Source organism: Staphylococcus sp. HMSC65H10 (assembly GCF_001839185.1).
GTDB lineage: Bacteria > Bacillota > Bacilli > Staphylococcales > Staphylococcaceae > Staphylococcus > Staphylococcus simulans.
Genome location: NZ_KV840424.1, coordinates 22,869 through 232,109, shown reverse-complemented (window position 1 = coordinate 232,109; position 209,241 = coordinate 22,869). Strand labels below are relative to the sequence as shown.

The window sequence follows — 209,241 nt, the reverse complement described above, 5'->3', positions numbered from 1 at the left end:
TGATACATCATTTTGATAATATAAGTTTGAAATAACGTTTGTTTCGCTTAGAAATCCCACTGAAATACTGAAAAGATCCCAACCGAAAGTCGTAATAATTGTTGATATGACAAGGAAATCCCGTTATCCCGATCATTTCTTAGGAAATATAGCTATATATTTATATATAGTTTGGATTTGTAGGTGTAGTTATGATTTACTTTTTCTTTTTATATTATTTATTTATAAATGATAATGGGATTTTGGGATTACGCTTGCGTAATCCTTCTTATACATGAAGTTATCCAATCCCGTTACTATCCCGCTTGTATTTTATTTTGGGATGTTCTTTCGTCATATCAATATAAGCTTCACATTGAGTCATGAGTAGTTAGCGTGTTGAAGATATTTGTTAGATAGGTGTTATTGAATGACGAAAGGACACTGAATAAGTTGAAATACATATAACTTTGACTAAAGTGAAAGTCAAAGGAGTTGAAGCTAGTGGTAAGTTTTAGTAAATATGGTCATTATTCAGATGATGACTTGAAGTATGATATGAATGGTTTCATTAATGGTTATCATTTGCATAATGGAATATATATATTACTGATGAAGTATGGTCGCACATGCAGAAAGAACTTGTAAGTTTTGAAAAAGCTTTGAATGATTTAGGATTGAATTTTGATGATGCTGTTGCAGATGAAGAAGGTATACCTGAATTAGATGCAAAGAGAAAGTGTCTGATGGAAGATCCATACAGATTTCCATTTGAATATGATGAAGATAAGTGAGGTATATAACTGCACCTTACTTTTTATTAGATTTGAAGAAAGAGTGTTTGAGGCAAAAATAAAGACGAAGTGCTGAGGAGCACTTCGTCTAATGTATGATTATTGAATATTTGGTTAATGATGTCATTATAAGATTGAAAGTAAAGTAAAACTACTTTTTGTTTATATTATTAATAACGGCAAAATCTAGTCATTTCAGTTGATAATTTTTCAAATTAGATAAAAAATGTCTCATCGCTTAACCCGTTGAAATCATCTTTTTATGCTACTGACTGGAAATTTATTGTATAAAAATCAGGTACTTTAACTTTACGGCTTTTCGATTTCGGGTCGCATAAACTATTAACGTTTTCATATTATAGGCATAATAATTGTTTATTGTTAAATTATATAAAATATTAGTATTTTTTAAAAAATATAATTTAAAAATAAAAAAGTTTAAACGCAGACAGAAGAATAGGGGGAGTTATCTTTATACTATTAAATATATTCAGATTTCAATAATGACATAATATATGCATCTTTATATTTACCTTTAGTATAGAATTGCTCTTTGAGTAATCCCTCTTTTTTAAATCCTTGTGACTTATATATATGAATAGCTTTTTCGTTATCTGTATCAACAAATAGATAAATCTTATGCATGTTTAAAATATCAAAAGTATAACTTGTGGCTTTTTCGAATGCGAACTTTGCATATCCTTTACCACTGAATTCAGGTTTAATAATTATTTGTATTTCACAATTACGATGGATGTAATTAATTTCTACTAATTCAACAATACCGACCACTTGATTTTCATCTTCAACAATAAAACGTCTTTCTGATTCATCTAATAAATGCTTATCAAATAAATATTGAAGTTCCGTTAAAGTTTCATAAGGCTCTTCAAACCAATAAGACATAATAGAATATTCATTGTTTAATTCATGAACAAAAGGTAAGTCACTAACTTCTAATGCTCTTAGTTTCATAATTCCACTCCTAAAATTATTATTTATACTTGCATTATAAGTATAAATAATAAATAAGTCATCATTCACTGTAATTACTCTATTTAACAATTTAATCCATACTATTTCTCATTTTCTCACTATTCTCTAATCCTTCTGATTTATTATGCTTACTACAAAATTATAAAAATAGAGCTGAAGATACCTTTATTTATTACATGAAAATTCTAAATAAAACAACACATTCTCCAAATAATAGGGAATGTGTTGTTAATATTATTCCATTTCAACTTTCGCTTTATCAGATTCTTTTTTATATTTTTGATACATAATCCAAAGAATGATTGCCCATACCGGTATAAATAATACGCCAATTCTTGTTGAGCTGTTAATTAATAAGATTATAAAGATAAAAGCAAAGAAAGCTAAAATTGCAAAGGCCATATATTTTCCACCAGGCATTTTGAATTTGCTGTCTTTGTGTAATTCAGGATTACGTTTGACATAATTTAAATAGGCAATCATGATAAGTGTCCAAATTAAAATGTTCAATACTGTTGAAAATATTGTAATTTGGACGAATACTTTTGTTGCATCCTTAAATATTGCATTTAAAACAATAGAAATACTTAATAGTCCGCAAGTTACTAGAATTGCATAATGAGGTACACCATGCTTATTTGTTTTATGTAAGAATGGTGGTCCCTGTTTACGACCTGCTAAACCGTACATAGTACGACTATTTGCAAAAATGCCACTATTACACGATGAAGCAGCCGCTGTTAATACAACAAAATTAATGATACCTGCAGCAAATGGAATTCCAATTAGTCCGAATAATTTTACATAAGGGCTATCAGCAGGATTTAATTTATCCCAGGGCACAACAGACATAATGACTGCTAATGATCCAATGTAAAAAATCAGAATACGTGCAGGTACATTATTAATTGCTTTAGGAATCGTTTTATGTGGGTTTTTAGTTTCCCCAGCTGTAATTCCGATTAACTCAATACCAATAAATGAAAAGATAGCCATTTGAAAGGCCATCAAGAAGCCTTGAATGCCATTTGGGAAAAAGCCACCTCTACTCCAGAGGTTTGTTACACTTGCTTGGCCGTATGACGTTTTCATTCCAAGCACAATCATTACGATTCCTACAATAATTAAAGCTACAATTGTTATAACTTTAATTATTGAAAGCCAAAATTCTAATTCTCCGAATAACTTTGCACTGAATAAGTTTAAAGCTACTAATATTAAAATAGTAAATGCAGCTGTAAGCCAGTTAGGTACAGTCGGATACCAATATGAGACATACTTAGCAACTGCTGTAACTTCAGCCATACCTGAAATAATCCAAGTAAGCCAATATGTCCAACCAACCATAAATCCAGCAATTGGACCGATATAATGATGGGCAATATCTCCAAACGATTTAAACCCTAAGTTTGATAAAAGAATTTCGCCCATTGCTCTCATAAACATAAATAATACAAAGCCAACAATAACGTAAGTTAATAAAATAGATGGACCAGCTAAATGTACAGATTCTCCTGATCCAAGGAATAATCCTGTACCAATCGCGCCACCGATAGCGATAAGTTGAATATGTCTATTACTCAACTCTCTTTGCAGTTTATCTTCTGACATATTTTTCTTCCCTTTCATGAGTAAGGTTATGACTGAAATAGTATGACTGTATTCAAGTACCCTTAGTTGTAAAATGAATGATTTTTCTGAATTTGAAATTTGGTTTAGTTAAAGTTAATAATACCCAAGTAAATGTATGTTAATCAAAAACAGATTGAATGCTAAATGTTGTTTGATTAACACAATTCAACATATTATTAACTGAAATTACCATTTTACATTTACCAAACAAATTACTTCTATTTATAAAAATCATCTCATAATTATAACACAATTCAAATGCAGAAAGTAGAACAAAAAATACTTATACCACGAGTAGGAGAAGGTCCGATAGATTTGCAAAATGCACACATTTATCTTTCTCATGGACTGTTATTGTGGGAAGAAGATTATATTGAAATTTATGATTTAAAACTAATGTTTATTAAAAAGGTTAGAGTAGATTTACTAAATTATATGGTTCTACTAAGTTCTAATGGGCATAAAGTGATTCATAGAAATGCTAATCAAACTTTAACGATTAAAGAATTAACTGAAATAGTTAATTGCAATAGCTAGTAATTCAATAGCTTGTGCTAGTTACACGTTTAAATATAATGTAAATGATAGAATATTAAGTGGAAATCTGATAAGGGATACACAGAACTACAACACTTGATACTAATAAGTAAATATGAAAATTTCTGTTATCAATAAAATAGAGTAAAGAAAATAAAAAATAATAGAGCCTCCTTCACCGCAAAGTGAAGGAGGCTCTAGTTTTATTGAAACATATATTTCATTTTGATAGATAGTACTTAATAATTTCTTGTGAATCAGTGTTAAATATCGTTATTATAGCATCATTATTCATAAAAACGTTATAAATTTTATCCAGTAATTCCTTTTCTTCAATAGCTGTAAAATGACGTGCTAGTCCTTTTGCGATTGATATATAATTTTGCGATGATAAGCGACTAGCAACCGTTCTCCAGTCTGATTGTGTAGTGTCATGGTTCATAGATAAACCTTTTTTATTTCAAGTTCCATTTTTGACGTGCCTTAGGATTGAGTGGATGCATAATTTCATTTGTTTCTGGATTAATAAGTTTTTTGACTTTCTTTTTATGCGGTTTTAACATTTCCATTACTTGTGTTACACGTTCGACGACAACTGGTCGCTTCGCATAAGCACCATAGGCTAAAATCACTGTGTCACTTTCACTAATCGCCTTCATCAAGTGGATGTCTGTGTGTTTATCAAAAGGTTCTTTGATATGTTTAAGGTTCTCTGGAGTTTTAATATTAGAGAATAGATTTACAAGATATACTGCGCCATATTGTTCAGAATTCGCTAATTGATTAAGAATTAGAACAGTGGTAAGATCGAGTGATAATACGCCATCTAAATGAGGATACATCGTTATCACTGTACATGCGGGTTTGTTTTTATCCCAAGTCTTTTTGAGTAAGTAACGATGTTGTTCATCGTCGCTAAAAATTGCTTCTGTGTGTATGGTGCTTTTGACCGTATTCATAGTATTCACTTCCTTTAGTATTCTTCAGGTAACAACATGACGTAATAAGAAAGGTCTACATCATCTTCTCGGATAATGTAGACCTTATTGATATCGATAGACTGTTTGACATTTGCCTTATGCGTTTTGACATACTCAGGACGTTCTTGTTTGTGTTTGATATATAGTTGGTTATTGTACATATTGAATTGGAATATATGAAAATAATCCAATGATTCCTTGCCTTTTGATTGTGTTTGTTCTCGTCGTGCTACGAGTTGCCATAATTGATGTTGTAAGATGATAGGTAAGCTATTGGCAATACCACGAGTGATATATCTATTCATAAGCGTTTTCCTTTCGTTCTGATTCTTTCATCCAAATGATAATTTCACTAAGAATTGTAATGACGAGTTGTGTAATTTTGATGTATTTATGCATATTATTGTCCTCCTGTTAGTAAGTATCGTTGATCCAAAAGGGGCATGATAGTGTTGTGTAGGTATAAGAAATCCATATCGTGGTTTTCATCAATATAACCAATGGCTATGAGCTGTTTCTGATAGTAGAGAATGAAAGGATAGATATTACTTTCGTGAAGTGTATCAGAGTAGTAGGTGTAGGTTTGAAGTGTTTTATTACTGAGTGGCCCAAGCCTTACATATTGGTCAGGTAAGATATGATCAGCGATTTCCTCGATAGATTCACATTCCCACTTTTCATCTTTTGGCAGTTCGAATAAGTTGGTTATATAGTGCTTGAGTTGTTGTTCTAGTGTCATCATTATGACCTCCTAATGTGTTTGACGGATGTATGCATGTGATACATCATTTTGATAATATAAGTTTGAAATACCATTTGTTTCGCCTAGAAATCCCACTGAAATATAGAAAATATCCCAATCGAAAGTCATGACAATTGTTGGTATGACAAGGAAATCCCGTTATCCCGCTCATTTCTCGGGAAATATAGCTATATATTTATATATTATTTGGATTTGTAGATGTCAGTACGACTTACTTTTTCTTTTTATATTATTTATTTATAAATAATAATGGGATTTCGGGATTACGCTTGCGTAATCCTTTTCTTATATAGATTTATCAAATCCCGTTATCATCCCGTTCATTTTTTATTTTGGGATGTTCTTTCGTCATACAATATAAGCATGCGTGTTCGTTAGGCTAGCTTCATCTATGGATAGAATATATGAGATGTGTGTTATTGGATGACGAAAGGACAGTACATAGATATTAGATTTGAAAGTAGAGTGTTTGAGGCAAAAATAAAGACGAAGTGCTGAGAAGCACTTCGTCGAGCTGAGTATTATTGAAAAGTTGTTTAATAATCTCATTATTGAGCTTGAGTGTGACATAGAATTGCTTTTTATGATTCCCATCTTTACGAATATCGATACGATCAATGACCGTAAGGTATAATGCTTTAAGATGTGATTTATCCATGGATTCTATGTTTTGAAATATTCGTTGTAATAGGAGAGCGATTTGTTTCGTATCATAAGATGGTTTCTCTTGATTTTGTTGCTGCTTGAGTTGATTCATTTGGTTTGTGATATCATTGAGTTGCGTTTCATATTGGTGTATGGTTTCTTTGAGTACGGACGTTAAGTCTGGATTATCTTCAATAGTTTTAACCAAATTATTTAATTTAGCTTGTATTTCATCAAATTGTTGTTGCTTATAAGCAATATCATGGTTCAATGCACCAATATCGACTTTATTCTCTTGATTGACACGTTCTAAGACTTTATTAATGACTTTATCACTTTTGACTATTTCAAGTATTTGATCCATAACATACTTTTCGATAACATCAGCTCTAACGCTATTCGCAGAACATACTTTTGAGCCTTTGTTTCGGAAGTTACTACAAGAATAATAGCGAATACGTTTCTTAGTTCCATCTTTGAGTGTATTAGTGGTATTACTTGCCGCCATAGGTGCGCCGCATTGTGGACAGTGAATAATACCTGTTAATAGATTGGTTCCTTTACCATGAACTTGAGGTTTTTGACTGACCTGTTTTTTGCGTGATTGGACTTTATCCCATAATTCTTGACTAATAATAGGAGGGTGTTTACCATCAGCTATAATAGGTTTATCATTCAGTCCTTTACGACGCTTTTCATTCCAATCTTTATACTTCGCAAATTGAATTTTACCAATGTAGAATGGATTGACTAAGATATAGGTTATTGAATTGATGCTAAAAGGATTACCTTTTTTAGTAACATATCCTTTGTGATTGAGGGCATTGGCAATTTTACGATAACCATGTCCTTTGGCATAAGATTCGAATATATATTTCACGATATTCGCTTCATGTTGATTAATCATCAGTTCGTGTTTATTATCAGGTATTTTGTCATATCCTAGTGGAATATTGCCTTGATAATAGCCTTCTTGAGCACGTCTGGTTTGTCCCATGAATACGTTCTCGACAATGTTATTACGTTCGAATTCTGAGAAGCTCGCAAGTATTTGTAACATGAGTTTACCAGAAGAAGTATTGACTTCCATACGTTCAGATAAGCTGAAGAATTCGACATTTTGACGATGAAGGTCTTCAACAATTTTGAGTAAGTCTGATGTATTACGTGCGAGTCGATTTGTTTTATATACCATGACACAATCGATGAGACCTTCATTTGCATCATGTAACATACGTTGAAGTTCAGGACGGTTCATAGACTTTCCTGATATACCACGATCGGCGTATATATCTTTGACCTCGAAATGATGAAAGTTACAATATTCTTTGATTTGATTGATTTGTCCGTCGATACTATAGCCTTCAGTACTTTGGATTTCCGTTGATACACGAACATAGATACCGACACGTTTTTGTTTGAGTTGTTGCATAGCTGATTTATCCTTTCTTGTTTAGCCAGTTGATGATTGTATCGTTTGATTAACGATGTTTAGTGGCTCATTTTTTATATAGATTCCGCTTAATTCTTTATTTTTAGTAATATGAATTTCATCAATATAGGGATACAGCATGTTTAACGTGAAACTTTTCTGTATAACCTTTTGTAGTGATGTTTGTAACTGAGTATCACTTATTGCTTGTATAGGTTTATTCTGTAGATTAATTGATTGGGACTGTTCTCTGAATGTTTCTACATCAATTTTTCCTTGTGCTAAATTTTCAATAAGCTTTTCCTGAGTTAATGTGTTACTAGTATCATGCATCCTTTGTTTTTTGAGCTGTTTCTCAATAGCATGTTTGATTTTCGAATAGAGCTGTTGGTCTCGAAAGAATTTTTGGCAAGATTCTAAGACCTGTTTTTCTAGGTTTTCAGCGTTTATGCCTTTAAAGTCACATATGAAACGTGATGCATTCATGTTTTTAGGACAGACATAATAACGTAATGAATGATTGGTTTTTCTAATGGTCATGTTGGTAAGGGTTGAACCACAACAAGGGCATTTGATTTTTTGTTTGAGTCGGTTGTCTGAAGATCTACGATTAACTTGTCTTTGGTTTCTAACCTTTTGAGCGTATTCATACAAGCTGACTGAAACAATAGGGGGGAACATATTATCGTATTGTCCATATTGATTTAGCACTCGGCCACAGTAATTAGGATTTAGGATAATACAACGCACTTGGAAAGGTTTTCGGTTGATGAGGTGATTGGATTTTTATAAGCGTTGAGAAATTTTCTTGTATCCGTAACCTTCCACGTAGTCGTCGAATATGGCTTTTACAGTAGGTGCTTCATCCTTATTTATAGTAAATGTCCCATCGTGATAGTGATAGCCAAAAGGGGCGTGAGTTGTAATGAGTTTACCTTGGCGTGCTTTTTCGCGTAGTCCATTTTTGACCTGTTCACTGATATTATCAGATTCTAACTCTGCAAGGCTGATGATAATGTTAAGTTTTAAACGATCAAAAGATGAGTCTAAGTTGAAATAGCCATCACAGACACTTAAGATATGAACCTGATGCTTTTGACATAATCTGATAAGTTTCAAAGCATTTTTCAAATTTCGGTGTAATCGATTCAGTCTGTAGCAACATAATACGTCACAGTGACCTTGTTGAATTAGCGTAATGACTTGTTGGTAACCATTGCGTTTATCAGTTCGACCTGATTGCTTATCGCTATAAAAGGTAATGTGTTGAATATTATGCTTTTCGGCTAATGCCTTGATGGTTTGTTTTTGGGCTGAGAGTGATTGTTGTTTGAGTGTACTTTGACGTAGATAACCTATTGCTTGTTTCATCCTGTTTCCTCCTTCCAAATTGATAATATATATTTATGAACGAATTTATATATAAGCCCAACACCAGTGAGGTGTTGGGCGTTATTATTAGTCATCAACGTGATTGATTTCTTCAATCACTAAATTAGCGAGTAATGTGATTAATTCGTCCAATGAAAAGACCTCCGATTCTATAAAATATTTAAAAATTTGATAATATGATAAACAGTCATTCTGTCGTCTCTTGTACTTTTCACAAAGAAATTAGTGAGAGCTACCTCATTCATAAATTCAGGGTGAAATTTATAAAGTATCAAGAGTTTACGTTGTGTCTCAGTTAACGTATAGGATTCTATATCATAGTTATGATCAATATAGTTTACGACTAATTGTTGATTCTCTAATTCGACCAAAGAGCATAATGTGTATTGTATTAATTTGAATTTGGTATTCATTTTAATTTCCTCCAAGTATTTGATTAAGTAAGCTACAACAGCCTTTAGGTTGTTATAGCGATATTTTATAATCCTAAATCGTCATTTGCTTCGGATTGTTTAGCTTTCGTTACAAAATCTTCTAGCAAATTTTTATTTGTATTATCAACGAATGGTGGTATACTAGGTTCTGTTTTAGAACTCAAACCAAACATTGAAGCATAAGTCATATCTAGCTTAAGATGATAAAAGACAATAGTCTTCTTTTTGCCATTAGTATCTGGAACGCTACGTTTTGTTGTTTTACGGTTCCGATCAGAATGGATATAACCTTTGTCTCGTAAAGCATCAATTACAATATTTACATCTTGGAATTGATTTTCATTCAACATATTTTTAAATACATTTTTCAGGATTTTAACTTGTATGTGGTCTTCTTTGAGTTCAATAAGTCCATAATTCTCAATCATTGTTGATAGCTTGGTATCCTCAGAGAATTTCCCCCGGTTTTGCGCTACAAACTGAACAATGACCTCGATAGATTTCTCTGCTAGTGAGCGTTCTGAAACTGACTCCAAGTGATAACTAACCAAGTATTCTCTTACTGCATCTATATCAATAGGTACTGCAATAACACGTTCGAATATCCGAGCAGATGTCGCAATCACTGCATAGCGTTTGAACATACGAATACCAGTATTACTCGTTTCATTTTTTAGTTGGTTTTTGAACCAATCATGTTCCGCATGAAACCATTTAATTACTTCGTCCTCACGTTTTAAAAGATATTCAGCTACTAATGGCATTATATGGCCATAATTGACCGATGTAGCCCTTTTAATTGCATCTGCATTGTCAGCACTTGTTGTAAAGGCTTCAGATATTTCAATCGTACGGACGTTCAAACCATCATTACGTGCACTATCATTTAAAATACTGTGTTCTGCGGTACTTATCACTGTAGTGCCCCAATTTTTGAGTTCTTTGACATTACCATCAATATTAGAGCGTTGTCGGCCCTGTCCCTCTGCCAAACTGTACAACAATCCAGTAGTGTCTTTGAAGGTTGCAGCTGACAATTCATCTAATACGATAGGCACACCAAAGTTACTACTTAAATATCCTTCAAGCGCGTTTCTAGTACCATTCCATGATCTAAACAGGGTATTACTGCCTTTAGTAGGGTTGCCGGCTATTGAAACAGCTAAAGCAGCTGCTGTCGATTTACCTGTGCTTGAATTTCCCATAAATGAGAATATGGTTCCCGCAAACTCGACCTCATGTCTTGTTTTTAGGAACGCAGTAACTAATGAAGAAGCAGCAAATACTACTGCAAGTTCTAGTAGTAAGTTCCCTTTAACTTGTTTTAAGTACATCTCCCACCAGCCTTTGAAAGTACCTTTTGGTTGTAAATCATAGTGTGTTTCACAAATGATTTCATTAGCTTGAGATTGCTCTATTTCTTTTGAAAAGTATGGTTTATCCAATGAAATGACCATACCTTCCTCATCAGACTGTAATACACCTACGCCGGTATATAATTTAGATAATGGAAGTGACTGGCGCATCGATTGTAACGCATAGCTTAATGATTTAATGTACCGTTCATTGATGTTGAAGCCGTACTTAATCAATCCAGGTAGCTTGAAAGATGTTAAGATATCTGATGCTTCAATACGTTCAATATTTTTTCCATCTGTAATAATCAACTTCTCAACCCCTGTAGACGGGTCGAGAAATTTATTTTCAATAATGATGGGACTAGACAATTGAATAATTTTTTCTACATCATTGTTACTTTTAGGTGGAATCACTTCATAAAAGCCATTTGAATTTAAAAAATATGGATATTGCTTGAATATGTTGTTAGTCATAATAAATCTCTCCTTTGCTATATAAGCATTAAATTTGTGTTGCTAAATACATATTAAAGGAGAATTAAACGCAAATAAGGAGGTCGTCCATAAACAAAAAAAATGGACGACCTCTCTTGGTAGTGCTATTCAAATTTTAAATTGTCTAAGGTTTCACTTAGAGTTTTTGCGATAGACCAACTAGATAAATCATTGACTTGTTTACTGACGATTTCGTCTTTAATTTGAGTAGATTTTATTTCTTCAAATAAGTGGAAAGCGTTCGTTAATTCGGTAATGTTTATTTTTGAAAGTGGCTCAATATCTTCATTAAATGAATATTTATCTAATAAAAGATGAATTCGATACAAGTCATTTAAGAAGCTCTCTACTTGATTTGGACTCATACCATCATCAATATAAGATTGGCGATTAGTATAAAATAGGTTAGAAAATTTAGATAATGACAAATAAAATTCTTTATAAATATGGAAAAACTTATCGTTTGATATTAATGGCTTGGAGCTATTTATTATATTGTCTAGACGTGATTCAAAATTTAGTAAATCAAAAGTACTGTTTTTATATTGATTTATAGTATTAATAATTCTTTGATAGTTAGAAAATAAGTCATTTTCAATACCGAGAAAGTATCCATTAACGTTGAATGGGTATTTTACAATTTCTTTTTTTCTTAATTTTTCACGGATTTTCGATTCATCATCATTTTGTATATCATAAGTTACAATTTTATGATTGATTCTTTTATTTAAACTTGGAAGGTAGAGTTTGTTTAATATATCAATAATGAAAAAATCTAATAATTTGTTATCATTACGTTCACTATACTCATCTATAGTTGGCTCATTTGATATATATCTAGCTACTTCATGATTTACATTTGAATACTTGGAATCATCAGGTTCTACTTGGTTGTATATAATAAAATTTTCGGGATTGTTTTCTTTATTATATTGATGAGCTTTATATAATTGCTTGAAATTGAAGTCATTATCAAATGTAATATTATCTTCCATTAATGTTTCAAACAGTAACTCGTCAATTCTATGTGCTAATTTTCTATATAATTTTGAACTCTTATCTAAATCTAGAGAATTTGTATAATTAAAAAATGAAGACAATGCATCATTACACTTTGACTGAGCACTAAGCCATTCTAAAGTAAAAGAATAGTTTTCAGATGCATAAATTTGCGCTTTTAATGCATCATTTTTAATATTATCAATTGAATCGCTGATATTAGTAATATAGCTAATAAATTGACTATTATTTTTCTTTAATGCCTCCTCTCTTAAATCTATGTCATCAAATTTTTTAGCAGATGTAGGAACAGGAAAGTCCTCAATAGTGTTTAGCAAAATTTTAAATAACTCTAATTCAAATAAGTTAAAACTGTAACCACTATTGGTTGCTGATGGATTTGATTTGTACCTATTTATATCTAACTTATATACGCGTTTGAGCTTATTCATACTGTTCTTAAACATTTTTTCACTCAAGTTACATTCCTTCATCAAATCTTTTCCAGTAAAATATTTGTAATTTGTAAAATTCAAAGTGATTGTCCTTTCAAACTTGCTTTATTGGTTATATTTACTTTATTTATATTATAAAGTAGAATTAACAGCAATAAAGGGAACATTTGTTCTTATTTTGTGTACAAATAAGAGGACAAATGGAAAATGAATGATAGTTTTACTATTTTGTAAAATTCGCCCATATAGAATTGGTTTCGAAAGAGAATACTTAATTTAAAGAAGGAGTGTAATGTGATGTTAAATCATCAAATAATAAATTTAATACAAGAAAAGAGAGAAGGGAGTTACTGGGATTTTAAAGCAGAATATCATAAAGATAAAGCAGAATTATTACATGATATAATTCGTTTGTCGAATAATTTACTAAATCAAGAAGCTTATTTGATTTGGGAGTGGCTGATAATGGGCATATCCTGGGGATTACAGGTGATTCAAATCGAAAAAACCTAAAACTCTCTTTTAAACAGTACGTTGAAAGTTATCGTAAATGATGCGAAGTTTATTTAATCATTCAGTTTTGATATAAAATTTAACATAAAAGGGGCTGGGACATAATTCCTAGCCCCGTCATGATTAGTTATCGTTCTGTAACTTTTCAACGACTAAGTCAGCTAATACTTCAATTAACTCATCCATTTTATTCACTCCTGTACAATTTCATCTTTAAGTTATTAAAATCAATTAAATCATCATTCTGTTTTTTCCATGATTCAAGCATCTTTTTGTTATCCAAGTTAATTTCAGCTTTAATAGGTTCAACATCTTTAGCTAGACCAAAAATAGATGTATATTTTGAATCTAGCTTTAAATGGTAAAAGACAAGTGACTTTTTTTTGCCATTGTCATCTTTGACTGTTCTTTTTGTTGTAATTCGATCATGGTCAGATTCGATAAATCCTTTATCCCTTAGTGCATTCACGACATTGTTGACATCTTGGAAATGATTCTCTATCAACATATTTTTAAATACAGATGCAATGATTTTGACTTCGATATAATCATCTTTTAAGGCAATTAGTCCATAGTTCTCAATCATATTCTTTAATGCTGTATCATCAGAAAACTTACCACGGTTTTGTGCTACAAATTGCGTAATGACTTCAATCGCTTTATCAGCCAGTGATCGTTCAGAGACTGTATGAGCATGATAATCAATAAAGTAGTCTCTTATTTTAGCGATATTAATATCTTACGATTTCTTCTTTTACCTGTTCGAATTGTTCATCTAGCATTTCTTGATCGTAATTATATTTCAAAAATTTATATAAAGCGTCGAATAATCGGTTAAGTATTAAGACAGAACCAGCGTGTGCGCCATAGTGATTGATAACATGTTTGAAATCATCTTTTATTTCAATGCTTATTTTATTAGTGATAAATGGCTCACTTAGCATTTGGTTTGAGCTAATGAATACTTCTTCGTTAAATTCTAAATTTTCAGAAGCTATATTAAGTAATTGAACTACTGCTTTAACTAGCTGCTTTTCATCTTTATTAACTTTAAACATTTTTAAATTCCTTTCTATTTTTCCTTAAATATACAATAAACTATAAATAAGTAGATAAGAAAAAATGACTAATCCTGGAGATAAATCAAAAAGTAAGTAAAAAACGTTTCAATCTTATTAAGACGTTTGATGTTTATTTATCTATTAACAATTATGATTATTTTATTAACACTTGTTATTCTGTTATTCAATTACTCAATTAATTTAGTAAATTTACAGCTTTTATAGATTTTTTGATAATACCAATGTTAGTCGAAAACTTTTTGGTAAAGCATCATTCACTCAAGTATCAATTTAATAGCTATCATTATTCATAATTTTAATGGTCTGAAGTGTTTTGACTACTATAGACTTATAGTTTATATCATTTTTCTTACAGATATACATAAATGTAATAAAACTAAGTAATAAGCTATGAGTTAAAAAGTTTATTGTGTAAAATGATAGAGTATAGTATTATTTAAAACGTAATAATTACGATTTAAAGTAAGGAGAAAAATGAAATGACTGATAGTTATGACGTTTGGTGGCAAAAAGGTCAAGAATCAGATGATGATATGGCACGAGACCATCAAGAAGCTTGGGAGAGAACGATAGAAATGCTTGATACATCTGACATCGAAGGGAAAACGATTTTAGATGTGGGATGTAATCAAGGCGGATTTTTACGACAATTATACGATACAACACCGTTTAAAGAAGGTGTTGGCATCGATTTAGCACGTTTATCTTTGGAAAAGGCAGAGACATTAAAAGGACAACGTCCACTTACATACTATTTAACAGATAAACCACAAGAAACGAAGCACATATTTGATACGGCTGTAAGTACGTCTGTCTTGTACTTAATAGAGGATATTCCGCAACATGCGAAAGATTTAAAAGAGGTATTGAAACCAGGTGGCGTTTATTACGCTTCATTCGCGGATTTAACTAATAACCCGAGTCGTCAGTTTATGGATGACACGATTAATCAATATGGTGCCACACCGTCTCAGAATCACTCTCTAAAACATATCGTTGATAGCTTTGTGGATGCAGGATTTGAAGTTGCAGTAATGAAAGAGCCTGTACCTGACGTGATTGATTTAACACATTATAGCGATTTTTATTTATCACCGAATGATTATTTACAAACATTATATGAAGAATCATTTTTAATCAAAGCAATAGTGAAAGAAGGTACTGAGAAATGAAGAAACGTATATTAATGACGGTAGCAGCAAGTGCTACGCTCTTATTAGCAGGTTGTGGTAATGGTCAAAAAGAAGATAAAGATGTTACGGTATCGCTACCTACTGAAGCAAAGGCGGATAAACTTGACGCGCAAGGCTATGATGCAGCGATGCCCGTTTATAGTGCAGTGTATGATGCATTAGTTAAATACGACAAAGATAAGGGCGTTAAAGCAGGTTTAGCAGATAAATGGCGCGTTGATGAATCAGGGAAAGTTTATGAATTCCATTTGAAAAAGAACGTTAAATTCTCAGATGGTTCAGCATTAGATGCTAAGGCCGTGAAATTTTCGATTGATCGTGCGAAAGCGATGAATAAAGATACGACTGTAGAAACGTTAAAAAAATTAGATAAGGTCGTTGTTAAAAATGATCACGTGGTCCAAATTAGATTGAAATCTCCATCAAATCAAGTGTTAAATGAATTAACACAAGTGAGACCGTTGCGTATAATGAGTCCACATTCAGTAGAAAATGGTAAAGTAAACGGTAAATTTGAAAAAGCGATTGGAACAGGTGCATTTGTTGTTGATAAAACTGGGAAAGAAAAAACGACAATGAAGCCAAATAAATATTTCGACAACGGTCACCCAGTCAATTATCATCTTGCATTCCAAACGATTGAAGATGGGGACTCAAGAAATTCTGCAGTACAAAGTGGTTCTGTAGATATTTCTGGTGGTGCTTTAGGAATGCTCTCAGATGAACAAATCAAACAAGATAAGAAAAATAAGAACTTAACGATTGAAGATAGACCTAGCACAGTAAGTCACTTTATGGCATTTAACCCTAAAAATGATGTATTAAATCATCGCGCAATTCGTGAAGCGATAAGTAAGAGCATCGATGCGAAAGATATTGCGGGTAAATCTGTAAATGGTCTGTTCCAGAAGAACGTACAATTTGTGACTAAAGATAATCAACAGCCACACGATTATGATATGAAAGCGGCTGAAAGGTTACTTAAATCAGAAGGCTATCATAAAAACGATGACGGCATCTTTGAAAAGAATGGCAAACCTTTATCATTTAACTTAGTCATTCAAACTGCAGAGTTCCCAAGTTGGAAAGATAAAGCAGAAAAAGTGCAACGCCAGCTTAAACAAGCCGGTATTAAGTTAAATGTGAAGACGTTAGATTCACAATCATACTATGATACATTATGGACGAAAAAAGACTATGATTTGATTTTCTATAGAACGTATTCAGATGCATTAATGCCTTACAACTTTATGAGTTCAGTGTTTAAAAATAATGATGGTCAACCAGGGGTGTTAGCTGATGATGAAACATTAACGAAACAGCTAGACGATTTCCCATCAACTGTATCAAAAGAAGACCAACAGCGTTCGTTTGATGACATATTTAAACACTTTAATCAACAATATTATGGTGTGCCAATTGCTTATCCTAATGAGACATTTGTAGTGAGTGATAAAGTAAAACAATTCAAATTCTCTGGACTTACGGATGCACCAATTGATTATAAAGCGTTGAAAGTTAATGAATAACAATGCTCAAACGTACAATTAAATTCATGCTTTATTTAACCGTAAGTTCGTTTATTATCTTCATTTTAGTTGAGAAGACATCTGGTAATCCAGCGATTCTGTATCTACAACGTCATGGTTATACGTCGATTACGCAAGACAATATTGAAGCGGCACAACATAAACTTGGCTTAGGACAACATGTGTTACTAAGATATATCGATTGGGTTGGACATGCACTTACGGGCAACTTAGGATACAGCTTTAGTACCAACGAAGCGGTTACCGCTATGATAATGGAAGCTATCATGCCAACGCTTGTGCTAATCATTGTCTCTAGTTGTATCATGTTGCCATTTGGCTATATTGTTGGTTACTTCGTTGGGACGCGTCCGCATACACGTTACGCTAATGGAATTCGTGGATTCGCCCAAGTGATGACCTCAATGCCGGAATACTGGTTAGCTATTTTATTCATTTATTATTTAGGCGTACGTTGGCAATTGTTACCATTTGTAGGTAGTGATTCATGGCAACACTTTGTGCTGCCAATCTTCACAATTGTTGTTATAGAAGGGTGTCATATCTTATTGATGACAGCACATTTGATGGCGCAAACGTTAGATCAAGATGCGTATCAACTTGCGCAGTTAAGACATTTCTCGTTAAAAGCGCGTATCATCGTACAAATTAAAGAGATATTTGCACCACTAATGACCATTTCAATTAACAGTGTCATTCATTTAATTGGAAAAGCCGTAATACTTGAAGTCATCTTCAGCATGTCTGGAATAGGTAAATTGTTGATTAATGCTATTAACCAACGAGATTATCCACTAATTCAGGGCATTGTCATCTTTATCATCGTCTTTATTATGCTAATGAATTATTTAGGCGATGTGATTATCTTGAAGAATGAACCTAGACTTCGACGACGTCATACCCAGCAGTCAGGTAATGAGAAAAGAGGTGCGATGTGATGAAAAGATATCAAACGTACATCGCAATAGGTTCACTATTAAGTTTGATAGTTGTATTAGTGACGTATGGTTTAATGCAAGACACGCAACATTTGAACCCACTTGAGTCACCTAATGGACAACATTGGTTGGGTACCGATCAATTAGGCAGAGACTTCTTAGTAAGACTGATTGTCGGTAGTCTTGTCACATTGAGTTTAACAGGTATAGTGATTCTATTAAGTGTTTGTATGGGACTTATCTTTGGCTTAATTGCAGGCATAGAAAGACGATGGTTAGATCAAATCATTATGTTTGTTGCCGATATGTTGTTGGCTATTCCGTCATTTATTATCGCATTAGTCATTTTAAGTTTAGTAAGTAACTCCATGATAGGTTTGATACTTGCTTTAACGATTGGATGGATAGGACGTTATTTACGTTACTTCAGAAATTTAACGCGAGATATTCAAAAACGTCCATTTGTTCAATATGCACGATTGAGTGGGAACTCAACATTCAAAACGACAGTAACACATGTGATTCCACATTTATTGAGTAATATATTCGCTTTGGTAACGGCTGACTTTGGCAAAATGATGCTCAGCATATCTGGTCTTGCCTTTCTAGGACTAGGTATTAAACCGCCGACGCCTGAGTTAGGAACAATTCTTTTTGATGGGAAAAGTTATTTCAACGGTGCACCGTGGCTCTTCTTCTTTCCTGGTGTATTGTTAGGAGGTTTCGCCTTATTATGTCAAATCATCAACAAAAAAATAACGCAGTAAATACGGTAGTCAACGTCAATCAATTATCGATTTTAGATCAAGAAAAAGTATTGTTAAAAGATGTTGATTTGACAGTAACTAAAGGTGCATTTCATTGCATTATAGGTGAAAGTGGCAGTGGGAAATCATTGTTAACAAGAACGATACTTGGAATGAAACGACCACAATTATGTTATCAAGGAGATATTGACATCGATTTAACTAAAACAGATGCAATGTTTCAAGATGTTCAAAGTAATATGTTTCAAAATATAACATTAGCTAAGCATTTCAAATACATTTATGAAGCCAATCGCACACATCTGACTAAACAGTGTATTAAGGAAGACGTCTTACAGATGATGCAATTACTTGGTTTAAGACAAGGAGAACATTTACTTGAGCGTTATCCCTTTGAACTTAGTGGAGGTATGGCACAACGTGTCGCCTTTATAATGTCATTAATTAGACGTCCGGAATACTTATTTTTAGATGAACCGACGAGTGCACTTGATCAAGGAAATGTTAAAAAGTTTATGCATTACCTTCTTAAGGCACAAGAACGCTACCAAATGACCATCGTTTTTATCACACACGATATTAACTTAGTGAAAGGTTTTGCCACGCATATTAGCATTATGCAGCAAGGTCAATTGATAGAAAGTGGTGAGGCAGAGTCAATCTTAACTAAGCCGACATATAGTTACACGAAAAAATTAATTACGATTGCACATCGGAGACAACCTTATGCTTAAAATAGAGAGATTAACCAAATATATAGATACGAAACTAATATTTAAAGAGATATCATGTACAATTAATGACCAACACTTACTCATAAGTGGTGAGAGTGGTTGTGGTAAATCTACGTTAGCCAAGATTATCGCTGGCTTAGATACGGATTATCAGGGCAAATTGTATCTTAATGGGTACTTACGTGAATCTTATACATCTAAAGAGTGGACGAAGCACATCCAATATGTACCACAATATCAACGCGATACCTTGAATCAACGTAAAACGGTATTAGCTACACTATTAGAACCACTTAAGAATTACAAGATTGATAAACAGCGTTATACATCAAGCATTGAAACAGTACTTGATCAGTGTAACTTACCATACAATATACTTAATCAAAAAGTTTCAACGTTAAGTGGTGGTCAATTTCAACGGGTATGGATAGCTAAAGCTTTAATATTAGAACCAGAAATCCTCATATTGGATGAAGCAACAACCAATTTAGATATCATTAATGAAGAAGATATACTTCAAATGTTAATTTCCTTAAAGATGACACAATTAATCATTATTTCACATGATACATACGTCTTAAGCCAATTTGAAGGAATTCAGTTACAGCTAAATAAATTGAATAATTAAGATCACAAATCCTAATATGGTGTATACTTAATGACTCTACAGGATCAGGATTTGTGATTGATGGTGGAGTTACTGCCACTGTTTAATCTGTAAAGCGTTTTATGATTTTTAGATATTACAACCATCAATAACAACAAATACGAAATTTAAATATAGTACTTTTTCAGAATATTAAGTATGAATTAAACTAATGTAAAGTAAAACTAAGTTTTTAAAAAAGTAAATTTATAAATAAATATTTATAAAAGAATTTTATGGATTAACGATATATTAAAAATGAGGGGGAAAACATGATGACTGATTTGAAAAAGATAACGAGAAGAGTATTACCACTTGCAGGGGGATTAATTATAGGAAGACTGACAGCTAAAGCCCAAGATGATTATAAACAATATAAAAAACCACCATATTCACCACCAGCTATTACTTTCCCTATTGTATGGCCAATACTTTATACATCAATGGGTATAGCATATGATAAAGCATATGAAAAAGCGGAAGATAAAGCAGAAAGAAAAGAACTAAAAAGCGTGCATTATACTCAGTTAGGCCTAAATTATGCATGGTCTTTATTGTATTTCAATTTAAAATTAAGAAAAATATCATTGCTTGAAAGTTATGTATTACTAGCCGCAGGTAATATTGCAGCTAATAAGTTCTACAAATTTGAAAAAACAGCAGGATTATTGATGATCCCATATGTTTCATGGTTAAGTTATGCGAGCTATCTGAACGGTGGTAATTGGATTTTAAACAAAGATAAAGAAGGTTATACAAGGGATTAATTAAATAGAATTTAATATATTTAATAATTTCTCCGACGGCTCATAAGATTGGAGGAATTTCTTTCGTAGTTAATTTATTATTTCAAGAAGATTGGAATGAAGAATATGAAGGTAGGAATTTATCATGTAAAGTATTTAGTTTCAAAATTAGATTAGCAAAGAAAACTCCTAAAAAATATAATAGTTAGAGTCAAAGCAAAAGTGTGAGAACATGCAGCTGTTAATCACTATTATCGAAAAGGTCGTTTGAATATGAGGGCCGGCAAGCATAAACTTCCTAGACCGAGACACTATTAAGAGGAGTAATGAAATTGAATATACAAAATTTGAAAGTTGGAGATGTAATTATTGAAGAATTACCTAGAGGCTTTTACGGGTGCATGGTAGTACTAGATGTGGATCGAAAAAATAAGACATTTTTAGTAATGATTAACAAATATTTTTCTAAGAACTATCCTTCGCTTGAAGATTCTGAGATAATGATATCTACAATTAATAAATCGGGAACTAGAGATATAAATTATCATTGCTGGGGAGATTCTTTTCAACAAGATGAAAAAAATATAAATTACTAGGCAATTTAGATGTGAGTAATATAAAGCCTATTAATTCACCTTTTTATGAGACACTAACATCTATGACAAATTATTATGAATGGTTAGCTAATATGCATCCCGAAGAATTTGAAAAAGTACTAAATGATCAAGAAGACATCTACGAATCTTCAAATTTAGGAGAACAAAAAGTTTCTTTTATGAAAGAGGATTATTTTTGGGATATTATTGGTAAATATTTAGATGAAGATAATACTCAGTCTCTTATAAAATATCTTACCCAGCTGAATGAAAATCATATTATTGAGTTTCATAACACACTAGCAAACATGATTGAAAATCTATCTGTTTTAAAAGTGTATGATCCCTTAGTAGAAAATGATGATTACTTATCTGAAGATGCAATTTTATATACTAAGGGTTATGTTTTCTCAAGAGGAGAATTATATTATAAAAAGGTTCTAGAATCAGGAATTCTAGATTTAAGTGATGATAATCATAGTTTTGAGGAATTACTTTATGTAGCAGAAGAAGCTTTAGAACTTCGAGGAGTTCAGATTGATTATGATAAAATGAAGAATATAGAATAAATACTAAATGCCAATTCTCATCACCTGAGAATTGGCATTTAATTTTTATAAAAACCTCATTCTTAACCGATACGCTGAAGCGTATCATAAGTGATGAGGTAACAAAAAGTAATTATGAGGTAGCGTAAATGAAATGGTATGAAAATAGTAAATTATTTAATTATGCGAGTGATGCGGATGAAGCTTTAGATAAAAAAGATACAATTTTATTATTTAATATTAGTAAAGAAACAGAAAAGTTATCAATTGATTATGTTGAATGTAAAATGGTATGTGCAAATTATTTGTATATTAGCTTTACTAGTTTAAGTAATTACATTACAATAAAATATCAAAACATTGAATCTTTAGAGTGGGAAGAGTTAACTGAAAAATGTTTGGTTTTGGCTAGAAAATCAATTGTTTTGATGAATGATTATTTAAAAGAGCATAATCATAATATAAAGGAACCGGAACGTGCATATTTTAATGGTATATACCTTAGTGTAAATGTGAATTATTGTAATTTACTTACTGCTATAGGGAAATACTCCACTGCGATATATGAAATGAGAAAATTAGCAATTACTCAGTTTGGAATGGCAATTGGGAATTTAGGAACAGAAATTTTTGATTACGCATGCTTGGATTATACAAATAATAAAGAACTCCTCTATAAGTACTCCTATCAGTTATTAAATATAGCTTTAACTTATGGAGATGATGATGTACATCCTGGTGCTAAAGAATTTTACCATAATAAAATGAATAGTCTTAATACAACTAATGACTTTAATCCTTATGATACAGAGTATAGTGTAAAGAGTTTATTAGAAGAAGATGGCTTAGATGATTATAAATTAATGAAAAATAATGATAATCAGGATTACTGGAATTGGGTAGCCAAAAACAATTTAGCATTGAATACACTAAATGATCTTGATTACTTAGCTAAACCTAAGTATGACATTCTTCATTTACCAAGCATATTATCTCCAATTGATGATTATTCATCTTTTTATGGAATATTTAATCAAATTAAACAAGAGTATTGTTCTGCTAGGTATATGCTTTATGAAGGAATTTATAGTGAAAAAAATCATTTTTCTGATGAAAATGTATATTTAGTAAATACGTTAGATTACCCTAAATATGGATTGAACATAGAAAAAGTAAAATATGCATATAGAAGTGCTTATGCATTGTTTGACAGAATCGGTTATTTTTTAAATAAGTATTTCGAATTGGGTCTAGTAGATAGAAAAGTTTCGTTTAGAAGTATATGGAATAGCAAATATAGTGGGATTTCTAAATTTTTTAAAAATAATATTGGGCTAAAAGGTATGTATTGGACCTATAAAGACTTATTTGCGACACCTATATCTAAAGATTTAAGTTATATAGATTTAAAATTAAGACGTACTTATGATATAAGAAATATAATGGAGCATAGATACTTAAAAGTATTAGATAGTAATTTTATAGAAGAAGCTTCTAATGAGTGGGATAAATTAGCATATACTATAACTTCAGATGAATTAAATGAGTTAGGGATGAACCTATTTAGAACATGTAGAGAGCTGATTATACTGTTGTGTTTTACTGTGAATATAAATGAAAATAATAAAGAAAAAAGCAATAAAGGTCATGTTATAAATATTCCATTAGATAAATTTGAGGACGAGTGGAAAAATTAAGATAGAAGATTTTGACAGGTAATTAATCTAATCTGCGCGTGATTAGTTATGCGTTATAAAGATTGTAGCAAGATTGGAAAAGGCGACCTACGAAATTTTAGAACATCTATATTATAACAAAAATCATTATTTTAAAAGGAGGTAAATGATGGACAATCATTTTTTAGAACAATTGAAAGAAATTTTGGAACCTTATGAAGATATAGATTCAAATAAAGATGGTTTTGTGTATGGGGGATATATAGAGTGGCCTAGTTTAAGTGACTATGATGATTTTCAAGTTGAAGAAGTACTGAATTTATTAGGAATAAATATACAGTTTGGATATATTACAGATCCGTTTGAATTTTTTGAAATTTTAAAGAGTTTACACGGGAGTGAAGATGAATTATATGAAGACATTTGCAATGAGGCTATTATTAAAAAGGAGGGCGAAGAATTCAATGAAGAACTTAATATAGAACAATTTATAAACTCAATAACTGAGTATGAGATTCAAATTCCTACAATAAATGTTTTGAGGGATTCAATAGCAAAAACATTTGAAAAACATGGCATTCCAGAAGGAACTCAACGTGAGTATGATGCAGCTATACCTGAATCATCTAAATATTGGCCGTTATCAGTAATGATGGATGAGGAACTTTATTTTATGTCAATCATACCTCTTAATGATTATAAAAATGAAATAGATAAAGTTAAAGATAAAATTTCAGTTGAAGAGGATAAGCTAGTAAAAAAATCGTTGATGTTAACAATCTTTGTTTTGTCAGAGAGCTATGTTAGTTCATTAATTTTATCTAATTTACCTGAAAGAGATGGAAGCTCAATAAATAGCACATATGAAAAAATTATTCAACAATATATAAGTGATAACATACGTACAAGAAATGGTAGAAAAAAACTAGTAAAAGAGTTTTATAGTATAGAAATGCCAGAAATGCCTCATACTAGATTGAGAGATACTCTTGCTCACGAAATAGATAAAGTTGAATTAAAAAATAATACCTTTAGATACGATAATAGTAGACCAAATAGAAATGAAAATATTATAGAAGTAGAGATTGATCAAATAATCAATGAGTTAGAACAATTTTGCTCAAATTTAAATTTCTTGTAAAAACTTTACTATTAGCCAATATCCTTCTGCAAATTATAAGTGAAGTACGAGCTATTATTAAATTAAACTTTAAGTGGTGAATTATGGATAAGTATAAAGAGAAAATTTTAAAAGTAGAATTAATTAAAACTACTAAATATTACACAGAATTTATTGAAGGGTTTAAAGATATTAAATATTGGGCAGAAAAGGAAAAACTAAAGGATAAAGCAAAACATGCACAATATGAAATTGAAATCTGTTCTTTGACTGAAAACACACCAATTTTATTTGAAAAACTGAATAAAACTAGATTTGAACCGTTGTATAAGTATAATGATGACAATAAATGGCCAGATGTAAAAAAGTTTAGTGAAACACAAGTTAAATATTATGAAAGGAGATTAGAAGAAACTCATAACCTCTTTTTGAAGTTAAGATATTCTGATTATTTGTTTGAATATGGACATAAAAGAACCATTATGAATAAATATGAAATTTCAAAATACCCTACTATCAGCTCTTATTGAAATAATTGAACGCTATAATGAAACTTGTAATTATTTTTCATTACTAGCTAGATTAGTACAAGTATCACTTTTAATGGGAAACAAAGAAAAATTAGCAAAATCTTTTGAGCTAATGAATAAACAAATAAATGAGTGCGATAATAATACAGAGTGTAGCTATTTACTCAATCATTTTCAGCTTATAAGAGAAATTTTAACTTCTAAATATAGTGAAGTTGTTTCACAATATGATATGGTAAAACTTAAAAGAACACTGAATGAAAACCTTGATAATTATTGGGAAAATAAAAACTATGAAGGTTATCGAAAATTAGTCGAAGAATTGATTGAATATTCTAAGATTATTCCATTTGAAAATATAAATATAATTGCATTGAAAAATGATATTGGAAAAACTTATGAATTAGAAGCGGAATATCAACAAGGCAGAGCAAAGAAGAGTTTATTAGTAAAATTAGGATTTTTAGAGAAGGCTATGAAACTTTATAAGGAAATAGGTAATACAGAAAAAGTTAATGAAATGAAGATTAGGATTAAAAAAATTATGAAGAATATGAAAAGAGTGACGAAATGAATTTAATAGAAATTCCAATTTCAATCTCGATTTTAAAAAAATATATTGATCAATCAGTTGAAAGTATAATTTCTTCCAACATTCAAAATTCATTAGATAATATTGCATATAGCGATTATTTTATACCAAACATCTCACAAATTGAAAAACAATTTTATAATTTTAAAAAAGAATATCCACTACAGTCTTTAATTCCAATAAGTATATTAAGCGGAGGGAAAAAAGTAGAGTCAGCATCATCAGAAGAAAAAATAAATTATATAAATTTAAATAACCAATACACAATAAATGTATATTTACATTTCGAATTAAAGCTTAAAACTGTTTTTGAAAAAATGATAAAAGAAAACAAAATTTCTACTGAAGATTTTATGGATAAATTAAGTAGATGGGAATTATTGGACAGTAAAAATACACCTTTTATTAGACGTGGAATTGAAAGGTTCTTAAAAGGGGATTATATAAGTGCTGTGCATATTTTAGTTCCTCAATTTGAATCAATAACTAGAAATATGTTTTTTAAAGCCGGCTATCCTACAACTTCTATTAAAAAGGGAAACACACAGCACGAAGAAACATTTAATACATTTTTAAACAGAGAAGATATTAAAGAGACTTTAGGAAAAGACATTCATAAATTGATTAAATTTGTAATGATTGAGCAATCAGGTTTTAATCTAAGAAATGAAATTGCTCATGGATTAATCGAAATATCAAAGTTAGATTACTCCAAATGTATTTTAGTTATTTATTTGATTTTGATAATGACTAGATTTGAAAAACAAAACTGATTTATTGATTTAATGTAAGCTTTGTTTAGGTTATTTAAGAAGAGGAGAATTTTGAAAGTGTAAGTTATAAGGAGAATGGGAATGGAATATGAAATAATAATTTCGATATGTTCTGTTATAGTTGCTGTTTTTGCTTGTATAGCAACTATAATAACAGCTAAATACACAAGGAAATCCTATATTACACAAAATAAAGGATATATCGGCGTACATTATGAAAGTTATCATGTGGGTAATTTTGTAAAAAAAATTGTACTTAAAAATTATGGAAATGCACCAGCAAAAATTGAAGATATCAATATAATTGGAAAAGATATCCCTGAATACTTAAGAAAATTTCTAAATGCACAAAAAGAAAAAGTGTTTATGCCAAATCAAACATCAACATGTATTATCTTACCAATGGATTATGAATCAACATTTAAATTAAAATATAGTTATAAGAGTATGGAAAAAATAGAGCATCAATCTTTGAATATTGATTTAAGCAATACTAATAAAGAATTATACACTAAAGTAGAATATTTAGAAGGTAAATTTGAAAATGAACTACTTACAGCTTTGAATCAGTTATATAGTAAGTTATAAGAATAATGATGAATATCCATTTAGCTATGAACAACATAAGTTGTTTGTAGCTTTTTTGTTATGTGTAAGTCTTTCGAAGTAAAAACAACATTTACTTCGAAATGTAGTTTATACATACATAGCTATTTGTTTGAGGATATGAATGCTGTTTAGTGCTTGGTAAACTTATAGCGTAGTTAAAACTACTATGTAGATTAAGCTACACTATATATTATACTGGGGGGAAAATGATATGGCAAAATTTTTATATAAAATTGGTACTTTTACAGCAAAACATAAATGGCTCTCTATCGTTTTATGGATTGCGGTTTTAGCCGCATTAGTAATTACAATGGCAGTTAAACCCCCGCAATTTGAAAATGATATTAAGATGACGGGTATGAAGTCTATAGAAACAAACCAAAAGATTGAAAAGGAATTTAAGGTAGATAATGAAAAGGCTGGTATTAGAGTCGTTCTGAAATCCGATGATAAAAAAGGAATTATGAAACCTGAAGTCATGAAAGATGTTCAGAAAACCTTAAATGATATTAAAAAAGAAGATAAACATGTAGAAAGTGTTACAGATCCATATACTAATCAACAAATAAGTGAGGATCAAACAACAGCTTTCGCTGATGTTCAATATAAAGTCAGTGCTGCAGCGATGGATGTGAAAAGCATTGATAAAGTCAAAGATCAGGTAAGTGAACTTAAAGATAAACATCATATTCAAACAGAATTAACAGGAACAGGGATGGCAGCCGCAACTGAAATGGGTGGCGCATCTGAATTAATCGGTATTGCGGTCGCATTCATTGTATTGTTAATTACATTCGGTTCATTTATCGCAGCAGGATTACCGATTGTGACAGCAGTCTTAGGACTTTTAACAAGTGTAGGTATTATTGGATTGCTGACGCACTTCACAGCAATTCCTAATGTGACGTTGACATTGGCAGTGATGATAGGACTCGCAGTAGGTATAGATTATGCACTCTTTATTTTATTCCGCTATCGTCAAATTATTAAAAAAGAACCTGACGTAATTAAAGCGATTGGTCTCGCAATTGGTACAGCTGGCGGTGCAGTTGTCTTTGCAGGTGTTACAGTAATTATCGCAGTTTGTGGTTTAGGTTTAGTAGGTATTGGATTTTTAAGTATTATGGGATATATGTCTGCGATCAGTGTGTTATTTGCGGTGATTAGTGCGTTAACACTTGTTCCAGCATTAATCAGTGTCTTCCATAAACGTATTCAACCTAAAACTAAGAAAAAAGTGAATCAATCAGCAGATACATTCTGGTCTAAATTAGTGGTAGGTAAACCTATTATTGCAGTGATTTTAGGTCTCGTACTTTTAGGTGCTGCATCTATTCCAGTGACGCATATGCGTTTAGGTATTCCAGATGATGGTGTGAAACCACCGCATGCAACAGAGAAAAAAGCATATGACATTATGAGTGATAAGTTCGGTGAAGGTTTCAACGGACAAATTCCGATGTTAATCAATGTCAAAAATAAAAAAGATCAACCTGAAGAATTACAAAAAGATTTACAGCAAGTGATGAAAGACGTCAATGGAATGAAAAATGTAAGTATTGTAGCTCCTCCAATGATGTCTAAGAGTAATGACTATGCATTAATGACTATTATTCCTAAACATGGTCCGCAATCAGAAAAAACAGATGTATTAGTAAAAGACTTAAGAGACTATCATGATAAAGCGAAAAGTAAATATGGCTTTGATACAGAAATTTCAGGACAAAACGTGATTAATATCGATATGTCTAAGAAATTAAATGATGCGATTCCTGTCTTTGCTAGTATCATTGTGGCACTCGCATTTATCTTACTCATGGTTGTATTCCGTTCATTACTTATTCCGTTAAAAGCAGTTTTAGGATTCATTTTATCACTAACTGCTACACTTGGTTTCACAACCTTTATTATGCAGGATGGCTTCTTAAATCAACTGTTTGGTGTACACGAAACAGCACCTGTACTTGCTTTCTTGCCTGTTATTGTTATTGGTATCTTGTTCGGTTTAGCAATGGACTACGAAGTGTTCTTAATGTCTCGTGTACATGAAGAATATAGCCGTACAAAAGACAACAAGCATTCAATCAAAGTAGGTATTAAAGAAAGTGGCCCAGTTATCATAGCGGCTGCACTGATTATGTTCAGTGTATTCATGGCATTTGTAACGCAAGAAGATGTCATGATTAAGACAATGGGTATTGCCTTAGCGTTTGGTGTACTGTTTGATGCGTTTGTCGTTAGATTAATGATTATTCCAGCCCTCACAGTGTTATTTGGTAAAGCATCATGGTACTTACCAAAATGGTTGAAACGTATTCTTCCAAAAGTAGATATAGAAGGACATGCCTTAGAATCAATGATGCCGCGTCAAGACTACGTAGTAGATCAAAAAGGACATGAGACAAAGCAGTGACGTTGTAAATAAAATAATGACTCAATTACTATTTCATAATCATGAATAGAAACCTCATAAATTCGGTTGATGAGATAACTTAACGGTTATCTCTCAATCGAATTTTTTATTAATTATCACCCGATATCGCTGACTTATTTTAACTACTAAAAATAGTCAATTAAATCTTTAAAAATATATTGCTATACCTAGTTAAAAAGGATATGCTTATGAGGAAATAAGGGTGTGCCCATTTCATAGATAGAAATAAGGGGATGAGGTCTGATGAATCAAGGATTCTCGATGGGTAAATATGTATACAGTTTTTTATTAATTTTAATCTTCATGGGTTGCGTGTTAGTGTTTCAAAATAACAACGCATATGCATCAGAAACGAATCAAGAGGTCGAGAAACAAGTTGATCAGAGAGCAACTGTTACAACTGATAAAGCAGAAGCTAATGTAAACGATGAACCAGTTACAAACCTCTCACAGAATGAGCCGCAACTTTCTACACAAAACAACGTTGAAGCTCCAAATTCTCCAGTAATTCCAAAGCAACAGACAGAGTTAAAACAACCTCAAGTTGTAAAAGCAGAAGCGGTGCAAACACCTCCGATTTTACCTAATAAACCACTTCAAAAAACATCTAATGTGATCACAAAACAGAATACTAAAGTATCGCCACCAGTTAAAAGTATTAAAAAAAGCAGCTCCAGTTAAAACGCAACCAGTTAAACCAATAAAAGCAGTACCTTCAAACGTTAAACAACCAAAGGCTAAAACAACTTTTACGAGTCCAAAAGGTATCAAACCACAACACTTATCAAGCTCAGTTAAAAAATCTAAACCTGCTGTTAAAAAAGTTGCTAAAAAAGCACCTGTAACTAAAAAATCAAAAGTAGTGTCAAAATCTAAAAAAGTAAAAGCAAAGCCAAAAGCAAACACTAAATCAAAACCAAAAGCTAAAACAGTAAGTAAGAAAAAGGCACCAGTTGTTTCTAAAAAGAAAGCATCAGCAGTGCCAAAGAGAAAAGTTCAATTGTTATCTACAACAGTAAAGAAAGCACCTGTTAAAAAGAAAACAGTAGTAGTCACAACGAAACCTAAAGCAGCTCCAAAGCCAGTACCGAAGGTTGCGCCTAAGCCGAAAGCTCCAGTAAGCAATTACTATAATCAAGCACCAAAACTTTGGCCAAAAGGGATACCTGGTAGTGAGAATGTTCGAGACTTCGGGCAGACTACCTATGCCTCAGGTATCAATGATGCATTAAAAATTATGAAAGCCTCTGGTAATAAAGGGGTAACGATTAATCATACAACAGCTAAAGCAGCTAATATTGCGACGATGTTTAACTACAATCCAACGACTAAAAAGCTGACTTATGGCACAGGTACCGCAATTGGAAAACACACAATTCTAACTGCGAATCATGTGGTCAACGATTCACAAGCACGTAAACCGATGACACCTTCAAAAGTACAAAACTTGAGAATAGATTTATTACGAGAAGGTTCGAAAGTAGCGCGTACTGTTACCGTTACAGGCGTTAAGATGCTTCAATATGGAGATGTCGCGTTATTGTATACAAAAGAAGATTTATCTAAATATATGACCGTACGTAAAATCGCACCAGAAACATCAATCACGAAAATTAAAGCGAATACACCTATCCATATGTATCATTATGGTTTACCGGCTGGAAAATTTAAAAATGATCCAATGGGTACGATGTATCATTCAACTGGTAAATACTCTATGTTGGCACGTAATGTGAATCCTATTGGTTATTATCAGATGATGGCTGAACCTGGATCTTCAGGTGGGGCAGTATTAAACAGTAAAAATGAAGTATTAGGTGTACATGCTTTTAGAATTGCTTCTGGAGAATATCAAAAGTATAACCTGAATACGATGGCAGAATTAAGAGGTAAACTACGTCAGGAAGTTATCAAGAACATTAAATAAAGAGTTTTGTCATAAACGACTATTCACTTATTAGACAATATTAGCGATTGTTTTAATAATGAATAGTCGTTTTTTTATTTTTAATGATGCCAGTTATGTAGTTTTTACTATAAACAAAGAATTTATGAAAAATACGGGGTCTATTAAGTGTTTCGTGTAACTGTGAGGGTAAAATATATAATAGGATTATTTTTAAGGGGATTAAATGGAATCTATTATTTATACATCATTGATATACAAATAAATACCCCTAAGGGCATTTGACTTATTTCGATGTATCTTTTAATATACCACTGTAGGTATTTTTAAGAAGTTGATCTAGAACAGTCATCAATCATAAAATAAAGGAACGTGGTAAAGATGGCTCAACATTATAAAGTGGTCATTATAGGTGGCGGTACAGCTGGTATCACAGTGGCAGCGCGACTTTTAAGACAGAGAAAAGATTTAAAAGGACAAATCGCAATTGTTGATCCTGCGTCAGATCATTATTATCAACCTTTATGGACGTTAGTAGGCGCAGGGGCATCAAAATTAGAATCCACACGTAAAAGTATGAAACAAGTACTGCCTAAGGGTGTTGATTGGATTAAACAAGCTGTTCAGCAATTTAATCCAAAAGAGAATCACATCCAACTAGATAATGAGAAACAAGTCAGTTATGACTATTTAGTGGTATGTCCAGGCTTACAAGTGAATTGGTCTGATGTGAAAGGACTTAAAGAAAATATCGGTAAAAATGGTGTGTGCTCTAACTATGCACCACAATATGCGAAAGAAACATGGAATCAATTGTCTAATTTTAAAGGCGGCAACGCGATATTCACCCATCCGAATACAGCGGTTAAATGTGGTGGGGCACCTATGAAAATTATGTTTTTAGCTGAGGATTACTTCAGAAAACATAATATGCGCAATCAAGCGAATGTTATCTTTGAGACCGCAAAACCTGCGATGTTCGAAGTGGATAAATATAAAAAGCCTTTAGAACGTATTGTTGAAGAAAGAGACATTAACGTAGATTATCAACACCACTTAATCGCAATTGATGGCGAACAAAGAAAAGCAACTTTTGAAAACTTACAAACAGGTGAGACTAAAACATTAGATTATGAGATGTTACATGTCACACCGCCCATGGGACCTTTAGATGTCGTTAAAAACAGTGCGATAGCAGATGATGCAGGTTGGGTAGATATCGATCCTACGACAATGCAGCACAAGACATACAACAATGTCTTTTCGTTAGGTGATGCTTCTAACTCACCAACATCTAAAACAGGTGCCGCAATTAGAAAACAAGCACCAGTTGTTGTGAATAACTTACTACAAGTAATGAATCAAGAAATGCTGACACATCATTATGATGGTTATACATCATGTCCAATCGTGACAAGTTATAATACGATGATGTTAGCTGAGTTTGACTATAATAAAAAAGCCAAGAGAAACGATGCCATTTAACCAAGCTAAAGAACGTAGAAGTATGTATATCTTGAAGAAAGATATCTTACCAAGAATGTATTGGTACGGTATGTTAAAAGGCTTGATGTAAGTAGTTAAAAAGTTCATATTGAACTGTTTGTATTTAACCAGAAAAAGAGGGTGGGACGTCTTGTCTCACCCTCTTAATTTTATACAAAGTTTCGTTTATATTTTTTGTGCCATTCTTTTTCAAAGCAGTGTTCATCGTTGTTATAAGCAATGACTTTATTGTAGAGATAGAAGTATGTTTCATCACACCACATCTCACTGATTGTTTCAACTCTTGTATCGATATCATCATCTTTAACAATGACATCCCATGTACATTTAACATAAGCAGATAATGGATCATCTTCTACAATCACAAAGTCATTATAGTTTTCTGTACCATACGTAATATTTAAATGCGGTAAGTTTCTTAAGCCTTCATCTGAGTAATCCGCTAAGACCCACTTATCCTCAGTAAGTTGCTTAATCACATTTCTTGTTCGACTGCCTTCTCTGATAACTTCTTTCTCTAAAGGTTCTGCTGTTTCTGAATGTGGATAATTTAAAGTAACTGCTTTAAAATCATTCACATAAGTTACTTCAATGTTTGAATGCGTTAAATCAACATCTATGTTTGCAATTTCTGCAGAAGGCCAAACTTGAGGCCAATAGGTTGGTGACATAGAAACTTCTAACTGATGTCCTTTTGGTAAGTTATAACCAATAACATCCAGTGGGAATTCGACATCGACATATTCATCAATAGGTAAGGCTTCGGGGAACTCATGACTCTTATGATGATTGATGTTGAATTGACCTCTCGTAATTAAAGTCTTCTTACCGTTAGGATGTACATCTGACAATCTGACATGAATATTGGCTTTTGGTTTATCTGATTTCACACGTAATTTTGCGATAGGCATGCCAATGATATTGATATCGTTATCGAGATGATTAAGTAGTACTGTTGTAGCCAAAGCATTATCAATTGTTTGATCATCCGGTAGATCGCCTTCTTGACCAAATGGACAAAAGACGCCTGAATAAAGGCCGTGATGTTGGCGGTTTAATAATCTGACTGAGCCTTCTAAATCATGTAAGATATCTTGATAATTGACTTGTTCTTGTAGTAAATCTAACCATTTACCATCACGGTATGAATAAGAAGTTTGAGGTTCTACTGAATCTTGAAGATATACTAAGAATTCATCTTGATGTGTTGTATCTTTAGTTGAGCCCATCCATTTATCTAACCATTCTAATACTTCTTGAAGATAACCTATTTGAGGGCCAGGTATCGCAAGATCAGGGAACTCGTGTGCCCAAGGACCGACAATGGCCTTTTTAGATACATTTAAGTTATTCATTAAACGAAAGACAGCGTTTGGATATGCATCTGCCCATCCGCTCATTGTAAGAACTGGAGTTTGAATATCAGAGTAATTCTCATTGACTGAACCATGTTTCCAGTAACTGTCTCTTGTTTGATGTTCTACCCATTTTTCTACAAATGGCGGTGTATTTTCTAATCTATCTAGCCACATATCATACCATCTATCACCGACAAATTTAGGGAATGGAGGACGAGCATTATACGCAAACATCGTAGACGCCCACCACAACATGTCTGAAGCCATCATTGTGCCGCCGCGATAATGAACATCATCTGCGTACCTGTCATCTGTCGAACATAATGTGATGATAGTCTTTAAGGCTTCGGGTTGTCTTGCGGCAATCTGCAAACCATTGAAACCGCCCCATGATTTACCAATCATCGCGACAGAACCATTAGACCAAGGTTGTTTCGCAATCCATTCAATGACTTCTACACCATCATCTTGTTCGATTTTTGGATACTCATCCTCAATGATACCTTCTGAATCTCCAGTACCTCTAATATCTACTCTGATCGCAGTATAACCATGTCCTGCGAAGTATTTATGCCTAATTTCATCTCTTAAAGCAGTGAAATCATCTTTTCTGTATGGTAAATATTCTAATACCGTTCCTTTATTCACACCTTCCATAACAGGTGACCAAATTTTAGCTGAAAGCTTTGTGCCATCTGACATGGTAATCCATGTATGATGTGTGATTTCGACCTTATAAGGCATATCTTTCAAAATGTTAATCTTATTATAATCTACATCAAAAACGCCCATTTATTATGAATCCTCCTTATTTTAGCCATTTAAAACAATCTCTTTATCACTTTTGAATCATATCTATTCTCATTCATAGAGTTTATAACGTCAAACTTATACATTAGCTGTAATCAAGGAAGGTAAAATAAAAAAGGATTGAGCAATCACACTCAATCCTCGTTTATTAAGGTAAAGTCACATGTATTTCATCGAACTTATCATTCATCATGCCATCCCAAAATTCTACTGTACCATTTTGATTAACTATGAAAGTATAAGAGCCATGTCCTGATTTATTATTCGCAGGAATTTTCCACATTCCGCCATCTTGCATAATTAGTTCTGGTTGTTGAAACTTAATTTTTGAAGCGTCTCCGCCTTCACTTTGATTAATGGCAGCGATTAGATAATCGAAGACATTATCTCTGTTCACTTGTAAATCAGAGAATTCTTCTTTATTAGCAGTACCACTACCTGAACCGCCACTAATTTTAACAGTTTCACTTCCGTCAGTAACTTGTGTTTCTTGTTGATTACTTGTCGATTCGTCTGACTGACCTATGTTTTCAGTGTTATTAGACTCAGCTTCTGACTCATCATTTTCTTCACCTTGTTTTAATTGTGCTTCTAATTTCTTTTTCTCTAATTCGACTTCTTGATATTTGTTGTATCCAAAGAAACCTACAGCACCTATGATTCCGAGTACTAATACGACGGATAAAATTACTAAAAGCTTATTCATATGTTAGTTCCCCTTATTATATGTGTATTACGTTAGATTATTGACTTTCCGCTTCCATCGCATTCGTTCTTCTATCCCTTTGTTCAACTTCATCATTCGTAAGCGTACTTGGATCACGTTCCATTAATTGTGAATTGTCACCAGAAATGTCTGCGCCTGGCTCAGGAATTTCTCCTCTGGCAGCTTTTTCATACATTTCTTTTTGTTTTGCATACTCAGCATCTGGATCATAAGAGCTGCTTGGTGATTCTGATGTGTTTTTAGAAGATGCTTGGTTATTATTGTTTTGATTTTGTGCAGGTTGAGTTTCTTTTACAGGTGCTTGAGGTGCTTGGGAAGCGGTAGTATCGTTTTGTGTTTGGTCATATGCTTCTTGTGTATTACTTTCTTCACTATTCACTGCTTCAGTGTTATTTTCGTTGTCTTCTTGTTCTTTTTTCTTTTGTTTCTCTTTTGCTTTTTTCTCTTTTTCTTCAGCTACTTTAGTTTCTTCTTTTTTTAGTTCCAAATCTTTATAACTGCCATACGCAAAGACAATCGCAATGCCTAATGCAGCTACAAGTGCTACAATTCCTAAACTAACAAAAATCTTTTTCAATACACTATCTCCCATCTTTAACGTTGTTATTAATAGAATAATCTATTTAACAAACCTTTCATAGAACTTTTTTAATAAATAGAGAACTTTTTAGTTTTATGTAATAAAGTTAGAGTTGCTAAATTGAAATAACTAATAAAGTAGATGTTTCTCTTTATTAAGATGTATGGAAATAAGTGGATAAATCCGCTTAAATAACTTAGGAAAAGCGATACTTAAATTGAAAGTATTGATGATATAATAAATGAATAAATTAGAAGTTGTGCTTATAAATGGCATAGCTGACTAAAAGAAGCTTTAAATATAGATAAAGAAAACATCAAGGAGCAGCTGAATGAATAATGATGAACAAGCATTAATGGAATTTCTGAAAGACATTGATTCTTTAAAAGAAATTGAAAAGTATTCCAACCAGTTTAATTTGTTTGAAATACTTGGTGTTGTGAACACCGAAATACGTCACAGTAATATGTTGGCTTGGTTATTGAATCCAAATGAGATTCATGGGCTTGATGATGCCTTTATTAAAAGTTTAATTCGAGCTTATATTGAATGTTCAGAGTCTAAAAAAGATCAACAAACAATCTTTAAGTTATTATTAAATGACTTTGACGATGCGAAAGTGTTACGAGAGTGGAATAACATTGATTTATTAGTCGTGTCAGAACAAAATCAAACGCTTATTGTGATTGAAAACAAGATGTGGAGTAAAGAATCTAAGCATCAATTGAAGAAGTATCAAGATAAGGTGGAACAATCCTATAGTGGTTATGAGAAATTATTTATATTCTTAACACCACACGGTGAAGAAGCTAGTAATGTTGAGGTATGGTCCAATATCTCTTATAACCAAATCATTGAATGTATCGATGAAACTATGGTGAATAAAAAAGCAATGATGAATCCACAAGCAGTAGATTTTATTGAACAGTATATTGATATTTTAAGGAGGCATATCGTGGGAGACGAAGCATTAGAAAAAATTTGTGGTGAGATTTATGCCAAACATAAGAGAGCATTGGATTTAATCTATGAATATAAACCAGATACATTAAGTGAAATCTCTAAAATGTTGTAGACATATATACCTGAACATGAAAACCTAATCTTAGATCAAAGTAGCAAAGGTTATATCAGATTTACAACTAAAAATTTAGAACGTATTATGCCTAAAAATAATACTGAAATCCCTTGGACTGATAGTGGTAGAATCCTTCTGTTTGAGATTAAGAATAATAGTCATTTCACAGGGGTTACTTTATTGATTGGTCCAGGAGAAAATGAAGTAAGGACAGATATGCTTAATATTGCGCTTCAACATAGTAAGGTATTTAAAGTCTTCAGAAAAAAATTAACACGTAAACATCACACAATTTACTCTAAGAATTTTTATACATATTCTAATGAAGGCGTAATGAGTCATGAAGAAGTGCTAGAAAAAGTTAAACAAGCATTCGATAAGTTTCTTAAGAACGATTTAAATAAATTAGAAGAGAAGTTAATAGAAGGCTATATGAATAATGAGAAAGCCACAGTCGATAATGTTTGAAAACCATCATAATATTATCTTCGTATATTATGTTAAAGTTAAATTGGGATAATTATTAAGGGAACTAAGAAAGGTGTTCTCTGTGTATGGAAGACATTTCACTAATAATCTTTATAGGTATTACCGTATTCTTCGCAACGTTGATTAGCTCTACAATAACTAAGAAATGTTTTGGCTCAAAATCATGGCCTGTAAAGATAGTGTTGAACTTTGTGATATTCTTAGTTATTTATCTTGTAGCATTTGGTATTTATTATTTTTTGAGATATTGATATTTTGAAAGAAAAAACTCTGCAGTACACTGGTTAAGTCAGTGATGCTGCAGAGTTTTATTATGTGTATAGCTTTAAAGTTTATGACTATACAATCTTATTTCTCTTTCCATTTGTCTACTTTATCTCGATTGTTTTCAATCCATTCGCTTGTTGCTTTTTCTGGATCTTTACCATCTTCAATTTCTAACATAATAGATTCCATATCTTTTACATCCCATTTGAAATTGTCTAGGATTTTATAGGCTTCTGGCATATCTTTTTTTAATCCTTTACGTGTCATCGTATGGATGCTTTCAGCTCTACCCATAGTTCCTTTTGGATCATCTAGATATTTTAAGTCGTAACGTTGGAAAATCCAGTATGGACTCCAACCTGTAATCACGATTTCATCTTTATTTTGAACAGCTCGTTTTAATTGTGCGTTCATTGCACCTGTAGAAGAGATGACTTGTTCCCAACCTTTTAAGTTAGGGTATGATTTGATTGTTTTGTCTGTGGCCTTAACAATCCCGGCACCTGGTTCTATACCTGTTATTTTTTTCTTAGCTTGATTGTCTAAATCTTCTATAGAGTCTACATCCATGTATGAAGGAACGACAAGTCCAAGCTTAGCTTTACCGTCAATATGTGGCCCTAAGTCATCTAACTCGTCTTTGAATTCTTTATATTGTGCTTCATGTGTGACAGGAAGCCATGGTCCAGTCATAGCATCCGCTTCTCCTTTAGCTACAGCTTCCCAAACCACAGGGATATCTAAAGATGTTGTATTAACTGTGTAACCTTCTTCTTCTAGCACTTGTTTCATCACGTTTGTTGAAACAATTTGATCATCTTGTTGCGCATAAGCTAACGTGATTGTACCTTTGTTTGAAGATTTAGTTGGTGAGAAGAAAATAGAAAGCAAAATAACAATTAAAGCAATAAGTGCAATAATGCCTGTGATAATCCATTTTTTCTTGTTACTCATTCTAGTGTTTTTAGGACGATTTAAAGCTTGAGTGAAGCGGTCGATAATAATAGCAAGGACTACAATTCCAATACCGAACACAAAACCGTTACCGACTTCTGAACGTTGTACAGCAGCTAAAACACCTTGCCCAAGTCCAGGTGTCCCAATCATAGAAGCAATAACTACCATAGAAAGTGTTAACATAATCGTTTGGTTAATACCTGCGAATATGTTTTCTTTTGCCATAGGTAAATCAAGTTTAAATAATCTTTGCCAAGCAGTAGAACCGAATGAATTAGATGTTTCCACTAACTCTGTAGAGATAGAACGAATCCCTAAGTTCGTCATTCTGACCGTTGGTGGCAATGCGAAGATAACAGATGCGAAAACCCCTGGTACCATACCGATACCAAAGAATGCGACAGCAGGGATGAGGTATACAAACCCAGGCATTGTCTGCATAAGGTCTAATATAGGTTTGATAATTTTTTCTACTGTATCACTTTTAGACATCAGGATACCTAAAGGTACTCCGATAATAACAGCGACTAAACTGGAAATAATGACCAAAGTGATTGTGTTCATTAAATCGGTCCACATATCTTGGTTATAAATAAACAGTAAGCCGACTAAAGTGAATGCGGCAAAGCCCCACTTACGTTTGAATACAAAGAAAGCTGCGATGACTAAGATAGCCATCATAACAAAAGGAGGAATAGCTGTTAGAATCATAGTCATGAAGTTCATCACTGCTTCTCCAGCAATCCTTAATACTGTAAATAAACCTGACAGATGATCAGTCAGCCAATCTACGATAGCGTCAATCCATTCTGCAAAAGGTAATTGTTTCATTGAAAAGTTAAGCATCTGCATTCACCTCTTCTTTCTCAGAATCAGAAGAAGTATCTGTTCCCACAGTGATATTTTTAGTGCTCATTGCCCCAATAACACTACCTCTGACCACGACACCAATCACACGTTCATTCTCTTTACTTACTACTGCAAGCGGTGCAGGGGAGTTATAAATAATATTGAAAATATCGCTAACGAACATGTCTTTATTAATTTTTTGAACGTTATCATTCGTAACATCCTTTAAAGATAGACCTTTCTCTCTGGCTTCTAATGCACTTTCAGCAGAGATACTACCTTTTAGTTTACGGTTACGATCAATGGCTAGCAGCATGCTGACTTCTTCTTGACGCATACGTTGCAAGGCTACGTTAGGGCCTTCTGTTTCGACATTAATCGTAAGTGGTGGTTCCATAATATTTTCTGCAGTCAGTACTTTAGAACGGTCAACATCTTCCGTAAATTCTTTGACGAAGTCATTGGCTGGATTCGTTAAAATTTCTTCACCAGTACCAATTTGCATAATTTTTCCATCACGCATTAAAGCAATACGGTCACCAATACGTAAAGCTTCATTCAAATCATGGGTGATAAAGATAATAATTTTCTTTACTTTTCGCTGTAGTTCGAGTAAATCATTTTGCATATCTCGACGGATAAGAGGGTCAAGTGCTGAGAAAGCTTCATCCATCAATAATATTTCAGAATCATTTGCGAGTGCACGTGCTAGACCTACACGTTGCTGCATTCCGCCAGAAAGCTGATTAGGATATTGATCTTTAAATGAAAGTAATCCAGTATCTTCTAGAGCTTTTTCTGCTTGTTTACGGCGTTTTTCTTTTTCTACACCCCGTATTTCTAATCCATATTCTGCATTTTCTAATACAGTACGTTTAGGAAATAAGCCGAAGTTTTGGAAAACCATATTGACTTTAGTCCGACGCACCTCGCGTAATTCATTTTTAGACATTTTTGATACATCATCTTCATTTATGTACACGCTTCCTGAAGTAGGTTCAATCAAACGATTAATCAAGCGGACTAATGTAGACTTACCACTACCGGAGAGTCCCATAATCACAAATATTTCTCCGTCCTCTACATCAAAGCTTGCATCGTAAACACCAACAGTGGCACCTGTTTTTTTAAAAATTTCTTGCTTGGAATCTCCGTTTTTAACCATTTTAAGTGCCTTTTGGCTATTTCTGCCAAAGACTTTGGTCAAGTTCCTTACACGAACTCTGCTCAAAGTTAATCTCCTCCATTTTAAAAATCATTTTCTTATTTAATGTTACCATATTAATTAGATGAAACAACTTTCTTAGTGGTACAAATAAATAAAAATAAACAATAATATACTTGAATATTTTTTTCTTATATAGTAAGAAAGCACTGTATAAGGCTGATTAAATCAGTTATACAGTGCTTTTAAAGCTTATTTTCTTAATTCATTATTTTATCTTCCTACAGTCCAACCGCCATCTACATTAAGTTCAGCGCCTTGGACATAAGCTGCTTCATCAGAGGCAAGGAAGACTGCAGCTGATGCGAGGTCTTCTGGTTTACCTGCACGTTGAGCTGGAATATCTTTTGTACGTTGTTCATCAACACCCTCTGTCATAGGTGTTTCGATAAATCCTGGTGACAAGAGATTTGCGCGGATACCTTTAGAGCCAAAGTCATAGGCTAGTTGTTTAGTGAAGCCGGCAATCGCATGTTTTGTTGTGACATACGTACTGCCGCCGACACCTGCCATAGATGAACCTTGTGAACCTACGTTGATGATGACACCGCTATTATTATCTAAGAATGTCGGTAAGACAGCGTGTGTGAATAGGTAAGCACCTTTTACGTTGACGCCCATTAATAAATCAAATGTGTCTTCGTCTGTTTCTAAAGCATCTTTATAACCATCATGAACACCAGCACCATTGTATAAGATATCAATTGTGCCGAATTGATCTTTGATTGTTTTAACCGCTTCTTCCACCGAATCTTTAGACGTTACGTCTACGCCTAACGCTAGACCTGTGCCGCCATTGTCTTCAATCGCTTTGAGCACTTTTTCGCCTTTCTCTTTATGACGATTCACAATCACAACTTTAGCGCCTTCAGCTGCGAATCGTTTTGCGACTGCTTCTCCAATACCTGAAGACCCTCCAGTAATGATTGCGACTTTATTATCTAATTTACCCAAAGTAAATCACCTTTCTTTAAAATATACAGTATATCTATCTTAAGATATGACCGACTTAATATCATCAAAACAGCTTAGCTGATATATTCTATGTGTCACGATTCAGATATTTTAATTTCATAGTTTAATCTTCTTTAGGAATAAAGACTTCAGCTTCACTATCTTCAGGATAATAGTAACCATTTGGGATGGTTTGAAGCTCGATTAAGCTGCCCCATGGTGCTTTAATGTAAATAGTTTCGTTTCCGACAGAATCTTCATAGCGTGTATTCTCATGCGGTTCAGAAACGGGTTCGCCACCTGCTTCCACCATACGCTCGAGTGCTTCTTCAAAATCGTCGACATAAAAAGAAAGATGCGTAAATCCGATATCTTGAAGTGCCGCAGGTGCTTGTTGATGCGCATGGACAAACTCAAACATTTCAATATTCGGGCCATTACCGAAAACCATCATACGCTTTTTAATGATTTTAGCGCCTGATTCAAGATCTAAGAAACGCTCTACATCATTACCGCCACGAGGTTGATCCATTTCTGTTTGACTATCGTAAGCCACCTTACCGTCTAAAGCTTCTTTGAAAAACCGTGTTGCTGCTTCAATATCCGGCACAGTTAACCCGATATGATTAATTCCTCTTGTAATCGCCATTTAATCACTTCTTTCTTAATCTATCTCTCTATTTGTAGTATTACCTGACTTGTGTCTATTATGCTTAAAGTATTCAATAAATATATAAGTGACAGTAAAAGTATGTTTGCAAAATTATTAGTTGACGTCCATCATCCATATTAACATAATCATAAATATTTATAGTGATTAACGATTTATAAAGCTTTTCAAATCATAAAACGCAGGTCATTTTAAATAACCTGCGTGTAAATTAACGTTCAAATTTTAAAATACTGATTGCCAGTCCGATTAAGATGACACCGACGATATAGTCAAATACCATTTTGAAAGTAGGTTGATTGAAGAGTTTCTTGATATGTGTGAATAAGAAACTGCATATGAAAAACCAAATAAAGACCAGTGCGATAAAGAGTGCCGATAGGGCGATAATTTTTAATGAACCTTCGCTTTTAGTCACAAACTGCGGCAAGATAGATATGTAAAAGAGAATTGCTTTAGGGTTTAAAATCGTGCTCATAAAGCCTTGTCTAAACGATTTAAACAAACTGATGTGTCTGATAGGGTAAGTTGATGATGTAGTAATATGGCTTGCCTTACGTGCGTTTAAGATAGTTTTCAAACCTAAGTAAGCAATATAAATGGCACCAAGGAACTTAATCGTGATAAACGCATAATATGAGCTCGTTAAGATAAAGATTAAACCAAGTGCAGCAATCGCAGAGTAGACGACATGTGCAGAAGAAATACCTAATGCAGCCATTACGCCATTTTTAGTACTGCCTTTCATTGTATTCGTAGCCACGATGAAGAAATCAGGGCCAGGAATAACGATAATCAGCAATGAAATTAAAATGAAACTGATCAATGAATCCATAATCGAGCACTCCCTTTAAAATTGTAATGCCTCTATCTTAGCATGTCTTATCACGCTATGAGACCGGAAATTTAAAATCGTGTCAGAACATAAAAAAGATGAATGACATTATGGGTAGTAATATCATTCATCTCAAGTTGGGTTAGGTTATGGTTTATTTTAAGATAGTAGTTTTGGTTGGTTTACTTAGTGTTCGTATGGAATAAAGTCTAATGGCATCGGTGTTGCGAAACCAAGCATGATAAAGTCTTCGTCTCCTGTATTCGTCATACCATGTGCTTCGCCAGGTAATGATACAATGATGTCGCCCGCTTTGATAGTTCTTTCCTGACCGCCGTTTGTATAGAATGTGCCTTCGCCTTGTGTCACAATCCATACATCATCTGCGTTTTGGTGGGTATGACATTGTAGAGATTGACCTGGTTTCATGCACCAAACGGCACCAGCTGAATGTTCAGATTGATAAAAGACTGTCTTTTGTGCTGCTTCCTCAGAGAAGCGTGGTAGATCTTTCATGTTAAAAAAGCGTTGGTGTGTGTCGACCATTGATTATCACTCCTATTTATTTACAATATAATCCGGTGTGTCACCTGTGAGCGCTTTGACAACGTTACCTGCGGCAATTTCAGCCATCATATCACGTGCTTCAAATGTCGCATTTCCGATATGTGGTGTAATGACCACGTTATCCATAGATTTTAGTTCTTCAGTAATTTCTGGTTCGAATTCGAAGACGTCTAATGCGGCACCTTCGATTAAACCATCTTGTAAAGCTTTAACTAATTCAGCTTCATATACGATTGGACCTCTAGATGCGTTAATCAAGTACGCTGTTGGTTTCATTTTTTTAATTTCGTTATAATCAATCATGTGACGCATGCTTTCGTTATAAGAACAGTTGATTGCGACGAAGTCAGCTTCTTTCAACAGTTCATCTTGTGATACATAGCGTGCACCAAGTTCTTGTTCTTTCTCTTCATGTCGAGATGGACCAGAATAAAGAATATCCATATCGAAACCTTTTGCGCGGCGAGCAACTGCTGAACCGATTTCACCTAGTCCGATGATACCGATAGTTTTGCCTGAGACTTCACGTCCGCGGAAGAAGAGTGGAGACCAGCCGTTGAAGCCTTTTGTACGGCATAACTGATCGCCTTCAGGGATGCGGCGTGCTACCGCTAATAAAATACCCATTGTCAGGTCAGCTGTTGCGTTAGTTGAAGGCAATCGGGGTATTAGTAACATCGATACCACGTGCTCTAGCTGCTTGAATATCAATGTTGTTGAACCCCGCACCATAGTTTGCGATAATTTTTAAGTTCGGTGCAGCTTCAATAACTTTTTCACTTACATTTGTAGATAATAAACTGATTAAGCCTTCGGCATCTTTAATACGTTCAATCAATTCATCTTCAGTGATTAATTTGTCCCCAGTGTACATATCTACTTCAAAATTTTCTTTAAGTTGATTTAATCCCGCCTCTGGAATCGCACCTGCTACTAATACTTTTGTCATATTCAATCGCTCCTTTTAATTACTTTGTGAAAACTTTCACAATCTTTATCTATAGCTTATCATGGAATCAGAATATTAGAAGTGCATAAAGTGCTAAACTCACACCTCTATTTTGTGCGAAATGAACAAAAGTGCTACATAATCAGATGAAACCACTAAAAGATGTATCAAAATCGTAAAAAAGTATAGCACCCACTATGTCATAGATTCGATATGATGAAAGGGAATATCAATCATTTTTAGTACAAACAAAGACATACTGATCATGAAATGACTAAAATGAGGAGCAGACAACATGAAAAAGATATTATATTTAATCAGACACGGACAAACGTTATTTAATAAGAAACATCAGATTCAAGGTGCTTCAGATTCACCGTTAACAGAACTAGGGAAACAACAAGCTGCACAAGCGAAGCTGTATTTCGATCAATTAAACCTGACAGATTATGAATTATTCTCTTCTACACAAGAACGTGCCTCTGACACGTTAGAAATTTTATTTCCAAATGAAACCTATACAAGATTAAAAGGGATTAAAGAATGGAATTATGGATTGTTTGAAGGAGAGCCGGAATTATTGAATCCGCCACATCAAAATGGCGTAGTTGATTTTGGTTCATTCTTTGCGGCTTATGGCGGAGAAACGATGGAAGAAGTTCAAACACGTACTGTGAAGACATTACATCGCGTATTAAAAGAGACGACGCATCGTAATGTAGTAGCAGCGAGTCATGGTGATATCTTATTCTTATTTGCGCATTATTGTTTGCCGATAGAAGCGGTAAAACAAATAAAGATAACGAATTGTTGTATTTTAAAATTTGAATATGAGGATGAAACTTTTACATTTATAGAAGCAATTCATCCTGCTTAATCCAAAGAAAAAAGGGTTGGACGACTCCATCAGAAGTGTCCAACCCTTTACTATTTTAGGTTTGCTATTCATCTATTTTAAAATTTTTATTCAGGTTTTAAGTCTAAAGTACCCATTTCTTCGCGTAATTCATAAATTTTATCTGGTGTTACGTCTTCGCCAAGTGGATCTACAACTTTCAATGTTGAGAATGTGCTCACAACTTGGCCACGAATCATTTTAAGGTATTCTTGTCTTAATTCATGTTGTTCTTGTTTTTCTGAAGTGCTCAATACCATTTCTTTTTCTTTATTAGCAAGTTCATTAATTCTATCTAAAATTTTCATATTATTATTGTTCCTCCTTGATTTCGTTTGGTGGGAAATGTGGAATCACATAATCGCCCAATTCTTTCATAATATCTTGGTACGTTCTTTCACGTGTGACTAATTTCAACATGATATGGTTTGTACCGATACGTTCATATGCTTTTAATACATTGATTAAAGTATTTCTGCCTAATCTATAGCCACCCTTAATGGGTTTGATTTTTTCATTTGGATCTTTTGATAAATCTAATGCGAGTGGATGCATGAATGGTTTGAATACATCATTATCATGCCAAGCTTGTAGTAAAGCTTTCTGCATTTGGAATTCTTGGGGATAAAACATCCAACCATCCATATTTTCTTTAATCCAGTCTAAATCTTGTTTCGCATTTCCCGTCGCAAAAATCGGGATATGGTGATGTTTTGGTAAAACTTGCAGACCAGAATCCTCATATAGCTCAAAGATTGAGTTTGAAATGTTTGGAGAATGGTCTTGCCACAGTGCATTCAAAGAAGAAACAGCATCTCTGAAATGATTATGCAAATTCTTCTCCTCGACTTTGAAAGCTGGAAACTCGAAAGAACGGTCTCCAGTTGCCAGTCCCATTAAAAATCTCTCGTTTGACACCAAGTCAAGAGTAGCGGCTGCTTTAGCAACGTGAATTGGATGACGTAATGTCGCAACAATACTAGCTGTTCCGAGAGCAATTTTATTCGTTTTAGCACTGAGGTAAGTTAAAAATACAAACGGATCGTAGTTTGTCGTTACTGGACCTAAGTGTGGACTATATAATGGGTTATCTCGCACAAATAGGCTTGTAAATCCAAGTTCTTCAGCATATTGCGCTAATTCTGCTTGTTGATCAAACGACAATGCGATTTTTTCAGAGTTATCAAAAGGAATGTTTAAACCTAAGGTTAAATGACCCTTTTGAAACGTCCGCTTGAAACCATTGTGTTGTTCGATTGTTGTCACGTCTATCCCTCCTAACTTGATTAATCTGACAAACTTTAGTTCTTCTAACCAAATTGTCTACAATTATTCTACAACGTATACACAACTAACACAAACCTTATGCTCACGCGGTTTATCGATTTAGTCAAAAAAGGTCGAAAACGTTGATTTGACGCGGTTTTAAAATAAAAAACAAAAATAAAGCGTACAACTTTTAAGGGGTTTTTTAACGATTATGACGGTGTGAACGAAATTAAATTTCTGAATATCAACATTGTTAAAACTGATCAACAGTGAACATTTTAATTGTGAGCTATGATTAATCAATTCCAAATCAGTGAATAAATAGAGAGAGGTGAAGCGTAATGAAAAAAATTCTAATAGCAGTCACAAACACATCAAAATATCCAGATTTACCACGTCCAACAGGTGCTTGGCTTGGAGAAGTTGTACACTTTGCGGACGAGTTCTATAAAGCAGGTTATGAAATTGATTATGTAAGTCCTAAAGGTGGCTTTGTGCCAATTGATCCCGCAAGTTTACAAGAAGACTTCATGTCTGATGTAGATTGGAAGTATTATACAGACCATCAATTCATGACACAGTTAAATGAATCATTGAAACCAGAAGAAGTAAATCCAGATGAATATGAAGTGATTTATTACGCAGGCGGTCATGGTGTTGTATGGGACTTTGAAAAAGATAAAGGTCTCATTGAATTAGCTGAGAAAATCTATTCTAACGATGGCTATGTCACAGCTGTATGTCATGGTCCAGCAGGTTTATTAAACATTAAAGATAATGGCCAAAACTTAATTAAAGGTAAGAAAGTCGCAGGCTTCTCTAACAGTGAAGAATCACAAATGGGTGTTACAGATAACTTACCTTATTTATTAGAAGATGCCTTAATTGATAAAGGCGCAAGCTATGAGAAAGGTGACGACTGGTCAAACTTTGTAGTTTCAGATGGTCGATTAATCACAGGTCAAAACCCTCAATCAGCCCAACAAGTTGCGTTAGATACGCTGAAAGCTTTAGGGAAATAAAAATGAATGAAGACTGTCCGTTATTAAGGATGTCTAAATTAAGATAAACAAAACCCTCTGAGTATGAAGTTTATGCTCAGAGGGTTGCTTAATATTATGAGATTAACCACTTGGATTAATCTATTTTATTGAGTTCGTTGATGACATGTTTCATATCATCATGAATGACTAAATCTGCGTCACTGTCATAAGGTGTCACATCTTTATTAATGATGACAAGATTTTCACCTTCAAAGTTTGAGATTAAACCAGAGGCAGGTTGTACAACGAGTGATGAACCTAAGACAACGAGTGTATCTGCTTGTTTGATTTTGCTGATGGCGCTCATAATTGTCATTTGGTCTAACATTTCGCCATATAAGACGATATCTGGTCTGATTGGACTGCCGTCTTGTTCACTGTTACGTAAATGATGGTCGATGACGTAAGGTTTTGAATACTCATCGTTAGGGTTGTTGATGCTGTAGAAGCGGTTTAAAGTACCGTGTAGCTCATCTACATTTTCACTGCCTGCATCTGAATGCAAACCATCAATATTTTGTGTGATAACACCGAGTGAACGATTTTCTTTTTCTAACTGTGCAATCCATTCATGCACATTATTCGGTTTTTTATCCGCAAATAATAAATACTCATGACAGAAGTCCATAAAGCCTACAGGATTATCTTGTAAGTAGTCATGACTTAATAAATATTCCGGAGATAAACCTTTTTCTGCGACAGCTTCATATAAACCGCCGACAGAACGGAAATCTGGAATACCACTCGCAACAGAAATACCTGCACCTGTGAAAAAGACGATTTTATTCGAACTGTCAATAATCTCTTTTAATTGCTCAATTTTAGCATTCACACTGATCACTCCATTAACTATTCAATACATCTCGTGTATTGATCTACTCATATTAATTCTAAGATTAAGGGGATGTTTAAGCAAGTTAGATAGAAAAGGGTAAAGTTCAAATTTATATAATTAGTATGATGTAAGGATGGGAAAATTATAATAATAAAAAATAAAAAAATGGAGGTGTGATATGAGCAATAAATATTGGATTATACCGTGTAATGTAAAATCATATGATGTAATTGGTGCATTTAATAAGTTAGAGGTTGTAGATTGGAAACAAAGTAACAATATGAAGTCAGCACGACCAGGAGATAAAGTATTTATATACGTAAGCAAACCATATTCAGGGATTATGTATATGTGTGTGATTAATAATGTAAATAAACCAACTGAGTCCATGGAAGATAAAGAGTTTATGATTCATACTGAAAACTATGTCAATTATGGAAATTACATGGAATTAAAATTATTAAAAAGTAAAATACAAACTCCTATAACATTGAAAGAACTTCAAGGTTATGGATTAAAAGGAAATGTTCAAGGACCGAGATCCTTAAAGGATGAATTGCTAGAATTTATTTTAGATAGTTTTGATGATGGACAAAATGTTATTTCTGAAGAAAATGAATTAGAAAATTTCTTGTATAAGGAAGGTAAACTCATAGAAAGCTATGGTACTAGATTTGAGAGGGATAAAGCTCTAAGAAGAAAAGCTATAGAAATTCATGGTACGACATGTAAAGTATGCGGGTTTAACTTTGAAGACTACTATGGAGAATTGGGTAAAGGATTTATTGAAGTGCATCATATTAAACCGATGTATATCAGTAGAAAAGAAGTTAATGTTAATCCACAAACCGATTTAGTACCACTATGTCCAAATTGTCATAGAATGATTCATAGAAAGAAAGATAGCCCTTTAGAAATCGATGAATTGAAACAATTAATCAACAAAGCTAGATAGATTATATAATGCAGGGTTATTTCTATTGTTGATTCCTAACTATGTAGATTTGATTAAATAAATCAATTGATAGTTTCCTCTTTGAATGATAGGTGTAAACTAATATAATGATAACTGTATAGTGATGAGGAAAGGTGAAGTGAATGAAAAAAGAGAGATACCCTGATTTAAATCATAAAAATAAATTAAGCCATTCATTTAAGTTTTCAAGTGCTGTTGTATTGTTAAGTACGACATTATTAAGTTACAACTTAACGTCTGCACCTACTGTGGTTGCGGAAGATCAGACAGATGTCAAAGCTACACAAAATTCTAATACCACAACACTCAAGTCGCGTATAGAAGCAGCAAAAAAAGAAATCGATCGTATTAAAACAATGAATGACAGTGACAAAACTAAATTCAAAACAGATATCAATAAGGCTGAGCGTGTATCACAAATAGACGCAATCTTAAAAGATGTGAAAGAGAAAGAAGCGCAACTTAAAGAAGAGAAAGCAACTTCTGATTTAGAGAAAGATAATAAAACACAATCCAATACATCTACTCAAAATGATGAACAATCAGCTTCACTATTAAAAGAAGACGCAAATCGTTCTGAGACACAACCTGAACCTAATACTACTCAAGGAACGGAAGATACTGCTGTGTCAGATCGATTAGAAAAGGTGCGTGAAGATTTAAACCAAGCTTCACAACAAGCACAATCAAGTGATACAAGCCCTTCATCACAAGTGGCAGATGCGCAATTAAATCAGGAAAAAGCCAATCAAAGTATTGATGCATTTATCTCAGATTTAGAAGCACTTTCTCATAAAGTTGATAACGGGAAACTAAATGATGGTGAAGCGGACCGTTCTGACAATGAGGAAACTAAAGCGAACGAAGAGAATACACAAGCTTCACAAGCATTGAGTACGCTTAGACAAGATATTGACCGTGTGACGACTGCACGAGAAACAACGAAACAAGATTTAGACCAATATGTCCAAAATAAAGAAGCGAATCTGCAAACGTTAGAAAATAGATTAGCTGAACGCAGCGAAATTTCACAAGATAAAGCACAACAGTTAAAAGATGAAATTGAGAAAACAAAAAGCAGTCTGAAGCAACAAGATGCGATTATTTCAGACCATTTAAAATCAGCGTCTGATAAAAAACAAGCTGTTAAAGATATTATCGGCAGCACTGTAGATGAACAAAGTGCACAACAACTTATTGACCGCATTGATACAAAAGGTAAAACAGATGCGCAAATTGCGAGCCAAGTGTTGAGTCAATTAGACGGACTTGGTTCATTCACAAGTGACAGCTTGCTTCAATCTATGTTTGATAAAGCGGATGATAAAGAAGCATTAATTCAAACGCTGTTATCGACGAAATTTGATAAGAACGAAGCGGCAGATATGGCACGTCAAATTATGGCGAAACGTCCAGATAGTGCTGAACTCGTTCAACTATTAAAACAACGTTACGGTTCAGATGTTTCAGCGGATGAGATTATCGGCAACGTGATTGACCAAGCACATAATAAACGCCAAGCGATTGAAACGATTTTAGCCACAAAATTCAATGATGCGAAAGCACGTGCATTGGCGAATGTGATTGCGAAAAAAGACGATGCGAAAGCTGAATTGTTAAGTGTCCTCAAATCGGGACTTGATCAACCGCTTAACGATTTACTTCAAGCGGACCGTGATATCACGCGATTAAAATCAGATATCCGTCATATCTTTGATCCGTTAAAAGACACGCCAAGCTTGCTAGGTCAGTCTAACGGTAGTCTACTAGATAAAGGCTTATTAGGTGGTAAATCTGGTTTATTCGGTGGGCCAAGTTTATTAGACAAGTTAGCGAATGGTGGCAGCGTATTAGATGGTATTCCTGATATTCCGAATCCATCACAAGGCCGCGCGTTGTCATTAGGCAGTTCATCTGATGATTTCTTAAGTGGGCTATTTGATGACGAAGGTAACTTTGATTTACCAGCTACAGGTGAAATAGCGAAAAAATCTGCTTTACCATTAGGTGTTGCGTTAATTATCATCGGTGGTGGCCTTACATGGTTTGTGAAACGTCGTAAAGCGAAACAATCTTAATCAATCATAATCGAGTTAAAACAAATACGCTCCATTCAAAACCAGCTTTTGGTCCTTTGAATGGAGCGTTACTTTTGTATTATTTATCTTGTCCTTCAATATAACTTAATTCTGAAGCATCCTCTGCGTCGATTGTTCTATATGAAATCACACCTAAACCTTGAACGTTAGATTCAGAAATCACAATCGAACCATCACTGTTTACTTTTTCTACGAAAGCAACATGACCATAGATGCTATCTGCACCTTGTTGGCCAGCCTCAAAGACTACTGCAGTATGTGCTTTAGGTGTAGAAGAGACATGGTAACCTTTACGTTCTGCACGGTTATTCCAATTACGTGCGTCACCTAAATCACCGCTGATCGTTTTGTTGAATTGCGGCATACGATTATAGACATACCATGTACATTGACCGTGTGGATAAGGCATATTGTCTGTAGTTTCCGCAAACGGTTTGAAGTCGCCTTCATGATCTTTATCGCTTGGTTGATAGTCTGCAAGGTCTGGCATTGTTTGCTTATCAAAGCGTGTTAAATCATAATGCTTAATCAAACTATTTAATTTATCTGCGTAGCGTGTATCTGTCGCATATGTACGTGATAAATGTCTTGTCGCATCACGATACGTGGCTGCTTCACTTTTCCAAGTCGGTTGATAAATTGTGGGATTGCCGTCGATACCGTTTTTGATTAAGTCTGCATAATCTTCAAGCGATTCTTTTTCACTTGGGTAACTGCGGAAGGCGGCTGAAATTTGATACATACTGCTTCCACTGTCTTCTAATGTATTGAAGTTTGCGGAATGCCCTTTATAAGCCCCTTTAATTCCGAACAAATTATAGTGCGGTGCACGCGCTAATGTACTGTTACCTGAATCAGATTCTAAAATCGCTTGCGCAATCATCACAGAAGCATAGATATCTTCATCTTGGCCGACGTCATGGGCATCTTTCGCAATCGTTTTAATAAAGTCTCGTGTGTCTTTATTTTCAGCTACTGCGATGTCACCAGATTCACTATTATCTCTTGAGAGATTTGGTAATAATTCAAATGTCGCAGTTGTTCTGATATCTGAACGGTTTAAACCATCTTCAAAAGATTGTGCTGGTTTTTTCTTATTTTCCAATTGTGCTTTTGAAGGTAATTGTGGATTAGAAGCATTGCTTGTGTCGTTCTGATTCGATTCTTGTTTGGATGTATCTTCAGATGATTGATTAGATTTGTTGTCATTTTGTTTTTGTGCGTCATAATCTGCTTTATTTTGTTTCGCGTCTTCACTGTATTGATCCAAAATAGATTCTAAGACACGGTCATCTGCCTTAGAAGATGTGTCATCTGTATCCTCTTTAGATTCTGTTTGTGTTGAATCAGCTGTGTTTTGATTATCAGCTGTATCTTCATTGTTTGAATTTGTTTCTGTTTCTTTAGGGTGTGTCGTTTGATTAGCGTCATCAGCTTGTTTTGGTTGTGCTGAGTCTTTGTTTTCTGTTGGTTGTTCAGTTTCTTCTTGATTATTGTTTGTGACATTGTTGCTGGCTTCATCTAGTTTATTAAAGATATCTTGGTCATCTTGAGAAGCTTCAGGTGTTGTATTTGAAGATGTGTCAGATGACTGTTCTTGGTTAGAAGGTGTATCTTCTTTAGGTGTTGTTTCGTTTGATGTAGTTGTACTGTCTTCTGATTGTTTGTCTGTTTCAATTGGTGTTTCTTCAGACGGCGTTTTTGTTTGTGGCTGACCTTGATAATAGGTTTCATTTTTATTGTCTAAAGCTTGTTCATTGCTAGCGTTAGAGTCGCTTGTCTCTTGATTGGTATCCGTAGTGTCAGAACGGTTTGAATAACTTGGGAAGAGACGGTTGAATAGGCTTTCGAAGCGGCTAGATGAATCTCGCTTCGGTGTAGATTTGAAGAAGTCTAATGTATGTGCGTCATAATCTGATTCAACCTCATTTCGTGTTGTGTTATTTGAAGGTGTTGAAGATGTATCTTTTGATTGTGTATTTGTTTCAGACTCTGACTCAACGTCATTTTTCTCATCTGATTTTAGAGATGTGTCTGAATCAGATGATTGCGTTTTGGATACTTTATGTGGTTTAGATGTTTCTTTTTGATTTTCTTGTGTGTCCTGTTTAGTGTTTGAGGCACGGTCTGAAGATGATGCATCAGACTGTGAAGGTGCCGTGACTTTATCTGTTGTTTCTGCTTGTACATCACTTAAAGGGAAGGATGGAACTAACAATGAAGTAGAAAGCATACAGACCAATAGTTTTTGTTTCTTCATGGAAATACCTCTCTTAAAATATATTAGTTTACTGTGTACAAACGGATGTTTGACTTGGTACACTAAAAGCAGTATTATGACTAGTTGTTGATAGTTGTTAATAGTTGTTAACTTTCAAAGAGTGACCCTACTAATGAGGCCATTATATCAATTTATTCAAGAGAAACAAACAGTAATTTGAAATTAATGCGAAACCAAAATAGATATAAAAATTTTAGAGGTGTACAAATGAAGAACGCGATACAGCTGTTCCTGATGGATTTAAAGAAAATTATCAAGCACCCGTCCGTTTTAGTGATTTTAGGCGGAATAGCGATATTGCCGTCCTTTTACGCATGGTTCAACTTAGATGCGACTTGGGATCCTTACGGTAATACCAAAAATATTAAAATCGCAGTTGTCAATGAAGATAATGGCGATAAAGTCCGAGGCAAACAAATCAATGTCGGGGACACTATTGTCGATAACTTGAAAAAAGATGACCACTTTGACTGGGAGTTTGTCAGTCGGAAAAAAGCAGACCATGATTTGAAAATGGGTAAATATTACGCCGCAATGTACATACCAGACAAGTTTACACATGAAATTACTGGCACACTGAGAAAAGACCCGCAACAAGCGAACGTTGAATACAAAGTGAACCAGAAATTAAACGCGATTGCGCCGAAAATGACAGATGCGGGAACGAGTGCAATTGTTCAAAAAGCGAATGAACAGTTTAATGAAACAGTGACAAAAGCATTGTTAGATGAAGCCAATCGTTTAGGTGTAAAACTTGAGGAAGAAATACCAACGATTAATAAAATTCAAAAAGCAGTGAAGACTGCGAATGATTCAGTACCGAAAATTAATGAGTTCGCGAAAAAGATTCTGTATCTTGACCAAAACCAAGATCAATTAGATGAATACGCAAATAAATTCCGAGGTTTAAATCAATATAAAGGAGATATCTTAGACGCGCAGGATAAATTAAACGCAGTGAATTCAGCCATTCCAGCATTGAATGAACGTGCGAAGTTAATCTTAGCGTTAAATGAATATTTACCGAATATAGAGCGTGCCTTAGATGTTGCTTCAAATGATGTACCGCAAGCTTTCCCACGTATTAATCGTGGTGTAGACATCGCAAGTAATGGTGTCACAGCTGGCAAACAAGGTTTAAATGAAGCACAAGGTTACTTATCAGCGGTAAAACAACGTGTAGGCAGTTACCAACAAGTGATTGATAATGCACAAGAAGTCGATCAAAATGTGCAAAATGAATTAAACGGAAGAACACAAACTGCACCGCAAAGTACAACAAATAATGGACGTTTCTCTGGAATACGTACTTCACAAATGAGTACTAATGGTGAGGATTCAAATAACACGGATACGATTAATCCAAATGATGCGAATGCGATGGAGTCTTCATTATCAAAAGCACTCTTATCACTTTCTCAACAAACAGAACAACAATCAGAAGCGAGCCAACAAGATTTAGCAGCGCTAGAAGAAGTAACTTATGGTATTTTAGCGTCTGACAAACCTCAAGAATTTGAAAGTACGTTAGATAACTTGATTGAACGTGTGCAAGTGACAAGCAAGACCAACCAACAACTGATTGATATCTTGTCTGAACTAGAAAATCGTGAACATGTTGACTTATCTAAAGAAATTCAAACACTAGAAGCAGCAAATAACAGAGTCAATCATGTGATTAAGCTCCAAAATCAATTGAGAGATGCCTTGAAACAAGGTAGTTCTGGTAAAGCTGAAGCAGTAAAATTATTAAAAGAAATTCCGAATGTTAATGATGCATTAAGTGATTTAAGAAACTATATTAAATCAGACTTGAATCAACGCTTAATCAATGTGTCACAAGACATTATGTCTGTCTTGAATACAGGAGAGGCAAAACTTTCTACCGTTCAATCTAAGCTGAATACGATTCAACAAGTGATTGATGAAGGCCAATCTATTTTAGATGTTGCAGGTAATCGTATTGAGACAATCCAAAGTGTCTTACCGCAATTAGAACAACGTTACTTAAATGCGGTAGCGACTGCACAACGTTATTATCCGCAGTTTAAACAAGGTGTGGAACGTGCTGCATCATTCGTGAGAAATGACTTGCCTGGTCTAGAACAACAACTTGCGGACACTACCGCAACTGTTAATGCGAATCTGCCGACACTGTTTGATCGTTATGACCATATTGTGCAATTGTTAAATGAAAATCAACCACAAGCGAAAGAAGATTTGCATAAGTTAGCTGAATTTATCAGAAACGACTTGCCGGATCTTGAGAAAGATTTAGCGAAAGCTAATAAGCTCTTTGATGAAGTGGAAGATGATGACGCAGTAGATAAGTTAGTGGATTTACTGAAAAATGACTTGAAGAAGCAAGCAGATGTCATTGCGAATCCGATTAAGATTCATGAAAAAGATATCTTCCCAGTCAAAGACTACGGTTCAGCAAGTACACCATTCTACACAGCATTGTCTATTTGGGTTGGTGCGTTATTGATGGTGAGCTTATTGACGACAGATAATAAGCATGTTGCGGACTTGCCGGGTATTACTACTAGAGAAACTTACTTAGGAAAACTTGGTCTGTTTTATATTATCGGTATTCTTCAATCGTTGATTGTCTCTATTGGAGATATTGTGATTTTGAAAGCCCAAGTTGAACATGTCGCATGGTTTATCGGGTTATCTGTGATTATTTCACTCGTCTTTGTGACGATTGTTTATACACTGGTATCATTACTTGGAAACCCTGGTAAAGCCTTAGCGATTATCTTGTTAGTCCTACAAATCGCAGGTGGGGGCGGTACGTTCCCAATTGAGGTCACACCGCATTTCTTCCAAGCGATTCATCCATACTTGCCGTTTGCGTATGCGATTGATGTGATGAGAGAAGCGGTCGGTGGCTTTGTGCCTGAAATTTTAACCAAAAAACTAGTGATTCTTCTGATTTTCGGCATCGCATTCTTTATTATCGGTATTATCTTTAAACCAATCACAGATCCGATTATGAGAAAAGTGTCAGAGAAAGCAGAAGAAAGTGATGTCTTAGAATAAGATAAAACAACATACACACAGTAAATAGGAGACTTGAAGTCAGCTTTGATTTCAGGTCTCTTTTTATACTTTTGTTTATCTTAAAGAACGCAACACTTTATATGAATTAACAAATTATTTACTTAAAATTAATTTGAGATATTCAATTGGTTGTGGGTATAATGATCCTAACAAATAAGGGGGAGGCATACGATGGAGAATCAATCGAATCAAATTATTGAAAGCTATAAACAATTTTGGATTCGCTTTTTAGATGTGAATGGACGTTCAGATCGAGCGGATTATTGGCATCCATTTTGGATTAACTTTTTAATTTCAACTGTGTTAGGGGCACTTTCAGGAGGTTTATTAAGCAGTATCTTTGGCATTGCGATTATAATCCCATCTTTCACTGTGATGGTTAGACGTTTACATGATACAAACCGTACAATGTTATTTGCGATTATTTCATATATCAGCGGTTTTATCGCTTCAGTTGGAACACTTGTTTTCTTCTTTGGCGTTGTCTTGGCAGCGAATGCGAGCGAAGGTTGGGTACTAGGTGCCACAGCATTCGCAGGTGTCTTCGGTATTGTGGTTGCTGGTTTAGTTACACTTTATATCATCTACTTATTGGTACTGCCAGGGGACAAAGCACCGAATAATTACGGTGATGGCGGCAGTAGTAAAGTTGTTTCAAACAACCCAGTAGCACAAGATGCAGAAGTTGAATAACAAACGATTAATTTAAATAAATCGTTGAAAATAAACTAAGAAGCTCTGAAGAATATCATTCATTAGATTTCCTTCAGAGCTTCTATCTATTTTCAATCAAGTGTTATTTAAACTAGTTGTGTTTTAAGATTATGATTAATGGCGTAAATCAATAACCATACGGCCGTTGATTTTACCTTCTTCCATTTCTTTGAAGATATCTTGAACATCTTCCATTGGACGTAATTGTGTTTTTGGCACGACTAGACCTTCAGCACCAAATTGGAAAGCTTCTTTTAAGTCTTCACGTGTACCTACTAGTGAACCTACAACACGAATACCGTCTAATACCAAACGTGGAATTGATAAGTCCATAGATTCTGTTGGTAAGCCGACTGCGACTACAGTACCGCCAGCACGTACAGATTCAACAGCTGCGTTGAAGGCTTGTTTAGCAACCGCTGTAACAACTGCCGCATGTGCACCGTCTACATGTTCTTGAATGTATTTTGCGACATCCACTTCTTTAGGGTTTAAAGTAACATCTGCATCGTATTGTTTCGCAAATTCAAGTTGACTGTCATTGATATCGACTGCGATAACTTTCGCATTAAATACTTTTTTGGCATATTGCAAAGCTAAGTTTCCAAGTCCACCTAAACCGAATAAGACAAGCCATTCACCAGCACGTACGCCTGATTCTTTAATTGCTTTGTATGTTGTGACACCTGCACATGTGATACTGCTGGCAGCTTCTGATGATAAACCATCTGGAACTTTAACAGAATAGTCTGCAGTAACGATACACTCTTGTGCCATACCGCCATCTACAGAATAACCAGCGTTTTTAACTTCACGACATAGTGTTTCACGACCTGTAGTACAATATTCACAGTGGCCGCATCCTTCAAAGAACCATGCCACACTTGCACGATCTCCTACTTTTAAGCTTGTAACACCTTCAGCGACTTCTTTTACAATACCGATACCTTCATGACCTAAAATAGTGCCAGTTACATCGCCAAAATCAGCATGGGCAACATGTAAGTCTGTATGACACACACCACAACATTCCATGTCTAATAATGCTTCACCGTATTTCAAAGGGCGTAATGTTCTCTCAGTAACTTGGGGTTGATGATCTTTACCTACTACGATTGCTTTCATTTAGAAAACCTCCTTACTTAATCAATACTATTATATTAATATTGAGAGCAATAAGGTTATCGTAAATAAGGCTAATTTAGTAACTTTTATATAAGTATTTAAGCGTTAAAGATAGTGCTCTGAGACATATCTACTAAGCATGTTAGCCATAATATTTGAAGATCTCAGTAATATTAAATGTAAGGCATCATCTAAGCTGATAATATCTCCTTCTCTAATGTCGTTGAGGTTATCTTCAGCCATGTCTTCAGCCTTAACAGTTAAATTTTTATTTAAATCCAGTGGATAATCTAAAGCGGTCAACAACGTCAATAGCTTAGTTAGGCTTGCGGGGTTATTGCGCGCATTACCGTTTTTAGAAATAAGAATTTCTGGTTTGAAACGTGTGAATAAATAAGGATTACATGATGGGTATTTTAAAACTGTATAAGCTGTTGTATCTACACCATCTAGAGAACCTTTATTTAAAAGATAATCAATAAGTAACTTAGCTTGATGGAATCGATTACCTCTCGCTTTAAGCAAGGTTACGATATAGACAGTCTCACCATCATAGATTAAAAGACATAGGTTTTTTATAAAGCCCACTGTTCCAGTTTTGCCGCCTAAAATATCGTAATATTGATTCAGTTTTTCATTATCTACTCTTGTTGTGAGATCCATACGTCTTGCATTAGGACCCTTAACCCAGAATGAATAATGCTTCTTCTTCCAAATTCTAACAATATCCACATTCGCACTCGCATGTAGTGTTAACAATGACAGATCATAACTCGTTGATAGTTGATACTTTTCCGTTAAACCCGTAGGATTTTTAAACATAGAACGAGACATACCAATACTAGCTGCTTTTTCATTCATCTTCTCAACAAACATTTGAATTGTCTTTGGCTTTTCCACACTGATGCTCCTTTGTTGTAATTATCAATATATTACTATTGTATATCAATCAAAGGAGAATTAGTTGTGTATATAAAAGCTGTAGAAAATTTGTTACAAGTGATATTTAGTCAAAATAAGGACAGTCGTAAGTTAAATGATATTATGATTTTAAGGTCTTATTAATTCAATTGGCATCATCCATACCGCATGTCCGAATAGTTCAAGCAAATGTAAAAGAAAATGAAGAGTTGGGACAGTTTTAGCTGTTTCAGCCCTTTTTTTACTTTATGAGAAAAAATATTACATTTAAAAATTATAAAAGTAATTTATAGATAAATATGGCATGATATCCTAGGGTAAAGAACCTAGCATGAAATAGAGAGAAGCATGTGAAGCCGCCTCGAGCCTTAAATGGAGTTATCGGGGAGGTGATAGTATGGATATTACGCTAATAGAAATTCATTTGAATTTTGAAAATGTATGTTCCGTTGTTTTAGTGACTTTTTTACTAAAAGGAGCTATCAATAAGATGGAAAAAATAACTTCTGTACTAACGGACAATTAAGTCAGAAGTTAACTAACCATTTAGGTTCGTTAGAGTTTCACAAGATCCATTGTGAGCCTTTATTAAAGGCTAAGTAAGTTCCAGCTTGTTTAGCTCTTTATATTGTATTTATATAATGTAACAATTACACAATAAAAGTAAATAAAAATATAAAATAATTTTTACATATTAATATGGGTGTCGGTTTGAACATATGGTTAAAATAGCTTCGAAGTGGTAAAACTCAATGCGTTAAGTTTCTTTATTGAATCTTAAGTTGATAAAATTGGGATGTAACATTTTTGGAATACTGAATAATTTTTTGTTTGTGAAGGTAAGAGAGATGGAGGAATGGAAATGAGCAAAAAATTTATTAACGCATCAATCTATAAACATGATGATGCCTCTGAAATCTTAGTAGAGAACGGCAAGTTTGTGGCGTTCGGCAATGATTTAGGCGATGCGGATGAAGTCATCGATTTACAAGGGCGTTTAGTTCTACCACCTTATGTAGATTCACACTTGCATTTAGATTACTACTTTACAGGACAAGATCCTAAAATCAAAAACGAATCAGGTACGCTATTTGAAGCGATTGATTTATGGAATGATTATAAAAAAGGTACGACAAAAGAAGAAATGAAAGAACGTATGCGTAAAGCAGTCAATGATGTCGCAAGTTACGGAACACAATATATCCGTGCACAAACAGACTGTACAGACCCTAACTTAACAGGGATTAAAGCGGCAATTGAAGTCAGAGACGAATTGAAAGACAATATCACAATTCAAGTGGTCGCATTCCCACAAAATGGTATGTATTCATTCGAAGAAGACGGTAAAACAGGCCGCGACCTAGTAGAAGAAGCATTGAAACTAGGTGCTGACTGTGTCGGAGGTATTCCACATAACGAATGGAGTCCTGAAGACGGTGCAGAATCAGTGAAAGAAATCGTACGTCTTGCGATTAAATATGACAAATTGATTGATGTACACTGTGATGAAACAGATGATGCAGAAGCACGTTATCTTGAACAATTGAACGCAGAAGCAATGAAACAAGGATATGGTCCTTATACGACAGCTTCTCACACTTGTTCATTCGGTTCAGCAGATGATGCGTATGCATTCCGTATGATGGGCTTATTCCGTCAATCTGGCTTGAACTTTGTTTCATGTCCAACAGAGAACTTATTCTTACAAGGACGCCAAGATACGTATCCTAAACGCCGTGGTTTAACACGCGTAAAAGAATTTGTAGATAACGATATTAACGTCGCATTTGGTCAAGACTCTATCGTAGACCTATGGTATCCAGCAGGTTCAGGTAACTTGATGAATATCTTAGATAATGGTCTGCATGCGACACAATTAATGCGTGAACAAGACTTCCCACGCAACTTTGATTTAATCACTTACAACGGTGCACAATTAATGCGCATTGAAGATGAATACGGTTTAGATGAAGGCAAACCTGCTAACTTTATCGTAGTAGATGCGCCAACAGTATTTGAAGCACAAAGACGTCGCTCAGACTGCCTAGCGTCTGTACGTCATGGTGAATACTTGTTCAAGAAAGCATTACCTAAATATGAAACAGAACTAGATGTTACACGTAAAACAAAATAAAAATAGATTCGAAAAAATGAGCGGAACCTGTGAGATTCCGCTCATTTTTACATATAGAATGATTATTTACGTCGTTTCATAATAATATAGATGATTGCAGTCAGTAATATGACGCCACCTATCATGACAAGCGCACCTAAAATCAAAGTACCCCAGTGCGTTACTGGATCAACTTCAACAGAAGGTGCATGATAACCTTTAAGGAATTTTCTAGGATAGTCTACTTTTAATTGTTCATCTTCAATAATTTTCAAGTCATATTTAGCTTTATCTTTAGGCACCAGATCATATAAATCTTTTTTTACTTCATACGTTTTACCATCAATTTCATGTTCACCTTTAGAGATAACTTTACGGTATTCATAGTTTTTGAAAGCTTCTTCCGTTAAAGAATTCGCAAGCTTTTGGCGTGCATGTTTCGCAGCTTCATTAGGATAAGGCTGTACGTTCATAACAACTGTGTTGATACGTAGTTCTTTTTGTTTGGCTGTTAATACTAAATTGTAGCCATTTTCACTCGTACCTGTTTTTAGACCGTCAGCATTTACAATTTTTAATGCATCTGGACCATGCGGTAACGATAAGTTTGTATTTTTTAGTGTTTTACCATACTGTTTGTCGGTTTCTAACTTTGAGTAATTGAGTACCTCAGGATACTGTTTCAAGATTGCTTGAGAAAGTATTGCCATGTCTTGTGCTGTACTTTGAGAAGTTGTTTCACTTTTATAAGCCTTTGGGATAAATTGATGAATCAATTGGTTATTCGCACCACTTGGATTAGTAAAATGTGTATGATGCATCCCTAATTGTTTCGCTTTATGGTTCATGCGGTCTGTGAATTTAGAAATATCACCATCCACATGGTGTGCAAGTACTAATGTCGCAGCGTTACTAGACTCTAACATGGCTTGTTTCAACAATTGGTCTACAGTATAGGTTTGTTTATTTTTTAAAGGAAATGTCGTCAAATTCGGGAGTTGAGACATTTGTTCATAAGTCGGTGTGATTTTAACTTTATCTGACAGGTGAGCGTCACCTTGTTTGATATCTTCTAATATTAAATATATGGTCATCAACTTTGCGGTAGAAGCAGGGTCGATGTTACGTGTGCCGTGATAATCATACAAAATTTGTCCCTGTTCGGTAGTCACATAGGCACTTTTAGGATCAAACTGTTTTTGAATCGTTTGATGGTTTTCTTTCGCAACGTCTATTGGCGTCTGTTCAGCGTGAGCGGTAGGTGCAATCAGTATATTCATTAAGAACATAACTGACACAATGATGCTTATAACTCTTTTCACAATGTATGGCCATCCTTTTATAAGATAATATACTCTTACGTTACTATAAGAGAATACTGTATTCAACAAGATTTAAATAAGATTTATTAATAAAGCATAAACTTAATAAAACTACACTTCTAACTCTTTTATAAACAAGTCAAGAAGTGTAGTTAATATGATGATTAGTCTAAAGTATAGAATGGATTATCTGAAACATTCGGACCGCCTTTTAAAATCGCACGGTTTAATTCAATGACTTCACCATTATGGTTTAACGTAAATTCACCTTTAATAATAATTTGGTTATCTTTGCCGATTGAGATTTCTGTGTGTTCGTGATGTTCATTTGGTTTACCGTCTTTACGATGATATTCCAACGCACCGCTTGGGCAACGTTCTACGACTTCTGCGATTTGATCAGCTGTCGCATTTGCAGGGTCAATCCAAGGGCGTTTCTTTGTATCAAAAACTTGTGGTAATCCTTTCACACATTCAGCTGCATGGATACAACGCGCAGGTTCAAAAGAGACATCAATTGTTTCACTAGTATAAGTCTTTCTCATTTTATCACTCCTCATATTATGCCAAATACTTAAGTTCAATATAGCACGCAAATAAGTTGTTTAAAATTAATATCACTCGTTATACTATCGAGAATTATAGTCAGTATTGTAAGATAAATTAATATTATTGCTTTTAAGAGGTGCACAAGGTAATATCAAATTAATAAAAAGAGGGAAGTGATCTCAATGACAGAAGTAAAACACGGACACAATAAATTTTATGTGGGCCAAGACGAAAATAATTATCAAGCACAGATGACATATGTCCCAACAGGTCCAGACTTATTTATTATTGATCATACAGAAGTATCAGAAGCATTACGCGGCCAACGTGTAGGCTATGCGATGGTAGAAGCAGCAGTCAATTATGCAAGAGAAAATAATATGAAAATCGTCCCATTATGTCCATTTGCGAAAAGTGTCTTTGATAAAACACCAGAATATGCGGACGTATTAAAGAACTAACACATTCTATACACACGACTTATGATAACAAGCAGACTTCTTTAGAGAGGTCTGTTTTTTTGTCTTAATCATTGAATATAAAAAAATGAAAGCGTCGACATTTTGAGTAAACCAGTTTATGATATGGATGAGAATGATAAATGGGTTTACTAATTTATGTAAAGGACTGAACAACAATGAACAACAACTTAGTATTTAATACCTTAGTATTTCAAGCAAAAATTAACAGTGGTTTGAAGCAAGTTGAACTTTTTGATGATATTTTATCTTTAGGTTTCAATAACATTGAACCTAGAAGAGAGTACTTCGTGGACATCGACAAAGAAATTCCTGAGATGCGCAAAGCAGCGGAGAGTAAAAACATTGGGGCTGACCCATTAGTCCCTTTTGAACCAAAAAATCGAAGGCACCCGTGAAAGATGTCTTCGATTTTTGTTTTTTTTGGATGAAATATAGAGGATTTTCCCCCTATATTTGGTTTTGTATGATTGTTTTTCCCTCATATTTCCTTACTCTAGTTACTAATTTCCTAAAATTGTGCGCAAGAAATACAAGTCCCATTTCCTTAAAAATTTTTTCAGCTCCTCGGACATGGAATCTTTTAAATTTCATATTTTGTTTAATGTTTCCAAAAACTGTTTCGACATCTATCTTTCGCTGCGCATAGTATGAGGCTGTTTCTTTGCTTTCTATCTTTTCATTCGCTTTTATTTTTATATATTCCCAGGTTGGATTAATATTCAAACGTCGATTTTTTCCTTCTTTTGCTTTGGTACATTTCTCTCTCAATGGACATCCTGTACAATCTTCACATTCATAGATTTTGAAGTTTCGAATAAATCCATTTCTATCTTTACGTTGTGAATAATGTGAGAACACTACTCTTTTCTGATTGGGACAAATATAGTAATCATCCAACTCGTTGTAAGTCCAATTATCTCGATGAAACTGATTTTGTTTATGGGCGCGTTTCTTCTCTTTTAAGTAACCTTGATGCGGAATGATGGGGGTGGATTCTGTTTCGTCTAACACATAACAATAATTTTCTTCACTTGCATAACCGGCATCTGCGACAATATTTTCTGGTAAACCTATTTTTGATTCAATCTTTTCAAGAAATGGGATAAATGTTCGTGTATCTGTTGGATTTGGATAACAATCATAAGCAAGAGCAAATTGATTTTCTGTCGCAAGTTGAATATTATAACCTGGTTTTAGTTGGCCATTAAGCATGTGATCTTCTTTCATTCGCATAAAAGTAGCGTCATGATCCGTCTTTGAGAAACTATTGCGTACACCCATAATCACTAATTGTTCTTCGTAGCTCATTTTTCTTTGGGCAAAATCATCGAATCGCTTCTTCTGCTTATGAACTTCAGATTTTTCTTTACGAAGTAATTTTCGTTCTTCTACTGTTTCGGTTTGGTCAATCGCTTCAATTAATTGATTTTCCTTTTCTTCCAAAGATTGACGAATCCTTTCAATCTCTTCTATAGAAAGTTCATCCTTTAAATCATCTATTAACTCAGGTAAGATTTTTGTTTCCACCATTTGTTGGTAGTTTTCAAGGGCTTTTTGATCAAGGCTATCCTTATACTTTAAAATACTTTTTTTCCAAACGAAAGAGTATTTATTCGGGTTCTGTTGCAAAGTCTCAAAAAGGTCATTAGTTTTTCAAGATGATTCTTATTTAAGCAGGGATTCCTAATAGTCCTTTGATTTCTGTACAGACGGAAAAGCCAAAAAGAGACCCTTCTTTTCGGCTTTTTTTATAAATTCCTCGAATCGCTTCCATGCCTTTAATCGTGGTTGAGGCTGTTCGCAAACTTTGGTAAAATTTGTTTCTTCGCTTAATTGGACGATGGTCTTGTTCAATCAGATTATTCAGATACTTGATTGTTCGATGTTCTGTTGTTATATACAGTCCATTTTTCTGAAGCTTTCTGAAGGCACTCTTAATAGAGGGTGCTTTATCCGTTACTAGAACCTTTGGTTCTCCAAACTGGTTCTTCAGTCGTTTTAGAAAAGCATACGCAGCCTGTGTGTCGCGCTTTTTCCGTAACCAGATATCTAAGGTTAAGCCATCTACATCGATAGCGCGATATAAATAATGCCACTTTCCTTTAATTTTGATATAAGTCTCGTCCATTTTCCATGAATAAAAGGACTGTTTGTTTTTCTTTTTCCAAATTTGATAAAGAATCTTTCCGTATTCTTGCACCCAACGGTAAATTGTGGTGTGACAAACGTGAATTCCTCGGTCATACAGAATTTCCTGCACTTCACGATAACTCAGGTTGTACCGAAGATAGTAGCCGACGGCTACGATAATCACGTCTTTTTGAAATTGTTTTCCTTTGAACTGAGTCATCTTCATTCCTCCAAGCTATCTTTTTCAATTATTTTACCTCAAAATGAGCTTATCGGAAACTTTGCAACAGAACCTTTATTCGCATCCGCTTCAATTTTTGTACCATCAATGTATAGAGCACTGCCACTGATTAAGCCACTTTGAACCAGTAGCTCACGAAATTGAACAAATGAATGATCTAGAATATCGTTCATAATCGGATGAACGCGAAAACGATTAATAGTACGAAAGTTAGGGAATTGCTCTTGAGATAAGTAGCGCATCCGAATACTATCTATCAGCATATTTTGTATTTGGCGGCCCGAATAAACCCCTTGAATATAGGCACAAAGAATAATGGAAAGTAGCATACGAGGATGATATTGGGGTCTACCCATAGATTGATAATAAGGAAGAAAGACTTCATCGGGAATAGAGTCAACAAACTGCACAATGGCATGAGCAAAATCATTTTCTTCTAATTTAATTTCAAGATCTATAGGCAAACAAAGTTGGTTTATGGTATAATTTTGATACATGATAAAGCACCTCTCTCAAATGGATTAATCACCTATATTATAGCAGAGTGTGCTTTATTTTTGTATTCACTTTCAAAAGATAAATAGAGGTCTTTCCACTACTATCTAAATGGAAAGACCTCTATTTTTCATATAGGAGCTACTTTTGGGTCAGCCCCGCCCGATTATATATTTTTAGATGACGGTGAATTAAACCCTAAAATTTTCGAATATTTTGAAGAAGCTAAACGTCTTAATGTGGCTAATGTAAAGATGTCGATTGGAAATTATCGACATTTTAGTCAATTAAAACAACTGAATTTTATTAATGATCAACCATTTAACTTTACGATTGAAAATGATCAAACACAACAGTCAGGAACGATTAATAAGGTTAATCAATTCTTACAAGATGCTAAAAAAGCTAAATTAAATATAGGTTATACATTTGATTTGGGTAATTTCCGATATGTTCAAGAAAGTGAAGTTGATGCGGCTGACACATTAGGATTATATGTTACTTATATTCACTTGAAAAATCTAGCAGAACAAGACGGTAACTTTATCGTTGTATCCTTAGATAAAGGTATTATTGATTGGAAATCAGTAGTTGAAAAACTACCAACAGGGCTACCAATAGGTCTTGAATATCCTTCAAGCGATGTTGATGAAGTATTAAGAGATAAGCAGTCAATCGAAGTGTTAGAAAATGAAAGAAAGTAGCGATAGTCGCTGAAAAGTTTGCTAATACAAGTGTGAGCTCATCACAATCGCATTCTTTACATGCGAAACATCAGTGATATTTCAAAAAACAAATAAAAGCTGAGACAAAGTATGCTTAAATACATGTCTCAGCTTTTCATTTATTTATTATAGCTTTTCAATATGTCCTTGAATGACGCTCGCATGTCCTGTGTGTGCAGTACCTTCTTTACGTTCAATATCTCGTTTTTCTAGACTATGGATTTTAACAGGAAGGTCTTCAAGATAACCTTTGATTTCATCTACTTCATAAAGCATGGCTTTGTTTGGTGGGCCACCTGTTTTATTTTCGAGTTGTTCTGTTGAATAAAGTTCAAAGTAACTATGACCTTCTGATTTTAAAGGTTTGATTAAGTTATTGAACATCCCGCGTTTACCTTCTGGAGGAACATGTCCGAAGATATTCACGCTATAATCATAGGCATTTTCTGCAGTTAAATCAGACGCAGTGATATCACCATAGTTCGCATCGACTGTAACACTTGCTTCTTCCGCAAGTTTCAATTCTTTCTCAATGCCGACTTTAGATAAATCATACGTTGTGACATCATAGCCTAATGTCGCAAGATAAACTGCGTTACGTCCTTCACCTTCAGCTAACATCAATACCTTCTTTGGTGTATCTACTTTTTCTGAAAAGACGCTTTTAACATATTGATTCGCTTCTTTACCATAAATATATGTGTCGGAATCAAATTTTTCATCCCAATGATTCATGGTGATGCCTCCTCTCTTTAACCTCAGTACTAGTCTAAAAAGTTTGAAGGAGTTAAGCAATTAAAACGAACTGAGTGTTCATTTATCTATCTCATAAATAAAATTTATGAAAAGTTAAAGTTGTAGTCTGTGTTTTTTAATACCGAAATGGTTTAAAGTAACTTTTTTAGTTGTTTTTAATTATCTTTTTTCACATTAAAAAAGATAATGCGAAAAATTTTGTTATATTTTTAATGTATCATGTTATAATTTATGGGAAATAGAGGTGAGGGATATGAGGAAGAACATCCTGTGGTTGTTTCCTGTAGTGATACTAGGATGGTTTTGGAAACGTCTCTTAAAACAACGCCATCAAGCATTTTCAGAAGTGGATATTGAAACACCTGAAGATGTAAAAGAGACGCAAGGGATGAATGATGAAGAAATTTAGTTGAAGGGAGTCATCTAAATAGTGCTTGAAAAAATCAGATATAAATTAACTAGACAATTTATGATTCGTGACATTATTAAAGAACTAGGGACTATTATTTTTAAATGCAGTCACGAAAATTTCATCTATTTTAATACACGCAACTTTTCGATTACTTTAGACGAACAAGAAATTACGTTCGACATCTTATCACATCAAAAAAATGAATTAATCGTCGCAATTAAAAGCGACTTTATTACACATGCTGAACCTGCACAAACGATAAAATTCTATTACGGTCAAAAAGCCCTATGGCTGACACGTGCACCGGAATTAAGACGTACATACTATATGGATCACGGTATTTTCGAACTGATTGTTAATCAATCTATTACGATTAAACCAGTTAAAACAGGCTTCAAGTTTGTGAACGAAGCTTTACCTATCGTGTTAACAAGCGCAGGTCCTGACACAATTGAAGTTTCGAGTTCAACACCCATAGACAGTGTGTTTTTAATCAACGATCAAAATATGAAAGTACTAGATCTTAGAGATAACAAGATTAACTACACGTATATCCAAGATCGTTTGAAAAAAGAAAATTATAAAGTACATGTGATACAAGGGACGACGATGTATCCAGCTAAAATTGAATCTCCAGAAGTCGTGCATCATTACTTTATGGAATATGACTGGACGGATGAACAACTCTCGATTGATCGTATGTATTACGCAGTAGACCAAGTTTATATGACTCAGTTAATGAACACAGAAGATATCAACCTGTCATTCTTCATCAAAGGCAGCTTTGATGAGATGGATAAAATCCGAGTAGGTTTAATTGATGTCGATTACGAAAACGCAGTTTACTTACCGACACAAGTGATGATGGGTAATAAAGTCACAGTTAAATTAGCTTTAGATCATTTAGAAACAACGATTAAGAAGAAATTACTTATTGAGATTAATGGTCATTGTTATTTACTACAAGGTAAAACAAGACCGTTTGATGCCTTACATCAAATCGATCATGAAATTTACCAGCTTCAAATCCGCAATCGATACGGTTTAACCATTACACACCGTAAACCTAAATTTAAATTAGGGATTAATCAAGTGGCAGAAGAGAGTTTGAATATGTACTTCCAGCCACATCCGCTATATCAACATTGCAGATATTATTTAACCTTTGAAGAACGTATCTCAGGCAATCAATATCATTTACCGATTGCGAGAGACGTTTATGATATCTCAATTGATTATGACCAATTGAATATGTTATTGACAGAAAATAAATCGATTATCGATGTCTTCATCACAATTTATGATGAAGATACATTAATCAGAAAAGAAAAAATCAAATACCGTCAAGGGGTCTATAAGAAAGACGGCATCCATACGTTAAAAACAGTAGAAGAGAATGGTCTCACGACGTTCTTTATGTTGACATTGACGCCATTTAAAAACATTAAATTTGAAACGTTTACGATGACAGAACGTCAACTTCAAATTTTAAATGACCATAATCATAAAGATCCGAATATCTGGATGGTCGGAGAACGTACGGATACAGCACAAGAAAGCGGCATTCAGCTCTTTGAGTGGCTTTACGAACATGCGGAAGCGGATGTTTATTACGTCATTGATGGCGAATCTAAAGACTACGAAAAAATCAAAGATATGGAGAATGTCTTAGTCTTTGGTTCAGATGAATATTTACGTATCGCCCCACAAGCGAAAGTGGTCATGAGTACACATGATATCGAAAATATTATGCCATATAAAGCAGCACCACAATTCTTCGGTTATGATGAAACGATTAAAATCTTCTTACAACACGGAGTTCTCGGTAGAAAGAATGTTGAATATCATAAGAAATTCTATGATGACCCATTCGATTTATTCAACGTCTCTAGCCATCATGAGAAATACGATATCGTAGTTGATGAAATGGGCTATGAACCTGAAGAAATCGCAGTGACTGGCTTAGCACGTTATGATAGATTGCCGCTAGAACCTAAACCACAAATGAAGAAAGTCTTAATTATGCCGACATGGCGTGATTGGTTGAACAGTAATGAAGCCTTTGAAAAAAGTGAATACTTAAGACGTTATATCAGTTTCTTGAACAATCCTGAATTAAAAGCTTTAAGTGAACAATATGGTGTAGAAATCAACTTCTATCCGCACTATAGAGCACAACAATTCTTCCAAGATTACTTAAGTGAACATGAATTGAAACATGTGAACTTTATAGAGCTTGGGACGAAAACTGTTCAAGACTTATTGATTGAACATGATTTACTGATTACAGACTTCAGTACAGTCAGCACGGACTTTAACTATATGGATAAACCTGTGATTTTCTATCACTTTGATGTGAACAAGTTCTTTAGAAAAGGCATTCTAAGACCGATTAATGAAACATTTATCGGTGATATTACGTATTCAGAAAATGAATTAATCAGTAAAATTACCGACAAAGTAAAACACAATGAACCGCAACACTATGACCGTAGCTTGATTTTCGACCATATCGATCATCAGAACTGTGCACGTATCTATCACAGTATTTGCGAGGAACTTAAAAAACAAGACGCTCAAAATGCGAGTCATATAAAATCATAGTATTTTAAACAACAGCCTGTATTGTATGTCGCAATATAGGCTGTTTGTATTGAATTGAACTCTACAAACGAAATCAGAGATGATATGATGAAAGAGATAAAAAGGTGGCACATTTGCGTAAGCGAGTCTGTCAACGTAAGGGGATTAAGCACTCATGAAGAAAGTTTCAATTAAAGATGTCGCAAAAGAAGCAGGTGTATCCTTAACCACGGTTTCGCACATTTTAAATCATAAACAAGAACGCTTTTCGCAAGCGACAATTGATAAAGTGTTAACAGCTAAAGATAAATTAGGTTATATTCCAAATAAAAATGCCCAACAATTAAGAGGACATACGATTAAATTAATCGGGGTTTTAGTCCCCAGTTTAACGAACCCTTTCTTCTCAGCGATTATGCAGAGTATGGAACAACATAAGCCGGACTATGTGGATTTATTCTTCTTAAGTACTTCAGGTGACCATCTAGAACATAACATCAAGCATTTAGTTGAAAGAGGCATGGACGGTTTAGTCATTGCGCGATTAATCGATCAACCTGAAAGTATGAACAATTATTTAGAGAGACACAATGTTCCTTATGTCGTGTTAGACCAAAGTGAAGATAATGGGTATACCGATATCATCCGAACAGATGAACAGACAGGCGGTGCTTTAGCGGCAGCACATCTTATTGATTTAAATCATCAACATATTGCCATTGTACAACCGTATGAAATGATGTCGAATATGCAGGCACGTGTGAAAGGTTTTGAAGATTATTGCGAATCCCATGATGTTCAAAAACCGTTGAAGATAGAAACAGAACTGTCACCTTCAGGCGGTAAACAAATCGTTGATCAAATCATCGACAGTCAAGTGACTGCGGTTTTTGCGATTAACGATGAAATGGCCATCGGGCTGATACGCGGCTTAAATGAACGTGGAAAAACTGTGCCTGAAGAGATTTCAGTCGTAGGTTATGACAACATCAGTTTCTCACAATATATGACACCGGCATTAACGACAGTAGCCCAACCCATTGCGTTAATTGGGGAAACAGCACTGAGATTAATCGTGAAGAAAATTACGGAGACTGACCAAGGGGTAGAACGTATTGAATTGCCGAATGAACTCGTGGTCAGAGAAACAACACAACAATTAAATCAATAATCATTCATCAAAGACGGGGCGCTTATCTCTTGATAAGTGTACTCGTTTTTTATTGTGTCGAAAATCTTAAATCTATATGAAAACGTATACAAAATAAATGAAAAGTGCTAGTATGTGAGTAAAGTAAAACGTTTTACTAAATCCACTTAGAAAAAAATAGAGGTGTTATTCATGAATCTAGTCGCTTTACTTATTGGTTTAGGTCCATTGCTTGGTTGGGGTTTATTCCCGACGATTGCGTCAAAGTTCGGAGGTAAACCAGTCCATCAAATTATCGGAACGACGGTAGGGACATTAATCTTTGCGTTAGTCTTTGCGGGATTGACAGCCCAACACTTCCCGACAGGTATGAACTTAATGTTTGCGTTGCTTTCTGGGGCAGGTTGGTGTTTCGGCCAAATTTTAACATTCAAAGCCTTTGAACTTATCGGTTCTTCAAGAGCAATGCCAGTCACAACAGCTTTCCAATTGCTTGGTGCTTCATTATGGGGTGTCTTTGCGTTAGGTAACTGGCCAGGACTAAGCAATAAAATTATCGGTTTTGTGGCGTTAATTGTGATTTTAATCGGTGCACGTATGACAGTATGGAGTGAACATCCTGAGGAACAAAGCAGCGGTAACTTAAAGAAAGCAGTGGTTATCTTGCTGATTGGTGAAATTGGATATTGGCTATATTCAGCTGCACCACAAGCGACAGATATCGGAGGAAAAGCAGCCTTCTTACCTCAAGCTATGGGTATGGTTCTCGTCGCAGTAATCTATGGTTTAACAATGATGAAGAAAGACAATCCATTTAAGAATAAGATTACATGGCTTCAAATCATTTCAGGTTTCTTCTTCGCATTTGCGGCGTTAACTTACTTAATTTCAGCACAACCAGATATGAATGGTCTTGCGACAGGCTTTATCTTATCTCAAACGTCAGTGGTTCTTGCGACGTTAACAGGTATTTATTTCTTAAATCAACGTAAGACGAAGAAAGAAATGTTGATTACGATGGTTGGTTTAGTGTTAATTTTAGCTGCCGCAACAGTCACAGTATTTATTAAATAATTTTGGAGGGAATAGAAATGAAGAAAACCCCTGTATTAAATAGTCATGTTTCACAAGCCATTGCGACAATCGGCCACTTTGATTTATTAACCATTAATGATGCGGGTATGCCGATTCCAAATGATGCACGTAGAATTGATTTAGCGGTCACAAAAGAGTTGCCACGCTTTATTGATGTGCTAGAAACAGTCTTAACAGAAATGAAAATTCAAAAAATCTATTTAGCTGAAGAAATTAAAACACATAACCCAGCGCAGCTAAAACAAATTAAAGCACTGTTAGAGGATGATGTAGAGATTGAATTTATTCCACATACAGAAATGAAAGCCTACTTAAGTCATCCATTAAATAAAGGCAATATACGTACAGGTGAAATCACACCATTTTCAAATATTATTTTAGAATCTAATGTGACATTTTAAGCGAGGAGAGATACAGTATGACGAATAAAGTAGTAATTTTAGGTTCAACGAATGTGGATCAGTTCTTAACTGTTGAGCGTTATGCGAAACCTGGTGAAACCTTGCATGTCAAAGAAGGACAAAAGAAATACGGCGGGGGTAAGGGTGCGAATCAAGCGATTGCGACAGCACGTATGAACGCAGATACGACGTTTATTTCAAAAGTCGGTAAAGATGGTTTAGCTGACTTTATGTTTGAAGGTTTCAAAGAAGCAGGAATGAATACCGAGTATATTACAGAATCAGAAACAGCAGATACGGGACAAGCATTTATTACAGTAGATAAAGACGGCAGTAATACCATCTACGTCTATGGCGGTGCGAATATGGATATTACACCTGAAGATGTGGCACAAGCTGAAGCAGTGATTAAAGAAGCGGATTATGTAGTGGCACAATTAGAAGTCCCTATACCGGCGATTATCCGCGCGTTTGAAATTGCGCGTAAGCATGGTATTACAACGATTTTAAATCCAGCACCAGCGAGTGAATTGCCTGAAGAATTATTAGGACTGATAGATGTGATTATTCCGAATGAGTTTGAAGCAGAAATCTTATCTGGTATTCCAGTGACGGATGAAAAATCAATGGCTCAAAACGCAGACTATTTCTTAAGTTTAGGAATTAAAGTCGTATTAATTACTATCGGTGCACAAGGTACGTATTACGCAGTCAAAGGCAACTCTGACTTAGTCAAAGCATATAAAGTTGATGTTGTGGATACAACAGCAGCCGGAGATACTTTTATCGGCGCATTTGTCAGTGCGTTTGACGTGAAACAAATGAATTTAGAAACTGCGATTGATTTTGCGAATAAAGCAGCATCTTATACAGTTCAAAAAGCTGGGGCGCAAATCTCTATCCCATTCGCAAAAGACATTGAATATTAAACGAACTTCAAAAACCTATCCATATATGCGAGGATAGGTTTTTTCATTGTCTGAGATTAATCTTATGCATGATGAGGGAGATCCAACTGATTAAAAGCACAGGCAATAACGTTAAATTCAAAGCTTCGATATTCAAGATATGAAACAGCGTATGGATGTCGACTTCTAATTTAATTCTAGATAATGACTGTGTCATTACTTGATAGAGGGTGAGATAGACTAATAACCATTGGATGAAGTATTCAACGACAGTTAAGGTCCATACATCATTGAACCAACGTTTGATGAAATAACGAAGTAAGAAAAATTCAATAATTCCACTTGTTAAAATCATTAAGAGTCCCGTTATGAATAAATCATTACCCAAGTCAATGACAGCGCTTATTAATAAGATAATAGATACGCCTAGCAGTAAAGCAATAAAAGCGGTCAAGATTAAGAGTGTACTTAAGAGTGCTGTTTGTAGGAATGCGTTTTTCTTTTTACCGAGATTAGCCAAATAATCAATAGCTAAAAACATGATAAGTACTAAGATGATGTTAAATAGCGTCATAGATGTCACGTCCTTTGATTAATGAAGTTAAAAAATAATATTTGCGGTAGATATCCGATTGTGAGAAAATTAAATAGATAAACTATACTAATTATATAATGGAGAACAACTTATGGAAAATCAATTTACACAACATTATAAGGGAAGTTGGCTTAAGTTTTCACTCTTATCCATCTTGATGATGCTAGGTGGCGGGTTGTTTGCGGGGCCTTTTTATTTAATGGTCAGAAATCATCCCCTTCAAGAAGTCATTCTACTTCCTGTCCCATTTATATTTTCAATATTAATTCTCTTTTGGTATGTACATAACAGAGAGCACCTTCCGTTAAGTTCAGTCGGTATTTACCGTACATATGCTTTTAGAAAGCTAGGTATCGGAGGCTTATTCGGCTTTATCGTCTTCTCTGTAGTGATTTTAATTTTAGTGTTATTTGGAAATATTTCAATTGTCGGTAATACGCTGAATCAAACGGTGTTATTAGGTATCGGTTTAGCATTTATTGGATTTTGTATTCAAGCAAGCGCAGAAGAACTTTTGATGCGTGGATATCTCCAAACACGTTTAACACAGCGATATGGTGATCGTTTTGCGATTGTGTGTTCAGCAGTGGTCTTCACCTTACTCCATGGAATGAACCCTAATATTTCCATTGTCGGTGTGACGAATATATTCTTAGTCGGTATTGTCTTGTCTTTAATCTACAGAATCGACGGTACGATTTGGACAGTTGCTGGGTTCCATATTATATGGAACTTCGTACAAGGTTGTATTTATGGGATTAATGTCAGTGGAAATGAACTGAATTTCAGTTTGTTTAAAACGAAATATCATACGGATAACATACTGACTGGCGGTACGATGGGTATCGAAGGCAGTATTATTTTGACAGTGTTGTTTATCGTGCTCATTATTAATTTGGCGAAGCGGCTCAAAGTAAACTTTTAACTTAATACAAATGAAATTAGTCTTTTTCATCCTCTTTCAAGTGAGTATCTCATTAATGAAAGAGGATTTTTTTATATTTATTTTTAAAAGAAATTCTTTAGTGACAAGGCTTTAAAGCGTATTGATATGAAGCAAATCAAAAAATTTAAAAAAAGTTGAGCTTAGGGGTTTACAAATTTTAAAACACCACTTATAATTTAGTTAAGTTAACTAAACTAATTAAATAAAACAAGGAAAAGGTAGGCGGTTATTATGCTTAAAAATAAATCGAAAAAATTTAAAATAGGAATTACACTTTTAATTATTGGAGCAGCGATGTACGGTGTTGCAGCACTTATCGGATTCTTACCGATTGCGTTAAAACTTAAAGGAATTATTATCGGCAGTGTCTTAGTATTTGGAGAAGTTAATATTTTAGTATCAATCGTATTGCTTGGTAAACAAGTCGTTAAAAAATACAAAAGCAAATTAAACCCGAAAAACTGGTTCAAGAAAAAAGAAACTGTAGTCACAGAAGCAACTGAAGTGAACGTTGAGAACGCAACAGAAGCCCCTTATAATGAAACACAAGCAGATCAAACAACAGTTATTGAATTAAAAACAGTGAAAAAAGGAAGTCGTAAACATGACACAATCAAACCTAACGCAAATTGAACATGTCGCTCAGGAAATCACCAAAATTAACGAAGAGATTGCGATAGAATACATGCAGCAAGAACGAGAGTATTCACATTTTAAATTAAACAATCAGCAACATGTGATTATGACCATCTTAGTAGAAAACCAAGATATGAAACCAAGTGAATTAGCACAACGTTTAGATGTCTCTAAAAGTGCCATCAGCCAACAACTTCAAAAGTTGAAACAAAAAGATTATATCTATCTGTATAAAGATGACCATGATAAACGTTCATCCATCATTGGTCTAGGTGAAAAAGGACTAGAATATAAAGAGAGTATTAATGATTATATTCATGATTTTAGTAAAAAATGCGCAGATACTTTCTCATATGAAGAGCTTGTAGAAATCAGAAACGCATTAATAAAGTTACAAAAAATCATTTAATTTATAGATTCTAAAAGGCAACTTCCAATTGGAGGTTGTCTTTTTTATTGGGATGATATCTGAAAATTATGAATTCACATTGACAATTCCGACGGTCTCACTATAATTAAAATTATTCAACAACAGGAGGTAGACATCATGAAAACGATAGGTATTTCCGCAAATATATTAACGGATCAAGCAGGAATGTTTCCAGGCTATAAGCGTTGTTATGTCAATCAGGATTATATCCGCTCGATTGTGAAACAAGGCGCTGTGCCGATGGTTATTCCTATAACAGATAACGATGACATTATAGAAGCACAAATCAGACAAGTAGATGCTTTACTCTTAAGCGGGGGACAAGATGTCAGTCCGCAACTTTACAATGAAGACCCGCAAGACAAATTAGGCGAAACGCTACTTGCGAGAGATGTGTTTGATTTTAAATTGATAGAGAAAGCGAAAGAACGTTTTATACCAATTCTAGGGATTTGTCGTGGTGCACAAGTCTTAAATGTTTTCCACGGTGGTTCTTTATTCCAAGATACGTCGTATCGTCAAATACAATCACTCAGACATTGGCAACCAACGAATCCGACTGAGAAGACACATGAAATCAGAGTCTTTCCGAACACACGTCTAAGTGCGTTATTTCCTGAAGGTCGATTCTATGTGAACTCTTTCCATCACCAAGTCGTTAATCAACTCGCAGAAGGCTTCAGAGTCATGGCACAATTTAATGATGGGGTGATTGAAGCCTTTGAATCAGAATCATATCCATATATGGTCGGTATTCAGTGGCACCCTGAAATGTTGTGGCATGAAAACAGTATGGATGCTCTATTTAAAGATTTTGTGGATCAAATTGAAAGAAGATGACAGCATGAAAAAACTAGGATTTTGGTCTATTGTCCTTTTAGCGATTAACTCTATTATCGGTTCAGGTATTTTCTTATCACCTGGAGCGGTTATTCAAAAAGCAGGTAAGTATACTTTAGTAGTTTATGCCGCCGCTGCAATCTTTGCGGCAGTATTAGCGATTACTTTCGCAGCCGCAGCGAAATATGTGAATAAAAGCGGGGCATCTTATGCTTATGCCACAGCAGCATTTGGTGAAAATGTAGGTTTCTATGTAGGAATTACACGCTTTGTTGCGGCAAGTATTGCTTGGGGGGTCATTGCGACCGCAGTAGTGAAAACCACACTCGCAATTTTCGGTGGTAACGCCCAAGATTTTGTATCAGTGACTATCGGGTTATTGATTTTAATGGTGGTGTTATTACTGGTAAATGTGACAGGTAATAAAGTATTTGCCTTTTTCAATAACTTAGCTACAATTGGTAAACTTGCTGCCTTAATCACAACGATTATTGTTGGTTTCATCGTCGTAATAATGACTGGTCATTCTCACTTTAATGACATTAATCAATTAGTCGATGTTTCTCAATTAAATACATCAACTTTTGTGATGGCAGTCATTGCGGCATTTTATGCTTTTGTGGGCTTTGAGAGTGTCGCAAGTGGTGCGGAGGATATGAAAGCACCAGAAAAGAATTTGCCACGTGCGATTCCATTGGCCATTTTAATTATCGCGGTGATTTATATTAGTATTATTGCGGTCATTATGATGATTAATCCGACCGCAGTATTAACCAGCAAACATGTCGTATCTTTAGTGACTGTGTTTGAATCATCTATTATTTCGAATATTATTTTGTATGGTGCTTTAATCTCTATGGTAGGTATTAGTATCGCAGGATCATTCTCAACACCGAGAATTTTAGAAGCAATTGCGAATGAAAACCAAGTACCCGCATGGTTTAAACAAAGAACGAAATATGATTTTCCGTTCAATGCGTTCATTACGACGTTCTTAGTCGCATTAATTATTCCGATGGCCTTTCAATATAATATGGTAAGTATCATTGTATTAAGTTCAATTTCACGCTTTATACAATTCATTGTAGTCCCTATCGGTGTGATGATGTTTTATTATAATCGTTCACGAGGGGAAGTATTGCCGAATGTCTATAAAAATAAATTTACAGACGTGATTTTACCAATTATCGCATTAATTTTAACCGTAGTGTTACTTATCAAGTTTGATTGGAAAGGTCAATTCTCTATTGTGACCCCACACCATATTGAACCGAATTACTTCGCGATTATTGCGATGGTAATTGGTTATGTTGTCTTACCATTGGTGTTATTTATAGCAAACCAAAAACGCAGACATGTATAAAATGAATGTAGGCAGACACTATCTTCTTTTGAATCATCAGGGAAGATAGTGTTTTTGTAGGTATATGAAACTTTTTCTTTCATTAGGGTAATTAAAATACAAAATAAGAAAGAGAAAGGAGCGTACACTATGGCGATACGTTGTATATATGTGACACCAGATCATGAAGTTATTGCGACAGATAAAGTTGAAGAAGTGCCAAAAGAAAGTGTGTTTACTTGGTATGATTGTATCCAGCCGACGAAAGAAGAAACGCATTTTCTCGCAACAACATTTGAATTGAATATTCAAGAGATTACAGCTTCTATATATACATTAAGACGGCCGAACCTCTACCATGATGCTCAAAATGATGTTGAACATTTATTGATGCATGCGATAGATGGAAAGGACTTTGAAGCGGAACCATTAGGGATTACGATAGATGGTAATCATGTGATTACGGTTCATGATGCTGAACTTCAAACGGTGACACAGTTGTTTGATGCTGTTAAGACAAATAAAGTAAAACGAGATGCTGGATTAATCGCATTGAAGTTATTGAACGGGATTGTAGAGTCTTATTTCTCTTATGTCAATGCGATTGAAGATCAGGTGTTTTCTTTTCAATACGAAGAAGAGAATCGTAAACAACGACGTGCATTTATGAAGCAAGTGTATGAGATACGGTCTGAGATTATTAAGTTGAAGCGGATATTACTGCCGATGGAACAAATGGTCAATGCGATTCAGACATTAGATATTTATGACAGCGGTCAAGATAAAGCACGTTTGTATCATCAAATTTATAACCATTTGAAACATCAAAATGCAACATTAGAATCTTGTGAAGCATTGACGGATGATATTAAAGACAATAATCAGTCTTATCACTCAAGTCGTATTAATTCAGTGATTAATGTGCTGACAATTATTTCATCCATCTTCTTCCCGTTATCTTTCTTAGCGGGTTGGTATGGCATGAATTTCACAAACATGCCAGAGCTGCATGGTCAGTACAACTACTTTATTTTCATCGCATTTTCTATCATTATCGTAGTGGTATTGTTGTTAATCTTTAAGAAGAAAAAGTGGTTCTAACTATAAAATGCCTTTGAAGACATCATATTGTCCTCAAAGGCATTTTTAATATTGATAATGGTTTCAGTCATTATTTAATCGCTTGATAAATGACGTCATCTACAATGATTTCTACATTATCGTGGTTGTGAAGGATAGACGCAGGTAAATCTTCTGTAGTTTCACCGTTAACGAGTCGTTGTATCGCATCGATTTTCTTATCTCCGAATGCGAGTAAGATAATACGTTTTGCGCGCATGATAGAAGAAAGACCCATAGACAGTGCTTGTTTCGGTACATCTTCTGAGTGTTTGAAATGGACACTGTTCGCATGCATCGTAGAAGGTGTAAGGTCTACGACTCTTGTTTGGCTATCGAAAGGCGTACCGGGTTCGTTGAAACCGATATGACCATTTTCACCGATACCTAAAATTTGGATGTCAGGTTGACCGACAGCTTTAAGCGCATCTTCGTAATGTTTTGCTTCTTGATCTAAGTCTTCAGCTACACCGCTCGGAATATAGATATTGTCTTCATTCCATTGTTCATTTTGGTTAAAGAAACGTTGATGCATGTATGCATAATAGCTATGCAGATCTTTTGGACCTGCACCAACGTATTCATCTAAGTTGAACGTTCTGACACCACTGACATCGACGTGATTCGCATTTAATAAATCTGAGAGCTGAGTATATAAATCTGTCATCGTCGAGCCTGTAGCTAGTCCTAAGACAGCGTCAGGGCGTGCTTTAATTTGTTTCAAGAATTCGATTGCGACATATTGACTGGCAAGTTGTTTATTTCTTAAGTTGTAGAGTTGCATTTCTAATCCTCCAAGTAGTATGACTATTCTTTTACGGCGTTAATAAAACGTTCTGTAATTTGTTTCGGACGTGTAATCGCACCGCCGACAACCGTACAGTGTACACCTGAATCACTGACTGCTTTATACATTTCTGGTGTAATCACATTACCTTCAGCGATGACTTTCGCATTTACTTGATCTAAGACTTCCCTTAAGAATGCGAAGTTGTTTTCATATAGGATATGACCTTGAGTATAGTCTGTATATCCGCGTAATGTTGTACCTACGTAATCAAAGCCAAGCTCATCTGCATGTTTTGCTTCTTCAATTGTGGAGATATCAGCCATGATTTCAACGTTTGGTGCTTTTTCACGAATATAAGCAACAAGTTCTTCTAACGTTTCTTTCGGACGTTCTTGTTTTGTCGCATCTAGCGCGATGACCTCACATTTACTTTCAATCAGTTCATCGACTTCTTTTGAAGTCGCAGTAATATATACTTTTGAACCTGGATAATCTCTTTTAACGATACCGATAACAGGTAACGGTACTTCTTCTTTAATTGCGATGATATCTTCTTTACTGTTTGCGCGAATACCGACTGCACCGGCTTGGTACGCAGCTAGTGCCATTTTCGACATAATAAATGATGAATGTAACGGTTCATCAGGCAAAGCCTGACAAGAAACGATTAAACCTTGTGGTAACATAAGCACACACTCCAAAATATTGTTAATTTGTAAATATAGTAGTTCAAAGATTGTCGGTTAAGTTACTCATATCATAACACGATGAAATTTATATTCAATTCTTTACTATCATTTGAAAAATATTTTCATATATAATAGAGTAAATGTAATACCTTAAGGGGAGTGAAGAGGCATGAAGTTTGAAAATCGTGTTCAACGTAGCCGCCATTTACTGACTAAAATGGATAAGAAGATTATTGAGTTTATCCGTACCAATGAATTAGATGATCGTTTCTCAACGATTAATTCTTTAGCGCATGCGATAGGCACCTCTCCGGCTACTATTACTAGATTTAGTAATAAGTTGGAATATCATAATTTCCAAGATATGAAATTCAATTTACAACATGAAAAATCAGAGAAAGTTGTGGAGAATGCACCTTTAGTTCAATTGATACACCGTTATCATCAAAATATTATTCAACAAACGGGAGAGTTTATCTCAGAAGAGAAGATTAAACGGTTTGCGCATTACTTAAAGACCAGCAGACAAGTCAGTTATGCAGGACTCGGCAGTTCTGGTTTAACTGCGAGTGAGTTTTATTACCGTACGATGCGTATGGGCATTCGAGGTAATGTCTCAACGGATGCGCATCAAATGAAAATTTCAGCTTCATTATTATCTTCACAAGATATGTTTGTCGGCATTTCTAATAGCGGTGAAACTCAAGAATTGGCCGATGCGGCAAAAATTGCACATGAACAAGGTGCCTTTGTGGCTGTGGTCACTAATTATAAAGGCAGTCTGATTACGAAACATGCAGACTTAGTTTTGATTACTTCTGCGAAGTCGAACGTCAATGATGCACGCTTTATTAATACACAAACTGCGACTACATTCTTGATGGACATTATCTGTTACTTATTATTGAACAATGATTATATGAATCAACTTTATCAACGTACACGTCGCACAGTATTAGAGAAAGGTGAAGACAAGTAAGGCTAACGGTTGTCTGCAGTAAGACATGCGGAACACTAAATAAACCGCGTACTATCAAGGGTTTTAAGACCTTGTGAGATAGTACGCGTTTTTTCTTTAACCTTCGGTAATTGCGCCAAATAACGCAGCGTGATTTTCAGTTTTTGTTGTTTGGATAGGTGCGTGTCCATAGTTTGGTGGCAAGAATTGATTGATTTTAGGTTCAATGTATTGGATAAGATTTTCACCTTGTGAAGAGATGCCACCGCCGATTAAAATCAAGCCTGGATCATAAATGATTTGAATTTGCGCAATACCCTCTGCGACATAAGTTGCCCATTCTTCTAAGATAGCTTGTGCCTGTTTATCATTTGTTTGTGCGAGTTCAAATAACTTCGGCACGTCAGTACCATATTGAAAATCTCGTTCTTGCATCAAAACTTTGAGGGCTGACGTTGAAGCACGTTGTTCAAACGTTTTTTGATCAGTGTCTCGATATAATAAATAGCCGATTTCATTCGCACGATAACGTGCACCACCATAAACACCTAATTGTTGATTATAAAATGCACCGCCGATGCCTGTGCCTAAAGTTAAACAAAAAATATTATCCTCTTCATAATCATTGAGTGATAATTCTCCAAGTAGGGCTGCATCCACATCATTGTGTACGGTCATTGATGAATATAAGTCTTTTAAAGAACGACGAAAACTCGTACCATCAAAGTTTTTAATAGTTGGACCAGTATAAACAATTTCTCCTAATTCTGAATCGACAACACCTGCACTGGAAATGCCGATATGGGGTTTATCTAGCTTATGTTTGGTGATAAGTTCATGTGCTAATTGATACACTTCATCGATAATCAGTGTCTGCACATTATCGGGTGTTGAGATTTTCTTATAATCTTTAATTTCTTGATTTTCATTGATGAGGGCTGCCTTGATGTTTGTGCCTCCGATATCTATTGCGATCTGGTTCATAAGATGATTCCTCCTCTGCTTCCACTTCATTATATATAGAGCATACTTCAACTAGGAAGTGTAAATCCAATTTTGAAAATTATTTTCATTACTTTGTCCATATTTTGTTACAATCTTTCAAAACCAGTTGTGTAGGGTTATGATAGCGTTTACAATTGAAAGTGTAAATATAGTATAAACAAGGGACATTGTTGGATGTTTAGGATAGCCATTGTGCTATTAATACTTAACTTGGAGGATTTAGATATGGAAGAAAAATTAAAAGGCTTATATGCTGCGTTACTTGTTCCATTTGATGAACAAGGACAAGTGAAAGAAGAAGGCCTCAAACAAATAGCGAGAAACGCGATTGAACATGAAAAATTAGACGGTTTATATGTCAATGGCAGCTCTGGTGAAAACTTCTTAATCAACACAGAACAGAAAAAACAAATCTTCAGACTTGCGAAAGAAGCAGTCGGCGATGATGTGAAATTAATCGCACAAGTAGGCTCATTAGATTTAAATGAAGCGATTGAATTAGGTAAATACGCGACTGAACTTGGTTATGATGCCATTTCAGCAGTAACACCTTTCTATTATCCTTTCTCATTCGAAGAGATTAAACAATATTACTTCGATTTAATCGAAGCAACTCAAAATAATATGATTATTTATGCGATTCCTGATTTAACAGGTGTCAACATCAGTATCGAACAATTCGGTGAGTTGTTCAATCACGAGAAAATTGTTGGTGTGAAATATACTGCGCCAAACTTCTTTTTATTAGAACGTATCAGAAAAGCATATCCAGACAAACTGATCTTATCAGGCTTTGATGAAATGTTAGTTCAAGCTGCGATTTCAGGCGTGGATGGTGCCATCGGTTCTACTTATAATGTGAACGGTGTGCGTGCACGTCAAATCTTCGATTTAGCTAAAGAAGGAAAAATTGATGAAGCTTACCAAATTCAACATGATACAAATGACATTATTGAAGGTGTTTTAAGCATGGGCTTATACCCAACACTTAAAGAGATTTTAAAATCACGTGGTATCGACGGCGGTGTGCCGAAACGTCCATTTGCGCCTTTCAATGAATCAAACAGAGAAGCGTTAAATAATCTTATTGATAAATACAACTTGTAATACCGACATAAAACGTTAAGGGGTGTTGTTTATGCAACAAGTGGGTTTTGGCACATGGAACTGGGTAGCGGTCATTACCTATCTAGTAGTCATGTTAATAATTGGAGCGTACTTTACTAAGCGCGCAGGTCAAAGCACAGATAGTTTCTTTACAGCCAGTGGACGCCTTCCTTCGTGGGCCATCGGTTTCTCAATCTATGCAACGACGTTAAGTGCGATTACATTTATGTCTACACCAGAAAAAGCATTTTTAACTGACTGGTCGTATATCGCAGGGAATATCGCGATTGTCGCAATTATCCCGGCTTTAATCGCATTCTACGTACCGTTCTTCAAGAAGCTTCGCGTAACGTCAGCTTACGAATATCTTGAAGCACGTTTCGGACCAAGTGTCCGTGTTCTCGGTTCATTACTCTTCGTAGTGTTCCACTTAGGTCGTATCGCAATCGTTATTTACTTACCGACACTTGCGATTACAGCCGTTACTGACATTAATCCTTATTTAGTCGCAAGTTTAGTAGGGATTTTATGTATTCTTTATACTTTCCTCGGCGGTTTCGAAGGGGTGGTATGGAGTGACTTTATCCAAGGTGTTATCCTTTTAGGCGGTGCCCTCATGATTATCGTAATTGGTGCAATGGAAATCAAAGGCGGTTTCGGCACAATTCTTCATGATGCATTAGCTGAGAAAAAGTTATTGAGTGTAGATAACTGGAAGTTGAATACAACAGCGGCAGCCTTGCCGATCATCTTCCTAGGAAACATCTTTAACAACTTACATCAATATACAGCCAGTCAAGATGTAGTACAACGTTATCAAGCATCAGACTCTATTGATGAAACGAAAAAATCATTATGGATTAACGGTTTATTAGCGTTAATCTCAGCGCCGATCTTCTATGGTATGGGTACAATGATGTATTCATTCTATGAACACGAAGCAGCGTTACCACAAGATTTCAACACGTCTTCAGTGGTACCATTCTTTATCTTGACTCAAATGCCGCCATTTGTAGGTGGATTATTAATCGCAGCTATCTTTGCGGCAGCGCAATCTACGATTTCTTCAAGTTTGAACTCGATTTCTGCGTGTATTTCTGAAGATATTAAAGATCGTTTCTTCAGTAAAGGTACAGATAAAGGCAACGTTCGCTTTGCACGTTGGACAATCATCATCGCAGGTTTATTAAGCTATGGTATTGCGATTTACTTAATCGCTGCGGATTCTAACAACTTATGGGATTTATTCTTATTAGTTACTGGATTATTCGGTGTACCTTTAGCAGGTATCTTTGCGGTTGGTATCTTCACAAAACGTGCGAATACATTCGGTGTCTTAGTCGGATTATTCACAGGTGTTATTGTCGCTTACCTATTAAAAGGTATCGGTGGCGCGAACTCACCATTCTATGTATCAATTATTTCATTCTTCATCGCATTCTTATTCGGATACATTGTGAGTCTGTTCGTACCTGCTAAATATACGAAAGATATTACAGGTTTAACAATTTACGACAAAGATAAACCATCTACGTATATTTCTAAAACAAGACAATAAGCTGAAACATTCAAATAAATAAACAAAACAACCTTATATAAACATAAAAAAAGTGATGCGTACACAAAGTATGCATCACTTTCTTTCGTTATAACTTAAACTTGAAAGATATTATTAAAGGCTTCAGCCATTGTAGGGTGTGTATAAATATTGTTGGCTAATACTTCTGCTGGGATGTTTTGATCAATCGCTAGTTTAACAAGGTTGATAATTTCCTCAGAGTTACGACAATACAGTGTTGCACCAAGTACTAAACCTGATTTTGCATCTATGACTGCTTTCAACATACCGCGTGCATCATTATTTACTTTATGACGTGGGATATTCTTAACCGCAAGATTTGTTTCGTGTACTTCATAACCTGCAGCTTGTGCTTCATCTTTAGTCATACCGACACGAGAGAAAGGTGGGTTAATGAACATAGAATATGGTACCACGCCGCGATTTTCTGTCGTACGTTTACCTTCACCAAAGATATTGTCTTTAATAATTCTGAAGTCATCGAGTGAGATATATGTGAATTGTAAGCCGCCAGTAACGTCACCTGCTGCATAAATGTTTGGTACAGCTGTTTGTAGGTGTTCGTTAACTTCTATTTCACCGCGTTTGCCGACTTCGATATCTGTATGGTCTAAACCAAGGTCTGAAGTATTTGGATGACGACCTGTCGCAAGTAAAACAGCATCTGCTTCAAATTCGCCTTGTGATGTATGCACAATTGTACTGCGTTCTTGATCTTCAAAGCGTTGTGTTTCTACATTATAGACAATGTTTACACCGTCTTGAATCAAATCTTCTTCAATAAGTTCAACAATTTCACGGTCTTCTTTTGGCAACAATGTATCGTGATGTACAAACATTGTCACTTTAACGCCGAAACGTGCGAAGAGTGACGCAAATTCTAACGCGATATAACCTGCACCGACAATCACTAAATGTTCAGGTTTAAATGGTAAGTCCATAATTCCTGCAGAATCATAAAGGTGTTTTGAGTCACCAATACCTTCTATGTTTGGGATAACCGGTGTAGAACCTGTATTGATTAAAATATCTTCAGCAGTTAAGACATCTAATTCTTGGCCTGCTTCATCTAATAATACGATTTCTTTATTAGATTTAAATTGCGCTGTAGCATTAATCACATCAATCCCTGGTGTATCTGCCAACATGTGATAGTTTTTGTTATTTAATGCGTCTACAACTTCACGTTTACGATCAAACGCACTCGCAAAAGAACTGCCTTCTAAACTATCGTGTATTAATGTTTTTGACGGAATACATCCGACGTTGATACATGTACCGCCATACATTTTCTGATCTTTCTCTATCATTGCGACGGCTTTACCTTCACTCGCCGCAAACTTAGCTAACGTTTTACCTGCTTTACCAAATCCAATAATCACTAAATCATAATGTGTCATGAAATCTTCCTCCAAATTCTTAAATTGCTGTTAATGTTTCACGTAAAACTTCTTCAATTGTGAAATCACGATAATACTGCATCAGCAGTTCGTGTTCCTTCGCATGATGTTTAGCCATAGTATTCCCGATTTTTCGAGAAATCTCACAATGACTGGCAGAATTTCCTGTAAAAAGACGACCTTGTGTCCGTTCAGCAGTAAATAATTGAAACAAATCTGCTAAATCAGCTTTGGCTGTTTTAACATTAGCTTGATAGCCACCATATTTACCGCGAACTGTATCAATATAGCCTTGTTCCACTAACTTTCCTGTCACACGCCGTAATTGTACGGGATTAATACAAACTAGCTCAGACAAAGCTTTACTTGAGAAACGTTCATCTGCATGTTTCGTTAAGAAAGCCAGCACATGTACCGCAATATTAAATTCTAAGTTCACCGTGTTCACCTTCTTAATGTAACTATTATAATTACATTTAACAATATTTTGAGATAAAAATAAACAGTTTTGCTCATAATGGTTTATCAATGGGGTAAGACAGGTAATTATTCATAATAATAAAGTGGGTTATTTGATAAATAACATAGAAGATTGTGTAATGGACAAAGATTGTCCACTTATAACTGTATATTGAACTGTAGGAGATGGTAAACATGGATAAATCAACAAGAGTCTTGAATATCTTCACACGTTTGTTGAATGGGGAAACAGTTAGAAAATCAGATCTCTCTGATTTTGGGAATGTAAGTACGAAGTCGATTCAAAGGGATATTAGAACGATTAATGATTTTTTCTATGAAAGTGAATATTGGAATAATAGAAATACTGAGGTAGTACATAAAAAGGGCGGCTATGAATTAATCACGCATTCTAACAGTTTAAGCGGTTTAGCACTGTTAGGGCTTATGGTAAAAATTAAAAGCTTAACACCTATCTTGCATGTAGATGTGTATAACTTATTCAGAAGAGAAATACAGGGCATGCGTATTGAAGATAGAAAAGTTTTAAGTGAAATGTTGGATCATTTCAATAACCGGGATGAAACATTTCCAGGTGAAACTCTAATGTTAATCGAAAAAGCGATTAGTCAAAAATACTTAGTATGGATGAAATTCAAAGGACGTAATATTGAAGTGAAACCATTATCAACGATGTACATGCATTATGACTATTGGTTTACTTATGAATATGAAAAAACAGTTTATACCGAGCGCGTCCGCCTGATTGAAAATTTTATGGTTTCCAATCATAAGTTTGATGAAGTCAAAAGCAAAGAACTCGTCACGGTTGAAATTGATGAATCGAAAATGGCATTGTTCCGCCAACAATATAAGATCGTCGAGGTACTAGACCGTACACAGGATGGAAAAATCATAGTGAAAGTCGCTTGTACGGAATTAGATGCATACTATATTGCTTATCAAATGGCACCTTTAGCACGTATTTTAGAACCTCAAAAGTACATTGATAGCTTTATTGAGCGTATTAATCAAATCAAAAGTTGCTATGAGTAAACAAAAACAAAGGTAAGTAAACGGTAAGCAAGAAAGTTAAATAAAATGAAGATTTAAAAGTTATTATTTTGGAAAAACAAAAAAGATTGCATTACTGGACAATAATTGACCACATAGATGTGTATAGTAAGATTTATTAAGTTTTTATTAGGATTGATTGAAGTATACAGAAAGGTGGAACATTGATGAATTTACAAGAAAAAAGTTTTATTGAATCACAAATCGCAAGCAAAGCAAAACAACCTGCTATTGCTTATGTATTATGGTTTTTCTTTGGAAGCTTAGGAGGACACCGTTTCTATTTCGGCAAAACGGGATCAGCTATTGGGATGATTGCATTAACACTATTAACAGCTTGGTTTACATTTGGTATTCCAACGTTGATTTGGGTGATTGTGGATGCGTTCTTAATTCCAGGTTGGGTTGAAGCAGATAAAACAAGAGTAAGAAGAGAAGCAGAGAACGAAATACAATTGATGCAAGGTAGCCATTCATAAGTTATCTTTTATGGACAAGACAGCTACATAAAAGAAAAAATAGAGTCAGTAGACGAATACCCCCTTACACACGATAGAGTAAGGGGGTGTTTTTATATAAGTATGCTTGAAGAAAGATTCCATACTTGAATAACTAAATTGTTATTTTAGTGCGATGTAATCTTTCTTCAATGACATCAATACGCATTTCGATAATATCTTTTTCTGCTTTAAGTACTTTAAGGTGTGCTTCTAAAACATCTGAAATCTGTGCTTTATTCTCGTTAAGTTGTTCAACGTAATACTTAATTTTCTTGAGTGGCATATTGAGTAAACTTAAGCATTGAATTAAGCTGATAATTTCTATGTCTGTTTCAGAATATACACGTTGATTATTGGCATTTCTTTCAATATTCATCAATAAACCATGCTTTTCATAATAACGCAATTTACTCTTAGAGATATGTTTCATCTCAGAAACTTCTTGAATGGAGTACTTTTTAAAACAAATCACTTCCCTTAAACCATAGTTTAACCTGTAGTCTATTGTATAGAAAATATATATGAGGTGAAAGTATGGAAAACTTTACTGATATTCTAAATAGTAGAAAGTCTGTAAAAGGGTTCGATCCGGAGTTTAAAATTTCAAAAGAAGAAATGAATGAGATATTGGAAAAAGCTGCGACAGCACCTTCTTCAGTGAATATGCAGCCATGGAGAGTTGCTGTGGTTGAAAGTGATGAAGCTAAAGCGAAATTAAGACCACTCGTTCAATTCAATACGAACCAGAACGACACATCCTCTGCGATGCTCGTTATCTTTGGCGACTTGCAATGCTATGAGAATGCAGAATATATCTATGATAGTGCAGTTGAAAAAGGTATGATGCCACAAGAAGTCAGAGACCAAATCCTGCCACTCTTAAAGAACGGTTATAAAAGTTTAACGCGAGAACAAATGAGTGACATTGTAAAAATCGATAGTAGTTTAATGGCTATGCAATTGATGTTAATTGCGAAACAACATGGTTATGATACGAATCCGATTGGTGGATTTGAAGCAGATCAAATTGGTGAAGTCCTAGGTTATCCATTAGAACGTTATGTACCTGTTATGATTATCGCAATCGGTAAACAAGCTAAAGCACCACGTGATTCATTTAGAATGCCAAATGAAAAATTTGTTGAGTTCCAATAAGAAGTATAAGCTGTCAGTGTAAAAACTGGCAGTTTTTTTGTTATGTATGATCTATATAAAAGGAAGCGGATCAACCATTGGTCGATCCATTGCTTCCCACCATGCTATGTTCGTAAGACATGATGAACAGTTGCAACGAAGACATCTTTTGAATAAAAGTGCCTTTTATTGCCTCTGGGAGAGAAAGGCTTGATAACACCATCCTCTATTCACTCTTCGAGCAGACCTTGAGGATAGCCAGCCTCCACCAATTCGTCTTCGTCAGTAATAAGTTGATCCCAAGCGAAATTAATATCCTCAAGATTTACTGCACTATCAGAAGCTTCAAATTGTTCCACTATATCACCCTTTCTGCATCGATATAAGTATGGATTATAGGGCTTAGCGGAAGAGGCCTGTTTGCACAAATCTCTCCAATATACGGATACCCATTTTTATTATTATTAATTTGAAAATAACCTTTTCATTTAAAATTTTACTTATAATTATATTGTTTTAGTTTTGAAATAAGGTTTGACTAGTGTGGCTATTTCTTCAACTTTAGTTGTATAATCCTCATCATTTTTAGTAACTGATTCAATAACAATACCTAAAACTGCACTAGTTAAGAAAACTAAGATAGTTTGAACTGAGATGTTGTGCATTTGTAAGTAAGCATGATTAAGTTTAGGCTCTACTAGTTCAGTAATGACAGAACCTAGTCGTGTAAGAAATAGATTAGAGACTGGACTTTTATAAAGTTTTATAAAAACAACCTTATTTTTATGAATAAAGTTAAATCCATTCAGTATGCCTTGTTTGAAGTTTTCAGGTGTACTTTCTGAAGCGGCTTGGCGCATTGCTTGGGTATAGTCATTCATAATTTCATCTATCACTTCAAATTTGTCTGAAAAATGATTGTAGAATGTACGTCTACTAATACTTGTTTGTTCACAAATCATAGTTACAGTGATGGTTTCAAAAGAGTGTGTATCTAAGAGGCCTAATAAAGTAGATTTAATTTGTTCCATTGTATACTTTGTTCTTTTATCCATGTTTATCCTCTTTCTGCACAAATTGTATATAAGTGTGCAGAACTTTCGAGTAAAGTTCTGCTTTAGAATTCATTCCTTCATATAACCAGTCTATAGTTGAGATTACAAGTTTTCATTATAACGTAATTTCAAAAGAAAAAGGGAGGAATTCATAATGAAAGCAGCCGTTTGGTATGGCGAAAGAGATATTAGAGTTCAAGAGAGACAATTAAAAGAACTGAGCAGTGATGATGTCAAAGTGAAAGTGGCTTGGGCAGGTATTTGCGGTTCAGACTTGCACGCATATTTGCATCCAGACTCAGTACCGATGGAGAGAGGAACTGTGCTTGGACATGAATTTTCAGGTGTAGTAGAAGAAGTAGGTTCAGATGTTACAGAGCTTAAAAAAGGCGATCGTGTTTGTATTTATCCGATGATGTTCGAAGATCAAGAGAATGCATTATATGAACGCTTTGTTACTTTAGATGCGGTTGGTGCACAGATTGATGGAGGATTTGCTGAATATACAATCATTCCGCAGAATTCTGTATTCAAAGTACCAGAAGAGCTATCATTAGAACGAGCAGCATTGGTAGAGCCGGCATCTGTTGCGTATCAAGCTGTTAAAGATGCTGGAATTAAAGAAGGGGATATTGTGACTGTCTATGGTGCTGGGCCAATCGGTCTGTTCTCTATTGCGGCCGCAAAAGCACAAGGCGCAAAGCAAGTAATCGCAATTGATATTGCTGAAGAACGTTTGAAAATAGCTGAAGCAATGGGTGCAGATACAACGATTGATTCTACAAAAACAAATCCAGTAGAGGCCATTAGAAAAATGTATCCAGAAGGTGCAGATGTGAGTATAGAAGCAGCCGGTGTGGCAGATACATTTACACAATCCATTCAATCTACACGTGTAAGAGGCACAGTCATGATTGTAAGTTTCCACACGCAAAGTTTAGAATTCAATGTACCGCAAAACTTATTGTTTACGGGTGTAAATATTATGGGTTCTGTTGGATATGGTAATGACACATACAATCAAGTTATGAATGAATTAGCTTCCGGTGCATTAGCGTCAGAACCTATCATTACTAGTAAAATCACTTTAGACCATATTAAAGAAGATGGTTTTGAAAAATTGATTCAAGATAAGTCGCAAGAAAAAATCTTAATCCAACTCAATACGATAGACTAAGTTTCTATTTATATAGTAGTAAGTTCAAAGGAGGATGAGCATGTAATGCTTGTGCTCCTTTTTAATTAGTCTAAAATAATACATAAACGTTCAATAAAGAGGAAGGATCAAACAAATGAAAATAGGAGTCATTTCAGATTTACATATCGATCGCCCTTCTGATTATACTGAAGCACAATATACAGAACATTTAGCGCAGCTTGTTAAACAAGAACAATTAGATTTGTTAGTGATTGCTGGAGATATTTCGAATGATCATCAACAATCATATATCTTCATCCAACAAATGGAAGTATTAACAGGTATAGATGTACGTTTTATTCCGGGCAATCATGATTATTGGTCAACAGATGGCACGTCTACACAAGTGATTCATGATTTCTTTATGAGTAAGCCGGAACAATTGATGGGCAATCCTTACATTATTAATGATGAATGGGCAATTGTCGGAAATAGCGGTTGGTATGACTATAGTTACGCAAATCCTAAATATAGTTTAGATTATTTAGAACGCAGACGCTTTAAAGGTGCAACGTGGCAAGATAAAGTCCATGTTGATTGGGGAATGCCAGATAGAGAAGTGTCTCGTAAAGCTGCTGAACTGGCAGAAGCGGATATGAAAAAAGTTCAAGGTAGAAATATTATTTTGATTACACATGTGGTGACGGACCCTAGTTTTAAAGTGCCAATGCCGCATCGTATTTTTGATTACTTCAACGCATTTATCGGAACTTCTGACTTTATGAAGTTATATCAAGACTATCCCATACGCTATAGTTTGATGGGACATGTTCATTTCAGAGGAAGTATCACAAAGGATAATATCCATTATAGTTGTGTTTCATTAGGCTACTTCAGAGAGTGGCGGACAAAAGATATTGATAAAGAAATGCGTCATGCATTACAGGTGATAGAAATATAAAGGAGATTATCATCATGAATGAACTGTTCGGTTTCATATGGAACATTTTAAAAATCATTGTGTTTGGTGTTTATTTTATAGTAGCAGTTGGAGCGATGCTGAAGTTGTATCTGAAATTGATAGATTTTTATAAGACGCATTTAAGTCGAGTGTTTCTTGGAAGAGAAAATAGTGATAGTATAAGGTGGTTGGTTTTAATTATTTCTATTACTTTAGCGTTTCTTTCCTTTATCTTAATGACATATATTATTGCGAAAGTTATAGGTAATGGCGTACTTTTCCTATTCTTTTTAGTTGGTTTGTATTTTATATTTCGATATTATCAACAAAGTAAAGAAAACAATAAGAGTATGTAGTTAGTGTGATAGAGGATGGAAGAGAAGCGGTTTTGAAATTGAAAATGTAAGGCAAATCCAGGGGTTATAAGGCTTTTGTGCACAAGAATCATTATTAAAATATCCGGAAATCAAGGGTTTCAAACATTTCAATATAGTAATAAAGAGATAACAAAGGATAAGAAGAACGACGTTTTAACCCCGTCTTCACAGTACTTACAAGGTAGTAATATTTCAGTAACTATATTACATGCAAAATACATTTGTTTACAAAACAATTATACGCCTTTATTTAGTGTACTTCACGTGTTACCTTTAGTCTTGTAATTTTGATTGAGAGAAAAACGAAAAACGTATTAACGAATCAATAAAATTTTTAAGGACGGGAGTTTACATGATGAATAAATTAGTAACAGCTACTATTGTAGGTTTGGGAGTTTCTTCAGTAGGATTTATCAGTCACCACGCAGACGCAGCTGAAAATAACCAAGTTGCACCGCAACAAACACAACAAGCACAACAGACAGCAGATCAGACTAAAGGTTATTCATATGGATCATACTTCACGAAAGATACACAAGGTAATTACCACCACACATTAGATGGCAATTGGGACCAATCAATGTTTGATAATAAAGAATATCAATTCACTATCGTAGATGAAGCAGGGGCAACACACTATTTCTATTTCCCACAAAGTTTATTAAACCCTAGCTACCAATACGATGACAATAACTATTCAGCAAATGCATCAAACTCAGATGTCCAAGCAAATGGTTATGACGTAAATGAAGCACCATCAGCAGAAGATATCGCAAACAATCCAAACAAAGCTTCAGAAAATAACGCAACTTATAACAACAATACATCAAACGCACAATACGAAAACACATATAACCAATCACAAGATAATACAACATATGCACCTGCACAAAACGCTACATCTGATGCAGGTACAGCACAAAATGTTGAAGCTACACAAGCACCAGCACCACAAACAACACAAGCTAATGCTGCAGCTCAAGGACAACAAGGCGGCGGCTCAACACAAGGTTCTGACCAAGCAGCACAAACATCTGGTGACAGTGCACCTTCTAACCAAGCAGACGGTGCAACAGCACAAGATGCAGGTTGGTTAACTAAACATCCTAAGATCCAACCATATGGTCAATATCACGGTGGCGGCGCTCACTATGGTGTAGACTATGGTATGCCTGAAAACACACCTGTTTACTCATTAACAGACGGTACAGTAACACAAGCTGGCTGGAGTAACTATGGTGGCGGTAACCAAGTTACAATCCAAGAGAAAAACAGCAATAACTATCAATGGTATATGCACATGAACAGCTTAAATGTACAACAAGGACAAGATGTTAGTGCTGGTGACCAAATCGGTCTATCAGGTAGCACTGGTAACTCAACTGCACCACACTTACACTTCCAACGCATGCAAGGTGGCGTAGGTAACCAATACAGTGTGAACCCAGACAGCTACATCAACAGCAGAGCATAATTATTAACTTATAGTTCGATATCATTAATCATATTTTATAACCTTTTCACGTTATCTCTGAAGCTTATTCGGAGATAACGTTTTTTATTTGTTTTAGTTCCGATTGAAGCTTTTTTTATTTGATAAATGCGTAACTACAGGGAGTATAAGGAGGCGTTAAGTATAAAAAATGTACTAAGGGGGTAGAGAGAAATAGAAAGAGGGGATGTTAGTTATGAAAACAAGAGCAGCGGTATTATATGAAATGGGAAGTGAGCAGCCTTATAGTCAATCGCAACCACTGAAAGTTGAAGAACTTGAACTAGACGAACCTCGTGCACACGAAGTACTTATAAAAATTCATGCTGCGGGTCTATGTCATTCGGATTTATCAGTGATTAATGGCAGTCGCCCTAGACCTATGCCAATGGCGTTAGGACATGAAGCTGCTGGAGAAGTTATACAAACTGGCAGTGATGTGCTTGGCTTCGAAAAAGGAGACCATGTCGTTTGCGTCTTCATACCAAGTTGCGGACATTGTATCCCGTGTCGTGAAGGAAGACCAGCATTGTGTGAGAACGGTGCAGAATCGAATGAAAAAGGTGAAATGTTAGAGGGTGGTATTCGTTTATCTAACAACCAAGGTGAAGTTCACCATCACTTAGGGGTTTCAGGCTTCGCAGAATACGCAGTTGTCTCTGAAAACTCAATCGTCAAAATAGACAAAGAGATTCCGTTTGAACGTGCGGCAGTCTTTGGTTGTGCAGTAATTACAGGAATAGGTGCTGTTATGAACACAGCGCAAATCAGACCAGGCAGTAACGTCGCGATTGTTGGACTCGGTGGTATTGGTTTAAATGCTATTATTGGAGCTAGACTTGCAGGCGCTAATGAGATTATTGCTTTGGATATTAATGAAAACAAATTTGATATTGCTAAAGAATTAGGCGCGACAGCAGTATTTAATTCTAAAGATGAAGATATAGTAGATAAAATAAAATCATATGTGGATGGCGGTGTAGAATATGCATTTGAAACAGCAGGAGTCACACTAGCAATGGAAACTGCATACGCTATTACTAAACGTGGAGGCACAACTGTTACGACAGGATTGCCAGATCCAAGTCAACAATTCGCCTTTCCACAAGTAACGCTAGCTGCTGAAGAAAGAACAATTAAAGGATCTTATGTTGGCAGTTGTGTTCCAGATAGAGATATACCACGTTTTACTAATCTTTATCAAAAAGGACGTTTAAATATCGATCCATTAATAAGTAAAACATTAACTTTAGATGAGATTAATGAAGGATTTGACGAACTCGCAAATGGTGATGCGGGACGTATCATTATTAAAATGAACTAGTCATCGTATTATGTTTTACGTGAAACTTTGAAGTACTTCAGGGTAACTGAGGTACTTTTTTAGTTTTCTTTAACAACTTTACAGTTTCTTAAAACGTTTTATGTAGAAAATTATCAAAGTTTTAAATATAATTGAATTGTGAAAAAGATTTATCGGAGGAAGGAATATGGGGAAATACTGTACAACATGTAAAAATGCGTTACAGTCTAGTGAAGCTTTTTGTACTCAATGTGGTACACCAAGTCAATTTTCTCGTTCGGAGGTCATACATCAACAAAAAGATCATGGCAGAATTAAAACTTTCGTTTGGTGTAGTGTACTCGTATTAGTATTCTTAGCTCTAGTCGCTGGACTATTCTATGGTGTGTTGGCATTTTGGTCGAATCAAGTTGGTAAAGCACAACCTAGAGCGTCACATTTACCACCTACGCATAAAGTAGAGATTGATGTGAACTCACCAATGTTCAGTCAAGGTTATATGCATGCGCCTAATACAGAGGGGTATGAAGGTTTTGAAATAGGGGAAACCAAAAGTGCGATAGAGAGAGAATATGGTCGTGCAGAAGGTGCTAAAACAATTGATGGCAAGAAAGCTGAATTATATGGCAATATCGGTGTCAGTTATAATTCAAACAATCAAGTCAGTCATGTGTTTGTAGTACCTGGAAAAATGACAAAAGATGACTTCACAGATTTTCATAATGGGCCTGATGAAATTTCAAATGGCAATTGGTATTACGATACAGATAAAGCCAACGGCTTTTCAATCAAAGTCTATACTTCAAAACATGATATAGAAGCCATTGAAAACATCATGCAGAGATAGATTCAAAACAGTAGAAGTACGAAATAGTACATAAGATAAAGCGCCTGAACAAAGAGTTCATGGCGCTTTTTTAGCATTAAAGTTCTGACTGACGTTTGTCTGAAGTAAGAGATGCGGACGTCTTATAAACCTCGATTTATCGCTATTTGTAAGTATGTATCTTTAAAAGGGCAGTACTAATTTTTTGAATGATGGTTTGAATGATAAAAGCAATAATAAGATACAAAAAGTTCCACTTACCTTATCGCAAGTGGAACTTTTTTATCTATATGAAACCCATTTGGGTGTTATGCAAATTGTGATATTAATCGATTCATTAGTATTGTGCTTATTTTTTACGTTTGATACCGATTTGACGACCAAGTTCTTTAGGTTGGTCTAATCCTTCTTTATCTACTAGTTCAGCATCTTGTTCAATATTTTGTGCGATATCTTCAGGGAAGGGTACTGGGCGACCTGAGTCTGTATCAATACCCATTAACATGACTTCGTATGTGGCACATACATCTTGTGCTTGATCATACAGTGTCATGAATGCATGAAGACGTTTCGCATCATGATCGACAAGTTGTACAGTCACCGTCAAATCTTCATCTTTGTTAACTTCTTTTTGATACGTTTCATGATTTTCTAAAGTGAAGACTGTGTAATGACGGCGCTCGATTTCAGCTTCGCTTAAACCTAAGTAAGCGAGATATTCATCTGTCGCATTACTGAAAACACGGTTGTATTCTGCATCGTTCATATGATTATTATGATCGAGCCATTCGTCTTTTACTGTCACTTGATACGTAAAGAGTTGTGTCATGAATTTATACCCCCTGTGATTGAGGTTGACGTTTCTTCATACCTGGTGTTTCAGTTGGCCAATATTCTTGCGCAAGTTTTTTCACTTTCACTAAGAATTCATTACGTTTTTGGTCAAGTTCTGACATTGTGTAACCTTGTGAACTTGTTTCGCATCCTTCTACAACTGCGTTGTATAAATCAGTTGTTAATTCTGGCGCAACTAATTTAGTCCAAGGTTTCTTAAGTGCTGGACCGAATTGTTTCAACATGTGACGCATACCGCCATTACCACCAGCTAAGTGGAATGTCATGAATGGACCATATTGTGCGTAGCGTAAGCCTGCTGCGTGAGTGAAGGCTTTATCTACTTCTTCAGTAGTTGCGATACCTTCATTAACGATGTGTAATGATTCACGCCATAAAGCTTCCATAAGACGGTCCGCAATGTGTCCTTCGATTTCGTTACGGACATGTAAGACGTCCATGCCAATACCTTCATAAAGTTCTTCAGCTTTTACAACTGTGTCTTCTGCAGTTTCTTTACCTGGTACAATTTCAACTAACGGTAAGATATAAACAGGGTGGAAAGGATGTGCTACAACTAAACGCTCTGGATGTTTTAATCCTTCTTGCAGTTCAGTTGGCATAATACCTGAAGTACTTGAACCGATAATTGCATCAGGACGTGCATAAGTGTCGATTTCTTTTAAGACACTTGCTTTGATTTCTTCAACTTCTGGTACATTTTCTTGAATCAAGTCTGCATCTTTCACAGCTTCATCTAAGTGTGGTGTGAAAGTCAGATTATCTAAAGATGCACCTTCTGCTAATCCCATTTCTTCAGCGTATGGCCAATTTTGTTTGATTTGTGCCATCATTGCTTCTTGTGCGCCTTCACCTGGGTCAGTTGCGATCACTTCGTGACCATGCGCAAGCATGCGAGTGATCCAGCCACTGCCGATAACGCCTGTTCCTATTACTGCAAATTTCATTTTAATTGTCTCCTTTTGGCTGAGTTAAATTGTATTTTTCACGCGCTTCTTGCGGTGTCATAGGTTCCATATCTAAACCTTTTAAGATTTCTACTGCTTTTTCTACTAGTTCTTCGTTTGTCGCTTTAACACCTTTTGATAAATAGATGTTATCTTCTAAGCCGACACGTACGTTGCCGCCGCGTTTCGCAGCTTCTTCTACTGTTGGCAGCTGCATTTTACCGATACCGAATGCTGACCAATGAGCATTTTCTGGTAAACGTGTTTTGAAGTATTCAATCGTTTCTGCATCATTGTCTGCACCCCATGGAATACCTAGGCAGAATTGATACATTGGTTCACCTTCGATTAAACCTTCAGAAACTAATTGGTTCGCAAAACGGATATGACCGCTATCGAAACATTCTAATTCAGGTTTTACACCTGCATCTTTGATTAATTGTGCTTGACGGCGTAACCAATCTGTCGGGCTGATATAAACCATATCTCCGAAGTTGACACTACCGCAGTCTAGTGTACAAATTTCTGGTAATAATTCTCCAACTGGCTCATGACGTTCATCTGGTGTTTGGATATCTGAACCTTCTCCGGCTTGGTAAGGGTTCTGCATATCTGGGATGAAGTCGCCACCGCCGCCTGCAGTAATATTAATCACAATATCTTCATCTGCTTCACGGATTAAACGTACTGCTTCTCTATATAATTCAACATCATGGCTTACGCCACCTGTTTCTGGATCTCTTGCATGAATATGTGCCACTGTTGCGCCTGCACGTGCACATTTAATTGCGGCATCCGCAATCTCTTCAGGTGTTACGGGTACATGTTTATTTTTTTCTGTTGTGTCGCCAGCGCCTGTAATTGCTGCTGTTAACATTACTTTTTTCATGGACTATTTATCCCTCCGAGTTTCAGTTATTTTTTTCAACGGTTGTTAGTGTACCAACTGGACGGTTTTATTTCAACCCCTTTGTTCAAGAAAAATAAAAAAAGAGAGTCTCTTTTTTTGTAAGAGCCTCTCATGACAAGGGTTATACCTCTATTTATTTACTGCTTAATTCTTTTAAGCGATCTAAGACAGCTTCTCGTATGTCTTCGTCGATAGATGTTAAACCGAAAATTTCAGATAGCCATAAGCCATCTACAGCTAAACGATAAATCGTCGCATCCACTGCGTCTAAACCATCAGATTCAATATGGTTTTGCCAATCTTGGTAGGTTTCTTGTAGGGGACCGAGTAAATTACGATCATTACCTTGTGCTGCTAGAATGGCAGAAGTCACAGCTTTGTTTTCTTTACGATGTTCACGTGTTGCCTCAATAAAGGCATGGAGCCATTTACTTTCTTTTTCGTTATCAATATAATGATTAACATTTTCTTTATAAAGTTCATTCGCATGGTCCACTAGACCTTGAATTAAGGCTTGTTTGGTATTGAAATGATAGAGGAGTCCACCTTTACTCACTTCTGCACGTTGTGCCACGGCATCAAGTGTTAAGGCACTGACACCTTGTTCATTCACAATATCGGCTGCTGCTTGTAATAACATCTCTCGCTTTTGATTCTTAGCCATTATTTCACCACTTTCTATATAGCTAGGTAGTTTTAACGCTTCACTATTAATTTTAGCGTAAAACTTCACAGAAACAAGTTTAACCCTGAGTTATTGCTTTAAATAGGGGGTTACACCTATATAGACGCTTATTTTATACCCTGATACCTATATGTATAAATAAAAAACCAAGCTCTATATCAGAACTTGGCATCTATTTAAAAGATTAATTGAATGACTGCGATGATTATTAATATACTGATAATCCATTTTTGAACAACACTCGGTAACTTCTTACCAATCATTAAACCAATCGGTGCGAAGATAATACTACCAATGACTAAAGGAATCGCATCTGCGATAGGAATAAAGCCTTGGAAGAGTTTAATCACAAAGGAACCGATAGATGAGATAAATGCGATTACGATACTGTTTGCGACGACGGTATTCATCGGTAATTTAAAGAATACGAGCAAGACTGGAATAATCATGAACGAGCCACCTGCACCAACAATACCAGAAATGGCCCCGATACCAATGCCGAATAAGATGAGTAACATACGGTTTAAGTGCGGTGTGCTTTCTTGCGGTTTCACTTTAATGAATAATAACACCAACGCAAGAATTGCGACCACGATATAAACAATATTTACTGCAGTCGTACTGAACCATTGTGTAAAGAAAGCACCGACTGTACTCCCAATTAGTGTGCTAGCACCCATGTACAGTACGAGTTTTAATGAGAATTCTGGATTGCTTTTCGCTTTAATCGAACCGCTGAGTGTACTGAAGAATACTTGGCTGGATGCGAGTCCTGAAGCGAGATAAGGTGTGTAAGTGTGAAGACCTAAAAGGCTCGGAATGATTAGAATAGCGGGATAGATAATAATTGCGCCACCTATACCGACCATTCCAGAAACTAAACCGTCAAATACCCCGATAAGGAGCATCGTAATTAAAGTCACGATATCCATTATTTACTTTTCACAAGCAAGTTGATTGCTTCTTCAATTAAGGCTTGTGAATCTTCGTTATTATCTTCTGCTGCTTTAACGCATTCTACTAAATTTTCGCTGACAATTACTGCCATTAAGCGTTGTAATGCGCTTTTAGAAGAACTTAGTTGTGTAATAACATCCTTACAATCTTTATCTTCTTCCATCATTTTCACGACGCCATTCAATTGTCCTTGTAAACGTTTAATACGATTAATCATTTTTTGATCATAATTCATTCATAATACCCCCATATTAAGACTGAGTAGTTTTATTGTAGTTGGAAAAAGAATTTTTGTCAAATACCCACTAGGGCATTTGACATTTATCCTTAAAGGCTTTAAGATACCCCTATAGGTATTTTTGAAAGGGAGGCAACACGGGAGTATATGAAAACACAACACATTAATGAATTCAGTAATCAAGATTTTGAACGTTTAGCAAAAGATGGACAATTAATCGATGTCAGAACACCTGAAGAATACGCAGACGGGCACATTAAAGGTGCGGAATTATATCCAGTCGATCAAATAGAACAGTTCGATAAGAAAAAAGATAAAACGTACTATATTTATTGTAGAAGCGGTAAACGCAGTCTAAAAGCTGCAGAGTATCTAGACAAACAAGGTTATGACGTTGTAAATCTAGATGGCGGTTATGTGGCTTATAGTGAAGGTGACGATAATACAGAAGTTAAAGAAAGTACAGAAACGAAAGTAAAAGATAACCGCAAACAATTAAACTACAGTGGCTTACAATGTCCTGGTCCTATCATAAACTTAAGCCAAGAAATGAAACAACTTAAACCAGGTGATCAAGTTGAAGCAACAGTTACTGACCCAGGTTTCTACAGTGACATTCAAAGCTGGGTGAAACAAACAGGTAATACCCTAGTACGTATTAACCAAGATGACGAAAAAGTCACAGCAATTATTCAAAAAGAAGAACCAAAAGCAATGGAAGTTTCACATTCCGCAAACGGTACAACAATCGTGTTATTCAGCGGAGAACTTGATAAAGCATTAGCTGCGTTGATTATCGCAAATGGTGCGAAAGCAGCAGGTCGTGACGTTTCAATCTTCTTCACATTCTGGGGATTAAATGCGTTGAAGAAAGAAAATCCAGCGAACGTGAAGAAAAAAGGTATCGCAAAAATGTTCGATATGATGTTGCCGAAAACACCAGTGAAAATGCCGTTATCTAAAATGAATATGTTCGGCTTAGGCAACTTAATGATGCGTTATGTCATGAAAAAGAAAAATGTGGATTCTCTTCCAGCATTGTTAGATAAAGCAATCGAACAAGATATTAAATTGATTGCGTGCACAATGAGCATGGATGTCATGGGCATTGAAAAAGAAGAATTACGTGACGAAGTGTCATACGGCGGTGTAGGCAGCTATATCGGTGACACACAAAACGCAAGCCATAACTTATTTATCTAAAGAGAGACAAAACACAAATAAGTAAAGGAGTTTTAGAATGTTTTTCAAACAATTTTATGATAATAAATTATCACAAGCCTCTTATTTAATCGGTTGTCAACGTACAGGAGAAGCAATGATTATCGATCCAGTACGTGACTTATCTAAATATATTGAAGTCGCAGATGATGAAGGCTTCACAATTACTAAAGCAGCTGAAACACACATTCACGCTGACTTCGCATCAGGTATCCGTGATGCAGCTGAACGCTTAAACGCACAAGTGTATGTCTCAGCTGAAGGCGGAGAACAATTCGGCTACAAAAATATGCCTGAAAACACAACATTTGTGAAAGGCCATGATCATATTGATGTAGGTAACATTGATATTGAAGTGTTATTCACACCAGGTCATACACCAGAAAGTATCAGTTTCTTACTCACTGATAAAGGCGGTGGCTCTTCAGTACCGATGGGTCTCTTTACCGGTGACTTCATCTTCGTAGGCGATATCGGTCGTCCAGACCTATTAGAAAAAGCAGCACAAGTTGAAGGCACAACTGAAAAAGGTGCGAAACAAATGTATGATTCTATTCAATCAGTGAGTGAATTACCAGACTATATCCAAATCTGGCCCGGTCATGGTGCAGGAAGTCCTTGTGGTAAATCACTAGGTGCTGTTCCAACATCTACACTCGGTTATGAACGTGTAAACAACTGGGCATTCAATGTGAATGATAAAGAAGCATTCGTGAAACAGCTCACTTCAGAACAACCTGATCCACCACATCATTTCGGTCATATGAAATATATCAACCAAATGGGAACAGACTTATATACACCATATGATGTATATCCAAGTCTAGATTCAGACCGTCTTGCATTCGACGTACGTTCACGCTCAGCGTATCATGGTGGTCATGAATACGGCACAATCAATATTCCATTCGATAAAGGCTTCATTAACCAAATCGGTTGGTATCTTGACTACGACAAAGACATCGATTTAATCGGTGACCGCGACTTAGTACAACAAGCGGCTTACCAACTTCAATTAATCGGTTATGACCGTGTCGCAGGTTACCGTTTACCGAAATATGATGTTATGACACCTTCTGTACACAGTGCAGACATGACAGGTAAAGAAGAAAATGTATTAGACGTACGTACAAATGATGAATGGGATGCAGGTCATCTTGACCAAGCGAAACACATCAAACACGGTAAATTACTAGATGCGGATGTTCCATTTGATAAAGACGCGCCAATCTATGTACATTGCCAATCAGGTGTACGTAGTTCAATCGCAGTCGGTATCTTAGAAAATAAAGGCTTCACAGATGTGATCAACGTAAGAGAAGGCTACCAAGCAATTCCTGATTCTCTTAAAAAATAAGTAATCGTTAAATAGGTAAAATCTAGTCTAACCGAGCACTCATTTCAGGGTGTTCGGTTTTTTCGTTGTTTTGACAGAGATAAAAGAGACTTGTAAGATAGATTAAAGTAAATAATGAAGAAAGAGTGAAGATTATGTCTCAAAAACGCAACGATTTATTAGCAGTCGCAGAACAATTGTTTTATGAATATGGATTCAACGGTGTCGGATTGAAACAGATTATTCAAGAAGCGAACGTTGCGACAATGACATTGTATAATCACTTTGATTCAAAAGAGAAGTTAGTAGAAGCGGTTTTAAAACAACGTGAAGCGCGCTATTGGGAATATTTAGATGAGTATACAAAAACTAAACAAGTACAACCTCTAACCTGTATTGTGAAAGCTCATTGTAAGTGGCTGAAAGATTATTCTTATAAAGGTGATATGTTCTTAAGAGCGATTGAAGATTACGCTGAAAGTAATCAAGACATTGTTTCTATTGCTAGAGGACATAAACAACGTTTATTAGATTATTTAGAGCACCTCACTGCAGAACAAGGATTAGAAGATCAAGAAGCATTAGCGATTCAATATGCATTACTATTAGAAGGCACAACTTCTATGACCGCATTAGTCGGTGTGGATAAAGCAACAGATCACGCATTACGTATTGCGGAGATGTATTTAAGGGAAGCAGCATACAAATAGAATTTAAAAAGATAAGACTTCAGCATTTAAAAAATGCTGATTTTCTTTTACACTAAAATAGAATGAACGTTATATCTAAAAGGAGAGAAGTTTATGAGGTTTTCTAAGCTGGTTATACCTGGTATTTTAATGATAGCTGTGACATATGGGCTGGGTCGGTTCAGCTTTGGTTTGTTTTTACCAGATATTTCACAAGATTTAAGTCTGACACCGACACAGGCTGGTTTAATTTCATCACTGTTTTATTTATCTTATTGTTTCTCCATTATCTTTGCGACATTTAAAACTGATAAAGTCGGGCCGAAAAATATGATTATGGCCGCAGGTTTATCAGTATTAATCGGACTTATTTTAATTGGTATCTCACCTAATTTAATGATTCTTGCCTTAGGTGTGTTATTTGCGGGTGCTAGTACAGAATTCGTCTCACCACCTTATGGTTATGTGATTTCATTATGGATTAAATTAGAGGAACAAAGTAAAGCGAACACTTGGATTAACTCAGGTACAAGTATTGGTTTGATGCTTGCTGGAGTCACTGCAATGATCGCATTTTTAGATTGGAGAACGATGTATCTCACTTATGCAGTACTCGCGCTTATTATGTTGGTGTGGAACTTTATAATTATTCCAAGTTTAAATCAACCTCTTGAAATTTATACAGGTTCATTTAATTTATTAGATGTTAAAAATGGCAGTCGTATTGCTTTAGCTTCTACCTTGCTAGGTATTGCGACTGCACCATTTTGGACATTCTCTAAATCTTTCGTTCAAGCCACAGATCTTTATACAAACTTTCAACTCTCTATTTTCTGGATTTTAATTGGGGTCTTCGGCATTATTGGAGGTGTTTCAGGCAACATCATTGAGCAAAAAGGCATACGTTTTGCTTATAATTTAGGTGTGATTGCGATTTCTGCCGCATCCATTTTACTCGCACTTGCGCAGTTGTTATGGATTACACCTTTTATTGCCTCTTCTTTATTTGGCATTAGCTATATTTTCTTAACAGGTGTACTAATGGTTTGGGGCATTCGTGTCTATGTTAGAAATGCGTCAATCGGTATCGGCATTCCTTTCTTACTCCTGGCAGTCGGACAAGTAATCGGTTCTATCCTAGCAGGACCACTAATTGTTTTCCTAAACTACAAAGCAACCTTTGTTGTATTTGGTTTAATCAGTTTAAGCGCGCTATGGATTTATCCTAAATTTAAACTCAAAGATAACCCAGTGCCAGAAGCAGAATACAGTAAATTGCAAGAAGATAATAAACATGTGTTGAAGGATTTTGAGGAAGAATAAAAAAAGAGAGTCGTGCTTATATGTTAGGTGTATGCATATATACTATGATAATTATTTGCTTTTCAATTAAAGTTTGGTGTAAATATGAGTAATCTAAAAACCTGAAAGCAGTGATATAAGCTAAATCGTATATTTTAAAGGGGCTGTTATAAAATTAAAAAACAAGTGTTTTGTAGTGTTATTATAAGCTGAAAATTTTAAAAATGAGAATTGATGATTTTGATTTATATCATAGGCTTGGGTACTTAAGGCATCAAACTACTGTATGTAATAGCCGAACATAAAATAATATGGGAGAATAAATGACTGTTCTTGTTTGATTAACTTGATTAATAAACATATGTTGATTTTAGAATGAAAATTTCAAAGCATAAAGTGTAATCAACTTTTTAATTCTAATATTTAACATAATATTATATACTTTTCGAGAATAATGACACTTCAACCAAAATATCAAAGTTCAAAATATCTTAAAATGTTAAAGATAGTGAGATTTGAATTGCATCAATTTATAAGGGACACAGAAAATAGAATGAAGTCATTTTGAATCGATAAAATTGTTGAAGTTGTATAGGTTTAGACAAATGTTTACTATGGTTAGTTCGAAGAGTATTGGAAATCTATAAAGAAATCTAAATGAGTAAAAAAGTAACAATTATTAAGGATTGATGCTAGATAAAAAATTTTGATTGAAAATAAATATATAAAAGAGGATGTCAGTAATTACTTAATAATAAAAAAGGGTATAAGTATGAGTTTTAATACTGAAAACAGAACAATTAAGGATATATTTCAACGAGCAGCTGAATATAAAGTACCAAGATACCAAAGAACTTATGTATGGAAAGAAAATAATTGGTCAGAGCTTTTAACAGATGTTACTTTTACAATTAACACAGATTCTGACTCTAATTGGTCTCACTTTCTTGGAACAATAGTTTTAAATGATAAAAATAAAAATTTGGGAACAGCTAAGGATCCAGGGGTGGATTATTATGAGATTATTGATGGTCAACAACGTTTGACTACAATCTTTGTTATTTTTGCAGTTATTGTAAAACACTTAAATGATATGGATAATGAAGAAGCTGAAAACCGTGCTAAATTTATAAAAAATACTTATTTAACAACTTTAAAATCGACTAATGAAACAATTTCTAAAATTAACAATCCAGATCTTCATTCGTCACTCCTTTCAATCTTAGATTATATAAGCAAAGACTCAAAAGTAAAGCTAGAAAAGAGCAACAACACTCTGTATCATGTTTTTAACTACTTTGATGATTATATAAAAGAGAAAAGCTTTGAAGAAACAGACATGTTCTTAAACCAACTACTAAAGATTAATATTGTCGAAATTGTATCTGGAGAAGAAGAGGAAATTTATAACATTTTCGAAGTGTTAAATGCTAGGGGACAAAAGTTGAAACAAATGGAGTTACTAAAGAATCATATAATGAAATATGTCCAACCTAGAACGGATGATTTTATTGATCACTCAAAAAACAAGTGGAATGATTTAATAGAAATCACCAAAAATTTATCGGATATTGACAGTTTGATTAATCATTTTTCAAAATGCTATATAAAAAAAGAGCAGAAAATATAAACTCTGTATACAAATTAATAAAAGAAGAAGTTAGCATAGATAAACTTTCTGGTCTGTTAGATGATTTACATGAATTTGCAAAATCTTATATGGAAGTTAATAAGGTAGAAAAATCTAATACGGCAGTTGAATATTTTAATATCAAAAGAAATCAACAGATTCGTTCTCTTTTAGCAGCAATAAATCTTCTGAAGAATATAATAGATACAAAAAGTTATTGGAAGAGGTTGAAAAGTAAAATTAAAACCTGTATAAAACCTAAAATAATGAAAAAGAAACTAAGAGAGCCCTCAATGCACTGAGGCTCTCTTTTACATTTATTCAACTATATTTTAATCATTATAAGAATCACTAGTAGAGGTTAGAAGGTTGGTCCTTTGGTTATTTCGATACGCCAGTCATTTCCTGTGCCAATATGATAGAGTTTAGAAAATGAATTTTGGTTGACCGCAACGCCTATATTAACGAGTGAGTTAATGTAAACTAAAGGTTCACCAATGTTGACGTCCGCAAAAGAACGTACGAATTTCATGATGTTTTGATAGACTTTGTTCTCACGGTTATAAATGGTCACAATCAAGTTATCTCCATGGTGTATATCATTCTCTTTAAAGTAAGAAAGTGGAATGTTGGTCCATAGAGAGCCGAAGCGGATATCTAAGACATCAATATAACCGATGAGTGTATCGCCTTCTTGTCTAGAATCGTTGATTGGAAGTTGTTTGATTGAGTCTAAATCAATAGACTGGCCTAAATCTTCAAATTCAATTTGACCGGCAGCTAAGCGTGCACCATTATAAGCATAAATATCACGACCATGGAAAGTATGACTTTCTTCAGAATGCGGTAAACGACTTTTGACTTCATCTATCGCAATGACTGATTCAATGCCTTCATAATGCAGTATATGTGTCAGTGAACCGTTATCTGGTGTAATGATATAGTGACCTGTTTTGGTCAAGCAAGCAATACTTCTGCGATCACTGCCTACACCAGGGTCAACGACAGAAACAAAGACTGTGCCTTTTGGCCAGTATTTCACAGTCTGGTAGAGACGATAGGAAGCCACCCAAATATCATAAGGTGGAATGTCATGTGTTAAATCACTGATGAAGATATTGTCACTGACCATACGTGCAACACCTTTCATTGCGCTGACTGCACCGTCTTCTATACCAAAATCTGATTGTAAAATTAAGTTGTTACTCATCTTTATTCTCTCCTCTAATGTGTGATTCTTCAGATGACGGACTTATTATTTAAAAAATCTGAAAACTTTAAACGTATGCCTATATTATGCCCTTTTCATATGAAAGTCAATATCCTTTTAAAATACTAGGAATTCAATATAAAAATACGCTTAGTATTTAAATTTTCTCAGTTTTAAAACTGAGGAGGCGTTTAACTTTAATTGGTAATATTAATTTTAGTAGTATGTATAGGCTCAATAAAAATCGATGAAAACACTTAAGGTTTTCACCGACTTTTTGTTTGAGACTTGATTTATTACTTGTTTTTAACTAGTTTACATATCGCCGATAGATAAATATTTCGTTTCTAAATATGGCTGAATACCTTCAATGCCGCCTTCTCTGCCATAACCACTTTCTTTCATACCGCCGAATGGGGCATGTGCAGCAGAAGGACCGCCATCGTTCCATCCAATAACACCATAATCTAGATTATTATAGATGTAGAAACCAGTTTTATAATTATTAGTAAAGAAATAAGCAGCTAAACCGAATTCAGTGTCATTCGCCATTTTGATTGCGTCATCTAAATCAGCATAAGCCATAACAGGCGCTACAGGACCAAATGTTTCTTTATGCATAATTTCCATATCTTGATTCGCATTTGAAATGACGACTGGTTTTAAGAAGTTGCCGCCTAGTGATTCAATTTCATCTAATGAACGAGATAATTGTCCGCCTTTAGCTTCTGCATCTTTAATCTGATGAACGACTTTATCTACTCCATCTTGGTTGATTAACGGACCGACATCTACTCCTTTATCTAAACCGTTACCTACTTTTAATTCATGTACTTTTTGTATTAATTTATCTACATACGTATCGACAATATCCTCATGTACATAAATTCGGTTGGCACAAATACATGTTTGACCAGCATTTCTGAATTTAGTTGCGATTGTTTGATCGACAGCATCATCAATATTTGCGTCTTTGTGCACAATTACGGGTGCTAGACCACCGAGTTCCATAGTGACATTCTTAACAGAACTAGCAGCGCCTTCAATCAATTTCTTGCCGACAGGTGTAGAACCTGTAAAGGTAATCTTTTGAATAATTGGACTTTCAGTAAAAATACGTCCAGCATCTTTACCAGATATAATAACGTATTGAATAGCATCTTTTGGGATGCCTGCTTCATGTGCTAGTTCTACTAAACGGATTGTAGTCAGTGGTGTTTGTACCGCTGGTTTACATACAATCGTACAACCTGCAGCTAAAGCAGGTGCCATTTTACGAGTAATCATTGCTGCAGGGAAGTTCCAAGGTGCAATCGCACCGACAACTCCGACAGGGAAGGGTTGAACAATGATCTTTTTTGAAGCGGAATTTGCTGGGATTGTACGTCCACATAGACGTTTTGCTTCTTCTGCATACCAATCAACGTAGGAACGTGCATAATCAACTTCACCTAGAGCTTCTTTTAAAGGTTTGCCGCCTTCTTTTGTAATCAGTTCAGCAAGTTCCTCTTTATGTTCATCAATTAATTTTGACCAAGCCCATAGTTTCTCAGAACGTGTATGGGCATCTACTTCACGCCAAGATAGAAAGGCATCATGTGCTTTTTCTATTTGTTTATTCACTGTAGCTTCATCCGTATACTCAAGTGTTTCAATCATTTCATTCGTTGCTGGGTTCAAAACTTCTAATTTTGTCATTTTCTACCACCTTATTTTTCCTTTTTTGTACATAATATAAAATCGCTGCAATTCCATACCAAACAAAGACAATTAGCCATTCAGAAGGCCATATTAATGATGATGGCATTCCTGGCAAGTAAATAATGATGAACGATAAACTTAAAATAATTGCGATGACACCTATTGCTTTACCATTCTTGATTTTATAAGGTCGTTTTAAATCTGGTGCTGCTTTTCTTAACTTTAAGAAAGAGAGTGCAACCAATAAATAACCAATTACTACTCCAATACCCCCAGCGTCCACAATCCACACTAAAGCTGGATAAAAATAATAGGGTGATTTACTTAGGCGCATTCCCCCAAACATTGCCACCAAGTTTAAGAATCAGTTATATGATTTTATCTAAATTGTTGGAAAACAATAGAATTTGTAATTACTCTTCAGAAAAGCCATCAAATGATTAAAATTGAAGAATTCATGTTCCAATATAAACAAAATAAAGAAGCTATCAATCCGGAAAAGATGATAGCTTCTTCTTTTTATCAAAAGAATTAGTAGTACCTCGATCTTGCACTAAAACTTTTAAAAGTTATTTTATTTGCGATGTAACATAGGCTTTAAAGTTTTCAGCTTCATCTTGTTTGAAATCAGTTAATTTAAATGTGCCAATTTCAAATGTAAGACTTAATGTGTCTTCTGTGAGTTCAATCGCTTTAATTTCATTGTATGCGATGTTGCGATAATAGAACTCTCCAGCCATATCTACATTTAAAATCAAACGTTCGTTTGTGGCGATGTAAGCTGCTTCAAAGATTTTAATTTCACCGTTCATTGGATAACCCATTTTGCCTAATACTGAAGTTTGTTGGGACTCGGTTGGAAATAGGTCATTTGGGTTCACTTTATCTATTATCATAAATAAGCTACCTCTTCTTTATATATTGCCTAGGAAATAATCGGCTTAGTCTTCAGCATTTAAATCAATACTGTTAATGTCGATACCCATTGCTTTTGCGACACCTTTACCATACTCAGGATCTGCTTTATAGCAATGACGGATATGACGTTCTTTTACTTCTAATGTTACGCCTTCCATTTCATTTGCTGTGTTTTGGAAGATGCGTTCTTGTTGTTCAGGTGTTTGTAGTCTGAACAATTTACCTGGTTGTTCGAAGTAGTTATCGTCATCTTCACGGTAGTCGTATTCATAAGCTGGACCATCTACGACATCCATTGGTGGACGTTTGTAACCTGGTTGGCTTTCCATTGCGCCTGTGCTGTTAGGGTAGTAATGTGTTTTACCGCCTTGGTTGCCATCTAAGAAGCGACCTTGACCATCACGTGCGAATGGACATAAGTTTTCAACGCCTACACCTTTAGGTTGGTTGACTGGGATTTGCCAGTGGTTAACACCTAAACGGTAACGTTGAGCATCTCCATAAGAGAATAAGCGGCCTTGCAACATTTTGTCTGGTGAGAAGTCGATACCAGGCACAATGTTAGTTGGTGCGAATGCTGCTTGTTCAACATCCATGAAGTAGTTGTCAGGGTTGCGGTTTAATTCGAACTCACCGACTTCAATTAATGGATATTCATCTTTAAACCAAACTTTAGTTAGGTCGAATGGATTGTCTTTGTGGTTACGTGCTTGTTCTTCTGTCATGACTTGAATGTACATTTTCCATTTAGGGAAGTTGCCTTCTTCGATAGCTTCGAATAAGTCACGTTGAGATGATTCACGATCTTTCGCAATCACTTGTTCTGCTTCTTCTGGTGAGAAGTTTTCAATACCTTGTTGTGTACGGAAGTGGAATTTCACCCATACACGTTCGTTATCTTTATTTAATAAAGAATACGTATGTGAGCCGAAACCGTGCATGTGTCTATAGCCACGAGGAGTACCACGGTCAGACATTAAGATTGTTACTTGATGTAATGCTTCAGGTAATGAAGTCCAGAAATCCCAGTTGTTTTGTGCACTGCGCATATTTGTACGTGGGTCACGTTTAACTGCGTGGTTTAAACTTGGGAATAATTTAGGGTCTCTGAAGAAGAATACAGGTGTATTGTTACCTACAAGGTCCCAGTTACCTTCATCTGTATAGAATTTTAATGCGAAGCCACGGATGTCACGTTCAGCATCAGCTGCACCGCGTTCACCAGCTACTGTAGAGAAACGTGCAAACATAGGTGTTTGTTTACCGACTTCTGCGAAGATGCTCGCATCTGTGTATTGTGTAATATCATTAGTTACTGTAAATGTCCCGAATGCACCTGAACCCTTAGCGTGCATACGTCGTTCAGGGATAACTTCACGATCGAAGTGTGCTAATAATTCTAAGAAATATACGTCTTGCATTAGTAATGGACCACGTGGACCAGCTGTTGCTGAGTTTTCACGGTCTCCTACGGGATGGCCGAAAAGACCTGTTAATTTTGATTTGTCTTTACTCATATTCAACTCTCCTTATTTAGAATGATTCTAATCTATCTATATTGATTGTAGCATGACGCATAAAAAAACTGTTAAAGAATAGCACTCGTTCTTTGAAAAAATTAATAACTGTTCTTGAAGAATTTGTGAACTCTTTATAAAAGTCGTTTCAATGAATTAAAACGGAGTACAATATAAATGTAAGCATTAAATCAAGGAGGGTTTTAAAATGACTTATAATTTTGAAGACCAAGGTAACAAACCAGTAGTAGATAATATCGAAGGTATGACATTGGAAAATGAAAACTATCGTACTACCATTTGGACAGGTTCAAATATTCAAGTTACATTAATGACAATTCAACCAGGAGATGACATCGGTTTAGAAATCCACCATGGTATTGAACAATTCCTACGTGTTGAACAAGGTAAAGGTTTATGCCAAATGGGTCCAACAGAAGACAATTTGAATTTCGAAAAAGAAGTCAACCCTGACGATGCGATTATCGTTCCTGCAGATACATGGCATAACGTCACAAACAAAGGTGACGAACCATTAAAACTTTACTCAATCTACGGTGGTCCAGACCATAAATTCGGTACTGTACACAAAACACACCAAGATGCAGAAAATGATCCGAACGAACATTAATAACACACATCATCATATATGAGGAAAACGACATTTCTTGAAAGAGGAGTGTCGTTTTTTAAATTGAAAGAAAGATTAATATATACTCAATATAAAAAGGCAGGAAGACTGTGCTCCCTACCTTAACTGGATATACCTATAATTTATTATGCTTGGTCACCATTTAATCTTACTAAGATTTTAGCTTGTGATTTATCGCTGACTAATTTTTCAAATCCAGATTCAACGATATCTTCTAATTCGATTTCATCTGTAACGACTGGTTTAACATTTAAGTTGCCTTCGCTGATTAAATCGATCGTTTGTTGGAAAGTAGTTGGTGTGTAAGCAATTGTTGATGTTAATTTCACACCTGTGTTTGTTAATTGCATTGGATCAAATTGTACTGGATGACTGAAAATAGATACGATAACGACTGTGCCACGTGGGCGTGTCATAGAAATAGATTGCGCTAATGTAGCAGCTACACCAGCAACTTCAAATGTGACATCTACACCATTTTCAGTGTGTTCGCGAACGAATTCTACCGGATTTACTTCACCAGAGTTTACTGCGTAAGTAGCACCGACTTCTTTAGCTTTTGCTAAGCGTTCGTCAGATAAGTCGAATACAAAGATCTTACTTGCGCCAGCAGCTTTTGCCGCGATGACATTTAATAAACCAATTGGTCCTGCACCGATAACTGCTACTGTATCACCAAATAACAATTCGCCTTCTTTAACGGCTTGTACAGCTACTGCAGTAGGTTCTACTAAGGCACCTTCTTTAGCTGATACGTTATCAGGTAAACGGTATACATTACCTTCAGGTGCATTAGTGTAGTATGCGAAACCACCATCTGCACCTAGACTGATAAATGAATAGCCATCATATAAATCGATGTTTTCTTCTTTTTCGTGTTTAGAAACAGTAGGGTTAACTACTACACGATCACCTTTTTTATATTCAGTAACTTCACTACCTACTTCTTCGACTATACCTGAAAATTCATGACCCAAAGTAACAGGTGCTTTTTGACCTAATAACGGATCTGGCTCATCGACAGCGATAAATACAGGTCCTTCTAAATATTCATGTAAATCTGTTCCGCAGATACCTGTCCAAGATACTTTAACGCGTACCTCATCGTCTTTTAATGGTCTGATTTCACGTTCCTCAACACGTACATCTTTTTGTCCGTACCATACAGCTGCTTTCATAAAATAAAACGCTCCCTTTCTATAATTCCAATGGGTTAATTGATTGGAATTGTTGTGAATATCTTGATGCTGGGTAACTTGTCTAAAGCCTTGTGACGCTTGGATGAAATGGCTTTCTTTAATATGATTATATCGCTAATTTAAGCGTGGAACAATGTTTTTTGAGTAGATTGATATTAAGTTGAAATAGTGCGTGAAAGCGTAACGTTTAATACAATTTAAGATAAAAAGTTGGATTGAATATTTAATGATATAGCAGTGTATGTTTTTATCAACTATAATAAAGATAACAATAAACGTGAGGGGAAAAGCGTTATGAAGTACTGTACAAACTGTGGGAAACCTTTAGCACCAGATGAACACTATTGCACAAATTGCGGTAAAGAAAACAGAGATTATCATGAATTTTCACGTTCTGAAATTCTACACGAGCGTACATCAGTTTCACCTTGGAAAGTCATCGGTTGGAGTCTGTTAGGCTTAGTTATCTTAGCTTTAATCATAGGCGGCGCTTATCTTGCTTTTTATTTCTATAGCGGAGGTTCAGGAAACCATCAACAAAACGCAAATAATCATGAACAAGCTACGCAACATAACTTGCCAGACACAGATAAAATCTCAGTCAATGTGAATTCAACGGAGTTTAGTCAAAACTTTATGAAATCATCGAATACACATGGCTATAAAGGCTTTGAAATTGGTCAATCTAAATCAGATGTACAAAGTACATTCGGTAAACCAGAAGGTACAAAAGAAGTTCGTGGAAACAAAGTTGAATTATATGGCGATATGGGTGTCAGCTATGATAATGACAATAAAATTGATCACGTCTTTGTGATTCCATCTCATATGTCTGAAACTGAGTTTACAAGTTTTCATAACGCACCTGATATAGACCATGGAAGTATATGGTATTACGATACGCTGAAAGATAATGGATTCAGTATTAAGGTATATACAAAAGACAATATGATTGAAGCCATTGAAAATATTCTACAGATTTAATTTAAAACGACATTTCTTAAAAAGGAGTGTCGTTTTTTAATTTGAATTTCGAGAATGAAAGAGAGTTTGATAGTATAAAGATAAATCTATCGTTATGTATTGAGGAGTTGCTGAAATGAAACAGAAAGTATTAAACCTCATGGGGACACGTATTACCCTACAAATTGAACATCCTAAAGCGGAAGTACTATTAAACCATGCTGAAGAGATGTTGAAAGACTATGAAAAACGCTTTAGCGCAAATGATGATAAATCAGATTTAATGCATGTAAATCAAAATGCAGGCATTAAACCTGTACAAGTAGATGAAGATTTATTTGAATTGATTGCACAAGCACATGCGGTCAGTCTGTCTTCTGATTCTAAGTTCAATCTGACGATTGGACCATTAGTTAAATTATGGAAAATCGGCTTTAAAGATGCTCAATTACCAAATGAATCTGACATTCAAGAGCGTTTACAAAAAATCCAACCAGAAAATGTAATATTAGATCATGAAGCGTATACGGTTTATTTAAAAGTATCTGGTATGGAAATTGATTTAGGCGCCATTGCGAAAGGTTACTTTGCGGATCGATTAAAGGATTACTTTGTCTCACAAGGTGTACAAACAGGCATTATTGATTTAGGTGGTAATGTCTTAACGATTGGCCGTCCTTTAGACAAAGATAAGTGGACAGTAGGAATTCAACAACCTGATTCTGAACGTGGAGGATTAGTAGGTGTTGTGGAAATCGCAGGTCAATCTGTAGTGACTTCTGGTATTTATGAACGATACTTCTATAAAAATGGCAAACTGTATCATCATATTTTAGATTCAAAAACGGGCTATCCAGTAGAAGGGGACATTGCTAGTATAACGATTGTTTCTGATCAATCTATTGATGGAGAGATTTGGACAACTGTATGTTTTGCGATGTCGATTAATCAAGCGATTGCGGTGTTGAATGAAATTCCTGGTATTGAAGCGGTGATTATCAGTAAAGATGGTGAAGTCTTCACAACACAACGCATGACGCATCTTACATTAATTTAATATAATCACATGGTGATTCGATGCTTAAATCACCATGTGAATTGATAAAGATACTAAAATAAGTGATTGTAAAAATAATTCAAATTTATCTTGTTAACTATTTCACAAACTTTCTTTCTATGTTATACTTTCAGTGAATCAAAGGTAAATATAAAAAATGAATCACTTGATACACGTTAACTTCTCATATGCTAAGTATGAGAAAAAATTTTGCGGTATCATGTGAAAATATTCACAAAGGAGAAGAGGGTATGACAAAGTCATTATTTGAAAAGGTTAAATTAGCTTCAGGAGCTGAATTAGATAATAGGATTACAATGGCACCTATGACCATCCAATCAGCTTACTTTGATGGATCAGTAACGGCAGAGATGATTGATTACTATAAACACCGCTCTGGTAAAGTGGGTGCGATTATTGTAGAAAGTTGTTTCGTAATGGACAACGGCCGTGGCTTCCCAGGTGCTATCGGCATAGATACAGATGAAAAGATTCCAGGTTTAAAACGTTTAGCAGATGCGATTCACGAAAATGGATCTAAAGCAATTTTACAGTTATATCACGCAGGGAGAATGGCTGATCCTAAATTAAACGGGGGTGCGACTCCAATTTCAGCGAGTCCGGTTGCGGCGCTTCGTCCAAATGCGGCAGTACCTCGTGAAATGACAGCATTACAAGTTGAAGATATGATTCACCAATTCGGTGAAGCAACAAGAAGAGCAATTGAAGCGGGCTATGATGGTGTTGAAATTCATGGTGCGAACACATACCTCTTACAACAATTCTTCTCACCTCACAGTAACCGTAGAACAGATGAGTGGGGCGGAAGCAGACAAAAACGTACGAATTTCCCAATGGCTGTCTTGAAAGAAGTACAAAAAGCAGCAAAAGATAATGGCGCTGAAAACTTCATTATTGGTTACCGTTTCTCACCAGAAGAATTAGAAGAACCAGGTATCCGTTTTGACGATACAATGTATCTTTTAAATACTTTAGCAGAAGCACATCCAGATTACTTCCATATTTCTGCGAACAGCTATAAACGTACATCTATTGTAGATACAGCGGATAAAGAACCATTAATTTCAAAATATTTAAAACTTCAAAGCGATACGTTAGCTGACATTCCAATTATGGGTGTAGGTAGTATTGGTCAACGTGAAGATGCTGAAGAAGCATTAGAACTTGGATACGACTTAGTCAGCGTAGGTAAAGCTTATTTAGTTGAACCGCACTGGGCTGAAAAGATTGAAAAGAATGAAAAAGTTGAAGATTTCGTAGATATTCATGATCAACGTTTATTACACATTCCATCTCCGTTATGGAAAGTAATGGACTTCATGATTGTCGATAAAGAAGAAGAACAACGTAAATATGAACGCTTAAAAGCGTTACAAAATAAAAAGGTTAAATATAACCCAGGTACGTATGAAGTCTTCGCACAAGGACACAATGCGAATTTACCAATGAAAGTTGTGTTCTCTGAAGATGAAATCGTGTCTATTGAAGTAGATGACAGTAATGAATCAGAAGGTATCGCAAACCCAGCGTTTGAACGTTTACCAAACGAAATCATTAATGGTCAAACATTAAACGTAGATGTGATTTCTGGTGCGACAGTGACGTGTGAAGCGGTTATTGAAGGTGTGGCAGAAGCGATTAAACAAGCAGGTGAAAACCCAGACATCTTACGTGCGCGTCCAAAACCAGTTGTAGAATGGTCAGACGAAACTATCGAAGAAACAACAGATGTTGTAGTCATCGGTACAGGTGGTGCTGGTTTAAGTGCAGCAGCTTCAGTCTTAGAACAAGGCAAAGAAGTGATTATGCTTGAGAAATTCGCAACTATTGGCGGTAACACAATCCGTACAGGTGGCCAAGTGAACGCGCCTGAACCTTCATGGCAAAATACATTCCCATCATTACATGGTGAACAAGAAACACTAGAAGCGTTAATGAACCATGATGAAAATGACATTGAAGAAGAATACCTTGAAGACTTCCGTACATTGAAACAACAAATCAAAGAATATTTAGAAACACAAAAAGAAGGACAAGATTACTTGTTCGACTCTATTGAATTACACCGTATCCAAACGTACCTTGGCGGACGTCGTGCGGATAGAAACGGTAAAGTCATCACAGGTCAATATGACTTAGTTAAGACATTAACAGACAATGTCTTAGAATCAGTGAAATGGTTAACTGAAAAAGGCGTACACTTCGATAGAACAATTGTAGATATGCCTGTAGGTGCTTTATGGAGACGTGGACATAAACCAATGAAAGCTCAAGGTTTAGAGTTCATTGAATCACTAAGTGACTATGTTCGTAAGAACCATGGTCAAATCATGACTGAAACAACAGCGGATCGTCTGATTAAAGAAGACGGTAAAATTGTCGGTGTAGAAGCAACGAAACATAATGGTGCTAAAGTTAGAATCCATACTCGTTATGGTGTTGTTATCGCCGCAGGCGGATTCGGTGCGAATACACAAATGATTCAACAATATAACACATATTGGGATAACATTCCTGATGATATTAAAACAACAAACTCACCAGCAATCACAGGTGACGGTATTAAATTAGGTGTTCAAGTAGGTGCTGACTTAGTCGGCATGGGCTTCTCACAAATGATGCCGATTTCTGACCCTAAAACAGGTGCATTATTCACAGGCTTAATTGTGACACCATCTAACTTCGTCTTCGTCAACAAAGACGGTGACCGTTTCGTTAACGAATTTGAAAGCCGTGACGTCTTATCTAAAGCAGCATTAGACCAAAAAGATGGCTTGTTCTACATCATTGCTGATGAAAATATTAAAGAACTTGCGATGAACACATCTCAAGAAAAAATTGATAAAGAAATTGAAGAAAAAGTGCTTTATAAAGCAGATACACTTGAAGATTTAGCAAGACAATTAAATATGGACCCAGACCACTTTGTGAAAACAATAGAACGTTATAACGACTTTGTGGATAAAGGTCATGATGATGACTTCAGTAAGAACGCATTCGATCTTAAGATTGAACGTGCACCGTTCTACGCTACACCACGTAAACCAGCAGTTCACCATACAATGGGCGGTCTGAAAATCGATACAACTGCACAAGTCATTGATATCGACAACAACCCAATTAAAGGTTTATACGCAGCAGGTGAAGTTGCGGGCGGTATCCACGCAGGTAACCGTTTAGGTGGTAACGCACTTGCGGACATCTTCACTTATGGTCGTATCGCAGGTCAAAGCATTATTAAAAATCACTAAATGAGGAGGAACAAGTAATGGCACAAAATAAGAAACAACATCAAGCATTTAAACCGGGTACACAGCTCATCGTTGCGATTATCTTATCCATCCTCACGTATTGGTTATTCGCTCAATCCTTCTTGAACATCGCACCGCATGTTCAAAAAGATTACAACATTGATATGACTGTCGTGAATATCGCAGTAAGTTTAACTTCACTGTTCACAGGTATCTTCATTGTTGTAGCAGGTGGCTTAGCGGATAAGCTAGGTCGTGTGAAAATGACACGTGTCGGAATTATCTTGAGTATTGTCGGATCTATTTCCGTCATTATCTCAAGTATTCCTGCACTGTTGATTATCGGCCGTGTCTTACAAGGTTTATCGGCCGCATGTTTAATGCCGGCAACGATTGCGATTATTAATCAGTTCTATCATGACGAAGAACGTCAAAAAGCGTTAAGTTTCTGGTCATTCGGATCATATGGCGGAACAGGTATCGCGTCATTCTTCGCAGGACTTGTCGCAACATTCTTTGGATGGAAATGGATTTTCGTATTATCAATTATCCTATCATTCGTCGCACTCTACTTATTTAGAGGGGTTCCAGAATCAAAAGAGCCTGGCGCTAAAAATATGAAGTTCGACGTTGTAGGGATTGCTATCTTCTTAATTATGATGTTAAGTATCAACGTAGTTACAACACAAGGAACAAGATTAGGTTGGTTGAACCCGATTACTTTAACACTTGATGCGATTTTCGTTATTTCAGTCTTTGTCTTCTACTTCTATGAAAGACAAAAATATCAACCGTTTATCGACTTCAGTGTATTCTCTAATAAAACGTATATCGGTACAGTATCAGCGAACTTCTTGTTAAACACAGTTATCGGATCACTCGCATTATTTAATATCTACGCACAAGCAGGATTGGGTTTCTCAGGATTAAAAGCAGGTTTCGTGACAATCACTTACTTAATCGGAAGCTTATCTATGATTCGTATTGGTGAACGTTACTTACAACGTAAAGGACCAAGATTCCCAATGCTTGCAGGACCGATTTCGATTGCAGTAGGTATACTGCTTATCTCAACAGTATTCTTACCAGATGTAGTTTATATCATCGTATCAGTCATCGGATTCTTATTCATTGGACTCGGACTTGGTTTCTTCGCGACACCAGTTCTTGATACAGCTTTAACAAGTGTTCCAGCTGAAAAAGTAGGGGTTGCCTCAGGTATCATCAAAATGTCATCAACACTCGGTGCCGCATTCGGTATCGCAATCCTGACAACAGTCTACTCATCACTCGCACCAAATCATACACCAGAATTCTCCGCAGGTATTGCTTTCGTTGTAGGTGCAGCCGTAATGCTTAGCGCATTCATCGCATCCTTTGTGACAATACCGAAAGGAAAAATGGAGAAACAATAAAATAATATGACACAAGAACTGCTAATCTATACAGGTTAGTGGTTCTTTTTTAATGCGAACAACTCAATTTTATACGGCCGTCATACTCACTTCAGACAAGCGTGAGACTGCCTTGTGTTACTTTACTTGATATATGAGAATGATTTTACCTAGTAAATGAGAAAAGCAATGTCCTATATTAAAGTACATTGCTTTTTCTATTAACGAATACCTATGACTAAACTATCTCTAGCTGTTTCTACAACTTCTGTACTGATTTTATCTAAGCCATTTATATCCATAATTCTATCTATCTGCGCAAATAAACGATGAATCAGCCTAAAATTCCCTTTTGTAATTTTAATAATCGTCGTTATTGCCTCATAATCAGTAAAATCTTCGAGTTTTAGATCAAATCCTAAATCTTGCCACTTATATTCTAATATATGATGCGTCTCGTCTTTACTTAGATTATCAAATTCATGTGCAAAACCTATACGCGAATATAGTTGAGGATAACGAGATAGTTTTTTCTCTATACCTGGCATACCAATAAATATCATTGCTAAATTATGTTCATCATAAATAGCTCTTAATTGCTCTAAATGTTGCACTTTAAGGCGATCAATCTCATCTACTATAATTAAATCAATATATTTAAACATATCACTATAATGTTTACTATGATCATGACCATACTTATTTACGATGTGTAATTTTTGACCCAAATCAATACTTGCACTAATACTATATAGATCATTACTTAATCTTGTTTGTTTTTCAGCCGGTGCAGTATAAAATATCTTATTCACCGATAATATATCATCAGTCGTTTTACTAGCTAGATCTTCCCACCCTCTATGATTAACTTGCTTTTCAATAGTATTCCAATTTGTGTAATACCTAGAAGATAAAGTTTTTCCGACACCAGGTTGACCATAGCAGATCCCAATATATTGATATTTGATACAAGCATCGCAAAATTCAGCAAATCGTTTATACTCTTTCGTTTCAATGAAATTCTGATTTTTAGTCATTACGATACCTCTTTAATTTTTTGACGTTTTTGGTCGTTTCTTGAGGTGAGTAACCATAACTTTTTTCTTCCTTAATTAAATCAGTGGTGCTTGGACTAGCAATGTTTTGTTTTAAGTGTTTTCTTCTCTGACTACGTGCGTGTTGTATCTCTTTTATATCAATTGAATAATCAGCTAAATCAGGGGATATTGCTGTACAAAGAAATTCATCTCTATAAAAAACGCGTATTTCAGCCATATCATTGGGATTGTAACGAATTAATACATACTCACCTACATAAGCAGTTAGGTTTGTATTACTGTATCTAAAGCTTTGAAAATGAATACCATCTGAATGAATTTTTCTAGATTTAGGTATTTCTAATAATAATAAATCAAGTTGTTCTAAACTGCTTGGCATATTAGGAAAAAATGATTACTGTTCCACCGATTGATAGGAGTGCTCTGGATAGCACTGTGCTCTTTTTGATTATAATCTTCAATTAAAAAGTATCGTAATTTTTCTTCGAAATTTTGAAAATCTATTAAATCGCTAGAAGTATCATTATTGTTTATATATCCAGGAAGTTGTTCTAAGAAAGTTTGGTTAACTGTCTGAAAAAACCGTTCTATTTTCCCGCGACCACGAGGGACACCAACTTTTGAAAACATCAAGTTAATTTTCAAATCAATAGCGACTTGTTCCATGTGGTGCGAGGTAAAGTCACTCCCGTGATCTGTGTAGAATTTTTCGGGTATACCACATACTGGCCAATTGGTATTATTCTTATTCCATATTGCTTGGTGTAGTGTTAATGCTGTGTTTTGAGCATTAGGAGCATCAAAACTTATAAAGTAGCCTGCAATTGCACGACTATAGTCATCCATAATAATGGTTAGCCATGGTCTATTGATATTACCTTTTTGATCTAATATATAAATATCTAGCAAAGTATGGTCGGCTTGCCATATTTCATTGGGTCTTGAGGATTCTCTTATTTGTATTAAATCGTACTTATTTTGATAGTATTTTTCACCTTGGTGAGAGAAATCAATAACAGACTTAGGCATTGCTTTAATAATACTATAAACTTGTTTATAACTTGGTTTATAAAAATTATTCTCTATACAATAATTAGCGATTTTCCTATGAATCGTAGCAATACTATTTCTTTTATTCTTGAGTGCAAGGCGTTTAATCTCGTCTATTATGTTTTGTTTTAATTTATGCTCACCTTTATCAACTCTTGTATTATGAATTAGACCAGTAAGACCTTGTTCCTTATATAATTTATTCCACCTATAAAGTGTACTTAACGCAATACCTTTGCTTTTAGAAATGCTTGATAAAGATTGCTTGCCCAAGATAAAAGGTTTTATAATATTGTACTTTTGAGTAGCTTCTTTACGTTTGGCTTCAGAAAAATTAGTTAGATACTTCTCCTTGTTTTTCATCTTCCTTTTCCTCCAATTTATTGAGGTAACGATAAATCGTTGTACGTGAAACTTGCCACTGCTCTGCAATTGTCTTAATTGGCGTGCCATTATCATAAAGTGTCTTAAGTAAGTTTAAATCTTTTTGATTTAATTTTTCGGGTCTACCTCCATAGCGTCCTCTAGCACGTGCTGCAATTCGGCCAGCTGAAGAACGTTCTAAAATTAAATTTCGTTCAAATTCTGCAAACGCTGCGAATAAATGAAATAATAATTGTCCTGTAGAACTTGATTTATCCATCGTTATATTTTCTTCTAAACTATGGAAACTTACACCTCGTTCGTTAAGCTCATTAACTAATGTGATTAAATCCTCCATATTACGTCCTAGTCTGTCGAGTCTCCAAACAACAATCGTATCTCCTGATCTCGCAAATTCAATTGCTTTATCTAATCCAGGTCTTTTACTTTTTGAACCACTAATATGGTCGCTAAATATCTTTTCACAACCATATGCGTTTAATCGGTCCTCCTGTAAATTCAGATTTTGTAATCCAGTTGAAACTCTTGCATAACCTATTTTCAAAATACAAACCTCCTATATACATATACAGTGTACCATAACTTAATTTCAAGGTCTTTTGTGAACATAGATTTTTTGTTGGGTTTTTGAACACGAAAATATATGTATTACTCACTTATTTCGGCATAAAAAGAGAGTGTACAGAAAATGGTTATTTTCTGTACACTCTCATCTTTAATAATATATTTTAAATGTTATTAACAAAACTAATTTAATAAGAGTCAAGCATAGTTTACATATGTATTATGTTTGAAACATATCTCTAATTACTTTTTACTAATATCATTTAAAATGTCTCGCAATTCTTCAATTTCTTTGTTATTTAATTCTTCATTTTTCGCAAAATTCAGCACTAAACTTTTCATGTCCCCTCCATACAGTTTATTAAGAAAGGTTTTAGCAGTTTTCATTTTAATATCGTCTTCTTTAATATTTGATGAGTAAAAATAAATATTCTCTGATTTGTATCGTTTTATAATCTCTTTTTTATATAGTCTTGTGATTAATGTTCTAATCGTTTTATCGCTAACTTCTTTATATTTTTGAATTTCAACTACAATTTCATTAGCTGATACTGATTTTTTACCCCATATTATATTCATAACATCCCATTCAGCCATAGATATTTCAACTTGCTTATTGGCCATTTAAAACACCCATTTCTTTTAATATTTTTTCACTGATTAATTCAGCATTTTTCCCAGATGGCTTTCCATCTGATAAATGTGTAGCAAAATAATACTTATCATGATTTGTAATTACGTAACCTACAAACCACCCATTATTATACTTCCCGTTTACTATACCTGTACCTGTTTTCCCATACAGTTCATACTTTTCATTTTTCTTAATCAATAATGAAGAAGATAATTGATTCTTTGCTTTTTTACTAAAATGGTTATTTTGTTCCATCATATTTTTAAAAACTATTACTTGTTCAAGATTAGATATTTTCAAACTATCTTCCATCCAATAGCTTTTATAACTTCCCAAATTTTTATTACCATAATTTAATTGCTTGAGTTGAGTCGCAGTATAGTTCTTTGGTATTTGATCGCTAATACGTTCGAAGTACCAATTAACTGAATTTTGCATTGCTGTATTTAAATCTTGTTCCTTATTCCAAGCATCAAAAGGGTAATGCTTATGATTCCATGACATACGTGAATTTTCATCATTTATAATATGTCGGTCAAGTCCAAACATAGCTAAATAAATTTTATAAGTTGAATTAGGAGAATACCTTTTTCTACTTTCTTTTTCGTTATAAATATAGTATTTGTCTTTCTTCATGCTGTACATGACGAAAGATCCACTATTTGAACCAAAAATTTTACTTTTATCTAAAATTTGGTAATCGTTGTGTAAGGGCTTTTTATAATTATAATCAGTTATGGATTGCCCCATCAAAAACTGGCTTTGAATTACCATGAGCAAAAAAGTAAAAATACAAATAAAAATTAGAATTAATTTGGACTGTTTTTTCAGATTGGCTTCTTTTATATTAATTAATCTTCTTTTGAGTAATGACTTTTTACCATTAAATGAATGGCTTAATATATTTTTATTAAAAAATGGAACATTTAATACGGAGTCCATAATAGATTCCGCATAAGTTTTAAATTCATTTTTGTTAATATTATTAAGGACAAATCTATCGGCTTCTACTTCATTGTCATGAATTATCTTTCTTTTTACAATATGTACTAATGGATTGTAACTCATAATAATAGAGAAGATATTAAAGATAATTAAATGTAAAGTATCTCTATTTTTAGCATGAGCATATTCATGCAATATTATATATTTTAGTCTTTTGTCAATTACACTTTTAAAATATGAACTAGGAATCAAAATAATATATTTCCCATACCAAAAAGTTATTGGAGATTGAATAGTCTCTGCTTTTCGAATCACAATATTTTTTTATATTGATGGTTGAAAAGTATCGTATCTATTTTATTTTTTTCATTTTCGTTTAGATAAAGTGACTGTTTCTTTAAATATTTAAGATATAATAAGGCTTTCAAAAATTTAAAACTTAAAATAATAACTAAAACTATCCAAATAACTGTGCAGATATTATCAATTGAATCCCAATTAAACTTATGGATATCTGTTGCGAACTCTTGAATAGGTTTGGTGGTATTTATGTTATGGTTCAAGTCGTGTGACTTACTTTCAACTGTGGGCGCTTGATTATTCACATTATTAAATTTAAAAAGAGAGAATTTAATAGGAATGAAAGGAATTAATCCTGCAAGAAGAGTTAGATACCAAACTTTATAATTTAACATATAATTAAAATAGCGTTTTAATATGTACCTAAAAAATAATAACAATAGAAATATAAAACAAAAGCTTACTATGCTCATTATTAATAACTTAGCCATTTCAACACCTTCTTTCAAATATTTATAATAAACTATTGACACCGATATTACAATTGTAATATTATTGATTTATAAAAATTACAACTGTAATATCGGAGGGTTTATTTTGAAAAAGTTAATATTTTTAATTGTAATTGCTTTAGTTTTAAGTGCATGTAATTCAAACAGTTCACATGCCAAAGAGTTAAATGATTTAGAAAAAAAATATAATGCTCATATTGGTGTTTATGCTTTAGATACTAAAAGTGGTAAGGAAGTAAAATTTAATTCAGATAAGAGATTTGCCTATGCTTCAACTTCAAAAGCGATAAATAGTGCTATTTTGTTAGAACAAGTACCTTATAATAAGTTAAATAAAAAAGTACATATTAACAAAGATGATATAGTTGCTTATTCTCCTATTTTAGAAAAATATGTAGGAAAAGATATCACTTTAAAAGCACTTATTGAGGCTTCAATGACATATAGTGATAATACAGCAAACAATAAAATTATAAAAGAAATCGGTGGAATCAAAAAAGTTAAACAACGTCTAAAAGAACTAGGAGATAAAGTAACAAATCCAGTTAGATATGAGATAGAATTAAATTACTATTCACCAAAGAGCAAAAAAGATACTTCAACACCTGCTGCTTTCGGTAAGACTTTAAATAAACTTATCGCAAATGGAAAATTAAGCAAAGAAAACAAAAAATTCTTACTTGATTTAATGTTAAATAATAAAAGCGGAGATACTTTAATTAAAGACGGTGTTCCAAAAGACTATAAGGTTGCTGATAAAAGTGGTCAAGCAATAACATATGCTTCTAGAAATGATGTTGCTTTTGTTTATCCTAAGGGCCAATCTGAACCTATTGTTTTAGTCATTTTTACGAATAAAGACAATAAAAGTGATAAGCCAAATGATAAGTTGATAAGTGAAACCGCCAAGAGTGTAATGAAGGAATTTTAATATTCTAAATGCATAATAAATACTGATAACATCTTATATTTTGTATTATATTTTGTATTATCGTTGACATGTATAATTTTGATATCAAAAACTGATTTTCCCTCTATTATTTTCGAGATTTATTTTCTTAATTCTCTTTAACAAACTAGAAATATTGTATATACAAAAAATTATAAATAATAGATGAATAGTTTAATTATAGGTGTTCATCAATCGAAAAAGCAACGTATCTTATTTAAAGTGCGTTGCTTTTTTCTCATTTATAAGGTTAAATAATTCTCATATATCAAGCAAAGTGACAATCTTTATCGTATTAGTTGTATCAATTATCTTATCTGCATTAGGCATTATCGGTAAAGCTTAATTCAAAGGTGGAAACAAAGAGATGAAAAAATTAATATTAATCAGTCATGGCGCATTTTGTGAAGGTTTAAAAGAGAGTGCAGAAATGATTTTAGGTGAACAACCTGATATCGTCCCTGTACCGTTATTACCAGAAGAAAGCGCAGAAGACTTCCAAGCGAAATTACTTGCGGAAATGGCCAAAGAAGACAGCTTTACAGTCTTTGCGGATTTAATGGGCGGGACACCTGCCAATGTTGCGGCTAAATTATTAATGCAAGGTCAGCAGTTTGATTTATACGCTGGTATGAACTTGCCGATGATTGTCGCATATGTAAATGGTGAACTCTTAGGAGAAGCACAAGATATCGTTGGAAAAACGAAAGAGTATATTGTGAAAGTAAACGATTTATTATTATAGATTACGAATAAGAAGGTAGAAACATGTCAGAATATGTAATTAGCAACGCTAAGATTTACAGTGAAGATCAAGTGATTGAATCAGGATATGTCCATATTAAAGACGGTAAAATTGAAGCAGTCGAAAGTGGTGTGTATACAGGCCCGCTTACTCAACATGATGCGGAAGGTAAAATTTTACTTCCAGGATTTATAGATATTCATATCCACGGTGGATATGGCAATGATGCGATGGATGCATCTGTTGAAGGGTTACAACACTTAGCTGAGAATTTACTAAGCGAAGGGACCACTTCTTTCTTAGCGACAACAATGACACAATCTGAAGAAAATATTAATAAAGCGTTAGAATCAATTGTTGCGTATAAAGCAACACAAAACAGCTATAATGCTGCGGAAATTGTCGGTATCCATTTAGAAGGACCGTTTATTTCAGAACATAAAGTCGGTGCACAAAACCCAGCCTACGTGCAACAACCAAGGGTTGAGAAACTGAAACATTTCCAAGAAACAGCAGATCATAATATCAAAATTCTTACTTTCGCTCCCGAAGTGGAAGGTGCTGATGTTATGTTAGAAGCTTTTAAAGATGAGATTATCTTCTCTATCGGCCATACGACAGCAGACTTCGACCAAGTCAATGCCGCTGTAGCCAAAGGCGCAAAACACATTACTCATCTATACAATGCAGGTACACCATTCTTACACCGTGCCCCTGGTGATTTCGGTGCTGCCTGGACGAATGATGATTTAAGTACAGAATTGATTGTAGACGGTGTACACTCTCATCCGGCATCTATTAAAATTGCCTATAAAATGAAAGGCAATGAACACTTTTATGTGATTACAGATGCGATGCGCGCGAAAGGTATGTCAGAAGGCGAATACGACCTTGGCGGCCAAACTGTCGTAGTGAAAGGAAAAGAAGCAAGATTAAAAACAGGTTCTCTTGCGGGTAGTATATTAAGAATGAATCAAGGACTAAAAAACTTACTTGATTTTACAGGTGACACTTTAGAAAACGCATGGAGAACAACGAGTTTGAACCAAGCGAAAGCACTCAAAATAGATAGTCAAAAAGGCAGTATCAAACCAGGCAAAGATGCAGACCTCATTTTAGTAGATGAAGACATCAACGTTCTGACTGCCATTAAAAAAGGAAAAATCCATTCCTTTAGTTAAAAAATAATCCAATAAAACCCCAACCCCCTAGTGAATATAAGATGATTCATCAACAATCATCACAGTACCCGGTTCCTAAGTAGTCATAGGAGCCGGGTTTATTGTATTTTATAAATGTAAGCCTTTACATTTATACTAGGATACATTAAAATAATAATCAGTTTTAACTTAAACGTTTAAGGAAGTAATCAATATGAACAATAATCCAACACTTCACGACGTCGCAAAAGCAGCAGGTGTTTCTGTAGCGACCGTTTCAAATGTGATGAATGGTAAAAAAGGACAAGTCAGCGAAAAAACGAAAGCGAAAGTAGAAGCAGCTGTTGAGTCGCTGGGTTATCAACCAAATACGTATGCCCGTCAGTTAAAAAGCGGCCAGAGTAACTTAGTTGCCTTTATTGTCCCTGACCAAAACCCATTCTTTACGGATATTTTGAACGGTTTAACTACAGTGTGTTTAGAACACAACTTGCAAGTGATTGTGATTTCGTCAGAAGAAAGTGAACAACGACAAAATGAATTGATAGATTTATTTGTGAAACAACGTGTCAATGCGATTGTGTTAGCACCTGTTTCGTCGCACCTGACATTAAAAGATGAATGGAAAAAGACACCGATTGTGACAGTAGACAGAACGATAGAAACAAGTGATGTGCCAAGTGTCACAGTGAATAACCAAGCAGCGGGTTACCAAGCAACTAAACACTTATTGGAGTTAGGCCACACGTCTATTGCGATTTTATTGGCAAATCCTAAGATCAGTACAACTACCCATAGACAAGCAGGATATGAACAAGCGTTAATGGATAACCAGTTAACAGTTGATGCGTGTTTAATGAGTTTCAGTGATGATAAATTGGGGACTGAGGCTCAGATAAGAAGCGGGTATCTTGCGACTAAGCAATGGCTGACTTCAAAAGATGCACCAAGTGCGTTAATCGCAACGAACTATTTATTGATGATCGGTGCGTTACAAGCCTTTAAAGAACTGGATATTCAAATCGGCAAAGACATTTCATTTATCGGTTTTGATAATAGTCATTGGAACGAAATATATTCACCGGCAATTACAGTCGTAGAACAACCAGCAAGTAAACTCGGTGAATGTGCAGCACAATTAATCATTGAAATGAACAACGATGAACCTGCAACTTCGGTAGAGTTATCGACGCATTTAGCCATAAGAGCATCGTGCGCTAAGAAAAATGAACGCTAGTTCGTTCTTTTTTCTTAACGTCAAACTTAAACGTTTAAGTTAGTTATAAATGAGGGGGAAATCTATAATGACGATAGAGAAAAATAGAAAGTTATGGATGGGAATACCAACAGTTGTATTCTTAGGTATTATCGCAATCTTTATTTTTATGACAGGAGACGGTATTGAACAAGCCTTCTTGTCTAAATACATCGTAGATATTGGATTCAGCAAAAGCCAAGCATCATTAGTCTTTGCGGTATATGGTGTGATGGTAGTAGTGGGTTCATGGTTAGCGGCAGTCTTATCTGACGTATATGGACCAAGAAAAGTAATGACAAGCGGTGTTGTATTATGGATTGTCTTCCATGTACTTTTCTTGACGTTTGGTTTGCAAGTTGAAAATTACAACATGATGTTATTGATGTACGGTATCAGAGGTATCGCATATCCATTATTCTTATACGGTTTCTTAGTATGGGTGACATACATTACAAATAAAGCACGTCTTGCGACAGCAATCGGTTGGTTCTGGGCGATGTTCTCAGTAGGTATGGGTGTCGTAGGTTCATACTTACCAAGTTTCACAATTCCATATATGGGCTTCATGGGAACACTATGGCTATCTATCGTATGGATTATGATTGGCGGTATTATTGCTTATATCGCAGTAGATAAAGACAATGTGAAACCTAACGCAGATTTAGCAGTAAGTGATCGTTATAAGAAGGTGCTTAAAGATATCGGTGTGGTTTATAAGAACCCTGAAATTATTAAAGTATTCATTGTAAGAATTATTAACCAACTATCACTCTTTGGATTAGTGATTATCTTCCCAGTTTTATTTACAGATGAAATCGGCTTTACGATGCAACAATGGTTATGGATCTGGGGTACAATGCACGTCACTTGTATTGTTGGTGACGTATTCTGGGGTATTACTGCAGACAAAATCGGTTGGAAACGCCAAGTCATGTGGTTCGGTTGTGTCGGTTACGGTATCACAACACTGACATTCTATTACTTACCGATGATTAGCGGAGACGTATTCTTGATCGGCGTATTATGTGCTGTATTATTTGGTATTACACAATCAGCATTCGTTCCGATTTTCGCGATTTTCACAGCGTTAGAACCAAATCATATCGGTGCAACATTATCTTCACATAACTTAGCAGCTGGTTTAAGTAACTTCTTACCATCTGTGATTGCGACAGTATTATTACCAGTCTTCAATGAAATCGGTGTAGTATGGGCATTCGCATTATTATACTTCTTTGGTGCTGTATTGACGTACTTCATCAAAGTACATCAACCAGGATTAAAAGAAAAACCGCGCAAAGTGATTCAAGCTGAAAATGTAAATATTTAAAAAGGTAGATGAAACATATTGAAACCACTTGTTTTAGGTATAGATTTAGGAACAAGCTCAGTTAAAGTGATTGCGGTTGACCAACAAGGTTCGATTGTGACATCAAGCAGTGAACCTATCAGTATTTCACAACCGCAAAATGGTTATAGTGAACAAAACCCAGATGAATGGGTACAAGCAACAAAACAAGCAATTCAAACACTGACAGATCAGTTAGACGACAGTCAGTACCAAATAGAAGGTATGTCTTTCTCGGGCCAAATGCATGGCTTAGTGTTATTAGATAAAGATAATTATCCTATTCGCCCAGCTATCTTATGGAACGATACCAGAAACACTGAACAATGTGATGAAATTAAAGCACAGTTCGGAGATAAATTACTGGGCAATCCCATTTTAGAAGGCTTTACGTTACCAAAATTATTATGGGTGAAAGCACATGAACCACAACACTTTGAGAAAGCTGAAACATTCATTCTTCCAAAGGATTATGTCAGATATGCATTAACTGGCAAGGTTCAAATGGAGAAATCTGATGCATCCGGTACACTGCTTTACAACAGTGAAAGTGAAGCGTGGGATAAAGAAACAAGCACGTACTATGAGATTAAACATTTACTTCCAGAACTCGTTAATTCAACAGATGTAGTGGGTGAAGTAACTGAAACAGTAGCGCAAGAATTAAACTTACCAACTTCAACAAAAGTGATTGCGGGTGGCGCTGACAATGCATGTGGTGCACTCGGTGCCGGTATTATCGGTGAAGGAGATGCGATGTGCAGTATCGGTACGTCTGGTGTAGTACTTGTTTGTCAGAAAGACTATAGTGATTATCAAAATAATATTCATTATTTTAAACATGTCACACCGGATATCTCTTATGCGATGGGGGTTACGCTTGCTGCAGGCTTCAGTTTAGACTGGTATAAACGTAATTTCTATGCAGAACAAAGTTTTGAGGACATTACAAAAGATGCGGAAAGCTCATCACCAGGTGCGAATGGTTTAGTATTCACGCCTTACTTAATGGGAGAACGTACACCGCATGGCGATGCAAAAATTAGAGGCAGCTTTATCGGTATCAGTGGTAAACAAACACGTGCAGATTTCTCACGTGCAGTGATTGAAGGCATCACGTATTCGCTTTATGAATCATTAGATTATATCAGACAGTTTTATCCAGCGATCCACACCATCACTTCAATTGGCGGCGGCGCTAAAAGTGATTTCTGGTTACAACTTCAAGCAGATGTCTTCAACTTAGAAGTTAAGAAATTAAAACACGAAGAAGGACCAAGTATGGGCGCAGCAATTCTAGCTGCATATGGAGTCGGTTGGTTCGATTCATTAAAAGACTGTGTTGAAACTTTTATTCAGTACGACACGACATTCAAACCAAATACACAAAAACATAAAATTTATGAACGTTACTTCAAAGTGTATCAAGACGTTTATCGAAATACGAAACAGATGACAGCGGATCTGTTATCAATTCAACAAAATCACGGGGGTTATACAGATGACAAATAATATTCCTGAAACAATGCAGATAGCTTTATTAAATAAACCATTCGATATTGAAATTAAAGAAGTCGATGTACCTAAATTAGGACCGAAGGAAGTCTTAGTTAAAATGATGGCAGTGGGTGTTTGCGGTTCTGACGTCCATTACTATGAACATGGTAAAATCGGTGATTTCATTGTCAAAGAACCATTAATCTTAGGTCACGAATGTGCCGGTATGGTTGCGGCAGTTGGTGAAGATGTGACGAAGTTTTCAGTAGGTGACAGAGCCGCGGTAGAACCAGGTGTACCTTGTGGTAAATGTGAACAATGTCAAAAAGGGCAATACAACTTATGTCAAGATGTTGAGTTTCTAGCAACACCACCGATTGATGGTGCATTCGCACAGTACATTGCACATCCAGAAGACTTCTTATTCCCAATTCCAGATTCATTATCTTATGAACAAGCATCATTAAACGAACCATTCTCAGTAGGTATTCAAGCTTGTAAACGTGCAGGTGTTCAACCAGGTTCAACAGTCGTAATTACAGGTATGGGCCCAGTTGGTTTAATGGCGGTTGTGGCAGCTAAAGCATTTGGTGCGACACGTATCATCGTGACTGACTTAGCAGATATTTGTTTAGAAGAAGCGTTAAAACTTGGTGCGACTGAAACAATTAATATCTCTAAAGAAGATCCAGTAGAACGTATCCAAGAAATTACAAACGGTAAAGGTGCAGACTATGCCTTTGAAACAGCAGGTCATCCAGCAGCACTACAATCAGCTGTACAATCTCTAGCAGTAGGCGGCAGCTTATCTATCGTTGGCCTACCACAACAAGAGGAAATTGCCTTAAACATTCCATTCATTGGTAACCGTGAATTAAATATTTATGGTGTCTTCCGTTACGCAAACACTTATCCAATGGGTATTGAAATGTTAAACAATACAGACGCAGATTTAGACTCAATGTTCACAGATTCATATGAACTTAAAGATACAAAAGCAGCATTAGAAAGAGCACTCAACAACAAACAAGGTTCATTAAAAGTGATGGTTTATCCTAACGGTTTCTTAGACTAATATAAAGATCAAATAGCCTCGTCCAAAAAAGCGGACGAGGCTATTTTTATAACTATCTGTCTTCATCATTATTCTTCACAAAAAACCTTAATATTACTGCCAACACTAATAATACTATAGTTACAACAGCTTTTATGAATGCGCTGATAGGCAAGAATAAAACAATCAAAATTATAACGAATCCTATGAGATAAAGTGTTTCTTTCTTTTTGGTATTCAAGTGGTATTCACCTCAGTAGTTTTATTTTTCAAAGATAGGTGCACAGGCGCCTACAATTGTTGCGATACCGAAGAAATCTAATAAAGCTTCTTTAACATCTGGTCCAGCCGCTTTTGCAGCTTGTGCTGCGGCGTTCTTAACAGCGCTTTGTTTACTATGACCAAGTTTTCTTAACTGTTTATATGCTCCAGACATCTTCTTAACAAACGTTAATGTGCCCCCGGCAGCTTTTAAAGCAGACTTTACTTTTGCGATTTTAGCAGGTGTAAAATTAGTGACAAGCGCATATCCTATTGCTCCTGTACAAGCTGCATAATTACTGACACTTGCTCCGTAAGTTTGAACACCTACCCCTTGTTCGTTTAAGTAGTTTTCAATTGCGGGTTTACCTTCATTAATAACAGAGTCTGGCATGTGTTCAATAGCAGATAATGTCCTAGTTAAACCTTCCATATCTAATTCTTCATTAGTATAAAGGCTTGAGGATTCGTTTTCACTAGATATTTGTTCAACAGCATCTACATAAGTTTGACTTGTTACACTGAATAATACAGTTAAAGCAGAAAGTGAGAAAGCAACTTTTTTAAAATTCATGGTTAGGCCTCCGTTTATTAGCAAACATCCCTAACATCCCATTCCAATAATACCACTTAAATAATAAAAATATATAAATTTACTATTAATTAAATAAAAATTAACATAAATATATATAATGTAAATATCAACTTTTTAACATAAGAAGATAGAAGGAGTAGTAAGAATTGTTGTGAGTTAGCAGAGAGAGCCAGCTACTTTATTAGAAATCATTATATTATAGGGGGGTGAACCTTTAATAGAAATGCTAAATTTTTAAACTGAAACATTATTTCTTGTTTTTTGTAAATAATATATCAAAACGTTTGATATTGTGTAATACTAAAAAAGAAGATTAGTGTTTAGGAGATGGTATAAATGGTAGAAATTATTTCAGCAATCATCGGGGCTATTACAACATGTGTCATTACAATTTATGGTATTAATTTGCAGTTTGAAAAACAAAAGCGAGAACAAGAAGTGGCTTATAGAAATGATTTAGTCAGTATGCTAGATATTTTGGTGTTTCAAGTAGCCAAAATAAGAAATAACCAACTTACATTTGATATGTCGAATTTAAATAGACAAACGACTAATGAAATATTAAGTGAGGTTGCAGATGATTATAATGCGTATGATATGCATCTACAAAACTTGGTCTTAATGATGAGTCATCATATAGACGAATCTAATAAAGATATACAAGAAATTATGAAAATTAATCAAGATTTAGTTGATAAATATAGAAAATTTGATAAGAGTGCCAAAATATATAAAAATCAATACGATCAACCAAGCTGCGACAAAAATATAGTTGTAAGATCAAAAATCAATTTAGATGTAACTGTTGGAGAGTTCATTGATGGTATAACTAAATTTGGTTTAGAGCGATATAGTCATAAGCTTTATAGACCTGCATTGATAAAGGTATTAGATAAAAATGATGGCGATAAATATAAGCAATATAACGCAAAGAAATATGATAAAGAATAAAAACTGATAACATAAAAAATACCGTATAAAGTTTTCACTTTTTAATTGTCTGCTTTATACGATATTTTTCAAAATGTTAAATCATTGCCTTTCATTTACTCTGCTTTCTTCCGCTTCTTCACCATCTTCATTATCAGTGGATACGTTAATGAAAGTATTGTCATAATCGTCAACACAATACTGATCGGTGATCCGAAGAAAATATCGAAAACATTATTATTGCTGGTAATTAAGCTCTTACGGAAGTTCTGTTCCATATCTGATCCGACAATAGCTGCCAAGATGAGCGGAGCCATCGGGAAGTCTAAAAGTTTTAAACCTAAACCTAATAAACCAAAGATTAATAAAATATAGAAATCTACAACACTATAACCTAAAGTGTATGTACCTAAGTAAGCTAACACTAAAATAATTGGATAAAGTACTTTAGGCGGTGTACGTAAAATCTTAAGTAACACACCTATGAGTGCGATGTTGATAATCACTAAGAAAATATTACCGATAAACATACTGTTAATCAGTGTCCAAATGGTTTCTGGTTCATTTTCAAAGAGTAATGGACCAGGTTGTAAACCTAACATAATAACTGCACCTAAAATAACAGCGGTTGTTCCTGAACCAGGTACGCCCATTGTAAGTAATGGAATCAGTGCACCAACTGAAGCAGCGTTGTTAGACGCCTCAGGTGCCGCAACCCCTTCAATCGCACCTTTACCAAAGTCTTTACCATTCTTGTTCACTTGCCGCTCAGTAGAGTAACTCAACATAGAAGCGATAGAACCACCAGCACCTGGTAAGACACCAATGACGAATCCAATTGGACTTTGTCTTAACATAGTCCACCATGTCCGCTTCCAATCCGTCTTCGTCAACTTCATTGATCCTAATTTCGCATCAGGCGGCTTCAATGCTTCTAGATGCATATAGTTATACAGGACTTCAGCCACCGCATAGACACCGATAATCACAACTAAGAAGTTAATCCCTTCACTTAGGTGTGGAATATCGAAGGTGAAGCGGTAAACGCTTGTTTGTAAATCGACGCCGACTGTACTGACCATGAGTCCAATCGCAGTAGCGATAAAACCTTTGACCATTTTACCGATAGATAATGAGACAATCGTCGATAATGTAAATAAGAATAATACAAAGTATTCACGTGGTCCGAATTGAAGTGAGAAATCTGATAGCGGTTTGGCAAGTACAATAAACCCGACAACTGCCACAATACCGCCGATGAGTGAAGCGACTGCGGAAATCGTTAAAGCTTTGCCCGCTTCCCCATTTTTAGTCATAGGATATCCATCGAAAGTAGCCGCAATCGCAGAACCATCACCTGGTGTATTCAGTAAAATAGAACTACGCGATCCCCCATACATCGCGCCATAATAAATCGCAATCATTAAAATCAAGGCACTGACAGGTTCCATACCGAATGTCACAGGAATTAACACTGCAACTGCGGTCGCTGGACCTAACCCCGGCAGCATGCCTACAATTGTCCCTAAAAATCCGCCGATTAACACCCATAATAAATTCATAGGATGAAAGGCAGTTGTGAGACCTTCTAAGAACGTATTGATATCTCCCATATTGCTCCCCCTTGTCTTATGGTAAACTCACATCTAATAATTGAGAGAAGGTATACCATGTAATCCCTGAAAATACGAGCGCCACAATGATATTTTGAAGCCAGTGTTTCACCCCATTGATTAAAAACAAGACGCCTCCTAAGAAGAGGATTGTTGAAATCAAGAAACCTAAGCGTTCAAAAATCAATGCGTAAATAATAATCATTGCTACTGTTGCGCCTAAGCGTATTAAGGTTTTCTTTTGAAGTAACAAGTCTAGAATTTCAAAATGCTCATGTCTTTTTTTATATTCTTGGAAGAAATAAATCACACTCATCACAATCAATAACACTGAAATGAGCAGTGGAAAGTACATTGGACTGTTTGGATCACCAATGCGTGAACGTTGTACATTCAGCGTTAAAACTAAATAGATGATGCCTAATAACGTAAGTAAAAGGCGGCATTAAATGAGCCATACAATTCCCCCTTAGAAACCAGCATCTTTAATCAGCTGATCATATTTTTTTCGTTGCTCTTTTAAGAATTTTTCAGATTCAGCACTATCTTTGTAGAAGTTATCCCAATCATTGTTTTTACGTAATTCTTGCCATTGTTTAGAATGTACGACTTTACGCATGGTCTTATCCCAATAAGCACGTTCTTCTTTTGTCATATCTTTCGTCCCCATGACACCGCGCCAATGAGGGAACACCATATCGACACCTTGTTCTTGCCAAGTCGGCACATCTTTAATGCCTTCAAGTCGTTCATCAGATGACACTGCCAACATTTTCAGTTTATGTACTTGATGTTGCTCTTTAACTTCTGATACTGCTGTAGAAGCGACATCTACATGACCGCCAAGTAGGGCAGTTTGTAAATCTCCGCCACTCTTATACACTAAGAAATCAAGTTTATCGACATCTACACCATATTGTTTCGCTGCTTGTACGAATGCAAGGTGGTCGTTATTTCCTAAACCAGGTGCGACACCGATTGTCAGTGATTTCGGATCTTTCTTGAGCTTTTTCATCACTTCTTTACCAGAGTTCAAATTAGATTTATTTGATGCGGTTAAACTAATCTATTCAGTTGCCAGAATCGCAATAGGAGTGAAGTCATCATCTCCAAGGTCACTTAACCCTAATTCTTTATTAGACAGTAATAGACTTGAGTTAATGGCGATCGTATTTGGCGAACGTGATTTTAAGTATTGCCAACCGACTTCACCGCCGCCTCCAGGCTTATTCACAACTGTAATGTTTTGATTTGTCAGCTTTTCATCTAACATGACTTTCTGAATTGCGCGTGCAGTGGTGTCCCAGCCACCGCCTGGTGAAGCGGGTGCTATAATCTCAACAGTTTCATCAGGAAACGTATTGGATTTTGCGGTTTTCTTATCATCAGATTTACCGCAGCTCGCTAAAATAACTGTCATGGCTAACACGAAGTACCCCAATCTTCGCATAAAAATCCCCCTTTGTTTAAAATATTCAATTTTACGATAATTTATCACAATTTTCAAAATTTAACAATGATTGTTAGATGTAATTATTATATAAATAACTAAGGGTATAAATTATAAAATATATATTGGAATCTGTGAAAATAAATGAAAACTTGAGGTTATCATCTTTAAGTGTCTGTAAGGCTGATATTAAATTCTCAAAATGTTTCGTAATAAAAATTAAATAATGATGTAAATGTTTTTAATGATGAATTGTGATTATGTTCTGTTTATGGTTTAATGAAACAAACGCTTATATGAAACAAGCGGGAAGGGGATTATTAATTTCACATGAAAACCAGGAAAGAAAAACATAGAAATATAGTTTATTTCACTTCGGTAGGGATTATCCTGCTGGCGACATTAGTTGCGGGCATTTTCCCGAAACTATTCGGAAAATATGCGCAGAGTACGTATGATGTCATCGCAGGGGCATTTGGATGGCTCTTCTTAGTCATTATTGTCGTACTGGATATTTTCTTAATCGCTTTAGCCGTTTCACGATACGGCCGCTTCAAACTCGGCGCAGATGACTCTGAACCAGAATTCTCATTCATGTCTTGGATTGGGATGTTATTCTCAGCAGGACTTGGTGTTGGGATTGTCTTCTGGGGTGTAGCAGAACCGCTGACACACTTCTTACACGCACCATTCCCAGGTGTTAAAGATCAATCTGCAGAATCTGCACGTTTAGCTATGGGTTATACCTTCTTCCACTGGGGTATCTCACAATGGTCTATCTTCGCAATGGCAGGTTTAACAGTAGCGTACTTCCAATTCCGTAAGAAACGTAACGGATTAATTTCTACAGCTATGGAACCGGTCTTTGGCGAGGCTTATCCAAGACCTTTACGTAACTTGATCGATATTCTCGCAATTATCGCGACAGTTATGGGGATTGCGACATCTATCGGTTTAGGTATTATGCAAATCAGTGGTGGATTAAATCATGTCTTTGATGTACCGAATACGAATGTGACTAAAGTTGCGATTACAGTCATTATGGTATGTATCTTCTTAGGATCAGCACTTACAGGTTTAAACCGAGGTGTTAAATGGTTGAGTAATATCAATATCGGACTTGGGGCAATCTTATTGATATTCATCTTAATCTTTGGTGATTTAAAATTCGTGTTAGAATCTTATACACTTGCGATTTCAGATTACTTAACACACTTTATTCAATATAGTTTACGTATCAATCCATACACAGGTGATAACAGTTGGGTTCAACAATGGACAGTCTTCTACTGGGCATGGGTCATTGCTTGGTCACCATTTATCGGTGGTTTCGTTGCCCGTGTATCACGTGGACGTACAATTCGTGAATTCGTCATTGGTGTATTAATCATTCCACCATTAATTTCATTCACTTGGATTGCTGGATTTGGTGGTACGGCATTAAAAATTGCATTAACACAAAATACAGGTATCGAGAAAATTGTAGATAAAGATTATTCAGTCGCATTATTCGAGTTGTTGAAACAATTCCCAATTTCAGATATCACAAGTATTCTAGCCATTGCCTTAATCTTTATCTTTATTGTGACAAGTGCTGACTCTACAACACACATTGTCGCAAGTATGGCGACAGGCGGGGTTGATAACCCTAACGTAAAAGATAAAGTTATTTGGGGCTTATTAATCGGTGCGATTTCAGTCACAATGACTATCGCAGGTGGTTTAACAAGTTTACAAACTGCTTCACTTGTGACAGGCTTACCATTCTCTATCATCCTAGTGTTGATGATCTTTGCGATTATGGGTGCCTTACGTCGAGAACCGACAAAACACTTCCAGATGTCATATATTGATGATGAAAAAGACTTCTCTATACCACTAGAGAAACGTGAGAAAGAAATTCAAAAAGAACAAGAAGCGCAAGAACAAGCGCGACAAGAAGAACAAGAGAACCAACATAAAGAAGATTAAAATTTAGAGATAAAGTGATAGCCGCTTCGCACGATGGGTGTGTGAAGCGGCCATTATTATTGTATAATTTAAATAACTATTACATATTCCAATAAAAAGTGAATGCATCTAATCAGTTAGGAAAGCATACTTAATCAGACAAAAAAGCTTAGAGAAAGAGAGAAGGACAGCTATGATTAAAACGTTAAAAATCATCGCTTTTATTTTTTCAATTAGTTATTTAACACTATTTATTACCAAGTTTGTTTACCAACCTATTTTAAGTGAAAAGATTGAAGGTTTCGCAGCATTAATCATTATAATACTGGTTCTGGTAATTGCGGTAAGTGAGAAATTAAGTAAAAAAGACAAAGCATAAAACGTTTCGCGACATCACGAGGCGCTTTATGCTTTGTGTTTATTCCGATAGTGACTGATCCCATAAGCAATTAATATCACCCATAATAAAATATCAAAAGGATGAAGTAATGCCTGAAGGACAGACTTATGTTCAATAAAAATACTATCTAGTATCTTAACGATTTGAAGTAGAATCATCGCAATGATGACATAATACAAAGGCTTTCGCTTAACTGTACAGTAAATAATGAAGCTTAAGACAACTATGGGAATAAGGATAACGCTCAATGTATAAATCATATGTTATGCATACCTTTCTTTATCTAAACGTATAAATAGCGTCGTATTTGATTTATGAATACAATCACATACTCAGATATTTAACTTAGACACATACTGTCATCTTCATAAAAATATTTGTAAAAATTGCAAGTACATTTACATGTAAGTGTACTTGCAATTTGGTTATAAAAATAAAGAATTTTATTATGTCATAATGTAAAGTAAATAGAATCATAATATAATAAATGCATGAGAAAGTTGAATAGATGGTGGCAAATCTAATTTAAAGGAGGTGATGCCTATAGTATCGCTGAATTTAGAAAGGAAATGCCTTAAATGACAACATTTGAAGTCATAGTATTGCTACTGGCATTTGGTGAATTTATACTAAATCTAGTCTCTACTATTACGAAACTTGTTGAAAAAAGAGATAAAAAATAAGCCATCTTTCTACTTTGACTAAGGAAATGGCTTATTTTAAAAATTTTCTATGTCACCGTCTTTTTAACGGTCTCAAAGAGTCGTGTACAAGCACGGCTCTTTTTTATTACATTTATATTATCGCACAACACGCATAAGAAGTACAACTAGAATAGTTTATGAGTTACTGAATTTAGAAAGGAAATGCTTTATGAGTGTATTTGAAGCTATAAGTATAATGATTGCGTTCTGTGATTTGCAGTTCACAATTCTAGTATTTATCTTTTTGTACATTTCTAATAGAAAAAAATAAACCATCTACAAACTTTGACAAGTCAGATGGTTTATTTTTTAACCTTCAATGTGTCACCGTCTTTGAAACGGTCTCAAAGAGTCGTGTACGAGCACGATTATTTTATAACATAAATTTATTATAAACACAATAATAAACAGTGTATAACAACTATTTCTAGCTAAACATTTCACAATCTTGTGACAAATAAAGAAATGTGGTTCAATTAAGAAAACGCTTTCATAAAGTTGTCACATCTGAACTACAGGGAGAGAGATAGAAAAAGGGGGATTGTGAAATGATTACGTTTATTGTTTCAATCATTTTACTAGTTATTGGTTATTTCACTTATGGTAAGTACATTGATAAGATGTTTGGACCGAAAACAGGAAGACCGACACCAGCACATCATCAAAGAGATAATGTAGATTTTGTGCCGATGAAGACATCGTCTAACTCGTTAATTCAATTACTGAATATTGCTGGAGTAGGTCCAATCTTCGGACCAATTATGGGGGCATTATATGGACCGGTCGCATTTTTATGGATTGTTTTAGGATGTATTTTCGCAGGAGCCGTTCATGATTATTTAACAGGTATGATTTCTATTCGAAACAAAGGGGCACATCTGCCTGAACTTGCGAGTAAATTCTTAGGGAAGGTCATGAAGCATTTCGTTAATATCTTCTCGATTTTATTGTTGCTGCTTACGGGAACAGTATTCGTGACAAGTCCAGCATTATTGCTTCATAACATGATGGACGGTCGTATTGCGTTAGGTATTATTATCTTCGTTATTTTTGTTTACTACATTCTTTCAACGATTTTGCCGATTGATAAAATTATTGGACGTGTTTATCCAGTCTTTGGAGCGTTATTGTTAATCAGTGCGGTCGCAATGGGCTTTCGTTTAATTCAAACAGGCGCACCGATTCCAGAGTTAAGTTTAAAAAATATGCACCCTGATGGCGCACCGATTTTCCCGCTGTTATTCTTTACGATTACATGTGGTGCATTATCAGGTTTCCATGCGACACAAACACCGATTATTTCACGTACTGCGAACAATGAAAAGAATGGCCGCTTTATCTTCTATGGCATGATGGTTGCAGAAGGAGTTATCGCGATGATCTGGGCAGCAGCAGGTATGAGTTTATTTAATGGTTATCAAGGCTTGCAAGGAGTGCTTGCGAAAGGGGAAGCAGCACTTGTTGTGAGTGAGGCATCTCACTTATTGCTTGGTTCTGTTTTAGGTACAATTGCGGTGTTAGGTGTGATTGTCTTACCTATCACAAGTGGTGATACATCATTTAGAAGTGCACGTATGATTATTGCGGATTACTTGAATGTCAATCAACGTTCTCTAGTTAAACGTATTATCGTTGCAGCACCGCTGTTTATTATCAGTTTCGGCTTAACACAAATTGATTTCACAATTCTATGGCGCTACTTCTCATGGGCAAACCAAACAACAGCAGTGGTCGCATTATGGGTCGGCGCAATGTATCTGTTGCTAGCTAAGAAGAACTTCTGGGTAGCAGCTGTACCTGCGACATTCATGACGTGGAATATCTTTGTCTATATCTTAAGTCAGAAAATTGGTTTCGGTTTAAATTTAACACTTAGCTATTATTTAGGTGCTGTCTTAACATTAATTTGGATTGCTTATTTCATTTATCAATACAAGAAAGTGACAGCAGGTGTGAAATTTGAGTTAGATCATCCAGTCGTGTCACAGCGAGATGCGGCAGTCTAACAAGGTGTCTTAAATAGATTAGTTCAACCCGTACGTTAAAGCACGTGCGGGTTTTTTTATTGTACTGAATTTAGAAAGGATATGCCCATGAGTGTATTTGAAGCTATAAGTATAATGATTGCGTTCTGTGGTTTGTAGTTCTCAATTCTAGTATTTATTTTTTAACCTTCAATGTGTCTCCGCCTTTGAAATGAGCTCTAAAGCATCGTGTACCAGCACGGTGCTTTTTATTTTCATCTATATTATGACACAATTTAAATATAGACATAAAAAAAGATGGGTACTGAATACCCATCGTGTTTTGAATAATTATTGGTGGACAGTTTCTTTAAAGTTTTCTAAACGGCGTTCTTTTTCCTCATCACTGAGATTGTGTTTCGCTACATAGCGATTACGTTCGTGCTCTGCACATTCTTTACAGCAAGCACCTAAATAACGGTGTTCGTTTTCTTCTGATACTAAGATTTGTTTATTACATTCAGGGTTGCTGCAGTTGATATAACGTTCGCATGGTGTACCATCGAACCATTCTTTACCAACCACTGTTTTTTCTACTTGGTTAACATCTACACTGATACGTTCATCGAAGACGTACATTTTACCGTCCCATAATTCACCTTGTGTTTCAGGGTCTTTACCGTACGTTGCGATACCGCCTTCTAATTGTGCAACATCTTCAAAGCCTTCTTTAAGTAAGAAGCCTGAGAATTTTTCACAACGGATACCGCCTGTACAATAAGTGACAATCTTTTTATCCATGAACATATCTTTATTGTCTCTGATCCATTGTGGTAAATCACGGAAGCGTGTAATGTTTGGACGAACTGCGCCACGGAAATGACCTAAATCAAACTCATAGTCATTACGTGCGTCTAAGACGATAGTGTCTTCATCATCTAATGCTTCTCTGAATTCTTTAGGTGATAAATATTTACCTGTTGTCTCACGTGGATCAATATCATGTTCTAAATCAAGTGCTACGATTTCATGTCTTGGACGTACATGCATTTTCTTAAATGCATGACCTTCTGCTTCATCAATCTTGAATGTGATATCTTTGAAGCGTTCATCTGCACGCATATGTGCAATATAAGCGTCTGTGTCTTCTTTTGTTCCTGATAACGTACCATTAATCCCTTCAGTAGAGACTAAAATACGGCCTTTTAAATTGTGTGCTTTACAGAACTCTAAGTGTTCTGCCGCATACGTTTCTGGGTCATCTATAGTGACATATTTATAATATAACAATACTCTATAATCCATATTATGATACTCCTCAATCTTTCTATCTATTTCTCATTATAAAGGAAAAAGCTAAAACCTAAATGATGCATTAGACCTATTTTTTTACCGATAAGCATTATTTTCCACTGTAATAGCTTAACAAATCATTGTAAATATGCAATAAGTTTGTTTATAAACTTAATATTGAATGCACTAAAATAGGGTGAATAAAGCAAGAATTCTCATATACAAAGTCCTTGGAAGCTAAGTTACATTTGTTTTTCACATAAACGGGTATAATAACTATATATAGAACTTTAAATGAGGTGAGATACATGGCAGAGATTAAACATGGCAACAATAGATTTTATGTTGGTGATGAAACGAAACCAGATGCAGAAATGGATTATACAATGAACGACGATGTGATGACGATTACGCATACAGGTGTAGATCCAAGCTTACGTGGACAAGGTGTAGGTAATCAATTAGTCCATGCCGGTTTAGAGTATGCGAAAGAAAATAACTTAAAAATTGATGCACAATGCTGGTTCGCAAAAGCATTTATTGAAAATACAGATGACAAAGATATTTTGGTAAATAAATAATAATGAGTGTATAAAAGAGGCGCGTTAGTCTGGTGACTAGCGCGCTTGTTTTATGCGTTAAAGATGTGTTTTGTATAACGAAAATACACCCACACGATGACACATCCCGCAAAGATGATTTCAATTATCGCAAGGATTCCAAGCATTTCCTGGGAAATACCAGGGAGGTCTAATTGTGTATAAAGATGATACGTTGAAGCAGCAGTAACAGCCCATGGGAAAGTCAGTGCAGCATATGCGGGTTTGAATCGTTTCTCAATGATTTGAGGCAAGAAGATAACTGAGAACACAAATAGAAATTGCGCAATGACGAAATAAAACAGAATATAGCTGACTGATAAACTTTCAGTATAAGATAGATATGCATTTAAACATAATGACGCAGGTGCACTAATAATGACTGCCATCGGTAATTGATCTTTCGGATAATAATGCCACATTCTTTCAAGTAAAATAAACGCTAAAAGAATCAAGAATAGGATAGAACTGAAATCTATCGCAAAGATACCAATTTTAGCGTAAAACGATGAAGCCGTCTCACCAATCACGCCGATACCGACAAACATCACAAACCAACTCGTATTAGGATACGTACGGTGTTTTAATATGAAATAAACGATAAACCAGATCATTAAGATGATATGTAGTAATACAGCGCTTAACCAGAAACCTGTAAGTATTATGTTATCTATATGGAACTGTGATTTTAAAATTGAAGCGAATGTCATGAAACCCATAGGTAATGCAGGCATAATCGCAAAAGTATTACTGTCCTTTAATTCTAAGCCTAATGCTTTCGGAAAGCGTATCAACTTAATAAAAAATAAAACCAAGCAAATACTACCTAGAGTAGTTGCTAATAAACCTAGCCAAGCTAAGTGGATTTGAAATAAAATGTGACTAAAAGTAAATGTACCTAAAGCTAAACCGCAAATCGCGGCAGGTACGTTTTGAATCATGGATTTAAACATATATGTAGCCTGCCTATTCTCTCTCTTTGTATGTTCAAAGTATAGCACTGCTTATATGATTAAGAAACAGAGTGAAATGTAGATGATTTGAAAAGATAACAAAATAGAGAGAACCTTTTGAGTCCTCTCTATTGAGATTAATGTCCTTGCCCTTGTGGTTGATGCGCAGGTTGGGCTGGTTTTTGTTGTTGAACAGGTTGTGGCTCTGGTTGCGGTTTCGATTGTGCTTGTTGGGGTTGTGGTTTTGATTCTGGATGTGACCCGCCACCTTCGCCAGGTTTATATTCTTTTGTTTCTTCTTTTTCTTGTTTAGGTTCAGGTTTTTCTTCAGGTTGAGGTGCTTGATAGATATGTACAGTTGATTGTTGGACCTCATGATGTACTTGTTCCTCTACCACAGGTTCTTCTGGCGCTTCTTGCTTATGTTCTTTTTTCTCTTTTTTCTCTTTTTTCTCAGTTTTTTTCTCTTTTTGTTTTTCTTTATTTTCATAGTATTTCGCAGCATCTACTTGATCGCTGCTGTGATGCTTATATTTATCATAAGCAATCATTCCAGTGACAATGACAGCTGTCACAAGCAATGCAGTGACAACGACTGCTAGAATATGTTTGATAGCTTGAAACATGATGTTGGCTCCCTATATCTATAGTTTTATCTTGGTGCTTGGTGTATATCTTCATTCTAAGTTTATAGAATTGCCTTACGCTTTTCCACTCTTTTTATATTAAATGAACGTTACAATATTAAAATGAATAGAGATTAAGTAGATATTTGTCATTGTTAAATCATTCGTTGTGTTTAGAAAGAGAAGTTAGTGGTATAACTTTTATACCAACTTATTTGAAAGTGAGGAGATAGTATGGCAGAGATTAAACACGGACACAATAAATTCTATGTAGGCGATTCAGAAGAAAATTCAGATGCAGAAATGACATATGTACCGACAGGCAAAGATAAAATTATTATCGATCATACAGGTGTAGATGAAAGTTTACGTGGACAAGGTATTGCGAAGCAGTTAGTTGAAGCGGGTGTGAATTATGCACGAGAAAATGATATTAAAATTTTAGCCACTTGCCCATTCGCTAAACAAGTATTAGAAGAGACACCGGAGTATCATGACGTCTTACTAAAAGGTTAGTCTTAGGTATGTCTTAAAACTCCTGTAATGACAAGGGTTAGTGTGTTTGAGGTAAGTGTAAAGAAGCGCTGAGATATGACATCCCGGCGCTTCTTTTTTATACAGGTTTATCTTGATTTCAGTCGTAAATATTTAGATTTTCTAACTTAAATTTCTTCTAATTGGCTTTCGATTTGTTCGCGTTTGTGTTCTAAGAAGTCAGGTAATGCGAGTTTGCTGCCTAGATCTTTAACATCTGTGTCGACCGTAAAACCAGGTGTTTCTGTTGCGAATTCATATAAAATTTTGTTGTTACGATAGTAGATAGATTTAAAGAAATAACGGTCAATAATACCTGAAGTACTGCCAGGCAATTGTTCTAATTTATCTAATAATGTTTCTAAAGCTTCATCAGTTGGCACACTCACTGCAATATGATGTACATAACCACGTCCAGGTTTTACACTTTGACCTTGTTCTTCAACTAAGACAAAGTCTGTATAACGTCCATTAGGATTTAATGTATAGACATTATCATCGCCAAAGTGTGCGTGATAACCTAATGTGTTGGTTAGAAAGTCGATAGTAGGTTGTAAATTACGGAGATGTAATTCTACAGGTCCCATTCCTAAAATTTGAAATTCTTGAGGTACATCTGTATAAGGATTCGCATGCCAAGCGTTAGGAACTGCGTTGTCACCATTGACCATAAGTATTAGTTTTAAGCCATCAGGATCTTCGAAAGCTAATGCTTGTTGTCTAAGGTATGTGATAGCTTCTGTTTCAACTTGATTCACGTTCAGACGTTCTTTGAAATAACCTAATGCTGCTTCATTAGGTACGAGTAATACTAATCGTTCAATACTATTAGTACCTGAATGATGTTTGCCTAACATTTTCATTTCAAAGAAAGTTAATAAAGTGCCTGGTGCACCTGTTTCATCTCCATAGAATAAGTGGTACATCGATGTATTATCTTGGTTCACAGATTTTTCAATTAAGCGTAAACCTAAGACCTTTGTATAAAATTGTTTATTTTCACGCGCATCTTTTGTGTACATTGAGATATGATGATGTCCTGTAATCAGCGTCATACTATCCCTCCTATTTATCTAGTATACTTTTTATACTTATATCATAACCGTTCCATCAACATAAAGAAAGTTTTATGTTTCTTTGTATAAATTTACCCCAACTTTTGACAAAACACGCAAACCTTAAGTTTTTGCTTTGAGGATAATCGCGTTATCGGGCATAATAGAAGCAAATACCTAAGAGAAATAGATGGGGTGAAACGATGAACTTGGTGAAAATATCGCTGCTGATTGCGTTAATGTGCTTGTTAGCATTGATTGAAATGATAGTCGCATCAACCATAGGACTAAACTATATCGTGGCTATACTCATCACGATAGTTATGGTGGTATGCATCGTATTAATCATACTCGAGATATTTAAAGGTAGAAGGAAACAATAGATAGCTAAAGAGGAACCTGATCCAGCCAGTTTGCGTATGCATCCGTCTAGGTCAGGTTATTTTTTATGGGAAAATAGCGAAAACACTCGTACATGTAACAGTGTTATGTTACATTATGATTAGGAGGATAATTATGAAAGAACAATTAATCAGCAAAAAAGACTTATTAACAGAATGTGGCATTACTTACGGCCAATTGTATCGTTGGAAACGTAAACACTTAATTCCAGATGAATGGTTCATTCGTAAATCTACTTTTACAGGTCAAGAAACGTTCTTACCTAAAGCCAAAGTCATTAAAAGAATCGAAGATATTCAACGTTATAAACATGACTATGTCTTAGATGATATGGTCAAAATGTTCGCAGATGACGGTTATGAACCAGAAATAGAATACAAAGATAATGACACTTTGATTCAATCATGGGCAGGTTTCTTTTATCGCGAAGTCGGTAAAGTCTTGTTAGAACAATATCCGCAAGATCAAGCGGTTTATGTGGGTACTATTTTAGATGAAGTGGTAACACGCAGCATTGTCTCAATGGAAGAAGCACAAGATTTACAGGCGTTTTTACTAGAATATAGTGAAAATGATAAAGAAGCAGATTTATATATCTGTCGTAAATTCGGAATCACGTTTTATTTGCTGATTGAACAAAATACGCCGATTAAAATCGATGATAGCGTAAGAGTCTTAGAAACAATTAACATCCAAAACCTATTTAAGAAAGAAGTGTAAACATCATGAGTCAGTCCATCAAAGGCATGGGTAAGAAGCAATTAGAAGAAAGTGAATATGACGCGATTACTTTATTGGGAGAAGTTCAATTTCCATTTGAAACCAGTGTCAATAACATTAAAATGACGGGTGAAATTACCGCATCAGACCAAGTCAATGTAAACAAAATCAAACTGATAGGTAATTTCACTGGTCGTAAAAATGTACATGTAACAACAGCTTCTATTATCGGTGAAGTTGAAGTAGAAGAAGATTTAACATTTGAATTACTTAAAGTGACAGGAACTGTTGATGTCAAAGGTCATTTAAACGGTAAAAGATTGAAACTTCTCGGGGTACTTGAAACAGAAGGTAATTGCGAAGTAGATGAACTTAAAATCGATGGTCAAGTTAAAGTCGAAGGAATGTTGAATGCAGATACTGTTGACGTACATGTGCGACAAGATAGTTATGTTCGCGAAATTGGGGGCAATGTGATTCACATACGCAAACACGATGGAGAAAAGAAGAAGTTTAAATTTATAACTGTCATGACTTCTCAGTCAGATTCTGCATACATAACTGCTGAGGTTATTGAAGGGGATCGTATAGCAGTCGACCGTGTTAAAGCTAAAGTCATTCGTGGAGATCATATTATCTTACATGAAGATGTAAAAGTTGAAACGGTTGAATATACAAAGACCTTAGAATGCGCCCAAGCAGCACAAATCGGTAAAATTACGAAACTATAAATTGTATTTTTAGACGTATTCTTCCTTAAAATATCAGAATAATTAGATTGTTGTTACTATTGTTTTAATTTTGTGCTAAAATTAATCTTTATTCTTAAGCTAATCGTTGGAAAACGGTTAGTTTTTTATATACAGGGGGGAATATTATGGGATTTTCTGCTGAACCAATTTTAATTTGGTTCGTCATTGGTTATGGGGTATTGATGGTTGCATTAGGTTTTGTGTATTCAAAGAAAGTAGAGAGTAATGAGGACTTTATTCTCGCAGGTAAATCACTCGGGCCAGTCGTATTAATGGGGACATTACTTTCGACATGGGTCGGTAGTGGTTCTGTCACAGGCGGTCAAAACTCGCTGGCTTATAGTTTTGGATTATGGCCGGCAGTCGGTTATGCGATTCCGAGTATTATCGGAATAGGGACAATTTTTATTATTAGTTCGAAAGTCAGAAACTATGGAAAATATACTGTAGCTGAGATATTAGAGATGAAATATGGAAAGGTCGCAAGTTACTTTGCGGCAGTCATTATCATTTTAGCGTTTGTAGGGATTGTCTCGTATCAATATCAAGGACTTGGCTATGTATTACATGTTTCAACAGGTATTTCAGTAGAACTCGGTACTATTATTGCGGCAGTGATTATTATTTTACTTGCGACTATGGGCGGTTTGATGTCAGTCGCACCAACAGATGCGTTAAGTGCATTCTTAATTACAATTGCGTTGATTATCGCAGTACCTGTCGCAATTGCGGTCGGCGGCGGCTGGGATACTATTTTATCGAATGTACCGAAAACACATTTGAAACCAATGGGAACATTAACTTTTGTTCAAATTTTAGGTTTCTATATTCCAATGTTGTTCTTACTGTTAGGTGATCAGAATATTTATCAACGACTGGCGTCATCTCGTGATAATAAAGTGACACGTATCGGTACGATTGGGTGGATTGTCGGTTTATTAATCGTGACACCACTTATTTCATTGCTCGCATTTATTTCTCGTTCGATTTTCCCGAAAATTGAACCAGGAATGGCTTTGATTGCGTTAACGAGTCAATTGCCGATTGTGATTGGCGGTGTGCTCATTGCAGCACTTACTGCGTTTATTACTACTACAGGAAATTCATATTTATTATCTGCTGCGACAAGTGTCATTTATGACTTGTTCGGGGATAACTTTAAGTATAAGCATGAAAATAAGATGTTATTGATGACAAGAATTCTTGTACCGATTTTAGGTGTGATCGCATTCTTATTAACAATGTACTTCCCATCAGTGTTATCTGTTCAAATGTACGCTTATACCGTATACGGTGCAGGAATTACACCGGCATTATTAGCAGTGTTTATTTATCCGAAAGTCACGAAAGCAGGAGGCCTTGCTTCAATGGCAGTCGGTTTAGTAACAACACTGATTTGGGAACTTGGTTTTGTTCAAAGTACAGGTATTAACTCTGCGTTAATTTCTGTGCCGCTGGCGATTATTGTGTTAGTAGTTGTGACATTATTTACTTCTAAAGGAGGCAACCAACGTGAACTTGAAACAACGTCTTGATGCGTTTAGAGAAACGATGAAACAACAAGACATCGATTTAAGTATTGTGATGAATTTTGAGAATCAAATGTATTTTACTGGCTTTAAAGCTGTCATTTATTCGCGTCCGATTATTTTATTTATTTCCCAGGAAAACATTGAAGTGATTGCGCCGAAATTAGAAGAAGCGCATTTCAGAGATAAAACGGGTATTCAAGATATCTATACGTATACTGAAATTCCAGTCACAGATGATGTGCCGACACGTTATCAAACAGTCTTTAATGATTTATTGGAAAAACATCAAGATGCTAAAACGGTTGGTATTGAAACAGGTTTCTTACCTACACAATTTTATCTAGATATCGTCAATCATGATTTTAAAGTGAAAGATATTGGTCAAGCATTAGTGGAACAACGTACTTACAAATATGAAGATGAACAACAAGCTATCAAGGAAAGTGGAGAGATTGTCAGTCAAGCTGTGGCGCAAACGATTGAACATGCGAAAGCAGGATTGACTGAAATGGACATCGATAATTTTGGAAACAGTTATTTATTCGACACGATTTCTCAAAATTACCCAGATGCAGAATTCGGATTCTTTGTAATGTCGCCTTCAGGCATCAAACGTTCTACAATGCCGCATACATTCTCTAATACGAAACAAATCCAACAAGGTGATGTGATTGTACATAGCCGTCAATTAGAGTTGAATGGATATCGTGCAGAATGTGAACGTACTTTCTTTGTTGGCGAGCCGACTGATGAACAGCGCCATGCATTTGAAGCGATGGTTGAAGCACATAAAGCTGCGTTAGACTTTATTGAAGTGGGTGTAACCGCAAATGCGGTCGATCAAGTCGCAAGAACAATTCTTGAAGCGGAAGGTTATGGTGACTATATCAGTCATAGAACAGGTCATGGTATAGGTATTGGACAACATGAAGAACCCTCATTGCGCTTTGATAATGAGCTAGAGTTAAAAGAAGGCATGGTCTTTTGTGTAGAACCAGGTATTTATATTCCAGGCGTCGGCGGCTTCAGACATTCTGATACGGTTATCTTGAAAAAAGAAGGAACAGAAGTTGTCACAAACTATCCGCATGACTTAGAAGATTTGATTAAATAAACAATGCATAATTAAAAACCTGTGCTATCGTGTGATGGCACAGGTTTTTCAAGTTTCAATGATTATTTGCTTCGTTCTCGTAATAATAGACCAAGTAATGAAAATGAAAAGACCGCAAAGACAATGTTCATAATAGATAATACTTCAATAATGACGATGTCTTTACCTAAACGTTCAAACGCTCTGTTTTGAAGTTCTTGGTCTGTTGTGAAGCTGTCTTCACTAATACGTGGGTCTTCAGTTAAATCTTCTTTCATTCTTTGTTTTACAAAAGGCATTGTAACATCCTCCTTTGTTAGTAGTTACATTCCCTTTTGATAACCAGACAAAACTTTACTTATTGAATCGCTTCTTTATTTAATGCACGGTAACTGATCCAGCTGCTGATAAGACCGATAATTAAAATAGCTGTCGCAAATAACAATGCTGCATTATAATTGCCGGAATCTCCAATAAGATAGCCTGAAACAAACGGCGCAATCATTTGGCCGATACTGTAAATAACAGTTAATGTAGCGATAAAGTTAGACTTACCGCCAGTCTGAAGCATCAACATTTGTCCTTTAGACATGAAGAGTGTCGTCAAACCTAAGAACGTACTACCGAAGATTAGTGAGCTGATAATTAAACTGACAATATGATGTGAAAACACTGGTAAAGCGACACTGATGATTTGTAGACCAAATGCCATATAAGTTGCTTTACTATAATCCATTTTCTCCGCAATCATTGACCATACTACTGTAGAAGGGATAGCCCCTAAGCCGACAAACATCCAACTGAGTGCTGCATATTCAGAGAAAGCAGGGATGGATTTAATGATTGCGACTAAGAAAGTTCCGGTAATAATATAGCCTGCCCCTTCACAGAAATAAGCAATAGAGAACCAGCGCATAAATGTTTTGTTGAGACGGAAGGGTGTCTTGGAAGTCGCTTTATGATGCGCTTCAACATTAATATCTGGGTTTTCCCGCATAAAGAAAATAACCAATAAACTTAACGCTAATGAAAAGAGACCAAGGATAATCCAAGTCATTTTCCATGAGTTGACGTCTGTGTAGAAGAAGACAAAAATACTGCTTGAAAAGAGCCCGATACCAACAGCACTATAGAGTAAACCTGAAATACCTTCTTTATGTGCTTGTCTTAATGCTTCTAATACGACGTTAGAGGCTAAGACAAAGACTGTTCCGCTTGTGAGTCCTGCGATTAAACGCAATATGGACCATAAAATGAAATTTGAGGTAAACCCCATAAAAATCGTAGAAAGTACGTTTAATACTAAATAAATTTTCACATCGACGACTTTACTTTTAATAATCCAAAACATTGGAATAATCGCTCCGATTAAATAACCGAGATAGTTAATCGTCGCAAGTAAACCAGCCCCTTTACCATCCATGTGTTCTGCTTGCTGCATAAACGGTAAGATAGGTGTATAGGCAAATCGACCGATGGCCATTACAATAAATAATGATGCCATCCCGAGTAATAACTGACGATGTGCGTGTTGTGACATGGCATTCACCCCTGAAATTTGATAGATGACCTCATTATACGCCTCAATATACTTTAATAATAATGATGATTCTTGATGTTTAATATAAGTAAAAGTTATCACTGAATTAAGCTAAGCAGACAAACTATTAATTTTAAGATATTAGTGTTTAACGGTAGCTAAAAATTAAATATGATTATATTATTAAATAAATGATTTTTTTGAGGAGGAAATACATGTTTTCATTAATATTTTCAGGAGTATCAATGTTGATAGCAGCAGGCAGCTTATTAATTTCAGCACATCAAGTTAAAGTTTCCAATAGAAATGAGAAAAACCTTAAAAGAAATTCAAAGGAGCTATATCTTCAAAAAATAAACATGGACAAAGAATATATAAAGCAAAAAGTGGAAAATGTCAAAGATACTCTAAAGCGACAAGGTCTTGATAGTGAAGAAAGTTTAAATAATATATGGGTATTACCGTATTATATAATCACATTTAATAATAAAACTTTTGAAAAAGCAGTCAGTAATCTAGCCACAAACACTGAAGAAGTAATCAAATTAACGTTTGAAATCAATGAAGAAGATATGAAAAATTTACTTGAACTACATAGAATTTTGAATGAAACTTTTAAAATTTTAAAAAATAATAATTACTTAATAAGCATGTTTTTTAGGGATTATGATAAAGAGGTTTCACAAAATTTAAAGTCTATTGCGAACAGAGATACATTTTTTAAAAGTAATCTTAATAGCACGTTGTACTCCCCAGGAGGGAATCCCAATATACTTATTTATGCTACTCCTATTATGTATTATAGCAGGCAAATTTCTAATATAAAAAGATATTTGAATAACATTTCTGCAAATGACATTCAGTATATTTCTATTAATGATTTTAACTCAAGTACAACTTCCACAGGGTTAGTTGACTCTATGAAAATAAACTTATTGTTGAATAATTTTGATAGAATCATTGATATTATAGAGTCAAAAATAAAATGAATTTAAAGAAATAGGAATGCGTTTTCAAAGCATTCCTATTTCAACTTATACTAATAATTTTTAGACTTATTATTTCTTATCTTCTTTTTTGTCGTCTTTGTTATCTTTTTTATCTCCGCCTAATTGATCTTTAGCGAATTCTTTACCTTTTTCAATATACTCATCTTTATGTTCGTTTAAGTGATCTTGACCTTTTTTCTTAATATCATCAAAGTTCATAATCAAATTCCTCCTTAAAAATTAAGTACAGTTATGTGTTACCCCACGTATAGAACGTGAAACATATTAAGCGTAATTCTTTTTTAATTATCGTACACTGCCTAATTTTATTATAGATTTTAAGCTTATAGCATTTAAAAATCTTCTTTAAAGGGAATTACATTATTAAGTATTAAAGGAGGAGACAGATTATGGATTATACAACACTTGGTAATTCAGGATTAGTCGTTTCGAAATATGCGTTAGGTTCTGTTCCATTCTCCGCAACGAATGGTTTTGAAAATGCGGGTGGTGTAACAGAGAAAGAAGCGGCATACTTTATAGACTATGCTTTAGAGCAAGGTATTAACCAATTTGATACAGCAAACCTTTATGCGAAAGGTGACGCAGAAATTGCGTTAGGAAAAGCAATCAGACATCATAGAGATGAAATGGTCATCAGCACGAAGACAGGATTCCCATATAATGATATCGCAAATAATGTCGGTGCATCACGCTTGAATATAGAACGTTCAATTGACCATTCTTTAAAACGTTTAGGTACAGATTATGTTGATTTATATTACGTTCATACATGGGATGGACAAGTGCCAGTAGAAGAAACAATTCAAACGATGAATGATTTAATTCGTAAAGGTAAAATTCGCTATTGGGGTGTGTCTAACTACAGTGGTTGGAATTTAGCCAAGACTTATACACTGGCAGTAGAAAATAATATGGCGCCGCCGATTGCGCAACAAATCTATTACACACCTGAGTCAAGAGAAGCGGAATATGAATTATTACCGGCAGGTACAGAATTAGGTGTCGGCAACAGTATCTGGTCGCCTTTAGGTGAAGGATTGCTTACAGGTAAAATTACACGAGATAAAAAAGGCGAACCTAATACACGTCAAGGTGACGGTTGGGCTGAACCTTATGTGAAAGACCATGAGCTATTCTATCGTTTAATTGAACTTGTACAAGAAATTGCGCACGCACACAATGCGACCGTGCCACAAGTGATTTTAGCTTGGTTGAGAGAACGTCCGAATGTAGATTCAATTGTGCTGGCAGCACGTAATCAAGCACAACTAAAAGAGAATATTGCATCTTACAATCTGAAACTAACAAAAGAAGAACATCAAATGATTACAGATTTAACACAGCCACAACCGATTTATCCACTCTGGCATCGTGCGATGAATTCAGCAGCACGTGGTTCTGAAGCTGAAAAAGTCTACTTAGAAGAATATAACCGCTTAATGAATCATAGCGATACGTTACTTTAAATCAGTGAACTACAGCTATTTAAAAAAGAATTTTAAGAAACAAACATTTATATTTATTAAAAATGTAAAAGATGTTGAAGATTTTAAGTAGACTATGGACGTATAACTGATGTATTAGTATACTAATGATAATTGTAAGCTTATAAAATTTTTAACAATACTAAAGAGATAGGGGGAGGGTTTTATATGATCAAACGAACAGGTGAACATGTCTTAACATGGATTGGTGTCGGAATCGGTGCGTTAATCGTATTATTTGTGGCTTTAATGGTTCCATTAATGCAAAGTGATGACTTTGTAGCAGGTATGCAGCAAAGTGATGCCAGCTTAACATATGAAGAAATCTCACAAGTAGCTTCAGGAATGCAAGTCCTCGGTACTTTCGTTTTAGTGGGTAACGTCATTTCGGTAATTTTAGCCATTGTTGGTGGTATCTTCATCAGTAAGAAAGCGAAAGCAGCTGCAATTTTACTATTAATTGCTGGTATCGTGGCATTACTATGTAACTGGATTTCAGCCATTCTTTGGATTATCGCATCTATCATGTTATTCAGCAGAAAACCTAAAGCAACTTCATTAACTGAAGATGGTTACTATAACTATGATAAAGCGAATGAATTCGCACAAGAACGTACGCATGAACGTACAAGAGAAGAAGATCCTTATAAATACTAATTCAATCAATACTTAAGCCGTCTCATATAGAGGCGGCTTATTTTTTGCGCTTTAACTAGCATCTAAATAAAAAAGTAACCTTTTCTTATTTTTATTCATTTAGTATTTTTAACTTTTGCACTTTACCATAATGAAATTTTTGATTATGTTACAATATTGAAGTGTTATGCAAATTTAGATTAGCGAAAGGGGAATACTTAATGTTTAACAGAGTCAACAAGGCATCTTATGCGATTGCTCTTGCTTATTTAAGTTTTATTGTCGGGGCGGGTTTTACCACTGGGCAAGAACTTTTACAATTCTTTGTTAATCATGGAAATATAGCATATATCGCAGTGATTATCACAGGTGTGATTGTCGCTTTTGGGACACGACAAGTCGCGAAGATGGGTTATCGACTTGAGGCGGATAGTTACGATATCTCACTGCATAATTTATTTGGCAAAGTGTTAGGCACTATTATTGATTATTTAATTATCTTCTTCTTATTTGGTATGACGGTTATTATGATTGCGGGTGGAGGTTCGGCATTGAAACAAGGCTTTAATGTGCCAAGTTGGATTGGTTCACTAGCAATTGTGATTTTACTGTTTATTGTACTGCAATTAAATTTTGGTAAGATTTTAGCAGTGTTAGGGGCTGTGACACCTTTCTTGGTCATTGCGGTACTGATTATCGCAGGTACTAATATTCTTAACCCTGCTGTTCACTTTTCAGAAGTAGACCAGTACACCGTTCCTTCTAAAACTACAAGCCATTATTGGTGGTGGGATGCGATTACTTATGGTGGATTAATTGTTGGAAACAGCTTTAGCTTCCTCACAATTGTTGGTAACGATGCGATGAACCATAAAGTAGCTCGCCGAGGTGCATACTTCGGCGGAATAACTTTTAGTATTTTATTATTAATTATGGTGGGTGGCTTACTTTCTAATCTAGGCAAAGCCAACACAGTAGATATACCGACACTTGTACTCGCAAACGACATTCACCCATTTGTCGCATACTTAATGTCAGCGGTCATGTTCGGAGTAATTTTTAATAGTTGTATCGGGATGTTGTATCCATTCTTGACGCGTTTTACTAACCCTGAATCTTATAAATATGTAATTTTGCTTACGATTTCATTAGTACTCGCATTTATTTTGAGTTTCGTAGGTTTCGCAGATTTAGTAAACTTAGTTTTCCCTCTGTTTGGTTATATTGGTTTATTTATTACGATATCATTATTTGTTAGATGGATTGCGAATAAATATTCGAAGAAGAAACTATTATAATAAAATAAATATAAAAAATGAAAGGACGCAATGTTTACAGCGCACCCTGTCACTTTTTATTTGAATAATAAAAGATTTATGATTTATAAGTTTAAAAAGCAGTTGCTGATCAATTCTAATACCATAAATTTTTCTCAAAGCGCAGAATGAAAACGACTAAGAAGATGAAGATAGTGTGACCTATCATCCAAACAATATAATCAATCCAGTGAAATTGGTAGATTGGGTTAATAGACCAAGTAATAAGTGAAGGATAGATAACGGCGAATAATACGATAATAATTAGAATACCTGCTGGATAGACGTAAGAGTCCCGGATGGCTTGAAAGACGACATATATCATTGTGGTAAAGACAATATGTAAGATGAATTTAAGCCCAAAGCTCACATCAAAAAAGCCTGGCACGAAATCCACATTTAATAATAAACTTGCGAGATGATGGGTATAAAATAAATCAGTCAGGCTGAATAAGCCGAATAAAAAGACAGATAAAATTAAAATGGACATTGCGTGGTACAGTACTTTCATAAATGACGCCATCCTTTATTAAGAGGTAAGTTTTATTGAGCGTATCATACTTTTAGTAGATTTAGAAAAGTTAAAGTGAGAATAACGTCAGTAATATGAATGTTTATTAGGTGACATATGACTTAAAAAATTGGCAACCTATTAAACATGTGGCAACGCTGGAAGTAAGGAATACATACACAGACTTCCAGTTGCACGACACACATTGGCTTTGAATATGATATAGTAACGTTAATTATTTACACCTACCGATAATTAGAAAAAGAAGTGAAGTAATCTGTACAGCGCAAGTCCTAAAACAACTAATAGAACGATGAGTCTGGGTTTGGTAAAGAGTACACTTCTCTTTGGTTTTTCCTCTTTATCAGGATCATAGTTTCTCAATTCTTCTTCTATTTCCTGATTAATCTCATCTAGACTTTTATCTTTCTCTGTGGTCATTGCTGAAAGCCTCCTGTAAATTGTTAAGATTATCTATACAATAAACCATAAGGTTGAAGCAATGCAAAACTATTACTTTTTGGAGGTCATCATGTATACATTAGAAACGATTGCACAAATCTTAGATACAGAACTACTTGATGCACAAGGAAAGGAACAAAATCCTATTGATGATTTTGAATATCAAATGCTGCATGTTAAGTCAGAATCAACCGCATTCATCTCTATCAGTGAAGCATCATGGAAACAATATTTAAAGAAATCAAAAGTGATGAAAGATGGTAATGCGCAAATCCCAAAAGATGTTTCAAAGATTGGTTTGATTATTACTGAAACCTATGTAGAAGATTTAGCACATCAAATTCCGCAAATTGTAGTGAGAAATGCGATTAAAGCTATGAAAATATTAGCCTTACATATTCGAAAACATTATCATAATCCAGTCATTGCGTTGACAGGCTCCATGGGTAAAAGCTCAACACGCTTAATGTTAAGTGCGGCATTACAACCTTATAAAGTCCAACAAAATAGAGGGAACAGTAATACACGTAGTGCCATTTATTTGCATATGTGTAAATTAGCGTCTAATCCAGATATTGCGGTTTTCGAAACGTCTTTAAATGCATTGAATAATCGTGGAAATATGGCTGAAGTATTGAAACCACAAATTGCGATTGTCACAGGAATCGGCTCTGCACATCTATCCACTATTGGTTCAACGGAAGAAATTGTAGCTTTCAAATCAAGGATTTTTGCGGGATTAAATCAAGACGGTATCGCGATTTATAATGGTGACACACTCCATCAAAATGAGCTGAAACAAGCTGCATCAACTCATACTAAACATGTATATCGTTATAGTACTGAAGATAATTCAGCAGACATTTATACGACACAAATCAAACCTGTGAAAAAAGCAGTAGAAGTGACAACGAATGATGGTTATCAATTTGAAGTGCCTTCTGTCAGTAAGGGCATGGTTGAGAATGCTTTGGCAGTATTATTAACGTTGAAACATTTGAAAGTTGATGTAAAACAACAGTTGAAACAGTTAGCGCAAACTCAACTTTTCAAGAAGGTCTTAGAATTCAGACCTGTGAAAAGTCTGCATGAAGAAGCTACGGTACTTGATGATACGCATAATGCTTCTTTGCCTGCAATGTTGAATGAGATTGATGCGTTTAATTCACAAGCGCCATTCTTTAAAGGACATAAAATTATTGCGTTAGGTCAAATCAGTGATTTAGGTGAGCAGACTGACCGCGTGCATGCTGAATTAGTGCCTGCCTTAGAACAGTCTGAAGCGGATTATATTTTATGTATGGATCAACCATTGCGTAAAGTAGTGAATAAAGTTAAAGGTAAACATATTACGTGGTATCACAATAAAGATTTAATGTTGAAAGATTTATGTTATTTGATTAATCAAGATGCTTTAGTGTTGATGAAGTCTTCTGTAACTCAAACAGAGTTTCCCAAAGTCGCAAGTCAGCTTCAAAATGCTTTGCTGCATTATGAGAGAAGCGGGGACGAAGAGAAGCATTTTGAAGCGGCTGCTAGCCAAGGGCGCGCATATCTTATTTATAATTTAGAAACTGATCAGATTGAAACGCAATCTAATCGTTATGGTTCAGCCACAATAGAAGGTTTGACACCGATTATTTACTACCTAGATGCAAAACAACGAGAAGTTCAAAATTATACGGTTACTCTCAAACAATGGCCCACAAACGATGACACTTACTATGAAGGTATGCAGCTTTCGTGGGATGATCTAGTAGAAGCCATGACTGACGCACCACATCCATCGTTAGTCTATCAATTAGCACACGAACTGTATCCAACGCATCAAGCAAGAAAAAAACATGTGCAAGAATTGGTTAAACAATTAAAAATGTCTGATTCTGTAGCGATTAACTTAACAGGGCGTTTCAGAATGAAAGAGCGTCAAACGTTCAGTGTAGATGACTTACTCGCCTTATTAAAATATGGACAAAACCAATTATTTGAGAATGATAAAGGTGGAATAGTCATTGGTGAATACGGTCGTCATGGCATTTTAAAAGAAGGTAAGCAAGTTATTATTTTCACAGGATTTGAAAGTGAAGATGAAGCAAAATCATATTTATCAAGAAAAGTCTGAGGTTAATTTTGTCTGGGGTTAGCCTTAGACTTTTTATTTTATTCCCAAAATGGATTTTGAATTAAAATGTGATTTATGATAAAACTATATTAGTTTTAAAATAATCGGTAGGTAATTTATAAATAAAGATGAGTTCTATATAAATATAAATCTAACCAATTGCATGGGATTAATCAAACTTGGACAAAATGTGTCTGAAAAATAAAAACATTGTCAAATTAATGCAAAATTGTTTATTTATTGTTCACTTGTGTAACATAATAGGGTAAGGCCTTACAAAAATAAGTAGGAGGGATTTCTTGAATAATCAAGACTTTTTCAACAAACGCAATCGTTATTCAATTCGTAAAATCACTGTAGGGGCTGCCTCAGTTATTGTAGGGGCAACATTATTTGCGAATGCGAATGACGCACAAGCCGCAGAAAATACTACAAGCGGTGAGACAACGAACGTCACTACAACTACAGAGTCAACACCACAAGAACAAACTCCGACAACTGAAACAAAAACACAAAGCACAACGACAAATGAAACAACAGCTACACAAGATCAAACACCAGCTCAAGATACATCAGCAACAAATACAACTGATGCGAAAGCAGAGCAAACTGTAGCAGGGGAACAAGCATCAACTGATTCTACCCAACAGTCGACAGAAACAACTGCACCAAAAGCAGATGCACCAGCAACTACAGAAACAAAAACACCAACAAATGAAACAACTGCAGATACAACTGCGACTGAACAAAATACAACAGCTAAAGAACAAGCACCAAAAACTGATGCTCAAACAACAACAAATACAAATACAGCAAACACAACTACAACTGAGCCGAAAACAACTGAATCAAATACTGACCAAACAGTTGATAAGCAAACATCAACAACAAATACATCAGCACAACAAGAATCACAATCAACTCAAGATGCTCAACCAACACAGGAAAATGCATTGAATGCTTCAACACCTGTTGCGCCAGTTGAAGCTCCAACAACAGGCACAAATGAAACAACAACAACTGGTGATACAGCTGCACAAAATGCAACAGCACCAGCTAATGAAACAACAACACAGCAAGCGCAATCTGTTGAACCACAACAAGATGCACAAACAACTGCACAAGCACCAGTATCAGATGTTGAACAACCAGCATATGATCCAAATGCAGCGCAATTATCTGATGCAAACGCTACTACAGCAGCAACAGTAGGTGACACTTCAAATACAGTTGATCCAGCAGATTTGAATAAATCAGTACAAGATTACTCAAATCAAAAAGATAGTTCTGAAGTACTTGCAGCACCAACAAATACAACTGCAACACGTTCAACTGAACAACCTACACAAGAAGGAGCTGCACAAACATTTGCACTAGCGCAAGCAGCACCGACTGGCAACAATGTTGATGGAGACGTAACAGCTTCAAATATTCAAATCGGTCCAAACTCAATTCAAGCGAACGATAGTGAATCAACATATATGTCAGCTGATTTAGCAATTGCTGACAGTGTTCAAGCTGGAGACTACTTCAATGTTCAATTCCCAGAGTACTTGAACTACTACGGAAACAGTACACCAAGCAGTTCTAAAATTCCTGACTTGATGAATGGTACTGAAGTAGTTGCAACAGGCGCATTTAATCCTGATTCAAACTCACTAACATACACATTCTCTGATTATGTTAATAATCACGATAATGTAACAGGTCATTTTGAAATCCCATTATATGCGGATAGACAAGCTGCACCAACAGACGGCACATACCCAGTACAAACAAATGTAGCTGGTGAAACATACAGTACTGATATTGATATCAATTACAGAACTTCAGATTCACCATACCCATCAAACGTAGATAGCTTTATCACTACAACTGATAGAAACACTGGTGAATATAGACAAATTGTATATGTAAACCCACAAGGTAAACAATCGTATAATGCGACAGTGAACTTATACAATTATTGGCCAGATACAGCTGACGGCACACCAGCTCAAAGTTCAGCACAATTAAATCCAGATGTGACAAACTTCAAGATTTACGAAGTGAGAAATGGTGAACAACTGAACCCAAGTTTCTATGTAGATGAAAACAATCCGAACTTGGTAGACGTTACAAATAATCCAGATGCGATTTACAACTTCAACCCACAATATTCAGTAGATGAAAATGGTGGAGAAGTTCTATCACTAGATTTCCAAGACTTAACTTCAAACGGAAGTCGCTATATTATTGTTTTAGATAGCGTGGCTCAAGACGGTTCACGTGAACAAATCAAAACAAGATCAGAAATGATTTCAGATGCGACAAATGATGGCCAAGGTCATACTTACTACACATGGGATAACTACAACGTTTACAATAGTGGTTCTGGTGAAGCAGACGGTGACGATACAGACGCAGATGCCGACGCAGATGCAGATGCAGACGCAGACGCAGATGCAGACGCTGATGCCGACGCTGATGCCGACGCCGATGCCGATGCCGACGCAGACGCGGATGCTGATGCCGACGCAGACGCCGACGCTGATGCCGACGCAGATGCCGATGCCGACGCAGACGCTGATGCCGATGCTGATGCAGACGCCGATGCCGATGCCGACGCAGACGCTGATGCTGATGCCGATGCCGACGCCGATGTCGACGTAGACGCAGATGCAGATGCCGATGCTGACGCAGATGCAGATGCCGATGCCGACGCCGATGCTGATGCCGATGCTGATGCAGACGCCGATGCTGATGCCGACGCAGATTCAGACGCCGATGCCGACGCCGACGCAGATGCAGACGCAGATTCAGATTACCCTGTTGAACCAAATGAACCAGGACACCCTGGCACTCCAGAACAAGGTACTACACAAGGTTCAAATGGTGAACAACCAGCACAAGCTGAAGGTCATGGCGATAAAGAATTACCTGACACAGGTGAAGAGAATAATAATAAAGAAGCTACATTATTCGGTGGCTTATTCGCAGCACTAGGTTCTGCATTATTATTCGGACGCCGTAAGAAAAATAAAGAACAATAATTCTATTTAAATAGTGGGCTGGACTTTGTTCCGGCCCATTTATACATACTGAATGAGAAGGGGTTTGGACATGACAATTAACAACGAGATTGAACAAATTTTACAAAAAGCAGATCAACAGCTATTAGGTAAAGATTATGTGTTTGTTAGTTTAGGTAATCCCAATATGAAAGCTTCTGTAAAATTGATTAAGCAGTCACGTAATCTTAAAAGAGATATTACGAAACAATATGAACAGTTTAAAAAGAAAGCTGGTAAGTATCCTAAGTGGGTTAAAATTGATTTTGTTTATCGTACGAAAGAAGTTGTCTTTGAAGATGTTAAAAGAGATTTAGAAGAGACACGTCGAAACTATATTGATTACGGAATTGCTTGTGATAAGAATTGGAATTTAACTTTCATGGCAGAAGAAATTAATATTAATGCCTTTGTCAGACCGACTAAAGATAAAAAGTCTTTCTTCTTATCTGAGGATAATATCAATAACTATTTGAAGAAATATACAAAACATAAACAATTCTATAGACATCAAGATTATATGGGTAAGCCGATTAAAAAGTTTTATACAAAGGGTTACTTTATTGAAAATCATGAGGTTTATGAACTAGCCGCAGAGGGCCGTGAAAAAGGATTACGTCATGTTGAAGATTTGTCACAAGAAATTGATAAAATGTTGGAAACTTCGACAGATTATCTTGCGAATGAGTTACAACCAAGCGGTCAATTTATCTATGGTTATTTTCCACACTTCGATAAGAAAATCAGTTTCTATAATAATTTGAGACATGCTTCTTCAACTTATGCGCTAATGGAAGGATTACATTACTTAAACAAAGATATCACTATTGCTGAAAAAGCGATTGATTACCTAATCGACAATTACTTATACAAGCAAGGAGAAGTCGCACATATATTTGATGACACCAAAAATATTAATGAAATTAAACTAGGTCAAAATGCGGCATTTGTTTTTGCGATTTGTGAGTATCTAAAAATAAAACCAGGTAACCAGAAGTATTTAGAAGCTGCACAACAAGTGGCAGAAGGTATGGTTTCAATGATTGACAGTGAAACAGCTGAAACTGTACATGTCTTACAATATCCTAGTCTAGAAGTTAAAGAAAAGTTCCGTGTGATTTATTATGATGGTGAAGCTGCGTTAGGATTATTACGACTTTATCAAGTTGATCAGAATGAAAAATGGTTAGAAACAGTACGTCATATGTTTGAACGATTCATTTCACAAAGTTACTGGAAGAACCATGATCATTGGTTAGGTTATTGTACGAATGAATTAATCCAAATTGCGCCTGAAGCGAAATATATAGAATTTGGAATTAGAAATGTTTCTAGTTATTTAGACTACATTAAGAATCGTATTACAACTTTCCCAACATTCATGGAGATGTTGATGGCAACGTATCATATTATACGTAAAGCCAGAGAAAAAGGTTTTGGGGAAATCGTAGATCGATTGATTAACGTAGATGACTTAATGACAACGATTCATAAACGTGCAGATTATCAACGTACAGGATACTTCTATCCAGAACTTGCGATGTACTTTAAAAACCCACAACGTATTCTTGGTTCGTTCTTTATCAAACACCATGGTTATCGTGTCCGCATTGATGATATCGAACACTATATTTCTGGTTACGTCCAATACCAAAAAGTCTTTAAATAATGACATATTAAACAGGCCATGAACTCGTAATTTTGTTCATGGCCTGTTTTATTATGAAAATAATTCATCCACTGTAACTTTAAACTGTTTAGCGATTTTAAAAGCTAAGCTCAAAGAAGGATCATACTTATTATTTTCAATCGCATTAATCGTTTGTCTCGAAACATTGACACTTTTACTTAGTGCTTCTTGAGACATCCCATTTTGTTTGCGATACAATTTTATTTTGTTTTTCATAACTCTCACCCTTTGTAGGTGTATTTTCTCATCACTCTATGTCTATTATGAATACTTTCGTTTAACGATTACATAATTATAAACTAAACTTCCCATTATAATAACTAAAAAGACAGCTTCAGGATATTTCGAGATAAAACTATGTGCACTGACTAAACCAAGCGTACGATTTAGAAAGGCAAATGTGATGAGAAGAATGGTAATGATAAAAGTCTTTGCGAGTACTTCTAAAATAATTTTAGTTTGACGTTCGTCATAATGAGACTCGGTTTGAACATCTACTGCTTCTGAAGGCATATAATTTTTTAAGAAGCCTCTCCAAGCAAATGCGAAAGCAACTAAGGTTACAATAGGGATGATAATTTTTAGTAATATCATGATGTCCCTCCTGAAATGTAAAGTTTATTTGACACTTTTAGAATACTGCTGCGCTTAAATAATGTCAAGTATGTTTTACATTTCGTATAAAAAAACAGAGCCGAATGGCCCTGTTTTAAATTCTTAAATGTTCTTTAAATTTGTGTCCTGTATAGTTTTTTCGGTAAAGTCCGCGTTTTTGTAATTCTGGAACAATCAAATTTACAAAATCATCTAAGCTATCCGGCAAGGTAGGAGGCATTAAGTTGAAACCATCTGCCACACCTTCTTTGAACCAATGTTCCATTTCATCCACAATTTCTTCAGGTGTTCCAATCAATATTAAATGACCACCACCTGCATTTAAATATCCCAATAACTCTCGTACAGTAGGGTCTGTATCTCTGATAATTTCAAGGACTGTTTCATAACGACCTACAGGCCCAGTAAATTCAGAGACAGGAGGTAAGTCTGGGACTTTGTCATCTAAATCCCAACTATGACAATCTTGTTGGACAAAGAAACTGAGTTGATTTAGCGCTGTTTCAATCGGTAGTTGATTATCAAGCGCCGCTTTTTTCTCTAAAGCTGCTTCATGGGTTTCTGCGACATAAGTCACCAGACCTGGGAAGACTTTGAGGTTGCGGTCAGTCTGACCGGTACGTTTGATTTCATCATCTAAGCGTTGTCTGAACTGTTTTGCTTGTTTGATATTCCAAGAAACAGAGTAAACTGCATCTGCATATTTAACTGCGAGTGCCACGCCTTGTTTAGATGCGCCAGCCTGCATTGCGACGGGTTTACCTTGTGGACTTGCGGGTGTAGATAAAGGGCCGCGAACTTGGAAGTGTTCTCCTTGATGATTGAAAGGTTCTATTGCTTTTGAATCAATCAGTTGACTGTGTTTACGATCGTGTTTGAAATCATTGGTTTGCCATGACTCGAAGAGATGATTCATGACTTCCGCAAATTCATCTGCTTTTTGGTATCGTGCTGTATGATCAGGCAGACCTTCCATACTGTGATTTTGTGCTTCAATATCCGTCATAGATGTGACTAAATTCCAACCGACACGACCGCCAGTGATATGGTCCAAACTTAATAGCTGACGTGCAGCCGTATAAGGGTTAGAAAATGTGCTGGAAATCGTTGAGACTAACCCGACATGTTTTGTGACCTGCGAAATCGCAGTTAAGTTGACAATAGGGTCAAACCAGAACGCAGGCATCGTGGTGTCATTATTTGCGGGGAAGGATTGGTTATCCGCGAAAAACACCGCGTCAAAATAACCGCGTTCTGCGATTTGAGCTAAATCTTGATAATACTCGATGGTGCCGATACGTTCGACACTTGAATCAGGCATCAGCCATGCGGCTTGATGATGGCCGCATCCATATAATAAAACGCCGATGTGCAGTTGTTTTTCTTTCTGCGTAGGCATGTTATTCACCTCGTGTTTAATATTGTTACTTAGTTCATTGTTAATCCGCCGTCAACAGTGATGTTTTGGCCTGTAATACCGTCTGCTTGTTCTGAAACAAGATAAGCCACCATGTTTGCGACATCTTGTGGTGTTGTCACCTTACGTAGTGGTGTACTTTGCGCAATCAAGTCAAAAACTTCTGGTGTAGTAACTGAGCTAGCATCCGTTGTTTTAAGTAATCCGCCTGAAACAACATTCGCATTAATACCATATTGGCCAAGCTCTGCTGCAATGTTACGTGTGAAACCAATTAATGCAGCTTTCGCTGTTGTATATTCATGATAAGGAACAACAGGATTTTGGTATAAATTTGTGCCGATAGATACAACACTGCCACGTTGATTTTCAATAAATTGAGGTACCACACTTTGTACAACGTTGAATGCAGCTTTTAATGTGCCATCGATTTGATTTTGATAATCTGACCAGTCCATATCTTTAAATGATTTTTGTGTTGTCGGATCAAATTTGAAACCGATCAATGCGTTGTTCACTACACCATCAATACGACCGAATGTTTCTGTTCCTTCTTTGACTAAACGCTCTACAGCTTCACGGTCAGTAACGTCTGCTTGAATTGCGACAGCACGGTTATTATCAATTTCTTGAGCCAATGCTTCGGCAGCTTCCTTACTTTGGTTGTAGTTAATAATAACGTTAAAACCTTGTTCGCCTAATGTACGGCTGATTACAGCACCTAAGCCACGTCCGCCGCCTGTTACTAAAATTGTTCTTGCCATTTAAATCGCCCCTTTAGTTGAATTAAGACATAAAAAAACACACAACCTATCTAGAGCTGTGCGTATCAGAGCGAGTTTAAAGTATAGACTTATACATTCTTAGCCATACTTTCTTAGTTATATACTCACACTTTCCTACGCTAGTTTCAGCTAGATCAGGTTCAAAGGGTCTGAAGCCATGCTTCATCTCAGTTATAAAACGCCCCTAGTGCATTTATATTTGTCATTAACCTTAATCTATCGACTTTCTAGAAGTAAGTCAAGGAAGGGCGATAAGAAAGGATTTAGTGAAAAAACAACAGCATACATGTTATGATAAACAAGAATACAAATAACAGGGTCTCCCTACAGAATTGGAGTGAGTTATATGTTCTGGTTAGGTATGTCATTCCCTTTATTAGCCATTATTTTCATTGTCTTCTCTGTGCGTGAAGAAAAGAAACGTAAATTGAAAAAACAAGAAAAAGAAGCTAGATGGGAAGCACAAAAACAACAAGAAGCGAAAGCTAAAGAAGAACAAGCGGCTAAAACTCAAGAAACTGAAAATCAACAACCACAAGATGTTAAAGCACTTGAACAACAACAAGAACATCGAGAAGTAACAGCTGAAGAAGAAGCACAACGTGTTGAAGCAAAAGCAGCCGCGAATGCACCACACGAAGAAGATAAACCTTCTTCATAATTGAATCATGATGAATTGAAAGCTGACCGAAAGTATAACCGGTCAGCTTTTTCATTATGTTTCTATTTAATTCAAATACACAACAAAACTAAATTTTCCCGACTAATGATTCAGAAATAGGCTATACTATATAAAATAAGAAAATTCAGATAATTAATAGTGGGAAAGAGGAATGTGTATGACAGAAAATACAAAGGAAAATTCAAAAGATTCATCTTCAAAATTCCGGTTAAAAACACCTCATACATATGCATTGTTAATGATGATTATCGCCATTGCTTGCGTCTTGACGTATATTATTCCAGCAGGGGAATATAAACGCGTAGATAAAGGGGGACAAACGTTAGTAGTCCCAGGTTCATATCATAGTATTGAACAACACGGGGTGTCATTTTTAGATTTATTCCGTGCAGTACCTGAAGGTTTACTGACAGGAGGAGAAATTGTCTTTTATATCTTTTTAGTTGGTGGTGCTTTCGGTATTGTACATAGAACAGGCGCATTTGAAAATGGGATTAACCAAGTGATTAAAACATTAGGTTCTTCGCGCATCTTAATGATTCCATTAACTATGATTGTGTTCTCTATTTTAGGCTTTTCAATTGGTTTAGCAGAAGAAACCATTATCTTTGTGCCGATCGGTGTAATTATTGCGAGAACCCTAGGTTATGATGCGATGACAGGAGCCGCGATGGTGATTTTAGGTGCCGCAAGTGGATTTATTGGAGGTATGTTGAATCCATTTACAGTCGGTGTTGCGCAAACCGTTGCTGAACTTCCTATGTTCTCAGGTTGGGGGTTACGTTCCATCATTTATATATTCATTCTAGCCGCAGCGATCGGTTCGGTAATGCTTTATGCTAGAAAAGTGAAACGCAATCCAAAGAAAAGTGTCGTTTATGCTTTAGAACAAGAAGAAGGTCAAAGTCATAAAGCTATAGAATATGAACGCTTTACCAAACGTCAAGCCTTCGCATTAAGTATTATTGCGTTAACTATTGTGTTTAATGTCTATGGTATCTTTCGTTATGAATGGTCTTTTAATCAAATGAGCGCAAACTTTGTTTTGGCAGGTTTGCTTGCAGGGTTTGTCAGTGACTTAGGTATGAATGGTACCTTTGATGCTTTTATTGAAGGAATGAAAGACATTTTATTTGGCGCAATGATTGTCGGTTTTGCGAAAGGCATTGTCGTTATTTTAGAAAAAGGTAAAATTATTGATTCTATTATTCATGGAATGACTACACTACTCAATGATGTTCCATCGTCTATTGTGATTATTGTGATGTTTATCTTCCAATTTTTCCTTAACTTCTTCATTCCATCTGGTTCAGGACAAGCATTGACTACAATGCCTTTGATGGTGCCGATTTCAGACTTGCTGGATATTAATCGTCAACTTACAGTGCTTGCTTTCCAATATGGTGATTCCATCAGCAATGTGCTGTTTCCGACTTCTGCCATTTTAATGGGTGCACTCGCAGTTGCGAAAATTTCATACGTACAGTGGTTGAAATTCGCTTGGAAATTGATTCTGCTGTGGGTTATTATTTGTGCAATTGCCATGTCCATCGCATTGCTTGTCGGCTATTAGGGAATACTAACTCTGTTCAAAGTTAAAATATGAGGAGGAAGTGTCCTTGAATCAACACGAGAAAGAGAAATTATGGCGTGAATATAAATATGAAGTCATGTGGCATAGCCAAGCACACTATAACCAAATCAGATCAGTCATGAAAGATAATGTAGAAGGTGAGGTATTACAACGCTTGATTGATGAAGCATTAGCCCTCCCTCCGTCTAAAGGTGCCGTCATTAATACGTTTGATCATATGTGGGGCTATTTTAAGAAAGAAGCGGATGATACTGAAAAAAATCGACACCAAACATTGAAAGCGGACTTCGAATCAGAGAAAACAACATCTGATGAATTCTTGTCATTTATCTATACACTTGCGACTAAATATCAAAGTAAGTACTTATTAAATTCTTCAATTTTGAAGAATGCATGACAGAAAATCAGAAGTATTAAAAAATTTGAGGAAAGTGGTAGGTTATTAAATGACTTTTATCTGATTTTCGCTTAACATGTAACACAAGTTTCAAATTAAATCAGATTTGGTTAACTGAATAACTTAACTTATTATTAAAATTTCAAATAGAGGGTAATTGACTCTAGTAGGAATAATGACAGCAAGGTGTGAAATGTTATGGAACAATTAATAAATGATGATTACGAATACTGCAGAAAGATAATGGAAGAGTACTCAAAGACCTTCTCTTATGCGTTTAATAGTCTGCCTGAACAAGAGCGTAAAGCAGTTTGGGCGATTTATGCAGTATGTCGTATGATAGATGACAGTATAGATGAATATGAAGATCCGAAACGCTTAGATGCGATTCGTGAAGATTTAGAACACATCTACGATGGAGATTCTGAAAATGTGAACTTTAATAGTAACGCATCTGTGATGCGCGCGTTTCGTCATACATTAAAATCTTATCCTGTTCCATTACATGCCTTTAAAACATTAATGGATTACGTGGAAAGCGATTTGACTATGACAGCATTAGAAACAGATGAAGAGTTAGATGCCTATTGTTACGGCGTGGCAGGTACAATTGGTGAATTACTGACACCTGTACTTGCTTATGAACAATATTATGAGACAGCAGATAAAGTGGGGATTGAACTTGGTAAAGCCCTACAAATCACAAATATTTTACGTGATGTCGGTGAAGACTTTGAAAACAACCGTATCTATTTAAGCGCAAATCGCTTAAAAGAATATAATGTTGATTTAAAAGCAGTATATGAAGAGGGTGTGACGCAAAACTATATTGATTTGTGGGAAAGTTACGCCAAAGATGCGGATGCTATGTATCATAATGCATTAAGTCATTTAGATTACTTCCACGAAGATGCACGTCCCATTATTGAAGTTGCAGCTCAAGCGTATCGTGAAATCCTTGAAGTTGTACGTAAAAAGCATTATTCATTGCACCAACGTGCATATGTCAGTCGCTTGAAAAAAGGTCAAATTTACCGTCGTGTCATGAAATCATACAAATAACTTTAAACTTAAAACAATAAACTATAAACAAAACCAGCATGTGATGTTTCAAACAGGCATGCTGGTTTTGTCATGTTTATAGCTTAATTAAATTCTACATATTGCGGTCCATCTTCTGAATCGCTATTCATTAATTTAATAGATCTTGGAATAGCTCTGATGACACAAAGTTTAGGGTCTTCTTTCGATTCAAAGAACGATTTATCTTGTTCGTCCCAAATCCAATCTAATACATCTGGATCTTCAGTGACTTCTAAGTCTGCATAGATTTCTAAGAAACTATGGTTTTTCGTATCATCATAGCCTAATAAAATATGCGCAACAGGATTTTGTTCGATTTCTTCAATCTTTACTGAGTCTGTACTAGTTTTCGTATATAAATCAAATTCTTGGTCATAGAAAATCATATATCGGCTATCTGGCTTATTGTCATAGGAAGTTGAAAGTACACCAATACGTGATGCTTTCATAATATCTTTAATCTTTTTTAAGACAACTTGTCTATCCATAGTATTCACCTCTTTCTTTATATTTACCCGTATGCGTTGGCAATAAAAGTTGTGTCAGGTATAACTCATCCTTTATGCATATTGTAAATGTCGCTATAATGAAGATGAAAAAAGAAGGAGGCATCATGGAATGGTACGAAAAATTGTGATTGCACCAGATTCATTTAAAGAAACTTTAACAGCGGCTGAAGCGGCACAAGCCATAGAATTAGGACTACAGGAAGTCTTGCCTGAAACGGTCATCTATGACAAAGTACCGATGGCTGATGGTGGTGAAGGAACGATGCAGTCGCTCCATGATGCCTTAGGCGGAACAATGAAACCTGTAAAAGCGACAGACGCTTTAGGCCGAATTATCGATGCACAATATTCATATGTTGAACAAAATAAAACGGCTATTATTGAACTCGCAGAAGCTTCTGGTTTAGAAACAATCGAACTCAAACATCGCAATCCGCTTGTGACTTCTACATACGGTACAGGGCAATTGATTTTAAGCGCACTAAATCAAGGTGCACAAAAAATTATCCTCGGTATTGGCGGAAGTGCGACCAATGATGGCGGAACAGGTATGATGAAAGCACTTGGCGTAAAATTCCTTGATGAGAAAGGTGACAACTTACCTGAAGGTGGTGCCGCTCTAATCAACCTTGCGCAAATTAATATTTCTAATTTAGACAAACGGCTGAAAAACGTAACTTTTGAAGTAGTCTGTGATGTTGATAACCCATTACTTGGACCCACAGGTGCTACTCATACGTACGCTAAACAAAAAGGCGCTTCACCAAAAGATATTGAACAACTTGAACAAGCTTTAACACATTACAATCAAGTGTTAACAGAAACTTTTCAACATGATTATTCTAATGTGCCAGGAGCAGGGGCTGCAGGTGGTACGGGTATTGCGTTAGTTGCTTTTTTAGATGCAGAACTTTCTCGAGGTATCGATATTGTTTTACATGAAACACAGTTAAAAGCACGTCTGAAAGATGCTGATATTTGTATTACCGGCGAAGGTAAAATCGATCGACAGACAATTTATGGGAAAACGCCGATTGGTGTTGCGAAAACAGCTCAACAATTTAACATACCTGTTATTGCGTTATGCGGCGTAACTGGAGAAGGCTATGAAGCTGTTAAAACACATGGGATTGATCACGTCTTCAGTGTGACTGGCCTAGATGACAGACCACCAAACGACCATGCTTCAATCAGGAAAGCAGAAGCACTTGCACATCCATTTCGTTATTTAAAAGCACTCGCACAAGATGCGGCACATAGATTAGAATTAGGGAAGAACGTCTAAATAGTTAGACGTTCTTTTTTCTTCAAAAAAATCAACTTCATTTTTGGTAGTTAATACTATAGCGTTCATTGCTTAGGGTGTTTAAAACGTCCGACTATCCAAGCAATCAATGCTAATAACATTACACAAATAAAAAGAACGATATTGATATAACTTTTTATTATCTGATCAGGATTAAACAAGCTATTAAGTAACAATATTCCTGTCAGTATGATTAATAGATATTGAACGATGACATAGCGTTTCTTCATATTCAATCAGCACCTCTCTCTTTATATGAGTGATTAACTTTAAAATTAGAATAACATAAAATTATTAAAATATGATTAAATAATTGAAGCGAGTGTGTAATGAATCATCTACCTTGTTTGAGTCATTTGAAATGAAGTCGATTTAAGTAAACATTATGAAAGCTTGTATATTTAAGAGTAAAAAGAAAAAGAGAAAAAATGTGTATTTTATTGTTGACAATCATCAACAATAGGTTTAATATTAGAAAACGTACACAGGGTGTACTATTTAAAATAACAAATCAATAATGGAAAATAAATGCGTAAAAGTGTTGGGGTATCAAGCTTTTACGTTTTAAAAAGTATCATAGTACATGGGGTGTACTATAAAGGAGAAGGAGTTACTTATGTTTAATGAGTTAAAATTTATCAAAAATAATAAGATGTTAATTGTTGCGTTGATTGCGATAGGCTTATTACCTCTGATTTATGTAGCATTATTTGTGGGGTCAATTTGGAATCCATATGATAAGACAGACCAATTGAAAATATCTATTGTTAATGAAGATAAAGCAGCAACACTTCAAGGCAAGAAAATCAATATTGGAGACGAAGTCGTATCGAAACTTAAAGATAATAAAAAATTCGATTTCCAAGAAGTATCTAAAGACACAGCGAAAAAACAATTAAAGAACGGCAAAGCTATCGGAACAATTATTATTCCAGAAGATGCATCTAAAAATGCGACAACATTATTAAATAAAAATCCAAAGAAAATTGAGTTAGAAACACAAGTGAACCCAGGTTCAAGTTATACAGGCAGTCAAGCGGCACAAAAAGCGATTGATACTGTAAGCAAATCGATTCGCAATACAGTGCGTGCAGAATACTTAGATGAATTATTTGCGGCTAATAAACAATCTAAACAAGGTTATACAGATACATCGAAGGCTTTAGGACAAATGTCTCAAGCAGAAGGACAATTAATTAATGGTAATGAACAGGTGACTGCAGGTTTAAAACAAATGGCACCTATGGCAGGCGCACAAGGTGAACAGTTAGTTCAAGGTAATGAACAAGTGACACAAGGCTTACAACAGCTTCAACAAAATAATGAACAACTTAAACAAAAAATTGATCAAGCAGTAGAAAAACAAACGAATGTCCATTTTGAAAATGAAAATGAACAAGCATTAAATGATATTGAGAAAGTAACAGAAAACAATATCACTAAAGCAGATTACTATGGCGAAACAGTTTTACCTTATATGGCAAGTGTAGGTTTATTTGTAGGTGCTGTATCTTTTGCGGCAATTTATCCATTAACTAAAACATTACGTCAAGATGTCGCACCATGGAAACAATGGTTAGGTAAAGTGTTCTTATATGTCTTACAAGGTTCATTCAGTGCCATCATGTTAAGTCTATGGGTGAAATTCGGACTCGGTTTAGATATTGAAAACATAGGTAAGTTCTTAACAGTCATGTTCTTATGGGCAATTGCGGCAATCGCAGTAACTTCTTTACTCGTATTATTATTAGATCGTGTCGGTTTATTCTTAGCGATGTTATTGTTAGTACTGCAATTAAGCTCAAGTGAAGGAATGTTCCCGATTGAAATGTCAGCCGCATTCTTCCGATTCATCCACCCATTCTCACCGATGTCTTACGCGATTCAAGGTTTCCGTGAAGCCATCTTTACGAATGCAGGCCACTTTACTTTCGGTTTTGTAGCCGCAATCCTTTCTGGTATTGCGTTAGGTGCGATGTTGATTCAATATCTAGTATTAATCTGGTTTAACAAACGTGGCAAACCACTATTCCAAATGAAATTCAACTAATGATAAAATGTGAGTGAAGCGCAATAAGTTGGAGGGACAATCATGAATGACGAAATGAAAGAAGCATTAACTAGATTTGATTTGAGTTTAATGAATATCAATAAATACATTTCAGATATGCTTCAAGAAACAGGATTGAAACATATGATTTCACGAGAGCAATTAGAAGCTTTAATTATGATCCGTTCTCATCGCAGATTAACGATTAATGAACTTGCTGACTTACAAGATATCTTTAAAACTGCAGCTTCTAAACGTATTCATAAACTAGAAAAAATGGGACTGGTACAACAAGCAGCTTCAGATAATAAGCGTATTAAATTAATGGAAATGACTGATGAGGGCATTCAATTTTTAGAAGAAGTCAAAGAAAAAATGGCTTGGATTGTCAGTGAATGTTTAAAAGGACATTTCAGTACTGAGGAAATTGTACAGTTTGTAGATAAACTTCAAGCCATTGAACAAACATTGAAACAACGTTAAATGAATAACGTAAGGTTAAGCACCGCTACACGATAGAGAGTGAAGCGGTGCTTTTATTTACGCTCAATGCATAGTCAACGTGGGGAGGCGGGTATAGAAGGATAACATTCATGTAAGAGATAAACGTTATAAGTACGAAGGAGTTGGAAAATATGTCAGAAACAATGAAGGCTATGGCTGTTCGAAAGTATGGGAAACAACCTGTTGAGATGATTGATTTACCTGTACCAGAGCCTGGTCCTGAAGAGGTCCTAGTACGTGTGAAAGCTGCCAGTGTGAATCCAGTAGATTTTAAAACACGTGATGGTGATTTAAAAGCAGTCGTTAAACATAAATTTCCGCTAGTACTCGGCAATGATTTAGCAGGCGTTGTGGAGAAAGTAGGGAAAGACGTTAGAAATTTTAAAGTCGGAGATAAGGTATACGGCCGACCTGGCAAAAATAATATGGGGACATTTGCGCAGTATTTTGCGATTAATCAGTATGATATTGCGTTTATGCCGAAGAACTTAGATTTTGTGGAAGCGGCGAGTATTCCGCTAGTCGGGTTAACGAGCTATCAGGCTTTCCATGAAATCATGCATCTTAAAGCAGGAGATAAAGTGTTGGTTGAAGCGGGTTCAGGCGGTATTGGTACCTTTGCGATTCAATTAGGCCGTGTGATGGGCTTACATGTCGCGACGACTGTCAGTGAAAAAGGTGAAGCCTTAGTTTGATCACTCGGCGCAGATGAAATTATTAATTATAAACAACAAAATTTCTGGGAAGTCTTATCTAATTATGATGGGGTCTTTGATACGTTAGGTGGTAAGAACCTTGAAAAAGCCTTTACGATATTAAAACCAGGCGGATCTATTGCCTCACTAGTCGGACCGCCGACTATGAAATTCGCAGATACCTGGCATTTAAATTTAGCAAAACGTGCAGGTATTTGGTATTTGTCTCGTCATGTTCGTAAGCTTGCGAAAGCACATCATGTGTATTATGAATTCTTCTTAATGCATCCGAGTGATGCGCAATTACGTACAATTACGAACCTTATTGAAGAAGGCGAAATCAAACCTGTCATTGATAAGGTCTATCCATTCCATGATACGCAACGTGCACTCGATTATTCAGAACAAGGTCATGCGAAAGGTAAGATTGTGATTAAAGTAGAAGATTAATTGATAGATAACTCAATAACAAAAGGAGCGCCGCAATAGGTGCTCCTTTTGTGTATACATATAGAATATTTAAATCAATCATAGCTCACTACATTAATAATAAACCGATAATAATCGCGATACTTGCGGTTCCGTTATTTAACGCATGGACCATATAGCTGTCCCAAAGATTGCGACGGCGTTGATAAGCAAGATAGAAACAAGCACCCATTCCCATATAAAGTAAGAAACCCACGATGTTGGTGCTGGCATGGTTGATTGAAAAAATAGCTGAAGAAATCAGCATCGGCAACCAGAATGAGAATCTAGAGAAAATCGTTTCTTTGAAAATACCTCTGAAGGTAATTTCTTCTAAAAATGGACCGACAAATGTCAGATGGAACACGAATAAGATGAGTGCAATCACAATCATCGGATTTGTGAAGTCCTGTAGATGTTGAACTTGTTTTAACAGTAATTCATCATTTTCTGAACCTTGTTCACCAAAAACCACTGCCATGACGACAACACATAGTGCAGTCCAAATACGTGTGGCGATGAAATATAGAATATTCCAGGCAATGTCTACAAAACCAAGGGGTTTTAAACTTTCATAACCTTTTTTACGGTAATACCAGACGAGTAACCAGATAACTAGTGCTGACCAAATGACGTAGCCTACAATAATACCTGCGAATGCGAGCGGATTACCATGGGGATTCATAGCGACAAATCCGATTAAAAACATTGCGACAAGTGTTGGTGTCGTACATAAAAACATAAAGACAATCCATAAGATAATGTTGAGCCAACGTCTGCCTTTTGGACGTATGTTGTCAGGATGAGATCGCTTTGATTTTTTTCTGTTTGGTTCATGTGTTTCGTTAGGTGTTATGTAATGTTCAGGGTTGGTTGATTCATCGGTGTAGTAAATATAATCGTCATTTTGTTTAGACATGATGTGACTCCTCTCCTCATTTTAGAGTTCATAATTTCAGTCTATCATACGTTATTAAAAGACAGTGCATTATATCGTAAGTGATGTGATTTCATTCCTAATTGTTAAGTGCGTTATATTGCGTGTTGACAGTGAGAATGAATATCACTTATCATAAAAGTGTAACAAGTTACGCTTATTCGTTTTAAGCAAATAATTCATAAACATAATGTTTTAGTTTTTGTGTGAGATAGTTTAAGATAAATAAGTAAATCATTACGTCTTAAGTCATCAGATGACCGGACATTTAATTTGAGGAAGGTGGTTAAGAAATGAGTCAAGCAGAATCAAAAAACGTTATTTTGATTGGTGCAGGGGTATTAAGCACCACTTTTGGTTCATTTTTAAAAGAAATTCAACCTGACTGGAACATCAAGTTATTTGAACGCTTAGATGGTCCCGGGTTGGAAAGTTCTTATGATACAAGTAATGCTGGCACTGGGCATGCGGCATTATGTGAGTTGAACTATACGGTTGAACAACCAGATGGTTCAATTGATGTGGAAAAAGCGAAAGAAATTAATGAACAGTTTGAGATTTCAAAACAGTTCTGGTCACATTTAGTGAAAACGAATGCGATTGAAAACCCACGTGAGTTCATCACGCCATTACCACACATCAGTTTCGTTCAAGGTGTGAAAAATGTTCAATTCTTGAAGAAACGTTATGAAGCATTGAAAAATTTACCGATGTTCTCTGACATTGAGTACACTGAAGATCGTGATAAACTTGCGCAATGGATGCCTTTAATGATGGAAGGCCGTTCTCCACACTTAGCGATTGCGGCAAGTAAGATTGATAAAGGAACAGACGTTAACTTTGGTGAGTTAACACGTAAATTAGCTTCAAACTTAGAAACACATGATAATGCAGAACTTTTCTATCGTCACGAAGTAGTTGGCTTCCAACAACGTGCTGATAAGAAATGGGAAGTAGAAGTGCGTAACTTAGATACTGACAATGTTGAAACACATGTGGCAGACTATATCTTTATCGGTGCTGGTGGTGCCGCAATCCCATTACTTCAAAAAACACGTATTGAAGAAAGTAAAAACTTAGGCGGTTTCCCAATCAGTGGTGCATTCTTAGTATGTAACAAACCGGAAATCGTACAACAACACGATGCGAAAGTTTACGGTAAAGAGCCGCCAGGCACACCACCAATGACGGTACCACATTTAGACCGTCGTTATGTGCGTGGAAAAGAAAGTTTATTATTTGGACCATTCGCAGCAATCGGACCTAAATTCTTGAAACACGGTTCAAACTTAGACTTATTCCGTTCATTGAATCGTGATAACTTATTAACAATGGCAGCTGCTGGGGTTAAAAACTTATCACTTGTTAAATATTCAATCCAACAAATGTTGATGAAAAAAGAAGACCGTATGAAAGAATTACGTCGTTTCGTACCAGATGCGAAAGACGAAGATTGGGATTTACACATTGCAGGTAAACGTGTTCAAGTAATCAAAGATACACAAGAACATGGTCGCGGCTTTATCCAATTCGGTACAGAAGTCGTTCACTCTAAAGACCACACTGTAGTCGCAATGTTAGGTGAATCACCAGGGGCTTCAACTTCAGTATCAGTCGCATTAGAAATCATTGAACAAAACTTCCCTGACTACCTAGAACAATGGTCAGGCAAATTAAAAGAAATGATTCCATCTTATGGCGAATCATTAATTGAGGATACGAAGTTATTAAACAAAGTACGTAAAGCATCAGCGGATACTTTGAAATTAAATGAAAAATAAGCAATAACACAATAAAACAGTGCTTCCTTAAAGTAGGAGGTACTGCTTTTTTATACATAAGTATGGATTTCATAGCGGTATTGGATAGATAAGAGACAGACTGAGGTTTGTCTGAGGTGAGTAGAAGGGATGTCTAAAATTTATTGGCAGCACATTGTTGGAATTGTGTAGATTCCAGTTGGAATAAGCATAAGAAAACCATGTTTCATTACTGAGATGAAACATGGTTTTCCTATACCATTTATATATTTCATTTGATTAATACTCTAATAGAGTAAAGTAGATGTGTAGACTAAATAAGTTTCAAATGCTTTTGCTTAAGTTGTATGAAGGTGTTCAATTGATTCAGTAGAATATGTGACAGTAAATTCTGGATGATATTTATTGATATAGTATTTTGTTGCGCGTTCATGATCATTATTTTGATAGCTGTGTAAAAATGAAATCACAATTGCTTCTACGCCTTCAGTTTTAAAGTTGCGTATAATGTCTTCTACTTCATCGAAATCAAGACCATTAAGAATCTTGCCTTGATAGTTAATATGTTCTGAAACTTCTCTTCTTAAGTGACGTTGTATGAGAGGGAATGATTGTTGTAGCTGTGTGTTAAATAACTCTGGTTGAATGTCGCAAGCAGTTTTTAAAATTTTTCGGACACCTTCTGTAAGAATGATGCCTGTTTTAACACGCTTATTTTTTGTTAATGCCTGAACAGCTGTTGCTGTATGATTGATAAACTCTCGGATGGCTTCTAAATGTAGTTGACTTTGGCTAAGTAGTTTAACTATATCTTGATCACAGTGCTTTAATGTGTCTCTTGTCTTTCCTAAAATTAAATCTCTGTTATTATTTGATGCGTCTGATTCTGTTCTGGTGTCGCCTATACTTTTGGCTGTGCGCATAATAATAATGCTCCTTTCAGTTTTAGAAGTTCATCTATTTTAGGTACTACAACACATGATACTGTCATAAAAGATGTTGAGTTACTTTTGAGATAGTAAGTAACCATCTATTACTGTGCAATGCTCAATGACAGTATTTGTGTAATCCGGTTATATATTACCACAGTGTAAAATATTTTCAATTAGAATTCTGAATATTACAATTACTTTAAGTTTGTTAAGGGTTGAAATGAGGGGGTTTTAGAAGGATAAATAAATTATATTAGAATTTGATTACAACTAGAAAACGCTGTCAAACGAAAAATTTTTGAAATTTTTTTAGATTTCGCTGTAACCGTTGGTATTTAAGTGACGAACGCAGATAAAAAAATGTCTAAAATGGGCGAGAAAGTGGCTTTTTTGCCGACTTAAATTTGCGTAAAAATATCATTGTGTTAAGCTAAGAAACATCTTTGCTAAAAAGTTAAAAGCAATTTTTTGCAAGGGATAAAGGATTTCAGGTTAATATTTTAGTTAACTCAAATGTTCTTAATCTAAAAAGTAGGGTATATGAAAATATCTTAGTTAAAAAAAGCGGTATAAATACTATTTGATACAACGTTACATAAACAAAGGCATTTGCTTACGAAACTTGGGAGAATTGTTTTAGCTGCTTTTTTGAATAGATTAAGTACTTCATTAGGGGTAAGTATGTGGGGACATACTTTTAGAAGTTGTGCGCAATGAGTTAATTAAAATAAGATTTCAGGGTGAATGGGGAGTTATTCAAAGTCATCTTGGCTTTGTAACTTTGATTTAGATTCTGAACCTTGTCATTGCTATGCCTAAGAACGATCCGTACATTTTATTCCAAATAATTTGAAAAGATGTTTATTTTAGACATGTTTACTTTAGGAGCAACACTGAGACAACAGGTACACCCAGACTGGCAAACGTATATCATGATTGCTTTGTATTTCTTAATCTTATTAGTCATCGGCTACTATGGTTATAAGAAAGCAACAGGAAATGTCAGTGAATACATGCTGGGTGGCCGTAGCATTGGGCCATACGTAACGGCACTCTCTGCAGGGGCATCCGACATGAGTGGTTGGATGATCATGGGACTACCCGGTGAGGTCTATACTACTGGACTTTCAGCTGCGTGGCTTGCGATTGGTTTAACACTTGGTGCATATATCAACTACTTCGTAGTAGCACCGAGATTACGTGTATATACAGAACAAGCTGGTGATGCAATTACGTTGCCAGACTTCTTCAAGAATCGTCTTGCTGACCATTCTAACTTGATTAAAATTATTTCAGGAGGCATTATCGTCGTATTCTTTACCCTATACACACATGCGGGTATGGTATCAGGCGGTAAACTCTTCGACAGTGCATTCGGATTGGATTATCGTTTAGGATTAATCTTAATTTCAGTTATCGTTATCGCGTATACATTCTTTGGTGGATACTTGGCAGTATCACTGACTGACTTCTTCCAAGGTGTGATTATGCTGATTGCGATGATTATGGTCCCGATTGTCGCATTACTTAAATTAAATGGATTAGATACGTTCAATACAGTAACAGATTTAAAACCGACAAACTTAGATTTATTCAAAGGGACAACAATTGTCGGAATTATCTCATTCTTCGCATGGGGCTTAGGTTACTTCGGTCAACCTCATATCATCGTGCGTTTCATGAGTATTAAAACTGTTAAACAATTAAGAACAGCACGTCGTTTTGGTATCGGCTGGATGGCTGTCAGCTTAATTGGTGCAGTATTCGTGGGCTTAATCGGTATCGCGTTTATTCAAGATAAAGGCGTTGAATTAAAAGACCCAGAAACATTATTTATTTTAATGAGTCAAATTTTATTCCACCCATTAGTCGGCGGTTTCTTACTCGCTGCAATTTTGGCTGCGATTATGAGTACAATTTCTTCTCAATTACTTGTAACATCAAGTTCATTGACTGAAGACTTCTACAAATTAATCCGTGGTGAAGAAGCTGCGAAGAAACATCAAAAAGAATTCTTATTAGTAGGTCGTTTATCAGTATTAGTTGTTGCGATTATTTCTATCGCAATTGCTTGGTCACCAAACGACACAATTTTAAACCTAGTAGGTAATGCATGGGCAGGTTTCGGTGCCGCATTCGGTCCACTTGTTGTAATGTCACTTTACTGGAAAGGTTTAAGTCGTACAGGTGCTATCAGTGGTATGATCGCTGGTGCAGTTGTTGTAATTCTATGGATTGTCTTCGCAAAACCATTAGGTGAAACAAATGACTTCTTCAACTTATATGAAATCATCCCTGGTGTGATTGCCAGTGTGTTAGTGACAATCATTGTTTCTAAATTCACGAAGAAACCGGATATAGACGTTTCAGGTGATATCGACCGTGTTAAAGCGGTAGTTAAAAAAGAAATGAGCTAAGTTACTATCATGCCTTAACTAGGATATGAAAGAATACTAATAATCTAATTGAATAGTAGATAGATAGAGAAGCCTCTGAAGTGATACACAAGTCACTTCAGAGGCTTTATTTTTTGATTGCTATAACCCAGGAAATAAATAGCATAATTTTCTCTTTTCTTCACCTTTATAATATGAAAACATCCCCGCCGAATGACAGGGATGTAGGGTGTATTGCTTTTATTTTTTATTGTATTTTTCGATTTCTGCTTCACGTAATTCAACACGACGGATTTTGCCTGAATTAGTTTTTGGTAATTCTTCAACAAATTCAATCGCACGTGGATATTTATAAGGTGCGACATCGTATTTGACATAATTTTGAAGTTCTTTCACTAAGTCATCACTTGGTTCATAGCCATCTTGTAAGATAATGAAGGCTTTTACGATATTACCACGTAATTCATGTGGGCTTGCGACCACTGCACATTCTTTAACTGCAGGGTGTTTCGTTAATGAATCTTCCACTTCGAATGGTCCGATTGTGTAACCAGAGCTGATAATGATATCGTCTTTACGGCCTTCGAACCAGAAGTAGCCATCTTCATCAACTTTAGCTAAGTCGCCTGACATGAAATAATTGCCAACGATACGTTCTTGTGTACGTTCAGGTTCTTTGAAGTAACCTTTGAACAATGCAGGTAAATCGACTGGAACAGCGATATTGCCGACTTCTCCGACTTCTACTAAGTTACCTTCATCGTCAATAATAGTGACTTCACTGCCAGGAATTGCTTTACCCATAGAACCTGGTTTACCTTTAACATCTTTTAATAAACCGATTACCAAAGTACTTTCTGTTTGACCATAACCGTCACGCACTGTGATATTGAAAGTATCTTGGAATTTCTCAACAACTTCTTGGTTTAAAGGTTCTCCGGCTGATACAGCGTCATGAAGATGAGATAGGTCATAACTACCTAAATCTTGGAGCTTGGCCATAATACGGTACTCAGTCGGCGTACAGCAAAGTACGTTGATTTTGTATTTTTCGAGTAATTCTAAATAGACTGTGCTGTTGAAGCGACCATTAAACACAAAGGCTGTTGCGCCGGATGTCATTGTAGATAGGAATGGACTCCATACCCATTTTTGCCAACCAGGTGCGGCAGTGGCCCATACAATGTCACCTTCACTGATGTTCAACCAATGTTTCGGTGCCATCTGCATATGTGCGTAACCCCAGCCATGTGAGTGTACAACAGCTTTAGGATTGCCTGTTGTACCTGATGTATAAGGTAAGAAAGCGACGTCATCACGTTTTGTCGGTGTGATGTCTAATTCCTCACTCATTTCTTTTTTGCCTTCTTCGACATTAATCCAATCTTCTTTAGTATCCCCAATAATGAATTTTGTTAAGTCATCATATTCTTTTACGCCTTCAAATTCATCTGCCCCTGACGCAATAGATAAGACTGCATCGACTTCACCGTGTGTAATACGGTACTGCAAGTCTTTCGTTCTTAACATTTCAGATGCTGGGATTAAAGCGACACCTAATTTCAATGCCGCAATATAAACTTCATAGGTTTCAATACTGCGTTCCATTTTAATGAGTAATGTATCGCCTTTACGCAAACCATGTTGTTTAAATAAATTACCAATGCGATTTGCGCTGCGAATTAATTCATCATAAGTTACTTCTGTTGTTCCACCTGCATTATCTTCAAAGATGATCGCAACTTTTGATTTATCTTTTGCGTACTTCTCAATCTCAGAGACAATATTGAAATCTTCAGGTGCCACTAAATGGGGTTTATTCATTCTTTTACTCCTCCTAACACTAAAAGCACGTTCTGTTATTTTATTTTGAAAATAGAATACCACTCCATTCTATCAATCCTCAACTTATAAGATAAGCGAAGCGGTTTAAATTATTTAGGAAAACGTTTTCTTTTAAAAATCAATTCTACTTAAAGAATAGAAATAGTTGTTATAATGAAACTGAATCAAATTATAGAAAGCAGGTATCAAGATGAAATCCATTCTTTTATTGGGCCAATCCAATATGGCAGGCAGAGGCTTTCTAAATGAAGTTCCAGCCATTATTAATGAACATATCAATGTCTTGCGAAATGGCAGATGGCAAATGATGGGAGAACCGATTCACGCTGATAGACATTTAGCAGGTGTCGGTTTGGCGAGTGCGTTTGCGCAAGCTTGGTCAATCGACCATCCCAATGAATATATCGGCTTAATCCCTTGTGCTGAAGGCGGCAGCGCTATTTCAGAATGGCAACCCGGAAGTGTACTCATGCGCCATGCACTTTCTGAAGCACGTTTTGCGCAAGAAACGAGTGAAATTATCGGTATCTTATGGCACCAAGGTGAAAATGACTGTAATCAGGATTTATATCAAGTGTATCAATCACAATTAAAAAATGTGATTGCACATGTCAGAAAGGAACTTGATCTGCCTCATGTACCTTTCATCATAGGTGGGTTAGATCATTTAACACATGCAGAAGGTTTCAGTCGTACTTTGACACAACATGCAGAAATCAACCATATTTTACAAACTATGCCGCAACAAGTGCCAGACACATACTTTGTCACTTCAGAAGAGTTAACAATGAATCCAGACGGTATTCATTTTAATGCACAATCATTAAGAAGATTCGGCTTGCGTTATTATGAAGTGTTTAAAACGTTAACGTCATTATACGAACCGTTAAAAGACGAAGCGACATGTGTTGAAGCCTTATATGAGCGTCCACTCTCTAAAAATGAACAAATGCGCGTTGAATATGAAAAGTTAGCGACAGGTCAAATATCATTTGAAACGTTTAGCGAACGCCTTAAATCATAGAAAACAGAATGCACCCTCGTGTCATCAACACGAGGGTGTTAAACTATCTGTTATTAGATTTCTAAAAATTCAAATAATTATTATGCTAAGTTCGTATCGTTAGGCAAAGTGGCTTTCTTTTTTCTAGCTTTCACACCTTCACGTTTATCTTTCGGCAACTTCACAATCTTATAACCTGTGTATGCGAAGATAATAGAAATGATTGGTACTAAGAAGTTTAAGAATGCGAATGGCGCATACTGCATTACGCCGACACCTAATGTTGATGCGATAAACACACCACATGTGTTCCATGGTACGAAGACAGAAGTCAGTGTACCGCCATCCTCTAACGCACGTGATAAGTTCTTAGGATGTAAACCTTTATCCGCAAAAGTTTGTGCATACATACGTCCTGGTACGATAATAGAAATATATTGTTCAGAACAAGTGAAGTTTGTACCGATACAAGATAGAATCACTGATGTTAATAATGAACCTGTATTCTTTGCCCAACGTAAGATGATGCTAATGAGTGAATCTAACATACCTGAATATTCTAAGACACCACCGAATGTCATTGCGACTAGTGTCAGTGAAATTGTATAGAACATAGATTCTAAACCACCACGGTTAAATAACTCATCCACCATCTTATTGCCTGATTCCATTGTATAACCTGTTTGAAGTGCAGTCAGTGCTTCTGTTAAAGAACCGCCTTGTACAAAAATTTGTGCGAAGAATCCTAAGATAATACCAGCACAAATGGCAGGAATGGCAGGTACTTTAAACATTACTAATACAATAACAGCTAAAGGAATTAACAATAACCAAGGTGAAATCACAAATTCATTCTGCATAGTTGATAGAATTTTCTCAATATTTTTAGCGTCGAAATTACGATTACCATACTGCATCCCAATAATAAAGAATGCGATGAGTGAAATCACAAGTGCTGGGATTGTCGTATAAGTCATATGTTTAATATGTTCGAATAAATCTACTTTCGTTAATCCTGATGCTAAGTTTGTTGTATCAGAGAGTGGACTCATTTTATCTCCAAAATATGAGCCTGAGATGACAGCGCCTGCTACCATACCTGGGTTGATTCCCATACTCATTCCAATCCCCATTGAAGCAACCCCCACAGTTGCCATGGTAGACCAAGAACTTCCGATTGCTAATGCGACAATACCACACAGTAAGACAACTACTGCTAAGAAGAAACGTGGATCAATCAACTGTAGACCATAATAAATCATTGTCGCAACGACACCGCTGCCAATCCATGATCCTATAATCAATCCGACTAAAATAATGATGACAATCGCAGGTAATGCATGTCTGATCCCCTTATACATCATCTGCTCGACATCGTCGAACTTATAGCCATGCAACATTGTAACCCCGATAGCCACTGCTGTCCCAATCATCAGTGGAATATGTGGTTCTTTCTTTAATACTGCGACTGTAAATAACATGACCGCTATCATTAACCCCAATGTAAATAATGACGGCCAAATTCCTATGGCTTTTGGTTTCTTTTCATTTTGTGCTTGTTGTTCTACGTTTTGCCCATTTTTCTCTTCTCCTTGCATATATAAACCAGCCCCTTTTTATATCTTTAGTGTCATAATACATAAAAATGAAATCGCTTTCAACAAACAATCGACAGACAAAATGCTTGAACTCACCCTCTTTTTGTCTTTTCTGAAAATACAATGTCATTTCAGAAAGTGCTACAAAGTAAGTCATACCAACTGTTTTGATAATTCTGACAACTTAAATTTCACATTCATTTTACTGCTAATTTAAGTATCGAAAAAAATTAAAAAAATTTAAAATGCAGTTGCGAAATCGTCGATTAACGAAGCAGCACTTTAATGAAGTAAATCACAGGAGATATGTCATTAGTTATTACTACCCCTAAATTATAAATTTAAAGCAAATTGCATAAAAATGTAGGAAGATATTAAATGAAGTCTTATATTTAAAGGAAGCTTCTTGTGATTGCTAGGCAATACGAGAATAAAAAATGCCTGTTTTTGTTATGAAAATAATAGTAGATTTTCTCTGAGGGATTATAATAGTTATAAATAGAAATAATGAAGACAAATTCAAGAGGAGGTTGTAATATATGAAGCCTTTAGCGAATCATATACTGTCTAGAGCCAATGCCATTGATGCTCCAATTACCAATTTGCAATTACAAAAAATATGGTATTTTACCTTGGGTTATATTATTAATCAAGGTGACTTAGAACTTGCTGAAACTGTTTTTAAAGATTCTAACTTAGAAGGTTGGTTATACGGACCAGTAGTACCAGAATTATACGATCAGTATAAAGATTTTAGAAGTACACCTATTCATGATATAGGGGAAGCTGATTCAAGATTTGAAAAGTATAATGAAATGATTGATAAATTGATTGGTTTCAACCCATTTGTATTAGTAGATATGAGCCATACACATACATTTTGGAAAGACAATAAAACAAACATAGTTGAATTCGGCCAACGACCTTCTTATCGTTTTAAAGACTTAGAAGAGGTTTTCTATGGATAATAACCATCAAAGTGAAACTTTAGCTCAATTTAAAAAAGAAAACGGTTTGTTTTATGATAGCAATATCCTGAAAATCAATTCATATATAGAACACGAATACATCAAGTATACTAATAACCCTAATGATTATAGTGTAGCAGGGTGCAAGTTAAACTTTGCTGACATATTGAAACACTGTAAAGACATGAAACCTCAACTTATCCCTTATTCTTCTTTAACTCAAATTGTTTTTAAGTATGACTTACGTAGTGTTTTCTGCTTAGTCATTATTCAGATGAAACAGCTAATCAGTGCAACGATTTGATTAAAAGAAAAACATTCAATATTGAGTTTTCTGTAAATCGCTTTATCGAACTTAATATTCAATTAAAATTATAATGTTTTCACAAAAAATATGATTAAATTATTTCAAGAAGGTTACACTGTTACTAAAGGGATTAATAAGTATGGATAAGCTTAAAGCGGAAATTAAGTGAACTTAGGAAAGGAGATAATTATATAGAAAGAACTTTAAAAAGAGGTGTTGTAGAATGAGAAAGATAAAGAATCCGATATTGATTTCAGCGAGTGTGGTTTCGATAGCTATGGTTAGTTTGTTGACATTATCTCCAGTAACGTTCAGTGCTTCAGATAAATATCAATCGATGACGCAACTGCAACAGGCTACACAAGAGGGTAAAGATTGGACGATCAAAACAAGTAAGGGCACAAATGATACACTGATCGTTGCACCCCATGGCGGTGGTATTGAACCAGGTACAAGTGAAATTGCTTATGAAATTGCGAATAAAAATAATGCGAGTTACTACACATTTAAAGGTATTCGCCCAATAAATAATAAAGAACTGCATGTCACATCCGCAAATTATGATGAACCTAAAGCACAAGCCATGGTTCATGAGTCGAAAAAGACAGTGACTATTCATAAAACAGCACGTTCTGGTAATGATATCTATGTAGGAGGACGAGATGATGCTTTACGTGAACGCATCACTACGTCGTTAAGATCAGAAGGTTTTGATGCCACAGAAGCGACAGGTAATATTGCAGGGCGTAATTTAAATAATATTACGAATCAAAACCAACAAAAAGCAGGGGTGCAAATTGAGTTGAATAATCAATTTGCGAACCAATTCTTTAAAAATAGCGATGCATCTCGTCCAAGCCGTGAAAATCCGGCAAATTGGACAGACCGTATGTCTGCATTCACTGACAGTATTAATAGCGCTTTGAATGAGTCTTAAAAAGTTAATGAATATGTATAAAGAAGCAGCGGCACCTTTTAGGCCGCTGCTTCTTTAGTGAATCATTTGATATTAAATGAAGTTATTTAGTTTTATGACGAACAAACCAAGTAAAGCCGATAGCCAGAATCAGTCCAATACCACTAAGGATTAATAGTGGATAAAGATAAGGTGGTGTGTAAGAAAGCTGAATGTGTTTTTGACCTTTTTTAACAGGAATGACTGTTTCAATACCATTGCCTTTTTTCACTTCGGCTTCTTTACCATCAATTGTCGCATGCATACCTTTTTCGTAAGGTGTCGGGATGACTAAATAACCATGATCTTGTGGTTGTTTTGTAAAGGTATAGCCGTGAGATGTAGATTTGATTTTGACGCGGTCAACTGAGCGTGATGCAGTTTTCAACGCTTGATAATCTTCACCATAGACACCTTTAAGTTTATAACGATAATTGCCTTTAGGTAAGTTTAATCGCACTTTATCATCGGCTTTGATACGAATAGTTAATGGATTAACCACACGACGATAAGAGTAACCGAGTGAACTGCGGTTTTGCGTGAATTCATTTAGTTTAACTCGGTGTGGTTTATCTGGTGACTGTAACTCGAGTTCAATTTCAAAATATAAATCTTTATATTTATCAGTCATTGATTTTGGAAGGGTATAATCAATACCGCCATTTTTCTCTTTAACTTTTAAGGTTTCGTCTGTTTTATTCCAACGCGCATCATCAGCTTCTTCTTGGATTTGGTCTTTGTAGTTGATGTTATGTTCTGTTTTGTGAGTCGCTGGCGTAGCGTCATCTAAGACGACACCTTTTAACATCGCATGCTCTTTCTCAATTGGTGTTTTTAATTTTTTATTATCATAGACTTTATCTGTGATGTGAGTAGCAGGGTAATCAATCGTTGATGCTGAATGTTCGTATTTATTTTTCTTTCCTTTAATTGTGGATTGCGGTTCAAAACCATAAGGGCGGTTGTGGTCGATTGGGTTTTTGAAGCGGTCTTGTACGTTCCACAATGCCATTAAGTTAGCGCGATTACCTAAAAAGCGATAGTTACTATTTTTATCAATCGGCTGTGCAATCTGCATTGTTTTATCATAGTAATTTAAAATATCTCCATTAAACAGACTAGAGTATAGTGCGATTCCTCTAAAGCCATAAATTAAAGGCGAATTTTGTGCAGGGAATGAGAGATATTCAATACGACTGAATGGATCTTTCTCTCGCTGCAACTGATCAAATTTATGTTGCAGTTTAGCATTGTTGTAATTGTCTTCTTTCATAGAAGCAATCGGACGTTCATAAATAGACATATGTGTATCATGATAATTTTGTATCATTACCAATTGTTGAATGAACACCAGTAAAACAATTGCGATGTAGGTGGCTTTTCGCTTCAATAAGTGTGGTTGATACAAACAGATAAATAGGAAAATCATTAATACCAGTGTGACCCACATCCATGTATTATTACCGTCGTATTGTGTATACATATATAACATGACAACGACACAGCCAAGGGCTGTATATAGGTATTGCTTGATAGATACTTCAGAAAGATGAAGTAAGAATAATGCAATCAAGACACTGGATGAAAGTCCTAAAATGTACACCCATCTGCGTGCAGGCAATGAAAAGCCATTAAAGAAACTATCGAAATAAGGGGTTAGTGACCCTATCAGCATAATCCAAGTTAAAATCGCAAATAAGCGATAGAAATAATACTTATATAATCTAAACGCAAATAAGGCGATGAATGTCAGTGTTGAAATTGTGATGTAAAAGCCGTCAGAAAATATATGATATTTTTCTTTGAAATCAATGAGTAACGAAAGTGTTAAGTTCGGATTGATTTGACGGTCATTAGCCATAACTGCTGAAACACCTGTATAAAAACCGAGACTTGCGATCATTAAACTGAGTACTGCCGCAATAATTAAAAGATAAAGCTTCTGTACGCGTTGGACAATGTCTTTATGGTATGGCCAAATAATGCGATATAAAGTATAAAAGCTTAGAATAATAAACTCATAATAACTGAAGTAGAAATTAGAGAATAACGTGACCGCAATCGCAAAGATAAATAAACCGATTTTGCGCGCTTGAAAGAAACGTTCTAAGCCTAATAACGATAACGGCAACAAGATTAGTACGTCACCATAAAATGACCAGGTAAAGTTAAAGTAAATCGTCACTATAGAAATTGCATACATTAACGTTGCGAGTATGACGAAGAAACGGTTGGAATTAAGGTATCTAAAGAAATAGATACTTGTTAAGACTGTGAATACTACACGAATATAACTCAAGAAAATCTGGTTGGCAGCCCAAAATTGTATACTGTGCGCAGGCAGATTAAAGAGTTGTTCACCAATATATACGATGCCGAAGTATAGCAATAATAAAGGTGACGTTGCGTAGTAATAAGATAAGCCTTTTGTATAATCTCCGCCTAAGCCGAATGAAACATCATAAAAGCTTCTGAAGTGTGTGTATTGATGATATAAATACTTTTGGAAAGGAACTAACTGTGAAAACCCATCGCCTTTACTAATGAACGCAATGCCTTTTGCCGCATTCATAAAGAAAGGAATAAAAACTAGTGTAGTTAGTGCAATACTCAAGAGTAAAATCAATAGAAAACGTTTGAGCATGGGATGATCGCGTCGCATTATGTTCAGCCTCCTTTAGTCAATAGATTTTTAAAGAAATGAGGACTGAGATAACTTTTATGTCGTCATCTCAGTCCCTTGTTTGTGATGGGTTTAACTTTACAATTGATACAGCAATAAATTCACATTATCTTACTTCAACATCATGTCCTGTTTCTGTTTTCTTGTCTTTCTTGAAGTAAGTTGCACCTTGGAAACTGCCGAAGTTTGGATTGTCTGCGCTGTTTTTAGGATTGTAACCTAAGTCTTTAATCGTCTTAAGGTCTTGGTCGCTCATGCCGTCTTCATAATAGACATCTTTGCCGTCATTATAGAAGCGCGGCTTATCAATTGTTTCTTGCAGTGAATCTTTACCGCGTAAGTAATTAGATAAGTTTTCTTGCATAAGAGTCGGTACTTTATTACCACCTGGTGTACCGCCGCCGAAGTAATAATCTTTACCAACCACAATGGTAGGTGAGATGAATGAACGCGGTGATTTATGTTTGTCACCATGGTTATCACTATCTGGTGAATCTGAGAAACGTTTTAAAGAATTGTTCATAAAGAAACCTTGCTTCGTATAAGCGCCAGAACCGAAGAAGTTGTTGAGTGTGTTTGTTGAGCTTGTCATGCGGCCTTGTTTATCAACAACTACAAAGTGTGAACCAGCTGTATTCACTTGTCCTTGTAAACCGAATTGATTTTTAATGTTCTTGTACTTTTCAGCACGTTTTAATAAATAATGATCTCCTGTATGTTTAGTGTCATTTTTTGCTTGATCATTGATTAAATATCTATTTTTAAAGTTTACATTTCTTGCTTCGATAACACTTTCAATAAAGTCATTTCGTTTTTCTTCACCTAAGTTACCATTGATAGACTGATCAATTTTCAGACCTTGAAGTGTCAACATACCGCTGGTCGGGTTAGGTGACGTATAGACTTGGTTATTCAGATAGTTAGTTGAAAGTGGTTGTTTCGTTTGTGTTTTATAGTCAGTGAAATCTTTCTCGCTTAAATGACTCCCGCTTTGTTTAGCAATGCTTGGTCCTTGTGTTTTATAGAAATAATCTGGACCGTGATCTCTAATCCCCTTTAACGTTTTAGCTAAAGCTTCTTGTTTAACGACGTCGCCATTTTGTACGACTTGGTCTTCTTTTTTAAAGAAAGGTGAGTTGTTATCTAAGTTCCCACTATATTTAGAGAGGAGTTTTGCAAGGTCAGTGTTGACTTGGAATCCGTCCTCAGCAAGTGGAATAACATAGTTTAAGATTTTCTTTTCACTCATATGACCTTCTTTTTCGTGCATGTCATGCATACCTTGAACAAAACCAGGTACACCGACTTCGTCGCCTTTTTGATAGTTATAGCCAGAAACTGTGTTGTAGTCATAGACAGTAGGTTTGGACCCCTTTTTTCCATCATACGTCAATGACGTACCTTCACCGCCGAGTCCTGCAGCGTAAGGTTCAGTAACTGCTAAAGTATAAGCAACACCGTAAGCTGCGTCGGCTGAGTTTCCGCCTTCTTGAATAATTTTATTTCCGACAGCTCTCGCAATTTTATTGTTCGTTGCGACACCGTATTTCTTTTTAGCGTCTTTATGATTTTGAGAGGCTAATTTATTTTCATAAAGTTCATCTTTATCGACTTGGTCTTCTTTATTTATAAAGTAGAAGACAGTAGATACCAGCAATGTGATGATAAATATAACTGTCAGTACCTTTTTACTATAAATGTTCATGGAAGGTATGACCTCCATTGAAAGACACGTGTTTTTCAGTTTTTAAATCATGCTTTTCATATTTATCTAAAGGTTCATTCGCATTGCTGAGAATAATCATTAAGAAAATGCTGGCGATGATCAATACAATAGCCGCATATAATAAGTAATTCTTAATTTTCATAATAGTAGCCTCCTTTAGTATCTTTAAGTTTGATGGATGGGTGAGAAATACGATTTTTTAGTTTTGTTTTTTCTATGACGTTCATATTATCTTTGGTGATTTTATCTCCGGAAGTCTTAATCGGTGTAATCATGAAGTCACTGCGATTTCCATCCCATGATTGTTGAACCGCTAAGCCTTTTTTATTCTCAGATAAGAAATCATCTGAAGTGACATTACCTAAACTGTAGAAGATTGGTGTATTTTGATGTTCTTCAATTTTTTGAATCACTGTATTATGGCCTAAGACCACATCAGCACCTGCTTCTGCTAGGGCGTGACCGTAAGTCTTCTGACGGCTTGTGACATGTGGTTCATCTGGAATACCCCAGTCTACATTGACAACAACCATGTCATTTTCTTCTTTAAGTTTTTTCACTAATGGAACAAAGATTTTCGGATCTAAAGCGATAGATGTTGTGGCTTTATTCGCATTCGTATATTTTGAGTTGATGTCTGTAAATGACACAGTCGCAATTTTCTTACCATGAATCGTCTTATGAGATACTTTACTGTTTAATGGGTTTGAACCATTACCGGTTAAAAAGTTATAACCGTATTTTTGATTGGCTTGTTTTTCAATTTGTTTCATATCTGCGAGATCTACTGCGTTGTTGGTCAAATTAAGATTTGTAAAGCCAAGTGATTTCATAAATGCGATATTATCTAAGTTCTTTTTGACGTTCTTAGATGGATTTTTAGATACGCGATTGATATTCAAGCTGGTTGAAGCATAATCACTTTCTTTAATGATGCTGTGAATGGGGTCGAACATATCATCTAAATCACTTTGTCTGATGTATTTATTCAAATTGACATTACCGAAGTAAGCTAAGTGAATATCATCTTTATGTTTAGCGAAGACATCGACCTTATGTGTTTTAGCAGTGGCCATGAGCGTTATGAGTAGTATCAGCGCAACGATAGACACAACTAACATGTATTTAGAATTATGCTTCTTTTGATTTTTGGATTTCTTTAAAATCCAATTCTCTATATTGAAACGTTGCTTGTTAGCCATACTCTAACTCCTTCTTATTTGATAAAGCTATATGCGAATAACACGACGTACGTGATACAAGTCAGCAGCATACATGAAGCTAACGTAGTGATTGTACCTTGTTTTTGAATGGTATTCGCGATAATGCCTGGAATGACAATACCGATACCGGATATCTGCACGACCTCAAAGGGGGTCAGTGGATATATCAAGTCAAAAACGAATTTTATAATCATGCCGGTTAAAATCATTGCGGCAAACTTTCTACGTCCATAAAGTAAAGCAACTTTACTAATACCGTGTGCCACAATGAAGTATGTCAGACAGCTGATAATCAGTACTGACAGCAACATAATAGGTTGATCAAATATTAAAGCTAAATAACCAGGTACTACGAGCCCTGCAGGATTGATACCGAATTTCTCAGCGAATATCAAGCTGAGTACGATACCTACAAATAATGAGAAATACAGCTCTGAACCTACCAAAATTAATCCATCCCTTCTAATAAATTCACGACTTTCTTGCCGTTACCATGAATATTGCCGACACAAAATACTAGTGCCGATTTGGATTCCTCATAGATTGCTTGTTCTACTTCTTCGAAAGGTCTTCCTTCAAAGTTCAAGTATTTTTTATCTGGTTGAGATTTCATGACTTCTGTCACAAGCTGCGTACTCTTGCCGACACAAATCAACGTGTCGAAGTCTACGTCAGTAATGAAATCTTCAGCAAAGAGTTTTGTTCTATCTAAACGGTCACCACGACAATTCAAAATAATGACTTTCTTTTCATAGGGATATTTGTAGTCGATTACTTTTTGGAGAATCGCTTTAGATGACTGAGGTTCGTTTGCGGCGAAGGCATTAACGAAGATGTTCTTAGTATCGTTCTTATGATAGTAGTGTATATGTACTGCGCCACTATCAGGCGGTGCGTTCAACATACCTTCAATTGCGACATCTGGATTGGCGCCGATTGCTTTTGCGACACCCATCGCAATCGCGACATTGTCAGGGAAGACGATATAATCGAATTTTCGAAGTAAATCTTCTTCAACTTTATCTCTGTCCACGACAATCGTTTCAGTGTTGCGTTTATCTGCGACTTTCTTAAAGAAGTCTGTGTAATCATCTTTCATGATGACAAGTTTTCCGTTATAAGGAATTGTTGCGGTAAATGCTTCTGCCACTTCATCTAATGTCGGACCTAAAGTTTCCATATGGTCTTCCATGACATTGACAATGACACCCACATTCGCCTTTAACAGCTTTTCTTGAAAGACGATTTGATAGTCTGGATTGACGGCCATACATTCATTAACGATGGCTTTACCTTTGTTGTCGATAACATTCTGCAAAATATCCTTTTGCTCTCCGATGTTTGGACCTTGGGGTTTACGAACGACTGGATACTCTTCTTCATCAAACCAATACAGCATTCGGGCATCAGTTCCTGTTGTTTTACCAATAACTTGGTAGTTATCTTCTCGTAAGATGCCGTAGATTAATCGAGTAATGGTGGATTTACCGCGAATACCGTTAATGTTGATACGTATCGGGATCTGTTTGATACGTTTTCTATGTACATGCATTTCACGAATGCCAAGTACTAAAATCAATGCGGAAAATATGATTACTAATAACAAAATTTTCACCTCGTTTTTTTATCCCCGAACAGATTAACATATCAAATATTAAAAAATATAATTTTACTAAAATGTAAGAATGTTTATTATTTGTTAGAAAAATGTAATAGATTTTAGTTAAAACCTATCAATTAGCATTAAATAATTAAAATGTCATAATATACAGGCAAATGTGACAATTTTATAACAGGCACTATAAAAACTCAGGAAAAAGTTGATAGGTCTCACTTTATAAAGGTCTCCATTATTGTTTAACAACGGTAATATTTGTAATATATGTAATATTATTAATTATTACCATTAAAATCTAAAAATTAGTTTATATGTATCAATTTATAATTACACAAAAACGGAACTATTTTAAATGTATCAAGCTTAATGCGGCGATGTATGATATAGAAAATTTTGTAAGTTGGAGATGGCATTTACCATTGAAAATGGAAAGTTTATGAAAATTAACTACTATGTTAAGTAAGATAATCTTATGGGAATTGATTTTGAGACAGACCAGCTTAGAATCAACTATCGAAAAGCTTATCGCATATATGTAAGGTAACTCGGGAAAAGATTATTAACGATATAGAAGAGAGAAGGAAGAAAAATGGAAACAATTTTGGTTGAAGAACACTATATACTGACAGATGTACAAGAAAAGGTGAGGAATTTAGTTTCGAAAGATCCTAAAGGTGTTCCGTTAGAAACAATGCTTTCAGCTTTAGAAGAAAAGACTGACTTTCATGGTGAAGATGATCTAGACCAACATAAAACGCGTATGAAATTTATGAATGACAATAACGTACGTATGCAGGTTTTATCTTATGGTAAAGAAGCACCTTCACTCTTAACAGGACAGGCAGGAATTGAATTATGTCAGTTATGTAATGATGTGTTAAGAGAGTATGTGGACTTACGTCCGACACGTTTTCAAGGCTTGGCGGTATTGCCGATTAATGAACCAGAAGCAGCAGCACAAGAATTAAGAAGAAGTGTAAAAGAACTAGGACTTAAAGGTGCGTTGATTGCAGGAAGAGGAGAAGACGGTACGTTCTTGGATCATCCGAAGTATGAAGGGATATTTGAAGCGGCTGCAGAATTAGATGTACCACTTTACTTACATCCAGCACCGATTAAATCAGAGGTCTACCAAGCTTATTATAATAGCTCAAGCTATGATGACGTCACTGCATCAATATTTGCGTCATTTGGCTATGGCTGGCATATGGAGACAGGGGTTCATGCGGTAAGATTAGTGCTTTCAGGATTATTAGACCGTTATCCGAATCTAAAAATCATCCTCGGCCATTGGGGAGAATTTGTGCCGTTCTTCTTAGAACGTATGGATCAAGCAATCATATCAGAGCATTTAAAACAACCTATCAGTACGTATTTTAAAAATAACTTCTATATCACGCCGAGTGGGATGTTATCGAAACCTCAATTTGAAATGATACGTCACTATTTCGGTATTGATCGTATCTTATATGCATCGGATTACCCGTATATAAAACCAGAGGGACTAACGACATTCTTAGATGAATTGAATCTCACACCAACAGAACAAGCTAAAATTGCTTATCAAAATGCGGAACGTTTATTTAACGTTGATACAGAGCAAGATTAAATAAACTGCATTATGTTATATAATGCAAAAATAAGTACAATAAGTTTGAACATTTGATGAAAAGATCAGGTAAAGTTGATTTGGTTTGACGTGAAATATTCAGGTATTTATTGTCTATGAAATAAAGTATACTTGACAAATCAAGTATAATAAAAAAGCGTTTGAATTCACGTAAATAATGACGTCTATATTTCGTAAAAATATAAGTAGAGCCTCTATTTTTGACAGGCTCTACTTTTTATGTTCGTCTATAATAATTTAAAGTTATACTTATTTGTTTTAATCAAATAATTTAAGATTAATGATAAACATATTTAAGATTTAGAAAGGTTATTGATAATTTAAGGAAAACGTTTGCTTGCGATAAGGTTGTAATGACAGTATTGTTGAAATACAACTTGTGAGCGATTGTATGTTTTAAACATACAATGTTTTATAATATGTACAATTAAATATTTCGATTTGCTATTATGATATTAATGTGAGGCAAGAGAAACTTCGTAACAACTAGGAGGTCTTTGATTAGAAATGAAAGAAAAAGCAATATTAAAATCGCTTCATGTATGTTTAGGTATCAATGTTAAAGCATACGATTCTAATCTGAATGAGATACAGGAGTATACATCGAAGAAAATGATAAGCCCGCAATATAACGAACTAGATCTTATTAAATCTGTTGAAGATGAAAAGAAAAGGCATAATTACTATATTTTAACAGGTGCCATGAATGAAGTATTTCTACTTCATAACTTTGAGGACAAGCATTATCTGTTTGGTCCGTTTAATGTCCATTGTTTACCACCGGACGACTTCTTTACACACTTTTTAAAACAACAAAACATCAGCATTAAATTTAAAAAGGCAATCAATGATTATGCACCAGAAATAAAGCTCTATTCTCTAGAAGACATTAGAGACATTATTAAATTAGTGCACTATCTTTTTACATTAGATCGTCAATCAGACCCGACTTTTGAGCCTATACATAGCTATGTAGAAAAGTTGCAGAAAATGTTAGACGACGCTGGGTTAGAGAAATTATTTTTTATTGAAAATGAAAACGAAAAGAATAAATTAAAGTATGAAAAGCAAGTGATGGATTTAGTTAGACAAGGTTCTATAACAAAGTTGAAGAAATCTCTATCAGATTTGGAAGGAGGAATCATGCCAACAAGTAAAAGAGATTCTATTCGTAGCGAGAAGAATTATTCGATTATCGTTTTTGAAAAATTATCACAACTCGCAATAGAATCAGGTATGGATGTATTAGAAGCAACCCGCACGAGAGACCAAATGATTATTGACAATGAAGCCGCTAAAAACTTTTCGGAAATTATGAAAGTCAGAAATGGCGCTATCGTATTTTTCACTCAAAAAATAGGTGAAATCGTGGATGAAGAGCTCTCCCCATTTTTATCTTCAATTCTCAACTATATCAACCAGAATCTTTACAATGAAATCACGATAGAGTCGATTGCTAAAGAATTTAACATTAGCCAAACGACCTTAAATTTAAACTTTAAAAATGAACTTGGTATGACAGTTAAAAAGTATATTACTAAGTCAAAACTAGAAGATGCTAAAAAGTTATTAGATCGTAACTTAAGCATCAGTGAAATCTCCCAAATGTTAGGTTATGCAGATTCTTCTCATTTCTGTAAGAAATTTAAAAAAGAATTTGAAATGACACCTACACAGTACAGAAGAAACAAAAAAGTATAATATCACAAAAATATGTAAAGTGATAAGTACCCTTTCTATTATTTAATACAATATTTTAATACTCTAATTAAATATAATCACATTAAGCCGTCTGATTTGTTATTGTTTCCTACTCATTTTGTGAGTCCCCAGGGATGAAGAAAGTCTGTCTATTTCAAACACTAGTTCTTCTCCAACGTTCTACAGGAACAATACTGATCGGTTCGGCTTAATTTTTATACCTAATTAGGGATAAAAGCATTGAACGGCTTAAATAGAGAGAGGAGAAACACATGAATAAACAACTAAATAATTTTGAGGCAAAGCACCGTAACAAATATGCAATCCGCCGATTTTCGGTTGGTACAGCATCCATTATTGTAGGTGCTACCTTAATATTCGGTCTTGGTCACGAAGCAAAAGCAGCAGAGGAGATAACGACATCAAACCAGGCTAAAGATTCAACATCAGTACAGCCAGATGAGCCTGCGAAAAATGCAGGGACACCAGATGCTCAGCCGGCAAACATTGATAACACTGAAAATCAATTAAATAATGAGACACTAAAAGATCCGATTGAAAATGACACACTAACAGACAACAAAGCAGATACAAAACAACAACTAGAAAATACCTCTAAAGAACCTAAAGTATCACAATCAACTACAGAATCAACACCTACTGAACAAGAAAATCCTATTGAAGAAAAAACACCACTTACAGAACCAGCACCAACAATTAATGAAGCACCAGAAACAGGCGTACAACCTGAAAACAATCCACAAAAATTTGAAGAATCAGCAGAAGAAAAACAATTAATTAAACCTGTAGAAGCACCTCAAACATTAACTGCATCACAACCTGTTAATCCAGTTGTTGAAACAAGGGGCGGAGAAGCGGATATTACACCGCAAAAAACTCCAGTAGTAACGGCAGACTTATTAAAACAATCATCTCAAAATAAAGATAAGGACACTATTGAAGCTACAGCACAAAATGCACAAATATTACGAGGAGCAGCTTATACTGCTGAAGATTTGAAAGATGTAGCAACGGATCAAAAGGGTTCTAACGTTAATGACTTAGTAACAGTTTCAAACCCACAAATTAGCCAAACAAAAATTGACCCTAACCAAGGCGGTAATTTCCGTTTGAGAGCTGATTATAAAGTAGATAACAAAGTTAAAAGTGGAGATTATTTCACAGTACAAATGCCTGAATATGCGACATTCAACGGGGATTTAAATTATAAAAATGATGATAATAAAGTGCATACAGTATTAGCTACCACAACTGGTATGATTGTTGCGGTAGGTGTTTATGACACAAATACTAAACTTCTAAAATATACATTTACAGATTGGGTTAATGATAAACAAAACATTTCTGGTAAATTCGATTTAACTCAATTTACTGACAGGGATAAAGCTCGAAAAGCAGGAACGTATACATTGAATTACGACCTTGCTGGAGAAAAGTATAGCCCAGAAATCACATATGCTTATGATGCACATGATCATGGTGTGGCGCCTGCCTCAGTAGACACAATGATTACAAGTGTAGATGCTTTACAAAAAACAAATGATTTTCAACAAATCGTATATGTGAATCCTAGAGATTATTATTTAAACAATGCTCGTTTAACATTAGAACCTAAAGATTTAAATAGTAATGCTTTATTAGATATTAATAATACAAAGTTCCATATTTATAAAGTACCTAATAAAGCTGATTTAACTGACAGTTATGCATTTGATGCTTCTAAATATCAAGATTTAACTTCAAACTTTTATAATAATCAAAGAGTTTATACAAATGAAAAGGGGAAATTAGAAATTGATTTCGGTGGTATAAGTGACCCTTATGTGGTAGTAGTTGATTCTAAATTTAATCCAAAACATAGTACAGAGTTAACTACAAGAGCAATATTATATGCTAAAGATATTTATGGTAATCAAGCAGCATTCTCATTTGATAATACAGTATACACTGAATTTAGTAATGGAACTGGAGATGGAACTGTTGAAACATATAAATTAGGTGACTATGTTTGGGAAGATGTTAATCAAAATGGTATTCAAGACATGGGTGAACAACCAATCTCAGGAGTTTTAGTCACATTGAAAGATGCGACGACAGGCAATATTATTAATACAGCTGTAACTGACAAATATGGTAACTACTTGTTCAACAACCTTAAAAATGGTGAGTATGTTGTCGTATTTGAAACACCAGATGGCTATGTTCCAACAACTAAAGAATCAGGAAACAATCGTGAAAAGGACTCTAATGGATTGATTTCATATGTAACAATTAACAGAGCAGATGATTATACGATAGATTCTGGGTTCTTTAAACCTGTAGTAGCGACATATAATTTAGGTGACTATGTCTGGGAAGACAGCAATAAAGATGGTATCCAAAACTTAAATGAAGTAGGAATTGCTGGAGTAACGGTCACATTAACAAAACCAGATGGTACAAAAGTAACGACAGTTACAGACGAAA

General features: G+C 35.3%; 191 protein-coding genes, 10 pseudogenes and 1 riboswitch. Of the genes and pseudogenes, 113 read left to right on the top strand and 88 right to left on the bottom strand.

What is annotated here, in order from left to right:
• Nucleotides 1-608: 608 nt before the first annotated feature.
• Nucleotides 609-773 (top strand): hypothetical protein, encoded by a 165-nt coding sequence (locus HMPREF3270_RS13840; RefSeq protein ID WP_226956313.1) that lies wholly within the window; start codon nucleotides 609-611, stop codon nucleotides 771-773.
• 480 nt (nucleotides 774-1,253) lie between these two features.
• On the opposite strand, the gene HMPREF3270_RS12780 is transcribed toward HMPREF3270_RS13840, so the two are convergent.
• Entirely contained in the window at nucleotides 1,254-1,748 is a 495-nt protein-coding gene (locus tag HMPREF3270_RS12780) for a GNAT family N-acetyltransferase (RefSeq protein WP_061054980.1), read from the bottom strand.
• A 255-nt stretch (nucleotides 1,749-2,003) separates the two neighbouring features.
• Complete coding sequence (locus tag HMPREF3270_RS12775) at nucleotides 2,004-3,380, bottom strand: amino acid permease (RefSeq protein ID WP_070849359.1); 1,377 nt, start codon at nucleotides 3,378-3,380, stop codon at nucleotides 2,004-2,006.
• A 279-nt stretch (nucleotides 3,381-3,659) separates the two neighbouring features.
• On the opposite strand from HMPREF3270_RS12775, the gene HMPREF3270_RS12770 reads away from it, so the two are divergent.
• Nucleotides 3,660-3,938 (top strand): hypothetical protein, encoded by a 279-nt coding sequence (locus HMPREF3270_RS12770; RefSeq protein ID WP_138108248.1) that lies wholly within the window; start codon nucleotides 3,660-3,662, stop codon nucleotides 3,936-3,938.
• Between the two features lie 220 nt (nucleotides 3,939-4,158).
• On the opposite strand, the gene HMPREF3270_RS14345 is transcribed toward HMPREF3270_RS12770, so the two are convergent.
• From HMPREF3270_RS14345 to HMPREF3270_RS12725, 8 genes and pseudogenes are all read right to left on the bottom strand, one after another.
• Nucleotides 4,159-4,380, bottom strand: a complete 222-nt coding sequence (locus tag HMPREF3270_RS14345) for a hypothetical protein (RefSeq protein ID WP_070849355.1) — start codon at nucleotides 4,378-4,380, stop codon at nucleotides 4,159-4,161.
• Nucleotides 4,381-4,393: 13 nt separating this feature from the next.
• Nucleotides 4,394-4,897, bottom strand: coding sequence for a DUF1643 domain-containing protein (locus HMPREF3270_RS12760; RefSeq protein ID WP_070849352.1), 504 nt, complete (start codon nucleotides 4,895-4,897; stop codon nucleotides 4,394-4,396).
• A gap of 14 nt (nucleotides 4,898-4,911) precedes the next feature.
• Entirely contained in the window at nucleotides 4,912-5,223 is a 312-nt protein-coding gene (locus tag HMPREF3270_RS12755) for a DUF960 family protein (protein ID WP_070849349.1), read from the bottom strand.
• A gap of 95 nt (nucleotides 5,224-5,318) precedes the next feature.
• A complete protein-coding gene (locus HMPREF3270_RS12750; RefSeq protein ID WP_031914243.1) occupies nucleotides 5,319-5,657 on the bottom strand; it encodes an SAUGI family uracil-DNA glycosylase inhibitor in 339 nt (112 codons plus the stop codon).
• A gap of 472 nt (nucleotides 5,658-6,129) precedes the next feature.
• Nucleotides 6,130-7,758: a cassette chromosome recombinase CcrB gene (ccrB, locus tag HMPREF3270_RS12745; protein WP_070849343.1), complete on the bottom strand. Its 1,629-nt coding sequence runs from the start codon at nucleotides 7,756-7,758 to the stop codon at nucleotides 6,130-6,132.
• A gap of 21 nt (nucleotides 7,759-7,779) precedes the next feature.
• A pseudogene (ccrA, locus tag HMPREF3270_RS12740) lies at nucleotides 7,780-9,129 on the bottom strand (cassette chromosome recombinase CcrA).
• Between the two features lie 499 nt (nucleotides 9,130-9,628).
• Complete coding sequence (gene cch1, locus HMPREF3270_RS12730; protein WP_070849337.1) at nucleotides 9,629-11,416, bottom strand: cassette chromosome replicative helicase; 1,788 nt, start codon at nucleotides 11,414-11,416, stop codon at nucleotides 9,629-9,631.
• A gap of 125 nt (nucleotides 11,417-11,541) precedes the next feature.
• On the bottom strand, nucleotides 11,542-12,972 hold the full coding sequence (locus HMPREF3270_RS12725; protein WP_031880301.1) for a DUF6038 family protein: 1,431 nt from the start codon (nucleotides 12,970-12,972) through the stop codon (nucleotides 11,542-11,544).
• Between the two features lie 216 nt (nucleotides 12,973-13,188).
• On the opposite strand from HMPREF3270_RS12725, the gene HMPREF3270_RS12720 reads away from it, so the two are divergent.
• Nucleotides 13,189-13,404, top strand: a complete 216-nt coding sequence (locus HMPREF3270_RS12720) for a hypothetical protein (protein ID WP_256324390.1) — start codon at nucleotides 13,189-13,191, stop codon at nucleotides 13,402-13,404.
• A gap of 187 nt (nucleotides 13,405-13,591) precedes the next feature.
• Here the strand turns inward: HMPREF3270_RS12720 and HMPREF3270_RS12715 are convergent.
• A pseudogene (locus tag HMPREF3270_RS12715) lies at nucleotides 13,592-14,143 on the bottom strand (hypothetical protein); the annotation flags it as partial.
• Entirely contained in the window at nucleotides 14,136-14,462 is a 327-nt protein-coding gene (locus tag HMPREF3270_RS12710) for a hypothetical protein (protein WP_070849331.1), read from the bottom strand. The gene HMPREF3270_RS12710 and the pseudogene HMPREF3270_RS12715, both read right to left, overlap by 8 nt.
• Nucleotides 14,463-14,965: 503 nt before the next feature.
• Here HMPREF3270_RS12710 and HMPREF3270_RS12705 point away from each other — a divergent pair.
• From HMPREF3270_RS12705 to HMPREF3270_RS12625, 19 genes and pseudogenes are all read left to right on the top strand, one after another.
• Nucleotides 14,966-15,658, top strand: a complete 693-nt coding sequence (locus HMPREF3270_RS12705; RefSeq protein ID WP_070849327.1) for a class I SAM-dependent methyltransferase — start codon at nucleotides 14,966-14,968, stop codon at nucleotides 15,656-15,658.
• Nucleotides 15,655-17,208, top strand: coding sequence for an ABC transporter substrate-binding protein (locus HMPREF3270_RS12700; protein WP_070849324.1), 1,554 nt, complete (start codon nucleotides 15,655-15,657; stop codon nucleotides 17,206-17,208). The genes HMPREF3270_RS12705 and HMPREF3270_RS12700 overlap by 4 nt, the downstream gene beginning before the upstream one ends.
• Nucleotides 17,209-17,210: 2 nt before the next feature.
• A complete protein-coding gene (locus HMPREF3270_RS12695) occupies nucleotides 17,211-18,167 on the top strand; it encodes an ABC transporter permease (RefSeq protein ID WP_070849322.1) in 957 nt (318 codons plus the stop codon).
• A complete protein-coding gene (locus HMPREF3270_RS12690; protein WP_070849319.1) occupies nucleotides 18,167-18,934 on the top strand; it encodes an ABC transporter permease in 768 nt (255 codons plus the stop codon). The genes HMPREF3270_RS12695 and HMPREF3270_RS12690 overlap by 1 nt, the downstream gene beginning before the upstream one ends.
• Nucleotides 18,901-19,668, top strand: a complete 768-nt coding sequence (locus HMPREF3270_RS12685) for an ATP-binding cassette domain-containing protein (RefSeq protein ID WP_070849315.1) — start codon at nucleotides 18,901-18,903, stop codon at nucleotides 19,666-19,668. Before HMPREF3270_RS12690 ends, HMPREF3270_RS12685 begins: the two co-directional genes overlap by 34 nt.
• Nucleotides 19,661-20,296 (top strand): ATP-binding cassette domain-containing protein, encoded by a 636-nt coding sequence (locus HMPREF3270_RS12680; protein ID WP_070849313.1) that lies wholly within the window; start codon nucleotides 19,661-19,663, stop codon nucleotides 20,294-20,296. The genes HMPREF3270_RS12685 and HMPREF3270_RS12680 overlap by 8 nt, the downstream gene beginning before the upstream one ends.
• Nucleotides 20,297-20,589: 293 nt before the next feature.
• A complete protein-coding gene (locus HMPREF3270_RS12675; protein ID WP_083326851.1) occupies nucleotides 20,590-21,081 on the top strand; it encodes a TspO/MBR family protein in 492 nt (163 codons plus the stop codon).
• A 311-nt stretch (nucleotides 21,082-21,392) separates the two neighbouring features.
• Entirely contained in the window at nucleotides 21,393-21,656 is a 264-nt protein-coding gene (locus HMPREF3270_RS12670; RefSeq protein WP_141763158.1) for a hypothetical protein, read from the top strand.
• 11 nt (nucleotides 21,657-21,667) lie between these two features.
• Nucleotides 21,668-22,225, top strand: a complete 558-nt coding sequence (locus HMPREF3270_RS12665; protein ID WP_218117701.1) for a DUF4240 domain-containing protein — start codon at nucleotides 21,668-21,670, stop codon at nucleotides 22,223-22,225.
• A gap of 128 nt (nucleotides 22,226-22,353) precedes the next feature.
• Nucleotides 22,354-23,901: an LA2681 family HEPN domain-containing protein gene (locus HMPREF3270_RS12660; protein ID WP_070849301.1), complete on the top strand. Its 1,548-nt coding sequence runs from the start codon at nucleotides 22,354-22,356 to the stop codon at nucleotides 23,899-23,901.
• Nucleotides 23,902-24,049: 148 nt separating this feature from the next.
• The gene (locus HMPREF3270_RS14340) at nucleotides 24,050-25,021 is read left to right on the top strand and encodes a hypothetical protein (RefSeq protein WP_256324389.1); all 972 of its coding nucleotides are present in this window, start codon (nucleotides 24,050-24,052) and stop codon (nucleotides 25,019-25,021) included.
• An 83-nt stretch (nucleotides 25,022-25,104) separates the two neighbouring features.
• Nucleotides 25,105-25,530, top strand: a complete 426-nt coding sequence (locus HMPREF3270_RS14335) for a hypothetical protein (RefSeq protein ID WP_256324388.1) — start codon at nucleotides 25,105-25,107, stop codon at nucleotides 25,528-25,530.
• The gene (locus HMPREF3270_RS14330) at nucleotides 25,493-26,104 is read left to right on the top strand and encodes a hypothetical protein (protein WP_256324387.1); all 612 of its coding nucleotides are present in this window, start codon (nucleotides 25,493-25,495) and stop codon (nucleotides 26,102-26,104) included. Before HMPREF3270_RS14335 ends, HMPREF3270_RS14330 begins: the two co-directional genes overlap by 38 nt.
• Nucleotides 26,101-26,895 (top strand): DUF4209 domain-containing protein, encoded by a 795-nt coding sequence (locus HMPREF3270_RS14325; protein ID WP_256324386.1) that lies wholly within the window; start codon nucleotides 26,101-26,103, stop codon nucleotides 26,893-26,895. The genes HMPREF3270_RS14330 and HMPREF3270_RS14325 overlap by 4 nt, the downstream gene beginning before the upstream one ends.
• A gap of 81 nt (nucleotides 26,896-26,976) precedes the next feature.
• A complete protein-coding gene (locus tag HMPREF3270_RS12645) occupies nucleotides 26,977-27,483 on the top strand; it encodes a hypothetical protein (RefSeq protein ID WP_070849298.1) in 507 nt (168 codons plus the stop codon).
• Between the two features lie 232 nt (nucleotides 27,484-27,715).
• The gene (locus HMPREF3270_RS12640) at nucleotides 27,716-29,917 is read left to right on the top strand and encodes an MMPL family transporter (RefSeq protein WP_083326850.1); all 2,202 of its coding nucleotides are present in this window, start codon (nucleotides 27,716-27,718) and stop codon (nucleotides 29,915-29,917) included.
• Between the two features lie 264 nt (nucleotides 29,918-30,181).
• Nucleotides 30,182-30,619: a hypothetical protein gene (locus HMPREF3270_RS14320; RefSeq protein ID WP_070849294.1), complete on the top strand. Its 438-nt coding sequence runs from the start codon at nucleotides 30,182-30,184 to the stop codon at nucleotides 30,617-30,619.
• 181 nt (nucleotides 30,620-30,800) lie between these two features.
• Complete coding sequence (locus HMPREF3270_RS14315) at nucleotides 30,801-31,865, top strand: trypsin-like serine peptidase (protein ID WP_070849291.1); 1,065 nt, start codon at nucleotides 30,801-30,803, stop codon at nucleotides 31,863-31,865.
• Between the two features lie 360 nt (nucleotides 31,866-32,225).
• Nucleotides 32,226-33,420, top strand: a pseudogene (locus HMPREF3270_RS12625) (FAD/NAD(P)-binding oxidoreductase).
• A gap of 79 nt (nucleotides 33,421-33,499) precedes the next feature.
• Here the strand turns inward: HMPREF3270_RS12625 and HMPREF3270_RS12620 are convergent.
• The 3 genes from HMPREF3270_RS12620 to HMPREF3270_RS14090 all read right to left on the bottom strand — a co-directional run bounded on the left by HMPREF3270_RS12620 (nucleotide 33,500) and on the right by HMPREF3270_RS14090 (nucleotide 36,822).
• On the bottom strand, nucleotides 33,500-35,500 hold the full coding sequence (locus HMPREF3270_RS12620; RefSeq protein WP_070849288.1) for a CocE/NonD family hydrolase: 2,001 nt from the start codon (nucleotides 35,498-35,500) through the stop codon (nucleotides 33,500-33,502).
• A gap of 166 nt (nucleotides 35,501-35,666) precedes the next feature.
• A complete protein-coding gene (locus HMPREF3270_RS14310; RefSeq protein ID WP_234427236.1) occupies nucleotides 35,667-36,224 on the bottom strand; it encodes a hypothetical protein in 558 nt (185 codons plus the stop codon).
• Between the two features lie 37 nt (nucleotides 36,225-36,261).
• A complete protein-coding gene (locus HMPREF3270_RS14090; protein ID WP_070849285.1) occupies nucleotides 36,262-36,822 on the bottom strand; it encodes a hypothetical protein in 561 nt (186 codons plus the stop codon).
• A gap of 334 nt (nucleotides 36,823-37,156) precedes the next feature.
• Between HMPREF3270_RS14090 and HMPREF3270_RS14305 the strand changes: the two genes are divergently transcribed.
• Together HMPREF3270_RS14305 and HMPREF3270_RS14300 are read left to right on the top strand one after the other, a co-directional pair.
• Nucleotides 37,157-37,900, top strand: a complete 744-nt coding sequence (locus tag HMPREF3270_RS14305) for a PDDEXK-like family protein (RefSeq protein ID WP_256324385.1) — start codon at nucleotides 37,157-37,159, stop codon at nucleotides 37,898-37,900.
• Between the two features lie 87 nt (nucleotides 37,901-37,987).
• Nucleotides 37,988-38,371 (top strand): hypothetical protein, encoded by a 384-nt coding sequence (locus HMPREF3270_RS14300; protein WP_256324384.1) that lies wholly within the window; start codon nucleotides 37,988-37,990, stop codon nucleotides 38,369-38,371.
• Between the two features lie 369 nt (nucleotides 38,372-38,740).
• Here HMPREF3270_RS14300 and HMPREF3270_RS12600 read toward each other — a convergent pair whose 3' ends face one another.
• The 7 genes and pseudogenes from HMPREF3270_RS12600 to HMPREF3270_RS12570 all read right to left on the bottom strand — a co-directional run bounded on the left by HMPREF3270_RS12600 (nucleotide 38,741) and on the right by HMPREF3270_RS12570 (nucleotide 45,665).
• The gene (locus HMPREF3270_RS12600; RefSeq protein WP_256324383.1) at nucleotides 38,741-40,447 is read right to left on the bottom strand and encodes an ABC transporter permease/substrate binding protein; all 1,707 of its coding nucleotides are present in this window, start codon (nucleotides 40,445-40,447) and stop codon (nucleotides 38,741-38,743) included.
• Nucleotides 40,448-40,454: 7 nt separating this feature from the next.
• The gene (locus HMPREF3270_RS12595; protein ID WP_070849279.1) at nucleotides 40,455-41,696 is read right to left on the bottom strand and encodes a quaternary amine ABC transporter ATP-binding protein; all 1,242 of its coding nucleotides are present in this window, start codon (nucleotides 41,694-41,696) and stop codon (nucleotides 40,455-40,457) included.
• A 207-nt stretch (nucleotides 41,697-41,903) separates the two neighbouring features.
• Nucleotides 41,904-42,644 carry an SDR family NAD(P)-dependent oxidoreductase gene (locus HMPREF3270_RS12590; RefSeq protein ID WP_070625213.1) on the bottom strand — a complete coding sequence of 247 codons (741 nt, stop codon included), beginning with the start codon at nucleotides 42,642-42,644 and terminating at the stop codon, nucleotides 41,904-41,906.
• 124 nt (nucleotides 42,645-42,768) lie between these two features.
• Nucleotides 42,769-43,293, bottom strand: coding sequence for a VOC family protein (locus HMPREF3270_RS12585; protein WP_002480262.1), 525 nt, complete (start codon nucleotides 43,291-43,293; stop codon nucleotides 42,769-42,771).
• A gap of 232 nt (nucleotides 43,294-43,525) precedes the next feature.
• A complete protein-coding gene (locus HMPREF3270_RS12580; RefSeq protein WP_070849275.1) occupies nucleotides 43,526-44,149 on the bottom strand; it encodes a LysE family translocator in 624 nt (207 codons plus the stop codon).
• 186 nt (nucleotides 44,150-44,335) lie between these two features.
• Nucleotides 44,336-44,695, bottom strand: a complete 360-nt coding sequence (locus tag HMPREF3270_RS12575; protein ID WP_002480260.1) for a cupin domain-containing protein — start codon at nucleotides 44,693-44,695, stop codon at nucleotides 44,336-44,338.
• A gap of 12 nt (nucleotides 44,696-44,707) precedes the next feature.
• A pseudogene (locus HMPREF3270_RS12570) lies at nucleotides 44,708-45,665 on the bottom strand (NAD(P)-dependent oxidoreductase).
• Between the two features lie 295 nt (nucleotides 45,666-45,960).
• On the opposite strand from HMPREF3270_RS12570, the gene HMPREF3270_RS12565 reads away from it, so the two are divergent.
• Entirely contained in the window at nucleotides 45,961-46,542 is a 582-nt protein-coding gene (locus HMPREF3270_RS12565; protein WP_070849272.1) for a histidine phosphatase family protein, read from the top strand.
• An 86-nt stretch (nucleotides 46,543-46,628) separates the two neighbouring features.
• On the opposite strand, the gene HMPREF3270_RS12560 is transcribed toward HMPREF3270_RS12565, so the two are convergent.
• On the bottom strand, nucleotides 46,629-46,868 hold the full coding sequence (locus HMPREF3270_RS12560) for a DUF896 domain-containing protein (RefSeq protein ID WP_002480257.1): 240 nt from the start codon (nucleotides 46,866-46,868) through the stop codon (nucleotides 46,629-46,631).
• Nucleotides 46,869-46,872: 4 nt separating this feature from the next.
• On the bottom strand, nucleotides 46,873-47,826 hold the full coding sequence (locus HMPREF3270_RS12555; RefSeq protein ID WP_070849269.1) for an LLM class oxidoreductase: 954 nt from the start codon (nucleotides 47,824-47,826) through the stop codon (nucleotides 46,873-46,875).
• Between the two features lie 344 nt (nucleotides 47,827-48,170).
• On the opposite strand from HMPREF3270_RS12555, the gene HMPREF3270_RS12550 reads away from it, so the two are divergent.
• The gene (locus HMPREF3270_RS12550; RefSeq protein WP_070849267.1) at nucleotides 48,171-48,851 is read left to right on the top strand and encodes a type 1 glutamine amidotransferase domain-containing protein; all 681 of its coding nucleotides are present in this window, start codon (nucleotides 48,171-48,173) and stop codon (nucleotides 48,849-48,851) included.
• A gap of 115 nt (nucleotides 48,852-48,966) precedes the next feature.
• On the opposite strand, the gene HMPREF3270_RS12545 is transcribed toward HMPREF3270_RS12550, so the two are convergent.
• Nucleotides 48,967-49,704, bottom strand: a complete 738-nt coding sequence (locus tag HMPREF3270_RS12545; RefSeq protein ID WP_002480254.1) for an NAD-dependent protein deacylase — start codon at nucleotides 49,702-49,704, stop codon at nucleotides 48,967-48,969.
• Nucleotides 49,705-49,885: 181 nt separating this feature from the next.
• Here HMPREF3270_RS12545 and HMPREF3270_RS13655 point away from each other — a divergent pair, with 181 nt between their 5' ends.
• Nucleotides 49,886-50,662 (top strand): HNH endonuclease, encoded by a 777-nt coding sequence (locus tag HMPREF3270_RS13655; protein WP_083326849.1) that lies wholly within the window; start codon nucleotides 49,886-49,888, stop codon nucleotides 50,660-50,662.
• A 143-nt stretch (nucleotides 50,663-50,805) separates the two neighbouring features.
• Nucleotides 50,806-52,761: an LPXTG cell wall anchor domain-containing protein gene (locus tag HMPREF3270_RS12535; protein WP_070849265.1), complete on the top strand. Its 1,956-nt coding sequence runs from the start codon at nucleotides 50,806-50,808 to the stop codon at nucleotides 52,759-52,761.
• 79 nt (nucleotides 52,762-52,840) lie between these two features.
• Here HMPREF3270_RS12535 and HMPREF3270_RS12530 read toward each other — a convergent pair whose 3' ends face one another.
• A complete protein-coding gene (locus HMPREF3270_RS12530; protein WP_070849262.1) occupies nucleotides 52,841-55,042 on the bottom strand; it encodes an amidase domain-containing protein in 2,202 nt (733 codons plus the stop codon).
• A 228-nt stretch (nucleotides 55,043-55,270) separates the two neighbouring features.
• Between HMPREF3270_RS12530 and HMPREF3270_RS12525 the strand changes: the two genes are divergently transcribed.
• Both HMPREF3270_RS12525 and HMPREF3270_RS12520 read left to right on the top strand, forming a co-directional pair.
• A complete protein-coding gene (locus tag HMPREF3270_RS12525) occupies nucleotides 55,271-58,108 on the top strand; it encodes a YhgE/Pip domain-containing protein (protein WP_070849259.1) in 2,838 nt (945 codons plus the stop codon).
• 192 nt (nucleotides 58,109-58,300) lie between these two features.
• Nucleotides 58,301-58,822: a DUF805 domain-containing protein gene (locus tag HMPREF3270_RS12520; RefSeq protein ID WP_070849255.1), complete on the top strand. Its 522-nt coding sequence runs from the start codon at nucleotides 58,301-58,303 to the stop codon at nucleotides 58,820-58,822.
• A 135-nt stretch (nucleotides 58,823-58,957) separates the two neighbouring features.
• Here the strand turns inward: HMPREF3270_RS12520 and adhP are convergent, their stop codons facing one another.
• Entirely contained in the window at nucleotides 58,958-59,968 is a 1,011-nt protein-coding gene (adhP, locus tag HMPREF3270_RS12515; RefSeq protein WP_002480248.1) for an alcohol dehydrogenase AdhP, read from the bottom strand.
• Between the two features lie 105 nt (nucleotides 59,969-60,073).
• A complete protein-coding gene (locus tag HMPREF3270_RS12510) occupies nucleotides 60,074-60,868 on the bottom strand; it encodes a D-alanyl-D-alanine carboxypeptidase family protein (protein WP_002480247.1) in 795 nt (264 codons plus the stop codon).
• Between the two features lie 883 nt (nucleotides 60,869-61,751).
• Between HMPREF3270_RS12510 and HMPREF3270_RS12505 the strand changes: the two genes are divergently transcribed.
• The gene (locus HMPREF3270_RS12505) at nucleotides 61,752-63,023 is read left to right on the top strand and encodes an amidohydrolase family protein (RefSeq protein ID WP_023014842.1); all 1,272 of its coding nucleotides are present in this window, start codon (nucleotides 61,752-61,754) and stop codon (nucleotides 63,021-63,023) included.
• Between the two features lie 62 nt (nucleotides 63,024-63,085).
• Here HMPREF3270_RS12505 and pbp4 read toward each other — a convergent pair whose 3' ends face one another.
• Nucleotides 63,086-64,324 (bottom strand): penicillin-binding protein PBP4, encoded by a 1,239-nt coding sequence (pbp4, locus tag HMPREF3270_RS12500; protein WP_070849252.1) that lies wholly within the window; start codon nucleotides 64,322-64,324, stop codon nucleotides 63,086-63,088.
• A 164-nt stretch (nucleotides 64,325-64,488) separates the two neighbouring features.
• Nucleotides 64,489-64,869 (bottom strand): (4Fe-4S)-binding protein, encoded by a 381-nt coding sequence (locus HMPREF3270_RS12495; protein WP_061055023.1) that lies wholly within the window; start codon nucleotides 64,867-64,869, stop codon nucleotides 64,489-64,491.
• Nucleotides 64,870-65,055: 186 nt separating this feature from the next.
• On the opposite strand from HMPREF3270_RS12495, the gene HMPREF3270_RS12490 reads away from it, so the two are divergent.
• Both HMPREF3270_RS12490 and HMPREF3270_RS12485 read left to right on the top strand, forming a co-directional pair.
• Nucleotides 65,056-65,334 carry a GNAT family N-acetyltransferase gene (locus tag HMPREF3270_RS12490; protein ID WP_023014839.1) on the top strand — a complete coding sequence of 93 codons (279 nt, stop codon included), beginning with the start codon at nucleotides 65,056-65,058 and terminating at the stop codon, nucleotides 65,332-65,334.
• Nucleotides 65,335-65,510: 176 nt separating this feature from the next.
• On the top strand, nucleotides 65,511-65,750 hold the full coding sequence (locus HMPREF3270_RS12485; protein ID WP_070849249.1) for a hypothetical protein: 240 nt from the start codon (nucleotides 65,511-65,513) through the stop codon (nucleotides 65,748-65,750).
• A gap of 52 nt (nucleotides 65,751-65,802) precedes the next feature.
• On the opposite strand, the pseudogene HMPREF3270_RS12480 reads toward HMPREF3270_RS12485, so the two are convergent.
• From HMPREF3270_RS12480 to HMPREF3270_RS12470, 3 genes and pseudogenes are all read right to left on the bottom strand, one after another.
• Nucleotides 65,803-66,969: pseudogene (locus tag HMPREF3270_RS12480) on the bottom strand (IS1182-like element IS1182 family transposase); the annotation flags it as partial.
• Between the two features lie 55 nt (nucleotides 66,970-67,024).
• A complete protein-coding gene (locus HMPREF3270_RS12475; protein ID WP_000191454.1) occupies nucleotides 67,025-67,705 on the bottom strand; it encodes an IS6-like element ISEnfa1 family transposase in 681 nt (226 codons plus the stop codon).
• A gap of 68 nt (nucleotides 67,706-67,773) precedes the next feature.
• A pseudogene (locus HMPREF3270_RS12470) lies at nucleotides 67,774-68,223 on the bottom strand (transposase); the annotation flags it as partial.
• A 237-nt stretch (nucleotides 68,224-68,460) separates the two neighbouring features.
• On the opposite strand from HMPREF3270_RS12470, the gene HMPREF3270_RS12465 reads away from it, so the two are divergent.
• Nucleotides 68,461-68,925 carry an apurinic/apyrimidinic endonuclease family protein gene (locus HMPREF3270_RS12465; RefSeq protein WP_176746754.1) on the top strand — a complete coding sequence of 155 codons (465 nt, stop codon included), beginning with the start codon at nucleotides 68,461-68,463 and terminating at the stop codon, nucleotides 68,923-68,925.
• Between the two features lie 147 nt (nucleotides 68,926-69,072).
• Here the strand turns inward: HMPREF3270_RS12465 and HMPREF3270_RS12460 are convergent, their stop codons facing one another.
• On the bottom strand, nucleotides 69,073-69,681 hold the full coding sequence (locus HMPREF3270_RS12460; protein WP_070849242.1) for a class I SAM-dependent methyltransferase: 609 nt from the start codon (nucleotides 69,679-69,681) through the stop codon (nucleotides 69,073-69,075).
• 274 nt (nucleotides 69,682-69,955) lie between these two features.
• Between HMPREF3270_RS12460 and HMPREF3270_RS14085 the strand changes: the two genes are divergently transcribed.
• From HMPREF3270_RS14085 to rbsK, 6 genes are all read left to right on the top strand, one after another.
• Nucleotides 69,956-70,111 (top strand): hypothetical protein, encoded by a 156-nt coding sequence (locus HMPREF3270_RS14085; protein WP_002480236.1) that lies wholly within the window; start codon nucleotides 69,956-69,958, stop codon nucleotides 70,109-70,111.
• A 21-nt stretch (nucleotides 70,112-70,132) separates the two neighbouring features.
• Nucleotides 70,133-72,718 (top strand): CDP-glycerol glycerophosphotransferase family protein, encoded by a 2,586-nt coding sequence (locus HMPREF3270_RS12455; protein ID WP_070849239.1) that lies wholly within the window; start codon nucleotides 70,133-70,135, stop codon nucleotides 72,716-72,718.
• A gap of 154 nt (nucleotides 72,719-72,872) precedes the next feature.
• Nucleotides 72,873-73,868: a ribose utilization transcriptional repressor RbsR gene (gene rbsR / locus HMPREF3270_RS12450; protein ID WP_061055026.1), complete on the top strand. Its 996-nt coding sequence runs from the start codon at nucleotides 72,873-72,875 to the stop codon at nucleotides 73,866-73,868.
• 171 nt (nucleotides 73,869-74,039) lie between these two features.
• Nucleotides 74,040-74,921 carry a ribose/proton symporter RbsU gene (gene rbsU, locus HMPREF3270_RS12445; protein ID WP_060803794.1) on the top strand — a complete coding sequence of 294 codons (882 nt, stop codon included), beginning with the start codon at nucleotides 74,040-74,042 and terminating at the stop codon, nucleotides 74,919-74,921.
• 17 nt (nucleotides 74,922-74,938) lie between these two features.
• Nucleotides 74,939-75,343: a D-ribose pyranase gene (gene rbsD / locus HMPREF3270_RS12440; RefSeq protein WP_023014834.1), complete on the top strand. Its 405-nt coding sequence runs from the start codon at nucleotides 74,939-74,941 to the stop codon at nucleotides 75,341-75,343.
• Nucleotides 75,344-75,360: 17 nt separating this feature from the next.
• The gene (rbsK, locus tag HMPREF3270_RS12435; RefSeq protein WP_070867270.1) at nucleotides 75,361-76,272 is read left to right on the top strand and encodes a ribokinase; all 912 of its coding nucleotides are present in this window, start codon (nucleotides 75,361-75,363) and stop codon (nucleotides 76,270-76,272) included.
• Between the two features lie 43 nt (nucleotides 76,273-76,315).
• Here rbsK and HMPREF3270_RS12430 read toward each other — a convergent pair whose 3' ends face one another.
• Nucleotides 76,316-76,825: an SA1002 family membrane protein gene (locus HMPREF3270_RS12430; protein WP_023014832.1), complete on the bottom strand. Its 510-nt coding sequence runs from the start codon at nucleotides 76,823-76,825 to the stop codon at nucleotides 76,316-76,318.
• Between the two features lie 112 nt (nucleotides 76,826-76,937).
• On the opposite strand from HMPREF3270_RS12430, the gene HMPREF3270_RS12425 reads away from it, so the two are divergent.
• The 6 genes from HMPREF3270_RS12425 (at nucleotide 76,938) to HMPREF3270_RS12400 (ending at nucleotide 82,141) form a co-directional block, all read left to right on the top strand.
• Nucleotides 76,938-77,771: a CPBP family intramembrane glutamic endopeptidase gene (locus HMPREF3270_RS12425; protein WP_002480229.1), complete on the top strand. Its 834-nt coding sequence runs from the start codon at nucleotides 76,938-76,940 to the stop codon at nucleotides 77,769-77,771.
• A 252-nt stretch (nucleotides 77,772-78,023) separates the two neighbouring features.
• Nucleotides 78,024-78,425, top strand: coding sequence for a transporter suffix domain-containing protein (locus tag HMPREF3270_RS12420; protein WP_002480228.1), 402 nt, complete (start codon nucleotides 78,024-78,026; stop codon nucleotides 78,423-78,425).
• The gene (locus HMPREF3270_RS12415) at nucleotides 78,397-78,837 is read left to right on the top strand and encodes a MarR family winged helix-turn-helix transcriptional regulator (protein WP_002480227.1); all 441 of its coding nucleotides are present in this window, start codon (nucleotides 78,397-78,399) and stop codon (nucleotides 78,835-78,837) included. Before HMPREF3270_RS12420 ends, HMPREF3270_RS12415 begins: the two co-directional genes overlap by 29 nt.
• Nucleotides 78,838-78,975: 138 nt before the next feature.
• Nucleotides 78,976-79,698 (top strand): gamma-glutamyl-gamma-aminobutyrate hydrolase family protein, encoded by a 723-nt coding sequence (locus HMPREF3270_RS12410; RefSeq protein WP_070849236.1) that lies wholly within the window; start codon nucleotides 78,976-78,978, stop codon nucleotides 79,696-79,698.
• 4 nt (nucleotides 79,699-79,702) lie between these two features.
• Entirely contained in the window at nucleotides 79,703-81,061 is a 1,359-nt protein-coding gene (locus tag HMPREF3270_RS12405) for an APC family permease (protein WP_070849378.1), read from the top strand.
• A gap of 129 nt (nucleotides 81,062-81,190) precedes the next feature.
• A complete protein-coding gene (locus tag HMPREF3270_RS12400; protein ID WP_060803799.1) occupies nucleotides 81,191-82,141 on the top strand; it encodes a CorA family divalent cation transporter in 951 nt (316 codons plus the stop codon).
• A gap of 70 nt (nucleotides 82,142-82,211) precedes the next feature.
• Here the strand turns inward: HMPREF3270_RS12400 and nagB are convergent, their stop codons facing one another.
• Together nagB and HMPREF3270_RS12390 are read right to left on the bottom strand one after the other, a co-directional pair.
• Entirely contained in the window at nucleotides 82,212-82,943 is a 732-nt protein-coding gene (gene nagB / locus HMPREF3270_RS12395) for a glucosamine-6-phosphate deaminase (RefSeq protein ID WP_023014828.1), read from the bottom strand.
• Between the two features lie 23 nt (nucleotides 82,944-82,966).
• Complete coding sequence (locus HMPREF3270_RS12390) at nucleotides 82,967-83,635, bottom strand: N-acetylmannosamine-6-phosphate 2-epimerase (protein ID WP_070849233.1); 669 nt, start codon at nucleotides 83,633-83,635, stop codon at nucleotides 82,967-82,969.
• A 172-nt stretch (nucleotides 83,636-83,807) separates the two neighbouring features.
• Here HMPREF3270_RS12390 and HMPREF3270_RS12385 point away from each other — a divergent pair, with 172 nt between their 5' ends.
• Entirely contained in the window at nucleotides 83,808-84,617 is an 810-nt protein-coding gene (locus HMPREF3270_RS12385; protein ID WP_023014827.1) for a MurR/RpiR family transcriptional regulator, read from the top strand.
• Nucleotides 84,618-84,713: 96 nt separating this feature from the next.
• Here the strand turns inward: HMPREF3270_RS12385 and HMPREF3270_RS12380 are convergent, their stop codons facing one another.
• Entirely contained in the window at nucleotides 84,714-85,580 is an 867-nt protein-coding gene (locus HMPREF3270_RS12380; RefSeq protein ID WP_070849230.1) for an ROK family protein, read from the bottom strand.
• A 246-nt stretch (nucleotides 85,581-85,826) separates the two neighbouring features.
• Here HMPREF3270_RS12380 and HMPREF3270_RS12375 point away from each other — a divergent pair, with 246 nt between their 5' ends.
• Complete coding sequence (locus tag HMPREF3270_RS12375) at nucleotides 85,827-86,708, top strand: N-acetylneuraminate lyase (RefSeq protein WP_002480218.1); 882 nt, start codon at nucleotides 85,827-85,829, stop codon at nucleotides 86,706-86,708.
• Nucleotides 86,709-86,739: 31 nt separating this feature from the next.
• Nucleotides 86,740-88,266, top strand: coding sequence for a sodium:solute symporter family protein (locus tag HMPREF3270_RS12370; protein WP_002480217.1), 1,527 nt, complete (start codon nucleotides 86,740-86,742; stop codon nucleotides 88,264-88,266).
• A gap of 95 nt (nucleotides 88,267-88,361) precedes the next feature.
• Here HMPREF3270_RS12370 and merA read toward each other — a convergent pair whose 3' ends face one another.
• Together merA and hypR are read right to left on the bottom strand one after the other, a co-directional pair.
• Nucleotides 88,362-89,687, bottom strand: a complete 1,326-nt coding sequence (gene merA / locus HMPREF3270_RS12365; RefSeq protein WP_061055036.1) for a hypothiocyanous acid reductase MerA — start codon at nucleotides 89,685-89,687, stop codon at nucleotides 88,362-88,364.
• Nucleotides 89,688-89,706: 19 nt separating this feature from the next.
• Nucleotides 89,707-90,126: a redox-sensitive transcriptional regulator HypR gene (hypR, locus tag HMPREF3270_RS12360; RefSeq protein WP_070849227.1), complete on the bottom strand. Its 420-nt coding sequence runs from the start codon at nucleotides 90,124-90,126 to the stop codon at nucleotides 89,707-89,709.
• 215 nt (nucleotides 90,127-90,341) lie between these two features.
• Here hypR and HMPREF3270_RS12355 point away from each other — a divergent pair, with 215 nt between their 5' ends.
• Together HMPREF3270_RS12355 and HMPREF3270_RS12350 are read left to right on the top strand one after the other, a co-directional pair.
• A complete protein-coding gene (locus tag HMPREF3270_RS12355; RefSeq protein ID WP_061055037.1) occupies nucleotides 90,342-91,202 on the top strand; it encodes a WYL domain-containing transcriptional regulator in 861 nt (286 codons plus the stop codon).
• Nucleotides 91,203-91,387: 185 nt separating this feature from the next.
• On the top strand, nucleotides 91,388-91,699 hold the full coding sequence (locus tag HMPREF3270_RS12350) for a TM2 domain-containing protein (protein ID WP_002480213.1): 312 nt from the start codon (nucleotides 91,388-91,390) through the stop codon (nucleotides 91,697-91,699).
• 133 nt (nucleotides 91,700-91,832) lie between these two features.
• Here the strand turns inward: HMPREF3270_RS12350 and HMPREF3270_RS12345 are convergent, their stop codons facing one another.
• On the bottom strand, nucleotides 91,833-92,192 hold the full coding sequence (locus tag HMPREF3270_RS12345) for a MerR family transcriptional regulator (protein WP_256324382.1): 360 nt from the start codon (nucleotides 92,190-92,192) through the stop codon (nucleotides 91,833-91,835).
• Between the two features lie 62 nt (nucleotides 92,193-92,254).
• Here HMPREF3270_RS12345 and HMPREF3270_RS12340 point away from each other — a divergent pair, with 62 nt between their 5' ends.
• A complete protein-coding gene (locus tag HMPREF3270_RS12340; RefSeq protein WP_070849221.1) occupies nucleotides 92,255-92,875 on the top strand; it encodes a nitroreductase family protein in 621 nt (206 codons plus the stop codon).
• 209 nt (nucleotides 92,876-93,084) lie between these two features.
• Here HMPREF3270_RS12340 and HMPREF3270_RS14295 read toward each other — a convergent pair whose 3' ends face one another.
• Nucleotides 93,085-93,213 (bottom strand): hypothetical protein, encoded by a 129-nt coding sequence (locus HMPREF3270_RS14295; protein WP_256324381.1) that lies wholly within the window; start codon nucleotides 93,211-93,213, stop codon nucleotides 93,085-93,087.
• Between the two features lie 147 nt (nucleotides 93,214-93,360).
• On the bottom strand, nucleotides 93,361-93,909 hold the full coding sequence (locus HMPREF3270_RS12330; protein WP_002480209.1) for a TetR/AcrR family transcriptional regulator: 549 nt from the start codon (nucleotides 93,907-93,909) through the stop codon (nucleotides 93,361-93,363).
• A gap of 154 nt (nucleotides 93,910-94,063) precedes the next feature.
• On the opposite strand from HMPREF3270_RS12330, the gene HMPREF3270_RS12325 reads away from it, so the two are divergent.
• The 6 genes from HMPREF3270_RS12325 (at nucleotide 94,064) to HMPREF3270_RS12300 (ending at nucleotide 100,027) form a co-directional block, all read left to right on the top strand.
• Nucleotides 94,064-95,086 (top strand): zinc-binding dehydrogenase, encoded by a 1,023-nt coding sequence (locus HMPREF3270_RS12325; RefSeq protein WP_070849218.1) that lies wholly within the window; start codon nucleotides 94,064-94,066, stop codon nucleotides 95,084-95,086.
• 115 nt (nucleotides 95,087-95,201) lie between these two features.
• Entirely contained in the window at nucleotides 95,202-96,008 is an 807-nt protein-coding gene (locus HMPREF3270_RS12320) for a metallophosphoesterase (protein WP_023014816.1), read from the top strand.
• A 14-nt stretch (nucleotides 96,009-96,022) separates the two neighbouring features.
• Nucleotides 96,023-96,364, top strand: coding sequence for a hypothetical protein (locus HMPREF3270_RS12315; RefSeq protein ID WP_070849215.1), 342 nt, complete (start codon nucleotides 96,023-96,025; stop codon nucleotides 96,362-96,364).
• Nucleotides 96,365-96,737: 373 nt separating this feature from the next.
• Nucleotides 96,738-97,859: a M23 family metallopeptidase gene (locus HMPREF3270_RS12310; protein WP_002480205.1), complete on the top strand. Its 1,122-nt coding sequence runs from the start codon at nucleotides 96,738-96,740 to the stop codon at nucleotides 97,857-97,859.
• A 214-nt stretch (nucleotides 97,860-98,073) separates the two neighbouring features.
• A complete protein-coding gene (locus HMPREF3270_RS12305; RefSeq protein ID WP_070849212.1) occupies nucleotides 98,074-99,201 on the top strand; it encodes a zinc-dependent alcohol dehydrogenase family protein in 1,128 nt (375 codons plus the stop codon).
• Nucleotides 99,202-99,367: 166 nt separating this feature from the next.
• Nucleotides 99,368-100,027: a hypothetical protein gene (locus HMPREF3270_RS12300; RefSeq protein WP_060803813.1), complete on the top strand. Its 660-nt coding sequence runs from the start codon at nucleotides 99,368-99,370 to the stop codon at nucleotides 100,025-100,027.
• A gap of 328 nt (nucleotides 100,028-100,355) precedes the next feature.
• Here HMPREF3270_RS12300 and HMPREF3270_RS12295 read toward each other — a convergent pair whose 3' ends face one another.
• The 6 genes from HMPREF3270_RS12295 to cstR form a co-directional block, all read right to left on the bottom strand.
• Nucleotides 100,356-100,835 (bottom strand): thioesterase family protein, encoded by a 480-nt coding sequence (locus HMPREF3270_RS12295; protein WP_070849209.1) that lies wholly within the window; start codon nucleotides 100,833-100,835, stop codon nucleotides 100,356-100,358.
• A 4-nt stretch (nucleotides 100,836-100,839) separates the two neighbouring features.
• Nucleotides 100,840-101,808 (bottom strand): 3-hydroxyacyl-CoA dehydrogenase NAD-binding domain-containing protein, encoded by a 969-nt coding sequence (locus HMPREF3270_RS12290; protein WP_070849205.1) that lies wholly within the window; start codon nucleotides 101,806-101,808, stop codon nucleotides 100,840-100,842.
• A 1-nt stretch (nucleotide 101,809) separates the two neighbouring features.
• Nucleotides 101,810-102,697, bottom strand: a complete 888-nt coding sequence (locus tag HMPREF3270_RS12285) for a beta-keto acid cleavage family enzyme (RefSeq protein ID WP_023014809.1) — start codon at nucleotides 102,695-102,697, stop codon at nucleotides 101,810-101,812.
• A 154-nt stretch (nucleotides 102,698-102,851) separates the two neighbouring features.
• A complete protein-coding gene (locus HMPREF3270_RS12280) occupies nucleotides 102,852-103,382 on the bottom strand; it encodes a TetR/AcrR family transcriptional regulator (protein WP_070849202.1) in 531 nt (176 codons plus the stop codon).
• A 197-nt stretch (nucleotides 103,383-103,579) separates the two neighbouring features.
• Nucleotides 103,580-104,335, bottom strand: a complete 756-nt coding sequence (locus tag HMPREF3270_RS12275) for a sulfite exporter TauE/SafE family protein (RefSeq protein WP_070867269.1) — start codon at nucleotides 104,333-104,335, stop codon at nucleotides 103,580-103,582.
• Nucleotides 104,335-104,595, bottom strand: coding sequence for a persulfide-sensing transcriptional repressor CstR (gene cstR, locus HMPREF3270_RS12270; protein WP_002480195.1), 261 nt, complete (start codon nucleotides 104,593-104,595; stop codon nucleotides 104,335-104,337). Before cstR ends, HMPREF3270_RS12275 begins: the two co-directional genes overlap by 1 nt.
• A gap of 150 nt (nucleotides 104,596-104,745) precedes the next feature.
• Between cstR and HMPREF3270_RS12265 the strand changes: the two genes are divergently transcribed.
• From HMPREF3270_RS12265 to HMPREF3270_RS14080, 6 genes are all read left to right on the top strand, one after another.
• The gene (locus HMPREF3270_RS12265) at nucleotides 104,746-105,801 is read left to right on the top strand and encodes a DsrE/DsrF/DrsH-like family protein (protein WP_070849196.1); all 1,056 of its coding nucleotides are present in this window, start codon (nucleotides 104,746-104,748) and stop codon (nucleotides 105,799-105,801) included.
• 37 nt (nucleotides 105,802-105,838) lie between these two features.
• The gene (gene cstB, locus HMPREF3270_RS12260; protein WP_023014807.1) at nucleotides 105,839-107,176 is read left to right on the top strand and encodes a persulfide dioxygenase-sulfurtransferase CstB; all 1,338 of its coding nucleotides are present in this window, start codon (nucleotides 105,839-105,841) and stop codon (nucleotides 107,174-107,176) included.
• A 134-nt stretch (nucleotides 107,177-107,310) separates the two neighbouring features.
• The gene (locus tag HMPREF3270_RS12255) at nucleotides 107,311-107,865 is read left to right on the top strand and encodes a TetR/AcrR family transcriptional regulator (protein ID WP_023014806.1); all 555 of its coding nucleotides are present in this window, start codon (nucleotides 107,311-107,313) and stop codon (nucleotides 107,863-107,865) included.
• Nucleotides 107,866-107,958: 93 nt separating this feature from the next.
• Nucleotides 107,959-109,167, top strand: a complete 1,209-nt coding sequence (locus tag HMPREF3270_RS12250; RefSeq protein ID WP_070849193.1) for an MFS transporter — start codon at nucleotides 107,959-107,961, stop codon at nucleotides 109,165-109,167.
• A gap of 685 nt (nucleotides 109,168-109,852) precedes the next feature.
• Nucleotides 109,853-110,776: a DUF262 domain-containing protein gene (locus HMPREF3270_RS12245; RefSeq protein ID WP_176746753.1), complete on the top strand. Its 924-nt coding sequence runs from the start codon at nucleotides 109,853-109,855 to the stop codon at nucleotides 110,774-110,776.
• Complete coding sequence (locus tag HMPREF3270_RS14080) at nucleotides 110,746-111,078, top strand: hypothetical protein (RefSeq protein WP_057510651.1); 333 nt, start codon at nucleotides 110,746-110,748, stop codon at nucleotides 111,076-111,078. The genes HMPREF3270_RS12245 and HMPREF3270_RS14080 overlap by 31 nt, the downstream gene beginning before the upstream one ends.
• 59 nt (nucleotides 111,079-111,137) lie before the next feature.
• Here the strand turns inward: HMPREF3270_RS14080 and HMPREF3270_RS12235 are convergent, their stop codons facing one another.
• From HMPREF3270_RS12235 to HMPREF3270_RS12215, 5 genes are all read right to left on the bottom strand, one after another.
• Complete coding sequence (locus HMPREF3270_RS12235) at nucleotides 111,138-111,986, bottom strand: SAM hydrolase/SAM-dependent halogenase family protein (protein WP_057510650.1); 849 nt, start codon at nucleotides 111,984-111,986, stop codon at nucleotides 111,138-111,140.
• A 315-nt stretch (nucleotides 111,987-112,301) separates the two neighbouring features.
• Entirely contained in the window at nucleotides 112,302-113,684 is a 1,383-nt protein-coding gene (locus HMPREF3270_RS12230) for an NAD-dependent succinate-semialdehyde dehydrogenase (protein ID WP_070849190.1), read from the bottom strand.
• Nucleotides 113,647-114,021: an APC family permease gene (locus HMPREF3270_RS12225; protein ID WP_070849187.1), complete on the bottom strand. Its 375-nt coding sequence runs from the start codon at nucleotides 114,019-114,021 to the stop codon at nucleotides 113,647-113,649. The genes HMPREF3270_RS12230 and HMPREF3270_RS12225 overlap by 38 nt, the downstream gene beginning before the upstream one ends.
• Nucleotides 114,022-114,256: 235 nt before the next feature.
• The gene (locus HMPREF3270_RS12220) at nucleotides 114,257-114,583 is read right to left on the bottom strand and encodes a hypothetical protein (protein WP_070849184.1); all 327 of its coding nucleotides are present in this window, start codon (nucleotides 114,581-114,583) and stop codon (nucleotides 114,257-114,259) included.
• A gap of 45 nt (nucleotides 114,584-114,628) precedes the next feature.
• Complete coding sequence (locus HMPREF3270_RS12215) at nucleotides 114,629-116,122, bottom strand: catalase (protein WP_070849181.1); 1,494 nt, start codon at nucleotides 116,120-116,122, stop codon at nucleotides 114,629-114,631.
• Between the two features lie 208 nt (nucleotides 116,123-116,330).
• On the opposite strand from HMPREF3270_RS12215, the gene HMPREF3270_RS12210 reads away from it, so the two are divergent.
• A complete protein-coding gene (locus HMPREF3270_RS12210; RefSeq protein ID WP_002480187.1) occupies nucleotides 116,331-116,753 on the top strand; it encodes a cupin domain-containing protein in 423 nt (140 codons plus the stop codon).
• 146 nt (nucleotides 116,754-116,899) lie between these two features.
• Here HMPREF3270_RS12210 and HMPREF3270_RS12205 read toward each other — a convergent pair whose 3' ends face one another.
• The gene (locus tag HMPREF3270_RS12205; RefSeq protein WP_070849178.1) at nucleotides 116,900-117,952 is read right to left on the bottom strand and encodes a 2,3-butanediol dehydrogenase; all 1,053 of its coding nucleotides are present in this window, start codon (nucleotides 117,950-117,952) and stop codon (nucleotides 116,900-116,902) included.
• A 315-nt stretch (nucleotides 117,953-118,267) separates the two neighbouring features.
• Here HMPREF3270_RS12205 and HMPREF3270_RS12200 point away from each other — a divergent pair, with 315 nt between their 5' ends.
• The 4 genes from HMPREF3270_RS12200 to HMPREF3270_RS12185 all read left to right on the top strand — a co-directional run bounded on the left by HMPREF3270_RS12200 (nucleotide 118,268) and on the right by HMPREF3270_RS12185 (nucleotide 124,680).
• Nucleotides 118,268-118,957 (top strand): zinc-ribbon domain-containing protein, encoded by a 690-nt coding sequence (locus HMPREF3270_RS12200; RefSeq protein ID WP_070849176.1) that lies wholly within the window; start codon nucleotides 118,268-118,270, stop codon nucleotides 118,955-118,957.
• Nucleotides 118,958-119,072: 115 nt separating this feature from the next.
• Nucleotides 119,073-119,993 (top strand): FAD:protein FMN transferase, encoded by a 921-nt coding sequence (locus tag HMPREF3270_RS12195; RefSeq protein ID WP_070849171.1) that lies wholly within the window; start codon nucleotides 119,073-119,075, stop codon nucleotides 119,991-119,993.
• A gap of 251 nt (nucleotides 119,994-120,244) precedes the next feature.
• Nucleotides 120,245-123,265: an NADH-dependent flavin oxidoreductase gene (locus HMPREF3270_RS12190; RefSeq protein WP_070849168.1), complete on the top strand. Its 3,021-nt coding sequence runs from the start codon at nucleotides 120,245-120,247 to the stop codon at nucleotides 123,263-123,265.
• A gap of 17 nt (nucleotides 123,266-123,282) precedes the next feature.
• Entirely contained in the window at nucleotides 123,283-124,680 is a 1,398-nt protein-coding gene (locus tag HMPREF3270_RS12185) for an MFS transporter (RefSeq protein WP_070849166.1), read from the top strand.
• Nucleotides 124,681-124,880: 200 nt separating this feature from the next.
• Here HMPREF3270_RS12185 and HMPREF3270_RS12180 read toward each other — a convergent pair whose 3' ends face one another.
• The 5 genes and pseudogenes from HMPREF3270_RS12180 to blaR1 all read right to left on the bottom strand — a co-directional run bounded on the left by HMPREF3270_RS12180 (nucleotide 124,881) and on the right by blaR1 (nucleotide 130,085).
• Nucleotides 124,881-125,696 carry an AAA family ATPase gene (locus HMPREF3270_RS12180; RefSeq protein ID WP_000164963.1) on the bottom strand — a complete coding sequence of 272 codons (816 nt, stop codon included), beginning with the start codon at nucleotides 125,694-125,696 and terminating at the stop codon, nucleotides 124,881-124,883.
• Nucleotides 125,689-127,130: pseudogene (locus HMPREF3270_RS12175) on the bottom strand (Mu transposase C-terminal domain-containing protein). Before HMPREF3270_RS12175 ends, HMPREF3270_RS12180 begins: the two are co-directional and overlap by 8 nt.
• Nucleotides 127,102-127,695, bottom strand: a complete 594-nt coding sequence (locus tag HMPREF3270_RS12170; RefSeq protein ID WP_000690628.1) for a recombinase family protein — start codon at nucleotides 127,693-127,695, stop codon at nucleotides 127,102-127,104. Before HMPREF3270_RS12170 ends, HMPREF3270_RS12175 begins: the two are co-directional and overlap by 29 nt.
• Before the next feature lie 263 nt (nucleotides 127,696-127,958).
• The gene (gene blaI / locus HMPREF3270_RS12165; RefSeq protein ID WP_001284656.1) at nucleotides 127,959-128,339 is read right to left on the bottom strand and encodes a penicillinase repressor BlaI; all 381 of its coding nucleotides are present in this window, start codon (nucleotides 128,337-128,339) and stop codon (nucleotides 127,959-127,961) included.
• Nucleotides 128,329-130,085, bottom strand: a pseudogene (gene blaR1, locus HMPREF3270_RS12160) (beta-lactam sensor/signal transducer BlaR1). Before blaR1 ends, blaI begins: the two are co-directional and overlap by 11 nt.
• 106 nt (nucleotides 130,086-130,191) lie before the next feature.
• Here blaR1 and HMPREF3270_RS12155 point away from each other — a divergent pair.
• The 7 genes from HMPREF3270_RS12155 to HMPREF3270_RS12125 all read left to right on the top strand — a co-directional run bounded on the left by HMPREF3270_RS12155 (nucleotide 130,192) and on the right by HMPREF3270_RS12125 (nucleotide 138,138).
• Nucleotides 130,192-131,037 (top strand): BlaZ family penicillin-hydrolyzing class A beta-lactamase PC1, encoded by an 846-nt coding sequence (locus HMPREF3270_RS12155; RefSeq protein WP_000733283.1) that lies wholly within the window; start codon nucleotides 130,192-130,194, stop codon nucleotides 131,035-131,037.
• A 385-nt stretch (nucleotides 131,038-131,422) separates the two neighbouring features.
• Complete coding sequence (locus HMPREF3270_RS12150; protein WP_070849160.1) at nucleotides 131,423-131,800, top strand: PTS sugar transporter subunit IIA; 378 nt, start codon at nucleotides 131,423-131,425, stop codon at nucleotides 131,798-131,800.
• A 23-nt stretch (nucleotides 131,801-131,823) separates the two neighbouring features.
• Entirely contained in the window at nucleotides 131,824-132,981 is a 1,158-nt protein-coding gene (nagA, locus tag HMPREF3270_RS12145) for an N-acetylglucosamine-6-phosphate deacetylase (RefSeq protein WP_070849157.1), read from the top strand.
• A 193-nt stretch (nucleotides 132,982-133,174) separates the two neighbouring features.
• Entirely contained in the window at nucleotides 133,175-134,197 is a 1,023-nt protein-coding gene (locus HMPREF3270_RS12140; RefSeq protein WP_070849154.1) for a LacI family DNA-binding transcriptional regulator, read from the top strand.
• Between the two features lie 67 nt (nucleotides 134,198-134,264).
• Nucleotides 134,265-135,548 (top strand): MFS transporter, encoded by a 1,284-nt coding sequence (locus HMPREF3270_RS12135; protein WP_070849152.1) that lies wholly within the window; start codon nucleotides 134,265-134,267, stop codon nucleotides 135,546-135,548.
• A 15-nt stretch (nucleotides 135,549-135,563) separates the two neighbouring features.
• Complete coding sequence (gene xylB / locus HMPREF3270_RS12130) at nucleotides 135,564-137,078, top strand: xylulokinase (protein ID WP_176746756.1); 1,515 nt, start codon at nucleotides 135,564-135,566, stop codon at nucleotides 137,076-137,078.
• Nucleotides 137,068-138,138, top strand: coding sequence for an NAD(P)-dependent alcohol dehydrogenase (locus tag HMPREF3270_RS12125; protein ID WP_070867268.1), 1,071 nt, complete (start codon nucleotides 137,068-137,070; stop codon nucleotides 138,136-138,138). Before xylB ends, HMPREF3270_RS12125 begins: the two co-directional genes overlap by 11 nt.
• A 241-nt stretch (nucleotides 138,139-138,379) precedes the next feature.
• On the opposite strand, the gene HMPREF3270_RS12120 is transcribed toward HMPREF3270_RS12125, so the two are convergent.
• Nucleotides 138,380-138,952, bottom strand: a complete 573-nt coding sequence (locus HMPREF3270_RS12120) for a hypothetical protein (RefSeq protein WP_083326847.1) — start codon at nucleotides 138,950-138,952, stop codon at nucleotides 138,380-138,382.
• A 357-nt stretch (nucleotides 138,953-139,309) separates the two neighbouring features.
• On the opposite strand from HMPREF3270_RS12120, the gene HMPREF3270_RS12115 reads away from it, so the two are divergent.
• Nucleotides 139,310-139,924 (top strand): hypothetical protein, encoded by a 615-nt coding sequence (locus HMPREF3270_RS12115; protein ID WP_060804728.1) that lies wholly within the window; start codon nucleotides 139,310-139,312, stop codon nucleotides 139,922-139,924.
• 95 nt (nucleotides 139,925-140,019) lie between these two features.
• On the opposite strand, the gene HMPREF3270_RS12110 is transcribed toward HMPREF3270_RS12115, so the two are convergent.
• From HMPREF3270_RS12110 to HMPREF3270_RS12100, 3 genes and pseudogenes are all read right to left on the bottom strand, one after another.
• Nucleotides 140,020-141,516: a tripartite tricarboxylate transporter permease gene (locus HMPREF3270_RS12110; protein ID WP_060804727.1), complete on the bottom strand. Its 1,497-nt coding sequence runs from the start codon at nucleotides 141,514-141,516 to the stop codon at nucleotides 140,020-140,022.
• A 16-nt stretch (nucleotides 141,517-141,532) separates the two neighbouring features.
• Nucleotides 141,533-141,934, bottom strand: a complete 402-nt coding sequence (locus HMPREF3270_RS12105) for a tripartite tricarboxylate transporter TctB family protein (protein ID WP_070849143.1) — start codon at nucleotides 141,932-141,934, stop codon at nucleotides 141,533-141,535.
• Nucleotides 141,935-141,985: 51 nt separating this feature from the next.
• Nucleotides 141,986-142,966, bottom strand: a pseudogene (locus tag HMPREF3270_RS12100) (tripartite tricarboxylate transporter substrate binding protein).
• A gap of 330 nt (nucleotides 142,967-143,296) precedes the next feature.
• Here HMPREF3270_RS12100 and HMPREF3270_RS12095 point away from each other — a divergent pair.
• The 6 genes from HMPREF3270_RS12095 to HMPREF3270_RS14460 all read left to right on the top strand — a co-directional run bounded on the left by HMPREF3270_RS12095 (nucleotide 143,297) and on the right by HMPREF3270_RS14460 (nucleotide 148,164).
• Nucleotides 143,297-144,937 (top strand): BCCT family transporter, encoded by a 1,641-nt coding sequence (locus tag HMPREF3270_RS12095; RefSeq protein WP_002480145.1) that lies wholly within the window; start codon nucleotides 143,297-143,299, stop codon nucleotides 144,935-144,937.
• Between the two features lie 172 nt (nucleotides 144,938-145,109).
• Nucleotides 145,110-145,295, top strand: a complete 186-nt coding sequence (locus HMPREF3270_RS12090; RefSeq protein WP_060804722.1) for a hypothetical protein — start codon at nucleotides 145,110-145,112, stop codon at nucleotides 145,293-145,295.
• 599 nt (nucleotides 145,296-145,894) lie between these two features.
• On the top strand, nucleotides 145,895-145,999 hold the full coding sequence (locus tag HMPREF3270_RS14470) for a putative holin-like toxin (RefSeq protein WP_107529461.1): 105 nt from the start codon (nucleotides 145,895-145,897) through the stop codon (nucleotides 145,997-145,999).
• 190 nt (nucleotides 146,000-146,189) lie between these two features.
• The gene (locus HMPREF3270_RS14465; protein ID WP_219727503.1) at nucleotides 146,190-146,291 is read left to right on the top strand and encodes a putative holin-like toxin; all 102 of its coding nucleotides are present in this window, start codon (nucleotides 146,190-146,192) and stop codon (nucleotides 146,289-146,291) included.
• Nucleotides 146,292-146,568: 277 nt separating this feature from the next.
• Complete coding sequence (locus HMPREF3270_RS12085) at nucleotides 146,569-148,026, top strand: carbon starvation CstA family protein (protein WP_070462949.1); 1,458 nt, start codon at nucleotides 146,569-146,571, stop codon at nucleotides 148,024-148,026.
• An 81-nt stretch (nucleotides 148,027-148,107) separates the two neighbouring features.
• Nucleotides 148,108-148,164 carry a putative holin-like toxin gene (locus HMPREF3270_RS14460; RefSeq protein ID WP_220453653.1) on the top strand — a complete coding sequence of 19 codons (57 nt, stop codon included), beginning with the start codon at nucleotides 148,108-148,110 and terminating at the stop codon, nucleotides 148,162-148,164.
• Nucleotides 148,165-148,335: 171 nt separating this feature from the next.
• Here HMPREF3270_RS14460 and HMPREF3270_RS12080 read toward each other — a convergent pair whose 3' ends face one another.
• A complete protein-coding gene (locus tag HMPREF3270_RS12080; RefSeq protein ID WP_070849141.1) occupies nucleotides 148,336-149,289 on the bottom strand; it encodes an oxygen-dependent tRNA uridine(34) hydroxylase TrhO in 954 nt (317 codons plus the stop codon).
• 296 nt (nucleotides 149,290-149,585) lie between these two features.
• On the opposite strand from HMPREF3270_RS12080, the gene HMPREF3270_RS12075 reads away from it, so the two are divergent.
• Entirely contained in the window at nucleotides 149,586-149,858 is a 273-nt protein-coding gene (locus tag HMPREF3270_RS12075; RefSeq protein WP_070849138.1) for a GNAT family N-acetyltransferase, read from the top strand.
• Nucleotides 149,859-149,908: 50 nt separating this feature from the next.
• On the opposite strand, the gene HMPREF3270_RS12070 is transcribed toward HMPREF3270_RS12075, so the two are convergent.
• Both HMPREF3270_RS12070 and HMPREF3270_RS14075 read right to left on the bottom strand, forming a co-directional pair.
• Nucleotides 149,909-150,829: a TDT family transporter gene (locus HMPREF3270_RS12070; protein WP_070849135.1), complete on the bottom strand. Its 921-nt coding sequence runs from the start codon at nucleotides 150,827-150,829 to the stop codon at nucleotides 149,909-149,911.
• Nucleotides 150,830-150,966: 137 nt separating this feature from the next.
• Nucleotides 150,967-151,455, bottom strand: a complete 489-nt coding sequence (locus HMPREF3270_RS14075; protein WP_070849132.1) for a hypothetical protein — start codon at nucleotides 151,453-151,455, stop codon at nucleotides 150,967-150,969.
• A gap of 234 nt (nucleotides 151,456-151,689) precedes the next feature.
• Between HMPREF3270_RS14075 and HMPREF3270_RS12060 the strand changes: the two genes are divergently transcribed.
• On the top strand, nucleotides 151,690-151,971 hold the full coding sequence (locus HMPREF3270_RS12060) for a GNAT family N-acetyltransferase (RefSeq protein WP_070849129.1): 282 nt from the start codon (nucleotides 151,690-151,692) through the stop codon (nucleotides 151,969-151,971).
• A 146-nt stretch (nucleotides 151,972-152,117) separates the two neighbouring features.
• Here the strand turns inward: HMPREF3270_RS12060 and HMPREF3270_RS12055 are convergent, their stop codons facing one another.
• On the bottom strand, nucleotides 152,118-153,044 hold the full coding sequence (locus HMPREF3270_RS12055; protein ID WP_070849126.1) for a VOC family protein: 927 nt from the start codon (nucleotides 153,042-153,044) through the stop codon (nucleotides 152,118-152,120).
• A 516-nt stretch (nucleotides 153,045-153,560) separates the two neighbouring features.
• Between HMPREF3270_RS12055 and HMPREF3270_RS12050 the strand changes: the two genes are divergently transcribed.
• The 4 genes from HMPREF3270_RS12050 to HMPREF3270_RS12035 all read left to right on the top strand — a co-directional run bounded on the left by HMPREF3270_RS12050 (nucleotide 153,561) and on the right by HMPREF3270_RS12035 (nucleotide 157,564).
• Complete coding sequence (locus HMPREF3270_RS12050; protein WP_070849120.1) at nucleotides 153,561-154,166, top strand: DUF4004 family protein; 606 nt, start codon at nucleotides 153,561-153,563, stop codon at nucleotides 154,164-154,166.
• A 5-nt stretch (nucleotides 154,167-154,171) separates the two neighbouring features.
• On the top strand, nucleotides 154,172-154,897 hold the full coding sequence (locus HMPREF3270_RS12045; protein ID WP_070867267.1) for a hypothetical protein: 726 nt from the start codon (nucleotides 154,172-154,174) through the stop codon (nucleotides 154,895-154,897).
• A gap of 146 nt (nucleotides 154,898-155,043) precedes the next feature.
• Nucleotides 155,044-156,453 carry a sodium:solute symporter family protein gene (locus HMPREF3270_RS12040; RefSeq protein WP_070849114.1) on the top strand — a complete coding sequence of 470 codons (1,410 nt, stop codon included), beginning with the start codon at nucleotides 155,044-155,046 and terminating at the stop codon, nucleotides 156,451-156,453.
• Nucleotides 156,431-157,564 (top strand): M24 family metallopeptidase, encoded by a 1,134-nt coding sequence (locus HMPREF3270_RS12035; protein ID WP_070849111.1) that lies wholly within the window; start codon nucleotides 156,431-156,433, stop codon nucleotides 157,562-157,564. Before HMPREF3270_RS12040 ends, HMPREF3270_RS12035 begins: the two co-directional genes overlap by 23 nt.
• A gap of 62 nt (nucleotides 157,565-157,626) precedes the next feature.
• On the opposite strand, the gene HMPREF3270_RS12030 is transcribed toward HMPREF3270_RS12035, so the two are convergent.
• On the bottom strand, nucleotides 157,627-157,842 hold the full coding sequence (locus HMPREF3270_RS12030; RefSeq protein ID WP_002480131.1) for a hypothetical protein: 216 nt from the start codon (nucleotides 157,840-157,842) through the stop codon (nucleotides 157,627-157,629).
• A gap of 59 nt (nucleotides 157,843-157,901) precedes the next feature.
• Nucleotides 157,902-159,083: a YbfB/YjiJ family MFS transporter gene (locus HMPREF3270_RS12025; protein ID WP_061055093.1), complete on the bottom strand. Its 1,182-nt coding sequence runs from the start codon at nucleotides 159,081-159,083 to the stop codon at nucleotides 157,902-157,904.
• Between the two features lie 215 nt (nucleotides 159,084-159,298).
• On the opposite strand from HMPREF3270_RS12025, the gene HMPREF3270_RS12020 reads away from it, so the two are divergent.
• Complete coding sequence (locus HMPREF3270_RS12020; RefSeq protein ID WP_070849108.1) at nucleotides 159,299-160,072, top strand: hypothetical protein; 774 nt, start codon at nucleotides 159,299-159,301, stop codon at nucleotides 160,070-160,072.
• A gap of 69 nt (nucleotides 160,073-160,141) precedes the next feature.
• Here HMPREF3270_RS12020 and HMPREF3270_RS14070 read toward each other — a convergent pair whose 3' ends face one another.
• Complete coding sequence (locus HMPREF3270_RS14070) at nucleotides 160,142-160,291, bottom strand: hypothetical protein (protein ID WP_002480129.1); 150 nt, start codon at nucleotides 160,289-160,291, stop codon at nucleotides 160,142-160,144.
• Between the two features lie 191 nt (nucleotides 160,292-160,482).
• Between HMPREF3270_RS14070 and HMPREF3270_RS12015 the strand changes: the two genes are divergently transcribed.
• The 3 genes from HMPREF3270_RS12015 to HMPREF3270_RS12005 all read left to right on the top strand — a co-directional run bounded on the left by HMPREF3270_RS12015 (nucleotide 160,483) and on the right by HMPREF3270_RS12005 (nucleotide 163,514).
• Complete coding sequence (locus HMPREF3270_RS12015; RefSeq protein ID WP_070849104.1) at nucleotides 160,483-161,562, top strand: aldo/keto reductase; 1,080 nt, start codon at nucleotides 160,483-160,485, stop codon at nucleotides 161,560-161,562.
• 186 nt (nucleotides 161,563-161,748) lie between these two features.
• Nucleotides 161,749-162,237, top strand: coding sequence for a DUF4064 domain-containing protein (locus HMPREF3270_RS12010; RefSeq protein WP_070849101.1), 489 nt, complete (start codon nucleotides 161,749-161,751; stop codon nucleotides 162,235-162,237).
• Between the two features lie 200 nt (nucleotides 162,238-162,437).
• Nucleotides 162,438-163,514: a YkvI family membrane protein gene (locus tag HMPREF3270_RS12005; RefSeq protein WP_070849098.1), complete on the top strand. Its 1,077-nt coding sequence runs from the start codon at nucleotides 162,438-162,440 to the stop codon at nucleotides 163,512-163,514.
• Between the two features lie 115 nt (nucleotides 163,515-163,629).
• Here HMPREF3270_RS12005 and HMPREF3270_RS12000 read toward each other — a convergent pair whose 3' ends face one another.
• Both HMPREF3270_RS12000 and HMPREF3270_RS11995 read right to left on the bottom strand, forming a co-directional pair.
• Nucleotides 163,630-164,043: a hypothetical protein gene (locus HMPREF3270_RS12000; RefSeq protein ID WP_002480126.1), complete on the bottom strand. Its 414-nt coding sequence runs from the start codon at nucleotides 164,041-164,043 to the stop codon at nucleotides 163,630-163,632.
• Nucleotides 164,044-164,298: 255 nt separating this feature from the next.
• On the bottom strand, nucleotides 164,299-164,484 hold the full coding sequence (locus HMPREF3270_RS11995; RefSeq protein ID WP_002480125.1) for a hypothetical protein: 186 nt from the start codon (nucleotides 164,482-164,484) through the stop codon (nucleotides 164,299-164,301).
• A 91-nt stretch (nucleotides 164,485-164,575) separates the two neighbouring features.
• On the opposite strand from HMPREF3270_RS11995, the gene HMPREF3270_RS11990 reads away from it, so the two are divergent.
• From HMPREF3270_RS11990 to HMPREF3270_RS11980, 3 genes are all read left to right on the top strand, one after another.
• The gene (locus tag HMPREF3270_RS11990) at nucleotides 164,576-166,627 is read left to right on the top strand and encodes a Mur ligase family protein (protein WP_070849095.1); all 2,052 of its coding nucleotides are present in this window, start codon (nucleotides 164,576-164,578) and stop codon (nucleotides 166,625-166,627) included.
• Nucleotides 166,628-166,926: 299 nt separating this feature from the next.
• On the top strand, nucleotides 166,927-169,659 hold the full coding sequence (locus HMPREF3270_RS11985) for a fibrinogen-binding adhesin SdrG C-terminal domain-containing protein (RefSeq protein ID WP_070849092.1): 2,733 nt from the start codon (nucleotides 166,927-166,929) through the stop codon (nucleotides 169,657-169,659).
• A gap of 70 nt (nucleotides 169,660-169,729) precedes the next feature.
• The gene (locus tag HMPREF3270_RS11980; RefSeq protein ID WP_070849089.1) at nucleotides 169,730-171,346 is read left to right on the top strand and encodes a poly(glycerol-phosphate) alpha-glucosyltransferase; all 1,617 of its coding nucleotides are present in this window, start codon (nucleotides 169,730-169,732) and stop codon (nucleotides 171,344-171,346) included.
• A 51-nt stretch (nucleotides 171,347-171,397) separates the two neighbouring features.
• Here the strand turns inward: HMPREF3270_RS11980 and HMPREF3270_RS11975 are convergent, their stop codons facing one another.
• The 4 genes from HMPREF3270_RS11975 to HMPREF3270_RS11960 all read right to left on the bottom strand — a co-directional run bounded on the left by HMPREF3270_RS11975 (nucleotide 171,398) and on the right by HMPREF3270_RS11960 (nucleotide 174,163).
• The gene (locus HMPREF3270_RS11975) at nucleotides 171,398-171,583 is read right to left on the bottom strand and encodes a helix-turn-helix transcriptional regulator (protein WP_002480121.1); all 186 of its coding nucleotides are present in this window, start codon (nucleotides 171,581-171,583) and stop codon (nucleotides 171,398-171,400) included.
• A 45-nt stretch (nucleotides 171,584-171,628) separates the two neighbouring features.
• The gene (locus HMPREF3270_RS11970; protein WP_002480120.1) at nucleotides 171,629-171,961 is read right to left on the bottom strand and encodes a hypothetical protein; all 333 of its coding nucleotides are present in this window, start codon (nucleotides 171,959-171,961) and stop codon (nucleotides 171,629-171,631) included.
• A 115-nt stretch (nucleotides 171,962-172,076) separates the two neighbouring features.
• Nucleotides 172,077-173,381: an LLM class flavin-dependent oxidoreductase gene (locus HMPREF3270_RS11965; protein WP_070849086.1), complete on the bottom strand. Its 1,305-nt coding sequence runs from the start codon at nucleotides 173,379-173,381 to the stop codon at nucleotides 172,077-172,079.
• Between the two features lie 29 nt (nucleotides 173,382-173,410).
• Nucleotides 173,411-174,163, bottom strand: a complete 753-nt coding sequence (locus tag HMPREF3270_RS11960) for a 3-oxoacyl-ACP reductase (protein WP_057510273.1) — start codon at nucleotides 174,161-174,163, stop codon at nucleotides 173,411-173,413.
• A 115-nt stretch (nucleotides 174,164-174,278) separates the two neighbouring features.
• A riboswitch (TPP riboswitch) is annotated at nucleotides 174,279-174,380 on the bottom strand.
• Between the two features lie 150 nt (nucleotides 174,381-174,530).
• Here HMPREF3270_RS11960 and HMPREF3270_RS11955 point away from each other — a divergent pair.
• The 4 genes from HMPREF3270_RS11955 to HMPREF3270_RS11940 all read left to right on the top strand — a co-directional run bounded on the left by HMPREF3270_RS11955 (nucleotide 174,531) and on the right by HMPREF3270_RS11940 (nucleotide 177,919).
• A complete protein-coding gene (locus HMPREF3270_RS11955) occupies nucleotides 174,531-174,845 on the top strand; it encodes a hypothetical protein (protein ID WP_002480117.1) in 315 nt (104 codons plus the stop codon).
• Nucleotides 174,846-175,023: 178 nt separating this feature from the next.
• Nucleotides 175,024-176,439: a YfcC family protein gene (locus tag HMPREF3270_RS11950; RefSeq protein ID WP_070849083.1), complete on the top strand. Its 1,416-nt coding sequence runs from the start codon at nucleotides 175,024-175,026 to the stop codon at nucleotides 176,437-176,439.
• Nucleotides 176,440-176,485: 46 nt separating this feature from the next.
• Nucleotides 176,486-176,857 carry a YbgA family protein gene (locus HMPREF3270_RS11945; protein ID WP_083326846.1) on the top strand — a complete coding sequence of 124 codons (372 nt, stop codon included), beginning with the start codon at nucleotides 176,486-176,488 and terminating at the stop codon, nucleotides 176,855-176,857.
• 198 nt (nucleotides 176,858-177,055) lie between these two features.
• Nucleotides 177,056-177,919, top strand: coding sequence for a phytoene/squalene synthase family protein (locus HMPREF3270_RS11940; RefSeq protein WP_070849080.1), 864 nt, complete (start codon nucleotides 177,056-177,058; stop codon nucleotides 177,917-177,919).
• A gap of 83 nt (nucleotides 177,920-178,002) precedes the next feature.
• On the opposite strand, the gene HMPREF3270_RS11935 is transcribed toward HMPREF3270_RS11940, so the two are convergent.
• Nucleotides 178,003-178,428, bottom strand: a complete 426-nt coding sequence (locus HMPREF3270_RS11935; protein WP_070849076.1) for a pyridoxamine 5'-phosphate oxidase family protein — start codon at nucleotides 178,426-178,428, stop codon at nucleotides 178,003-178,005.
• A 130-nt stretch (nucleotides 178,429-178,558) separates the two neighbouring features.
• Between HMPREF3270_RS11935 and HMPREF3270_RS11930 the strand changes: the two genes are divergently transcribed.
• The 4 genes and pseudogenes from HMPREF3270_RS11930 (at nucleotide 178,559) to HMPREF3270_RS11910 (ending at nucleotide 183,454) form a co-directional block, all read left to right on the top strand.
• On the top strand, nucleotides 178,559-179,734 hold the full coding sequence (locus HMPREF3270_RS11930; RefSeq protein ID WP_070849073.1) for a glycerate kinase: 1,176 nt from the start codon (nucleotides 178,559-178,561) through the stop codon (nucleotides 179,732-179,734).
• Between the two features lie 637 nt (nucleotides 179,735-180,371).
• Complete coding sequence (locus HMPREF3270_RS11920) at nucleotides 180,372-181,805, top strand: YhgE/Pip family protein (protein WP_070849070.1); 1,434 nt, start codon at nucleotides 180,372-180,374, stop codon at nucleotides 181,803-181,805.
• A 42-nt stretch (nucleotides 181,806-181,847) separates the two neighbouring features.
• The gene (locus HMPREF3270_RS11915; protein ID WP_002480109.1) at nucleotides 181,848-182,288 is read left to right on the top strand and encodes a MarR family winged helix-turn-helix transcriptional regulator; all 441 of its coding nucleotides are present in this window, start codon (nucleotides 181,848-181,850) and stop codon (nucleotides 182,286-182,288) included.
• A 164-nt stretch (nucleotides 182,289-182,452) separates the two neighbouring features.
• Nucleotides 182,453-183,454: pseudogene (locus tag HMPREF3270_RS11910) on the top strand (NADP-dependent oxidoreductase).
• 88 nt (nucleotides 183,455-183,542) lie between these two features.
• Here HMPREF3270_RS11910 and HMPREF3270_RS11905 read toward each other — a convergent pair.
• Entirely contained in the window at nucleotides 183,543-184,391 is an 849-nt protein-coding gene (locus tag HMPREF3270_RS11905) for a CPBP family intramembrane glutamic endopeptidase (RefSeq protein ID WP_057510278.1), read from the bottom strand.
• Between the two features lie 311 nt (nucleotides 184,392-184,702).
• Here HMPREF3270_RS11905 and mqo point away from each other — a divergent pair, with 311 nt between their 5' ends.
• On the top strand, nucleotides 184,703-186,190 hold the full coding sequence (gene mqo / locus HMPREF3270_RS11900; RefSeq protein ID WP_023014735.1) for a malate dehydrogenase (quinone): 1,488 nt from the start codon (nucleotides 184,703-184,705) through the stop codon (nucleotides 186,188-186,190).
• 317 nt (nucleotides 186,191-186,507) lie between these two features.
• On the opposite strand, the gene HMPREF3270_RS11895 is transcribed toward mqo, so the two are convergent.
• Nucleotides 186,508-187,092, bottom strand: a complete 585-nt coding sequence (locus HMPREF3270_RS11895; protein WP_070849067.1) for a hydantoinase/oxoprolinase N-terminal domain-containing protein — start codon at nucleotides 187,090-187,092, stop codon at nucleotides 186,508-186,510.
• 881 nt (nucleotides 187,093-187,973) lie between these two features.
• Here HMPREF3270_RS11895 and putP point away from each other — a divergent pair.
• Nucleotides 187,974-189,518 carry a sodium/proline symporter PutP gene (gene putP / locus HMPREF3270_RS11890; protein WP_002480104.1) on the top strand — a complete coding sequence of 515 codons (1,545 nt, stop codon included), beginning with the start codon at nucleotides 187,974-187,976 and terminating at the stop codon, nucleotides 189,516-189,518.
• Between the two features lie 219 nt (nucleotides 189,519-189,737).
• Here the strand turns inward: putP and mbcS are convergent, their stop codons facing one another.
• Nucleotides 189,738-191,321, bottom strand: a complete 1,584-nt coding sequence (mbcS, locus tag HMPREF3270_RS11885) for an acyl-CoA synthetase MbcS (protein ID WP_070849064.1) — start codon at nucleotides 191,319-191,321, stop codon at nucleotides 189,738-189,740.
• 211 nt (nucleotides 191,322-191,532) lie between these two features.
• Here mbcS and HMPREF3270_RS11880 point away from each other — a divergent pair, with 211 nt between their 5' ends.
• On the top strand, nucleotides 191,533-192,366 hold the full coding sequence (locus HMPREF3270_RS11880; RefSeq protein WP_070849062.1) for a sialate O-acetylesterase: 834 nt from the start codon (nucleotides 191,533-191,535) through the stop codon (nucleotides 192,364-192,366).
• 80 nt (nucleotides 192,367-192,446) lie between these two features.
• Here HMPREF3270_RS11880 and nhaC read toward each other — a convergent pair whose 3' ends face one another.
• Nucleotides 192,447-193,943, bottom strand: coding sequence for a Na+/H+ antiporter NhaC (gene nhaC, locus HMPREF3270_RS11875; protein WP_002480101.1), 1,497 nt, complete (start codon nucleotides 193,941-193,943; stop codon nucleotides 192,447-192,449).
• A gap of 539 nt (nucleotides 193,944-194,482) precedes the next feature.
• Here nhaC and HMPREF3270_RS11870 point away from each other — a divergent pair.
• The 3 genes from HMPREF3270_RS11870 to HMPREF3270_RS11860 all read left to right on the top strand — a co-directional run bounded on the left by HMPREF3270_RS11870 (nucleotide 194,483) and on the right by HMPREF3270_RS11860 (nucleotide 196,155).
• A complete protein-coding gene (locus HMPREF3270_RS11870; RefSeq protein ID WP_061055108.1) occupies nucleotides 194,483-194,911 on the top strand; it encodes a Panacea domain-containing protein in 429 nt (142 codons plus the stop codon).
• Nucleotides 194,904-195,215: a hypothetical protein gene (locus tag HMPREF3270_RS11865; protein WP_061055109.1), complete on the top strand. Its 312-nt coding sequence runs from the start codon at nucleotides 194,904-194,906 to the stop codon at nucleotides 195,213-195,215. Before HMPREF3270_RS11870 ends, HMPREF3270_RS11865 begins: the two co-directional genes overlap by 8 nt.
• Nucleotides 195,216-195,441: 226 nt before the next feature.
• Complete coding sequence (locus HMPREF3270_RS11860; RefSeq protein ID WP_083326845.1) at nucleotides 195,442-196,155, top strand: poly-gamma-glutamate hydrolase family protein; 714 nt, start codon at nucleotides 195,442-195,444, stop codon at nucleotides 196,153-196,155.
• Between the two features lie 82 nt (nucleotides 196,156-196,237).
• Here HMPREF3270_RS11860 and HMPREF3270_RS11855 read toward each other — a convergent pair whose 3' ends face one another.
• The 6 genes from HMPREF3270_RS11855 to pgsB form a co-directional block, all read right to left on the bottom strand.
• Entirely contained in the window at nucleotides 196,238-198,835 is a 2,598-nt protein-coding gene (locus tag HMPREF3270_RS11855; RefSeq protein ID WP_083326844.1) for a YfhO family protein, read from the bottom strand.
• 127 nt (nucleotides 198,836-198,962) lie between these two features.
• Nucleotides 198,963-200,561, bottom strand: coding sequence for a gamma-glutamyltransferase (locus HMPREF3270_RS11850; RefSeq protein ID WP_070849059.1), 1,599 nt, complete (start codon nucleotides 200,559-200,561; stop codon nucleotides 198,963-198,965).
• Nucleotides 200,548-200,724, bottom strand: a complete 177-nt coding sequence (locus HMPREF3270_RS14065; RefSeq protein WP_002480097.1) for a hypothetical protein — start codon at nucleotides 200,722-200,724, stop codon at nucleotides 200,548-200,550. Before HMPREF3270_RS14065 ends, HMPREF3270_RS11850 begins: the two co-directional genes overlap by 14 nt.
• Entirely contained in the window at nucleotides 200,714-201,784 is a 1,071-nt protein-coding gene (locus tag HMPREF3270_RS11845) for a CapA family protein (protein WP_002480096.1), read from the bottom strand. Before HMPREF3270_RS11845 ends, HMPREF3270_RS14065 begins: the two co-directional genes overlap by 11 nt.
• A gap of 14 nt (nucleotides 201,785-201,798) precedes the next feature.
• Nucleotides 201,799-202,251, bottom strand: a complete 453-nt coding sequence (gene pgsC / locus HMPREF3270_RS11840; RefSeq protein ID WP_002480095.1) for a poly-gamma-glutamate biosynthesis protein PgsC — start codon at nucleotides 202,249-202,251, stop codon at nucleotides 201,799-201,801.
• Between the two features lie 2 nt (nucleotides 202,252-202,253).
• Nucleotides 202,254-203,411, bottom strand: coding sequence for a poly-gamma-glutamate synthase PgsB (gene pgsB / locus HMPREF3270_RS11835; protein WP_002480094.1), 1,158 nt, complete (start codon nucleotides 203,409-203,411; stop codon nucleotides 202,254-202,256).
• 601 nt (nucleotides 203,412-204,012) lie between these two features.
• Between pgsB and HMPREF3270_RS11830 the strand changes: the two genes are divergently transcribed.
• From HMPREF3270_RS11830 to HMPREF3270_RS11820, 3 genes are all read left to right on the top strand, one after another.
• Nucleotides 204,013-205,032, top strand: a complete 1,020-nt coding sequence (locus HMPREF3270_RS11830; protein WP_070849057.1) for an amidohydrolase family protein — start codon at nucleotides 204,013-204,015, stop codon at nucleotides 205,030-205,032.
• Nucleotides 205,033-205,560: 528 nt separating this feature from the next.
• Nucleotides 205,561-206,754, top strand: coding sequence for a YSIRK-targeted surface antigen transcriptional regulator (locus HMPREF3270_RS11825; RefSeq protein ID WP_060804653.1), 1,194 nt, complete (start codon nucleotides 205,561-205,563; stop codon nucleotides 206,752-206,754).
• Between the two features lie 272 nt (nucleotides 206,755-207,026).
• The coding region (locus tag HMPREF3270_RS11820) for an SdrD B-like domain-containing protein (protein WP_070867266.1) at nucleotides 207,027-209,241 on the top strand (2,215 nt) is incomplete at its 3' end.

Bases quoted from the DNA above. Each gene is read 5' to 3' on its own strand.
- HMPREF3270_RS13840 (WP_226956313.1), top strand. From the start codon at position 609: ATGCAGAAAGAACTTGTAAGTTTTGAAAAAGCTTTGAATGATTTAGGA.
- HMPREF3270_RS12780 (WP_061054980.1), bottom strand. From the start codon at position 1,748: ATGAAACTAAGAGCATTAGAAGTTAGTGACTTACCTTTTGTTCATGAA.
- HMPREF3270_RS12775 (WP_070849359.1), bottom strand. From the start codon at position 3,380: ATGTCAGAAGATAAACTGCAAAGAGAGTTGAGTAATAGACATATTCAA.
- HMPREF3270_RS12770 (WP_138108248.1), top strand. From the start codon at position 3,660: ATGCAGAAAGTAGAACAAAAAATACTTATACCACGAGTAGGAGAAGGT.
- HMPREF3270_RS14345 (WP_070849355.1), bottom strand. From the start codon at position 4,380: ATGAACCATGACACTACACAATCAGACTGGAGAACGGTTGCTAGTCGC.
- HMPREF3270_RS12760 (WP_070849352.1), bottom strand. From the start codon at position 4,897: ATGAATACGGTCAAAAGCACCATACACACAGAAGCAATTTTTAGCGAC.
- HMPREF3270_RS12755 (WP_070849349.1), bottom strand. From the start codon at position 5,223: ATGAATAGATATATCACTCGTGGTATTGCCAATAGCTTACCTATCATC.
- HMPREF3270_RS12750 (WP_031914243.1), bottom strand. From the start codon at position 5,657: ATGACACTAGAACAACAACTCAAGCACTATATAACCAACTTATTCGAA.
- ccrB (WP_070849343.1), bottom strand. From the start codon at position 7,758: ATGCAACAACTCAAACAAAAACGTGTCGGTATCTATGTTCGTGTATCA.
- cch1 (WP_070849337.1), bottom strand. From the start codon at position 11,416: ATGACTAACAACATATTCAAGCAATATCCATATTTTTTAAATTCAAAT.
- HMPREF3270_RS12720 (WP_256324390.1), top strand. From the start codon at position 13,189: ATGTTAAATCATCAAATAATAAATTTAATACAAGAAAAGAGAGAAGGG.
- HMPREF3270_RS12710 (WP_070849331.1), bottom strand. From the start codon at position 14,462: ATGTTTAAAGTTAATAAAGATGAAAAGCAGCTAGTTAAAGCAGTAGTT.
- HMPREF3270_RS12705 (WP_070849327.1), top strand. From the start codon at position 14,966: ATGACTGATAGTTATGACGTTTGGTGGCAAAAAGGTCAAGAATCAGAT.
- HMPREF3270_RS12700 (WP_070849324.1), top strand. From the start codon at position 15,655: ATGAAGAAACGTATATTAATGACGGTAGCAGCAAGTGCTACGCTCTTA.
- HMPREF3270_RS12695 (WP_070849322.1), top strand. From the start codon at position 17,211: ATGCTCAAACGTACAATTAAATTCATGCTTTATTTAACCGTAAGTTCG.
- HMPREF3270_RS12690 (WP_070849319.1), top strand. From the start codon at position 18,167: ATGAAAAGATATCAAACGTACATCGCAATAGGTTCACTATTAAGTTTG.
- HMPREF3270_RS12685 (WP_070849315.1), top strand. From the start codon at position 18,901: ATGTCAAATCATCAACAAAAAAATAACGCAGTAAATACGGTAGTCAAC.
- HMPREF3270_RS12680 (WP_070849313.1), top strand. From the start codon at position 19,661: ATGCTTAAAATAGAGAGATTAACCAAATATATAGATACGAAACTAATA.
- HMPREF3270_RS12675 (WP_083326851.1), top strand. From the start codon at position 20,590: ATGACTGATTTGAAAAAGATAACGAGAAGAGTATTACCACTTGCAGGG.
- HMPREF3270_RS12660 (WP_070849301.1), top strand. From the start codon at position 22,354: ATGAAATGGTATGAAAATAGTAAATTATTTAATTATGCGAGTGATGCG.
- HMPREF3270_RS14340 (WP_256324389.1), top strand. From the start codon at position 24,050: ATGGACAATCATTTTTTAGAACAATTGAAAGAAATTTTGGAACCTTAT.
- HMPREF3270_RS14335 (WP_256324388.1), top strand. From the start codon at position 25,105: ATGGATAAGTATAAAGAGAAAATTTTAAAAGTAGAATTAATTAAAACT.
- HMPREF3270_RS14330 (WP_256324387.1), top strand. From the start codon at position 25,493: ATGAAATTTCAAAATACCCTACTATCAGCTCTTATTGAAATAATTGAA.
- HMPREF3270_RS14325 (WP_256324386.1), top strand. From the start codon at position 26,101: ATGAATTTAATAGAAATTCCAATTTCAATCTCGATTTTAAAAAAATAT.
- HMPREF3270_RS12645 (WP_070849298.1), top strand. From the start codon at position 26,977: ATGGAATATGAAATAATAATTTCGATATGTTCTGTTATAGTTGCTGTT.
- HMPREF3270_RS12640 (WP_083326850.1), top strand. From the start codon at position 27,716: ATGGCAAAATTTTTATATAAAATTGGTACTTTTACAGCAAAACATAAA.
- HMPREF3270_RS14320 (WP_070849294.1), top strand. From the start codon at position 30,182: ATGAATCAAGGATTCTCGATGGGTAAATATGTATACAGTTTTTTATTA.
- HMPREF3270_RS12620 (WP_070849288.1), bottom strand. From the start codon at position 35,500: ATGGGCGTTTTTGATGTAGATTATAATAAGATTAACATTTTGAAAGAT.
- HMPREF3270_RS14310 (WP_234427236.1), bottom strand. From the start codon at position 36,224: ATGAATAAGCTTTTAGTAATTTTATCCGTCGTATTAGTACTCGGAATC.
- HMPREF3270_RS14305 (WP_256324385.1), top strand. From the start codon at position 37,157: ATGAATAATGATGAACAAGCATTAATGGAATTTCTGAAAGACATTGAT.
- HMPREF3270_RS14300 (WP_256324384.1), top strand. From the start codon at position 37,988: ATGCCTAAAAATAATACTGAAATCCCTTGGACTGATAGTGGTAGAATC.
- HMPREF3270_RS12600 (WP_256324383.1), bottom strand. From the start codon at position 40,447: ATGAAACAATTACCTTTTGCAGAATGGATTGACGCTATCGTAGATTGG.
- HMPREF3270_RS12585 (WP_002480262.1), bottom strand. From the start codon at position 43,293: ATGGCGATTACAAGAGGAATTAATCATATCGGGTTAACTGTGCCGGAT.
- HMPREF3270_RS12580 (WP_070849275.1), bottom strand. From the start codon at position 44,149: ATGGATTCATTGATCAGTTTCATTTTAATTTCATTGCTGATTATCGTT.
- HMPREF3270_RS12575 (WP_002480260.1), bottom strand. From the start codon at position 44,695: ATGGTCGACACACACCAACGCTTTTTTAACATGAAAGATCTACCACGC.
- HMPREF3270_RS12565 (WP_070849272.1), top strand. From the start codon at position 45,961: ATGAAAAAGATATTATATTTAATCAGACACGGACAAACGTTATTTAAT.
- HMPREF3270_RS12560 (WP_002480257.1), bottom strand. From the start codon at position 46,868: ATGAAAATTTTAGATAGAATTAATGAACTTGCTAATAAAGAAAAAGAA.
- HMPREF3270_RS12550 (WP_070849267.1), top strand. From the start codon at position 48,171: ATGAAAAAAATTCTAATAGCAGTCACAAACACATCAAAATATCCAGAT.
- HMPREF3270_RS13655 (WP_083326849.1), top strand. From the start codon at position 49,886: ATGAGCAATAAATATTGGATTATACCGTGTAATGTAAAATCATATGAT.
- HMPREF3270_RS12535 (WP_070849265.1), top strand. From the start codon at position 50,806: ATGAAAAAAGAGAGATACCCTGATTTAAATCATAAAAATAAATTAAGC.
- HMPREF3270_RS12530 (WP_070849262.1), bottom strand. From the start codon at position 55,042: ATGAAGAAACAAAAACTATTGGTCTGTATGCTTTCTACTTCATTGTTA.
- HMPREF3270_RS12525 (WP_070849259.1), top strand. From the start codon at position 55,271: ATGAAGAACGCGATACAGCTGTTCCTGATGGATTTAAAGAAAATTATC.
- HMPREF3270_RS12520 (WP_070849255.1), top strand. From the start codon at position 58,301: ATGGAGAATCAATCGAATCAAATTATTGAAAGCTATAAACAATTTTGG.
- adhP (WP_002480248.1), bottom strand. From the start codon at position 59,968: ATGAAAGCAATCGTAGTAGGTAAAGATCATCAACCCCAAGTTACTGAG.
- HMPREF3270_RS12505 (WP_023014842.1), top strand. From the start codon at position 61,752: ATGAGCAAAAAATTTATTAACGCATCAATCTATAAACATGATGATGCC.
- HMPREF3270_RS12495 (WP_061055023.1), bottom strand. From the start codon at position 64,869: ATGAGAAAGACTTATACTAGTGAAACAATTGATGTCTCTTTTGAACCT.
- HMPREF3270_RS12490 (WP_023014839.1), top strand. From the start codon at position 65,056: ATGACAGAAGTAAAACACGGACACAATAAATTTTATGTGGGCCAAGAC.
- HMPREF3270_RS12485 (WP_070849249.1), top strand. From the start codon at position 65,511: ATGAACAACAACTTAGTATTTAATACCTTAGTATTTCAAGCAAAAATT.
- HMPREF3270_RS12475 (WP_000191454.1), bottom strand. From the start codon at position 67,705: ATGACTCAGTTCAAAGGAAAACAATTTCAAAAAGACGTGATTATCGTA.
- HMPREF3270_RS12460 (WP_070849242.1), bottom strand. From the start codon at position 69,681: ATGAATCATTGGGATGAAAAATTTGATTCCGACACATATATTTATGGT.
- HMPREF3270_RS14085 (WP_002480236.1), top strand. From the start codon at position 69,956: ATGAGGAAGAACATCCTGTGGTTGTTTCCTGTAGTGATACTAGGATGG.
- rbsR (WP_061055026.1), top strand. From the start codon at position 72,873: ATGAAGAAAGTTTCAATTAAAGATGTCGCAAAAGAAGCAGGTGTATCC.
- rbsU (WP_060803794.1), top strand. From the start codon at position 74,040: ATGAATCTAGTCGCTTTACTTATTGGTTTAGGTCCATTGCTTGGTTGG.
- rbsD (WP_023014834.1), top strand. From the start codon at position 74,939: ATGAAGAAAACCCCTGTATTAAATAGTCATGTTTCACAAGCCATTGCG.
- rbsK (WP_070867270.1), top strand. From the start codon at position 75,361: ATGACGAATAAAGTAGTAATTTTAGGTTCAACGAATGTGGATCAGTTC.
- HMPREF3270_RS12430 (WP_023014832.1), bottom strand. From the start codon at position 76,825: ATGACGCTATTTAACATCATCTTAGTACTTATCATGTTTTTAGCTATT.
- HMPREF3270_RS12425 (WP_002480229.1), top strand. From the start codon at position 76,938: ATGGAAAATCAATTTACACAACATTATAAGGGAAGTTGGCTTAAGTTT.
- HMPREF3270_RS12420 (WP_002480228.1), top strand. From the start codon at position 78,024: ATGCTTAAAAATAAATCGAAAAAATTTAAAATAGGAATTACACTTTTA.
- HMPREF3270_RS12415 (WP_002480227.1), top strand. From the start codon at position 78,397: ATGACACAATCAAACCTAACGCAAATTGAACATGTCGCTCAGGAAATC.
- HMPREF3270_RS12410 (WP_070849236.1), top strand. From the start codon at position 78,976: ATGAAAACGATAGGTATTTCCGCAAATATATTAACGGATCAAGCAGGA.
- HMPREF3270_RS12405 (WP_070849378.1), top strand. From the start codon at position 79,703: ATGAAAAAACTAGGATTTTGGTCTATTGTCCTTTTAGCGATTAACTCT.
- HMPREF3270_RS12400 (WP_060803799.1), top strand. From the start codon at position 81,191: ATGGCGATACGTTGTATATATGTGACACCAGATCATGAAGTTATTGCG.
- nagB (WP_023014828.1), bottom strand. From the start codon at position 82,943: ATGCAACTCTACAACTTAAGAAATAAACAACTTGCCAGTCAATATGTC.
- HMPREF3270_RS12390 (WP_070849233.1), bottom strand. From the start codon at position 83,635: ATGTTACCACAAGGTTTAATCGTTTCTTGTCAGGCTTTGCCTGATGAA.
- HMPREF3270_RS12385 (WP_023014827.1), top strand. From the start codon at position 83,808: ATGAAGTTTGAAAATCGTGTTCAACGTAGCCGCCATTTACTGACTAAA.
- HMPREF3270_RS12380 (WP_070849230.1), bottom strand. From the start codon at position 85,580: ATGAACCAGATCGCAATAGATATCGGAGGCACAAACATCAAGGCAGCC.
- HMPREF3270_RS12375 (WP_002480218.1), top strand. From the start codon at position 85,827: ATGGAAGAAAAATTAAAAGGCTTATATGCTGCGTTACTTGTTCCATTT.
- HMPREF3270_RS12370 (WP_002480217.1), top strand. From the start codon at position 86,740: ATGCAACAAGTGGGTTTTGGCACATGGAACTGGGTAGCGGTCATTACC.
- merA (WP_061055036.1), bottom strand. From the start codon at position 89,687: ATGACACATTATGATTTAGTGATTATTGGATTTGGTAAAGCAGGTAAA.
- HMPREF3270_RS12355 (WP_061055037.1), top strand. From the start codon at position 90,342: ATGGATAAATCAACAAGAGTCTTGAATATCTTCACACGTTTGTTGAAT.
- HMPREF3270_RS12350 (WP_002480213.1), top strand. From the start codon at position 91,388: ATGAATTTACAAGAAAAAAGTTTTATTGAATCACAAATCGCAAGCAAA.
- HMPREF3270_RS12340 (WP_070849221.1), top strand. From the start codon at position 92,255: ATGGAAAACTTTACTGATATTCTAAATAGTAGAAAGTCTGTAAAAGGG.
- HMPREF3270_RS12330 (WP_002480209.1), bottom strand. From the start codon at position 93,909: ATGGATAAAAGAACAAAGTATACAATGGAACAAATTAAATCTACTTTA.
- HMPREF3270_RS12325 (WP_070849218.1), top strand. From the start codon at position 94,064: ATGAAAGCAGCCGTTTGGTATGGCGAAAGAGATATTAGAGTTCAAGAG.
- HMPREF3270_RS12320 (WP_023014816.1), top strand. From the start codon at position 95,202: ATGAAAATAGGAGTCATTTCAGATTTACATATCGATCGCCCTTCTGAT.
- HMPREF3270_RS12315 (WP_070849215.1), top strand. From the start codon at position 96,023: ATGAATGAACTGTTCGGTTTCATATGGAACATTTTAAAAATCATTGTG.
- HMPREF3270_RS12310 (WP_002480205.1), top strand. From the start codon at position 96,738: ATGATGAATAAATTAGTAACAGCTACTATTGTAGGTTTGGGAGTTTCT.
- HMPREF3270_RS12305 (WP_070849212.1), top strand. From the start codon at position 98,074: ATGAAAACAAGAGCAGCGGTATTATATGAAATGGGAAGTGAGCAGCCT.
- HMPREF3270_RS12300 (WP_060803813.1), top strand. From the start codon at position 99,368: ATGGGGAAATACTGTACAACATGTAAAAATGCGTTACAGTCTAGTGAA.
- HMPREF3270_RS12295 (WP_070849209.1), bottom strand. From the start codon at position 100,835: ATGACACAACTCTTTACGTATCAAGTGACAGTAAAAGACGAATGGCTC.
- HMPREF3270_RS12290 (WP_070849205.1), bottom strand. From the start codon at position 101,808: ATGAAATTTGCAGTAATAGGAACAGGCGTTATCGGCAGTGGCTGGATC.
- HMPREF3270_RS12285 (WP_023014809.1), bottom strand. From the start codon at position 102,697: ATGAAAAAAGTAATGTTAACAGCAGCAATTACAGGCGCTGGCGACACA.
- HMPREF3270_RS12280 (WP_070849202.1), bottom strand. From the start codon at position 103,382: ATGGCTAAGAATCAAAAGCGAGAGATGTTATTACAAGCAGCAGCCGAT.
- HMPREF3270_RS12275 (WP_070867269.1), bottom strand. From the start codon at position 104,335: ATGGATATCGTGACTTTAATTACGATGCTCCTTATCGGGGTATTTGAC.
- cstR (WP_002480195.1), bottom strand. From the start codon at position 104,595: ATGAATTATGATCAAAAAATGATTAATCGTATTAAACGTTTACAAGGA.
- HMPREF3270_RS12265 (WP_070849196.1), top strand. From the start codon at position 104,746: ATGAAAACACAACACATTAATGAATTCAGTAATCAAGATTTTGAACGT.
- cstB (WP_023014807.1), top strand. From the start codon at position 105,839: ATGTTTTTCAAACAATTTTATGATAATAAATTATCACAAGCCTCTTAT.
- HMPREF3270_RS12255 (WP_023014806.1), top strand. From the start codon at position 107,311: ATGTCTCAAAAACGCAACGATTTATTAGCAGTCGCAGAACAATTGTTT.
- HMPREF3270_RS12250 (WP_070849193.1), top strand. From the start codon at position 107,959: ATGAGGTTTTCTAAGCTGGTTATACCTGGTATTTTAATGATAGCTGTG.
- HMPREF3270_RS14080 (WP_057510651.1), top strand. From the start codon at position 110,746: ATGCTATATAAAAAAAGAGCAGAAAATATAAACTCTGTATACAAATTA.
- HMPREF3270_RS12235 (WP_057510650.1), bottom strand. From the start codon at position 111,986: ATGAGTAACAACTTAATTTTACAATCAGATTTTGGTATAGAAGACGGT.
- HMPREF3270_RS12230 (WP_070849190.1), bottom strand. From the start codon at position 113,684: ATGACAAAATTAGAAGTTTTGAACCCAGCAACGAATGAAATGATTGAA.
- HMPREF3270_RS12225 (WP_070849187.1), bottom strand. From the start codon at position 114,021: ATGCGCCTAAGTAAATCACCCTATTATTTTTATCCAGCTTTAGTGTGG.
- HMPREF3270_RS12220 (WP_070849184.1), bottom strand. From the start codon at position 114,583: ATGATAATAGATAAAGTGAACCCAAATGACCTATTTCCAACCGAGTCC.
- HMPREF3270_RS12215 (WP_070849181.1), bottom strand. From the start codon at position 116,122: ATGAGTAAAGACAAATCAAAATTAACAGGTCTTTTCGGCCATCCCGTA.
- HMPREF3270_RS12210 (WP_002480187.1), top strand. From the start codon at position 116,331: ATGACTTATAATTTTGAAGACCAAGGTAACAAACCAGTAGTAGATAAT.
- HMPREF3270_RS12205 (WP_070849178.1), bottom strand. From the start codon at position 117,952: ATGAAAGCAGCTGTATGGTACGGACAAAAAGATGTACGTGTTGAGGAA.
- HMPREF3270_RS12200 (WP_070849176.1), top strand. From the start codon at position 118,268: ATGAAGTACTGTACAAACTGTGGGAAACCTTTAGCACCAGATGAACAC.
- HMPREF3270_RS12195 (WP_070849171.1), top strand. From the start codon at position 119,073: ATGAAACAGAAAGTATTAAACCTCATGGGGACACGTATTACCCTACAA.
- HMPREF3270_RS12190 (WP_070849168.1), top strand. From the start codon at position 120,245: ATGACAAAGTCATTATTTGAAAAGGTTAAATTAGCTTCAGGAGCTGAA.
- HMPREF3270_RS12185 (WP_070849166.1), top strand. From the start codon at position 123,283: ATGGCACAAAATAAGAAACAACATCAAGCATTTAAACCGGGTACACAG.
- HMPREF3270_RS12180 (WP_000164963.1), bottom strand. From the start codon at position 125,696: ATGACTAAAAATCAGAATTTCATTGAAACGAAAGAGTATAAACGATTT.
- blaI (WP_001284656.1), bottom strand. From the start codon at position 128,339: ATGGCCAATAAGCAAGTTGAAATATCTATGGCTGAATGGGATGTTATG.
- HMPREF3270_RS12150 (WP_070849160.1), top strand. From the start codon at position 131,423: ATGAAAAAATTAATATTAATCAGTCATGGCGCATTTTGTGAAGGTTTA.
- nagA (WP_070849157.1), top strand. From the start codon at position 131,824: ATGTCAGAATATGTAATTAGCAACGCTAAGATTTACAGTGAAGATCAA.
- HMPREF3270_RS12140 (WP_070849154.1), top strand. From the start codon at position 133,175: ATGAACAATAATCCAACACTTCACGACGTCGCAAAAGCAGCAGGTGTT.
- HMPREF3270_RS12135 (WP_070849152.1), top strand. From the start codon at position 134,265: ATGACGATAGAGAAAAATAGAAAGTTATGGATGGGAATACCAACAGTT.
- HMPREF3270_RS12125 (WP_070867268.1), top strand. From the start codon at position 137,068: ATGACAAATAATATTCCTGAAACAATGCAGATAGCTTTATTAAATAAA.
- HMPREF3270_RS12120 (WP_083326847.1), bottom strand. From the start codon at position 138,952: ATGAATTTTAAAAAAGTTGCTTTCTCACTTTCTGCTTTAACTGTATTA.
- HMPREF3270_RS12115 (WP_060804728.1), top strand. From the start codon at position 139,310: ATGGTAGAAATTATTTCAGCAATCATCGGGGCTATTACAACATGTGTC.
- HMPREF3270_RS12110 (WP_060804727.1), bottom strand. From the start codon at position 141,516: ATGGGAGATATCAATACGTTCTTAGAAGGTCTCACAACTGCCTTTCAT.
- HMPREF3270_RS12095 (WP_002480145.1), top strand. From the start codon at position 143,297: ATGAAAACCAGGAAAGAAAAACATAGAAATATAGTTTATTTCACTTCG.
- HMPREF3270_RS12090 (WP_060804722.1), top strand. From the start codon at position 145,110: ATGATTAAAACGTTAAAAATCATCGCTTTTATTTTTTCAATTAGTTAT.
- HMPREF3270_RS14470 (WP_107529461.1), top strand. From the start codon at position 145,895: ATGACAACATTTGAAGTCATAGTATTGCTACTGGCATTTGGTGAATTT.
- HMPREF3270_RS14465 (WP_219727503.1), top strand. From the start codon at position 146,190: ATGAGTGTATTTGAAGCTATAAGTATAATGATTGCGTTCTGTGATTTG.
- HMPREF3270_RS12085 (WP_070462949.1), top strand. From the start codon at position 146,569: ATGATTACGTTTATTGTTTCAATCATTTTACTAGTTATTGGTTATTTC.
- HMPREF3270_RS12080 (WP_070849141.1), bottom strand. From the start codon at position 149,289: ATGGATTATAGAGTATTGTTATATTATAAATATGTCACTATAGATGAC.
- HMPREF3270_RS12075 (WP_070849138.1), top strand. From the start codon at position 149,586: ATGGCAGAGATTAAACATGGCAACAATAGATTTTATGTTGGTGATGAA.
- HMPREF3270_RS12070 (WP_070849135.1), bottom strand. From the start codon at position 150,829: ATGTTTAAATCCATGATTCAAAACGTACCTGCCGCGATTTGCGGTTTA.
- HMPREF3270_RS14075 (WP_070849132.1), bottom strand. From the start codon at position 151,455: ATGTTTCAAGCTATCAAACATATTCTAGCAGTCGTTGTCACTGCATTG.
- HMPREF3270_RS12060 (WP_070849129.1), top strand. From the start codon at position 151,690: ATGGCAGAGATTAAACACGGACACAATAAATTCTATGTAGGCGATTCA.
- HMPREF3270_RS12055 (WP_070849126.1), bottom strand. From the start codon at position 153,044: ATGACGCTGATTACAGGACATCATCATATCTCAATGTACACAAAAGAT.
- HMPREF3270_RS12050 (WP_070849120.1), top strand. From the start codon at position 153,561: ATGAAAGAACAATTAATCAGCAAAAAAGACTTATTAACAGAATGTGGC.
- HMPREF3270_RS12045 (WP_070867267.1), top strand. From the start codon at position 154,172: ATGAGTCAGTCCATCAAAGGCATGGGTAAGAAGCAATTAGAAGAAAGT.
- HMPREF3270_RS12040 (WP_070849114.1), top strand. From the start codon at position 155,044: ATGGGATTTTCTGCTGAACCAATTTTAATTTGGTTCGTCATTGGTTAT.
- HMPREF3270_RS12030 (WP_002480131.1), bottom strand. From the start codon at position 157,842: ATGCCTTTTGTAAAACAAAGAATGAAAGAAGATTTAACTGAAGACCCA.
- HMPREF3270_RS12025 (WP_061055093.1), bottom strand. From the start codon at position 159,083: ATGTCACAACACGCACATCGTCAGTTATTACTCGGGATGGCATCATTA.
- HMPREF3270_RS12020 (WP_070849108.1), top strand. From the start codon at position 159,299: ATGTTTTCATTAATATTTTCAGGAGTATCAATGTTGATAGCAGCAGGC.
- HMPREF3270_RS14070 (WP_002480129.1), bottom strand. From the start codon at position 160,291: ATGAACTTTGATGATATTAAGAAAAAAGGTCAAGATCACTTAAACGAA.
- HMPREF3270_RS12015 (WP_070849104.1), top strand. From the start codon at position 160,483: ATGGATTATACAACACTTGGTAATTCAGGATTAGTCGTTTCGAAATAT.
- HMPREF3270_RS12010 (WP_070849101.1), top strand. From the start codon at position 161,749: ATGATCAAACGAACAGGTGAACATGTCTTAACATGGATTGGTGTCGGA.
- HMPREF3270_RS12005 (WP_070849098.1), top strand. From the start codon at position 162,438: ATGTTTAACAGAGTCAACAAGGCATCTTATGCGATTGCTCTTGCTTAT.
- HMPREF3270_RS12000 (WP_002480126.1), bottom strand. From the start codon at position 164,043: ATGAAAGTACTGTACCACGCAATGTCCATTTTAATTTTATCTGTCTTT.
- HMPREF3270_RS11995 (WP_002480125.1), bottom strand. From the start codon at position 164,484: ATGACCACAGAGAAAGATAAAAGTCTAGATGAGATTAATCAGGAAATA.
- HMPREF3270_RS11990 (WP_070849095.1), top strand. From the start codon at position 164,576: ATGTATACATTAGAAACGATTGCACAAATCTTAGATACAGAACTACTT.
- HMPREF3270_RS11980 (WP_070849089.1), top strand. From the start codon at position 169,730: ATGACAATTAACAACGAGATTGAACAAATTTTACAAAAAGCAGATCAA.
- HMPREF3270_RS11975 (WP_002480121.1), bottom strand. From the start codon at position 171,583: ATGAAAAACAAAATAAAATTGTATCGCAAACAAAATGGGATGTCTCAA.
- HMPREF3270_RS11970 (WP_002480120.1), bottom strand. From the start codon at position 171,961: ATGATATTACTAAAAATTATCATCCCTATTGTAACCTTAGTTGCTTTC.
- HMPREF3270_RS11965 (WP_070849086.1), bottom strand. From the start codon at position 173,381: ATGCCTACGCAGAAAGAAAAACAACTGCACATCGGCGTTTTATTATAT.
- HMPREF3270_RS11960 (WP_057510273.1), bottom strand. From the start codon at position 174,163: ATGGCAAGAACAATTTTAGTAACAGGCGGCGGACGTGGCTTAGGTGCT.
- HMPREF3270_RS11955 (WP_002480117.1), top strand. From the start codon at position 174,531: ATGTTCTGGTTAGGTATGTCATTCCCTTTATTAGCCATTATTTTCATT.
- HMPREF3270_RS11950 (WP_070849083.1), top strand. From the start codon at position 175,024: ATGACAGAAAATACAAAGGAAAATTCAAAAGATTCATCTTCAAAATTC.
- HMPREF3270_RS11940 (WP_070849080.1), top strand. From the start codon at position 177,056: ATGGAACAATTAATAAATGATGATTACGAATACTGCAGAAAGATAATG.
- HMPREF3270_RS11935 (WP_070849076.1), bottom strand. From the start codon at position 178,428: ATGGATAGACAAGTTGTCTTAAAAAAGATTAAAGATATTATGAAAGCA.
- HMPREF3270_RS11930 (WP_070849073.1), top strand. From the start codon at position 178,559: ATGGTACGAAAAATTGTGATTGCACCAGATTCATTTAAAGAAACTTTA.
- HMPREF3270_RS11920 (WP_070849070.1), top strand. From the start codon at position 180,372: ATGTTTAATGAGTTAAAATTTATCAAAAATAATAAGATGTTAATTGTT.
- HMPREF3270_RS11915 (WP_002480109.1), top strand. From the start codon at position 181,848: ATGAATGACGAAATGAAAGAAGCATTAACTAGATTTGATTTGAGTTTA.
- HMPREF3270_RS11905 (WP_057510278.1), bottom strand. From the start codon at position 184,391: ATGTCTAAACAAAATGACGATTATATTTACTACACCGATGAATCAACC.
- mqo (WP_023014735.1), top strand. From the start codon at position 184,703: ATGAGTCAAGCAGAATCAAAAAACGTTATTTTGATTGGTGCAGGGGTA.
- HMPREF3270_RS11895 (WP_070849067.1), bottom strand. From the start codon at position 187,092: ATGCGCACAGCCAAAAGTATAGGCGACACCAGAACAGAATCAGACGCA.
- putP (WP_002480104.1), top strand. From the start codon at position 187,974: ATGTTTACTTTAGGAGCAACACTGAGACAACAGGTACACCCAGACTGG.
- mbcS (WP_070849064.1), bottom strand. From the start codon at position 191,321: ATGAATAAACCCCATTTAGTGGCACCTGAAGATTTCAATATTGTCTCT.
- HMPREF3270_RS11880 (WP_070849062.1), top strand. From the start codon at position 191,533: ATGAAATCCATTCTTTTATTGGGCCAATCCAATATGGCAGGCAGAGGC.
- nhaC (WP_002480101.1), bottom strand. From the start codon at position 193,943: ATGCAAGGAGAAGAGAAAAATGGGCAAAACGTAGAACAACAAGCACAA.
- HMPREF3270_RS11870 (WP_061055108.1), top strand. From the start codon at position 194,483: ATGAAGCCTTTAGCGAATCATATACTGTCTAGAGCCAATGCCATTGAT.
- HMPREF3270_RS11865 (WP_061055109.1), top strand. From the start codon at position 194,904: ATGGATAATAACCATCAAAGTGAAACTTTAGCTCAATTTAAAAAAGAA.
- HMPREF3270_RS11860 (WP_083326845.1), top strand. From the start codon at position 195,442: ATGAGAAAGATAAAGAATCCGATATTGATTTCAGCGAGTGTGGTTTCG.
- HMPREF3270_RS11855 (WP_083326844.1), bottom strand. From the start codon at position 198,835: ATGCGACGCGATCATCCCATGCTCAAACGTTTTCTATTGATTTTACTC.
- HMPREF3270_RS11850 (WP_070849059.1), bottom strand. From the start codon at position 200,561: ATGAACATTTATAGTAAAAAGGTACTGACAGTTATATTTATCATCACA.
- HMPREF3270_RS14065 (WP_002480097.1), bottom strand. From the start codon at position 200,724: ATGAAAATTAAGAATTACTTATTATATGCGGCTATTGTATTGATCATC.
- HMPREF3270_RS11845 (WP_002480096.1), bottom strand. From the start codon at position 201,784: ATGGCTAACAAGCAACGTTTCAATATAGAGAATTGGATTTTAAAGAAA.
- HMPREF3270_RS11830 (WP_070849057.1), top strand. From the start codon at position 204,013: ATGGAAACAATTTTGGTTGAAGAACACTATATACTGACAGATGTACAA.
- HMPREF3270_RS11825 (WP_060804653.1), top strand. From the start codon at position 205,561: ATGAAAGAAAAAGCAATATTAAAATCGCTTCATGTATGTTTAGGTATC.